The sequence below is a fragment of the Haloarcula sp. Atlit-7R genome (assembly GCF_003666065.1).
In the GTDB taxonomy this organism is placed as follows: domain Archaea; phylum Halobacteriota; class Halobacteria; order Halobacteriales; family Haloarculaceae; genus Haloarcula; species Haloarcula taiwanensis.
On sequence record NZ_QXIK01000003.1, the window covers coordinates 166344 to 389848 of the forward strand.

226 protein-coding genes, 4 tRNA genes and 2 pseudogenes (1 of these 232 only partly in view) are annotated in these 223505 nt (G+C 64.9%); 111 read left to right on the top strand and 121 right to left on the bottom strand.

Going from position 1 to position 223505, the window contains the following annotated elements; genetic code table 11:
- The first annotated feature begins 2 nt into the window (after positions 1 to 2).
- The 5 genes from D3D01_RS08105 (at position 3) to D3D01_RS08125 (ending at position 5540) form a co-directional block, all read left to right on the top strand.
- On the top strand, positions 3 to 1652 hold the full coding sequence (locus D3D01_RS08105) for a bifunctional N(6)-L-threonylcarbamoyladenine synthase/serine/threonine protein kinase (protein WP_121511843.1): 1650 nt from the start codon (positions 3 to 5) through the stop codon (positions 1650 to 1652).
- A 275-nt stretch (positions 1653 to 1927) separates the two neighbouring features.
- Entirely contained in the window at positions 1928 to 2203 is a 276-nt protein-coding gene (locus D3D01_RS08110; protein ID WP_004590574.1) for a DUF5808 domain-containing protein, read from the top strand.
- A 45-nt stretch (positions 2204 to 2248) separates the two neighbouring features.
- A complete protein-coding gene (locus D3D01_RS08115; RefSeq protein WP_121511844.1) occupies positions 2249 to 2917 on the top strand; it encodes a non-canonical purine NTP pyrophosphatase in 669 nt (222 codons plus the stop codon).
- Positions 2907 to 3704 carry an SDR family oxidoreductase gene (locus D3D01_RS08120; RefSeq protein WP_121511845.1) on the top strand — a complete coding sequence of 266 codons (798 nt, stop codon included), beginning with the start codon at positions 2907 to 2909 and terminating at the stop codon, positions 3702 to 3704. The genes D3D01_RS08115 and D3D01_RS08120 overlap by 11 nt, the downstream gene beginning before the upstream one ends.
- Positions 3705 to 3836: 132 nt before the next feature.
- Complete coding sequence (locus tag D3D01_RS08125) at positions 3837 to 5540, top strand: methyl-accepting chemotaxis protein (RefSeq protein WP_121511846.1); 1704 nt, start codon at positions 3837 to 3839, stop codon at positions 5538 to 5540.
- Between the two features lie 7 nt (positions 5541 to 5547).
- Here the strand turns inward: D3D01_RS08125 and D3D01_RS08130 are convergent, their stop codons facing one another.
- From D3D01_RS08130 to D3D01_RS08140, 3 genes are all read right to left on the bottom strand, one after another.
- On the bottom strand, positions 5548 to 6024 hold the full coding sequence (locus D3D01_RS08130) for a hypothetical protein (RefSeq protein WP_121511847.1): 477 nt from the start codon (positions 6022 to 6024) through the stop codon (positions 5548 to 5550).
- Positions 6025 to 6404: 380 nt separating this feature from the next.
- Positions 6405 to 7070 (bottom strand): TrkA family potassium uptake protein, encoded by a 666-nt coding sequence (locus tag D3D01_RS08135; RefSeq protein WP_121511848.1) that lies wholly within the window; start codon positions 7068 to 7070, stop codon positions 6405 to 6407.
- Positions 7071 to 7127: 57 nt separating this feature from the next.
- Positions 7128 to 7982 carry a hypothetical protein gene (locus D3D01_RS08140; RefSeq protein ID WP_121511849.1) on the bottom strand — a complete coding sequence of 285 codons (855 nt, stop codon included), beginning with the start codon at positions 7980 to 7982 and terminating at the stop codon, positions 7128 to 7130.
- Between the two features lie 378 nt (positions 7983 to 8360).
- On the opposite strand from D3D01_RS08140, the gene rnz reads away from it, so the two are divergent.
- Positions 8361 to 9296, top strand: coding sequence for a ribonuclease Z (gene rnz / locus D3D01_RS08145; RefSeq protein ID WP_121511850.1), 936 nt, complete (start codon positions 8361 to 8363; stop codon positions 9294 to 9296).
- Positions 9297 to 9338: 42 nt separating this feature from the next.
- Complete coding sequence (locus D3D01_RS08150) at positions 9339 to 10412, top strand: Gfo/Idh/MocA family protein (RefSeq protein WP_121511851.1); 1074 nt, start codon at positions 9339 to 9341, stop codon at positions 10410 to 10412.
- 15 nt (positions 10413 to 10427) lie between these two features.
- Here the strand turns inward: D3D01_RS08150 and D3D01_RS08155 are convergent, their stop codons facing one another.
- A complete protein-coding gene (locus D3D01_RS08155) occupies positions 10428 to 11039 on the bottom strand; it encodes a DJ-1/PfpI family protein (RefSeq protein ID WP_121511852.1) in 612 nt (203 codons plus the stop codon).
- Positions 11040 to 11146: 107 nt separating this feature from the next.
- Between D3D01_RS08155 and D3D01_RS08160 the strand changes: the two genes are divergently transcribed.
- A complete protein-coding gene (locus D3D01_RS08160; RefSeq protein WP_121511853.1) occupies positions 11147 to 12025 on the top strand; it encodes a PhzF family phenazine biosynthesis protein in 879 nt (292 codons plus the stop codon).
- A gap of 59 nt (positions 12026 to 12084) precedes the next feature.
- Entirely contained in the window at positions 12085 to 12456 is a 372-nt protein-coding gene (locus tag D3D01_RS08165) for a VOC family protein (RefSeq protein WP_101351230.1), read from the top strand.
- Positions 12457 to 12480: 24 nt separating this feature from the next.
- Here D3D01_RS08165 and D3D01_RS08170 read toward each other — a convergent pair whose 3' ends face one another.
- From D3D01_RS08170 to ilvA, 4 genes are all read right to left on the bottom strand, one after another.
- Entirely contained in the window at positions 12481 to 13959 is a 1479-nt protein-coding gene (locus D3D01_RS08170; RefSeq protein WP_101351231.1) for a transporter, read from the bottom strand.
- Positions 13960 to 14124: 165 nt separating this feature from the next.
- Positions 14125 to 14208 (bottom strand) — tRNA-Ser (locus D3D01_RS08175).
- A 29-nt stretch (positions 14209 to 14237) separates the two neighbouring features.
- Complete coding sequence (locus tag D3D01_RS08180) at positions 14238 to 14441, bottom strand: hypothetical protein (RefSeq protein WP_101351232.1); 204 nt, start codon at positions 14439 to 14441, stop codon at positions 14238 to 14240.
- Between the two features lie 172 nt (positions 14442 to 14613).
- A complete protein-coding gene (gene ilvA, locus D3D01_RS08185) occupies positions 14614 to 15825 on the bottom strand; it encodes a threonine ammonia-lyase (protein ID WP_121511854.1) in 1212 nt (403 codons plus the stop codon).
- A gap of 285 nt (positions 15826 to 16110) precedes the next feature.
- Here ilvA and D3D01_RS08190 point away from each other — a divergent pair, with 285 nt between their 5' ends.
- Positions 16111 to 17745: a TrkA family potassium uptake protein gene (locus D3D01_RS08190; protein WP_101351234.1), complete on the top strand. Its 1635-nt coding sequence runs from the start codon at positions 16111 to 16113 to the stop codon at positions 17743 to 17745.
- A gap of 364 nt (positions 17746 to 18109) precedes the next feature.
- Here the strand turns inward: D3D01_RS08190 and citZ are convergent, their stop codons facing one another.
- Together citZ and D3D01_RS08200 are read right to left on the bottom strand one after the other, a co-directional pair.
- A complete protein-coding gene (citZ, locus tag D3D01_RS08195; protein WP_101351235.1) occupies positions 18110 to 19255 on the bottom strand; it encodes a citrate synthase in 1146 nt (381 codons plus the stop codon).
- A 180-nt stretch (positions 19256 to 19435) separates the two neighbouring features.
- Positions 19436 to 19798, bottom strand: a complete 363-nt coding sequence (locus tag D3D01_RS08200; protein ID WP_121511855.1) for a hypothetical protein — start codon at positions 19796 to 19798, stop codon at positions 19436 to 19438.
- A 156-nt stretch (positions 19799 to 19954) separates the two neighbouring features.
- Between D3D01_RS08200 and D3D01_RS08205 the strand changes: the two genes are divergently transcribed.
- A complete protein-coding gene (locus D3D01_RS08205; protein WP_101351237.1) occupies positions 19955 to 21178 on the top strand; it encodes a potassium channel family protein in 1224 nt (407 codons plus the stop codon).
- Positions 21179 to 21182: 4 nt separating this feature from the next.
- Here the strand turns inward: D3D01_RS08205 and D3D01_RS08210 are convergent, their stop codons facing one another.
- Complete coding sequence (locus D3D01_RS08210) at positions 21183 to 21398, bottom strand: hypothetical protein (RefSeq protein WP_004959447.1); 216 nt, start codon at positions 21396 to 21398, stop codon at positions 21183 to 21185.
- 135 nt (positions 21399 to 21533) lie between these two features.
- On the opposite strand from D3D01_RS08210, the gene D3D01_RS08215 reads away from it, so the two are divergent.
- Both D3D01_RS08215 and D3D01_RS08220 read left to right on the top strand, forming a co-directional pair.
- Positions 21534 to 22490 carry a succinylglutamate desuccinylase/aspartoacylase family protein gene (locus D3D01_RS08215; protein WP_101351238.1) on the top strand — a complete coding sequence of 319 codons (957 nt, stop codon included), beginning with the start codon at positions 21534 to 21536 and terminating at the stop codon, positions 22488 to 22490.
- A 263-nt stretch (positions 22491 to 22753) separates the two neighbouring features.
- Positions 22754 to 23818, top strand: coding sequence for a pyridoxal-phosphate dependent enzyme (locus D3D01_RS08220; RefSeq protein WP_121511856.1), 1065 nt, complete (start codon positions 22754 to 22756; stop codon positions 23816 to 23818).
- Here D3D01_RS08220 and D3D01_RS08225 read toward each other — a convergent pair.
- Both D3D01_RS08225 and D3D01_RS08235 read right to left on the bottom strand, forming a co-directional pair.
- Positions 23815 to 24018 carry a hypothetical protein gene (locus D3D01_RS08225; protein WP_101351490.1) on the bottom strand — a complete coding sequence of 68 codons (204 nt, stop codon included), beginning with the start codon at positions 24016 to 24018 and terminating at the stop codon, positions 23815 to 23817. The two genes, D3D01_RS08220 and D3D01_RS08225, sit on opposite strands and share 4 nt — an antisense overlap.
- Positions 24019 to 24526: 508 nt before the next feature.
- Entirely contained in the window at positions 24527 to 25792 is a 1266-nt protein-coding gene (locus tag D3D01_RS08235) for a tRNA(Ile)(2)-agmatinylcytidine synthase (protein WP_121511857.1), read from the bottom strand.
- 129 nt (positions 25793 to 25921) lie between these two features.
- Between D3D01_RS08235 and D3D01_RS08240 the strand changes: the two genes are divergently transcribed.
- Positions 25922 to 26890 (top strand): transcriptional regulator, encoded by a 969-nt coding sequence (locus D3D01_RS08240; protein WP_121511858.1) that lies wholly within the window; start codon positions 25922 to 25924, stop codon positions 26888 to 26890.
- 57 nt (positions 26891 to 26947) lie between these two features.
- Here D3D01_RS08240 and D3D01_RS08245 read toward each other — a convergent pair whose 3' ends face one another.
- Together D3D01_RS08245 and pyrE are read right to left on the bottom strand one after the other, a co-directional pair.
- Positions 26948 to 27196, bottom strand: a complete 249-nt coding sequence (locus D3D01_RS08245) for a glutathione S-transferase N-terminal domain-containing protein (protein WP_121511859.1) — start codon at positions 27194 to 27196, stop codon at positions 26948 to 26950.
- Between the two features lie 84 nt (positions 27197 to 27280).
- The gene (gene pyrE, locus D3D01_RS08250; RefSeq protein ID WP_121511860.1) at positions 27281 to 27832 is read right to left on the bottom strand and encodes an orotate phosphoribosyltransferase; all 552 of its coding nucleotides are present in this window, start codon (positions 27830 to 27832) and stop codon (positions 27281 to 27283) included.
- An 86-nt stretch (positions 27833 to 27918) separates the two neighbouring features.
- On the opposite strand from pyrE, the gene glmM (D3D01_RS08255) reads away from it, so the two are divergent.
- Positions 27919 to 29298 (top strand): phosphoglucosamine mutase, encoded by a 1380-nt coding sequence (gene glmM / locus D3D01_RS08255; protein WP_121511861.1) that lies wholly within the window; start codon positions 27919 to 27921, stop codon positions 29296 to 29298.
- Here glmM (D3D01_RS08255) and D3D01_RS08260 read toward each other — a convergent pair.
- The 7 genes from D3D01_RS08260 to D3D01_RS08290 all read right to left on the bottom strand — a co-directional run bounded on the left by D3D01_RS08260 (position 29283) and on the right by D3D01_RS08290 (position 36029).
- A complete protein-coding gene (locus D3D01_RS08260; protein ID WP_121511862.1) occupies positions 29283 to 30434 on the bottom strand; it encodes a hypothetical protein in 1152 nt (383 codons plus the stop codon). The genes glmM (D3D01_RS08255) and D3D01_RS08260 overlap by 16 nt on opposite strands.
- Positions 30434 to 30796 (bottom strand): phosphoribosyl-AMP cyclohydrolase, encoded by a 363-nt coding sequence (gene hisI, locus D3D01_RS08265; RefSeq protein WP_053966672.1) that lies wholly within the window; start codon positions 30794 to 30796, stop codon positions 30434 to 30436. The genes D3D01_RS08260 and hisI overlap by 1 nt, the downstream gene beginning before the upstream one ends.
- Positions 30797 to 30843: 47 nt before the next feature.
- The gene (locus D3D01_RS08270) at positions 30844 to 31872 is read right to left on the bottom strand and encodes an A24 family peptidase (RefSeq protein ID WP_101351247.1); all 1029 of its coding nucleotides are present in this window, start codon (positions 31870 to 31872) and stop codon (positions 30844 to 30846) included.
- 102 nt (positions 31873 to 31974) lie between these two features.
- On the bottom strand, positions 31975 to 32364 hold the full coding sequence (gene fer1, locus D3D01_RS08275; protein ID WP_101351248.1) for a ferredoxin Fer1: 390 nt from the start codon (positions 32362 to 32364) through the stop codon (positions 31975 to 31977).
- A 125-nt stretch (positions 32365 to 32489) separates the two neighbouring features.
- Positions 32490 to 33698: an inorganic phosphate transporter gene (locus tag D3D01_RS08280; RefSeq protein WP_101351249.1), complete on the bottom strand. Its 1209-nt coding sequence runs from the start codon at positions 33696 to 33698 to the stop codon at positions 32490 to 32492.
- Positions 33699 to 33839: 141 nt separating this feature from the next.
- Positions 33840 to 35003: an inorganic phosphate transporter gene (locus D3D01_RS08285; protein WP_101351250.1), complete on the bottom strand. Its 1164-nt coding sequence runs from the start codon at positions 35001 to 35003 to the stop codon at positions 33840 to 33842.
- Between the two features lie 153 nt (positions 35004 to 35156).
- On the bottom strand, positions 35157 to 36029 hold the full coding sequence (locus D3D01_RS08290; protein ID WP_121511863.1) for a hypothetical protein: 873 nt from the start codon (positions 36027 to 36029) through the stop codon (positions 35157 to 35159).
- Between the two features lie 99 nt (positions 36030 to 36128).
- On the opposite strand from D3D01_RS08290, the gene hisA reads away from it, so the two are divergent.
- Both hisA and D3D01_RS08300 read left to right on the top strand, forming a co-directional pair.
- Positions 36129 to 36869 carry a 1-(5-phosphoribosyl)-5-[(5-phosphoribosylamino)methylideneamino]imidazole-4-carboxamide isomerase gene (gene hisA / locus D3D01_RS08295; RefSeq protein ID WP_121512095.1) on the top strand — a complete coding sequence of 247 codons (741 nt, stop codon included), beginning with the start codon at positions 36129 to 36131 and terminating at the stop codon, positions 36867 to 36869.
- A gap of 46 nt (positions 36870 to 36915) precedes the next feature.
- Positions 36916 to 37518: a class I SAM-dependent methyltransferase gene (locus tag D3D01_RS08300; RefSeq protein ID WP_101351252.1), complete on the top strand. Its 603-nt coding sequence runs from the start codon at positions 36916 to 36918 to the stop codon at positions 37516 to 37518.
- 1 nt (position 37519) lies between these two features.
- Here D3D01_RS08300 and D3D01_RS08305 read toward each other — a convergent pair whose 3' ends face one another.
- A complete protein-coding gene (locus D3D01_RS08305) occupies positions 37520 to 37912 on the bottom strand; it encodes a nuclear transport factor 2 family protein (protein ID WP_121511864.1) in 393 nt (130 codons plus the stop codon).
- Positions 37913 to 38017: 105 nt separating this feature from the next.
- On the opposite strand from D3D01_RS08305, the gene mutS reads away from it, so the two are divergent.
- The 8 genes from mutS to D3D01_RS08345 all read left to right on the top strand — a co-directional run bounded on the left by mutS (position 38018) and on the right by D3D01_RS08345 (position 47619).
- Entirely contained in the window at positions 38018 to 40783 is a 2766-nt protein-coding gene (gene mutS / locus D3D01_RS08310; RefSeq protein ID WP_121511865.1) for a DNA mismatch repair protein MutS, read from the top strand.
- Between the two features lie 74 nt (positions 40784 to 40857).
- Positions 40858 to 42798: an ATP-binding protein gene (locus D3D01_RS08315; protein WP_121511866.1), complete on the top strand. Its 1941-nt coding sequence runs from the start codon at positions 40858 to 40860 to the stop codon at positions 42796 to 42798.
- Between the two features lie 95 nt (positions 42799 to 42893).
- On the top strand, positions 42894 to 43925 hold the full coding sequence (locus D3D01_RS08320; RefSeq protein WP_101351256.1) for an ABC transporter ATP-binding protein: 1032 nt from the start codon (positions 42894 to 42896) through the stop codon (positions 43923 to 43925).
- Positions 43922 to 44752, top strand: a complete 831-nt coding sequence (locus D3D01_RS08325) for an ABC transporter permease (protein ID WP_101351257.1) — start codon at positions 43922 to 43924, stop codon at positions 44750 to 44752. Before D3D01_RS08320 ends, D3D01_RS08325 begins: the two co-directional genes overlap by 4 nt.
- A gap of 107 nt (positions 44753 to 44859) precedes the next feature.
- Positions 44860 to 46044: an outer membrane lipoprotein carrier protein LolA gene (locus tag D3D01_RS08330; RefSeq protein ID WP_121511867.1), complete on the top strand. Its 1185-nt coding sequence runs from the start codon at positions 44860 to 44862 to the stop codon at positions 46042 to 46044.
- Positions 46045 to 46406: 362 nt separating this feature from the next.
- Positions 46407 to 46778, top strand: a complete 372-nt coding sequence (locus tag D3D01_RS08335; protein WP_044952077.1) for a helix-turn-helix domain-containing protein — start codon at positions 46407 to 46409, stop codon at positions 46776 to 46778.
- Position 46779: 1 nt separating this feature from the next.
- Positions 46780 to 47091 (top strand): hypothetical protein, encoded by a 312-nt coding sequence (locus D3D01_RS08340; protein ID WP_101351259.1) that lies wholly within the window; start codon positions 46780 to 46782, stop codon positions 47089 to 47091.
- Between the two features lie 78 nt (positions 47092 to 47169).
- Entirely contained in the window at positions 47170 to 47619 is a 450-nt protein-coding gene (locus D3D01_RS08345; RefSeq protein ID WP_121511868.1) for a hypothetical protein, read from the top strand.
- A 28-nt stretch (positions 47620 to 47647) separates the two neighbouring features.
- Here D3D01_RS08345 and D3D01_RS08350 read toward each other — a convergent pair whose 3' ends face one another.
- A complete protein-coding gene (locus D3D01_RS08350) occupies positions 47648 to 47848 on the bottom strand; it encodes a hypothetical protein (RefSeq protein ID WP_121511869.1) in 201 nt (66 codons plus the stop codon).
- Between the two features lie 49 nt (positions 47849 to 47897).
- Positions 47898 to 48404 carry a hypothetical protein gene (locus D3D01_RS08355; protein WP_101351261.1) on the bottom strand — a complete coding sequence of 169 codons (507 nt, stop codon included), beginning with the start codon at positions 48402 to 48404 and terminating at the stop codon, positions 47898 to 47900.
- A gap of 198 nt (positions 48405 to 48602) precedes the next feature.
- Between D3D01_RS08355 and D3D01_RS08360 the strand changes: the two genes are divergently transcribed.
- Positions 48603 to 49460, top strand: a complete 858-nt coding sequence (locus tag D3D01_RS08360; RefSeq protein WP_121511870.1) for a hypothetical protein — start codon at positions 48603 to 48605, stop codon at positions 49458 to 49460.
- A gap of 9 nt (positions 49461 to 49469) precedes the next feature.
- Here the strand turns inward: D3D01_RS08360 and D3D01_RS08365 are convergent, their stop codons facing one another.
- Entirely contained in the window at positions 49470 to 50738 is a 1269-nt protein-coding gene (locus D3D01_RS08365; protein WP_121511871.1) for an HAD family hydrolase, read from the bottom strand.
- 134 nt (positions 50739 to 50872) lie between these two features.
- Entirely contained in the window at positions 50873 to 51016 is a 144-nt protein-coding gene (locus D3D01_RS24015) for a hypothetical protein (RefSeq protein ID WP_198560196.1), read from the bottom strand.
- A gap of 134 nt (positions 51017 to 51150) precedes the next feature.
- On the opposite strand from D3D01_RS24015, the gene mutL reads away from it, so the two are divergent.
- From mutL to D3D01_RS08385, 4 genes are all read left to right on the top strand, one after another.
- Positions 51151 to 53301, top strand: coding sequence for a DNA mismatch repair endonuclease MutL (mutL, locus tag D3D01_RS08370; RefSeq protein WP_121511872.1), 2151 nt, complete (start codon positions 51151 to 51153; stop codon positions 53299 to 53301).
- A gap of 80 nt (positions 53302 to 53381) precedes the next feature.
- Positions 53382 to 54326 (top strand): sugar kinase, encoded by a 945-nt coding sequence (locus D3D01_RS08375; protein ID WP_121511873.1) that lies wholly within the window; start codon positions 53382 to 53384, stop codon positions 54324 to 54326.
- A 114-nt stretch (positions 54327 to 54440) separates the two neighbouring features.
- Positions 54441 to 55613, top strand: a complete 1173-nt coding sequence (locus D3D01_RS08380) for a carboxypeptidase regulatory-like domain-containing protein (RefSeq protein WP_121512096.1) — start codon at positions 54441 to 54443, stop codon at positions 55611 to 55613.
- A gap of 38 nt (positions 55614 to 55651) precedes the next feature.
- Entirely contained in the window at positions 55652 to 56737 is a 1086-nt protein-coding gene (locus D3D01_RS08385) for an aminomethyltransferase family protein (RefSeq protein WP_121511874.1), read from the top strand.
- 6 nt (positions 56738 to 56743) lie between these two features.
- Here the strand turns inward: D3D01_RS08385 and D3D01_RS08390 are convergent, their stop codons facing one another.
- The 5 genes from D3D01_RS08390 to D3D01_RS08410 form a co-directional block, all read right to left on the bottom strand.
- Positions 56744 to 57346: a YigZ family protein gene (locus tag D3D01_RS08390; RefSeq protein ID WP_121511875.1), complete on the bottom strand. Its 603-nt coding sequence runs from the start codon at positions 57344 to 57346 to the stop codon at positions 56744 to 56746.
- Between the two features lie 50 nt (positions 57347 to 57396).
- Positions 57397 to 57732: a 2Fe-2S iron-sulfur cluster binding domain-containing protein gene (locus D3D01_RS08395; protein ID WP_121511876.1), complete on the bottom strand. Its 336-nt coding sequence runs from the start codon at positions 57730 to 57732 to the stop codon at positions 57397 to 57399.
- Complete coding sequence (locus D3D01_RS08400; protein WP_121511877.1) at positions 57732 to 58232, bottom strand: ACT domain-containing protein; 501 nt, start codon at positions 58230 to 58232, stop codon at positions 57732 to 57734. Before D3D01_RS08400 ends, D3D01_RS08395 begins: the two co-directional genes overlap by 1 nt.
- Positions 58233 to 58307: 75 nt before the next feature.
- The gene (gene hisB / locus D3D01_RS08405) at positions 58308 to 58895 is read right to left on the bottom strand and encodes an imidazoleglycerol-phosphate dehydratase HisB (RefSeq protein WP_121511878.1); all 588 of its coding nucleotides are present in this window, start codon (positions 58893 to 58895) and stop codon (positions 58308 to 58310) included.
- A gap of 58 nt (positions 58896 to 58953) precedes the next feature.
- On the bottom strand, positions 58954 to 59715 hold the full coding sequence (locus D3D01_RS08410; RefSeq protein ID WP_121511879.1) for an alpha/beta fold hydrolase: 762 nt from the start codon (positions 59713 to 59715) through the stop codon (positions 58954 to 58956).
- 82 nt (positions 59716 to 59797) lie between these two features.
- Here D3D01_RS08410 and D3D01_RS08415 point away from each other — a divergent pair, with 82 nt between their 5' ends.
- Positions 59798 to 61660 carry a cation:proton antiporter gene (locus D3D01_RS08415; RefSeq protein ID WP_121511880.1) on the top strand — a complete coding sequence of 621 codons (1863 nt, stop codon included), beginning with the start codon at positions 59798 to 59800 and terminating at the stop codon, positions 61658 to 61660.
- Between the two features lie 18 nt (positions 61661 to 61678).
- On the opposite strand, the gene D3D01_RS08420 is transcribed toward D3D01_RS08415, so the two are convergent.
- From D3D01_RS08420 to D3D01_RS08430, 3 genes are all read right to left on the bottom strand, one after another.
- Positions 61679 to 61870, bottom strand: coding sequence for a hypothetical protein (locus tag D3D01_RS08420; protein ID WP_101351273.1), 192 nt, complete (start codon positions 61868 to 61870; stop codon positions 61679 to 61681).
- Between the two features lie 348 nt (positions 61871 to 62218).
- On the bottom strand, positions 62219 to 65002 hold the full coding sequence (gene alaS, locus D3D01_RS08425) for an alanine--tRNA ligase (protein WP_121511881.1): 2784 nt from the start codon (positions 65000 to 65002) through the stop codon (positions 62219 to 62221).
- 110 nt (positions 65003 to 65112) lie between these two features.
- Positions 65113 to 66090 (bottom strand): replication factor C small subunit, encoded by a 978-nt coding sequence (locus D3D01_RS08430; RefSeq protein ID WP_121511882.1) that lies wholly within the window; start codon positions 66088 to 66090, stop codon positions 65113 to 65115.
- Between the two features lie 79 nt (positions 66091 to 66169).
- On the opposite strand from D3D01_RS08430, the gene D3D01_RS08435 reads away from it, so the two are divergent.
- Positions 66170 to 66370 carry a ubiquitin-like small modifier protein 2 gene (locus tag D3D01_RS08435; protein ID WP_101351276.1) on the top strand — a complete coding sequence of 67 codons (201 nt, stop codon included), beginning with the start codon at positions 66170 to 66172 and terminating at the stop codon, positions 66368 to 66370.
- A 6-nt stretch (positions 66371 to 66376) separates the two neighbouring features.
- Positions 66377 to 66763 carry a GNAT family N-acetyltransferase gene (locus tag D3D01_RS08440; RefSeq protein WP_121511883.1) on the top strand — a complete coding sequence of 129 codons (387 nt, stop codon included), beginning with the start codon at positions 66377 to 66379 and terminating at the stop codon, positions 66761 to 66763.
- Here D3D01_RS08440 and D3D01_RS08445 read toward each other — a convergent pair.
- The 4 genes from D3D01_RS08445 to larB form a co-directional block, all read right to left on the bottom strand.
- On the bottom strand, positions 66760 to 67212 hold the full coding sequence (locus D3D01_RS08445; RefSeq protein ID WP_121511884.1) for a pyridoxamine 5'-phosphate oxidase family protein: 453 nt from the start codon (positions 67210 to 67212) through the stop codon (positions 66760 to 66762). The genes D3D01_RS08440 and D3D01_RS08445 overlap by 4 nt on opposite strands.
- 24 nt (positions 67213 to 67236) lie before the next feature.
- The gene (locus D3D01_RS08450; RefSeq protein ID WP_121511885.1) at positions 67237 to 68634 is read right to left on the bottom strand and encodes a phosphoglucomutase/phosphomannomutase family protein; all 1398 of its coding nucleotides are present in this window, start codon (positions 68632 to 68634) and stop codon (positions 67237 to 67239) included.
- 91 nt (positions 68635 to 68725) lie between these two features.
- A complete protein-coding gene (locus tag D3D01_RS08455; protein WP_198560198.1) occupies positions 68726 to 69010 on the bottom strand; it encodes a GIY-YIG nuclease family protein in 285 nt (94 codons plus the stop codon).
- A 279-nt stretch (positions 69011 to 69289) separates the two neighbouring features.
- Positions 69290 to 70054, bottom strand: a complete 765-nt coding sequence (gene larB / locus D3D01_RS08460) for a nickel pincer cofactor biosynthesis protein LarB (RefSeq protein WP_121511886.1) — start codon at positions 70052 to 70054, stop codon at positions 69290 to 69292.
- A 288-nt stretch (positions 70055 to 70342) separates the two neighbouring features.
- Between larB and D3D01_RS08465 the strand changes: the two genes are divergently transcribed.
- Positions 70343 to 70510: a hypothetical protein gene (locus tag D3D01_RS08465; RefSeq protein WP_004517708.1), complete on the top strand. Its 168-nt coding sequence runs from the start codon at positions 70343 to 70345 to the stop codon at positions 70508 to 70510.
- Between the two features lie 47 nt (positions 70511 to 70557).
- On the opposite strand, the gene rpiA is transcribed toward D3D01_RS08465, so the two are convergent.
- Positions 70558 to 71244 (bottom strand): ribose-5-phosphate isomerase RpiA, encoded by a 687-nt coding sequence (gene rpiA / locus D3D01_RS08470; RefSeq protein WP_121511887.1) that lies wholly within the window; start codon positions 71242 to 71244, stop codon positions 70558 to 70560.
- A gap of 58 nt (positions 71245 to 71302) precedes the next feature.
- Here rpiA and D3D01_RS08475 point away from each other — a divergent pair, with 58 nt between their 5' ends.
- Both D3D01_RS08475 and glmM (D3D01_RS08480) read left to right on the top strand, forming a co-directional pair.
- Positions 71303 to 71479 carry a hypothetical protein gene (locus D3D01_RS08475; RefSeq protein WP_394337665.1) on the top strand — a complete coding sequence of 59 codons (177 nt, stop codon included), beginning with the start codon at positions 71303 to 71305 and terminating at the stop codon, positions 71477 to 71479.
- Between the two features lie 81 nt (positions 71480 to 71560).
- A complete protein-coding gene (gene glmM / locus D3D01_RS08480) occupies positions 71561 to 72877 on the top strand; it encodes a phosphoglucosamine mutase (RefSeq protein ID WP_121511888.1) in 1317 nt (438 codons plus the stop codon).
- A gap of 462 nt (positions 72878 to 73339) precedes the next feature.
- On the opposite strand, the gene D3D01_RS08485 is transcribed toward glmM (D3D01_RS08480), so the two are convergent.
- From D3D01_RS08485 to D3D01_RS08515, 7 genes are all read right to left on the bottom strand, one after another.
- Positions 73340 to 73924: a hypothetical protein gene (locus tag D3D01_RS08485; RefSeq protein WP_121511889.1), complete on the bottom strand. Its 585-nt coding sequence runs from the start codon at positions 73922 to 73924 to the stop codon at positions 73340 to 73342.
- A 46-nt stretch (positions 73925 to 73970) separates the two neighbouring features.
- The gene (locus D3D01_RS08490) at positions 73971 to 74408 is read right to left on the bottom strand and encodes a DUF2391 family protein (protein ID WP_053966712.1); all 438 of its coding nucleotides are present in this window, start codon (positions 74406 to 74408) and stop codon (positions 73971 to 73973) included.
- A 263-nt stretch (positions 74409 to 74671) separates the two neighbouring features.
- Complete coding sequence (gene upp, locus D3D01_RS08495) at positions 74672 to 75349, bottom strand: uracil phosphoribosyltransferase (RefSeq protein WP_121511890.1); 678 nt, start codon at positions 75347 to 75349, stop codon at positions 74672 to 74674.
- Positions 75350 to 75462: 113 nt separating this feature from the next.
- Positions 75463 to 78174, bottom strand: a complete 2712-nt coding sequence (locus D3D01_RS08500; protein WP_121511891.1) for a TRAP transporter fused permease subunit — start codon at positions 78172 to 78174, stop codon at positions 75463 to 75465.
- Positions 78171 to 78659, bottom strand: a complete 489-nt coding sequence (locus D3D01_RS08505) for a DUF1850 domain-containing protein (RefSeq protein WP_121511892.1) — start codon at positions 78657 to 78659, stop codon at positions 78171 to 78173. Before D3D01_RS08505 ends, D3D01_RS08500 begins: the two co-directional genes overlap by 4 nt.
- Positions 78660 to 78720: 61 nt before the next feature.
- The gene (locus D3D01_RS08510; RefSeq protein WP_121511893.1) at positions 78721 to 79722 is read right to left on the bottom strand and encodes a TAXI family TRAP transporter solute-binding subunit; all 1002 of its coding nucleotides are present in this window, start codon (positions 79720 to 79722) and stop codon (positions 78721 to 78723) included.
- A 202-nt stretch (positions 79723 to 79924) separates the two neighbouring features.
- Positions 79925 to 80617, bottom strand: a complete 693-nt coding sequence (locus D3D01_RS08515; RefSeq protein WP_101351290.1) for a type 1 glutamine amidotransferase domain-containing protein — start codon at positions 80615 to 80617, stop codon at positions 79925 to 79927.
- 254 nt (positions 80618 to 80871) lie between these two features.
- On the opposite strand from D3D01_RS08515, the gene D3D01_RS08520 reads away from it, so the two are divergent.
- Positions 80872 to 81570 (top strand): DUF5828 family protein, encoded by a 699-nt coding sequence (locus D3D01_RS08520; protein ID WP_101351291.1) that lies wholly within the window; start codon positions 80872 to 80874, stop codon positions 81568 to 81570.
- A gap of 77 nt (positions 81571 to 81647) precedes the next feature.
- Here D3D01_RS08520 and D3D01_RS08525 read toward each other — a convergent pair whose 3' ends face one another.
- Positions 81648 to 81929 (bottom strand): hypothetical protein, encoded by a 282-nt coding sequence (locus D3D01_RS08525; protein ID WP_121511894.1) that lies wholly within the window; start codon positions 81927 to 81929, stop codon positions 81648 to 81650.
- A 126-nt stretch (positions 81930 to 82055) separates the two neighbouring features.
- On the opposite strand from D3D01_RS08525, the gene D3D01_RS08530 reads away from it, so the two are divergent.
- Positions 82056 to 83255, top strand: coding sequence for an inorganic phosphate transporter (locus tag D3D01_RS08530; RefSeq protein WP_121511895.1), 1200 nt, complete (start codon positions 82056 to 82058; stop codon positions 83253 to 83255).
- Between the two features lie 5 nt (positions 83256 to 83260).
- Here the strand turns inward: D3D01_RS08530 and D3D01_RS08535 are convergent, their stop codons facing one another.
- On the bottom strand, positions 83261 to 83476 hold the full coding sequence (locus tag D3D01_RS08535) for a hypothetical protein (protein WP_121511896.1): 216 nt from the start codon (positions 83474 to 83476) through the stop codon (positions 83261 to 83263).
- A gap of 176 nt (positions 83477 to 83652) precedes the next feature.
- Between D3D01_RS08535 and D3D01_RS08540 the strand changes: the two genes are divergently transcribed.
- Entirely contained in the window at positions 83653 to 84336 is a 684-nt protein-coding gene (locus tag D3D01_RS08540) for a hypothetical protein (protein ID WP_121511897.1), read from the top strand.
- On the top strand, positions 84333 to 84932 hold the full coding sequence (locus tag D3D01_RS08545; protein WP_121511898.1) for a DUF6517 family protein: 600 nt from the start codon (positions 84333 to 84335) through the stop codon (positions 84930 to 84932). The genes D3D01_RS08540 and D3D01_RS08545 overlap by 4 nt, the downstream gene beginning before the upstream one ends.
- A gap of 40 nt (positions 84933 to 84972) precedes the next feature.
- Here D3D01_RS08545 and D3D01_RS08550 read toward each other — a convergent pair whose 3' ends face one another.
- The 3 genes from D3D01_RS08550 to D3D01_RS08560 all read right to left on the bottom strand — a co-directional run bounded on the left by D3D01_RS08550 (position 84973) and on the right by D3D01_RS08560 (position 88313).
- The gene (locus D3D01_RS08550) at positions 84973 to 86868 is read right to left on the bottom strand and encodes a carbon starvation protein A (RefSeq protein WP_121511899.1); all 1896 of its coding nucleotides are present in this window, start codon (positions 86866 to 86868) and stop codon (positions 84973 to 84975) included.
- A gap of 174 nt (positions 86869 to 87042) precedes the next feature.
- On the bottom strand, positions 87043 to 88017 hold the full coding sequence (locus D3D01_RS08555) for a TRC40/GET3/ArsA family transport-energizing ATPase (protein WP_121511900.1): 975 nt from the start codon (positions 88015 to 88017) through the stop codon (positions 87043 to 87045).
- Positions 88017 to 88313 carry a hypothetical protein gene (locus D3D01_RS08560; RefSeq protein ID WP_004959670.1) on the bottom strand — a complete coding sequence of 99 codons (297 nt, stop codon included), beginning with the start codon at positions 88311 to 88313 and terminating at the stop codon, positions 88017 to 88019. The genes D3D01_RS08555 and D3D01_RS08560 overlap by 1 nt, the downstream gene beginning before the upstream one ends.
- 138 nt (positions 88314 to 88451) lie before the next feature.
- On the opposite strand from D3D01_RS08560, the gene D3D01_RS08565 reads away from it, so the two are divergent.
- Positions 88452 to 89720, top strand: a complete 1269-nt coding sequence (locus D3D01_RS08565; protein ID WP_121511901.1) for a GTP-binding protein — start codon at positions 88452 to 88454, stop codon at positions 89718 to 89720.
- On the opposite strand, the gene D3D01_RS08570 is transcribed toward D3D01_RS08565, so the two are convergent.
- The 3 genes from D3D01_RS08570 to D3D01_RS08580 all read right to left on the bottom strand — a co-directional run bounded on the left by D3D01_RS08570 (position 89717) and on the right by D3D01_RS08580 (position 90782).
- Positions 89717 to 89923 carry a hypothetical protein gene (locus D3D01_RS08570; RefSeq protein WP_101351300.1) on the bottom strand — a complete coding sequence of 69 codons (207 nt, stop codon included), beginning with the start codon at positions 89921 to 89923 and terminating at the stop codon, positions 89717 to 89719. The two genes, D3D01_RS08565 and D3D01_RS08570, sit on opposite strands and share 4 nt — an antisense overlap.
- Before the next feature lie 100 nt (positions 89924 to 90023).
- A complete protein-coding gene (locus tag D3D01_RS08575) occupies positions 90024 to 90437 on the bottom strand; it encodes an SRPBCC family protein (protein ID WP_121511902.1) in 414 nt (137 codons plus the stop codon).
- A 30-nt stretch (positions 90438 to 90467) separates the two neighbouring features.
- Positions 90468 to 90782 carry a hypothetical protein gene (locus D3D01_RS08580; RefSeq protein WP_121511903.1) on the bottom strand — a complete coding sequence of 105 codons (315 nt, stop codon included), beginning with the start codon at positions 90780 to 90782 and terminating at the stop codon, positions 90468 to 90470.
- Between the two features lie 123 nt (positions 90783 to 90905).
- Here D3D01_RS08580 and D3D01_RS08585 point away from each other — a divergent pair, with 123 nt between their 5' ends.
- Positions 90906 to 91118, top strand: a complete 213-nt coding sequence (locus D3D01_RS08585) for a hypothetical protein (RefSeq protein ID WP_121511904.1) — start codon at positions 90906 to 90908, stop codon at positions 91116 to 91118.
- A 30-nt stretch (positions 91119 to 91148) separates the two neighbouring features.
- Here D3D01_RS08585 and D3D01_RS08590 read toward each other — a convergent pair whose 3' ends face one another.
- Together D3D01_RS08590 and D3D01_RS08595 are read right to left on the bottom strand one after the other, a co-directional pair.
- Entirely contained in the window at positions 91149 to 91520 is a 372-nt protein-coding gene (locus tag D3D01_RS08590) for a cupin domain-containing protein (RefSeq protein ID WP_121511905.1), read from the bottom strand.
- A 50-nt stretch (positions 91521 to 91570) separates the two neighbouring features.
- Entirely contained in the window at positions 91571 to 92956 is a 1386-nt protein-coding gene (locus tag D3D01_RS08595) for a hemolysin family protein (protein WP_121511906.1), read from the bottom strand.
- Positions 92957 to 93054: 98 nt separating this feature from the next.
- Here D3D01_RS08595 and D3D01_RS08600 point away from each other — a divergent pair, with 98 nt between their 5' ends.
- The 3 genes from D3D01_RS08600 to D3D01_RS08610 are packed head-to-tail and all read left to right on the top strand — an operon-like array spanning position 93055 to position 94429.
- Entirely contained in the window at positions 93055 to 93333 is a 279-nt protein-coding gene (locus D3D01_RS08600; RefSeq protein ID WP_121511907.1) for a glutathione S-transferase N-terminal domain-containing protein, read from the top strand.
- Positions 93333 to 93842 carry a redoxin domain-containing protein gene (locus D3D01_RS08605; RefSeq protein ID WP_101351307.1) on the top strand — a complete coding sequence of 170 codons (510 nt, stop codon included), beginning with the start codon at positions 93333 to 93335 and terminating at the stop codon, positions 93840 to 93842. The genes D3D01_RS08600 and D3D01_RS08605 overlap by 1 nt, the downstream gene beginning before the upstream one ends.
- 2 nt (positions 93843 to 93844) lie before the next feature.
- Positions 93845 to 94429: an L-threonylcarbamoyladenylate synthase gene (locus tag D3D01_RS08610; RefSeq protein WP_121511908.1), complete on the top strand. Its 585-nt coding sequence runs from the start codon at positions 93845 to 93847 to the stop codon at positions 94427 to 94429.
- Between the two features lie 30 nt (positions 94430 to 94459).
- Here the strand turns inward: D3D01_RS08610 and D3D01_RS08615 are convergent, their stop codons facing one another.
- Both D3D01_RS08615 and D3D01_RS08620 read right to left on the bottom strand, forming a co-directional pair.
- On the bottom strand, positions 94460 to 95122 hold the full coding sequence (locus D3D01_RS08615) for a hypothetical protein (RefSeq protein ID WP_121511909.1): 663 nt from the start codon (positions 95120 to 95122) through the stop codon (positions 94460 to 94462).
- Positions 95123 to 95239: 117 nt separating this feature from the next.
- Positions 95240 to 95860 (bottom strand): conditioned medium-induced protein 4, encoded by a 621-nt coding sequence (locus tag D3D01_RS08620; RefSeq protein WP_101351310.1) that lies wholly within the window; start codon positions 95858 to 95860, stop codon positions 95240 to 95242.
- A gap of 143 nt (positions 95861 to 96003) precedes the next feature.
- Here D3D01_RS08620 and D3D01_RS08625 point away from each other — a divergent pair, with 143 nt between their 5' ends.
- A complete protein-coding gene (locus D3D01_RS08625) occupies positions 96004 to 98088 on the top strand; it encodes a (Fe-S)-binding protein (RefSeq protein ID WP_121511910.1) in 2085 nt (694 codons plus the stop codon).
- A gap of 30 nt (positions 98089 to 98118) precedes the next feature.
- On the opposite strand, the gene D3D01_RS08630 is transcribed toward D3D01_RS08625, so the two are convergent.
- Both D3D01_RS08630 and D3D01_RS24020 read right to left on the bottom strand, forming a co-directional pair.
- Positions 98119 to 98868, bottom strand: coding sequence for a TrkA family potassium uptake protein (locus D3D01_RS08630; RefSeq protein ID WP_121511911.1), 750 nt, complete (start codon positions 98866 to 98868; stop codon positions 98119 to 98121).
- 68 nt (positions 98869 to 98936) lie between these two features.
- A complete protein-coding gene (locus D3D01_RS24020) occupies positions 98937 to 99074 on the bottom strand; it encodes a hypothetical protein (protein ID WP_198560199.1) in 138 nt (45 codons plus the stop codon).
- A gap of 179 nt (positions 99075 to 99253) precedes the next feature.
- On the opposite strand from D3D01_RS24020, the gene D3D01_RS08635 reads away from it, so the two are divergent.
- Positions 99254 to 99991, top strand: a complete 738-nt coding sequence (locus D3D01_RS08635; protein ID WP_121511912.1) for a molybdopterin-binding protein — start codon at positions 99254 to 99256, stop codon at positions 99989 to 99991.
- A gap of 1 nt (position 99992) precedes the next feature.
- Here D3D01_RS08635 and D3D01_RS08640 read toward each other — a convergent pair whose 3' ends face one another.
- Positions 99993 to 100682, bottom strand: coding sequence for a hypothetical protein (locus tag D3D01_RS08640; protein ID WP_121511913.1), 690 nt, complete (start codon positions 100680 to 100682; stop codon positions 99993 to 99995).
- Positions 100683 to 100821: 139 nt separating this feature from the next.
- Between D3D01_RS08640 and hemB the strand changes: the two genes are divergently transcribed.
- The 10 genes from hemB (at position 100822) to D3D01_RS08690 (ending at position 109737) form a co-directional block, all read left to right on the top strand.
- On the top strand, positions 100822 to 101802 hold the full coding sequence (hemB, locus tag D3D01_RS08645; RefSeq protein WP_121511914.1) for a porphobilinogen synthase: 981 nt from the start codon (positions 100822 to 100824) through the stop codon (positions 101800 to 101802).
- A gap of 102 nt (positions 101803 to 101904) precedes the next feature.
- The gene (locus D3D01_RS08650; RefSeq protein ID WP_121511915.1) at positions 101905 to 102618 is read left to right on the top strand and encodes a DUF4129 domain-containing protein; all 714 of its coding nucleotides are present in this window, start codon (positions 101905 to 101907) and stop codon (positions 102616 to 102618) included.
- The gene (locus tag D3D01_RS08655) at positions 102615 to 103142 is read left to right on the top strand and encodes a hypothetical protein (protein WP_101351317.1); all 528 of its coding nucleotides are present in this window, start codon (positions 102615 to 102617) and stop codon (positions 103140 to 103142) included. The genes D3D01_RS08650 and D3D01_RS08655 overlap by 4 nt, the downstream gene beginning before the upstream one ends.
- Complete coding sequence (locus D3D01_RS08660; protein WP_121511916.1) at positions 103139 to 104395, top strand: DUF58 domain-containing protein; 1257 nt, start codon at positions 103139 to 103141, stop codon at positions 104393 to 104395. The genes D3D01_RS08655 and D3D01_RS08660 overlap by 4 nt, the downstream gene beginning before the upstream one ends.
- Positions 104392 to 104874: a hypothetical protein gene (locus tag D3D01_RS08665; RefSeq protein WP_121511917.1), complete on the top strand. Its 483-nt coding sequence runs from the start codon at positions 104392 to 104394 to the stop codon at positions 104872 to 104874. Before D3D01_RS08660 ends, D3D01_RS08665 begins: the two co-directional genes overlap by 4 nt.
- Before the next feature lie 339 nt (positions 104875 to 105213).
- On the top strand, positions 105214 to 106542 hold the full coding sequence (locus D3D01_RS08670) for an ammonium transporter (RefSeq protein ID WP_053966747.1): 1329 nt from the start codon (positions 105214 to 105216) through the stop codon (positions 106540 to 106542).
- A complete protein-coding gene (locus D3D01_RS08675) occupies positions 106535 to 106900 on the top strand; it encodes a P-II family nitrogen regulator (RefSeq protein ID WP_121511918.1) in 366 nt (121 codons plus the stop codon). Before D3D01_RS08670 ends, D3D01_RS08675 begins: the two co-directional genes overlap by 8 nt.
- Positions 106901 to 106909: 9 nt before the next feature.
- Positions 106910 to 107368: an HTH-type transcriptional regulator Lrp gene (gene lrp, locus D3D01_RS08680; RefSeq protein WP_101351321.1), complete on the top strand. Its 459-nt coding sequence runs from the start codon at positions 106910 to 106912 to the stop codon at positions 107366 to 107368.
- Positions 107369 to 107565: 197 nt separating this feature from the next.
- Positions 107566 to 108210, top strand: a complete 645-nt coding sequence (locus tag D3D01_RS08685) for a chemotaxis protein CheC (RefSeq protein WP_101351322.1) — start codon at positions 107566 to 107568, stop codon at positions 108208 to 108210.
- A 171-nt stretch (positions 108211 to 108381) separates the two neighbouring features.
- Positions 108382 to 109737, top strand: coding sequence for a substrate-binding protein (locus D3D01_RS08690; RefSeq protein ID WP_121511919.1), 1356 nt, complete (start codon positions 108382 to 108384; stop codon positions 109735 to 109737).
- A gap of 258 nt (positions 109738 to 109995) precedes the next feature.
- Here D3D01_RS08690 and D3D01_RS08695 read toward each other — a convergent pair whose 3' ends face one another.
- From D3D01_RS08695 to nasA, 3 genes are all read right to left on the bottom strand, one after another.
- The gene (locus D3D01_RS08695; protein ID WP_121511920.1) at positions 109996 to 111762 is read right to left on the bottom strand and encodes a nitrite/sulfite reductase; all 1767 of its coding nucleotides are present in this window, start codon (positions 111760 to 111762) and stop codon (positions 109996 to 109998) included.
- Between the two features lie 425 nt (positions 111763 to 112187).
- Positions 112188 to 113510, bottom strand: coding sequence for an MFS transporter (locus tag D3D01_RS08700; protein WP_121511921.1), 1323 nt, complete (start codon positions 113508 to 113510; stop codon positions 112188 to 112190).
- A 320-nt stretch (positions 113511 to 113830) separates the two neighbouring features.
- A complete protein-coding gene (gene nasA, locus D3D01_RS08705; protein WP_121511922.1) occupies positions 113831 to 115951 on the bottom strand; it encodes an assimilatory nitrate reductase NasA in 2121 nt (706 codons plus the stop codon).
- 177 nt (positions 115952 to 116128) lie between these two features.
- On the opposite strand from nasA, the gene D3D01_RS08710 reads away from it, so the two are divergent.
- The 3 genes from D3D01_RS08710 (at position 116129) to D3D01_RS08720 (ending at position 119218) form a co-directional block, all read left to right on the top strand.
- Positions 116129 to 117466 (top strand): glutamate-1-semialdehyde 2,1-aminomutase, encoded by a 1338-nt coding sequence (locus D3D01_RS08710; RefSeq protein WP_121511923.1) that lies wholly within the window; start codon positions 116129 to 116131, stop codon positions 117464 to 117466.
- A gap of 1 nt (position 117467) precedes the next feature.
- Positions 117468 to 118268 carry a hypothetical protein gene (locus D3D01_RS08715; RefSeq protein WP_121511924.1) on the top strand — a complete coding sequence of 267 codons (801 nt, stop codon included), beginning with the start codon at positions 117468 to 117470 and terminating at the stop codon, positions 118266 to 118268.
- Between the two features lie 95 nt (positions 118269 to 118363).
- Positions 118364 to 119218: a ribose-phosphate diphosphokinase gene (locus D3D01_RS08720; RefSeq protein ID WP_121511925.1), complete on the top strand. Its 855-nt coding sequence runs from the start codon at positions 118364 to 118366 to the stop codon at positions 119216 to 119218.
- A gap of 114 nt (positions 119219 to 119332) precedes the next feature.
- Here D3D01_RS08720 and D3D01_RS08725 read toward each other — a convergent pair whose 3' ends face one another.
- The 3 genes from D3D01_RS08725 to D3D01_RS08735 all read right to left on the bottom strand — a co-directional run bounded on the left by D3D01_RS08725 (position 119333) and on the right by D3D01_RS08735 (position 123132).
- Positions 119333 to 119563 (bottom strand): DUF5915 domain-containing protein, encoded by a 231-nt coding sequence (locus D3D01_RS08725; protein WP_233563283.1) that lies wholly within the window; start codon positions 119561 to 119563, stop codon positions 119333 to 119335.
- Positions 119564 to 119670: 107 nt separating this feature from the next.
- On the bottom strand, positions 119671 to 122874 hold the full coding sequence (gene ileS / locus D3D01_RS08730; protein WP_121511927.1) for an isoleucine--tRNA ligase: 3204 nt from the start codon (positions 122872 to 122874) through the stop codon (positions 119671 to 119673).
- An 87-nt stretch (positions 122875 to 122961) separates the two neighbouring features.
- On the bottom strand, positions 122962 to 123132 hold the full coding sequence (locus D3D01_RS08735) for a DUF4177 domain-containing protein (protein ID WP_004590398.1): 171 nt from the start codon (positions 123130 to 123132) through the stop codon (positions 122962 to 122964).
- 84 nt (positions 123133 to 123216) lie between these two features.
- On the opposite strand from D3D01_RS08735, the gene D3D01_RS08740 reads away from it, so the two are divergent.
- From D3D01_RS08740 to D3D01_RS08750, 3 genes are read left to right on the top strand one after another with little or no spacing between them, the layout of a single operon-like run.
- Entirely contained in the window at positions 123217 to 123840 is a 624-nt protein-coding gene (locus D3D01_RS08740; RefSeq protein ID WP_121511928.1) for a uracil-DNA glycosylase family protein, read from the top strand.
- 34 nt (positions 123841 to 123874) lie between these two features.
- Positions 123875 to 124303 (top strand): HIT family protein, encoded by a 429-nt coding sequence (locus D3D01_RS08745; RefSeq protein ID WP_121511929.1) that lies wholly within the window; start codon positions 123875 to 123877, stop codon positions 124301 to 124303.
- Positions 124304 to 124345: 42 nt separating this feature from the next.
- The gene (locus D3D01_RS08750; protein WP_121511930.1) at positions 124346 to 125074 is read left to right on the top strand and encodes an AAA family ATPase; all 729 of its coding nucleotides are present in this window, start codon (positions 124346 to 124348) and stop codon (positions 125072 to 125074) included.
- On the opposite strand, the gene D3D01_RS08755 is transcribed toward D3D01_RS08750, so the two are convergent.
- Positions 125071 to 125445: a universal stress protein gene (locus D3D01_RS08755; protein WP_121511931.1), complete on the bottom strand. Its 375-nt coding sequence runs from the start codon at positions 125443 to 125445 to the stop codon at positions 125071 to 125073. The two genes, D3D01_RS08750 and D3D01_RS08755, sit on opposite strands and share 4 nt — an antisense overlap.
- Before the next feature lie 43 nt (positions 125446 to 125488).
- Positions 125489 to 126481: a hypothetical protein gene (locus tag D3D01_RS08760; RefSeq protein ID WP_233563285.1), complete on the bottom strand. Its 993-nt coding sequence runs from the start codon at positions 126479 to 126481 to the stop codon at positions 125489 to 125491.
- Between the two features lie 179 nt (positions 126482 to 126660).
- Here D3D01_RS08760 and D3D01_RS23670 point away from each other — a divergent pair, with 179 nt between their 5' ends.
- Positions 126661 to 126825, top strand: coding sequence for a hypothetical protein (locus D3D01_RS23670; RefSeq protein ID WP_158598811.1), 165 nt, complete (start codon positions 126661 to 126663; stop codon positions 126823 to 126825).
- 74 nt (positions 126826 to 126899) lie between these two features.
- Positions 126900 to 127637, top strand: coding sequence for a ribonuclease H-like domain-containing protein (locus D3D01_RS08770; protein ID WP_121511933.1), 738 nt, complete (start codon positions 126900 to 126902; stop codon positions 127635 to 127637).
- 74 nt (positions 127638 to 127711) lie between these two features.
- Here D3D01_RS08770 and D3D01_RS08775 read toward each other — a convergent pair whose 3' ends face one another.
- The 5 genes from D3D01_RS08775 to D3D01_RS08790 form a co-directional block, all read right to left on the bottom strand.
- Complete coding sequence (locus D3D01_RS08775; RefSeq protein WP_101351337.1) at positions 127712 to 128017, bottom strand: hypothetical protein; 306 nt, start codon at positions 128015 to 128017, stop codon at positions 127712 to 127714.
- 138 nt (positions 128018 to 128155) lie between these two features.
- The gene (locus tag D3D01_RS24025) at positions 128156 to 128323 is read right to left on the bottom strand and encodes a hypothetical protein (RefSeq protein WP_198560200.1); all 168 of its coding nucleotides are present in this window, start codon (positions 128321 to 128323) and stop codon (positions 128156 to 128158) included.
- Positions 128324 to 128375: 52 nt separating this feature from the next.
- Positions 128376 to 128654: a DUF3006 domain-containing protein gene (locus D3D01_RS08780; RefSeq protein ID WP_121511934.1), complete on the bottom strand. Its 279-nt coding sequence runs from the start codon at positions 128652 to 128654 to the stop codon at positions 128376 to 128378.
- Positions 128654 to 130084 (bottom strand): lamin tail domain-containing protein, encoded by a 1431-nt coding sequence (locus D3D01_RS08785; protein WP_121511935.1) that lies wholly within the window; start codon positions 130082 to 130084, stop codon positions 128654 to 128656. Before D3D01_RS08785 ends, D3D01_RS08780 begins: the two co-directional genes overlap by 1 nt.
- 98 nt (positions 130085 to 130182) lie before the next feature.
- A complete protein-coding gene (locus tag D3D01_RS08790; protein WP_199725380.1) occupies positions 130183 to 130815 on the bottom strand; it encodes a rhomboid family intramembrane serine protease in 633 nt (210 codons plus the stop codon).
- A 92-nt stretch (positions 130816 to 130907) separates the two neighbouring features.
- On the opposite strand from D3D01_RS08790, the gene D3D01_RS08795 reads away from it, so the two are divergent.
- Positions 130908 to 131198, top strand: coding sequence for a hypothetical protein (locus D3D01_RS08795; protein ID WP_121511936.1), 291 nt, complete (start codon positions 130908 to 130910; stop codon positions 131196 to 131198).
- A 7-nt stretch (positions 131199 to 131205) separates the two neighbouring features.
- Positions 131206 to 131649 carry a DUF123 domain-containing protein gene (locus D3D01_RS08800; RefSeq protein WP_101351341.1) on the top strand — a complete coding sequence of 148 codons (444 nt, stop codon included), beginning with the start codon at positions 131206 to 131208 and terminating at the stop codon, positions 131647 to 131649.
- Here D3D01_RS08800 and leuS read toward each other — a convergent pair.
- The 5 genes and pseudogenes from leuS to D3D01_RS08825 all read right to left on the bottom strand — a co-directional run bounded on the left by leuS (position 131650) and on the right by D3D01_RS08825 (position 139683).
- Positions 131650 to 134324: pseudogene (gene leuS, locus D3D01_RS08805) on the bottom strand (leucine--tRNA ligase). It abuts the gene before it with no gap.
- Positions 134325 to 134468: 144 nt separating this feature from the next.
- Complete coding sequence (locus tag D3D01_RS08810; RefSeq protein ID WP_121512099.1) at positions 134469 to 135515, bottom strand: ABC transporter permease; 1047 nt, start codon at positions 135513 to 135515, stop codon at positions 134469 to 134471.
- A 10-nt stretch (positions 135516 to 135525) separates the two neighbouring features.
- Positions 135526 to 136806 carry an ABC transporter permease gene (locus tag D3D01_RS08815; RefSeq protein WP_121511938.1) on the bottom strand — a complete coding sequence of 427 codons (1281 nt, stop codon included), beginning with the start codon at positions 136804 to 136806 and terminating at the stop codon, positions 135526 to 135528.
- A complete protein-coding gene (locus D3D01_RS08820; protein ID WP_121511939.1) occupies positions 136803 to 138359 on the bottom strand; it encodes an ABC transporter ATP-binding protein in 1557 nt (518 codons plus the stop codon). The genes D3D01_RS08815 and D3D01_RS08820 overlap by 4 nt, the downstream gene beginning before the upstream one ends.
- Positions 138360 to 138531: 172 nt before the next feature.
- Positions 138532 to 139683, bottom strand: coding sequence for a BMP family protein (locus tag D3D01_RS08825; RefSeq protein WP_121511940.1), 1152 nt, complete (start codon positions 139681 to 139683; stop codon positions 138532 to 138534).
- Between the two features lie 157 nt (positions 139684 to 139840).
- On the opposite strand from D3D01_RS08825, the gene D3D01_RS08830 reads away from it, so the two are divergent.
- Complete coding sequence (locus tag D3D01_RS08830; protein WP_064288561.1) at positions 139841 to 141034, top strand: inorganic phosphate transporter; 1194 nt, start codon at positions 139841 to 139843, stop codon at positions 141032 to 141034.
- 38 nt (positions 141035 to 141072) lie between these two features.
- Here D3D01_RS08830 and D3D01_RS08835 read toward each other — a convergent pair whose 3' ends face one another.
- Positions 141073 to 141504 carry a universal stress protein gene (locus D3D01_RS08835; protein WP_064288560.1) on the bottom strand — a complete coding sequence of 144 codons (432 nt, stop codon included), beginning with the start codon at positions 141502 to 141504 and terminating at the stop codon, positions 141073 to 141075.
- Between the two features lie 365 nt (positions 141505 to 141869).
- Between D3D01_RS08835 and D3D01_RS08845 the strand changes: the two genes are divergently transcribed.
- From D3D01_RS08845 to fer, 3 genes are all read left to right on the top strand, one after another.
- On the top strand, positions 141870 to 142478 hold the full coding sequence (locus D3D01_RS08845; protein ID WP_121511941.1) for an IMP cyclohydrolase: 609 nt from the start codon (positions 141870 to 141872) through the stop codon (positions 142476 to 142478).
- Between the two features lie 80 nt (positions 142479 to 142558).
- Complete coding sequence (locus tag D3D01_RS08850) at positions 142559 to 143257, top strand: metallophosphoesterase (RefSeq protein WP_121511942.1); 699 nt, start codon at positions 142559 to 142561, stop codon at positions 143255 to 143257.
- Between the two features lie 89 nt (positions 143258 to 143346).
- Complete coding sequence (gene fer, locus D3D01_RS08855; protein ID WP_064288558.1) at positions 143347 to 144009, top strand: ferredoxin Fer; 663 nt, start codon at positions 143347 to 143349, stop codon at positions 144007 to 144009.
- A gap of 14 nt (positions 144010 to 144023) precedes the next feature.
- On the opposite strand, the gene D3D01_RS08860 is transcribed toward fer, so the two are convergent.
- Positions 144024 to 145199 carry an aspartate kinase gene (locus D3D01_RS08860; protein ID WP_101351349.1) on the bottom strand — a complete coding sequence of 392 codons (1176 nt, stop codon included), beginning with the start codon at positions 145197 to 145199 and terminating at the stop codon, positions 144024 to 144026.
- 200 nt (positions 145200 to 145399) lie between these two features.
- Here D3D01_RS08860 and D3D01_RS08865 point away from each other — a divergent pair, with 200 nt between their 5' ends.
- Complete coding sequence (locus D3D01_RS08865) at positions 145400 to 145798, top strand: hypothetical protein (RefSeq protein WP_101351350.1); 399 nt, start codon at positions 145400 to 145402, stop codon at positions 145796 to 145798.
- A gap of 29 nt (positions 145799 to 145827) precedes the next feature.
- Here the strand turns inward: D3D01_RS08865 and thrC are convergent, their stop codons facing one another.
- Positions 145828 to 147213, bottom strand: coding sequence for a threonine synthase (gene thrC, locus D3D01_RS08870; protein ID WP_121511943.1), 1386 nt, complete (start codon positions 147211 to 147213; stop codon positions 145828 to 145830).
- 64 nt (positions 147214 to 147277) lie between these two features.
- Entirely contained in the window at positions 147278 to 147667 is a 390-nt protein-coding gene (locus D3D01_RS08875; protein ID WP_121511944.1) for a helix-turn-helix domain-containing protein, read from the bottom strand.
- 253 nt (positions 147668 to 147920) lie between these two features.
- On the opposite strand from D3D01_RS08875, the gene D3D01_RS08880 reads away from it, so the two are divergent.
- Positions 147921 to 148664, top strand: coding sequence for an SDR family oxidoreductase (locus tag D3D01_RS08880; RefSeq protein WP_121512100.1), 744 nt, complete (start codon positions 147921 to 147923; stop codon positions 148662 to 148664).
- A gap of 179 nt (positions 148665 to 148843) precedes the next feature.
- On the opposite strand, the gene argF is transcribed toward D3D01_RS08880, so the two are convergent.
- From argF to D3D01_RS08935, 11 genes are all read right to left on the bottom strand, one after another.
- The gene (gene argF, locus D3D01_RS08885; RefSeq protein ID WP_121511945.1) at positions 148844 to 149740 is read right to left on the bottom strand and encodes an ornithine carbamoyltransferase; all 897 of its coding nucleotides are present in this window, start codon (positions 149738 to 149740) and stop codon (positions 148844 to 148846) included.
- Position 149741: 1 nt separating this feature from the next.
- Positions 149742 to 150803 carry a [LysW]-lysine hydrolase gene (locus D3D01_RS08890; protein ID WP_101351355.1) on the bottom strand — a complete coding sequence of 354 codons (1062 nt, stop codon included), beginning with the start codon at positions 150801 to 150803 and terminating at the stop codon, positions 149742 to 149744.
- Positions 150800 to 151927, bottom strand: a complete 1128-nt coding sequence (locus D3D01_RS08895) for an aspartate aminotransferase family protein (RefSeq protein ID WP_121511946.1) — start codon at positions 151925 to 151927, stop codon at positions 150800 to 150802. The genes D3D01_RS08890 and D3D01_RS08895 overlap by 4 nt, the downstream gene beginning before the upstream one ends.
- Positions 151924 to 152778, bottom strand: coding sequence for an acetylglutamate/acetylaminoadipate kinase (locus tag D3D01_RS08900; protein WP_121511947.1), 855 nt, complete (start codon positions 152776 to 152778; stop codon positions 151924 to 151926). The genes D3D01_RS08895 and D3D01_RS08900 overlap by 4 nt, the downstream gene beginning before the upstream one ends.
- A gap of 18 nt (positions 152779 to 152796) precedes the next feature.
- Positions 152797 to 153834: an N-acetyl-gamma-glutamyl-phosphate reductase gene (gene argC / locus D3D01_RS08905; RefSeq protein WP_121511948.1), complete on the bottom strand. Its 1038-nt coding sequence runs from the start codon at positions 153832 to 153834 to the stop codon at positions 152797 to 152799.
- A 79-nt stretch (positions 153835 to 153913) separates the two neighbouring features.
- Positions 153914 to 154828 carry a lysine biosynthesis protein LysX gene (lysX, locus tag D3D01_RS08910; RefSeq protein ID WP_121511949.1) on the bottom strand — a complete coding sequence of 305 codons (915 nt, stop codon included), beginning with the start codon at positions 154826 to 154828 and terminating at the stop codon, positions 153914 to 153916.
- Between the two features lie 84 nt (positions 154829 to 154912).
- Positions 154913 to 155077 (bottom strand): lysine biosynthesis protein LysW, encoded by a 165-nt coding sequence (gene lysW / locus D3D01_RS08915; RefSeq protein ID WP_004959888.1) that lies wholly within the window; start codon positions 155075 to 155077, stop codon positions 154913 to 154915.
- A 164-nt stretch (positions 155078 to 155241) separates the two neighbouring features.
- Positions 155242 to 156768 carry an argininosuccinate lyase gene (argH, locus tag D3D01_RS08920; RefSeq protein ID WP_121511950.1) on the bottom strand — a complete coding sequence of 509 codons (1527 nt, stop codon included), beginning with the start codon at positions 156766 to 156768 and terminating at the stop codon, positions 155242 to 155244.
- Between the two features lie 4 nt (positions 156769 to 156772).
- Positions 156773 to 158041, bottom strand: coding sequence for an argininosuccinate synthase (locus D3D01_RS08925; protein ID WP_101351495.1), 1269 nt, complete (start codon positions 158039 to 158041; stop codon positions 156773 to 156775).
- A gap of 400 nt (positions 158042 to 158441) precedes the next feature.
- Positions 158442 to 159227 (bottom strand): hypothetical protein, encoded by a 786-nt coding sequence (locus D3D01_RS08930; protein ID WP_198560202.1) that lies wholly within the window; start codon positions 159225 to 159227, stop codon positions 158442 to 158444.
- Between the two features lie 137 nt (positions 159228 to 159364).
- Positions 159365 to 160459 carry a hypothetical protein gene (locus D3D01_RS08935; protein ID WP_121511951.1) on the bottom strand — a complete coding sequence of 365 codons (1095 nt, stop codon included), beginning with the start codon at positions 160457 to 160459 and terminating at the stop codon, positions 159365 to 159367.
- 158 nt (positions 160460 to 160617) lie between these two features.
- On the opposite strand from D3D01_RS08935, the gene D3D01_RS08940 reads away from it, so the two are divergent.
- From D3D01_RS08940 to D3D01_RS08960, 5 genes are all read left to right on the top strand, one after another.
- Positions 160618 to 160806 carry a hypothetical protein gene (locus tag D3D01_RS08940; RefSeq protein ID WP_121511952.1) on the top strand — a complete coding sequence of 63 codons (189 nt, stop codon included), beginning with the start codon at positions 160618 to 160620 and terminating at the stop codon, positions 160804 to 160806.
- 40 nt (positions 160807 to 160846) lie between these two features.
- Positions 160847 to 161356, top strand: coding sequence for a 2'-5' RNA ligase family protein (locus tag D3D01_RS08945; RefSeq protein WP_121511953.1), 510 nt, complete (start codon positions 160847 to 160849; stop codon positions 161354 to 161356).
- Positions 161357 to 161539: 183 nt separating this feature from the next.
- Complete coding sequence (locus tag D3D01_RS08950; RefSeq protein ID WP_101351363.1) at positions 161540 to 161962, top strand: PPC domain-containing DNA-binding protein; 423 nt, start codon at positions 161540 to 161542, stop codon at positions 161960 to 161962.
- A gap of 1 nt (position 161963) precedes the next feature.
- Positions 161964 to 166148, top strand: coding sequence for a DNA-directed DNA polymerase II large subunit (locus D3D01_RS08955; protein ID WP_121511954.1), 4185 nt, complete (start codon positions 161964 to 161966; stop codon positions 166146 to 166148).
- 92 nt (positions 166149 to 166240) lie between these two features.
- Entirely contained in the window at positions 166241 to 166456 is a 216-nt protein-coding gene (locus D3D01_RS08960) for a hypothetical protein (RefSeq protein ID WP_053966800.1), read from the top strand.
- Between the two features lie 32 nt (positions 166457 to 166488).
- Here D3D01_RS08960 and serA read toward each other — a convergent pair whose 3' ends face one another.
- Positions 166489 to 168075 (bottom strand): phosphoglycerate dehydrogenase, encoded by a 1587-nt coding sequence (serA, locus tag D3D01_RS08965; protein ID WP_101351365.1) that lies wholly within the window; start codon positions 168073 to 168075, stop codon positions 166489 to 166491.
- 149 nt (positions 168076 to 168224) lie between these two features.
- Positions 168225 to 168392 carry a hypothetical protein gene (locus tag D3D01_RS24030; protein ID WP_199725381.1) on the bottom strand — a complete coding sequence of 56 codons (168 nt, stop codon included), beginning with the start codon at positions 168390 to 168392 and terminating at the stop codon, positions 168225 to 168227.
- A gap of 373 nt (positions 168393 to 168765) precedes the next feature.
- Between D3D01_RS24030 and D3D01_RS08970 the strand changes: the two genes are divergently transcribed.
- The 4 genes from D3D01_RS08970 to D3D01_RS08985 all read left to right on the top strand — a co-directional run bounded on the left by D3D01_RS08970 (position 168766) and on the right by D3D01_RS08985 (position 174530).
- On the top strand, positions 168766 to 169611 hold the full coding sequence (locus tag D3D01_RS08970; protein ID WP_121511955.1) for a CBS domain-containing protein: 846 nt from the start codon (positions 168766 to 168768) through the stop codon (positions 169609 to 169611).
- The gene (glyS, locus tag D3D01_RS08975; RefSeq protein ID WP_121511956.1) at positions 169608 to 171344 is read left to right on the top strand and encodes a glycine--tRNA ligase; all 1737 of its coding nucleotides are present in this window, start codon (positions 169608 to 169610) and stop codon (positions 171342 to 171344) included. The genes D3D01_RS08970 and glyS overlap by 4 nt, the downstream gene beginning before the upstream one ends.
- Positions 171345 to 171935 (top strand): dolichol kinase, encoded by a 591-nt coding sequence (locus D3D01_RS08980; RefSeq protein WP_101351368.1) that lies wholly within the window; start codon positions 171345 to 171347, stop codon positions 171933 to 171935.
- 75 nt (positions 171936 to 172010) lie between these two features.
- Positions 172011 to 174530 (top strand): DEAD/DEAH box helicase, encoded by a 2520-nt coding sequence (locus D3D01_RS08985; protein ID WP_121511957.1) that lies wholly within the window; start codon positions 172011 to 172013, stop codon positions 174528 to 174530.
- An 8-nt stretch (positions 174531 to 174538) separates the two neighbouring features.
- Here D3D01_RS08985 and D3D01_RS08990 read toward each other — a convergent pair whose 3' ends face one another.
- Positions 174539 to 175351, bottom strand: a complete 813-nt coding sequence (locus tag D3D01_RS08990) for an Sjogren's syndrome/scleroderma autoantigen 1 family protein (RefSeq protein WP_101351370.1) — start codon at positions 175349 to 175351, stop codon at positions 174539 to 174541.
- A 117-nt stretch (positions 175352 to 175468) separates the two neighbouring features.
- Here D3D01_RS08990 and mdh point away from each other — a divergent pair, with 117 nt between their 5' ends.
- Positions 175469 to 176383 carry a malate dehydrogenase gene (mdh, locus tag D3D01_RS08995; RefSeq protein ID WP_005536799.1) on the top strand — a complete coding sequence of 305 codons (915 nt, stop codon included), beginning with the start codon at positions 175469 to 175471 and terminating at the stop codon, positions 176381 to 176383.
- Between the two features lie 119 nt (positions 176384 to 176502).
- Here mdh and D3D01_RS24820 read toward each other — a convergent pair whose 3' ends face one another.
- From D3D01_RS24820 to D3D01_RS09010, 4 genes are all read right to left on the bottom strand, one after another.
- On the bottom strand, positions 176503 to 176628 hold the full coding sequence (locus tag D3D01_RS24820) for a hypothetical protein (RefSeq protein WP_255410203.1): 126 nt from the start codon (positions 176626 to 176628) through the stop codon (positions 176503 to 176505).
- A gap of 129 nt (positions 176629 to 176757) precedes the next feature.
- Complete coding sequence (locus D3D01_RS09000; RefSeq protein WP_101351372.1) at positions 176758 to 177444, bottom strand: Zn-ribbon containing protein; 687 nt, start codon at positions 177442 to 177444, stop codon at positions 176758 to 176760.
- Positions 177444 to 177827, bottom strand: a complete 384-nt coding sequence (locus D3D01_RS09005; RefSeq protein ID WP_004517591.1) for a DUF2073 domain-containing protein — start codon at positions 177825 to 177827, stop codon at positions 177444 to 177446. Before D3D01_RS09005 ends, D3D01_RS09000 begins: the two co-directional genes overlap by 1 nt.
- 4 nt (positions 177828 to 177831) lie before the next feature.
- The gene (locus D3D01_RS09010) at positions 177832 to 178473 is read right to left on the bottom strand and encodes an Era-like GTP-binding protein (RefSeq protein ID WP_004590329.1); all 642 of its coding nucleotides are present in this window, start codon (positions 178471 to 178473) and stop codon (positions 177832 to 177834) included.
- 929 nt (positions 178474 to 179402) lie between these two features.
- Between D3D01_RS09010 and D3D01_RS09015 the strand changes: the two genes are divergently transcribed.
- Positions 179403 to 180980: a Cdc6/Cdc18 family protein gene (locus D3D01_RS09015; protein WP_101348828.1), complete on the top strand. Its 1578-nt coding sequence runs from the start codon at positions 179403 to 179405 to the stop codon at positions 180978 to 180980.
- Positions 180981 to 181053: 73 nt separating this feature from the next.
- Here D3D01_RS09015 and D3D01_RS09020 read toward each other — a convergent pair whose 3' ends face one another.
- Both D3D01_RS09020 and D3D01_RS09025 read right to left on the bottom strand, forming a co-directional pair.
- Positions 181054 to 181707, bottom strand: a complete 654-nt coding sequence (locus D3D01_RS09020) for a S26 family signal peptidase (protein WP_121512101.1) — start codon at positions 181705 to 181707, stop codon at positions 181054 to 181056.
- Between the two features lie 128 nt (positions 181708 to 181835).
- Positions 181836 to 182546, bottom strand: a complete 711-nt coding sequence (locus D3D01_RS09025) for a S26 family signal peptidase (RefSeq protein ID WP_121511958.1) — start codon at positions 182544 to 182546, stop codon at positions 181836 to 181838.
- Positions 182547 to 182634: 88 nt separating this feature from the next.
- On the opposite strand from D3D01_RS09025, the gene D3D01_RS09030 reads away from it, so the two are divergent.
- The gene (locus D3D01_RS09030; RefSeq protein ID WP_121511959.1) at positions 182635 to 184203 is read left to right on the top strand and encodes a DNA-directed DNA polymerase II small subunit; all 1569 of its coding nucleotides are present in this window, start codon (positions 182635 to 182637) and stop codon (positions 184201 to 184203) included.
- 363 nt (positions 184204 to 184566) lie between these two features.
- Positions 184567 to 185865: an O-acetylhomoserine aminocarboxypropyltransferase/cysteine synthase family protein gene (locus tag D3D01_RS09035; RefSeq protein WP_121511960.1), complete on the top strand. Its 1299-nt coding sequence runs from the start codon at positions 184567 to 184569 to the stop codon at positions 185863 to 185865.
- Positions 185866 to 186137: 272 nt separating this feature from the next.
- On the opposite strand, the gene serB is transcribed toward D3D01_RS09035, so the two are convergent.
- Together serB and D3D01_RS09045 are read right to left on the bottom strand one after the other, a co-directional pair.
- On the bottom strand, positions 186138 to 186770 hold the full coding sequence (gene serB / locus D3D01_RS09040; protein ID WP_101348832.1) for a phosphoserine phosphatase SerB: 633 nt from the start codon (positions 186768 to 186770) through the stop codon (positions 186138 to 186140).
- A 70-nt stretch (positions 186771 to 186840) separates the two neighbouring features.
- The gene (locus tag D3D01_RS09045) at positions 186841 to 189018 is read right to left on the bottom strand and encodes an ATP-dependent DNA helicase (protein ID WP_101348833.1); all 2178 of its coding nucleotides are present in this window, start codon (positions 189016 to 189018) and stop codon (positions 186841 to 186843) included.
- A gap of 76 nt (positions 189019 to 189094) precedes the next feature.
- Here D3D01_RS09045 and D3D01_RS09050 point away from each other — a divergent pair, with 76 nt between their 5' ends.
- Positions 189095 to 189847: a hypothetical protein gene (locus D3D01_RS09050; protein WP_121511961.1), complete on the top strand. Its 753-nt coding sequence runs from the start codon at positions 189095 to 189097 to the stop codon at positions 189845 to 189847.
- Here the strand turns inward: D3D01_RS09050 and D3D01_RS09055 are convergent.
- Positions 189826 to 190797 (bottom strand): cation diffusion facilitator family transporter, encoded by a 972-nt coding sequence (locus D3D01_RS09055; protein ID WP_101348835.1) that lies wholly within the window; start codon positions 190795 to 190797, stop codon positions 189826 to 189828. The genes D3D01_RS09050 and D3D01_RS09055 overlap by 22 nt on opposite strands.
- 66 nt (positions 190798 to 190863) lie before the next feature.
- On the opposite strand from D3D01_RS09055, the gene D3D01_RS09060 reads away from it, so the two are divergent.
- Positions 190864 to 191373, top strand: coding sequence for a metallophosphoesterase (locus D3D01_RS09060; RefSeq protein ID WP_101348836.1), 510 nt, complete (start codon positions 190864 to 190866; stop codon positions 191371 to 191373).
- Positions 191374 to 191428: 55 nt separating this feature from the next.
- On the opposite strand, the gene D3D01_RS09065 is transcribed toward D3D01_RS09060, so the two are convergent.
- Positions 191429 to 192112 (bottom strand): helix-turn-helix domain-containing protein, encoded by a 684-nt coding sequence (locus D3D01_RS09065; RefSeq protein WP_121511962.1) that lies wholly within the window; start codon positions 192110 to 192112, stop codon positions 191429 to 191431.
- 159 nt (positions 192113 to 192271) lie between these two features.
- Here D3D01_RS09065 and D3D01_RS24825 point away from each other — a divergent pair, with 159 nt between their 5' ends.
- Positions 192272 to 192397: a hypothetical protein gene (locus D3D01_RS24825; RefSeq protein WP_004959992.1), complete on the top strand. Its 126-nt coding sequence runs from the start codon at positions 192272 to 192274 to the stop codon at positions 192395 to 192397.
- A 43-nt stretch (positions 192398 to 192440) separates the two neighbouring features.
- The gene (locus D3D01_RS09070) at positions 192441 to 193532 is read left to right on the top strand and encodes an aminopeptidase (RefSeq protein ID WP_101348838.1); all 1092 of its coding nucleotides are present in this window, start codon (positions 192441 to 192443) and stop codon (positions 193530 to 193532) included.
- Between the two features lie 38 nt (positions 193533 to 193570).
- Here the strand turns inward: D3D01_RS09070 and D3D01_RS09075 are convergent, their stop codons facing one another.
- Positions 193571 to 195925: a methyl-accepting chemotaxis protein gene (locus tag D3D01_RS09075; protein ID WP_121511963.1), complete on the bottom strand. Its 2355-nt coding sequence runs from the start codon at positions 195923 to 195925 to the stop codon at positions 193571 to 193573.
- 254 nt (positions 195926 to 196179) lie between these two features.
- Between D3D01_RS09075 and D3D01_RS09080 the strand changes: the two genes are divergently transcribed.
- The gene (locus tag D3D01_RS09080; protein ID WP_121511964.1) at positions 196180 to 196554 is read left to right on the top strand and encodes a YccF domain-containing protein; all 375 of its coding nucleotides are present in this window, start codon (positions 196180 to 196182) and stop codon (positions 196552 to 196554) included.
- Between the two features lie 3 nt (positions 196555 to 196557).
- On the opposite strand, the gene D3D01_RS09085 is transcribed toward D3D01_RS09080, so the two are convergent.
- Positions 196558 to 197073 carry a CNNM domain-containing protein gene (locus D3D01_RS09085; protein ID WP_121511965.1) on the bottom strand — a complete coding sequence of 172 codons (516 nt, stop codon included), beginning with the start codon at positions 197071 to 197073 and terminating at the stop codon, positions 196558 to 196560.
- A 107-nt stretch (positions 197074 to 197180) separates the two neighbouring features.
- Here D3D01_RS09085 and D3D01_RS09090 point away from each other — a divergent pair, with 107 nt between their 5' ends.
- A complete protein-coding gene (locus tag D3D01_RS09090) occupies positions 197181 to 197501 on the top strand; it encodes a zinc ribbon domain-containing protein (RefSeq protein WP_101348842.1) in 321 nt (106 codons plus the stop codon).
- On the opposite strand, the gene D3D01_RS23675 is transcribed toward D3D01_RS09090, so the two are convergent.
- Both D3D01_RS23675 and D3D01_RS09105 read right to left on the bottom strand, forming a co-directional pair.
- Positions 197502 to 198341, bottom strand: a complete 840-nt coding sequence (locus D3D01_RS23675; protein WP_101348843.1) for a hypothetical protein — start codon at positions 198339 to 198341, stop codon at positions 197502 to 197504. It abuts the gene before it with no gap.
- 108 nt (positions 198342 to 198449) lie between these two features.
- Positions 198450 to 199478: a radical SAM protein gene (locus D3D01_RS09105; RefSeq protein WP_121511968.1), complete on the bottom strand. Its 1029-nt coding sequence runs from the start codon at positions 199476 to 199478 to the stop codon at positions 198450 to 198452.
- A gap of 115 nt (positions 199479 to 199593) precedes the next feature.
- Between D3D01_RS09105 and D3D01_RS09110 the strand changes: the two are divergent.
- The 5 genes and pseudogenes from D3D01_RS09110 (at position 199594) to D3D01_RS09130 (ending at position 203066) form a co-directional block, all read left to right on the top strand.
- A pseudogene (locus D3D01_RS09110) lies at positions 199594 to 200932 on the top strand (MFS transporter).
- A gap of 37 nt (positions 200933 to 200969) precedes the next feature.
- Positions 200970 to 201470 carry a phosphate-starvation-inducible PsiE family protein gene (locus tag D3D01_RS09115; RefSeq protein WP_121511969.1) on the top strand — a complete coding sequence of 167 codons (501 nt, stop codon included), beginning with the start codon at positions 200970 to 200972 and terminating at the stop codon, positions 201468 to 201470.
- 43 nt (positions 201471 to 201513) lie between these two features.
- Positions 201514 to 202611 (top strand): DUF373 family protein, encoded by a 1098-nt coding sequence (locus D3D01_RS09120; protein ID WP_121511970.1) that lies wholly within the window; start codon positions 201514 to 201516, stop codon positions 202609 to 202611.
- Positions 202611 to 202907, top strand: a complete 297-nt coding sequence (locus D3D01_RS09125; RefSeq protein WP_121511971.1) for a hypothetical protein — start codon at positions 202611 to 202613, stop codon at positions 202905 to 202907. The genes D3D01_RS09120 and D3D01_RS09125 overlap by 1 nt, the downstream gene beginning before the upstream one ends.
- A 54-nt stretch (positions 202908 to 202961) precedes the next feature.
- Positions 202962 to 203066: transfer RNA gene (locus D3D01_RS09130), tRNA-Arg, on the top strand.
- 128 nt (positions 203067 to 203194) lie between these two features.
- Here D3D01_RS09130 and D3D01_RS09135 read toward each other — a convergent pair.
- Positions 203195 to 203557, bottom strand: a complete 363-nt coding sequence (locus tag D3D01_RS09135; protein ID WP_121511972.1) for a group 1 truncated hemoglobin — start codon at positions 203555 to 203557, stop codon at positions 203195 to 203197.
- A 110-nt stretch (positions 203558 to 203667) separates the two neighbouring features.
- The gene (locus D3D01_RS09140; protein ID WP_121511973.1) at positions 203668 to 205125 is read right to left on the bottom strand and encodes a hypothetical protein; all 1458 of its coding nucleotides are present in this window, start codon (positions 205123 to 205125) and stop codon (positions 203668 to 203670) included.
- Positions 205126 to 205270: 145 nt separating this feature from the next.
- Here D3D01_RS09140 and D3D01_RS09145 point away from each other — a divergent pair, with 145 nt between their 5' ends.
- Positions 205271 to 205723, top strand: a complete 453-nt coding sequence (locus D3D01_RS09145; protein WP_121511974.1) for a TRAM domain-containing protein — start codon at positions 205271 to 205273, stop codon at positions 205721 to 205723.
- Positions 205724 to 205785: 62 nt separating this feature from the next.
- Positions 205786 to 206568: an SDR family oxidoreductase gene (locus tag D3D01_RS09150; RefSeq protein WP_121511975.1), complete on the top strand. Its 783-nt coding sequence runs from the start codon at positions 205786 to 205788 to the stop codon at positions 206566 to 206568.
- 21 nt (positions 206569 to 206589) lie between these two features.
- On the opposite strand, the gene D3D01_RS09155 is transcribed toward D3D01_RS09150, so the two are convergent.
- Together D3D01_RS09155 and D3D01_RS09160 are read right to left on the bottom strand one after the other, a co-directional pair.
- Positions 206590 to 207582 (bottom strand): mannose-1-phosphate guanylyltransferase, encoded by a 993-nt coding sequence (locus D3D01_RS09155; protein ID WP_121511976.1) that lies wholly within the window; start codon positions 207580 to 207582, stop codon positions 206590 to 206592.
- Between the two features lie 82 nt (positions 207583 to 207664).
- Positions 207665 to 207949, bottom strand: a complete 285-nt coding sequence (locus D3D01_RS09160; RefSeq protein WP_121511977.1) for a hypothetical protein — start codon at positions 207947 to 207949, stop codon at positions 207665 to 207667.
- A 177-nt stretch (positions 207950 to 208126) separates the two neighbouring features.
- Here D3D01_RS09160 and D3D01_RS09165 point away from each other — a divergent pair, with 177 nt between their 5' ends.
- Entirely contained in the window at positions 208127 to 209071 is a 945-nt protein-coding gene (locus D3D01_RS09165; RefSeq protein WP_121511978.1) for a replication factor A, read from the top strand.
- The gene (locus D3D01_RS09170) at positions 209072 to 209686 is read left to right on the top strand and encodes an RPA family protein (RefSeq protein WP_121511979.1); all 615 of its coding nucleotides are present in this window, start codon (positions 209072 to 209074) and stop codon (positions 209684 to 209686) included. It begins immediately after the preceding gene.
- Between the two features lie 45 nt (positions 209687 to 209731).
- Here the strand turns inward: D3D01_RS09170 and D3D01_RS09175 are convergent, their stop codons facing one another.
- Entirely contained in the window at positions 209732 to 210160 is a 429-nt protein-coding gene (locus D3D01_RS09175) for a VOC family protein (protein ID WP_121511980.1), read from the bottom strand.
- A 133-nt stretch (positions 210161 to 210293) separates the two neighbouring features.
- Here D3D01_RS09175 and D3D01_RS09180 point away from each other — a divergent pair, with 133 nt between their 5' ends.
- Positions 210294 to 210728, top strand: coding sequence for a CopG family transcriptional regulator (locus D3D01_RS09180; RefSeq protein WP_121511981.1), 435 nt, complete (start codon positions 210294 to 210296; stop codon positions 210726 to 210728).
- Here the strand turns inward: D3D01_RS09180 and D3D01_RS09185 are convergent.
- Positions 210720 to 211172: a DUF5814 domain-containing protein gene (locus D3D01_RS09185; RefSeq protein WP_004590290.1), complete on the bottom strand. Its 453-nt coding sequence runs from the start codon at positions 211170 to 211172 to the stop codon at positions 210720 to 210722. The two genes, D3D01_RS09180 and D3D01_RS09185, sit on opposite strands and share 9 nt — an antisense overlap.
- A 179-nt stretch (positions 211173 to 211351) precedes the next feature.
- Here D3D01_RS09185 and D3D01_RS09190 point away from each other — a divergent pair.
- From D3D01_RS09190 to D3D01_RS09205, 4 genes are all read left to right on the top strand, one after another.
- Positions 211352 to 211422 (top strand) — tRNA-His (locus tag D3D01_RS09190).
- Between the two features lie 166 nt (positions 211423 to 211588).
- Positions 211589 to 212377, top strand: coding sequence for an HNH endonuclease (locus D3D01_RS09195; protein WP_233563290.1), 789 nt, complete (start codon positions 211589 to 211591; stop codon positions 212375 to 212377).
- Positions 212378 to 212420: 43 nt separating this feature from the next.
- Complete coding sequence (locus D3D01_RS09200; protein ID WP_101348858.1) at positions 212421 to 212699, top strand: hypothetical protein; 279 nt, start codon at positions 212421 to 212423, stop codon at positions 212697 to 212699.
- 82 nt (positions 212700 to 212781) lie between these two features.
- Positions 212782 to 213429: a phosphoribosyltransferase gene (locus tag D3D01_RS09205; protein ID WP_121511983.1), complete on the top strand. Its 648-nt coding sequence runs from the start codon at positions 212782 to 212784 to the stop codon at positions 213427 to 213429.
- A gap of 3 nt (positions 213430 to 213432) precedes the next feature.
- Here the strand turns inward: D3D01_RS09205 and D3D01_RS09210 are convergent, their stop codons facing one another.
- Positions 213433 to 214638: a CBS domain-containing protein gene (locus D3D01_RS09210; protein WP_121511984.1), complete on the bottom strand. Its 1206-nt coding sequence runs from the start codon at positions 214636 to 214638 to the stop codon at positions 213433 to 213435.
- A gap of 88 nt (positions 214639 to 214726) precedes the next feature.
- On the opposite strand from D3D01_RS09210, the gene D3D01_RS09215 reads away from it, so the two are divergent.
- The 3 genes from D3D01_RS09215 to D3D01_RS09225 all read left to right on the top strand — a co-directional run bounded on the left by D3D01_RS09215 (position 214727) and on the right by D3D01_RS09225 (position 219510).
- Positions 214727 to 215092, top strand: coding sequence for a cupin domain-containing protein (locus D3D01_RS09215; protein WP_101348861.1), 366 nt, complete (start codon positions 214727 to 214729; stop codon positions 215090 to 215092).
- Between the two features lie 283 nt (positions 215093 to 215375).
- On the top strand, positions 215376 to 217421 hold the full coding sequence (locus tag D3D01_RS09220) for a DEAD/DEAH box helicase (protein WP_121511985.1): 2046 nt from the start codon (positions 215376 to 215378) through the stop codon (positions 217419 to 217421).
- A gap of 79 nt (positions 217422 to 217500) precedes the next feature.
- Complete coding sequence (locus D3D01_RS09225; protein ID WP_121511986.1) at positions 217501 to 219510, top strand: hypothetical protein; 2010 nt, start codon at positions 217501 to 217503, stop codon at positions 219508 to 219510.
- 31 nt (positions 219511 to 219541) lie between these two features.
- On the opposite strand, the gene D3D01_RS24035 is transcribed toward D3D01_RS09225, so the two are convergent.
- Entirely contained in the window at positions 219542 to 219715 is a 174-nt protein-coding gene (locus D3D01_RS24035) for a hypothetical protein (protein ID WP_199722445.1), read from the bottom strand.
- Between the two features lie 142 nt (positions 219716 to 219857).
- Here D3D01_RS24035 and D3D01_RS09230 point away from each other — a divergent pair, with 142 nt between their 5' ends.
- On the top strand, positions 219858 to 221732 hold the full coding sequence (locus tag D3D01_RS09230; RefSeq protein WP_121511987.1) for an SLC13 family permease: 1875 nt from the start codon (positions 219858 to 219860) through the stop codon (positions 221730 to 221732).
- 55 nt (positions 221733 to 221787) lie between these two features.
- A tRNA-Pro gene (locus D3D01_RS09235) sits at positions 221788 to 221860 on the top strand.
- Positions 221861 to 222040: 180 nt separating this feature from the next.
- Here the strand turns inward: D3D01_RS09235 and D3D01_RS09240 are convergent.
- Positions 222041 to 223505, bottom strand: partial view of a methyl-accepting chemotaxis protein gene (locus D3D01_RS09240; protein ID WP_121511988.1) — the 3' portion only. It continues 908 nt past the right edge of the window; 1465 of the gene's 2373 nt are visible here — the last part of the coding sequence; the start codon falls outside the window, past its right edge; the stop codon is at positions 222041 to 222043.

Here is a 223505-nt window from a genome sequence, read left to right on the forward strand (position 1 = left end):
CGATGCGCGTTCTGGGTATCGAAGGAACCGCCTGGGCAGCCAGTGCTGCGGTGTTCGAGACGCCGGACCCGGCCCGGGCGACCGACGACGACCACGTTTTTATCGAGACTGACGCCTACGCGCCGGATAGCGGCGGCATTCACCCGCGCGAGGCCGCCGAACACATGGGCGAGGCCATTCCGACCGTTGTCGAGATGGCCATCGAACACGCACACGAGCGGGCTGGCGGTGCAAACGGGGACGACAGCGCGCCAATCGACGCGGTGGCCTTCGCTCGTGGCCCGGGACTTGGCCCCTGCCTGCGTATCGTCGCCACAGCCGCTCGGGCGGTCGCCCAGCGGTTCGACGTGCCGCTAGTCGGCGTGAACCACATGGTCGCCCACCTCGAAGTGGGCCGCCACCGGTCGGGCTTCGACTCGCCGGTGTGTCTCAACGCCTCCGGCGCGAACGCCCACATCCTGGGCTATCGGAACGGCCGGTACCGGGTGCTGGGCGAGACGATGGACACCGGCGTCGGCAACGCCATCGACAAGTTCACGCGCCACGTCGGCTGGTCCCACCCCGGCGGACCGAAGGTCGAAAGACACGCCCGCGACGGCGAGTACCACGAACTGCCCTACGTGGTCAAGGGGATGGACTTCTCCTTCTCGGGCATCATGAGCGCCGCCAAGCAGGCCGTCGACGACGGCGTCCCAGTGGACGATGTCTGTCGCGGCATGGAGGAGACCATCTTCGCCATGCTGACGGAGGTGGCCGAGCGGGCGCTGTCGCTGACCGGTGCCGACGAACTGGTGCTCGGCGGCGGCGTCGGCCAGAACGACCGCCTCCAGCGGATGCTCGGCGAGATGTGCGAGCAACGCGGCGCAACGTTTTACGCCCCCGAACACCGCTTCCTGCGGGACAACGCCGGCATGATCGCGATGCTGGGGGCGAAGATGTACGCGGCCGGCGACACCATCGCTATCGAGGACTCCCGTATCGACTCGAACTTCCGGCCCGACGAGGTGGCCGTCACCTGGCGCGGGGCCGAGGAGTCCGTCGACCGCCGCCGCGCGGCCGAAACGGAGGTCCAGGGCGCGGAGGCGACGGTCCGCTTCGAGGGCGACCGCGTGGTCAAGGAACGGGTCCCACGGAGCTACCGCCACCCGCGACTCGACGAGCGCCTGCGGACCGAGCGCACCAGACAGGAAGCCCGGCTCACCAGCGAGGCGCGCCGCCACGGCGTCCCGACGCCGCTGGTCCGGGACGTGGACCCGCAGGACGCCCGCATCGTCTTCCAGCGCGTCGGCGAGACCGACCTCCGCGAGGGGCTGTCCGAGTCGCGGGTCGCCGACGTGGGCCGCTGGCTCGCCCGCATCCACGACGCCGGCTTCGTCCACGGCGACCCGACGACGCGAAACGTCAGGGTCGGCAGCTGGGACCGACAGGGAGACCAGACCTTCCTCATCGATTTCGGCCTCGGCTACTACACGCAGGAGGCAGAGGACCACGCGATGGACCTCCACGTCCTCGCCCAGTCGCTCGCCGGGACCGCCGACGACCCCGAGACGCTGCTGTCGGCCGCCGAGGATGCCTACCGGACTGAGAGTGACCACGCCGATTCGGTGTTCGCCAGCCTCGACGACATCGAGGGTCGTGGCCGATATCAGTAGGATATGAACCACGGGCGGTGCTGAGTTGCGGTCGGCGGAGCAAGCATACCGCGGCCTCCGGCCGCGATTTCACGCGAATCGCTCCACGATTCGCGCTTTTTTTCGCCCGCGTTTTTCGAGTCAAGCGGGACTGAAGGTCCCGCTGACCATGCGAACGGGCGCTTCGCGCCCGTGAGCAGAGAGCCGTCCCCGCAGCGAGCGAAGCGAGCGAGGAACGGTGACGACGAAGAAGGTGGTGGACAAATGGTTTAACCTCGGCCCGAGTAGAACGCAGTATGGCAGAAAAACCCCAGTCGGGAACGTTGTTCGGCGTGCCGTACAACTTCGAACGACCGAGCCTCAAGCGGTTGGTGTCGGCCTATTGGAAGCCGGGCGATGACATGCTGGTCGAAAAGCCGTTCGGCATCGGCTACACGCTGAACCTGGCGAACTGGCGCTCGTGGGTCGTGCTGGCGGTCGCTGGCGTGATGCTGTACCTCGAACGCGGCGGCAGCAGCGAGGAGTTCGAGTCCGAAAGCGAGGACGAGCCGGTCGAAGTCGTTGTCGACTGACTGCTGTTTCGACGGCTCTTTTATCGCCGGCCGCTGTGTGCCGGTATGCTCAATTTTGTCACGACTAACCCCGGGAAAGTCCGGGAGGCGACCGAGTATCTCGACGACGATGTCCAGCAGTTCGACTTCGACTACCCGGAGGTCCAGGCCGACGACCTGCGAACGGTCGCGGCAGAGGGGGCACGAGCGGCCTATCACGCAGCGGGCGGGCCGGTCATCGTCGACGACGCGGGGCTGTTCATCGACGCCTTCGATGGGTTCCCCGGGCCGTACTCCTCCTACGTCGAGGGAACCGTCGGCGTGGAGCGCGTCTGGCGCATGACGGAGCCGGAGGACGACCGCGGCGCAGCGTTCAAGACAGTCATCGCCTACTGCGACGGTGAGGGCTTCGAGGCGACGCCGGACCCGGACGGCATCGACCGCGAGGACCGGCGCGGACAGGACCTGTCGGCCGACGCCCGCGGCGCAGCGACGACTGACGAGCAGGTTCACGACGGGAGCGCAAAGAGCAGCGAGACAGTGCCGGTAAAGCTGTTCGAGGGGCGTGTGAACGGCGAAATCGTCGCCCCGCGCGGCGAGGGTGGGTTCGGCTTCGACCCCATCTTCGAACACGACGGGACGACCTTCGCGGAGATGAGCACCGAGCAGAAGAACGCCATCTCCCACCGTGGGCGAGCGCTGGCGAAGTTCGCGGAGTGGTACGGTGAGCGGTAGCGACGTGTCGGTCGTCGGGACCGGCGGCACCGCGTTGATAACCGGTGCATCGGCGGGTATCGGCGAAGCGTTAGCGCGTGAGTTCGCGGCACGCGGCCACGACGTAGTGCTGGTCGCCCGGAGCGAGCGGAAACTGGAGCGGCTGGCCGAGGACCTCGAAACAAGGGGAGTCACAGCGACTTCTATTGTGATGGACCTCGACCACGCGACGGCCGCCGAATCGCTGTACGAGGAGGTGACCGAGCGCGGTCTAACCATTGATGTCCTCGTTAACAACGTCGGCGTGGGGACATACGGCCCGTTCGCCGAAAGTGATCTGTCGGAAGAGCGGACGCAGTTGCGCCTGAACGTCATGCTTCCGGTCGAATTGACCCGACTATTCATCGACGAGTTCGACGATGGCGGTGCGGTTATCAATATGGGTTCAGTCGCCGGATTCCAGCCGGGGCCGAACCTCGCCGGCTACTACGCAAGCAAAGCGTACATCAACAGCTTCAGCGAAGCGCTCGCAGAGGAATGCCGGGAAACACCGGTCGACGTGACGGTGGTTTGTCCCGGCCCAGTCGACACAGCGTTTCAGGAGCGAGCAGGGATGACGGACTCGACGGTCGGGTCGGTTGCCACGAACTCGCCCGAAGCCGTCGCATCGGCGGCGTATACCGGGGCCGCGGCTGGTGAGACTATCGTCATTCCGCGGCGGTCGATGCGGCTTATCGACCGATTGGTGCGGGTGACACCGCGCTGGGTCGTTCGGCGCGTTGCAGCGCTGGTCAACCAAGACAGGTAGAGAATCAGTTCCGAGACTGCCGTTGAATCCAGTGTTCGTCTCGCCTCCTGTCTGGTTTTCGTCCGCCGGTTCCTTTTCAATCTCCGAGAATTGGACTCGAACCTTATTATACAGTGTAAAAAAAAGGAGCGTATGCTCACAGCCCTCGTCGAACAGTACAAGTCGGTGATACGTGGATCACTCGATATTTTCGGTGTCTCCGGTTCAGTCGAGCGGAAGGTGCTCGCGGCCGTCGGTCTGCAGTTTGCCGCGTCTGTCGCACTGGCAGTTGTCTCGCTCGTCGCCAGCGGGACCGTCCGGTTCGTCGTCACGGGCGTGTTGCTGGCTGGCGCTATCGTCGCGTTCGCTAATACGGTGTTTATCACCCGCGAAGACTTCGTCGAGCCCATCACAGCGATGGCCGCGGGTGCGGACCATATCGCGGCTGGCGAACTCGACGTGGAACTGCCCGAGAGCGAGCGCGACGACGAGGTCGCCGAACTGCTCTCCTCGTTTCGCTCGATGCAATCCTATCTGCTGACAGTGTCCGAACAGGCCGACGCGCTCTCCCGGCAGGAGTTCGACGCTGACGTCCTCAACGAGGACGTGCCCGGGACCTTCGGCCAGTCGCTGGAGAAGATGGCCGCTAGTATGGACGACTACACCACGGAACTCCAGACGATGACCAGCGACCTCGAACGGCGCTCCCAGGCGCTTAACGACCTCGTCGTCGCCTTCGGTGACGCTGCTGAGCGGGCGAAAGACGGGGACCTGACGGCCACGATAGACAAGGACTTCGACGCCGACGACGAGCAGTTCGACGCCGTCGTCGAGAACTACAACGACCTCGTGACGACGCTCGGAGGAACGGTAGCAACCGTCGCCGCGTTCGCGGAAGACGTCGACGAGACAAGCGATCACGTCACCCGAAGCATCGAAGAAATCGACGACGCGAGCGACGAGATTTCTCGGTCGATTCAGGAAATCTCGGCTGGAGCCAGCCAGCAGGCGTCGCGTCACGACGACGTTGACTCGGAAATAAATACGCTGTCTGCCACCGTCGAAGAGATCGCCGCGACCGCCGAGAACGCGGCTGACACCGCAGAGAAGGCGACACAGCGAGGGCGCGAGGGACGCGCGGACGCCGAGCAGGCAATCGACGAACTCGACGAGATGGAGGCCCGCATCGACGATATCGCCGTCGCAGTCGAAAGTCTGGTCGACCAGATCAGCGAGATCGACGACATCGTCGAGGTCATCACAGACATCGCCGAGCAGACCAACATGCTCGCGCTAAACGCCTCCATCGAGGCGGCCCGCGCGGACGCAAGCGGGGACGGGTTCGCCGTCGTCGCCGACGAGGTGAAAACACTCGCAGAAGAGACCCGCGACGCCGCAACAGACGTGTCAGACCGGATACAGGCAGTCCAGCACGAGGCCAGCGAGACCGTCAGCGACGTGGAGGCGACGAACCAGCAGGTGACCGACAGCGCCGCGACAATCGAGTCGGCGCTCCGGGACTTCGAGGACATCGTCGACGTGCTCGGCGAGGTCAACGCCTCGATTCAGGAGATATCGGGAGCCACCGCCGAGCAGGCGGAAACCACGCAGGAGGTCGTTGATATGGTCAACGAGGTCGCCGAAGTGAGCGAGCAGACAAACGAGGAGTCAGAGGCCGTTGCCGCCGCGACAGAGGAACAGACCGCGACGATTACCGAAGTGACCACCGAGGTACAGGGGATGGCAACACAGACCGACGAGTTGCGTGAGGTGCTTGCGGAGTTCGAGGTTGCAGAGGACGCAGCAAGGCCATCGAGGACCGTTTCTGCACCCACGATAACGACCGCTGACGACTGAGTCCTCGCTACGCACGCGGGTCCCGGTCTGGACCGGGATACTCGCCGTTCTCGACGACTGAATACAGTGACTCCGGATCGAACAGGCGAGCAAAGGCATCCGGCGGTCTGACACTCAGGGATATATGACGGTTGAGCGACGCGCTGGTCCGGGCGCTACGCAGGTCGTCCGCATAGGACAGGAGGTGCTGTGCGCCGCCCCGGTAAGCCGAGGCCAGCGCGGGATGGTCACCGGCCGGGTGGTCAACGATATCGCAGTCAGGTTCGATCCGCGCCCGCCAGTCGGCCGCCAGATCGGCGTCAGCAAGGTCGGTGATGACGGCAGCGGCATCATCTAACAGGTGGTCGCTCGCGACGAGCGTGACCCACGAGTGCCGGCGGACGTGGTCGATAGCGGCACGGGCATCGCTGTCTGGCCCACACAACAGGTCGGCCGCGAGGACATCGGCATCGGCAACGACACGCGCTGGCGACGACTCATGCATCGTCCGTGTCCTCCGCGCGGTGCGCTTCAAGCGCCGCACAGACAGCGTCGACCGTAGTCTGGTGGTCTGCCGCGCGTTCAAACAGCGTCGCCCAGGTCATACGAGAAGGCAGTGGTCGAACGATGAAAAACCCGTGCCGTCTGTCGTCTGTCGCGCGCCTGTCTGACGGGCATTTATGCCTACCGGTAGCATTCCACCCGGTACGGGCGCGCTTCCACGGCTGCAGTGGATGTCGGTGACACTGCGTGCCATCCTATCCTCCCCAGGCGCGCCCGGACACCGCGATCCTCCCTTTCATATCCTACTTCCCCCCGGCTTTCGTCGAAGACAGCGAAACTGTCAGTCTGAGAGGGACTGCGGCAGAGCGGACCCGGGAAGTTTCAGGCTGATGCGTCGCCCCGGAGCGTTGCCCGGATGTCGTCCAGCCCGCCGGGGTCGGCCATAATGGCGACGCTGTCGCCGGGCTCGATCTCGGTCTGTGGGAGCGGAATCGTCATCGGTTCGTGATCCTTTCCGTGGGCGTAGATGCGGGCGTCGCCGGGGAGGTCCACCTCAACGACTCGTTTGCCGACGAACGGCGAGTCATCGGGGATTCGGATACTCGCGACCGATAGCTGTTCGGTCAGGTCGGCGAGAACGTTGAAGTCACCGCCAAGCAGTGCCGTCTTCGCGCCGGCCGCGCCCAGCCGCTCGGGGTAGATTATCTCGTCTACGTCAGCGGCGTACTTCTCGTAGATTTCCTCGCGGTAGTCGGCGTCGATTCGTAGAACAGTTCGACAGCCGAACTCTTTGCCGATCATACAGGCAGTGAAGTTCGTGTTCAGATCGCCCGTGAGGCCGCCGATAGCGTCTGCGCTTTCGATGCCGGCATCGACGAGGACGCTTTCCTCGTTGCCATCACCCTGGATAGTCTCGAATCCGGTTTCCCTGGCCCGTTCGACCTTCACAGGGTCGTTGTCGACGATAATGACTTCATGGCCCTCGCTTTGCAGAATCCGTGCGGTCCGGATGCCGACGCGGCCATAGCCAACAATAACAAACTTCATGGACTACGGTACGACGGCCACCATTAAAAATGTGAACGGGTGACAGGGTGACGGGGCTTAGCTTTCTGACGTCGCGTTTCCTTCAGTCCCGTTGTCCGTTTCGTCAGTTTCGTCGCCTTCGTCAGCCTCCTCAGTCTCATTGGCTGGCGGTTCTTCAGTTTCGTCGGCGGGCGGCTCTTCGGTCTCGTTCGCTGGTGGCTCTTCGGTCTCGTTGGCTGGTGGCTCGATAGTGATCTCGGCGAACGCACCGTCGTCGCGCGTGAAGACGCTATGGATGTACGTGTCCGGCCCGACACCGGTCGTGTCGACGGTAAACGTCACGTCAGCAGATTCGTTCGCGTCGAGGCTCACGGACTCAGAGACCAGCGGCTGGCCGCTCAGTCGGAACTCGACGCTCTGGGTCGTGTTGAACTCGTTCGGGTTGGCGACAGTTGCGGTGACCGTGACGTTGTCACCGGCGGTGGCGTTCGTCGGTGCGTCGAGGCTCTCCAGCGTGAACGAGTCAGAGATGGTAACCGCGGCGACCTGTCCGTCGTCGCTGGTGAAGACACCGTGGCGGTAGTCACCGGGTTCGATGCCGGTCGTGTCCGCCGAGAACTGAACGGTTGCGCTCTCGTTGGGCTCAAGCGTGACGAGCGTCCGGTCGACGACAGCCCCGTCGAACCGGAAGGCCACGGATTCAGTCACCGGGGTGTTTTGATTGTTCGTGACCGTCGCGGCCACGTCAGCAGTCGAGTTGGGAGCGACGCTCTGTGGTGCGGTCAGGGAGTCGAGAGTGACCCCCGTGTTTGCGGCTTGTTCTGACGGCGATTCCTGTTGCGCTGTCATGCCCGGTACGGCCCCGACCTGTGCGGTGAGGCCGACGACGACGAGGAGCGCAGCGAAAACGGCGAGTGTGCGAGTTCGTATCATGGTTCGATTCTGCGGTGATCGGCAGGCAATGCGAACTGTTCGACGGGTGAACGACACATAAACCGGCGAGACAGTTCAGCAGAGAATAATAACCTGCTAAGCCGTTCGCTGTGACTGCTGGCTCGGGAAAGTGAGACTGAGCGATAGATACGTGGTATTGAAAATTTTTGCCGGTGATTAAGCTCTCGGCAGAGAAGCGCGTGCGCTGGCGAGAGATGGCGGAAAGCAGCCGTTATTTTCGCTTAGTACGAATAGCCATAGGACAACCACACATACAGACGACCGCCGCAGCGACCCGAGCGAACAAGACGGCGGGTGCTACCCTACACTGACAGCGCCCTTTCGACACCGGTTTACCCGTCGACAGTAGAGGATGGGATGACCATGCGCGTGACGTTTCTCGGGACGAGTGGGGCCGTGCCGACGACCCAGCGCAACACGAGCAGCATCTTCGTCAACCGCGACGGCGACTACCTCCTCTTCGACTGCGGCGAGGGCACACAGCGACAGATGATGCGCTTTGGGACCGGCTTCGCTATCGACCACCTGTTCGCCACGCATCTCCACGGCGACCACGTCCTCGGGATTCCGGGCCTGCTCCAGACGTGGGACTTCAACGAACGCGACCGCGCCATCGCCGTCCACACGCCGGCGGGCACGCGCGGGAACATCAAACAGCTCATTCAGGCCAACGGGACGACACCGTCGTTTCCCGTCCGCATCAACGAGGTGTCGGCTGGAGACGTCGTCCTCGACCGGCCGGAGTACGAGATTCGAGCCATCGAGACGGCTCATCGCTGTGCCAGCGTCGGCTACGTCCTCGACGAGGACGACCGGAAGGGGAAGTTCGACCGGGAGAAAGCCGAAGAAGAGTTCGGCATCCCGCCGGGGCCGAAATACTCCAAGCTCCACCGCGGTGAGGCCATCGAACACGAGGGCGAGACCATCCAGCCGGAGGCCGTCGTCGGGCCGCCCCGTCCCGGTCGGCGGTTGGTCTACACCGGCGACACGCTGCCGACCGAGAGCGTCATCGAAGCGAGCGAGGGCGCTGACCTGCTGGTCCACGACGCCACCTTCGCCGAGGACCGGAAAGAGCGGGCGAAGGCGACAGCCCACTCTACTGCCCGGGAGGCCGCCGACGTAGCGCGACAGGCCGGCGCGTCGACACTGGCACTGACGCACATCTCGACGCGTTACGCCGCGAGCGCCGACAAGCTAGTTGACGAAGCTCGGGACGCGTTCGACGGCGAGGTCGTGCTCGCCGAAGACGGGATGGAGCGCCGCGTCGAGTTCCCGGACGCGGGCGAATCCTGATGAGATAGTGCAGCATTTATTCGTTGAAGCAGTAGCGGAGCCATGACATACCGATTAGTCCACGTCGGTCTGGGGGGCCAAGGGTCCACCTGGGCGACGGACGCGATCCCACCGAACGTTCGCGACGACCGGATCGAGGTCGTCGCCGCGGTCGACACCGACCCCGAGCGGCACGAACTGGCCGAGCGGGAACTCGGCCTGTCGCCCGAAGAGTGTTACGCCGACCTCGAAACCGCGCTCTCTGAGCGGCCGGCCGACATCTGTTCTATCGTGACGCCGCCGTCGACACACGAGGCCGTCGTGGAGACGGCACTCGCCCACGACCTGCATATCATTTCGGAGAAGCCGATTGCCGACACGCTGGAGGCGTCGGTCCGCGTCGCCGAAAAAGTCGACGAGGCCGGCAAAAAAATGGGCGTTACGATGAGCCACCGGTTCGACCGGGACAAGGCGACGTTCCAGCGGGCCGTCGAGGACGCCGGCCCCGTCGATTATCTGACGGCGCGGTACACGGGGAACGTCCGCGAACGAGACTTCTACGCCGACTACGTCTACGAAATGGAGAACATGCTGTTGCTCGACGGCGCAATCCACCACCTCGACATCCTCGCGTCGCTGGCCGATTCGCCCTGTGAGCGGGTGTATGCCGAAACGTGGACGCCCGAGGAAGCCGACTACGACGGTGACTGCACCGGCTTCGTGACGCTGCATTTCGCCGACGGGACCCGCGCCCAGTACGAGGGCAGCTACGCCAACGCGACGACGCTGAACGGCTGGGGACACGAACAGTTCCGCGCCGAGTGTGCGGACCAGACCGTCGTCCTCGACCGCCGCGACGTCGAGCGGTTCCACGCCGAGGACTACCACACCGGGAACTTCGAGAGCATCGGCAAGGGCGACGGCGAGTCAGTGCCGCTGGCCGAGCGCCCCCACTGGAAGAACGCCTGGCTCATCGAGCAATTCTGTGACTGGATTGGCGGCGGTGACCCGATGCCGACGAACGTCGACAGCGTCCTCCAGTCGATGGCTATCGTCTTCGCCGCCATCGAGAGCAGCGAGACTGGCGAGGCCGTCGACGTGCAAGCGCTGCTTGAGGACGCCCGCGCGAACGCCTGAGCCGCTCGGTCGCTCTTATGCCGATTCGCCGCGGAACACGTCGTCCCGTTGTTCGTACTCCATCTCCTCACAGACAGCGGCGGCCACGTCCGCGCCCCACTCGCGTTCGACGAGGTGGACGGCGAGATCCAGACCGGACGTGACGCCGCCACAGGTCAGCACGTCGCCGTCGTCGACAACCCGGGCATCGGCCACGGTCGCGTCCGTCGCTCGCAGGTCCTCGAGTGCACCGCCGTGTGTCACCGCCGGCCGACCGTCGAGCAGGCCGGCGCGGGCAAGCACCATCCCGCCGGTACAGACGCCGGCGACGGTCGCGCCGCGGTCGTGGGCTGCCGCCACAGCCTCGGGTAGGTCTCCGCGCTCGGTCTCCATCCAGACGCCAGCATCGCTTCGGTCGTTCCACCCGCCGCCAGCAACGACAAGCAGGTCCGGGGTCACGTCGGCGAGCGGGCCGTCCGGTTCGACCCGGAGTCCGTGGCTCGCGGTGACGGTCCCGCTCTCCCGGACTGAACGGAGGGTCACGTCCCACGACGCGCCAAAGCGCGCCGCGTTCTCGAACACCTCGTAGGGGCCGATTGCGTCCAGTTCGTCGAACCCGTCGAAACAGGCGATTGCGACAGCGTCCATGCCCACAAGATGGGTGACAGCGAGAAATAGCCGGTGGCTTCAGGTGATTTGGTATCATACAGCAGGCAGCCGGAGTGTTCTTTGGGGACGCCACCGAGCGAACAGGTATGTCCCACCCGTTTCACATCGTCGACGTGTTCGCCCGGGAGCGATACACCGGGAACCAGTTGGCCGTCGTGACCGACGCCGGCGACCTGCACGAGGACGAGATGCAGGCCATCGCCGCCGAGATAGACTACTCGGAGACGACGTTCGTCACCGGGGAGCCAAGCGACGGCGCGTGGCCGGTCCGTATCTTCACGCCCGCAGCCGAGATACCCTTCGCCGGCCATCCAACCCTCGGAACGGTACAGGTCATCCGAGACCAGATCGCTGACGGAACCCCCGAAACGGTGACGCTGGACCTGCCCGTCGGTGAGGTCCCGGTCGACATCGGGGAGCGCGACGGCCGCGAGACGCTGTGGATGACACAGCGGGCCCCCGAGTTCGGTGAGCAGTTAGCCCACGAAGACCTCGCTGCCGTCCTCGGCCTGTCGGCTGACCGACTGGACCACGATTGGCCGGTGGAAATCGTCTCGACGGGGCTGGCGACAATTGTCGTCCCGGTGGCCGACCGCGACGCGCTGGAAGCCATCGATGTGGATCGGGACGCCTACGACGCCGTGACCGGCGACCGCGACGCGAAGAACGTCCTAGCAGTCTGTCGAGCGCCGCGGAGCGAGGCCAACGACCTCGCAGTCCGCGTGTTCGCGCCGTTCTACGACGTGCCCGAGGACCCCGCGACCGGCTCCTCGAACGGCTGTCTCGCGGCCTACCTCGCCCGCCACGAGATGCTCGGGAGCCCTGCCGTCGAGGCCCGTGTCGAGCAGGGCTACGAGATGGGGCGACCGTCGCTGTTGCATCTCTCGACTGACGGCAGCGGCGAGGATATCAACGTCCGGGTCGGCGGCAGCGTCGTTCCCGTTGCTCGCGGTGACCTGCTGTAACTGGCCGCGCCACCGGCGGTACCGCCACACTCATTTCGACCCGTCCACAACGCCGCGGCATGGATCTCGCACACACCGCTATCTGCGTCTCGGACCTCGACCGTGCGATAGAGTTCTACGACACGCTGGGCTTCGAGGAAACGAACCGCTTCACGTTAGACGGCGTCGAGAACGTCTACCTCGGCCGGGGCGGCGACGGTGACCTGCAATTGCGTTACGACCCGGACCGGACCACCCCGATTGCCCCAAACCGCGCCGACGTGGACCACATCGCGTTCACCGTCGACGACGTCGAGGGGACCTACGAGACGGCCATCGACGCCGGCGCTGCGCCGGTCCTCGAACCGACGGAAGTCGACGCCGCTGATGCCTTCGCCGCGTTCGTCGAAGACCCCGAGGGGTACACGCTCGAGTTCTACCGCTGGCTCTGAACGGCAGCGACAAACGGCCAGCGCTCACCCGAGCAGGGAGCGAGCGCGACTGCGCCACAGCGTTGCCGTCCGAGCAGCGACGAGTCTGGCCGGTGAGGACACGGCGACGAGGAAGCCGCCGAAGCCGGCGAGACACGTCACGGCGGCCACGCTGGCGACGACAATCGGAGAGAGACCAGCGCGCGTGAGGCCAGCGACTGCACCGGTCGTGAGTGCGAACGAGACGCCGAGGCCGACGGTGAGGGCTGTTGCTACCCCGGGTTCGAGCGGAATCCGTCCGAAGACAGACCGGGAGTAGTAGAGGACGTACCCGAAGATGACCAGATTCATCACGCCGTACCCGGCGGCCCCGGCGACAGCTCCGAACTCCGCACCGAATATCGCCGGGACTGGAACGCTGAACGCCAGTCCGTAGAGCTTTGTCCGAAAGCTCACGCTCGGTTTCCCGACCCCTTCTATGGCATGTGACGTGAGCGTCCAGAAGCCACGGAGGATGTTCACGCCGCCGACGAGCAGGACCGTCGCCGAGAAGACACCCTCCGAGCCGGTGAAGGCGATCCGTGCGACCACGTCGTGTGCGGCCAGCAGGTAGCCGAACACGACGAACGTGACGCCCGTTCCGCCGGTGACCGCACCGTCGAGGTAGGCGAGACGCGTGTCGCCGACAGAGGAGTCCCCGCTGACCTTCGTGAGTAGCGGAGAGGAGAGATGCCAGGAAATCGTCGCGCCGAAGTCGGCGAACCGATCGGCCGCCTCGTAGATACCGACGGCCGCTGGGGTCGCGACGATGCCCAGTACGTACACCGGCATGTTGTACGACAGGCGGTCGAAAATCTGGTCCGGAATGCTCCACTTGGCGAAGTCCCAGGCACGCTCGATGGCGTGTCGGTCGGGCAGCGTCGGGACGACACCCAGCGCGACGGCGACCGGACCGAGCACCGCCAGCCGGACGCCGGCAACAACAAGTAGCAGGTCGACGGCGGTCGTCAGTGTCGGAGCCAGCGCCAACAGGACGACGAGTTGGATGGCGCTCTGCGTGCTGGTGAGCCACGTCTCCACGCTCGGGTAGCCGATGGCACCGACCAGGCTAGACACAATCATCGACACCGCGACCGAAAGCGCGTAGAGGCCGATTGGGACGAGCAGTCCCGGCGAAACCACCGTGTTGCGGACGATTACACCAGCCAGCGCAGCCACGATCACACCGACGATGAGAAGATACCCGAGGGCGAACAGCGCCGCCAGACCGAGATACGGACCGACGAGTTCACCCCGTTCGCTGCCGACCTTCTTCAGCGCCTGGCTGATGCCCCGAATCGGACGCAGGACCAGCGAGACAGAGAGGGCGATGAAAAAATAGGTCCCGGTCGCCGCAGGTGACGTGACGAACGCGTAGACGATGCCACTGAGAACGAACAGCGTCGTTGACACCAGCGCTCCGCTGGTCGTCCGAATCGAGGAGTCCAGCAAGTCGATCTCGTCACCGTCGCGCTGTTCGACCATCGACCGAGTATCAGTACTGGCGGCGGGAAAACGGTGCGGTGGTTACACTACGCTGTTAGAAGCGGTCGCTCCTCACTCGCAGTCAGTCATAAAAATACTCGCTCACGGTTCACTGTGCGCACGGTTCGCGTTTTCTGAGGTTCGCACACCGTTCGAACCTCGCTACGCCAGGACTGGGATTTGAACCCAGAATCCCAGATGGGAACACGCTTTCCAGGCGTGCGCCTTACCAGATTCGGCCATCCTGGCACGCACTTCGAGAGTGCGAGGGCGGGCGATTAAGGGCTTTCGTTTCCGACCAGCCGTGGCTGCAGACGGTAGGAGGCGAGCGTCGCACCGATGCCGACGGCGACGGCGACACCGGCTTTGGCCGGTATTGACACCGGAATCCCGGCCAGCAGTTCGTACCCCTGGACGAGAACCAGAAACGCGAGGCCCCCGACGACGCCCCACAGGAGGCTGGCCTTCGTTCGCGGGTCCATCAACGCCCTCCGCTCCGTGCTGTTGTCTCGGCAGGGACTGTCCGTGCGAGCCGTCGCATACACGAAGCGGGGGCCGCCGCGGCTAAAACCCCGCCGAAATCGGCGCAGGCCAGTGACAGATACAAGTATCGAGAGGACGCCGTCGGGACGGGCGCGACGCAGGCGCGTCGAGTCAGACCAGCACGTCGACCTCGTACCCCTCGTCGGTGAGCGCGTCGATGAGTTCGTCGACGTGGTCGTGGCCGCGGGTCTCAAGGTCCAGTTCGACCTCGGCCGAACTCATCGCCACGTCGCGACTGGTCCGGTCGTGCTCGATGCCGTAGATGTTGACTTGCTCGCGTGACAGGACCTCGACGAGTTCTTCCAGCGCGCCGGGTTGGTCCTGGAGGACGGTCCGAATCTTGAGATAGCGGCCGGTCTCGACGAGGCCGCGCATGATGACGTTGGTCAGCATATTCAGGTCGATGTTCCCGCCACACAGCGCGGGGACGATTGTCTCGTCGTCCTCGAAACCGAACTTCTCCTCCATGACGGCGGCCAGCGCCACGGCACCCGCGCCCTCAGCAAGCGTTTTCGAACGCTCTAACAGCGTCGTCAGCGCGACAGCGATTTCCGAGTCCGACACCGTCACGACCTCGTCGACCCGCTCACTGATGACCGCAAACGTCTGCTCGCCGACGGTACGAGTGGCGATACCGTCGGCGATGGTCTCGACACTGTCACGCTCAATGCGATAGCCCTTCTCCAGTGACTCCGCGACGCTTGACGCCCCCTCGGCCTGAACGCCGATAACGCGAATATCTTCGTCTTTGCCCTTCAGCGCTGTGGCGATACCGCTGATGAGTCCGCCGCCGCCGATTGGCACGACGACCGTATCAACGCCGGGGAGGTCCTCGTAGATTTCCAGTCCGATGGTCCCCTGCCCCGCCATCACTTTCTCGTCGTCGAAGGCGTGGACGTAGGTCCGGCCCTCCTCTCGCTCAAGGTCGTGGGCGTGTTCGGCGGCCGCGTCGTAGTCCCGACCGTGAAGGACCACGTTGCCACCGTAGCTTCGGGTCGCCTTCACTTTCGAAACCGGGGCCCGTTCCGGCATCACGATTTTCGAATCAACGCCGATTCGCGTGGCGGCCAGTGCGACCCCCTGGGCGTGGTTACCGGCGCTCGCTGTGACGACGCCAGCTGCCCGCTCGGCGTCCGAGAGCGACGCGATGCGGTTGGTCGCGCCCCGTATCTTAAACGACCCCGTACGCTGGAACAGCTCGAGTTTGAGATGGATATCCGCGCCCGTCATCGCGGAAAAGGTGTGCGAGTAATCCAGCGGTGTGTGTCTGGCTGTCTCAGAAACAGTGTCCTGTGCTGCGAGGACATCCTCAAATGAGAGCATGGGAGTGGCTATTCACCGGATCATGTTATACTGTCGGCCGACCATGCAGTATCGGCGGTTGGGACAGCCGGGACTGCTCGGGTAGTGTCCTGAAACGGAAAGGGGGAGCGTGTGACTGCATGCGGGAGAACGAACGCGATTAACTTAAATCCGGTCGTAGCGCGGTGAAAGTGAAAGTGCAGGACTGCGAGCGGGTAGAGCCGCTCACCCTGCCGCGCATCCCGTCAAGTAGATCTGGCTAGCCGGACAGAACTGTTTTACACTCGGTATCCCAGAAAGTAGTAGATGGATACCTGGCTGCGACGGACGCTGGTGTATATCGTCGCGCTCGGCGGCATTATTCTGGGGTATGCGTTCGCATACGACTACGGAATGGCGGCGTTCGAAAACGACCCGCAACCGTTTCTGCGGTCGCTTCGCGTCGTGGTCGAAACGTTCACCACGACCGGATACGGCTCGGACGCGCCGTGGAGCACCACAGAGATGCGGCTACTCGTTATTGTGATGGATATCACCGGCGTCGTGCTCATCTTTCTCGCGCTGCCAGTGTTGCTGTTTCCGCTGTTCGAAGAGGCGATGGAGACGACAGCCCCGAACACGGTCGAGAACGGCCTCAGCGACCACGTCGTTATCTGTCAGTTCTCTCCCCGCGGTGAGACGCTCGTCACCGAACTCGACACCTGGGACGTCGACTACGTCATCGTCGAACCGGACCGGGACCGGGCCAACGACCTCTATGAGGACGGGTATTACGTCATCCACGCCGACCCGCAGTCCGTCGACGGGCTTGAGCGGGCCCACCTATCGTCCGCCCGTGCGCTTGTCGCCGACGCATCCGACCAGGTGAACACCAGTATCATCCTCACCGCTCGCGAAGTCGACGAGTCCGTCCAGACCGTCAGCGTCGTCAAGGAGCCCGACCGCGCGAAGTATCACGACCTCGCCGGTGCCGACGCCGTTCTCTCACCGCGAGGCCTACTCGGCGAGAGCCTCGCAAGCAAGGTGACGACCGGCATTTCGACGACGCTCGGGGACTCCATCGAGATCGGCGAGGACTTCGATATCGCGGAACTCCCGATCCACCGGGGGAGCGACCTCGTCGGAACGACGCTGGCCGACAGCGGCATCCGCGAGGAGACCGGCGTCAACGTCATCGGCGCGTGGTTCCGCGGCCAGTTCGTGAGTCCGCCCGACCCCGAATCTGAACTCGACGGTAGTACGGTCCTACTGGTGTCAGGGACCGAGTCACAACTGGAGCAACTCAAGCAGATGACCCTCTCCAGCGTGCGTGGCTTCCGCCGCGGGGAGACGGTGATCATCGGTGCTGGCGAGGTCGGTCAGACCATCACGTCGGCGCTTACCAACGCCGGGGTGCCACATACGGTGCTCGATCAGGCCGACGCGCCGGGCGTCGATGTCGTCGGGGACGCCACAGAACCCGAGGAGCTTCGGCACGCTGGCGTCGGCACAGCCAGAACGGTTATTCTCGCCCTGTCGTCGGATACCGATACCGAGTTCGCGACGCTTGTCATCCGTGATCTCAATCCGGACGTCGAAATCATCGCCCGTGCCGAGGAAAGTGAGAACGTCCAGAAGATGTACCGTGCAGGCGCTGACTACGTCCTCGCACTGTCGACGGTCAGCGGCCGGATGCTCGCCTCTACGATTCTCGAAGACGAAGACGTCATCTCGATGGACCAGCAAGTCGAGGTCATCCGCGTCGCCGCCAACAGCCTTGGGAATACGACACTCGGCGAGGCCGATGTCCGCTCGCGGACGGGCTGTACGGTCGTCGCCATCGAGCGCAACGGCACCGTTGTCACCGACCTCGGTCCTGATGTGACTATCGAACCGAGCGATAAGCTCGTCATCGCCGGCACCGACGACGGCGTGACGCGGTTCAAATCGGTGTTTGGCTAACCACCTTTTTCCGCCTCGGGTGCGCTTCACGCACCGCTCGGCGCAAAAACGTGGTCTTGCTGAGCGGAGCAAAGCAAGGCTCGAAAGACGAGCCTCGCGAGTCTTTCGGTGGCGAAAAAGGCCGAACGCTCGCTATGCTCGCGTTCGGTGAACCGCTCACTTCGTTCGCGGACAGTCGCTACGCGTCCGTTACCGCAGAGTTCGATATTGGAGAGACTCGACAGGAGATGCATCTTGGGCCGATTCCGAGAACCGGCGGCGTCGCCGCCGGATGCTGGCCGCCCTGCCCGTCCCCGGTTCGCGCGGTGAAACGCGCTCACGGCCGTCAGTAACCCACTCTTCAGACGAAAAGTAGCGGTAGGGCCTATCGCTCGTCCAGCGGCACAAACGTGGTCTCGTCGGGGTTCTTGCCGACGTAGCGGGCGCGCGGGCGAATCAGGCGGTTGTCCTCGATGTACTCGAAGACGTGGGCGACCCAGCCACCGACGCGGGACATCGCGAAGATGGGGGTGTAGATGTCGATTGGGATGCCCATCTGGTAGTACGTCGACGCCGAGTAGAAGTCGACGTTTGGGGCCAGACCTTTCTCTTCCATGAGGTAGTCTTCGATGGTGGTCGACATCTCGTACCACTTGAGCGTGCCGGCGGCCTCGCCGAGTTCCTTCGAGCGCTCGCCGAGAATCTTTGCCCGCGGGTCCTTGACGTTGTAGACGCGGTGGCCGAAGCCGGAGACGCGGCGGCCCTCGTCAAGGGCGTTTTTGACCCAGTCGAGCGGATCGGATTCGGCGTCGTCGACCTCTTTGAGCATCTCCATAACGTCCTGGTTGGCGCCGCCGTGGAGCGGTCCTTTCAGCGTTCCAATGGCGGAGGTGACCGCGCTGTGAACGTCCGACAGCGTCGACGCCGTCGTGATGGCCGAGAACGTCGAGGCGTTGAGACCGTGGTCGGCGTGGAGCACGAGCGCCTGGTCGAACACGTCAGCGAGCACGTCGTCCGGCTCCTCGCCGTTGAGCATGTAGAGGAAATTCGCCGCGTGGTCGAGGTCGTCACGAGGATCGACAGGCTCCTTGCCGTCGCGGATGCGGGTAAATGCCGCGATGATAGTCGGAATCTTGGCCGTGATGCGCCGACCCGTTTCGAGGTTGACCGTCTCGTCGGTCGGCTCGGCGTCCTCGGGCGCGGGGTCGTACGCCGAGAGCATCGACACCGCAGTCCGGAGCGCTGCCATCGGGTCCTCGTCCGCCTCGGCGAGCTGCCGGACGGTCGAGATGACGTCGTCGTCCACGTCGCGTGCGTCCACCATCGCACGCTTGAACTCGGAGAGTTCGTCCCGGTTGGGCAGGTGGCCGTGCCAGAGCAGGTACAGCACCTCTTCGTAGCTGGCACCCTTGGCGAGGTCCTCGATGGTGTACCCCCGATACACGAGTTTGCCAGCGTCGCCGTCGATAACGCTGAGTTCGGACTCGGCGACGATGACACCCTCGAGTCCCTTCTTGAGGTCGTCGGACATACGCAATCAGTTCCCTACCTTCCGGGAAAAACATTTTCTTTCTGAGCGTGTGTGGCACAATGTCAGGATCGCGAGACTGGACGTTCGTTCAGTTGTTAGTCGCCGTCACCGCCGTTTCAGTAGGCTCAGCCCTGTGATGGTGACTGGTCAGCCTGTGGTCCCACCGCCGTCGAGCAGCCGCTACCGGTCCGACCGCGTTTCCGAGACTGCCCTCACGAGGTCGTTCACGGGGAAGCTGTCGTCATAATCGAAGGACGCAAAGACCCCCTCGTATCGTCCCGATGGGAAGAAAAACACGATAATGTCCTCGAAAAACAACGTCTGTGCGTTGAATCGCCCCTCGCCGATGAGCGACTTGAAATCGTCGCCGGTGACGGTGTGTGCCATGATGAGTTTGTACGCTTTGTCGAGATCTCTATCAGAGTAACTGCCCGCCACGTCGTCGCGGATGTACTCGATTTCGAAGGTGGTGCTGTGGAGGTCAGCGACGACACGGGGCGTAGACTCTCCGAAATCGTGGATAGTGTCGGCTATTTCGGACATGCCGAAACAAATTTCTCTGGACTGAAAGGTAGCGTGAATCGACCCGAGCCGTACATAGTCGCCGCCCGCGCCGGCACGTCGGGGGCCGTCGAGAAATCACGCTACCGTTCCACACAGTGAGGAACGCTTTTGCTCGGGGCCGTCGAACCGGCGGCTATGGACCCGACAGGGACGGTCGAGTACGAACCGGTCAGCGTCAAGCAGGTGCTGGCCGAGATGAAAGACACCGCTGAGCTGCTCATCGACCTCTCGTACTCGGCCGTCCTGCTGGGGAGCGACGACGTGGCCGCGGAGGTGCTTGAACTGGAGGAGAAGATGGACGTGCTCCAGTTGCGCGCACGCATGAGCCTCCTGATGGCCTGCCGGTCGACAGCGGACGCGGAATCGCTCGCCCCAGTTCTGGGGATGGTCGGGGCCGCAGAGAAAATAAGCGACGCCGCCGGCGACATCGCCAAGGTCGTACTGGAGGACATCGGCCTCCCGGACACGATGCGGGCGGCGCTGCCCGAGGCGGTCGAGACGCTCGTGCGGGCGACAATCGGCTCGGCCTCCCCGCTAGCCGGCGAGACGCTCGGGGGTCTGAACCTCGAAACCGAGACCGGCGTCCGCGCGCTGGCGATTCGCCGGCAGGGGAACTGGCTGCTCAATCCCAACCGGGAGACGCGCCTCGAAGCGGGCGACGTGGTGCTGTTTCGCGGCCCCGAGACCGGCGTCGCCGAAGTCTACCGGGACGCCACCGGGGACGCGTACGAGCCGCCGGAGCCGCCCGAAGGTGGCGTCCGCGACCTCGAACGCGCCGTCGACTCCATCGTGTTGATGAAAGACATGGGCGAACTGGCGGTCGACCTGGCCTACGGCGCGGTGCTGTTCGACAGCACGGAGGTCGCCGAGGAGGTCGTCGAGCTCGAAGCCGAGGTCGACGCGCTCCAGTCCCGGTTCGAGGCCTGGACGCTCCGGGCCGCCGCCGACATCGACGACCCCGTGTCGCTGCGGGGCCTCGTCCACCTGGCCCGGTCGACGGAGGTCATCTCCGATGCCGCGCTGGAAATGAGCGAAGGCGTCCTGCGGGGGCTATCGACGCATCCGGTCGTCGCCGAGGCCGTCCAGGAGTCCGACGAGGTTATCGTTCGGACCACGGTGTACCCCGACAGCGACCTCGCCGGGCGGACCATCGGCGACGCGGAAGTCAAGACGGCGACCGGCATGCGCATCATCGCTGTCCGGCGGGCGGCCGGCGAGAGCGAACGCACCGGCCGGAAAGGCGGCGACTGGGTTATCTCGCCGGGACCGGAAACGGAGATTCGAACCGGCGACGTACTCATCGCGAAAGGAACTCGAACCGGGGGCGACCGGCTTACGGACCTGACCGGGGGAGAGTAGCTCGTTACTGCCTGGCGAGCCGAACAGCCGAGACCGCCGTGAACAGCGCTGTCAGCAGCCCGCCCAGCGACGTCGCGAGGACGAACGCCAGCGCCACGTAGAATCCGATCGGTCGCTGGGCCCCTGGCAGGACGAACAGAGCGAACAGCCCCGCGGTAAACAGGCCAGCGAGCACGAATCCGATTTTCGCGTTGCGTGGCACGTTCAGCGCCGCGACCATTGCCGCTTTGCCGCTCTGTGGCTCGGACTGGGACACACCGGCCAGTAGGGTCGGCGTCCCCAAGATGCCGTCGATCCGGCGCAACTGTTGGCGAAATCCGAACCAGTAAAGGCTCCCAAGGCAAACGTGGGAACAATGGTTACTTTCGGTACGGCGACCGCCGCTCCCGGTGAGAAAGACACGGGGCGGCTGGAGGTCGGTGAGACCCGCGACGGGTCGACGTTCGGGCTACCGGTCGCCGTCGTCAACGGTGTCGACGACGGACGGACGCTCTACATTCAGGCGGCCAGCGACGGCGACGAACTGAACGGTGTCGGCGTCATCCAGCGGACGCTCCCGCAACTCGACCCGACGGAACTGTCCGGGACGATTCTGGTCTGTGGCGTCGTCAACTACCACGCGTTTCAGGTCGCCGAGCACCGTAATCCAATCGACGACACGAAGATGAACCGGGCGTATCCGGGCGACAAAACTGGAACGTCGAGCGAGCGCATTGCCGCGGCGACGTTCAACGCCGCCATCAGCGCCGACTACGTGCTCGACCTGCATCAGGGCTCGACCTCACAGATGATCGACGAAGTGCGGGTCCGGTGTGGCACCCGCCATCGCCTCCACGAGGAGTGTCTCGAACTCGCGAAAGTGTTCGGTTGTGGCTACATCCTCGACCAGAAAGGTCCCGACGGGCAGTTGGCCCGCGCTGCCCCAGACGAGGGCGTGCCGACGATCGACCCCGAACTCGGCGGCTGTGTCGGCTGGGACGAAGGCTCTATCCAGCGGGGCGTCAACGGCGTCTTCAACGTCCTGCACTACTACGGCTTCCTCGACGGCCACCACGATACGCGCCCCCAGACTCGTGCCACCGGGTTCGAACAGTACGGCTCCCCCGTTGGCGGCCTCATCGACCTCAAGCCCGACCTCGGTGACCGCGTCTCCCGCGGCGAGACGCTGTTCGAGGTGACCGACGTGTTCGGCGACCCGAAGGCCGAAATCACTGCCGACTCCAGTGGCGTGTTCTGGCGTGCTCGCCGGCTCCCGCAGGTTGCGACCGGCGAATACGTCTGTTCAGTCGGGACGAACATCGATACCTACTAGGAACCACTTTTCACCGCAAGGGAGTCGCTACGCGAACTCCGCTTACAAGAGCTTGGAAAACGCGGGACCTCGTCCGCTCGGTCCTGTGAAACGCGGCGCTTCGCGCCGCGTCTGCTCGCTTACTGACCTGCCTTTCCCCGGGGCGGCCGACGGAGCGGCCGCCCGGCCACCGCGCTATGGGCTCCACAACACTGGCCGCAGGCACCGACGACCGCGACCGCAGACGCCGCCAGCTTTTGGACGGTTCGCCACGGAGCAAGCCCATGCGAACCTGTAGCGTCTGCGACCGAGAGTACCCCCGCGAGAGTCCCTGGCGGTGTTCCTGTGGGGCACCGCTTGATTACGCCAGCCAGCCACTGCCCGACAGCCAACCAGGGCAGTTCTCACGGACCAGCGGCGTCTGGGACTTCGCCGAGTTCCTCCCTGTGGACGAGCGAGTCAGCCTCGGCGAGGGCTGGACGCCGCTGGTCGACGCGCCCGGGTGGGACGCCTCGTTTAAATTGGAGTATCTCCACCCGACTGGGAGTTTCAAGGACCGCGGCGCGGCAACGGTCATCGCCGAAGCGCTTGACGTCGGGGCCGACCGGGTACTCGAAGACTCCTCGGGCAACGCTGGGTTGGCAGTCGCGTCCTACGCGGCGCGGGCGGGGCTGGACGCGGAGATATACATCCCCGCGAGCGCAAAAGACGCGAAGGTTCGCCGCATCAAACGAACCGGCGCAGACGTGCTCCCAGTCGAGGGAAGTAGAGAGGCCGTAACCGAGGCCTGTATCGACGCCGTGGAGAGCGGGTCGGGGTGGTACGCCAGCCACGCCTGGAACCCCGCCTTCTTCGCCGGGACGGCGACGACCGCCTACGAGATCGCCGCCCAGCGGGACTGGACCGTCCCGGACGCCGTCGTCACGCCGCTCGGTCACGGGACGCTGTATCTCGGTCTCTACCGCGGATTTCGGGCACTTGAGCAAGCTGGATGGACGGATGCTGTCCCTCGGATACTGGGGACGCAAGCGGTCGGGTACAGTCCTATCGCTGACGAGGACGGGAGCAGTTCAGACGATGCTGCTGCCAACGAGCTCGCCGACGGGATTCACATCCGGGACCCGCCGCGTGGCCAGCAAATACGGCACGCCATCGACGAGACCGATGGGGCCGCCATCGCTGTCTCCGCGGCAGCAACGGCGCGGGAACGTGATCGGCTCGGTGCAGCGGGGTTTCACGTTGAACCGACCTGTGCGACGGCGACAGCGGCGCTGACGCAGTTCAGAGAGCGGGGAGAACTCCAGGACGGTGACGACGTGGTTGTCGCGTTGACCGGACGAAACAACTAACGCATCAGCAGCGTCGAGACCGGAAAGTCGGCATCGACGGAGAGCCACTGGTCCTCTACGTCTGCCGTGTCGACATCTGGCGCGTAACAGATGAGCCGCTCGGTGCCGTCGGGACGGGAGCGTACCACGGCAGGCAGCGTTCCCTCGTCGTCAGCAGTCGCCGCCGTCACCTCGCTCGTCGACCGGGTATCGGAGTCCATGTCCGGACTCACAACAGGTGTTACTATTGTTACCAGTCGATTATCGGGCGTAAGGACTACTGAACGTCGTCGAGAGAGACGAGAAGGTTCGACGAAACGGCCAGCCAGTCCGGAGCCCGTGCTGCTGGGCGGATAGAGAACTGAACGCTGGCCACCACCCGCAGCCGGCTCGTGTTCGACAGTCAATAGCTTCTCGGCGATGTCGCCGTCTGCCGTATGTCACCGCTGAGTATCCGACCCGTCCGTGCTCATGGCCCCACATAACGGTATATCAACATTGTTATCCGTAGTCTAAATTGACGTATATCCCCGTATTACTGGAACATTCGTGGTGCTTACTCGCCAGTAGCCAATTCGAACCGAATAGCAGGCAAAAGCTGAACGCCGAATGACCACCGGGCGAGCGGAGTACACAGCTCCGCCAACCACACACAAACGCTGTCAGCTCTCTCCTGATCGTCCCGCCCCGTGTTCGACACGTTTCGGGGAGACAGCGAACCACTTCCTCTCAGCGAGACGGGTGAGTAGGCGCGTCGAAGCCGCCGCGAACCAGCGGTTTCGCGATGTGGCGGCGCGCGACCGGCGGCACTTCGTACCACCCGTACTCCAGTCCTCGCTCGATGGACTGTTCAGCTTTGCCGTCAGCGCTGGTCCCGCAGTCCCGACACCGATAGCCCTGGTTCCGGCCAGCGGATTTCATCGACCGACCACAGTCCGGACAGTCCGGTGTGACGGATTCTGTCCGGACGAGGTTCCGGACCGCGAACTTCTCCAGTTTGAGCGTCCCGTCAGTCACTTCCCCACAGGCGGTGATTCGGTCGCCGACTCTGAGCGAGCGGACCCGGTCGCGAAAGCCCTTCGTCGGCTCGAAAGCCGCACAGTCGAGGGTCGCGCTGTCACCTTCGAGGGTGAGAAACACGTGTCCCCCCGCCCGCGTCTCCGGAGTTTCGACCACGTTGCCGGTAACGCGGTAGGCGCTGTCGGCCGTGACCGCGTCGACAGCGGCATCCTGTAGATGCACATCGGTCCCTTGATTCGTCACGAAGGTCGCCCGACGAGCAATGGGCTCGCTGTCGATAGCGTCGGCGGCGGCGCGGCAGGCGTCGGGGTCGTCGCCGCGAATCCCGTAGAGAATCGGGCACGGCGTCCGCGGCACACAGACCGGATAGCCAGATGCACGGTCGGCGGTATCCCACACGTTGGGGTAGTACTCCTCAGCCGCGGCCCGGACGCTCGCGCTGTCGACCGTCCGCTCGGTGCCCCACCGGTCTTGCTCCCGGTAGGCGATGTGTTCGTAGGTCCAGTCCGACAGCGCGGCCCAGGCCCCGACCGCCGCAAGCGCGCCGACCAGTCCGCGGCCGTTGCCCCGCTGAGAGCGGGCGAACCCGACCACGTCAGCGAGCGTCGTCGCGGCCATCGGGTCCTGTATCGACTGGATTGCCTCGCGGGCGAACGTTGCGACCTGCGGCGGGACGGCGTCGGGGTCACAGTCGGCGACGATTGCGCCGGGATTGGTCCGTGGGTCGTCGGTCTCGGCCATGTCAAACACGTCTTCGACTAGCCCCAGCGCCACGTCGGCGTCGAGGTCAGTATGAACCGCCAGCGCCGCGTTCCCGCGGGTCTTGTGTTCGACGGCGGGGTTCAGACGGACGAGGAGCAGTCGCTCGACAGTCCCCCCAGCGTTCCGTATCGACTCTGCGAGGGTGGCGGCGGCGTAGGTCGTACACATTCCCCGTTCGCGCGAGTCCGTATCATCGAGGCCGACGACAGTCACGCTACGCTGTAGCCCCGAAGCGGTCAAACGCCTTTCGTCACGGACCCCCCAATTCGGCCTGAGAGGCAACGGACGGCACAATACATATAATGGGTGAGCGGGCTAGACTCAGTAGAGGTACAGAGTACTATGTCACGGTCGGCGCTGGTGGAAAACGTCATGGCGATGCTCGAAGACGCTGGCTTCCTCGTCAGCGACCGCTGTGCGATTCGCCCGAAGAGTTTCGACATCGCTGCCCGTCGCGGCGAGGACGTGTTGCTCCTGAAGATACTGGGCAACATCGACGCCTTCGACGCACAGACCGGGGGCGAGATGCGGCGACTGGGCACGTATCTGAATGCCACACCGATCGTGATCGGCCTCCGGACGCGCGACGAGGAGCTGAAACCCGGTGTTGTGTACTTCCGGCACGGCGTCCCCGTGTTGTCTCCCGACACCGCGATGGACCTGTTCGTCGAGGAGGTCCCGCCGCTCATCTACGCCGCCCCGGGCGGACTCTACGTCAATATCGACTCCGAGGTCCTCGCCGACGTGCGCGAGGACCGCGACTGGTCGCTTGGCCGGCTGGCGAAGGAACTGGGCGTCTCCCGGCGGACAGTCTCGAAATACGAGGACGGGATGGACGCCTCAGTCGAGGTGGCCGCCGAACTGGAAGACCTGTTCGACGCGCCGCTGACCTCGCCGGTGAGCGTCCTCGACGGCGCTGAAGAAGTCCGAGACGACGAGCCGACACCGGACGACCCCGACGTTGCACCGGAAGACGAGCCGATTGTGACGGTGTTCACGCGTATCGGCTTCGAGGTCCACCCGACGGACCGCGCGCCGTTCAAGAGCGTCAACGAGAGCGAGGACGAACACGGGCAGGTCCTTGCCGGTCACTCGGCGTTCACCGAAACGGCCGAAAAGCGAGCGCGCATCATGTCCTCAGTCGGCGAGGTGACCCGGACCCGGTCGGTGTACGTCGTCGACGAGCTCCGACGCGAATCCGTCGAGGGGACCGCGCTCATCGAGAAAGAGGAGATGGACGATATCCAGGACGCCACCGACCTGCGCGACCTCATTATGGAGCGTGGCGAAGACCGCGAAGAAGTCGCCTGAGCGGGCGCTCACCGTTTTCGCTGCTACGGGAAAACGAGAAGATCGTAAGCGGTGGGTCTACTGCCCGTACGTTTCTTCCAGATACTCGACGATGTCGTCGGATTCAGGCATCCCGTCGACGCCGTTGTCCTTGTCGACGAGGACCGGAACACCGGTTTGGCCCGACACCTCCTTCACTTCGGTCCGGTCGCTGTGGGACCGTGGAACCATGTGAGATTCGTAGTCGAGGTCCAACTCGTCGAGTTTCTTGATTACCTTTGCACAGTACGGACAGCCTTCGAGCTCATAGAGTTCGAGATTAGCCATTACACCGGTTGTAAGCGAGCCAGCGTCAAGAACACATCGGTGCTGTGTCTCGGCCGCGCACCGTCGACAGCGATTCCGCCTGCGCTACACGTCGATGTCGTCGGGTGCGCCGGCGAGCAGGTCAGAGGCAGTCACGAGTGAAGAGAGTTCAAGGCCGTGGTCAGCGAGGTTCTCGCTGGCCCCCTCCTCGCGGTCGACGACGACGAGCACGCGGTTGACAACAGCGCCGGCCTCGCGAAGTGCCTCGGCGGCGTCGACCGCGCTCTGGCCGGTCGTGGCGATGTCTTCAAGAATGATGACCTCGTCACCGTCGGTCAGGTCACCTTCGATTCGGTTGCCCGTGCCGTACTCCTTGGCCTGCTTGCGAGCGATGACATAGGGTATGTCGGTCTCGACACTGGTGACCGCGACCAGCGGGACTGCACCGAGGGCAACACCAGCGAGTGTGGCGTCCGTGTCCCACTCAGCGATTCGCTCGGCGAAAGCCCCGGCAATGAGGTCCAGACAGTCGGGGTTGGTCTCGAAGACGTACTTATCGACGTAGTAGTTCGACGTGCCGCCGTGAGAGAGTTCGAACTCCCCGAACTTGACGGCGTCAGCGTCTCGCAGCGCCGCGATGAGGTCGTCGTTTACCATACGCTCACTGCACGGTCACGGGGCTAATGACTGTTGAATTCGGACAGCGACATTCCTAAGCCCCTCCGCATCGGACACTCGCTCGAATGCAAGTGTTCGGGTCGAGTGGCGTCCGAGGTGTCGCGGGCGATGAGCTGACACCGCGGTACGTCCTTCGGGTTGCACAGGCCGCCGGGGACGTCTGGCGTGACGACCACGACCGCGTCGCGATCGCCCGGGATACGCGGACGACCGGACGGACGTTTATTAACGCCGCGACGAGCGGCCTGACGACCGTCGGGTTCGACGTCGACCGCCTCGGCGTCGTGCCGACACCGGGATTGCAGGCCTACTGCGAGCGTGAGGCAGTCCCGGGCGTGATGATCACCGCGAGCCACAATCCGGCCGCGTACAACGGGGTGAAACTCATCGGCGCGGACGGCGTCGAACTGACGCGGAATACGCTCGACCACGTCGAGCAGTCCCTCCGGGACGACACCCCGACCTACGCGGACTGGGAGACAGTCGGGTCCGACACCGCCATCAAGAGCGCCCGCCGCCGCTACCGCGAGCAGGTGCTGTCTGCCGTCGACCGCGACCGCATCGCCGACGCCGACCTCACTGTCGTCGTTGACCCCGGCCACGGCGCCGGTTCGCTGACGAGCCCCGACCTGTTCCGCGAACTCGGCTGTGAAGTCCACACCGTCAATACCCAGCCCGACGGCCACTTCCCCGGCCGCGACCCCGAACCCGTCGCCGAGAACCTCGAAGACCTGCGGGCGTTCGTCCGCGCGACCGACGCCGACCTCGGCTTCGCTCACGACGGCGACGCCGACCGCGGGATGTTCGTCGACGAGACCGGAACCCACATCGAGGGCGACGCCGCGCTGGCCGCGCTCGCGGCGGCAAAAATCGAGTCGGACGACGGCGTCGTCTCTGCGGTCAACGCCTCCCAGCGCCTTGTGGACGTGGTCGAAGACGCCGGCGCGACTCTCTCACTTACCCCCATCGGCTCGACGTATATCGTCAGCCGTATCCGCAAACTCCAGAACGAGGGGACCCACGTCGCGATTGCCGGCGAAGGCAACGGCGGCATCCTCTTCCCCGACTACCGCATTGCCCGGGACGGCGCGTTCACCGCCGCGAAGTTCCTCGAACTCGTCGCCGAACGGCCCGCAAGCGAGGTGGCCGCGGACTACGACGACTACTACAACGTCCGGCGGAACCTCGAATACGAGACCGAAGACGAGCGCGAAGCGATGCTCGAAGGCATTGAGGCCCACGCGAACGACGCGACGGCCGACCTCGACACGACGGACGGCTATCGCCTCGACTACGGCGACGGCTGGGTGCTGGCTCGGCCGTCCGGCACAGAGCCCGTCGTCCGTGTCTATGCCGAAGCGCGCACGCTCGACCGCGCGGAAGAGTTGGCCGAAACGATGGTCAGTCGCGCGACCCAGCGGACAGACACCTACAGCGGCGAATAAGTCTCCAGCGCGTCGTCGATAGCCGCCCTGGCCTCGCGGGCGGTCGATAGTTCCTGTTCGACAGCGCCGCTTGCCAGTCGCTCGCGCTCTGATTCCGTGAGTTCCGAGCGAGCGACGGCGCTCTCCCGGAGCCGCTCGTAGTCGTCCCGCTCCGCGAGTCCACGCACCTCCCGTAGCGCCGCGACCACGGACTCGTCGGCAAATCGGGCGACGACCGAGCGGTACTCCCGGCAGTACCACGGCAGGGCATCGGCCGACGGCGGCGGCCAGTTGATCCGTACCGGCTCGGCGTCGAGCCGCCGGAGGTACGTCTGTCGGGTGGCGACGGCGCTGCGGAGCGCCGCGGCGTCGTCGACGTAGTGGTCTAGCTTCGAGGCAGAGTAGTCGGCGTACTCCAGTAGCTTCGGAATCGGCTCCCGGCCGGCGTCGTGCTCGCGAACGTAGGTCAGCAGTTCCGCAGGTGGGGACCGGAACTCGACCAGCGGGTACGCGTCCGCCCGGTCGATGACTGCCAGCGCGTCCTTAGCCGGCGTATTGCGCCGAAACTCGGCAAACGCCTCGGTGACGGCGTCGTTGTAGCGCTCGATTGGCTCACGGAGGCGCTCGACCGGGGCATCGAGGTCGGCGTCGCCGAGACGCTGGAGGCGTTCCAGATCGTCGATGCGGTCGCTCAGTTCGTTGCGTCGACGGTTCGCCTCGGTCCGGGCCTTCTTGTACCGCTCGCGTGCGTCGTCGAGTTCGTCGAGCCGCCCGACGAGGTCGCCGATGGGCGACAGCATCTCGCGGGCCTGCTCGAAGTCGCCCTCGGTGAGCCGCCGTTGCTGGAGGAAGTCGTCGATTTCCTCGAAGGTATCGCGCTCGGGCAGGTCCTCGGGAAGGTCGTCGGTCAGCGTCCCGACGCGGCCCTGAAACTCCATGAACGCCTCGAAGTCGCCGCCGCCGGTCGCCCGCCCGTCGTAGCTTTCGAGCAGGTTCCGCAGTTCGCTGTAGATGTCACGGCAGTCACGGAGCGCGTCTGCGCCGACCTCCTCGACGCGCGTCTGTGCCCGGTCGTGCGCCTCGGCGACCTGTTCGAGGCGCTCGACGACGTCCGGGGTGCCCGCGCTGAGTTCGGTCTCAGTATCGGACCGCGCCATCAGTACACGTCGTCGGGGTCGAACACTTGCTCGCCGACCGTCTCGCCGTCGACAGTCCGGTGGAAGCAGGACTCGTAGCCGGTGTGGCACGCCCCGCCGGTCTGGTCGACGATGTATAGCAGCGCGTCCCCGTCACAGTCGACCCGCACCTCTTCGACGGCCTGCGTGTGGCCGCTCGTCCCGCCCTTGTGCCAGAGTTCGTCCCGGCTCCGCGAGTAGTAGTGAGCCTCCCCTGTCTCGCGGGTCTTCCGGAGCGCTTCCTCGGTGACGTAGGCGAGCATGAGCACCTCGCCGGAGTCTGCGTCCTGCGCGACAGCCGGGATGTACTCCTGCTCGTCGAACGCAAGGTCGACGTCAGTCATACTCAGGCCGAGGCGTGTCCGGAAAATAGGTCTTCTGCTGTCTGGGGTCAGGCCAGCCCGACTGCCTGCAACAGCGAGAACAGCACGTCGCCGTAGGTGAGTGAAACGACCAGCCCCGCGAACATCGGGACGAGGAACGGAATGCCGGGCGAAATCCACACCTCGTCCTGTTCGACCAGCACGTCCAGCCCATCACGGAGCTGGGCCGGTGACGTGCCGTAGGCCGAGTGGTCGATATCGTCAAGGAACCGCTCGGCACCCCACGGGTCGTCGACGGCGTCGGTGTCATCAGTCACAGCCTGGGAGGATGCGTCGTCACCGCGACCGCCCGTCCCGTTCACGTCGTCGGCCACCGGGTCGCCGCCGTCGGTCGCCAGCGAGCCGTCGCCGGGGTCGTTGGGAACCCGCGGTAGCGAGGTCGGGAGGCGATGCCGGTCCGGGTCAGCGCGGATATCGGCAAGCGAGCAGCCACGCCACTGGAGGTACATCCGGAGCGCATCGAGGTCGAGACCGCCGCGGTCGAATCCGTCGGGCGATTCGAGCAGCCGACCGTACTCCTCGGTGACGGCGGAGACGGAAACGGGCCGCCCGATGAACATCGCCAGCGAAAAACGACCCCGGGCGAGGTTCCCGGCGGCGACGGCCAGCGGGTAGACGACGCCGGCGAGCACGGTGTTCGAGAGAATCGTCAGCGAGAAGACGCCGATGGCGCTCTGCTGGAGCGGGAGCGCGACAGTCGGCAGGTAGTACACCGGATACACCGGAAAGAGGACAGCGACGAGCATGAACGCCTTCGCGTCGGCCCCGCCGAACCCACCGATGAGCCAGAAGCCGTACGACAGCGGGATGACGAAGCCGAGGCTGATGGCGACCCTGATGAGAAACAGCCGCTGGCCGACCGCTGTCGGGCCGGTCCAGACGGTGTAGGCGTCCCACAGCAGGAGGACGACCGCCAGCGCGGCAAGCGGGGTCCAGGTCCGGTTCGGCACCCGGCGGGTTTTCACATCGCGGTAGGCCGCCCACCCGAACACCGGGACGGCGACCAGCCGAAGCAGGTCCGGTATCGACCCAAGCACGGCTATACGCAGTACAGCGGCCCCCCTAATGGTTCCGGTACAACAGTTGTCAGTGGCAGTCGCTACTGGAAGCAGAAAGTGTAGTGCGCTGCAGGAGCCGCGTTAGATGACGCGGTTCTGCAGGTAGTCGAGGTGCTTGGCGTTGTAGACGATTTTGACCTCGTCGGCGTCCGGGCTGCCGATGCAGGTCAGGCGAACGTTCTTGTCTTCGACTTCCTCGTCGCTGAGGATCTGCTGCATATCCATGTCGATGTCGCCTTCGAGAACGATGGCGGCACAGTTCGCACAGGCACCGGCGCGACACGAGAAGGGCCAGTCGTAGCCCTGCGCCTCGGCGGCTTCCAGAATGTACTCGCCTTCGTTCACGTCAAGGGACCCGTGGTCCTCGTCGTCGAGGTCGAGGTCCGACGCCTCTGCGAAGACGTCGTCGTCGTACATGTCCCAGCCGTTGTCGTCCACTACTTCGTAGTTAAGGTACTCTACCGTGGGCATCACCTGATTGGTTCGAACCCCGCCCTGTTAGACTTTGCCCTTCCGTTTTAGGTCGTGCAAAATAATGAGGGACAACGCGGGGATTCGCCGTGAATCGAGGACTGCTGTGCGGGGCCGATTACTGCTCAGGTGATCGGGAGGAACCTGAACACCAGATACGCCGCGAGGGTCGCAATCGAGGGGACGACGTTCTGGAGGAAAATCACTCTCGCAGTGGTCCCAGGTTCGAACAGATCAGACGCCGACGGGATGTCCTCACGCGATTCCTCGCCGATGGGGTCGGTCTCGGCCGGCTTCGGCGTCCCTTTGTTGCCACCGACAGTCGGGGCGTCTGCGGCTTCCGCGTCGGTGGTCAGCGCACCGACAGACGCGACGGGTGCTTCTCCCTGCACAGTGTCTGAGAGGCTCGTCGTTCGCGTCGCACGACCCCACCCGAGTCCGACGATGCTCATTGTGGCGATGATGACGAAACTGGCCGGGATACCCAGCGCGGAAAGGAAGGTGACGATAGTCGAGGCGACTGCCGCGACGACAATGGCGGCGACCAGCGGGAGGTCGGTCAGGTCGTTGCCGACCGTGTCCATCGTCCGGCGGGCGATGGTGAACGCACCGAGGCCGATAGCGCCGCCGCCGAGCAGGATGGCCGGGTACAGCTCCAGAGAGCCGTTGCCGACGAGCGGTGCAACGGCATTGGCGACGTTCGATGCTCCCGCAGAGAAGCCCATGTAACATCCGATACCGATGACGACGACGGTCCCGACGAACTCACGTGGTGTCGTGTTCTCGCCGAGCGCCGGCCGCGGAATCGCACCGGAGCGGTCGAAATCCAGTAGCGCCCCCTCGCTCTGTGAGACGGCGAACCACTCGACGAGTCTCGGATAGAAGTACCGCCCGATGACGCCGCTGACCCAGAAGGCGATAATTGGCGAGACGAGCCACCACGAGACGATTTCGAGCATCAGGGCGGCGTTCAACGTCCCGCGAGCGAGGCCCAGGCCAGCGATAGCGCCGACGGCCGTCATCGACGTCGACGCCGGAACCCCGACCACGTTCGAGAGGAACAGCGCGACGCCGATGAAAAACAGGACGACGATGCTGATCAGCGGCGAGAACTGCGTGGCGACGAGGTCACTGCCCAGGCTCTGGACGACGGCCGGGCCGACAAGGAGCCCGCCAGCCATCGCGAATATCGTCATCAGGGCCGCTGCCGAGAGTTTCGAAAGCGTGTTCGATCCGACCGCAGGCCCGAACGCGACACCCGTGGATGACCCCCCGATGTTGAAGCCGACGAAAATAGCTACCAGAACACCGAGGGCAAAGAGAACTTCGACCATACGCTACCAACTGTCGTCGTCAGGTAAAGGGTACCGCCTTCGCCAGCGCGTTGTGCGACCGAGGTGGCGAGACGCAGTGATGCACCGTTCTGTCGGTGACGACTGTCGGGGCCGGGAGCGAATATCCCAGACGTGAGTGAATCAGTAGGCGAGAACGTACTGGAATACCAGAAACGACGCAAGGGCTGACATCGACGGTGCCAGTATCCAGAGCATGACAACGCGACCAGTCGCGGCGGGGTCGAAGAGGTCTGCCGCCGAGGTTACGGACTCCGGGTCTTCCTGACCGATTGGTTCGACTTCGCGCTCCTCCGGTGGCGACCACGCAGCTTCATCGCGGTCGGTCGTCAGCGCGTCAACGGTAACGCTACCACCTCCACCGCTAGCGGCGGCCCCGGTGACAGCCGCGCCCGCTGCGTCAGCCAGAGTTGTCGTCCGGGTGGCCCGGCCCCACCCCAGACCGACGACGCACATTGTTGCTGAGACCGCCAGACTCGCTGGGATTCCGGCCCAGGATAACAACCCGATGATTGTCGCACTCACGGTCTCGACGATGAGCGCCGCGAGAATCGGGAGTTCGGTGAGATCGTTCCCGACCGTATCGAGCGTTCGCCGAGCGATGGTGAACGCACCGATGCTGATAGCGCCACCAGCGAGCGCGACGCCCGGATAGAGCCCCAGCTCGCCGCTGCCGACAAGGGGAGCGACAGCGTTGGCGACGTTCGACGCCCCCGCGGAAAACGCCATATAACAGCCGATAGCGACGACCAGAAACTGTCCGATCCGCTCACGCCGCGACGTGTCCGGCCCCGTGCTCTCGAAGGCGACCCTGACTTCGAGATGTGGGTAGAGGTAGCGTCCGACGACTGCCGACAGCCAGAACGCAGTGATAGGCGCGACGAGCCACCACGAGACGATACGCCCCATCACGGTCCAGTCGATAGTCCCGGTCGCGACGCCGAGACCGGCAATAGCACCGACGGCAGTCATCGAAGTCGATGCCGGCACCCCAAACAGGTTCGAGACCAGCAGGGCAAGTCCAACGAAAAAGAGGATGACGACGCTCGCGAGGAGGGTAAACTGTCCGCTCGGGACGATGCGACCGCCCATCGTATCGATGACCTCCGTTCCGATGGTTGCCCCGCCGAGGAGTGCGAACGCCGACATCAGGACGGCGGCCCACTCCTTCGAGAGCGTGTCCGACCCCACTGCCGGACCAAAAGCAACACCGGTCGAAGAGCCACCGATGTTGAAACCGACGAAAATGGCAACCAGAAGCCCGATAGCGAAGAGAATCGAGACCATGTCCAACAGCAACTCCTGACGGGTCTAAATAATACCGTTCGTGACCGCTCTCGGAGACACACGATTCAAGGCTGGCGTCTCGTCGGGATGGGCCACAGAGCAGCCCGTACGCCCGTCCATCGCGCACAATCGATGGCCGACCGTCACAGCCGTTCAGTCGCGGTCGCCATCGCCGTTGTCAGCCGGCACCGTCTCTTCGACTTCTGACGCTGTCTCCTCGACCTCGCTTGCCGTTTCCTTGGCCGCTTCGACCTCGTCGGTGACTGATTCAGCGGTCTGTTTCGCATCGCTGGTCCTATCCTTGACATCAGTCGTTTTGTCTTTCAGTTCAGTCGTTTTGTCTTTCGCTTCTGTCGCTTTGTCCTTGACCTCGGTTGTCTTGTCTTTGACTTCCGTTGTCTTGTCCTTGACTTCGGTCGTCTTGTCCTTGACCTCGGTGACCTTCTCAGCGGCGTCCTCGTCGCCAGCCTCGGTCGCAGTCTGTTCGACTTCGTCGGCCGTCCGCTCGACTTCGTCGGCTGTCTGTTCGACCTCGTCGACGGTTTCCTCCACTTCGTCAGCAGTCTGTTCCACCTCGTCGGCGGTCTGCTCAACTTCGTCGGCGGTCTGCTCGACATCCTCGGCGGCCTTGTCGACCGTCTCAGCGGCGGTTTCGACCTCGTCGGCGGTCGTCTCTAGCTCCTCAGCTGTCGTTTCCAGTTGCTCGGCGGCCTCTTCGAGTTCAGCGGCTTTGGTGGCGACATCCTCGTTCGTCCGTTCGAGGACGTTCGCGAGGACGAGAAACTGTAGCAACCCGACGACGACGAACGCCGAAATGGCGATGCTGGCCGCGGTCGCAAGTACCGACACCGCGCCGGCACCGAGCGGGAGAACGCCGAACTCGGCCAGCCCCCAGGCCAGCGCCAGACTGGCGGCGACGACCATCACAGCCTGTTCGAAGAGCTGGTACTCACGCTCGTACGGCCCAAACATGAGCGCTTCGAGCCGGCGGGCGAGCGGTGTGAGGACGAGTGTAGCAGTACCCATGGCGGACCTTTCCCATCACAGCGTAAAAGCATGCGGGTCACTGGCGTCCGCACGCATCGGACCGACACGCTTTCGACGGCTGCCGCCGGACCACCGGCCATGTTTCCCGAGTTCGAGGTCATCCCCGCGGTCGATATGCAGGACGGACAAGTGGTCCAGCTTGTCGGCGGCGAACGCGGCACGGAGAAAACCTACGGCGACCCGGTCGAGGCCGCTCAGCGGTGGGTCGACGCCGGGGCGAAGACGCTCCACCTTGTCGACCTCGACGGCGCGTTCGAGGGCGAGCGACAGAACGCGGCGGCCATCGACGCCGTCCTCGACGCAGTAGGAGCCGATGTGGACGTGCAGTTGGGCGGCGGCATCCGAACCGCCGAGGACGCCGTCTCGCTGCTGGACCGCGGACTGGACCGCGTCATCCTCGGAACCGCCGCCGTCGAGACGCCGGAAGTCGTCGGCGAAATCAGCGCCGAACACCCCGGCAGTGTGCTGGTGAGCCTCGACGCGAAGGACGGCGAAGTCGTGGTGTCGGGCTGGACCGAGGGGACCGGACTGGACCCCGCTGACGCTGCCGAGCGGTACGCCGACCTCGGGGCCGGCGGCATCCTGTTTACCGACGTGGACGTGGAAGGCCAGTTAGAGGGCGTTCGCACCGAGCCGGTCCGCCGGCTGGTCGAAGCCGTCGACATCCCCGTCGTCGCCAGCGGCGGCGTGGCAACCATCGACGACGTGCTGGCGCTCCGGTCGTCCGGGGCCGCCGCCGTCGTCGTCGGCAGCGCGCTCTACGAGGGCCAGTTCACGCTCGACGCGGCGATTGACGCCCTCGACGAGTCATCGGAATAGGTCGGGGTAGCTGAACGCATAACTGTGTGGCGCGCTCACAAGATGTATGGACCGCAACGAGGTGCGCCGCGCGTGGGACAGCGTCTCTGAAACCTACGCCGAGCGGCGTGACCCGACCGGATCGGACGCAGCTCTGCTCGACGATTTACTCGAACGCCTCTCCGAAGCGCCGACTGTCCTCGACGTGGGCTGTGGTGACGGCGCGCGGACGCTTGCGAACCTCCCGCCGAACAGCGTCGGTCTCGACTTCTCCAGAGCGGGGCTGGACCTCGCCGCCGAGACAGTGCCCGACAGCCGGCTCGTGCAGGGGGACATGACGGCGCTCCCAGTCGCGACCGACAGCGTGGACGCCGTCACTGCCTATCACGCCGTCTTTCACGTCCCGCGAGACCAGCACCCGACTGTCTACCGTGAGTTCGCTCGCGTGCTCCGTCCGGGCGGTGTCGTGTTGCTGACGCTGCCGAGCGGCCAATTCGAGACCGTCCGGCGGGGCTGGATGGGCGGGTCGATGTTCTTTTCGGCACCGGGCCGGCGGGCGACGCTCGACCAGTTGGCCGACGCCGGCTTCACCGGGACGGAGACGGTCACTGCGACGGACCCGCTCGGGAGCGACAGCGAGTTCGTCTTCGCCACGCTCGCCGCGGACTGAGTCACGCACGCAGGTCGTCGGCAGTGCTGACGTGCATCCCAACGAACTGCCACGGGCGAGCGTCGTCTGTGGCCACCAGCGTCCCGCTCCAACGGGTGTCGTACTCGTGACGGGCCCCGCTCTCGGCGTCGGTCCAGCACAGTCGCACGACGTCGCTGAACCACGCGTAGCCATCGCGCTCTGTCACCTCGAGCGCCTGGCTCTCGACGGCCCAGTCGGTCGTCGTCTCGGTCTGTTCCCGCAGTCCTGTCCTGATAGCGTCGGTCCCGGCCAACTGTTCAGAGATACCGAATTTGACCACCGAGCGGTCTTCGTCGGCGGCGAAAAAGGGGCCGAGCGGCTCGCCGGCCCGCAACGCTACGTAGTAAGCCTCGATGGTCTCTGTCGCATCCATATGCGACACTTGAGCCTGTGGCCCCTTCACTGGTCACGTCCGGCGGCTTCGACCACACTCTCCCGACCCGCAATCCTTACGCCGCGGACGGCCACACGGACGTGTATGACAGAGGCGACGGGAATCGTCGGAGAGTTCCTCACGCTCAAGGAGGGGACCGACGCGGACCTGCTGGCGATGCAGTGTGGCGACTTCTACGAGTTCTTCGCCGAGGACGCCGAGATCGTCGCCGACGAGCTCGACCTGAAGGTGAGCCAGAAGTCCTCACATGGCTCGTCGTATCCGATGGCCGGGGTCCCGGTCGACGACCTGACACCGTACGTCTCCGCGCTGGTCGAACGGGGCTACCGGGTCGCCATCGCCGACCAGCATGAGACCGAGAACGGCCACGCTCGCGAGATAACGCGGGTCGTCACGCCCGGGACGCATCTGGAGACCGGCGACGAGTCGGCCCAATATCTCGCCGCGGTGGTTCGAGAGGCCGGCCGGGACGGCGGTGACACCTACGGCATCGCCGCGACGGACGTGACCACGGGCCAGTTTCAGGTTACACAACTGGACGACGCCGACGCGGGCGAGGCGCTGACAGAGCTGTATACGTTCGGGCCGGCCGAGATTCTCCCCGGCCCGGAGCTCCGGAACGACGACGCGTTTCTGGACCGCCTGCGCGAACGGACGGACGCGGCGCTGACGCTTCATGATTCAGCGTCGTTCGAACCGGGGCGGGCGAGCCACACCGTCCGCGAGCAGTTCGGGAGCGAGACGGTCGACAGCGTCGGTATCGGGGATCAGGACGTGGCACTGCGAGCCGCCGGCGCGGTGCTTTCCTACGTCGACGACACCGGTGTCGGGACGCTGGCGGCGGTCACGCGCCTCCAGGCGTACGGCGAGCGCGACCACGTCGACCTCGACGCAACGACCCAGCGCAACCTCGAACTCACCGAGACCATGCAAGGCGACAGCTCGGGGTCGCTGTTCGACACTATCGACCACACCGTCACGGCCGCCGGCGGGCGGCTGCTCCAGCAGTGGCTCCAGCGACCACGGCGAAACCGGGCCGAACTCCAGCGCCGACAGGCCTGCGTGGCGGCGCTGTCGGAGGCAGCGATGGCCCGCGAGCGGATTCGAGAGACACTGTCGGACGCCTACGACCTCGAACGGCTGGCCGCCCGGGCCACGTCAGGCAGTGCAGACGCACGGGACCTGCGAGCGGTTCAAGAGACGCTGGCGTTGCTGGGACAGGTTGCCGACGCCGTCACCGAGACGGAGCGGCTGGCCGAGTCACCGCTCGCCGAGGCGCTCGACGGCGCTGGCCGCGAGGCGGCCGACGCGCTGGCTGCGGAACTCGACAGGGCACTGGTCGCGGACCCGCCGGGGACAGTGCGCCAGGGCGGCCTGTTCAAGCGCGGGTACGACGACGACCTCGACGAAATCATCGACGAGCACGAGGCCGCCCTGGAGTGGCTGGAGACGCTGCCGGACCGCGAGAAGGAGCGGACCGGCATCACCCACCTCTCGGTCGACCGGAACAAGACCGACGGCTACTACATCCAGGTCGGTAAGAGCGAGACCGGCACCGTTCCCGACGACTACCAGCACATCAAGACGCTCAAGAACTCCAAACGCTACACGACGCCCGAACTCGACGAGAAGGAGCGGGACGTGTTGCGCCTGGAGGAGCGCCGCCACGACATGGAGTACGAGCGCTTCCAGGAACTCCGCGAGCGCGTGGCCGAGCGCGCCACGCTGCTGCAGGACGTGGGCCGGACGCTGGCGGAACTGGACGCGTTCGCGTCGCTCGCAGTCCACGCCGTCGAGAACGACTGGACCCGGCCGGCGGTCGTCGACGGCAACGAACTGTCCATCGAGGCCGGCCGTCATCCGGTCGTCGAACAGACCACCGAGTTCGTGCCGAACGACCTCTACATGGACGACGAACGGCAGTTCCTCATCGTCACCGGCCCGAACATGAGCGGGAAGTCGACGTACATGCGCCAGGCGGCGCTCATCACGCTGCTCGCCCAGGTGGGCAGTTTCGTGCCGGCGCGGTCGGCGACCGTCGGTCTGGTGGACGGCATCTTCACCCGCGTCGGCGCGCTGGACGAACTCGCACAGGGGCGCTCGACGTTCATGGTCGAGATGCAGGAGCTGTCGAACATCCTCCATTCGGCGACAGACGAATCACTCGTGATACTGGACGAGGTCGGCCGCGGGACGGCTACCTTCGACGGCATTTCAATTGCCTGGGCAGCGACGGAGTACATCGTCAACTCCGTCCGGTCGAAGACGCTGTTTGCGACCCACTACCACGAGCTGACGGCGCTGGGCGAGGAGCTGCCGACCGTCGAGAACGTGCACGTCGCGGTCGACGGCGAGCCACGCTCCGCGGAGGGCGACGGCGACGTGACGTTCCTCCGAACAGTCCGAGACGGACCGACCGACCGCTCGTACGGCGTCCACGTCGCCGATCTCGCCGGCGTCCCAGAGCCCGTCGTCGACCGGTCACACGAGGTACTCGACCGACTTCGTGACGACAAGGCCATCGAGGTGCGTGGCAGCGAGGGGGACGGCGGCGGAACGACACAGGCTGTGTTCGACTTGGAGTCGGGACAGTTCAGAGACGGCGTGGCCCAGTCGGGGGACACGACGGCTGGTTCGGCTGCTGAGCCGGTTGCGACCGACGGTGATCCCAAACACGTGCCCGGCGAGACCGCGGCTGATGCCGTCGATGGCGATGCAGCAACAGCGTCGCTCGACCCGGAAACCGAGGCTGTCCTGTCGGAGCTGACGGAGCTGGATGTCAACGAGACGCCGCCGGTCGAACTGATGGCGAAAGTACAGGAGTGGCAGGCCGAGCTGGACGACGCGTAGCGGGCAGCATCCAATTTTCAACCGAGATACTCGCGGGGGAAGGTGTATACGGGAGTTTTCACTGCTAGAAGCCAATGACCGACCGGATTCGCGTTCTCCACGTCGACGACGACACGGCTATCGTCGAGGCGGCCACGAGCGCTCTGGAACAGGCGCACTGTGGCATTACGGTCGAGACGGAGACGAGCGTCGCCGACGGACTCGAACGGCTCGACAGTGGGACGTTCGGCTGTGTCGTCGCGGGCTATGAGCTGCCGGAGCAGACCGGCGTCGAGTTCCTCGATGCGGTCCGCAAGCGAGCGCCGGACCTGCCGTTCGTGCTGTTCGCCAGTGAGGGGAGCGAAGCAGCCGCAAGCGACGCGATTTCCGCGGGCGTCACCGAGTACATCCGGGCCGATGGCGGGGCCGAACCGTACGCACGACTGGCACACACCGTCGTCGACGCCGTCGAGCGGACGGCCGATGACATCGAATACACACAGAGTACACGTCGTGAACGCGCTATTGAAGAGCTTCACTCCACCGCCAGGGCGTTCATGCGAGCCACGACTGCGGATGCGGTTGCGCAGATCACAGTGGACACTGCCAGGACAATCCTCAACATGCCGGCCAACGGCGTCCACTTCGCCGACGGCGAGCGTCTGTATCCGGTCGCCTGGACCGAACAGGTCGAGGAATTCCTCGGCACGCCGCCGATGTTCGAGGCCGGAGAATCACTCGCGTGGCAGGCTTTCGAAACCGGTGAGGCGAAGGTCCACGACGATATCACGTCGGTTCCGGGCCGGTACAATCCAGAGACCGATATCCGTAGCGAGATCATCCTCCCGCTCGGGGACCACGGCGTCCTCCTCGTCGGCTCGTGCGAGACAGGTGCATTCGATGAGACGGACGTTACGCTCGCACAGACGCTCTCCGTCCACGCGACAGCGGCCCTCAATCGTCTCGACCGCGACCACCAGCTCCGCGAGGAACGGGAGTTCATCGATCAAGCGCTCGATACGCTTGACGACCTCTTCTACGTCGTCGACACGGACGGCAGCCTCCGGCGGTGGAACGAGCGCATCCCCGAAGTCACAGGATACAGCGACGACGAGATCGACGGGATGTCCGTCTCTGAGTTCTTCCCGGGTGACGAGCACGAGACGATCGCTTCGGCGATACATGAGACACGAAGCGGCGGCCGGGTAACTGTCGAAGCAGAGGTCCTGACTGCCGATGGAGAGCGGATTCCATACGAGTTTTCGGGTACTCGGTTGACAGACACCGATGGAGCAGTTTCTGGGACGGTGGGTATCGGCCGGGACATCTCCCAGCACAGGGCATACGAACAGCAGTTGGAACGCCAGAACGAGCGCCTCAATGAGTTCACAAGCATCGTCAGCCACGACCTCCGGAACCCGCTGACTATCGCGGAGGGGAATCTGGAACTGGCCAGAGAAGAATGTGACAGCGACGCACTCGACACGGTATCGCGTGCCCACGAGCGAATGCGAGCGCTGATAGACGACCTCCTAGCGTTTGCACGTGCCGGCGAAACGGCGACCGACCTCGAAACCGTCGCGCTCGCCGACATCGTTGAGGAATGCTGGCAGAGTGTCGAAGATGAACAGGCAACGCTCGTCGTCGAGGACGACCGACAGATTCGGGCAGACACGGCAAAGCTCCGTCGACTGTTATCGAACCTTATCCGCAACAGTGTGGAACACGGGTCCGCGGGCACTCAGATGTCGGCTGACGGAGACGCTGACCAGCGTGGCGGGGGCGTAACTGTGCGAATCGGTGTCATTGAAGAGCTGGACCAGCACGGCTTCTACGTCGCCGACGACGGGCCGGGCATCCCTGAGGACGACCGCCAGCAGGCGTTTGAAGGAGGCTATTCGACTGGCGAGAGCGGGACCGGGTTCGGTCTCAAAATCGTCCAGCGAATCGCCGAGGTCCACGGGTGGACGGTCACAGCTACCGAGAGCGAGGCCGGCGGCGCACGGTTCGAGGTGACAGGCCTCGACCCCGCCTGAGCAGACCAGCCAGTCCCGAATGTGGGACAGCGACGACGACAGACCTACCGCGAGACGTGACTGGCCTTTTGGTTCTGAAGCCCTCAGTACTGGTCATGTCATCCCAGCGCCCTGCTCGGCAGGGTCCGCGGACCGCCGAGCAGTCGGCTGCGTCGAGAGACGGAGCGACGCCTGCACTCGCCGTCGAGGGGCTGTCGAAGCAGTTCGGCAGCGGTTCGGACGCGGTGACGGCCGTCGACGACGTGTCGTTTCGCATCGAGCAGGGCACGGTCGTCGGCCTGCTGGGACCCAACGGGGCGGGCAAGACGACGACGATAAAATCGATTCTCGGGCTGGTGTTGCCTGATTCCGGGAGTGTCCGGGTGCAAGGTATCGACATGAGCGAGCACCCGCGGGCAGCGTACCGTCACGTCGACGGGATGCTCGAAGGGGCGCGAAACGACTACTGGCGGCTGACTGTCCGTGAGAACCTGCGCTATTTCTCGACCATCAAGGGTGTCAAGCCGGCTGCTGTTGCCGACCGACACGAGCGCCTGCTGGCGAAACTCGACCTCCTGGAGAAGGCCGACGAACCGGTCCGAGACCTCTCCCGCGGGATGAAACAGAAGGTGTCGCTGGCGAGTGTACTTGCCAGCGAGTCCGAACTGGTGTTTCTCGACGAGCCGACGCTTGGGCTGGACGTCGAAAGCTCGCTGACGTTGCGGCGGGAACTGCGCCGCATCGTCGACGAGCGCGACCTCACAGCGGTCGTCAGCAGCCACGACATGGACGTCATCGAGGACGTCTGTGACCGGGTTATCATCATGAACGACGGGGAGATCATCGCAGACGACAGCGTGGCGGCTGTGCTCGACCAGTTCACCGCGAACGCCTTCGCCGTCACCAGTCCGGACATCACCGATGCCCTGCTTGCGACGATTCGGGAGCGCTTCGAGGTGGTCGACGTGACGAACGTCGAGCGGGGGCGGCGAGTCGAGGTGGCGACCGACAGCGACGGGTTCTACCGCTTGCTGGCCCTGTGCCGGGACCACAGCGTGACGCTGACTGGCGTCGGCACAGTCGAACCAGACCTTGAGGACGTGTTCGTCGAGATTACCGGGCAGGAACGGAAGGGGCCGGGCCGATGACCGCGAGCGCCGACACGCACACGGACGGCAGTGAGGATGCCCGTGCCGGCATGCAGGCGGGCTATCTCGATCTCGCACGGGCGGTGCTGTACCGCGAGTACCTCATCTTCGTCCGCTATCCGGCCAACGCCGTCGGCGGGGTCGTCATCTCGGTGTTTTTCTTCGGCCTGCTGTTTTACGGCGGTCGGATGCTCGCCGGGCAGGCGATAACAGACTCCATCGAGGGAATCATCGTCGGCTACTTCCTGTGGTCGCTTTCGGTCGGGGCCTACCAGTCGATTTCGAACGATATCGGCAGCGAAGCCCAGTGGGGCACCCTCGAACGGCACGTCATGACGCCGTTTGGCTTCGCGCCGGTCGCGTTCTGCAAGGGGGTCGCGAAAGTTGTCCGGACGTTCATCACCTCGACAGTGGTGCTTGCAGTGATGCTTGCGATTACCGGAACGTCGCTCCAGTTGAACGTCCTCACCGTCGTCGTGGTCGCGTCGCTGACTATCGCCTCGGTGCTGGGGCTGGGCTTCGCGGCCGGCGGCGTCGCGGTACTGTACAAACGCATCGGGAACTGGCTCAATCTGCTCCAGTTCGGGTTCATCATCCTCATCTCCGCGCCCGTGTTCGAACTCGGCTGGACGCGAATTCTGCCGCTGGCTCACGGGAGTGCGCTCCTGCAGCGAGCGATGGTCGACGGGACCCGACTCTGGCAGTTTTCCCCCGTCGACCTGGGCCTCCTCATCGGTGTCCCGGTCGGCTACGTCCTGTTCGGGTACGTCGTGTTCCAGTATACGACCCGGCGAGCCAGACGGCTCGGCGTGCTCGGCGACTACTGACCGAGGTAGACAGATGCTTTTACTTATGATGCCGGTAATGTGATACGTAACGCTGTCACTCGGACTGACCGCACAGCGTCAGGCAGTCCCCGCCCTGTACCCCACAAATGGTCACTCGACACCTCACCTCGGAACGACTGGTGCTCACCATCGCGACGGTGGTCGTCATTGGTGTGCTTGCGGTTGCGGTCTGGTCGCTCGCATTCGCGAGTACCGGGACCGCCGATCAACCTCAGATCAGCGCGGACGTGCAACAACGCTACGAGGCGATAGACGGCGTCAATTCGACACAGACAACCACTATCAGCCGGAACGGAACGGTCGCGAGTCGGACGACCTACGACGCCGTACTCCAGCCAGGGACACAGAAGAAACGGCTGGCAGTCATCAGCAGTACTGTCGACCGATACGATCTCCGGGTGTCGAACGGATCGGCGCTGTGGCTGTACGACCCGCGCCGCGCGAGCGCCACGCGCATCTCTCTCAGCAGGACAGAGTCAGACCGGGGTGAACGGCTGCAGCGCCTGGTTGCGAGTCTCAATACGTCCACGGCAGCCAACGCGACAAGCGAGCCACAGTCAGTTGAGCCGTTGCCCGTTGTGCCCCGCGGCGAGCAGCGGCCGAGCGTGTCCGCCGGCTCGATGATGGTCGGCTACCGCGGTATTGAATCGATTGACGGGCGTGAGGCGTACGTCATCCATGTGGCACCGAAAGACGACACAGCGGCCTACGAACAGACGATCTGGGTAGACACAGAGCGGTTCTTCCCGGTGAAAAAACGCACCGCATGGACAGCCGACGGTGAGCGAACAGTCGTGACGACGACGCATACGAACGTCACCTACGACACCGGTGTGTCAGCGGACGTGTTTACCCCTGACTTCCCGGACAACACGACTGTCACCGTCCCAGAGACACCAGACCAACAGACCTACGAGTCGATCGGTGCGCTCGAAGCCGACACCGAGGTCCGGGTTCCAAAACCCGACATTCCGCCGGGGTACGAACTGACCTACGCGACCCAGACGCAGGGACGAATCCACAGCGTCGGCCTCCGCTACGCGAACCGAACCAGTCTGATCACTGTTGCTAAGTACGACCGGCTGGTTGTCGGAGAGAACGCCGGCGAGGGAGTGACAATCGACGGGCAACCGGTACAGATCAGCTATGGGCTGACAACATCGGTGTCGTGGAACTGTGAGCGCTACCGGTACACGATTCGTGGTGAAGGAGTGTCTGCGGACCGACTCGTCACGGTCGGCCAGTCAATCGGCTGTCCCAGTAGCATGTGAAACACCCACGCTGGCATATCAAGCCGCCGTTTTCTGGGTCAGAAGTTCGACTGCACGTTATATTATGGAACCACTCCTCACTACAAGTGCAGCGGCCCTAACAACACCGTGCCACCACCGCCCTCCGGCGATAGCCGCTGTCTGTCCACCACACTGCCTAGGGTTCCCCGGGGTGCCACCCTGGGGAGGAATGTGGGCCAGCCGCCCGTGAACTGGTCCCCTCCCTCGCCCCACCTTCGCCCGAAGGAACTGCCCTGATCGCGCCGGTCTCCGCTGACACTGCGCCCTTCTCTAATGTGGCTGACTTCTGACTCGGAAACTGACGGGACCTTTTATTCAGGGACGGGGCGTTGGTCCAGTACGTGAGTGAGGACCCGGCCGTGGGCGACATCCTCGACCTGCTCAGTGACGAGTATGCCCGGGACATCCTCGCAGCAACGAGTGTCAAGCCTATGTCCGCGAAACAGCTCGCCGACCAGTGTGAGATGTCACAACCGACCGTGTACAGACGGGTCGAGTGGCTTCAGGAGTACGGCCTCATCGAGGAACAGACCCAGATAGAGACGGGCGGCAACGACTACAGCGTCTTCGCTGCCACGCTCTCGGAGTTCTCGCTGGCGCTTGCTGACGGTGATTTCGAAACCGAAATCGAGCGGACTGAACCCCCAGCGTTCCCGGGACAGGACGAACAGGACACCGCGGACCGATTCACAAAAATGTGGGAGAATCTCTGACATGGTTGCCATCGAGACACTGATGAACTGGCTCATCACCGCCCTTGCGTTTGGCTCGACAGTACTGGGTGGGTACGTTGGCTACCAGGCCTACCGCGGGTATCGACGGCACAACAGTCGCGCGATGCAGTACCTCTCGGTCGGGCTGTTCTGCCTCACGGCGGTGGCCTTCGTCGTCGCGTTTGTCGGCTCAGTCCTCCTTCGCCAGGGCCTGCTTCCCAGCCAGTTCCAGCAACCGCTGACGCTCGTCACTCGCGCCTTCCAGTTCGTTGGCGTGCTCTTTATCGCGTACTCGCTTCACTCTCGGGAGTGAGGCTCCGAGTGGTCTGCCCGGTGGACCGCGCGGTCTAACGACGAACATCTCAAGTCCGTCCGGTCAGAAGTTGTACCTATGGCACAAACGTCGGAGGAACGGCCGACGGTCCGGATCGACGGGACCGACCCACTACTGGTCCCCTGGGACGTGGCGCCCGCACAGCTCCCGTTCGATGTCGTCCGCGGGCCGGTCGCGTTCGAGTGTGCCTCAGGCGACCGGATCGAACGGAGGTACACCGGCGTCGCCGTGTTCGACCTGCTGGAGGCGGCGGCGATGCCCGGCGATACAACCCACGTCCAGTTCGAATCGATGAACGGCGACTTGGCGTGCATCCCGCTCGTCGACCTCAACGGCGCAGTACTCGCGCTGGGCGACGGTCCCGGAACTGAGCCGGAGCGACCGCGGTTCGTCTCGCCCCGCGTGCTTGGTCCGCGCACCGTGAAGAACGTCTGTCGACTGCGACCGCGCACGCTCGCTGCCGGCGCTGACCGCGAGGCCTACGAGCGGCTCCCGCTGGGGGAGTGATACGATACGAGTGACACTGGTCGAGTGGCTACTCCAGCAGGCCGATGTCCTTCGCGAGTCGGTCGGCGAGTTCCTCCAGTACGTCGGGGTCGACTTCGGCGACTGGCTCACCGTCGTGGAGCTGTTCGTTGTGGCGGGCGACGGCGTCCTCAACGTCCTTGAACGCGACCGAGGTCCGTGTCCCGCACTCCTCGCACACGACCGGGATTTCGGGCTGATCGGCTGTCATTGGCGGCAATTTATTTCGCTGCCCGATAAACGGTCCGGACCACGGGCTCTCACTCCAGAACGCTTTTCGGCCGCTTGAGGTAGAACGCCTGCTCAGTGACGCGTTCGTACACTGCATACAGCGTCTCGACGGCGCTCGGGTCGGGGTCGAACCGCAGATGCGGGGCCGTATGGTATGCCTTGCAACTGGTCAAGAAGAAGTACAGCGTCCGGTGGTGAGCCGGTGTCGCGTCCACAACACCCATTGATCGCTCGCCCAAGTCTCCCGAAAAGTCGTTGAGCAAGGCCGCGATATCGTCGTGCAGCTGCTCATCCGGTCGGGTGAGCGGCGCACCGAGTGTCTGCTGGAGGAACTCGCTGGTCGCCCGCAGGAACGGGTTCGAGTCCATGCCCGTCGGGTCCACGGTACTGAACGCGTCGTACAGGTCAAGCAGCGCAGTCAGTTCGCCGGCGGTCAGTGCGACCGGTTTGACGGGGTCGCCCTGCGGGAGCGAGTAGTCCGGGAACGAGTACGACTGCGGGTCCGGCACCTGTCCGAACACGGTATCAAGACTCATGGCGGCAGTTCGGTCGGCGGACGCCTAACAGTTGGGTGCCGTCTCACCAGAACGCATATTGTTGCGTGTACGGATATCCAGGCCGATGCCCTCCAGTACCCGGACGAACGCTCCACAGCGACGCCTCGAACCGACGGTCCCGCAGACGCCAGACGGCGTGGCACCCGCTCAGACGGAATCAGCGAGGGACCACGACTGATGCCGTCATTCACCGTTCGGCTGGCCGACGGGTGGCAGCGGGCGCGCGAAAAACTGCCGCTGGCACTGGTTCCAATGCTGCTGGCGGTCACGCAGACGGACAGTATCCGACAGATACTCACCTACGACGGAATCCACATCGGCATTAAGTTCGGCGTCCCCGCGTCCTTCGTGACTGTCTGGCAGTTCGTGAGTTTACCTGGCAGCGGTGTCACGGCAAATGTTGGCCTCCCTCTGTCGGCTCCGTTTGCGATGGTGGTCGTACCGGGAGTGCTATTACTACGTGCCGGTCTGAGTGCGGGTTACTTCGGAACTATCGCGGCAGAACTCCTCGGTCGACACGAGGGCTTCGCGATGAGCGTGCTAGCATACTTTGTCCCGTTTCTGGTGATAACTGCCCTCCCGTATGTTGTTCTCGTCCCACTGGCACTGGGGCTGTTTGGCTTCGGGAGCCTCGGTGAGGGGGGCGCGATAGTCGGCGCTGTGCTTCTTCTGATTCCAGCATTCATAGCTGCCGGGTATCTGTTCTGGGCCACGCCGTATCTGATTGTCCTGCGCCGGACTGGGTTTGTGGCAGCAGCCAGAGGCTCGTACCAACTGGCTGTCAACGGTGGGGCGTACCTCGCCTACACAGTCGGCTATCTGGGACTCGTTTTGCTCGTCTCAGCGGTGGCGACCGCTGTTGTCGTCAACGTCCCTGCGGTCGGCCTGCTCATCGGAATCGTAGGCGGCGGGTTTCTGGGGCTCGTACTCAATATCACGACGATGCGGTTCGTCGCTGACATCGATCCGCAGTGCCCCGCTGCCGGCGAGTGGCCCGAGCAGCACCGCAGCGGCGACAGTGTGGTCAATACGTAGGGAGGTGGCTCACTCGCCCTGCTCGTCCAGTTGCTCGATGAGGCTGATACCGTAGATAGTCCGCAGCACCGTGCTGGCGTCGCCGGCCTCGTACACCAGATTATCCCTGGCGCTGACGTGGTCAAGCACGTCGGGCGAGGAATGGGCGGGGGCGGCGGCGATACCGGCGTCGCTTTCGTCGATCCAGCGCATCACCCGCAAGTCGCTCTTGCTGTCGCCCATCGCGAGCGCGAACGGGTCATCAATGCCGAGCACGTCGAAGGCTTCCTCAACGCCGGCGGACTTGTCCAGTTCGAGGCTCACGAGTTCGGCCGCGTCGCCCTCGTAATAGCCGAGGTCGACGCGTTCGAGGATGTCGCGGAACGCCGCAGGCGCGTCGTCGATGTCGGCGTCGGTCGACAGGTCGCCCGCCTCCAAGACATCGTGAATCTCCGGGTCGCGGCTGAAGTAGGCCCGTGCGTACGCTGCCGGGTCCGACACGCCAGCATCGACCTGCCCCGCGATAGCGTCGCCGACCAGTCCACAGAGGTACCGCAGGGACTCGTCGATGATTTCCACGGCGTTGTCGCTGCCGACCTCGGCGTTGGGCTTTAGCGTGACGTTGAACTCGTTGCCCTGGAGGTGGCAGCGCTTGCCGACGGCCTCGGGGGCCTCAGAGAGGACACGGCGGCGGACCGACTCGAACACGTCTACGACCGCGCCGTCGAGGCGTTCATACAGGAGTCGCTTCGTGTCCGCGCCGTGTTTGGGCGTGAACACGCCGTTGCCGGACTCGTAGACGATGCTCATCTGTCCGGAGGAGACGAGGTCGTTGCCAAGGCCCTGTATCATGAATCCCTTGACGTTTTCGAGGGTCTGGCCGGTGCAGACGACGATGGGGACGCCCGCTTCGTGGAACTGTGTCAGGAGGTACAGCGTGTCGCGAGGGATTTCGTTGTCGGTGTCGCCGGCCGACCGGAGCGTCTCGTCGACATCCAGTACGAGCACGTTCGCCGACCGGCCGTACTTCGAGTAGAGGTCAAGCGCGGTGAAGGCCTCGTCGCGGGTCAGCCGGGCCGCGATTTCCGCGTAGGTCTCGCCGGTTCCGGGGAACTCCGCAGTGATGTCGGCCTTGAGGTCGTCGAGGCGGTCACTGGCGGTCTCCCACTGTTCCAGCGCGACGGTCGAACTGAGCGGGGGAAACAGGTCGACGAACTCCTGATAGCCGCGCAGCGTTGTCGTGTCTACGCTCTTGTAGAGACGGTATAGTTGGTCGTATTGTTCCATGTCGAGATCCACAGGATAGTGGCGACTGACGGCGAGCGTACTTTAGCTATCGGGTTTGCGATACCCACACATGACTGAATTGCGTGTTTGCGGGACACGGCAAAGAAGGGCTGGTTTGCCAACACCGCTGCCGAGGGGAACCCCTGCTACGCCTCGTCGCCGCCGTCGGTCAGCACCTCGGTTTCGGGCGCCTCCTCGTTGAGGAAGGACGGGAGTTCCTCCTCGTCCTCGTCAGTTGCCTCGTCGTCCGCCGTCGCTTCGGTCCAAGAGCGTTCTCTGTGGTGGCACATGGGTCGTCACCATCCGATGGTCAGAACTGGTTTGTGTTAACTATTTCCATGATTGGGTTGATAGGCGCGGCGAAGGCAGACAGTATCAAGTCGCTTCGCCCGTTAGCCGGTAGCAGTCACATGCGGGGGCACGTATGACCGATATCCAGCGACTCGACGACCAGACCGTCGAACGCATCGCGGCCGGCGAGGTGGTCGAGCGGCCGGCCTCCGTCGTCAAGGAGCTAGTCGAGAACGCCATCGACGCCGACGCGAACCGGGTCGATGTCGTCGTCGAAGCCGGCGGAACCAACGGGATTCGCGTCACGGACGACGGCGCGGGAATGGACCGCGAGGCCGTCGAGCGGGCTGTCGAGAAACACACCACGTCGAAGATTCGCGACATCGCGGATCTGGAGGGCGGCGTGGGAACGCTCGGGTTCCGCGGCGAGGCCCTGCACGCTATCGGCGCAGTGTCCCGACTGACGATTCGGACCCGGCCACGCGGGGGCGACGTGGGGACGGAACTCGTTCTCGAAGGCGGCGATGTCACGTCGGTCGGCCCCGCGGGCTGTCCGGAGGGGACGACCATCGAGGTCGAAGACCTCTTCTACAACGTCCCGGCCCGTCGGAAGTACCTCAAACAGGAGTCGACGGAGTTCGCCCACGTCAACACCGTCGTCGCCAGTTACGCGCTGGCGAACCCGGACGTGGCCGTGTCGCTGACCCACGGCGACCGCGAGACATTCTCGACGACCGGCCAGGACAACCTGCGCGAGACCGTCATGTCTGTCTACGGCCGGGAGGTGGCCGAGTCGATGATTTCGGTCGGTGCGGGTTCGGGAGCAAACGGCGGTGGCGACGAGGCGGAGAGTTTCCCTGATGGGCCACTCGACGGCGTGCACGGCCTCGTGTCACATCCCGAGACGAACCGCGCGGGCCGCGAGTACCTCTCGACGTACGTCAACGGCCGGTACGTCCGCGCCGGGACGGTCCGGGACGCCGTCATCGATGCCTACGGGACCCAGATCGCGCCGGACCGCTACCCCTTCGCCGTCCTCTTCCTGGACGTTCCCGCGGGCGACGTGGACGTGAACGTCCACCCCCGGAAAATGGAGGTCAGATTCGCCGACGACGAGGGTGTCCGGGAGCAGGTCCGGACCGCCGTCGAGGACGCGCTGTTACGAGAAGGGCTGCTGCGCTCGACAGCGCCGCGTGGCCGGTCAGCACCAGAGCAGACAGAGATAGCGCCGGAATCGGAGGGAGCGAGCAGTGGCGAGCGCCAGCTGTCGCGTCCGGACGGCCGGGACACCGCGGACGAAACAGCACCATCAGCGCGGACGGACAGCACAACAGCGGAGAGCAGTGCTGATACGACAGGACAATCGGCTGCTGAACCCACAGAGCGGTCTGACGGAGCCCAGACGGAGACAGCGGCTCATCAGTCCGGCGACACGACCGCAGCAGAGCAGTCAGTCGACACGAAACGCCCCTCCACAGCCGAGACGAAAGACGATACGTCAGGCAACTTCGAGAAGCGGCAGGCAGAGGGTAGCGTTTCGAGTGGAGATAGCCCTGATGCGCGCCGGGAAGCGTCCACAGCGGGCCGGACGGAGACAGAGCGCGGCGACCGGAAGTTCACCGGCGGACAGGAGCAGGCACGCCTCGGCGACGACCCGGAGGCGACCCACGAATCGCTGCCTTCGATGCGGATTCTCGGGCAGTTAGCCGACACCTACGTCGTCGCGGAGACGGACGACGGCCTCGTACTGGTCGACCAGCACGCGGCGGACGAGCGGGTCAACTACGAACGGCTCAAGGCCAGATTCGAGGGCGAGACGACGACGCAGGCGCTCGCGGAACCGGTGGAACTGGAACTGACCGCCCGCGAGGCGGAGGTGTTCGACCGGCGCAGCGACGCGCTGGCGAGCCTGGGCTTTCACACGGCGCGGACGGGCGAGCGGACCGTCGAGGTCCGAACCCTCCCAGGCGTCATCGCCGACGCGGCCGGCCCGGACATCGTCAGGGATGTACTGGGCGCGTTCGTCGCCGGCGACGACGAAGCGGCGGCGACGGTCGAGGCTGCGGCAGACGAACTGCTCGGCGACCTGGCGTGTTACCCCTCTGTGACCGGGAACACGTCGCTGACTGAGGGGTCCGTCAGGGAGCTACTCGCCGCGCTGGACGACTGTGAGAACCCCTACGCGTGTCCCCACGGACGACCGACGGTCATCCACATCGACCGACAAGAACTCGAAGACCGGTTCGAGCGTGATTACCCCGGTCACGGCGGTCGGCGGCGATAGCGAAGGACTCCGGTCTGACCACCGACACAGCAGTCGATACAGCCGATTAAACTAAACCTTCGTCTCCCGATGCACGCGGTATGTCACTCGTAACGTTCGGCGAGACCGCTCTCAGATTTGCACCCCCAGACGGACAGCGGTTCGAAACGGCTCGCGAGGCGTCGATTCGGGTCGACGGGACAGCAAGCGGGGTTGCGGCGACGGCCGGCCGACTTGGAGCCGACGCGCGGTGGCTCTCGAAAGTCCCCGATACGCCGCTGGGCCGGCGCGTCGTCGCCGAATTACAGGAGTTCGGACTGGAGACCGAGGTCGTCTGGGCCGACCCGGCGGCCGGCCGGCAGGGACTTACCTTCCACGAGGACGCTAACCCGCCCCGTGCCGAGCGGCTGCTACAGGACCGCGGCGACACCGCGATGGCGACGTTGACACCCGGCGAGTTTCCGATGGGCGAGATACAGAACGCAGACGTAGTGTTCACTTCGGGCGCAACCCTCTCACTGTCGGACACAGCTGCCGACACGACGGGGGCGTTACTCAGAGCGGCCGCGGGGATGCGGGCGCTGGACCTCGATTTCCACCCCGGGCTGTGGGACGCCGAGGACGCGCGGGCCGCACTCGCGGACCTCCTGCCGGCCGTCGACACCCTCTTCGCCGCCGAGGAGCAGGTCTCCGCGGTGTTCGACACGACGGGAGGGCCTCGGGAGATCGTCCACACGCTCGCGACGGAGTACGACCTCACCCGCGTGGTGCTCACGCGGAGCGAGTACGGCGCGGTCGCCTACCACGACGGCGTCGTCCACGAGCAAGACGCTATCGAGACGACCGCTGTCGACGAATCGGGGCAACACGAGGCCTTCATTGGCGCGACGCTCCGGCAACTGGCCGCCGGTGCTGACACGGACGAAGCGCTGCTCCACGGCGTCGCGGCGGCAGCACTCTCTCGAACAATGTCCGGGCCGTTGACGCCGCTTGAGCCGTCCGAAGTTGAGCGGGTCGTCGATTCACAGCAGTCGAGACGGCCGTAGGGAGTCCCTACCGGCAGTACTGATTTACGTCCACCCATTTATTAATCAGGTATGCGCTGTCACCGTACCGTGTTACCAGCTGTATTGCTGGCACTGCTGGTAGGAGCCGGTGTGGTGGCGGGAACAGCTGCCGGACAGTCACAGGTGACCCTCACCGTCACCGTCGTCGACGGGGACGGCGACCCGCTCAGTGGTATCGACATCTCGGCGACGTGGGACGACGGCGCGGGCGGCCCGTCTAACGAGACGACGCGGGCAAACGGGCAGGCACTTATCGATGTCCCCGAGGGGGCGGACGTCATGCTCCAGATAGATGACGGCGAGTACGTCAGAAACGTCCCCTACGTCGTCGAAGATGCCGAGGCGGAGTCCGTCGAGGTAGTGGTCTCGGAGGCAGCGACAGCCACAGTCAGCGCGGTGACGGCGGACGGCCAGCCGGCCGAGACCGCACGCATCCGACTGTATCGGGACGGGAACTACGTGGTCGACAGGAACGCGGGCAGCGACGGGACCATCACGACACAGCCCGTCGAGGAAGGCGAATACAGCGTCATCGTCACCAAGCCGGGGTTCTACCGCAACCTGACGACCGTGTCCGTCTCCGGCGAGACGACAGCGACGGTCCGGATTAGCGAGGGGTCGGTCCTGCTGCAAGCCGAGGTCGTCGACGACCATTTCAACGACTCCAGACCGATCCGGGACGCGACCGTTCAGGTCGAATCGGACAACGGGTTCGACGGCACCGTGCCGACGCTCTCCGACGGGACGGCGTCGGTCAGCGTCCCGGTCAACGACCGCTATGCCCTCACAGTGACGAAGGAGGGCTACGAGACGGTCGAGAGACGCGTCAGGGTGGCTGAAGACGAAACGTCGGTCGACGTGGAGATCCGACGCACCCCGGAGATTACGCTCACACCGGACAACAGGCAGGTCATCGTCGACGCGAACGTCCGGTTCACGGTCACCGACGAGTACGACGACCCAGTGGCGAACGTGACCGTGTCTCGGAACGGAACTGAAGTCGGAGAGACTGATGCGGACAGCGAAGTAACGGCGACGGTCCCCACAGCCGGGAACGTCACGTTCACCGCGACAGCCGGAGACCTCACCACGACAACGAACGTGACTGCGTTCAGGCCGGGCGAGGAGGCGACGACGGGCGGGGCGGCCACAACGCCAGCCCGGACGGCGACCGAAACGACAGACGGCAGCGGCCCGGGTTTTACCGTCGCTGTGACGATTGCCGCGCTGGTCGCGGTGGCCGTCCTGGCTCGCCGGCGACGCTAACGGGACGTTTTTCCCCGCGAAGGCCGCATACCCGTGCAATGACTGTTCTCGAGTCCGTTCACGAGGCCCACGGAGCGACGTTCAGGGAGGTCGGTGGCCGGCGCGTCGTCGACAACTACGGGCGACCGGAGCGGACCCACCGCGCGGTTCGGAACGTCGTTGGAGCGATAGAGTACGGCTACGGCGTCATCGTCGTCACCGGCGAGGACCGCGTCGACTACGTCGACAACGCCGTCTCGAACCGCGTGCCCGACGAGGACGGCGCGGGCTGTTACGCGCTCTTGCTCGACCCCGACGGCCGCGTCGACACGGATATGTACGTGTACAACGCCGGCGAGCGCCTGCTCGTGTTCACGCCGCCACAGGAGGCCGACGACCTAGCCGCGGAGTGGGCGGACAAGACCTTCATTCAGGACGTCGAGTTCGAGGTGGCAACCGACGACTTCGCCGTCTTCGGCGTCCACGGGCCGAAAGCGACCGAGAAAATCGCCAGCGTCCTCCACCAGACCGGGACGCCCGAGGGCGTACTGACCTTCGAGCGGGGCGAACTCGGCGACGCCGGCGTCTCCGTCATCCGGACGGACAACCTCGCCGGCGAGGAGAGCTACGACGTGGTCTGTAGCGCCGACGACGCCGAACCCGTCTTCGACACGCTGGTCAACCGCGGGCTCAACGCCGTCCCCTTCGGCTACCGGACGTGGGAGACGCTCACACTGGAGGCGGGGACGCCGCTGTTCGACAGCGAAATCGCGGGCGCGCTCCCCAACGACCTCGGTCTCCGGAACGCCTTGGACTTCGAGAAGGGGTGTTACGTCGGCCAGGAGGTCGTCTCGCGGGTCGAGAACCGCGGCCACCCGACCCAGCGGCTGGTCGGTCTCGCCGTCGAGGCCGTCCCCGAACCCGGTGCGGCGGTGTTCGCCGGCGACGAGCACGTCGGCGACGTGACCCGCGCCGCGCAGAGCCCGATGCGGGAAGCCCCGATTGCACTGGCGAATCTTAGCTGGGACCGGCCCGAGGCGTCCCTGACGGTCCGCGTCGACGGCGACCCGGTCGGCGCACAGCAGGTCGACCTGCCCTTCATCGACGGGTCGGCAGAGTCGGCGCGGCTCCCGGCCTACGAGTAGCGGGCGTCACTCGCGCTCGATTACGGCCCGCCCGCTGGTCGCGCTCCGAATCCGGTCCCGCAGGGCGCTCCCGTCGGCGGTGGGCACGCGGACCTCGAAGACGACTTCGGCCTCGTAGTCTGCCTCGAACTCGACGCCCGCCGATTCGAGCAGGCTCCGGACGCTGCCCGAATCGTCGTAGGCGACGGTCACGGTGAACCGCTCGTGGGGCACTTCCTCGACGACGCCGGCGTCGTCGACGCCCTCTTTCACCGCCTTGGAGTAGGCACTGGCTAACCCGCCGACGCCGAGGTTCGTCCCGCCGTAGTAGCGCGTGACGACGGCGACGACGTTCTCGACCTCGCGTTGCTGGAGGACGTTCAGCGCGGGGTCGCCGGCGCTGCCGCTCGGCTCGCCGTCGTCGCTCGCATACTCCCGGAAAGGGTCGGACCAGACGCGGTAGGCGGGGACGTTGTGGGTCGCGTCGGCGTACTCCTCGCCGACGGCGTCGACAAACGCTTCGGCCTCTTCGACGGTCGTCGCGGGGGCGACATGGCCGATGAACTCCGAGCCCCGCACCTCGAAGCGCGCCTCGCCGCGGTCCGGAACGGTCCGATAGCTGTCCGTCACGGACCGGAATACGCCGGGGGGCGGAATAGCGTTTGCCGTTGGGCGGCGTCTCAGTCTGTGCCGTCGCCGGACTGTCGCGACCCCCAGACCCGCTTGTCAAGCAGTTTGACCGCCATTCCGTCCCGAACCTGCAGCTGACAGGAGAGCCGAGGGTAGCCAAAGCGGTCGGCGAGGTCGTCGTGCCAGTGGTCGGGGTCGGGCGGTTCGGCGAGCCGGACGCCGCAGGTGGCACAGATGCCGCGGCCGCCGCAGTTGAGCCGCGTCGCGTAGCGGCCGTGTGGCGAGAGGTCAGCTTCGAGGAGTACGTCCCGGAGGACCGCGCCGGGTTCGGCGGTGAGTTCGTGGGTCTCGCCCGCGGGCGTCTCGACGGTGAGCGTCGCGGGCATTAGGCCAGTTCGATGGTCCGGACGAACGCCAGACGACGGATTTCGTTGATGAGGTCACCGGGCAGTTCCTCGTCGGTGATGACGTACAGTTTCGGCTCGTCAGTGAACTCGGGGTCTTCGCTGAGAACCTGCCGGATAGAGATGCCGCGGTCGGCGATGGCCGACGTGACTGTCGACACGATTCCGGACTCGTCGGCGGCGCGAACAGTAACAGTCACTGCATGCAGGTCGAGGACCGGGGCGAGGTCCAGCAGGCTCGGCACGGATGAGATGTTGCGGAAGATGCGCCGCAGGTCGTCGTCGAGAATCGCGTCCGTCGTGGCGTTGACCACTCGGCGGTCAACGCCGGCCTCGCGGGCGATACCCGTGTTCGGGATTTCGATGCCGCCCGAGACGACCCGGCCGTCCTCGTTGACGGAGAACCCCCGTTCAAGCAGCAAGCGGATGACATCCTGCTGGCCCGGAGAGTCTTCGAATTTCTGCATAATCTCGTCGAACATACGGAGTGGTGGACGCGGGGCCACTAATCGGTGCCGCCAGCAGTCGAAACAGCGACGGCTTCGCACCGCCGTCGACTACAGTTCGCCTTTCGTACTCGCCACGTCGGACCGGCGCTCGTCGATGTGAGTCGCGTCATCCAGCGCCCGTGCCAGCCCCTTGAACAGCGCCTCGACCTCGTGGTGGGCGTTCTCGCCCCTGACGCCACAGTGTAGCGTCAGCCCGGCGTTCATCGACAGCGAGCGACAGAAGTGCTTGGCCATGTGGCTCGTCATCCCGCCGACGGCGTCCTGTGAGAATTCGCCGTCGAACTCGAAGTACGGTCGGCCAGAGATGTCGACGACGACGCTGGCGACGGCCTCGTCCAGCGGGACTTTGCGGTCGGCGAAGCGGCGGATGCCGCGCTTGTCGTCCAGCGCCTCGGTGAACGCCTCGCCGAGCGTGATGGCGACGTCTTCGACGGTGTGGTGGTCGTCGATATCCAGGTCGCCGTCACACTGCACGGTCAGGTCGAACAGCCCGTGCGTCGAGAACGAATCGAGCATGTGGTCGAAGAAGCCGATGCCGGTGTCAATAGTGCTGTCGCCGTCGCCGTCGACGTCAAGCGTGACCTCGATGTCAGTCTCGGCCGTGGTCCGCGTGACGGCTGCCGTCCGGTCAGTCATACTTAGCACGTATCAGGCCGTGTATTTGTGGATTGCGTCCGGCCGCCCGGTCAAGTAGCTACTCTGTCTGCTCGTCCAGTAGCGCCAGCAGTCGGTCGGTCACTGCCGGGGCATGCTCGACAAAACAGCAGTGGCGACCCTCGACGGCCTCGCCGGTCCCGCGGGGCAGGTCGGCCGCCAGCGACTCCGCGGCCTCCGGCGACACCACAGAGTCGTCCAGACCGTAGTAGACCTCGGCTGGCTGGGTAATCTCGTACAGCGGCGGCGCGTCGAAGCCCGTCATCGCCGCCGTCTGCGCATCGCGGGCCGCGCCGGTGGCGTCCTCTTCAGCGCGCCAGTCCGCAATCCGGTCCATCAGGTCCGGATCGTGCTCGCGGAACGCCGGCGAGAACGCCCTGTCGAGCGACGACGGAGCGTCGAGCGCGAGCGCGTCGAGTGCGTCCCAGTCGACGGCGTCACCTGACCCGGCCGTACAGTACAGCGTCAGCGAGCGGGCGCGGTTGTACCGGTGGGCGTATTCGAGCGCGACCATCCCGCCGAGACCGGCCCCCACGAGGTGGACGCTCCCGACGCCGTGGTCGGCCAGGACGGCTTCGAGGTCGGCCGCCAACGTCGCCACGTCGTACGGCCCTGCCGGCGCGTCCGACCGGCCGGTGCCCCGCAGGTCCCACACCACCGTCTCGTAGGGGCCGGCGACGGCGTCGTAGTGCCAGCCCCAGAGCCACGCCCCGTACCCCACGTCGTTAATGAACACGACGGTCGGGCCGTCGCCGTCGGCTTCATAATAGAGAGCCACGTCGCGGTTGTGTGCGGTCGGCATTGGCCGTCGATTCCCGCGCCGGCAGTGTGTCTCTTTCGGTGAATAGGTCTATACTGCTGGCTATCGAACGCCCGCCAACCCCGTGTCCGGAGCAGCATCACTTATTGGCGCCGTCGTGTTGGTCGTGAGTCTCGGCGTCGCCGCACAGCTGGTCGCCGACTGGCTCCAGATTCCGAGCGTCGCGTTCCTGCTGGTCGCCGGCGTTCTCGTCGGCCCGCAGGCGCTCGACCTTGTCGACCCCGCGATATTCGGACAGACTGGACTACAGGCTATCGTCGGTCTCAGCGTCGGTATCATCGTCTTCGAAGGGGCGTTCCACCTCACTGTCGAGCGCGTCCGCGAAGCGTCCAGAGAGGCGCTTGGGCTCGTGACAGTCGGCGCATTCGTCTCGCTCGTCGGAACAGCTATGGCCGTCAGGCTCGTGTTCGGGACGACGTGGCCGGTCGCCGTCCTCGTCGGGAGCCTGCTTATCGCCACCGGGCCGACGGTCATCACGCCGGTTATGCAAGTGGTCCCTGTCAGGGACCGGGTCGCTGCGGCCTTAGAGACCGAAGGCATCATCAACGATGTGACCGCCGCCATCCTCGCGGTGGCGACGTTCGAGTTCGTCATTGCAAGCCAGTCCTCGCCGCTGGTCGTCGTCGAGGCGTTCGTCGCTCGGCTGGCCGTCGGCCACGTCGTCGGCATCGCCGTCGGCGGCGGCATCACACTGCTGCTCCAGCGGTGGCACCTGTCCGCGGGCAATGCCCTCCAGAACGCCCGGGTCGTGGTTCTGACCGCGGCGCTGCTGGCGTACGCGCTGGGAAGTATGTGGCTCTCTGAGGCCGGTATCGCGGCCGCCGCCGTTGCCGGGATTGTGCTCGGGAATGCCGACATCCCCCACGAAGAGGAGATTGCCGAGTTCAAGGGCGGGATTACGCTGTTTGTCCTCTCGTTCGTGTTCATCGTGCTGGCGGCGCAGCTCTCACTCGGCGACCTGCGGACGCTCGGTGTTGGCGGGCTGGTCGTCGTTATCGTCGTCGCTACGCTCGTCCGTCCGCTCGGCGTCTTTCTGTCGACGCTGGGCGGCCGGCTGACCGTTCGCGAGCGGCTGTTCGTCGGCGCGATGGGGCCGCGCGGTATCGTTCCAGCCAGTGTCGCCACGCTGTTTGCCATCGAACTACGGCCCGAAAACCCGGCTGCCGCGACGGTCCTCGTTGGGACTGTCTTCCTCGTTATTTTCGCGACCGTCATGTTTCAAGGCGGGCTGGCCCGTCACTTCGCGCAAGCACTTGACATCCTCCCCATGCAAACACTCATCGTCGGGAGCGGGCGTGTCGGTCGGGAACTGGCAGTCCGCTACGAGTCACGCGGTGAGGAGGTCGTCCTTATCGACAGCGACGAGGACACGGTCGAACGGACCCGAGCCGACGGCCACCGCGTCGTGCACGGGGACGCGACGAACGCGACCGTCCTCGAAGACGCAGGGGCGAACCGGGCGTCCGTCGTCGTCGCTGCGACTGCAGACGACGACGTGAACCTGCTCGTGGCACAGCTAGCGACGACACGGTTCGACGTCGACACCGTGGTCGCCAGAGCGAACCAGCCGGACAACGTCGAGGCCTTCGAGGACCTCGACGTCGAGACCATCTCCGCGGGCTTTGCCGTCGCCGACGCAATCGACGACGCGGTCGAACGACCGTCCCTCGCTCACTGGCTGTCGGACTCCGGACGAACGGGGGACGTGCTGGAAGTCGAACTCAGCAACGACTCGCTGGTCGACCGGACGGTCGAAGAAACCGCGGAGCGGCTCCCGGACGGCTGTCTGGTCGCAATGGTGAGCCGTAACGGAACAGACAGAGTCCCAGACAGCGATTTCCGCCTCGCAAGCGGTGATCACCTGACGCTCGTCTGTGAGACCAACGAGGCGATGCAGGACGCCAGAAGACTGTGTCAGCGCGGATAGCCGTGGGGCGCGTCCCGCTCAGCGCAGTTCATCGAGCGAGACGGCCGCTGTTCGGTCCGCGGTGACCCACTCCGTCACGGTCTGCTGACGGTCCGAGGGGAAGATCGTCAGCTCCGAGGGGTTCTCGGGGTCGTCGTACAGGCAGTCCAGTTCGAACTCCGGGGCTTCATTCAGGTCAGTGTCCGACGGGGGCGTCGTGGTAGCACTCATGAGTCAGGGAGTGCGGGGATCACTGCAGTTGCCACACAGTTCATCGGGGCCGCTGCCGTTAGCAGCGGGGACAGCAGTCCCACACCGTCGACACGTTCGTTTGGACCGAGCGTATTCGGTGTGAGAGTGAATATGTTCGATATCACGTTTTCCGCCCATATCTGCTATAGATGGGCAATTACTAAAAATACTTTTGGAAATTCATTCAGATATACCTAATACAACTAAATGTGATTGTATCTGTCGCGTGTATCCGAATCGTTCGGGCAGAACGTCGGTCCGCAATCGAACAGCTGTCCGAAGAACGGCGCGGGCGACAAAACCGGTACCGAGAAAAACAAGAGTGGTTCAGGCGTTCGCGGCAGTTCGGAGGATGTCCGCCGCGTCGTCCAGCGCGTCGTCCAGCGCGTCGGCGTCGGGACCGCCACCCTGTGCGAAGTCCGGCGGACCGCCACCGCCGCCACCGACGCGGCCAGCGAGTTCGCCGACGACCTCACCGGCGTCTACATCGATGCCATCAGGTACTGAGACGACGAACTGTGCGCCATCGAGGCCCGAGCCAAGCACCGCGATGTTGCCTTGCTCGACAACGGCGTTGGCCTGCGCTCGGAGTTCGTCCATGTCGGCGTCGATCCGCTGAACGACGGCGGTCGCCTCGCCTACGTCGACTTCCTCGCTGTCGCCGCCGCCGCTGGCGCGGGCCTCGGCGAGTTGCTCTTTGAGCTGTTCGATCTCCTTCCCGCGAGCCTTCCACTCGTCGAAGAACCGCTCGGCGGTCTCCGGAACGGCATCGGGCGCGACGTCCAGCACGTCGGCGGCCTCGGTGAGCGCGTCCTCGGTGCGCTGGGTGGCCTCGATAGCGGCGTTGCCCGCCGCGAAGGTCAGCCGGATGACCCCGTCCTGAATCCGCTCGGTGTTCAGGAGCTTGACGGCTCCGATGTCGCCGGTGCGGGCGACGTGGGTACCGCCACAGGCCTGCACGTCGTCGCCGACAGTGATGAGCCGAATCTGCTCGCCGGCCGGGATGCCCCCCTGGTAGAGGTCAAAGCCGTACCGTTCCTCGGCCTCGTTGCGGTCGGGCCACTCCTGTTTGACGGCGATGTTATCCTGCACGATATCGTTTGCGAGCCGCTCGATCTCTTTGACCTCCTCGCGACTCACCGACTCGTAGTGGCGGATGTCGATGCGAGCGGAGTCAGTACCCTTCTGAGCACCGGCCTGTCTGACGTGTTCGCCGAGTACCTGTCGGGCGCTGTGGATGACAATGTGGGTCGCTGTGTGGTGTTGCATCAGGCGCTGGCGACGGGTAGCGTCGACCTGCCCGCGGACGAACTCACCCTTGCCGGGGTCGTCGTCGCAGGTGTGGACGATGACGTCGCCGTACTGCTGGACGTCGGTCACCTCGGCGGAGACGTCGTCGGTCGACAGCGCCCCTTCATCCGGCGGTTGGCCGCCACCTTCCGGGTAGAACATCGTCTGGTCGAGCACCACGTCGTAGGTGTCGTCGTCGCGGTCGAACACCTCAAGCACGACGGCCTCGAACTCGGTCCGCTGCTGGTCTTCGTAGTAGAGCCGGTCGGTCTCGGGGAGCTCTTCGAGCCGGTCCTCGTAGGGCGTCTGTGACTCCTCTGTGCCGGTGTCACCGCCGCCGTGGCGCTGGGCGACGACCGCGTAGAAGTCGTCGGGTACGTCGACTGAGACGCCTTTCTCGGCGGCGATCTCCTCGACCATGTCCGGCTGAATCCCGTGGGAGTCGTACAGTTCGACCAGCTCCGCGGTCGGGATGGGCTCGCTCTTTTCGGCGTACTCGTCGGCTAGCTGGCGGACGCGCCGGCCGCCGCGGTCCAGGGTCTCGCGGTACTTCTCGACCTCGGAGCGGACGATGTCGCGGATGGTGTCGCGGTTCTCGTAGTCGAGGCGCTCGGCCTGCATATCGACGAGTTCGTCGAGCGGTGCGTCGACGCCGACACCGTCGACCAGTCGCTTCGTCCGGCGCAGCACCATCCGGGCCAGATAGCCCGTCCCGACGTTCGACGGGACGATACCGTCGCCGAGCATGTACGCGAGCGTCCGGCAGTGGTCGGCGATGGCATAGATGTCTTCGAGCGGTTCCATCAGGGCCCGCATCTCCTCGACGTCGACACCGACCTCGGCGGCGATGGTGTCTCGTTCGGCCTCGATGTCCTCGGCCTCGTCGATGTCCATCCGGCCCGCGAGCTTCGCGGCTTCGTGGACGACCTGCTCCTCCTCGTCGGTGAGTTCGATGCCGGCGTTGTCCTTGAGGAAGGCGATCATATCGGGGTAGACCGCCTCGTACACCGTCGGCGTTCCCTGGCTCATCCAGGTCCACCGCTCCAGCCCGTAGCCAGTGTCGACGATGTAGGTGTCCATCGGCGAGTATCGATTGCCGTCTTTCATCTCGTACTCGCCGTCGGGGTCCTGCTCCATCGACATGAAGACGAGCGTGGCGAGTTCGGCCCCGCGGTAGATGACCTCGATAGCCGGACCGGCGTTGCCGCCGCCGACCCACGGGTCCTCGATGTAGACGATCTCGTCTAGGTTCGCGCCCATCTCCTCGAACAGTTCATCACAGAGCCGGACCGTCTCGTCTTTCCAGTACACCTCGCCCTCGTAAGCGTACTGCCCGGGATCTTCAATGTCCTCGCGGGCGTTGAACGCGTGGTGGGCCATCATCTCGAAGGCCATCGTGTGGCGACCGGTCTTGCCGACGTTGTCGATGTCCTGCATCCGGATGCAGGGCTGGCTGATACACAGCGGGTTCGCCGGCGGGGGCGTCGTCCCCGAGGTCACGAGCGGCTGGAAGTCGTAGATGGACGCCTGCGTGAGAAGCACGTCGTCGCGCCAGCGGTTCGCCGCCACCGGGTACGGGTCGATGCGCTCGTGGTCGCGTTCCTCGAAAAAGGAGAGGAACGCCTCGCGCATCTCCGTCAAAGAGTGGGACTCGTCGAAGCCGGGGTTGTCGATGAAGTCGTACTCCGCACACGGCGGTTCGCCGCAGGTCTCGCGCTGGACACGGGACCAGAACATGTCGCCACAGGAGACACACTCCTGTCTGTGGAAGCCTTCCTCTTCGAAGTAGTCGAGTTGGTAGGCCTCGTCGAGGTCGCTCATTGGTGTTCAGTTGGCCCACGTTCGCCTAAAACTGTTCCGAAGGGGCCGAGTATTGAGCCGGGCATTACTGTTGTCAGGGAGACGTAGTCGAACTACAACGAAAGAGACGCTTACTCGCCCTGCGCAAGCGAGGCCAGCATCGCTTCGAGTTGCACCCGTTCGTTCGCCCCACGGGTGATCCGATAATCGGTTTCGCCGATGCGTTCGAGCACCCGGACGGCTGCGTCGTCGTCGATATCGAACTCCCAGATAGAACGGTGCAGTTGGTCGATGATGTCGCCGCCCGCGATACCCTCCTCTGTCAGTAGTCTATCCAGCGTTGCCCGCGAGGCGGTGAAGTCACCGTCCAGCGCCGACTGGACCATCTCCCGGATCTCCTCGGGCCGGGCCGTCGAAGTGATGGCGTACACCGCCGACTCGTCAACCGTGTCGCCGCTGACCGAGGCCGCCTGGAGGCCGTTGATGGCCTTGCGCATGTCCCCGTCGGCGGCGTAGACGAGCGCGTCGAGGCCGTCTTCGGTCAGTTCGATGTCCTCTTCCGCGGCGATATTTCGGATTTCCTCAGCCACGGCATCATCGGCCAGCGGTGAGAACCGGAAGACCGCACACCGGGACTGGATAGGGTCGATGATCTGGCTGGAGTAGTTACACGAGAGGATAAAACGGACGTTGTTCGAGAACTGCTCCATCGTCCGACGCAGCGCCGACTGTGCGTCGCTCGTGAGGGCGTCGGCCTCGTCGAGGAAGATGATACGGTACTCGACACCGCCGAAGCTCGTCCGAGCGAAGTTCTTGATGCGGTCCCGGACCACGTCGATGCCGCGCTCGTCGGAGGCGTTCAGTTCGAGGAAGTGCTCACGCCAGTCGTCGCCGTACAGTTCACGGGCGATAGCCGTCGCACACGTCGTCTTTCCCGTCCCTGCCGGCCCGGAAAACAGCATGTGGCTCAGGTCGTTGCGCGAGACGTAGCTCTTGAGCCGCCCGACGATGTTCTCGTGACCCATCACGTCGTCGAGCGTCTGCGGGCGGTACTTCTCGATCCAGACCTCCTCGCGTCCCGCCCGCGACTCAGACTCGGCCTCACTCATGGACGATGGGAGGCGTGGGCCGGTCTTAAACCCCGCGAGAGTCGACAGTCTCAGGTGCGTCGGCGGAGTACGGCCGGGTATGCACGTCACCGTCGAGATTGCCGGCGAAGACACCCACGAACTGGAGGTGGACGCGGACGCGACCTACGGCGACCTGCTCGCACCGGTCGACCTGAACCCCCACGAGGTGTCGGTTCTCGTTGACGGCGAACACGTGCCGACTGACCAGCCCGTCGCGGCCGACCGCGTCCGCGTCGTGCGCCTCATCAAGGGCGGATAGTCCGCGATGCGCGTTCGCGAGGCGACCGAGGCCGATCTGCCGGCCGTGATGAACGTCCTCGACGGCGCGGCGCTCGAAATAGACGTGGCGACAGTCCGCGGCGGTATCGAGCGCGACGGCACGCTCGTCGCGGTTTCGGGCGACGGCGAGACGACGACGAGCGACCGCGTCCTCGGCGCGCTCGTCCTCGACGGCGACCGCGTCGCGGCCGTGGCGGTCCGTCGCCGCCGCCGCGGCCAGGGCATTGGGACGAGGCTCGTCGAGGCGGCGCTCGACCGGCGGGACCGGCTCATCGCAGAGTTTGACGCAGACGTGCGGCCGTTCTACGAGCGACTGGGGTTCGACGTAGAGCCCCTCGACAACGAGGCCGACCGGTTTCGCGGGACTCGCTAATTCCGCCGGCCGGTCAGCTCCTCGACGGACAGTTCGTACAGCGTCACGTCCATCTCGTCGGTCGGCTCGTCGAACACCCGGATGGGCGCGTAGCGCTCGTTAATCTCGACGGCCTCGTAGGCCGGGTCGTCCTCGGGGACGGCGGTTATGGGCCCGCGGGCGACGACGCTCCAGCCGGTCCACGACTCCGCGTCCGGCGTCGCCGCCGTCTCGGTAACGACATACGTCGCCGTTTCAGTGGCGTCGAGGTACGCCGACTTCTCGCTCTCGCTCGTCTCGCCCAAGCGGAAGTACAGCGACCCGCCCTCGTAGTGGTGAAACACCGGGAAGGCGTACGCGTCGTCGCCGTCGGCCAACGCGAGCACGCCGCTCTCGCCCGCGGTAAGACGGTCGCAGACGGCGTCGTCGGGCATCCCCTTTGTGTAGGCGAACGCGATATCGGTGTCCATGGGCCGACGACGCATGCAGTGGGCTTAAACGAGGGGTTCGACCAGATCCCGACCGGCAGCGAGCAGTTCGGCGACGCGGGCGTCGCTGCCGGCCTCAGCGTAGACGCGGAGCTTCGGCTCCGTGCCCGAGGGGCGGACCAGCACCCACGTCCCGTCTTCGAGCCTGATCTTGAAGCCGTCGACCGTGTTGATGCCGTCGACAGCGACCCCCGCCAGCGTGTCTGGAAGCGCCGTTTCGAGGTCGTCGAGGACTGGCTCCTTGCGGTCGTCAGGGCAGTCGACGCTGATGCGGTCCTGGTGGATTTCGCCGTGTTCGTCCAGCAGTCGGTCGACACGAACATCAAGAGGTTCCTCGCGCTCGGCGGCAGCAGCGACCAGCGCCACCAGCACGCCGTCCTTGTTCCGCAGATGGTCCGGCAGGCCGAAGCCACCGGACTCCTCGCCACCGAACAGCGCGTCGTGCTCGGCCATCGCCTCGGCGACCCATTTGAAACCGACAGCGACCTCGTGGACGGCCTGCCCGTGGGCCTCGGCGACGCGGTCGACGATGCTAGAGGTCGAGACCGTCCGGACCACGTCGCCCGACGCGTCTTCGAGCAGGAAGTCGTACATCGCGGCGAAAAACAGGTTCGGGTCCAGATAGCCCCGCTCGGGCGTGACGACGCCGATGCGGTCGGCGTCGCCGTCGTTGATAATCCCCAGCGCGGCGTCGCCCTCGCTGACTTCGCCGACGAGTCCCTCGGCGTTCTCCGCCGACGGTTCGGGCGACCCGCCGCCAAAGTCGGGGTCCTGTTCGCAGTTGAGCCGGGTCACGTCGGCCCCAGCCGCTTCGAGCAGGGCGTCGGTAACGCCGCGGCCGCTGCCGTATAGTGCATCGTATGCAACCGGCAAGCCGTCGAGGTCGGTGTCGACGTAGTCCAGCGCGTGCTCATGGAACGGGGTGATGAGGTCGTCCTCCGTTCGTTCGCCCCACTCGTCCTCGGGAAGCGGGTCGAGGACGGCGAGGTTCTCCTCGAAGGCGGCCGTCCAGTCGGGCAGGGCCGGCGAGCCGTCGCCGGGAATGAACTTCACGCCGTTGTACTCCGGCGGATTGTGGCTGGCCGTGATCTGGAGTGCCCCGGCCAGATCGCGGTTTTTCACCGTCCAGGCGAGGATTGGTGTCGGCGTGTCTCGGTCCGGCAAGAGCACGTCGAACCCGTTGGCGCGCAAGACGTGCGCGAGTTCATCGGCGAACCCGGGTGAGGTTTCGCGGGCATCGTACCCGATGGCGACGGTCCCGGTCGCCCCGCGCTCGGCGAGGGTCGTGGCGACGGCCTGGCCGACCATCCGGACCCGCGGCTTCGTGAACACGTCCAGCGTCGCCCGCCAGCCGTCCGTCCCGAAGGCGATTGCACCTGCGTCGACATCCGCGTCGTTGTCCATAGCCCGCGGTTCTCGGCCCCCAGACAAAAAGTCACGCATCATCGGTAAGCTGTCATGTTGCCGGTGCCGACAGCCAAAGGCGAGCGGCGGCTCAGATATCGAAATCCGCTTCGGCGTCGCTGGATTCGACGAGCCGTTCTTTCTCCGCTCTGGAGTACTGCTTGATCTCGTACTCGCGGCTCATCGCGTCGGACTGCGACGCGAACGACTCTACGTGGATGAGTTCGACCGGGGTTCGGCCGCGCGTGTACTTCGCGCCGTCGCCGGCGTCGTGCTCGCGGACGCGGCGTTCCACATCGGTCGTGTAGCCGGTGTAAAACGTGTTGTCGCTACAACGGAGGACGTACACGTGGTAAGGGCTCCGCGCGGTAGTCATCGCACGATGCTGGTGGCCCAGTGGGCCTCACACTTGTTGGGCGCGCTCTCTCGATACCTCGGCAATGCCAGCGTTTGCCGAGCAGTTGGGACATGCCCGGATGTGTCCGCGTTCATCCGCGAACACTCGGGCGAACTGGTCTGAGACGTGCGCGCCGCAATGATCACATTCAGGCATCGTGTTCGTCGGCGACACCACCGCCGACGTATACGCGTACGCGCGTTATTCTGATAGCTCTTTACCCAAATACTTGGGTATGCCCATGGCCGGAGAGGGTTGCTAGTCCCGTGCATCGTCGAGCTGTCTGGCGATTAGGCCGGCTTGCGTTCCGGCGGTGAAGCCGGCGTCAATGTTCACGACGGAGAGGGCGGTACAGGACTGGAGCAACCCCGAAAGGGCCGCCTCACCCTCGCCGCCGTGGCCGTAGCCGGTCGAGACGGGCAGGCCGATAATCGGCACGTCGACGAGACCGGCAACGACCGTCGGAAGCGCACCTTCGCGGCCCGCTGCGACGATGAGGACATCCTGGTCCCGGAGGCCATCGACCGCGTCTATCGTCCGAGCGAGACTCGCAACCCCGACATCGTCGATGCGAGTCACGGTCGCGCCCATCTCCTCAACGATGAGCGCGGCCTCGCCGGCCGGAACAGCGTCAGAGGTCCCGGCGGTGACGATGCCCACTGACGCGTCCAGCGACGGACGTTCGAACGCCGACGTTGTCGCCACCAGCCAGTTCGAGCGGTCGTCCCAGCGAACTGTCGCGTCCGGGGCGGTCTCGTCCAGTCGCTCCCGGACAGTCGTTGCAGTTGGTGCGTCGAGTCGCGTCACGATAGCCCGCTCCGTCGTTTCGATAGCTGTCGCCGCCAGATCCGCCACTTCCGTCGGCGTCTTCCCGTCCGCGAGGACAGCCTCGGGAACGCCGGCACGGTCCTCCCGGGCGGCGTCGAACCGACCGGCCCCACTGGTCGCGTAGCCCGCAAGCGCCGCCTCGGCTTCCGCCGGGGAGAGGTCGCCCGCCGCAACCGAATCGAGTATCTCACGCATAGGACCCATTCGGGGATACGACCACTCCTATCCGTCGGTCCAGGTCGGCGTCTCGTCACAATCAGGGCCGAACCTGTGGGAGCGCGCGTGAGCGACGCTCGGCCGGCGTAACGCGACAATAGCCGTCTGGGGCAGGCCAAAAGACGTATTGTGATGGACTTAATCGGACACAATCGCGGATTTATAAGGGGTTATGTGTCGTATAATGCCTCAAACTGCCGGTTATAGGGTCGAGAGCGAACTAATTGGAGAAAGTATATAAGTAACCCCCGTCGATACCTCGTCTGTATGGCAGACCTAATCGTCAAAGCCGCCGTTAAGGAAGAGCTCAACGACATGAACGTAGCGTCCGACTTCTACGACGCACTCGACGAGGAAGTCGAAGAGCTGCTTCAGGACGCAGCCCGACGAGCTGACGAGAACGACCGGAAGACGGTCCAGCCGCGCGACCTGTAAGGTCGTTTCAGGCAGCGTATTTTTTGACGCAAGCCGACGAGCAGCAGCTACTCCGAGAGCGCTCGGACGGTGACGCCGTCAGTGGTGCCAACGTGGATCTCGTCGGCCATATCGACGAACAGTCCGTGCGCAACGACGCCGGGGAGCGCGGCGAGGTCGCCGGCGAGCGCGGCAGGGTCGTCGATAGGCCCGAAGCCACAGTCGAACACGAAGTTCCCGTTATCGGTGACGACGGGGCCGTCCTTGCGTTCTGCACGCCGAAGCGACGGGTCACCGCCCAAGTCCGCAACCGCCGTGGCGACCGTCGAGCGGGCCATCGGGAGGACTTCCACGGGGACGGGGTGTTCGAGCACGTCGGCCTCTTTGGTCGGGTCGGCGACGACGAGGAAGCGGTCGGCGCTCGCGTCGACGACCTTCTCCCGGGCGTGGGCCGCGCCGCCGCCCTTTATCAGGTCGCCGCCGGCCACCTCGTCGGCCCCGTCGATGGCGAGGTCGACCGACGCGTCGTCGAGGTCTGCGAGCGGAATCCCGCAGTCGCGGGCCAGTTCGCGCGACTGGAAGGAGGTGGGGACGCCGACCACGTCGAGTCCGGCGTCGACCGCCCGCCCGATGGCCCGGATGGCGTGGGCCGCCGTCGACCCCGTACCGAGACCGACGACCATACCGTCCTCGACTGCCTCGGCCGCCGATTCGCCCGCTGCTCGTTTCGCCGCGTCGGAGCCGCCCTGTTTCATGTGCGGTGGGTCGACAGACGCGGACAAAACGTTTGTTCTCCCGACCGCAAGCACCCGTATGACCGACTGCACGTACTGTGGCTGTCCGGTCGAGGCCCACGACCCCGTGTTCGTCAGCGAGTCGCCCGAGGGAACGCCGACGGGGCAGTTCTGCAACTACGGCTGTCTGGCGGCCCACATCGACGCGGCCGACCTGACCACCGGCACGGCCTGCGAGTGGTCGCCGGACCAGTAGCGGAACGAGCCGCCACCGGCGGCCCCCGGAGTCCGTCGGATGCCGGATGGATTTTAGAGGGATGCCGACGCAGGGACGGTAATGACACAGTTCGGAACGAGCGGCATCCGCGGCCCCGTCGGCGAGACGGTGACGGCCGAGTTGGCGCTGTCGGTGGGGCGGGCGCTGGGCGTCGACTGCGAGCGGGTGGTCGTGGGGCGAGACCCGCGGGCGAGCGGCGAGTACCTGCAGGCGGCGCTGGTGGCCGGTCTCCGGGAGAGCGGCGTCGATGTGGTCGACCTCGGCACCGCGGCGACGCCGACGATCGGCCGGGCGGTGGCCTGGCAGGACGCCGACGCGGGCGTCGCGGTGACGGCCAGCCACAACCCGCCGGAGGACAACGGCATCAAGCTCTGGCAGTCTAGCGGGCAGGCTTTCGATGCGGACCTGCGGGCAACCATCGAAGAGCGACTGGCGGACGGAGCGTTCGAGCCGGCGGCGTGGGACGAGAGCGGCGGCCACGAGTCCTGGGACGCCGGCCAGCGCCACGTCGACGCGCTAGTCGCCGAAGTCGGCGAACGAAACCTCGACAGCCACGTCGTCGTCGACCTCGGCAACGGTGCGGGCCGGGTCAGCGTCGACGCTCTCACAGAACTTGGCTGTGCCGTCGAGACGCTCAACGGCCAGCCCGACGGCGTGTTCCCCGGCCGTCCCTCAGAGCCGAAGGCCGAGAACTGTGGGTCACTTTCGACACTGGTGGCCGAATCCGACGCCGACCTCGGGATTGCACACGACGGCGACGCCGACCGGATGCGCGCGGTGGCGGCCGACGGGACCTTCCTCTCGGGCGACGTGTTGCTGGCCGTGTTCGCCCGCGCCGTGGCGTCGCCGGGCGAGCGGGTCGCCGTCCCCGTGGACACGAGTCTCGCCGTCGAGGACCACCTCAGCAATATCGACGTGAGCGTCGAGTACACCCCGGTCGGGGACGTGTACGTCGCCGAGGCCGCCAGCGCCGAGGGGGTCGCCTTCGGCGGGGAGCCAAGCGGCGCGTGGATATGGCCCGACCGGACGCTGTGTCCCGACGGCCCGCTGGCGGCCTGTACCGCCGTGGCGCTGGACAGCGAGCGCCCGCTCGGTGAGCGTGCCGCCGACGTACCGGACTATCCCATCCGCCGGGACAGCGTCGAGACTGACGAAAAGGAAACGGTGATGGACCGCGTTCGGGAGACGGTGACCGACGCCTACGACGACGTGACGACGCTAGATGGTGTTCGCGTCGACCTCGGGGATGCGTGGTTCCTCCTGCGGGCCAGCGGGACCCAGCCGCTCGTTCGGCTTACCGCCGAAGCCCGTAACCCGGACCGTGCTGATGCGGTGTTCGAGGAGGCACGCACACGCCTCACGGACGCGCTGGTATAGAAGGTGGGACGGGAAGATCGGAAAAACAGCGGTTGGTAGCCGGCGAGGAGAACGTCCCCGCAACCGTCAGGTCACAGGGCGGCAGTTCCTGACCGGTTCTATCCGCGACGTGTGGACCGGGCCTCACGGACGTCTGCCCCGTCGCGAATCTTGTCTTCGCACTGCGGACAGACCCTGGGCTTTTCGACCCCGTTCGGCGTGAACACACGCGCGTAGTCAGCCGTTACAAAATTACCGCAGTTCTGGCATTCCGGCATACAACCCTGTATGTGGGTTATACCCTCTTAATTGTTATTGGTTTGGTAAGAGTTAGCATACGGAGCGTTGGCGTCGCTACCGGGAGAAAACACCGTTTGGTTCGAAAGAGGCGAACGCCATCAGGCAACTCGATGGGGCGCTAGTGTCGATTGGCTGCCACAGCGCCATTCACGGAGCGGTGGGTTTGGGGCGGAGTGTGGCCGGTTATTCCTCGAAGGAACTGGTAATGGTTCCGTCCTCGGACAGTTCGATGACACCGTCAAAGAGTTCCCGGAACGCCGCGACCGTCTCCTCGTCGTGAACCTCGTCGGCAAGGTGGAACATCCCGACAGCGTCGTACTCGTCTAGCAGGTCGAGGATGTCTTCGACAGCCGACAGCGCGCCATCCTCGTCGGCGTAGTAGATAAGCTCCGTCAGCGAGTCGAAAGTCACGCGGAGTTTCCCGTCGTGGTCCTGCAGGAACGTCTCGGTTTCCGAGACGATGCCGGACAGATCATCCGGCGCGGAGACGTACCGAACGCCCTCGGAGCGGCGGCGGGTGTAGCCCCGTTCGACCGACAGCGTATCGAGGATCGTCGCCTTCGACTCGTTGACCTCGTAGTACTCCAGTTTCTGCTTGACCTCCCGGGCGGTGGTCCGAGTCGAGATGACGAGCATCGAGTCGGTGTCGGTCGCAAGGAAGTCCGTGTCCAGTCGGTCCGTCTCGCCGGTACTCGGGTGCAGGAGCAGTATCCCTGTGCCACCCGGAACAGTCTCCGGCGCGTTGTCGATAGCCAGCGTATACTCCATATGCACATCAAGGAGGGTGGCACCCAATTAAGTGTGCGGGTCACGGTCAGAATACGCTGTCCGCCGTCGCAGCCCCGACGACGCTGAAAATTGCACCGACAGTGATGGCCTTGAGGGTCGTCAGGGTGACGGCCATCGGCGTCGGGTCCGGCAGAATTCCACCGTTGACCAAGAACGTGTCCGGCGCAGTAAACGCCACCGCAAGAATGGCGACGGAGCCAAACGCCACGATCATCAGCGAGACGAACCGGACCGGAATTCCGGCTACCTCCGCCTCGGTGTCCACGTCACGGTCGGCGTCAGCTTTGTACAGCGCCCCGTACCCGATAGCGAACACGATACCGACAACGAGCACCGCGTGATACCAGGACATATTCTCGGCCAGCACCCACACCTCCTCGGTCACAACGAACGGTCCCGCGAGCAGGAACCCGCCGACGAGTTGCTGGGCAGTGTCAGCGACCCGGTATCGGCGTCGGCCCATACCGGACTGCTGTCCCGTCAACAGGAAAGTCTCCCGGTCCGCCACCGTCCGACAGGAACCACGCCCAGTCGCCGCGGAGCAGTTCACGGCCGTCTTGCTCGTTTCAACTGGACTGAAAATACGCCACTGTCCTTCGGTTTCCAGATGAAGCAAAGGGGTACAGCGGCTGTGAGCGGACGGAAAATCGCGACATCATCGGCTGATTCAAGCCGCAAATAAAAACGTTTCGTCCCACAGCCGACAGTCGAGCGAGCCGCGACGGCTTACGTCGTCCGGAAGGCCCGGTCACCGGCGTCGCCGAGCCCCGGAACGATGAAGCCGTCCTCGTCAAGCTCGTCGTCGATAGCGACGCTGATGATGTCAGCGGCCGGCTGAGCCTCCGAGACGCGGACGATTCCCTCGGGCGCGGAGACTGCGGCCAGAACGAGCAGGTTCTCTGGCTCCGTCTTCTCCGAGGTGAGGTAGTCCAGTACCGTGACCATCGTCGACCCGGTCGCAAGCATCGGGTCCGCGATGATGACAGTGTCGTCTTCGGTGATTTCGGGCAGCTTGACGTATTCGACGGAGATGGGGAACTCGCCGTCGTCGTTCATCCCGGCCTCCTCGTCGCGGCTGGCTGAGATGACGCCCTGTCTGGCGCGGGGGAACGCTTTGAGCAGTCCCTCGACGAACGGCGTCGCGGCGCGCAGGACGTTGACGATGACCACATCATCGAGTCCTTTGACGCGTTCGCCCATCGTCGTGGTCAGCGGCGTCTGGACTTCCGTGTACTCGGTCTCCATCCGGCCGTCGATAATCTCGTAGCCACAGATACGGCCGAGGCGGACCAGTCCCTTCCGGAACGCGACCTGTTCGGTCTCGACGTTTCGTATCCGAGTCAGTTCGTCTCGCGCCAGCGCGTGCGTGACGACAGAGGCGTCGCCGCGCTGTTCGATTGGCATATCGTGCCCGTTGACCCCCGATGGGTTAAACGGTTCTCACTCACACTTCCGGCTGTAACTATTGTAAGATGTTCGCGGTGGCGGAATTCGGTACAGAATTACAGCCGACAGTATCAGGCCGGCTCGGGCGTGCCCGCCTGCGTTGCAGGGTCGCCGCCGCGCTGACGGTTCTTGGCCATGAGGAAGAGGAACAGTGCGAGCCCGACGCCGCGGAGTACGATATCGAGTAACACCGTCATCTCACCACCGGCGATGCCGACGAGTCCGAGGAGATCGTACACCCCGGACACAGCGAGCGCAGGAGCCATCAACAGGAGTGAACTGAACGCGAACGCCCCCCGCTCGCCACGGGAGACCGGTGCGTACGCGAACCCGATGACTGTCGCGGCCAGCGCGACAACGCCGAGGAAGACGCCGATCACGGGTATCAGTATCTCGGGGATCGCGTAGCCGACATCGAGGAGGTCCGCGGTCCCGACGACCCGGTATTTGTCCCCGACATCAAGACTGGCAGCGTCAGGGTTGCGACGAAGCAGAATGATGCCCGGCGTGACGATGAACGCGAACGGGACGATTGCCTTGTTGAGCGACAGCGAGAACGCCTCGATACCGGTTTCGAAGGCGTCGGACTTCGCAACGCCGGAGGCGGCGTAGGCGGCCACCGCGACCGGCGGCGTGATGTCGGCGATGACGCCGAAATAGAGGATAAACAGGTGCGCCGCGAGCAGCGGGACGCCGAACTCGGTCAGCGCTGGCGCGAGCAGAGAGACGAGGATGATGTAGGTCACCGTCGTCGGCATTCCCATCCCGAGGATAATCGAGGAGAACGCGGTGACGAGCAACAGCAAGACCAGCGAGCCGCCGGCGACAGCCGTGATGAGCGAGACGAGGTTCGGGCCAAGACCAGAGACGCTGATGACGCCCGGAATGATGCCGGCGGCGGCGACAGCGATGACGACCGGGACCGCGGTTCTGGCCCCGCTCTCCATCGACTTCCCGACGAAGACACCGAGCCTGTACAGCCCATTCGAGGCCAGGTCCGGGCGGCCGACGGCGTCAGCGGTCGTTTCGGCGGTGTCGTCGACAGCCCCGTCGAACGACAGCAACGGCGAGTCGAGTCTGGGACGGGTAATCAGGGTGAGGACACCGCTGAGGATAATCAGCGTGCCGACGTTGCCAACTGTGGCCGAGAACGCGTCCATGAGAGATTGGGACCCCGTTCCGTCGCCGGCCAGTGCACCCAGGACGCCGGTCCCGAACAGGAACTGCGAGAGCAGCGATGCGCCGAACAGCACGCCGAGAATCGCTCCGAGGCGGGCACGCGTCTCGTCGCCGTAGGCCGCAACGAGCGTGATGAGCGCCCCGATTGCGATGAGCGTGAACCACGCCGAGCGGGCGACAGACAGCCGTTCGATGATGAGGTAGTACAAGAGCAGTCCGAGCGGGACGAGGTAGAACCAGCCGCTACGGAAATGGCTCCGGAGGTCGACCAGTTCAGAAGAATCGAGGCCGCCGATGTTCTCTTTGACCGCCTCGAAGTGGACCATGACCCAGACGCCGAAAAAAAAGACGATAGCGGGGATCGTCGCAACGACGATGACATCAGCAAACGGCGTCGCTGTGTACTGGACGATAAGGAATGCGGCGGCCCCCATCACCGGCGGGAGAATCTGCCCGCCCGAGGAGGCAGAGGCCTCCACGCCGCCGGAGAACTCCGGCGAGTAGCCCGACCGCTTCATCAGCGGGATGGTGAACGCGCCGGTCGTCACCGTGTTCGCAATGGAGGACCCGGAGATGGTTCCCATAAATCCGCTTGCGAGAATCGACGCCTTCGCCGGGCCACCCTTCCGAGTGCCCGTCGCACCGTACGCGAGGTCGATGAACCACTGCCCCGCGCCAGACATCTCGAGGAACGCGCCAAAGAGGATGAAGATGTAGATGAACTGCACGGAGACGGTGACCGGAATTCCGAACACCCCGTTTTCCGTATTGTACCAGAGGTTCTGGATGATGGAAGGCCAAGACAGCTCCGGGATGGAGAGCACGCCGACGTAGGCGGCGTCCTGTGGAATGAGGACGCCGAAACGAGCATAAACGATGAACACGGCGACGATGACCATCAGCCAGAGGCTGATGGCCCGGCGGGTCGCTTCGAGGACGAGCAAGACACCGACCACACCCAGCACGAACGCGTAGGAGGTGTCGGCGAGCGGCCCGAGCAGGCCTGCTATCGGCTCCAGAAAGGTGAATACGTCTTGGATGGGACGGCCACGCTCAAGGCCAAGTGCGCGCATGCGCTGTATCTCATCGAAGTCAGTGATGAAATACGCAGCCGATAGCGCCGACAGGACCATGAAGACGAAATCCGAGGGCGTCACACGGTCCATCTCGGCGTCAAGGAACGCCCAGGCAAGGGCGCTCCCGATAGCGTGAACGACGCGAGACATCGGATGCTCCGGGCCGAGTTTCTCGTCGACCAGCGACCCGAGCGCGATACAGCGCCGGGAGAGCGGTCCGTCGCCGGTGCTGCCGGGATACAGCAAGAACGTCAGAATGAGGCCGAAGGAGACGTGGACAGCGTTGATCTGGAGCAGTTGCAGTGACGCGAACACGACATCACCGACGCCGGGAAGCGAAATCGAGAGGACGAACCCTTTCGCCGCGAGCCACATCTGAAACACCGAAAACGAGATGCCGATGAGCGCGACGAGGACGACCGCCCAGCCAGTGAGCGAGCGTTTCCGCTCGATCTCCTGCAGTACTTCATCGACTTCCTCGTCCGATACGGCCTCCCCGCCGTCGTCAGATCGTGTGTTGTCAGTCATGTGTTGAGCCGGTCTGTCGCGGCACCGAACGACGAGCGCCGGGTCACATAGAGGTGGACCGAGCGGCCGTTGGTGCGGGCTACCAAGTCGTAGGTTTCGCCTCCGACGTGAAGGTTATGTCCTGCAACATCACCGGGAGAGACTGTCACACGCGTGTAGTTACCCGGCGGGTCAAAGACATACATTCCGTCTTGCCACGTGACGTTGGCCCCGCTCGGAAGCCCCCAGCCGAAGGATTCGAACTCCATGCGGGTCATCTCAAGATGGTCACCACGAACTGTGTACTCGTCGTAGACGCGCGTTTTTTCGACGCTGTGCATGTACTCCAGTGCCACCGTCGTTCCGTCCTCGACCGGGACCGTCAGATACTGCTCACCGGTCTCAGCGTCTTCGACGACCAGTGCACGCCCGCCGGGAAGCGCCGCTACAGCCCCGATGAGGAGGAGGGCAACGAGCACCGTGACGGCAACGTATCGTCGTCTCATTCCGGTTGCTGGATAATAGAAGACGGGTGGTAAACAATACGGGTGGCGTCAGTCAGCGGCGTTACGCGTCGAAGTAGGCCGCTGCGCCGGGGTGGAGTTCGATGGACATTCCGTCCTGTGCGGAGTCCTTACTGATGAAGTCCGTCTTGATGGACAGGTCGTCGACATTGTCGAAGATGGCTGCGGTGACCGACTCGACCGTCTGTTCGGGCTGTTCAGCGTTCGTTGCGATCATCGCCTGGACGGCAATTGTTTCGACAGCCTCGTCGACGCCGGTGTAGGTGCCGGCAGGGATAGTGTCGTTGGCGAACCACGATGCGTCTTCCTTTGCCGCGTCGCGGTTGTCGCCGGAGATCGGGACGATGACGAGGTCGTTGGTGTTCGCGAGGTCCTCGATAGCGCCGACCGGCCAGCCACCGACGACGAACGCGGCGTCGATGTCGCCGTTCCGGAGCTGGTCGGCGGCCTGGGAGAACGAGGCGTTCTGCTCGGTGAAATCGGAGATCCCAACCGACTCCAGAATCTGGAGGGCGTTGACTTGGGTCCCGCTCCCGAGGTCGCCAGTGTTGATCGTCGCCCCTTCGAGGTCGGAGAGCTGCGTAATGCCCGTGTCCGCGAGGGTGACAACTGTAATCGTCTCCGGGTACAGGGTCGCGACGCCGCGCAGGTTCTCGATGGCGTTATCCTGGAAGGCGTCGATCCCTTCGCCGTTCCTCGCGAACGAGGCGATGTCGTTCTGAATGAGCGCGAAGTCGGCGTCGCCGCTGGCGAGGCTGCCGACGTTCTCGACGCTCGCACCGGTCGACTGGACGTTCAGCGTGAAGTCCGTGTTCTCCTCTACGACCGTCTTGAACTCGTTCGAGAGCGGGAAGTACGTCCCACCAGTGCCGCCAGCGTGCCAGGAGAGACGGGTCTCCATGTCGCCGCCGTCGCCGTCTGTCTCGGTCATGCCGCCGTCGCCGCCGTCACCGCCATCGCCGCCACCGCCACAACCAGCGAGTGCCGCGACGCCTGCAACGCCTGCTGTCTTGAGGAACCGCCTACGCGTGGAGTTGTTAGTCATACATATGTCTACGTTGCACGGGGTATTCAAGAATGTTAGCTAGTATACAGTCGCTATTTGACTATATTGTGCGATACCGTGTGACAGAGTTATTCGCTGGACGGGAGGCGGCTGAGAAAAAGACTGACAGCCGAAATGTCATATTTTCCAATAATTTCAGTGCTACCTATGTTTCAACAGAAACCTGCCACGTCAGGACTCGTTACGCGGACGTCTCGATGCCGAGTTCGTCGAGCAGCGTCCGGGCGGCCTCGCTCGAGGACGGTGGGCCACGAGCTGTGATGAGGTCGCCATCGACGGTCACGCTGGTGTCGGCGTCGAGTTCTGCGTCCCAGTCTGCGCCGGCGGCCTTCACCTCGTCTTCGACCCAGTACGGGAGCTTCCGGCCGTCGGGGAGCAGGTCGTTCTCGTCGACGATGCCCTCCTCCCAGGCGTTCGGGAAGCCGGTGACCGAACGGCCGTCGACGAGGAACTCGCCGTCGCTGTCGCGAGTAAAGGCCAGAATCCCGACCGTGTGACAGACGACGAGGGCCTTTCCGTCGTCGCCAGCGACGCTCTCACGCAGCAGTTCACGGGCGTGCGTGTCTTGTGTGATATCCCACTCAGCGCCGTGACCACCGGGGAACACAACAGTGTCGTAGTCGTCGGCATCGGCCTGTGCCAGCGGAATCGGGTTGTTCAGGCGCTCGTCAGTCTCATGGACCTTACGAACGTGTTCCGAGAGGTCTTCGCCGACTTCGTCGGGGTCGACAGAGCGTTCGTCAAGCACCGGCGGCTCGCCGGTCGGTGTCGCCACCGTGATATCCAGACCGGCCTCTGTGAGGGTCGTCAGTGGCTCGATACATTCTTCGCCCCAGTAGCCGTGTTCGCTTACGACAAATAGTGCGGATGGCATCGGACTACTGTTCGCGTGCAATCCTTATAAGCGGCCGTTCGGTGTTGAGCGAAGCGGAGCGAGCAGGCAGGTCGCTTCGCAGGACCCGGACACACCGCGTCGCTGTCGAAGGGCGGCAGTGATTTCGCTGGACGAATACCGACGACACCGTTACAGCGGAAACGTTTAACCTCACTGAGCAGCAACTCGGCGTGTACAGATGGACAGCCCATTACAGCAGGTTCCGCGGCTGTCATAGACCGATCTATTATACCATGGCAGACATCGAAGAGAGCGTTTCAGGATTCAAGACGAAAGGCGGCTGGGTCGACATCGTCGAGCACGGCGAGCGCATCACGCAGGCGCTGAAAGATATCGCTTCGGACGAGGATGTCGACAGCGACGCCCTCAGTGAGTTCGACGAGTGGCGACCGAAAAGCCACGAGCGACTGGACGAGGACGTCAACGAGAAGACCGCTGACCAGGCGAGTGTCGACGAGGGCAAGGGTGAACAGGCCGGCAAGGGGCCGGACGAGGACCTCCAGACCGCCGGCGAAAAGCTCAGCGAGTCCTACGAGAACCTCGACGAACCCGACGAGGCGATGGAGCGCTGGAGCGAGTCCGTCGACTACGTGGCGCGCGCGGCTGACTCCGCCAGCCGGAAAGCCCTGCGAAAGGTCGAGGACACCGTCTACCGCAACGTGATGACCCAGATCGCACCCTATTACTTCGACAACGACCTCATCAGCGCGAACCTCCGTCGCGTCGGCGACGAGGAACGCCCCGAGTACGTCTTCGAGGTCAACGTCAACGACGACGACCTGAAGATGCGCGTCTCGAACAAGCTCGCCGACTTCGAACAGGCCGTCGACCGCTGGCACGTCGACACCGAAAAAGTCACCGAGGCCGTCGAGGCCGCGGAGGGTGTGGACGCGACAGAGCCCGGGGAAGAGACCGATGCGAAGACGAACTGAGCACGCCGCCGGGTGAGCGGCATCGATTTTGCGTCCGAGAGACAGACGGGCAAAGGCGAGCGTCGCCGTACAGACGCTTAGATAGCGTCGCCGGGGTCGTGCTGTTCGGCCATCCGCGTCGCTTCGGCCGCGTACTGCGCCTGCAGGTCCGGGTCGTCGACAGACCCGAGGTTGTCCGGGTCGGCATCGACGGCGGCCGTCGTCTCCCGCACGTCCGAAAACGAGGTCAGCGCGCGTTCTTTGCGGAAGTACTGTTCGCCATCAGGCGTCGCGTACGTGAGGATGATGAGGTTCTGCTCGTCGTCGGAGTAGGTGCGTTCGACCAGCCAGACGCGGACCGTCTCGTCAGTGGCGGACATGCGAGATTGAACTACGCACTGCCACCTGAACGTTTGCCCGTGACGCCCGCGCCCAAGTCGATAATCGGCCTCACAAGGGCGCGCGAACGGTAGGCTCATTGCAGGGCGGGGCAAACGCCGTGACAGATGGTCGCGACGAGTACGATTGCGACGCTTGTTATCGCGTCAGCCGCGAGTTTGTTCATGGCCTGGGCCATCGGTGCCGGGTCGTCCGGGTCCACTCCGTTCGCGCCGGCCGTCGGTGCGAACGCGATTTCGGTGATGCGGGCCGGGTTTTTCGTGGGCATCCTCGGGCTGGCCGGCGCAGTCCTGCAGGGGGCCAACGTCACAGAAGCCGTCGGGAGCGAACTCGTGCTGTTCCCGAGTGGCGGCGGCCTGTCAGCCATCGCCGCTATCGTCGCACTGCTGACCGCGGCAGTGCTGGTCGGCGTCGGCATCTTCACCGGCTACCCTATCGCAACAGCGTTTACCGTCACCGGCGCAGTCGTCGGTGTCGGGCTGGCGATGGGCGGCCAGCCGGCGACAGCTAAGTACATCGAGATCGTCTCGCTGTGGGTCCTGACGCCCTTCGTCGGCGGGGGCATCGCCTTCGGAACGGCGTGGTCGCTCCGGCACGAGTCCACTACCGAGGAGCGACTCGTGCCGCTGCTTGGCGGGCTGGTCGGTGTGATTCTGGCGAACATCGAGTTCGTGCTGCTGGCACCGGGTAGCGAGCAGGCGTCGGTCGCCCGTGCCGTCGCGCGAGCGGCCGGGACACCGATGGTCCCGTCGATGGTCGCCGTCACGCTCCTTATCGGAGTGCTCGCAGGAGGTCTGCTGTATCTAGATATCAGAGCGGATGCAGACGCAGGGCAGCGACACTTTCTGCTGGTGATGGGCGGTCTCGTAGCCTTCTCCGCTGGCGGAAGCCAGGTCGGGCTGGCGCTGGGGCCGCTGGTGCCCTTGCTCGGCGAGGGGCCGACGGCGGCTATCCCTATCACCGGGGTCCTGCTGTTCGGCGGGCTCGGCCTCCTCGTCGGCTCGTGGACTGGCGCGCCACGGATGATAAAGGCGCTTGCACAGGACTACTCCTCGCTCGGGCCGCGGCGTTCTATCGGCGCGTTGATTCCGAGCTTCATCATCGCACAGGCGGCCGTTTTCTTCGGTATTCCGGTGTCGTTCAACGAGATCATCGTCTCCGCCATCGTCGGCTCCGGGGCGGCCGCCGGCGGCGGCGAAGTCAGTCGGGAGAAGATGGGGAAAACGGTGCTTGCCTGGGTCGGCTCGCTGGCGCTAGCGTTCGCGCTGAGCTACGGACTCTTCTGGGTCATCAGCGCGACGCTGTGACTCGGTTAGCGACCCCAGACGTAGCGACTCACAGCTTCGTTGATGCGGGTCGAGAGCCGCCCCATCCAAGCCTCTGGTGAGACGCGCTCAATGTCTCGCTGGTCGACTTCGATGCGGTCGTCGCCGAAGGGGTCGTGGGGTTTTTCGCCCTCGTTCTCGTCGACGGCGTCAACGACGACACTCATCGAGCACCGGCCACAGGCCTCAGTGTCTTTCGCCATGATTGTTAGTGATTAGTTTGGAACCCAGCATAAAAAGCCTGCCGCGGCGGTCGTGTACAGCCCATGGATGACCGCCGGCTGACCGACGCGCTTAAGACCCCGACACGGCATCGCCATGGTATGACCTACCGCGGCAGGGGACCAGTACGAACTGAGCGCCCACGCGACTCACCACAATGAGCGAGGGATCCGAGTCCGGGTCCGGTGAGGACCCGACCGACTATGGCGCGGAGAACTGGGAAGACCCCATGACTGGTGCAGTCCCAAAATCAGAGCTTCCCGACGAAATCGTCGAGGAAGTCCCACACTGGACGGACGACCCCTACTTCGACCGGGTGGGCGACCGCCTGATGTACAACTACACGCTTGAACGGGACCACCGGCTCCGGGGCGAGCGCTGGGACCTCTACGGCGAGATGCGAGTCCTCAATCAGAAGCAGTTCTTCCACCCGGCGCTGTCCTACGGCGACCACGAGTCAGAGGAGTTCCTCTACGCTCGCCGCGTCACCCGGCCGACGGTCGGCGAACTGAAGCGACTGGTCGAACTCGGCCACGACCTGGCCGACGAGCGCGTGACAGCCAACGAGGAGCACTACCGCACCGACTTCACGTTCGTCCTCGTCGCTGACGAACTGCCCGAGGAAGTCCGGTCGTTTGTCGAGGGCCAGCGCGAGCGCACGCTGTTGAAGTACGGCTACTACGGCCATTACGAGGTCAATCTTGGCGTCGTCGTTCCGGACGAGCAGGTAGCCGTCGCCGGCGAGGCCGCCGACGTGGTCGAAGCGTTCGTCCTCTGGGAAGACGTGACTCAGCCCGAGGAAGGGGTGCTGTCGCGGCTCGCCAAGCGATTCTGGAAATGACGCCGCCCACCCGGCGCGGTTTCGTCGTCGCCTGTACGGCCACGCTGGCAGGCTGTAGCGTCCTGCCAGAGGAGAGCGAGCCCATCGAGGCAAGCGCGACCGCGCCGGCGGTGCTCCCCGGCTCCAGCGACTACTCGCTCGTTGCCGAGGACGCGCCCACCATCGAGACGACGGTGACAGTCAATTTCTCCGGCGACGTGGAGCTAACATCGCGACAGGACGTCATCGCGACGGTGTTCCAGCGCGTGTACGAGTCGACGAGCGGGGCGCGGTTCGGGCTGCTGACCGCCCCAGCCGTGCAAGTCGTCGACCAGCCCGAGGTCGTCCGCGACCCGCTGACGGCGGTGGACGACGCCCGGGTCGTCGGGCTCGCGGCCGATGCCGATGTAGACGCCGTTTCGGAGTGGCGCGAAAGCGGCTCGGCGACGCTTCTCGGGACCGAAACGACACGGATGGCAGCGAGGGCAACGATCAACGGCAACGAGCGGGACCTCGCCCGGGTTCGTGTCCGCGCCGGTGAGGACTCGGTGACGGCGATAGCGACTGCCCCGGACGACACCGTGCCGCCGTTCGGCGCGGTCACGCGGGACGCGTAGCTGCCGCTTCCGACGGTGAAAAACGGAGAAATCGTCGCGATCAGTCGTCGCCCGGCTCAACCGCGCCGGCGCGACCACGGTCACGGACCGTGCTGATGTTATCGTACCCTTTCTTGACCAGCGCCAGCGCGAGGCTGATAAGCACTAACGCAAGCACCATCTGGACGACTGAGGAGGCAATCGCCGCAATGCCCTCGGCACCGCCCTGGATGAGGTTCTGGTAGAGGTTACTGTAGAACGCCAGCCAAGACAGCCCCAGAATGGTAATTGTCGTCATGATCGCCATCGGGACGCCCGTGGAGTACAGCTGCTTGCTGTCGTCCCAGTTAGCGAGCCAGACCGTCGCAGTCAGCAGCGCCAGCGCCGCGAGCAGCTGGTTCGCGCCGCCGAACAGGGCCCACAGCGTAAGCCACTCGCCGGAGATGACCATCAGGTAGGCCGGGATAGCCTGGACGAGCGGGTTCGTGTAGCGGCCGCGGCCGATCTCGCCGAGCGTCGAACGGATCCCGCCGCCGACGTCGAAGCCGGACGAGGTCTGTCCCGCTTCGAGGCCGACGATCTCTTCCATCATGTATCGGCCGAGTCGGACGGCCGTGTCCGTCGAGGTCAGCAGGAAGCTCACCAGCACAAGCGCCATGAACGGCGCGCCGAAGTTTTGAGGGATACCGAGACTGGTGAAGATGATGCCGCCACCGGTCGCGAAGTTCGGGAGCGCGGCACCGATACCACCGGCGGGGTCGGCGAAGCCGGCCACGGCCAGCGTCGACAGTGCCACGGCGGCCAGCAGTCCCTCGCCGAGCATCCCGCCGTATCCGATGAGGCGGGCGTCGGTCTCCTTGTTCAACTGCTTGGCCGTCGTCCCGGAGGACACCAGCGAGTGGAAGCCACTGATCGTCCCACAGGCGATAGTAATGAACAGCAGCGGGAACAGCGGTGCGAGGCCAGCGCCCTCGACACCCCAGAAGCCGTTGAACGCACCCATCGAGTCCGCAATGACCAGCGAGCCGCTCTCGGTCGCAGCCGTGCCGAAAATCGTGCCGACGATGACGGCGACCAGCGAGCCGCCGACGCCGGCGTACAGCAGGAACGACGACAGGTAGTCACGCGGCTGGAGCAGCACCCACACCGGAAGCGCGCTCGCAATGCCCGCGTACACCATGATTATCGGCACCCACGCCGCGCGATTGGGGTTCATCGCCGTCGCAGAGGAGCCGGGAATCCACTGTCCACTGCCGAGGTTCAGCACGTCCGCGAGCACGAGCGTGCCTGCGGGGTAGCTCGCGTCGCCGACGGCCGGGAACAGTGCGAACGGGTACTGAATGCCCGCGTACACGCCGGCGAACACGCCAGCGACGAACAGAACTGTTCCCGGGAGGAACGGTCCATTCAGTTGATACAGGTACACACCGAACACCAGCGCCAGTACGATGTAGACGAAGCTCGCGGTCGTCACCTGTGGGAACGCATCGAACACGATGGCGACCACCAGCGCGAACACCGCGACGACGAGGATGATGGTGAGGAACGCGAACCATAGCAACATGTTCTTGCCGCCCTCACCGATGTATTCGCCGATGATGTACCCGATTGATTTCCCTTCGTGTCTGAGCGAGCCCGACAGCGAGACAAAATCATGGACGCTTCCCATCAGCGGATTACCGATGGCAATCCACAGGAGTGCGGGAACCCACCCCCACACAGCGCCTGCTGTAATCGGTCCGACAATCGGTGCCCCACCTGCGATACTGGAGTAGTGGTGACCCAGCAGTACGGGTTTCTTCGACGGCACGTATTCCTGTCCGTCTTCGTATTTATGCGCCGGTGTCTCGTTCTCGTTGTCGAGTTCGAGGAACCGCGAGAGGTACTTCGAATACCCTAGATAGCCGATACTGAACGTCGTTAGTACAGCCAGTACGATCCAGATTACCTGTGTCATGTATGTGCATGAATGGTAACCAACATCAAGCTATTAATAGTTATTATATATTTCTTATACTTCTCAAGTCCTTCAGAATCTACTCGGTCACACTGTCTCGACCCTCAGAGAGGAACCCCGTATCTGATTACTTATCGGTTATGCGCGGCTCGCACATGAGCGGCGGCCGGTAGCTCAGACGAACGTCGGTGCCTCGGCGCTCGTGGCGACGTCGAGTTCGGCGGCAACGTCGTCGAGCAGGTCGCCTTTCACCTCCGCCGTGCGGGTCGTGATTTCCGCGATCAGCGGCGGGTCGAGCGTTTCGCGGACCTCCTGTAGCCGCTCGTTTTCGGTGGCGACGCGGTCCCGGAGATACCGGGCCCCGCGGCCGTCCTCGTGGGGCTCCGGCTCGGGCGTGAGCTTGTTCGCGACGAGGCCCCGAACCGAGAGGTCACGCTCTCCCATCTCGGCGATGGCGCGCCGCGTCTCGTTGACCGAGAGCTGGTCGGGGTTGAGCACGAGGAAGAAGGCGGCGTCGGCCTGGAGCGCGCCGCCGGCGAACTCGAAGAACTCCTTGCGGTCCTGCAGGCGGGCCAGCACCGGGTCGCCGTCCATCACGCGCCGGGGCTCGTTGTTCCCGATAGCGGCCTTCTCGAAGAGGTCGATGCTCTTCTCGCGTTTGTGCATCAGCCGGTCGATCCATCCTTCGAGGAACTCCGGCAGGCCGAGCAGCCGGAGCGTGCTGCCGGTCGGCGACGTGTCGAAGACCACCCGGTCGTACGGGTCGGCGTTGCGCATCACGTCGACGAAGCGGTCGAACAGCGCCGACTCGTAGGCCCCGGGGGTCTGATGGGCCATCTCCAGTTGCTGGTTTATCTCATTGACCATCGCCGCCGACACCTGCTCGGAGAGGTCGTTGCGGATGCTGTCGAGGTGGCGCTGGCTCTCGGTCTCGGGGTCGATTTCCATCGCGTCGAGGCCGTCGACGCCCGCGACGGGGGCCGGCTCGTCGCCGAACTCCTGGTCGAACACGTCGGTGACAGAGTGGGCCGGGTCCGTCGAGACGACGAGCGTGTCCAAGCCCGCCCGCGTGGACTTGACGCCGTAGGCACAGGAGACGGTGGTCTTGCCGACCCCGCCCTTGCCGCCGAAGAAGACGAACGGCTCCATCAGAAGTGGTACTGCTGGCCCTTGCGTTCGATGTACGACCCGCGGTCCCACAGCCGCCGCTCCCAGGCCTCGAAGGTGTCTTCGAGATAGGGCAGCAGTTCGGCGGTGTAGTACGACACCGGCGACGGAATGCCGAAGGCGTCGGGGAAACAGGCCAGCATGAACGCGTCCTCGATGTCCTCGGCCTCCTTCTCGATTTTCTCGTAGGCCGGGTGCGTTATCATGCCGTGGTACAGCCCGCGCGCCCACTCCCGTAACGTCCGGCGGAAGCGCTCGATTCGGTCGGCCAGTTCCATCGTGGGTGGTGTGTGCGAGAGGCACGGAGTAAAACCTGTCGCAGTTCCCCGTCGGCAGCGCCCACGCGCCGGGAGCGGTCGTGTCCGGCCGCCGGAAGCGAGGCGCGATTTGAAGGGAGCCGGTCCACAACGGAGGGTATGCGCGACACCATCCCCGTCACGATTCTCTCCGGCAGCCTCGGAGCCGGGAAGACGACACTGCTGAACCACCTGCTGACAGAAGCCGGCGACCGCGACATCGCCGTCCTCATCAACGACATGGGGACGGTCAACGTCGACGCCGAACTCATCGCCGAGGGGTCCGAACTCGACGTGGACGACGGCGTCGCCGAACTGTCGAACGGCTGTATCTGCTGTGAGCTACAGGACGACCTCGAAACGGCGGTGGTCCGGCTGGCGAACGACCGGGACTTCGACGCGCTGGTCGTCGAGTCGTCGGGCATCTCCGAGCCGGCACCCGTCGCGCGGCTGTTCACCACCGAGTCGCGAGTAGCGGCGCTCTATCGGGTCGACACGCTCGTGACGGTGCTCGACACCAGGCTGTTCCTCGACGCCTTCGCCGGCGAGACGCCGGAGCGGCGGGGGGCCGGCACAACGGACGGGGATGCAGACGAGGCCGACGCGGGCGGCGGCGACCCGGCGGCCGCCGACGGCGACCGTCCGCTCTCGGATTTGATGGTCGAGCAGGTCGAACTCTCGAACCTCGTCGTGTTGAACAAGGCGGACCTCTGTTCCGACGCGGAACTCGACGAGGCCGAGGAACTGGTTGGGGCGCTCCAGCCCGACGCCGAGACGGTCCGGACGACCTTCTCACAGGTCGACCCCGACCGGCTGTTCGACCGTGGGCTGTTCAACCCCGACAAGATTGCCGACCTGCCGGGCTGGAAGCGGGCGCTGGCCGAGGACGGGCACAGCCACGGCGACGCCACACACGAGGAGGACGGCCACGACCACCACCACCCCGAGGAGGTGTACGGCGTCACCTCCTTCACCTACCGCCGCCGCCGGCCGTTCCACCCCGAGCGGCTCGCCGAGGCGCTGCGGGACCTGCCGGCGAGCGTCGTCCGCTCGAAGGGGACCGTCTGGCTGGCGGGCACCGACTGCCGCGTCGTCGTCGGGCAGGCCGGCCCGTCAATACGGGCCGAGGCCCAGGGTCCCTGGATTGCGAGCCTCCCCGACATCGAGCGGGACATGTACCGCTCGAACCGGCCGGACCTCGACTGGCACGACGAACACGGGGACCGTCGGACGGAACTGGTGTTCATCGGGACGGACTACGACGAAGACGGCCTCCGGTCGGCGCTCGACGACGCACTCGTCACTGACGAGGAGTGGGGTGACGGCGACCCGTCTACGGGGCCGTTCCCGGCGGAACAGGGCGAGGAGACGGTGGTTCGGAGCCCCTAACAGGCACAGTCACGACCAGCCGACCGCTCGAAGCGCATCTCTTCGCCACAGTCCGGACAGACGGCCTCGCCCTCCAGTTCGACATCTCTGATGCGGACGCCGCAGTCGTCACACCAGTACGCGCCCTGTGAGCCGTCGTCGGGGCGAGACTTCGCCTCGGGCTGTGACGTGAGTGCCTCCTTGACGCTGTCGAGGATGCTCATGATCGTACATTGAGATTACAGCTACTAAACGTATCGTGGTTGTGCACAGTCGTCTCACGGACACCAATGGCCCGGCCGGACAGTGACGCTATCGACGCCTTCAGCCCCCGGGCACGTCGGCCGCCAGTTCGTCGAGCGCTCGTTCCAGTTCGTTGCCGCGCTTCCAGGCGGCGATGCGGTCGGCGAAGGGGAGCGGCAGGTTCAGCGAGACGGTCGAGCGCATCGTGAGCCGGGACCCGTTCTCTTCCGGCGTGACCGTGAGTTCTGTCTCCAGGTGGTCGAACGGGCCGACCTCGCCCTCGACGGTGTACCGGAGCCCGTCGTCCCGGGTCTCAAACCGGAGCGGCACCGACATCCCCGGGCCGGCGGCGGTGACCACCGTGCCCGTGTCGGCCTCCTCGACGGCCGACACCGTGAACGTCCCCTCGGCCGCGACAACTGCCTCCGGGGAGAGCGTGCGGTGGACAGCCGGCGGCCGCGCCATCACGAACCGAGAGCGTTCGACCTCGCGCATACCAGTTCACATGCGTACCGGGGTGGTAAATCACAGGGCCAGCGGGACGGAGACGGCGAGCAACAGGACGGCGAAGCCGACGCCGATGTAGACGAGGCGCTGAAAGCGAAGCTCCGGGGCGATCTGTACCGAGGGCGGCGGCGCAGTCCAGACCAGCCGGTGGTAGGAAACGGCGGCGACAGCGACAGTCCCAGCTGTCGAAACGGTCAGGCCGGCCCAGACGGAAAGTCCGTAGGCGAGGCCGTACAGCGGGCCGACGGAGAACAGGAGCATCACCGCCGTCGCGGTGCAGACGAGAAACGGAACCGGGTCGACCGGGTCCCCGTGACGGTTTTGAACGGGCATATTTCGTGTTCGGTCCCGAATGTGTTTAGTTGCGCGACTCGGCCGCGCCCGGTTAGGGCGAGCGGAGCGAACACACCGACCACTGCCAAAGAGCTAAGGGGCGTCCCGTCCGTGTTCGTGGGCATGAGCGACGCGAACGGGTTCGAAGAGGGCGCAAGCGGGTCACAGGGAGACCCGCGGGTACTCATCGCGATGAACGTCGTGCTCTCGACGATGTTTGCGGCCACTATCGTCTGGGGGCTGAGCGTCATCGGCGCGGCGGAGTTGACGGCCATCAACGTCGCGACCGGCGCGATACTCCTGTTCGCGCTGACGTACGCCATCACCCTCCAGTAGCGGTCTGGCGGAGCGACCGCGGCGCTCGGCTTACTCGGGGTCGTAGGGGTGGACGTCGTCCACCGCAGGCGCGCCGACGACGAGTGTCCGGGCGGGTTCGGTCGCCGATTCAGGGTTGTGCGCCCGCTGGGGGCTGTCCGGTTCAACGACGAACGCCTCGTCTTCGTCGACGTCGTAGGTCTGCTCGGGCGTCTCGACAGCCAGCGTTCCCGAGAGGACGTAGAACAGTTCTTCCTGGTCGTCGTGGTAGTGGTACGCGAGCGGGATGTCCTCGCCGGGGGCGACCTCGTAGAGGTTCACGGCCGCGTTTTCGAGGTCTGCGGCGTCGCTGAGCGAGCGCTGGGTGCTCGGCCGGTCCGGTGTCGGTTCGATGTCGTCGACCGCGAGATGGTGATAGCCCATGTCAGCCCTGTCGACGGCGACCGACGTAAAACGACTGCTGCCGAGAGGGGTCAGTCCGAGGCTTCTTCGGCGTCGACCGGCTCCGTCGCGTCGGTTTCGAGGCGGACGACACGAGCTTTCATGATGCGCGTGTTCTCGACCTGTTCGACGCGGATCTCGACGCCGTCGTAGGTGATGGTCTCGCCCTCCTCGACCAGTCGACCCGCCCGGTTGAAGATGAAGCCGGCGATGGTCTCGAACTCCTCGCCTTCGGGCAGGTCCAGATCCAGCGCCTCGTTGACCTCCTCGATGTTGACCTCGCCTTTGACCGTCACGGTGTCGTCGTCAACGTACTCGATGGGTTCCTCCTCCTCGCCTTCGAGTATCTCGCCGACGATTTCTTCGGTCAGGTCCTCCATCGTCACCAGTCCCTCGGTAGTCCCGAACTCGTCGATGACGATGACCATGTGCAGGCGCTCGGCCCGCATCTCGGTCAGCAGGTCGTCGACGTTCTTCGACTCGGGGACGTGCAGCGTCGGCTCGATTAAGTCCTCCAGTTCCATGTCGCGGGCCAGCGCCTCGCCGTAGTTGAGGTCCCGAACGAGGTCACGGATGTGGATGACGCCGATGACGTTGTCCAGACTCCCTTCGTAGACGGGGATGCGGGCGTGGCCGCTCTGGATACAGGTCTCCAGCGCTTCCTCGACGGAGGCCTCCTTGGCGACAGCGGTCATGTCCAGCCGCGGGGTCATCACCTCCTTGGCGATGGTGTCGTTGAATCGGAGGGTGCGCTGAAGCATCTCGCGTTCGTCCTCGTCGAGGACGCCTTCGCGCTCACCCGTCTCGATGATGTCCTGTATCTCCTCGCGGGTGACGTAGGAGGTCTCGATGGCGGAGCGCCCCCCGGTGATTTTGTTGACGACGCGCGTGAGGTAGTCGAACAGCAGGATGAGCGGGAGCAGCACCTTCTCGGCAGCCTTGAGCGGTTTGGAGATGCGCAGCGCCCACGACTCGGTGTTCTCGACGGCGTAGCTCTTCGGCGCGCTCTCGCCGAACAGGAGCACGATGGCGGTAATACCGAACGTCGCGATGGCGACTGCTTGCCCCTGAGAGAGATAGAGTGCAAGCAGCCCGGTCGCGATGGAGGACATCGCAATGTTGACGAGGTTGTTCCCGACGAGAATCGTCACGAGCAGGCGGTGCGGGTCCGCCTTGAGTTGCTTGAGCGTCCTCGCGCCCGGGACGCCGTCCTCAACGAGAGCCTCTGTCCGGTGTGCGGGCAGCGAGAACATAGCGATCTCCGAGGACGAGAAGAACGCCGACAGGACGATGAGGAAGACGATAACGGCGGTGCCACCGACCAGCACCACGGTTTGGGGTATCGTGACGCCGGCGTATTCGATAGCCTGCAACATCGCTGTAGACAGCTCAAACGGCGCAGGTGGATCCAGGGCCATCAACGGTCGAAGTTGTAATGCGCAGGGATTAAGACTTGTCATGAAGGGGTCGCCAGCGAAGCCCTTACCCGGCTTTCACGCGTACCGTCCCACAGAGTATGAGCGAGTCCGACATCACACTGTACCGGTTGCAGGCGTGTCCGTTCTGTGAGCGCGTCGTCCGGAAGCTGCACGAATACGGTCTCGACTACCAGTCGCGGTTCGTCGAGCCGATGCACGCCGACCGCGACGTAGTCAAGCGGCTGTCCGGCAAGCGGACCGTGCCCGCTATCGTCGACGAGAACACCGGGGTTACGATGTCCGAGAGCGCGAACATCGTCGCGTATCTGGAGCGGACCTACGGCGAGGGCGATGAGACCGCAGGGGGTGTAGCCTGATGGACCTCGACTTCGATGTCGTCGACCTCGACCCGGTCGACCACCCCGAAGAAGGCGACACTGCGCCGGATTTCACGCGCCCGCTGGTCAACGACGAGTTCTGGGAGGACGAGTCGCTCGCGTCTGTGTGTGCCGACAGCGACCGGGTCGTGCTCGTGTTCCACGCGATGGACGGGGCGTTCCCGGCGACGTACATCTGGAACGAGATCCGCGACCGCGCGTGGCACGAGCAGGCCACCGTCGTCGGCGTCTCCATCTCGACGCCCTACGAGCACAAGCAGTTGCTCGAAGAGCGGGAAATAGAGGGGGACTACCGGCTGTTCTCGGACCCGGCCAACGGCGTCGCACAGCAGTACGGTATCGACATGGACCTCGACGGGATGGCCGGTATCGAGGAGCCGCGCCCGTCCGTGTTCGTCCTCGATAGCGACCGGACCGTCGAGTACGCGTGGGTGGCCGAGAGCTGGCCCGACTTCCCGGACTACGACGACGTCGAAGCGCAGCTCTGACGATGACGACAGTCGACGACGCCGCGGCAGCGGTTCGCGACGGGGAGCTTGTCATCTATCCCACAGAGACAGTGTACGGTCTCGGCGCAGACGCCCTCGATGCTGCTGCTGTCGAGCGGGTGTTCGAGGCGAAGGGACGGGAGCGCGACAAGCCAGTGTCGATGGCCGTCCCCGACATCGAGTCCGCACGCGAGTACACCGACCTGAGTGAGCGTGAACTGGCGTTCATGCGCGAGTTCCTTCCCGGCCCGGTCACCGTCGTCGTCGAGCGCCGCGACGCAGTGCCGGACGTGCTGGTCGCCGGCCGGGACCGCGTCGGGGTCCGCATCCCCGACCACGACCTCGCGCTCGAACTCCTCGCCGAAACCGGGCCGCTCACGGCAACGAGCGCTAACATCTCCGGGAACCTGAGCGCCCGCATCGTCGGCGACCTCGACGCTATCCGCGAGCGTGCTGCCGTCGTACTCGACGCCGGCGAGACCGACGGCGGGACCGGGTCGACGGTCGTGAACGTCGACAGCGGGACGATTCATCGCCGCGGCGCACGCGCCGACGCTGTCGAGTCGTGGCTCGATGACCGAGACTGAGACGGGGGACTGTCCGCGCGGTTGCCCTCCTTAGCGTAGCATCGACCGCAGGGACCGCGTCTTCACCCCGCAGTCGTCGCTGAACTCACAGGGCTCGCATTTGGCGTCGTTTCGCACCCGCCCCGGCGGGCCGTCGATGCTGTCGGCAGTTCTGATTGCCCGGCGATAGACCCCGGCCCGCCGCGCGTTCACCTCGATGCGACGAATCACGCCGTGCGCCGGATACTCCGCGTAGGCGGTGTCGATGTCACGCTCGCGCTCCCAGGCGAGCGCCTTCGCGGCGGCGACAAGCCGCACGGTCTGGGGCTCCCAGACACCGTCTTCGGGCGGCCGACCGGCGAACACGAGCGACGGCGCGGGACCGTCCTGTCCGGCGATGATCTTATGTGCGATCCCGCGGGCGTCCTTCCCTTCGAGATAGGCCTCGGTCGCTGTCGGGGCGACCAGCGCGTCCCAGTCAGCAAGCCGCTCTCGAAGCGCTCTGAGCCGGTCGCGATACTCGTCCGGTCCCACTTCGATGGGGGCCGCCAGCAGGGAGGCATCGTCAGTTAGCAGTCGCTCGTACTCCCGGGCGAGCCGGCGAATCGACTCGATTTTGTCGGGAATCTCGCTCGCTCCGTCGCGGCGGCGGTAATAGAGCTTCCGTGGGCAGTAGGCGGCCGTTTCCAGTTCCCTGAACGTGTGCGTCGGCATGGAGGTGCGTGGTCGTGCGTTCACACAAGAAGGTTCGGCGCACTGCTGGCCGGTGAAACAGCAGCACAGTGAGGCAGCCTACCGCAACGGGAGACACCTACAGAAGATTTCAGGGAGTCACATCGACACGTCAGCGCCGGAATCAAGTGAGTCGATATCCTCGGTGGCCTCGTCGAGGCCGTCCTCGCGGAGGGCGGCGGCGTGCTGTGTCGACAGCCCGGCGTCGGTCAGCACGTCCTCGAACTCACTCTGGAATCGGTGGGAGACACGGCGGGCAGCATCCTGTGCGGCAACGACGCGCCGATAGTGGGCGGCCCGGGACTCGTCGATATCGAACTCGGTCGCGAGTTCGGCGACCGAAGGGTCGTCGTTGGCGACGCGACGGCGGAACGCAGGCAGGTCAAACGGTGCCTCTGTGTCCTCCTCGCGGAGGAGATGCAGGTCCAGTCGGCCCTCGACAACGTCGGGCTCGTCCGCGTCGATCTCGGCCGCGATAGTCGCGTCGTCGCTCCCCTCGTAGAACAGTCGGACCACTGTCACTAGCTCCTCGTCAACGAGTTCGGTTCGGAACTCGTACCGCTCGCGCATCCGCGCGATGATGTCACCGAGTCGGTCCGCGACACCGGCCTCGTCAGTGTCGGCCAGGGACCCTCTCGACGCCTCTTGGGACTCCGTCACAGCCCCCTCATCGGAGACGTCCATGAAGATGTCACGAAGTTCTTCAGTCTTCTCGTCCATCGAACATGATACTACCTCTCGGGAGTCATATATCTGTCGGACGGGCAACGTAACGCGGTGAAACTTTCAACAGCTTCCAAATTCTCGCAGGACTGCGACGGGGCGTGGCAAGATTTAAGCGGACACGAAGCACGTGTTAGCGTATGTCATCTATACTCCAGACGACCACGCGCCCGACGTTCTGGCGTATCGGCGACGTGGGGAAGGCGCTGTTCTACTATCTGGCAGCGCTCGCCATCATCGTCTTTCTGTACGGTGTGTACAATCGCGTCACCCGCTATGCGCAGGGCAGCGAGGACCCCTTCGAGCGACTGGACGACTTGCCCCAGCGGACGGTTGCAGCGGCGCAGTTAGCGCTGTCAAATCGGAAGCAACTGGACCGCGACACCGTCGCTGGCGTGATGCACGCGTTCATCGTCTGGGGCTTTCTGACGCTACTCATCGGGACGACGATTCTGGGTATCGACATGGACCTCTACCGGCCGCTGACCGGCGAGTCCTTCTTTGTCGGCCAGTTCTATCTCTCTTACTCGTTCGTCATGGATGCGATGGGGCTACTGTTCGTCGTCGGCGTCGGTGTCGCGCTGTGGCGACGCTACGGCCGCAAACTCGACCGCCTCCACGACCGCCACACCTCCCGCGAGGACGACCTGTTTCTGGGCGCGCTGTTCGTGCTGGGCGTCGGCGGCTACCTCACTGAAGGCGTCCGGATTCTCGGGACCTCGACAGTCCGTGACGTCTCCTTCGAGACGGTGAGCTTCGTTGGCTGGTCGGTCAAGGAAGTGCTCGTCATGGCCGGGATGACGCCGGAGCTGGCAGCGGGCGCATACCCCTTTGTCTGGTGGAGCCACTCGCTGGTCGCGCTGTGGTTCGTCGCCTGGATCCCCTACGCGAAGCCGTTCCACATGCTCTCGTCGTTTGCCAACCTTGTCGCGCGAGACGAAAAGGCCGGGGTGCGACTTCCGGGCGTGCCGAGCGACGCGAGTCCGGACGAAATCGGCCCCAGCGACATCGACGACTTCTCCTGGAAACAGCTGCTCGACCACGACGCCTGCACCAAGTGTGGCCGGTGTTCGTCCGTCTGCCCGGCAAAGGCTTCTGGGCGGCCGCTTGACCCGCGGAATGTCATCCTCGACCTGAAACGCTACCGCGAGGAGCGCGACGCCGGTGGTGAGGACGTGCCCATCATCGCCGACGGCGGGACTTCAGTCATCGATGCTCACACGATGGAGTCCTGCATGTCCTGTATGGCCTGCATGGACGCCTGCCCGGTCGACATCGAGCACGTCACCCAGTTCACCGAGATGAACCGCCGGCTGACCGAGGCCGGCGAGATGGACGAACACGTCCAGGACGCGATGATGAACGTGTTCCAGCACGGCAACACCTTCGGCGACCCCGAGCGCGCCCGGCCGGACTGGATCGAGGACCTCGACTTCGAGGTGCCAGACGCTCGCGACGAACCGGTGGAATACCTCTGGTACGTCGGTGACTACCCCAGCTACGACGAGCGCAACCAGAAGATAGCACGCGCGCTGGCTCGCGTCTTCGAGGCCGCCGACGTGGACTACGGCATCCTCTACGAGGCCGAGCAGACCGACGGCAACGACGTTCGCCGCGTCGGCGAGGAAGGCCTCTACGAGATGCTCGTCGAGGACAACGCCGAGGCGATTCTGGACTGTGAGTTCGAGTCTATCGTCACGACGGACCCCCACGCCTACAACACGTTCATGAACGAGTACCCCGAGTTCGAGACCTGCGAATGGGGCGAAGACGACGTGTTCCACTACACGCAGGTCGTCGCCGACCTCGCCAGCGCCGGCGCGCTTGGCCTCTCCGGGACCGAACTGGACTACACTGTCACCTATCACGACCCCTGTCACCTCGGGCGGTACAACGGCGAGTTCGAAGCCCCGCGGGACCTCATCCGAGCCACCGGGGCCGACCTCCACGAGATGCCCCGCAACAGGGACGACTCATTCTGTTGTGGCGGTGGCGGCGGCGGGCTCTGGATGGACCTCGAAGAAGAGAGCAAACCCAGCGAGGAACGCCTGCGCGAGGCCCTCGAAGACACCGAGGCGGGCGCGGCCATCGAGAAGTTCGTCGTCGCCTGTCCGATGTGCATGACGATGTACGAAGACGGGCGCAAAACCGGCGGCTACGAGGACGACATCGAAATCGTCGGCGTCACTGAACTCCTTGCCGAAGCAGTCGATACGGCGGTCTAAGCCAGCGACAGAGGCGGGTGACACTGACGGCTACAGCCGCTCACAGACCTGCTTCCCGCTCACGACCTCAGGGATGATCACTTCGTCCGCTCCGACGCGGCGGGCCACGGTCTCGTCCTGCTGGTCGCCGGCCCGGACGATGAGCCGGACAGTAGGCGCGAGCTGGCTGGCAAGCACCGCGATCTGAATATTTGCGTTCGTGTCATCGATTGCACCGATGACGGTGTCGGCTCGCTTGACGCCCGCATCTGTCAGTGCGTCCTCGCGGCTCGCGTCAGCCTCCAGCGCGAGATGGCCGTCATCAAGCGCCTGCTCGTACTGTTCTGCCTCCTGTTCGATGACGACCACTCGGGTGTCCGTATCGCCGATCTGCTCCGCGACGGTCCGTCCGAACGTCCCGTACCCACAGACGACGACGTGGTCGTTCAGGTCCTTGATTCGCTGTGCGATTTGCATACGTGTGAGTTCCGTCTGAATCTGGCCGCCGAAGGCCGCCGACAGCGCTGTCTCACCAGTCCACAGCCCGGCGACGACGAGCCCAGTCAGTACGACGATGGCATAGCCTTTGACCAGCCTCGCAGGCCCGTCGTGGCTCTGAAAGTGGAGTTCGATGCTCGTGGGGTCGAGGAGCCAGAACAGTGCGTTGACGACGCCGACCCCGCCGAACGTGACGAAACCGACCACGCCGGCGACGACAAGCCCGACGAACGCGAGAACTGGTTTCGAGAGTTGCCGGAGCAACGACCGGTCCGTGTCTGTACTGCTGTCGCTGAGTTCCATTGCTGTAGCTATCGAAGGGAGCGACACAGCGCCGCCGCAACCGGCGCTGGCGTAGTTCGCCGCTGAGTTCAGTCTGTCAGTGTCTCGGCAAGGGGTGTGTGCGGCTCCTCGACGGGCGCATCGTCGCCGCGGTCCATGCTCGGCGCGCGGCTCCGGTCCGGGTAGACCCGTTTGACACAGTCAGTACAATTGGTGACAAGTACCATACACCGTGGTCAGGAGAGCTTGCATATGTATGTTGCCGAAATATGGCTAGACGAAAATTAATGACATAATATACCATTAATACGTGTTCAGACTCGGGACCGGCAGGCGGGCCGGTTACCCGATCTATCGCTACTTGCCAGCCAAACGCTTAACGCCGGCAGACACCCACAGCGAGATAATGGAGGTCGCACTGGTCACTGTCGGTGACGAACTGCTCGCTGGCGACACGGAGAACACGAATGCGTCGTGGCTAGGGCGCCAGCTCACGGCTGCCGGTGCGAGCGTCGCCCGCGTCCTGACTGTGCCCGACGACGAGGCGGTCGTCGCCGACACTGTGGCGCGATATCGCGACGCCTTCGACGCGGTCATCGTCACCGGTGGCATCGGCGGGACGCCCGACGACATAACGAAGGCCGCCGTGGCGAGGGCGTTCGACCGCGACCTCGTTGTTCCCGACGACGTGCGGGCACACCTCGAAGCGAAGGCCGAGCGCTTCGCCGAGGACAACCCCGAGCTGGTGGACCGCTACGACATGGACCTGGACCTCGATGCGTGGGCGTCGGTCCCCGAGGGCGGCCAGCCGCTACTGACCGACGAGAGCTTCGCCGCCGGCTGTGTCGTCGACAGCGTGTACGTCATGCCGGGCATCCCCGAGGAACTGCGGGCGATGTACGAGACCGTTGCCGACGAGTTCGACGGCGACCGGACGACGGAGACGCTACACACGCCCGCTCCCGAGGGGGCGCTGGTCAGCCGCGTCACCGAGGCCCGCGAGCGGTTCGGCGTCGCCGTCGGGAGCTACCCCCGCAAAGACGACGCGCCCGGCCGAGTGAAGGTGACCGGCGAGGACGCCGCCGCCGTCACCGAAGCCGCGGCGTGGCTCCGCGAGCGAATCGAGACGGTCGACGGCGAGTGACTCACATCCCGCCGCCCGCGCCGCCACAGCCCGCGGCCCCGCCGGCTCCCGCAGCAGCGCCGGTACATGCGGCGGCCGCGCCCGCGCTTGCGCCGGCGCAGTGAGCTGCGATTGCCGCCTGCCCGCCGCTGTACGCGCCCGTACCCATCGACTCGGCGTCGAAGGGCTTCCAGTCGACCGGCGGGATCTCGTCGTCGCCGTTGTCCCCCTCGGCGACGGCCTCCCGGAGTGACTCGATGTCGAAACCCGGTTCGGTCAGGTACCGCTCGACGAGCGGCGGATGGACCGCGATACGGCAGTAGACGACCGCGTCCTCCTCTTCGTGGGCGTAGGCGAACTGGAGGTCGTAGTGACGGACGTGGCAGTCGGCGAACGGCTCCCGCACCGCCTCCAGCGCCCGGCCGACGAACGACCAGACGGCGTCGCGGTCCGGTTCGCCGGCGTCCTCGAAGAGGAAGGTAACCACGGGGACGAGTATGTCGTCGCCGTCGTCGTGGACGTTGACTTTGTTTATTTCGGCGAGGTCCGGGTCCTCAGCGAGTTCCTCGGGCAGCGGGTCGAAGGCGGCGTCGATGGCGTCGTTGGCGGCCTCGCGCTCCTCGCGGTAGTCCGGCGTCAGGTCCGCGAAGCCGAGGCCGTCGAGGAAGTCGTGCATCTGTTCGGTCAGCGAGTCACTGTCCTCAGAGGGCATCGGTCAGGTGTGACGGCGGCGTCGGCATAAATCTCGTGTCTGGACGGGAACGTGTCACACGGTCCCGGGTCCCGTCGCCGAGGACGCAGTCGCCGCCGCAAGCGGTGGGTTCATGCCGCGGACGGCCGGAACAGTCGGTATGAACCTGACACAGCGCCCGCGCCGCCTGCGGACCGACGGCGTGCGTCCGCTGGTGCGCGAGACGGACCTCTCGGCATCGGACCTCATCGCCCCGGTGTTCGTCGACGCGACGACCGACGAACGGGTCCCCATCGAGACGATGCCGGGCCACGAACGTGTCCCGGTCGACGAAGCGGCCGGCCGCGTTGAGGAGATTCTCGAAACCGGCGTCGAAGCGGTGATGCTGTTTGGCGTCCCCGAGTCGAAAGACGAGCGCGGGAGCCGTGCTTGGGCCGAAGACGGCGTCGTTCAGGAAGCCACGCGCCGCATCACGAGCGAAACCGACGCCTACGTCATCACGGACGTCTGTCTCTGTGAGTACACCGACCACGGCCACTGCGGCGTCCTCGAAGACGACGCCGCCGAGGACCCGCGGCTGACGGTGCGCAACGACGAGACGCTGGACCTGCTGGGCAAAATCGCCGCGAGCCACGCGGCCGCCGGGGCCGACATGGTCGCGCCATCGGGCATGATAGACGGGATGGTGGGCGCGATTCGGGAGGCGCTGGACGCCCAAGGCGACACCGACGTGCCCGTCATGAGCTACGCCGCGAAGTACGAGTCGGCCTTCTACGGGCCGTTCCGGGACGCCGCCGATGGCGCGCCGGCCTTCGGCGACCGCCGCCACTATCAGATGGACCCCGCGAACGCACGCGAAGCCCGCCGCGAGGTCGACCTCGACGTCAAGCAGGGCGCAGACGTGCTGATGGTCAAGCCCGCCCTGCCGTATCTGGACATCGTCAAGGAGATCCGGGAGTCTTACGACCACCCCGTCGCCGCCTACAACGTCTCCGGCGAGTACGCGATGCTCCACGCCGCCGCCGAGAAGGGCTGGCTCGACCTCGAATCAGTTGCTTACGAGTCGCTGCTGTCTATCAAACGCGCCGGTGCGGACCTGATTCTGACCTACTTCGCGGAGGACCTCGCAGACGAACTCTGAGCGGGACCGGTCGCGGCGTGTCCCCGTTCGAACCGCGCCCGTGAGCGTTCCACCGAAGGGCAGGTCCCTAACCTATTCATGTACCAGGGGCGGAGTGGCTGTATGCAGCGACAGTCCCTCCTCGTGGCGGTTGTCGCCGCGATTGCGCTGCTGTCGTTCAGCGTCGGCGCTGCGAGCCTCGACGCCGCCACCGGATCCGACCAGGCGGAGATGACCCGGGACGACAGCCAGATTGACAACCCCGACGGACAGGGCCTCAGTGACCCGCCCGGTAGCATCGACCCGCCGGAAAGCGAGAACGGTGCCCGCGCGCTGCTGCCGAGTGTCCCCGCCCCGGCAGTCGGTGCGCTCGCCGTTGGCCTCGCAGTCGGGCTCGTGGTTCTCTGGCGACTGGCCGGCCAGAGCCGGACAATCGACGAGACGGGCGGCGAAACGCCAGCCGTCGGAACCGCGGAATCCGCGAAGACCCCCTCGCATAGCGCGGCTGCAATCGACGTGCCCCTGACCAACGACGTGTACCGCGCGTGGGCCGCCCTCGAAGATGCGGTGACCGTGGACGACGATGCATCGTCCCCGCAGGACATCGAGGCGGACGCGACGGCGGCCGGGGCCGACCCAGACGCCGTCGCCTCGCTCCGGTCAGTGTTCGAACGGGTTCGCTACGGCCGGGAGCGGCCGGACGCTGACCTGGAGTCCCAAGCCCGTGCGGCGCTGGAACGAGCCGCCGACAACGCGGACGATATCGCGGCGAGTCCCGCCGAGATGCCTTCTGCGGACAAAGACGCCGACGGGTCCGCCGGGGAGGGCAAGGCGTGACACTGCGCCGGCTTCCGCTGGCGCTCGGCCTCGTCGCGACAGCCATCGGCCTCGGCCTCGCCGCGCTCGGCGCGCCGCTGTTGCCCTCGGGCGCTGTCTCGGACCTCCCGATCCTCGCGGTGGCCGTCTTCGCCGGAGGCGTCGCGCTCCTCGCACTCCTCGTTCGTTCCCTCGACAGCGAACGCGGCGTGGCGCTGCCCGACACCGATAGCCAGTACGTCACGGTCCCCGGTGACGATATCGACGAGGCGCTTGCTGGTGGAGCCGGACAGGAAGCCATCCGGCAGCGCGTCGAGGGAGTTGCTGTCACCGTCCTCCAGCGCGACGGGCTCTCTCCCGACGAGGCAGCGGACGCGCTCCGGTCCGGCGCGTGGACGGACAGGGAGCCGGCTCAGAAACTGTTCGACGGGACACCGATATCGCTCCGGGCGCGGCTGTCCGGGTGGCTCTCGGGTATCCGTCCGTTCCAGCGGCGCGTCGCCCACGCGACGGCGGAACTCCGACGGCGCGACGAGGAGCGATGAGCGAGGTCCACCGCACCGGCCGCTGGTTCGGGCTGGCCGGGGCCGCACTGGTCGCCGTCGGCGTCGGGCTGGTGGGGCAAGTCCCCGCGCTCGTGTTGCTGGGCGGGCTCGGCGTCACGCTGAGCGCGTACGACCGGGTCGCCGTCCCGCCCGCCGCGAACGTGTCGATACAGCGGTCCATTACACCGACCGAGCCGGCGCTGGGTGAGCGGGTGACTGTCGCGCTCACGGTCCGTAACGACGGGTCGCAGACGATTCCGGACCTCCGGCTCGCCGACGGCGTACCGGATTCTGTCCGCGTGGTCGAAGGGTCGGCGTCGCTGGGAACGGCGCTACGCCCCGGCGCGTCGACGACCATCACCTACGAGATTACCGGCGGGACCGACCGTTGCGTGTTCGATCCGGCGACGGTCGTCGTCAGGGACGTTGTCGGCGTCGTCGCCCGGCGAACGTCCGTTACGGCCGAACCCGACACCGTCACCTGGGAACAGCCGGCCAGTTCGGCGCTGTTGCCGCTGGTCCCGGCGGTGGCCCGCCGACCCGGGACAGTGCCCGTCGACGAGGGCGGCGAGGGGGTCTCCTTCTACGCGGTCAGGGAGCACCGCTCGAACGACCCGCTCTCCCGCGTCGACTGGAACCAGTACGCTCGCACCGGCGACCTTCGGACCGTCGAGTTCCAGCGCGAACAGTCGGCGACGGTCGTGGTCGTCGTCGACGCCAGGTCGGCCGCCGCGCTGGCCCCGCAACCGGACGCCGAGACGGCTGTCGAGCGGTCGACGATGGCCGCCGTCGCCCTCGTCGAGGGGCTCCCGGAGGACGGCCACGAGGTCGGCGTCGCGGCGTACTCGCCACACGGCGCGTGGCTCGCACCGGGCACGAGCGCTGCCCATCAGCAGCAGGCCCGGACCCTGCTCAGGACCGACCGCGCGTTCGCCGCGACATCGGTCACCCGAACACCGGATACAACGAAGCTCATCGCACAGTTGCCGACGGCGGCGAACGTCGTCTTCCTCGGCCCACTGTGTGACGACGACAGCGAGGCCCTGGTCCGCCGACTCGCCGCCAGCGGTCACCCGGTGACGGTCCTGAGCCCCGACCCGACCGCGACGGATACGGCAGGCCACCGGTTAGCCCGACTCGAACGCCGCGAACGGCTCCGTCGGCTGCGAGCCGCCGGCATCGCCGTCCACGACTGGCCCGCAACGGAGCCGCTGGAGCAGGTCGCTGAACGGGCCTTGCGAGGTGGCCGATGACGTACCGAACCGGGCTCGTCTGTGGCGGTGCGGCACTGGCGGCGGGTGTCGTGACGCTATTCGTCGCCGGCATCAGTGCGGTCTCGACCGCTGCTGCCCTCGTTGGCGTGGTGCTGCTCGCCGGCGGGCAGCTAATTCAGTCCGGGCGGCTGATCGACCTCGCCAGCGCGTCGCTGTTCCTTGCGTTGTTGGTGGCCGCCCTGCAGGGAGCAACGACGACGACAGTGCTGGTCGCCGGCGGCGCGACGGTGCTGGCCTGGACGTTCGCACATGCGGCTATCGACCTCTATGCGGACCTCGGGACAGCGCCCGGGACGCCCGTCGAACTCACACATGTCGCGGGAACGACAGGGCTTGTCGGGGCGAGCGTCGTGGTGACGACGCTGCTCTTTCAGCTCGACGTGCCGCCGCTGTCGCCGCTGGCGCTGGCAAGCGTCGTGCTGGGCGCAATCGCACTTACCGCGGCGCTCAGGCGATGACCGGCCGAGCAGTGTGTACGGATAGCTGAGAGCGCGCGCAAGCAAAAACGGCCTATTTGGCCCCCTGTGGCCGGAACTGGGGTCGACAAACGTCCAAAATTCCAGTACACATATACGGACTTTCTTTACGGAGAACAACCTTATATCCATAATATCATACCATAATCTGGACGGTCGTCTACCACATCCCCTCTAATTTCCGTGTTCATAAAGGCAAACCTTATGTAGTGTTGTTACCAGAGCCATTCTCGTGAAAGAGTTGAAGAAGTTGAGCCAGAATGGGAGAAAGTTGGACATGCAGACGGCAGTCGATAACAAAACGAAACAGGTGAACTAGAAATGAGCTACACCGCACTACAAGTTGACCCGAACGTACTCGCAGAAGGTGTCAACCTCCTGTGGGTCCTTACAGTATCGTTCCTGATCTTCTTCATGCACGCAGGCTTCGCCATGCTTGAGGCGGGCCAGGTGCGTTCGAAGAACGTCGCGAACCAGCTAACGAAGAACCTCCTGACCTGGTCGGTCGGAGTTGTCGTGTTCTTCCTCATTGGGTCCGGCATCTCGTCGCTCGTCGGGTCCGGGTCCTTCGCGCCGGCGTTCGGTGCTGAGGCCGCAAACGACTACGTCGGGTGGCTGTTCGGTGCCGTCTTCGCGATGACGGCAGCGACCATCGTCTCCGGGGCAGTGGCCGGCCGGGCCAAGCTCCGTGCGTACATCACGTACACGTTCCTGCTGGCCGCAGTCATCTACCCCGTCGTGACCGGGCTCACGTGGGCCGGGTCCCACATCAGCCTCGGCGGTGTCGTGTTCAAGGACTTCGCCGGTGGGATGATTGTCCACGGTATGGGCGGTATCGCCGGTCTCACGGCCGCCTACGTGCTCGGTCCGCGCATGGGCCGGTACAACGAGGACGGCTCTGCGAACGTTATTCCGGGTCACTCGATGACCTTCGCCGTGCTGGGGACGCTTATCCTTGCTTTCGGCTGGTACGGGTTCAACGTCGGGACCGCAGCGAGTGTCTTCGTCGTTGAAGACGGTGCACTCGCGCTCGGTGCCTTCGCAACGGTCGGTCGCGTTGCGATGACGACGACCGTCGCGATGGCGATGGGCGCAATCGGTGCCGCACTGGTCGCGTGGCTGAAGACCGGCAAGGTCGACACGCTGTACGTCGCAAACGGGCTGCTCGCCGGGCTGGTCGGTATCACGGCCATCCCCGACACCACGACCTGGTGGGGCGCCCTCATCGTCGGCGTCCTCGCTGGCGGTCAGCTTCCGATTGTGTTCAGCTTCATGGAAAACCGCATGAAGATTGACGACGTGTGCGCTGTGTTCCCGGTCCACGGCAGTGCCGGTGTGCTGGGCACGATTATGTACCCACTTGTCGCAACCTCCGGCACCGTTGGCTCTATCGGCAGCGCCCTCGCCGTGCAGGTAGTTGGTGTCGCCGTTATCGCCGGCTGGACCATTGTGACCACCGGCCTCATCTGGTACGGCCTCAAGGCAGCCGGCCAGGCTCGAGTTACGCCCGAACACGAGCAGGAAGGGCTGGACGTCAGCGAGCACGGCGTCGAGACCTACCCCGAGTTCGGTGGCGGCGAAAGTGTTGTCGCCGATGGTGGTAAAGTGAGTCCGAGCGTGCGTACTGACGGAGGTTCCAAAGATGACTGACGAAACCGACGACTCCGAAATCAAGATGGTAGTCGCAATGGTTCGGCCAGACAAACTCGGCGACGTGAAGAAAGCACTCGCCGAGGTCGGCGCGCCCTCGCTGACAGTGACGAACGTCTCCGGCCGCGGCTCACAGCCCGCCAAGAAAGGCCAGTGGCGCGGCGAGGAGTACGTGGTCGACCTGCACCAGAAAGTCAAAGTCGAGACGGTGGTCGCAGACATCCCCGCAGGGGATGTCGTCGACGCTATCGCCGACGGTGCCCACACTGGCGAGAAAGGTGACGGCAAGATATTCGTCCTCCCCGTGGACAACGCCTATCAGGTCCGAACCGGCAAAGAAGGCCCAGAGGCAGTCTGAGCGGACGAGATGGTCGATGATACCGACAGACAGGTAGTAAACGCACTGCTCCAGGACGGCCGTGCGAGCGCCCGTGATGTCGCCGCTGCGACCGGCATCGCGGCGACCACGGTATCCCGCCGGATGGACGACCTGGAGTCGACCGGTGTGATCGACGAATACACCGTCGACATCGATTACGGGGCGCTGGGCTACGACGTGACTGCCGTGTTCCAGCTCTCCGTCGAGGGCGACGGGCTCGAACGGGTGGTAGACCGGTTACGTGATCGACGCGAGATGGTGGCGGTTTACGAAGTGACCGGCGACCACGACATCGTGGCCGTCGGGAAGTTCACCGACACGCAGTCGATGAACGAGCGAATAAAGACGCTGCTCACCGACGAGGACATCCGCTCCGCCTCGACATCAGTCGTACTGAACACGGTGTGTGAACACGAGCAGTTCCCGGTCGACGGAACTGACGTCTGAGGCGCCGGCGGTCCTGTTTTCGCTGCTAGTTCAGTACGGGACGGCACGCTACGAGGTGCAACGGGAATGTGTCCGTAGTGGCTGCATTTCTTGCCCGGTACCCTGTGGGACCGGCAGCAGATGGCTGTCAGCCCCTATCCGCTGGTGAGCGTGGCTCCCAGCGGTGGCGTTAAGCCGCTCGCGCCGCTCCAGAAGATATGGGCTTGAAAGTCGACGTGCGGAAGCTGGACCTTTTCAATCAGATGGCAAAGGAGGGGTCCGGGACAGTCGCGGATAACCTCGGCCAGTTGACCGGCCTCGACGCGACAGTTCGGACCTCACAGATCAATTTTCTCGACATCGAGGACGTCAAAACACACATCGGCGACGACAAGGGCGTCGGCATCTACGTCGAACTGAACGAACCGCCCTACGGCTACGTCCTGTTCCTGCTCGACCCGGCCGACAGCAAGCGGATGGCCAGCGCGATGATGGGTGGAATGGGTGAGCCAAGCGAGGGGGAGGGGTTCTCCGACATGGAACGGTCAGCGATGCAGGAGATCGGCAACATCATGACCTCCGCGTTCATCGACGGGTGGGCCAACGTGCTGGAGACGACCATCGACATGGGGACGCCGAACTTCGTGTTCGGACCGGCTGACGGCATCATCGACAAAATGGGCGGCTGGCCGGACTCCGACCTGGTGTTCGTCGTCGACTCGCGTATCACCGTCGACGACGGTGACCTCGGGATGACTGTGTACACGTTCCCGGAACTGGAGGACCTCGTCGCGCTGATTCAGGATATCGACCTCGACACCGACGTGGCGGTAGACACTGAGGCCAGCGATATTCTTGACTGACAGCGACACACTGTCTCTGCTACCCCGTTTCATCTCGTCTCCAGCGTTGCTGTACCCGCTATAACGACGCGTGACCATCTGTTACTTCCTGAGACCAGTCAGCCTGTGCCAATTGGTTACCCTTTTCTACTGAAATAAGTATTATATATATTTATCATCAAAACAGCTGGTATGCGATTGGAAAGTGGGGGCGCAGCGGTTGATAGGCGGTCGCTACTACAGCTTGCCGGTGGGGTCGGTACCGCGGGCCTCGCCGGGTTGGCGGGATGCCAGGGCGGGGGTTCGAGAGCCGAAAGCACACCAGAACACCCACCGCTCGGGAACTATCCGGTCGACGGCGACACGGTGACGTTCGGCTTCAACGTCCCGCAGTCCGGGACCTACGCCGCCGAAGGACGCGACGAGCTCCGGGGGTACGAACTCGCTGTCGCCCATCTCAACGAGGGCGGCGGCTGGGTCGGGCAACGCTCCTTTGACGTACTCAGCGGCGACGGCGTGCTCGGAAAGACCGTCGAGTACGTCACTGCAGACACGGAGACGAAACCGGATGTCGCGACGGCTAACGCCGAGGAGATGATCAAGCAGGACGATGTTATCATGTTCTCCGGCGGCTCGTCCAGTTCCGTCGCCATCGCTCAGCAGAAGGTCGCACAGGCCCGGAAAGTCCCGTATATGTGCTGTCTGACGCACTCGAACGACACGACTGGGAGCGCCTGTGTCCGCTACAGCTTCCGAGAGATGTTCAACGCGTACATGACTGCACAGGCGCTGATTCCGGCGCTCAAGGAACGGTTCGGCCGAGACGCCGAGTACGTCCAGATCTACGCGGACTACAACTGGGGGCAAACCATGGAGTCGTCGATTCGCGATTTCTTCACGTCGAGTGGCTGGGTCGAACTCACGAGCATCCCGACACGTCTCGGGACGACAGACTACGAGGAACCACTCAAACGGGCCCGGGACGCGGGCGCGGAGGTCGTTTTCCTCGACCACTACGGACTCGACGCCGCGAACTCGCTGACAACAGCTCAGGAAATACTCCCTGACGAGGTGGGGATTGTGGTGCCGCTGTACAACCGTATCGTGGCACAGAACGCCTCGAAGGCGCTCGACGGCGTCGTCGGGACGGTCGCGTGGGACACCAGCGTCTCGTCCGACCTCTCCGACGAGTTCAAGAACGCCTTCACCGCCGAGTACGGGAACGCACAGCGGCCATCCGGCGTGGCCCATCTGGCCTACGCACAGACGCTCCAGTACGCCGCAGCCGTCGAGCGGGCCGGCACCTTCTACCCGCCGGCGGTTATCCGGGAACTGGAAGGCCACGAATACTCGGTCGGGCTGGGCAGCCAGACGATGCGGCGCTGTGACCATCAGGCCCAGCGTGGCGTCCCGGTGGTCGAGGGGCTGCCCGAGTCTGAGCAGTCCCTCGGTCGGTTCTATGATCTGCTCAGCGTCACGAAAGCGGTCGGATACGACTGTGACGGCGGCCCGGCCGCCGAGTGCGAACTCGGCGACTACGGGGACTAGAGCCGGAGCGTGACGTTACTGTACACCGGAAAATACGGCAAGCGGAGAAGCGAGCGGGAACTGGACGCAAGCAGTCCCTAACTGTCAGAGGCAGACGGACGCGCCCTGCAACGGCAGGTCACGTCAGCACATCCGGCTGTTCGGAGCCGGGACCGTGTTACTCCAGTAGCTCCGGTGCGGCGTCGTATGCCACCTCCTGAACCGCGGATTCCGACGGGTCGGACGCGCCGTCGCGGTCGGTCGAACTGTTCGGCATGGTCAGTCGTCCGCCGAAATCGGCTGGCCCTCGGCGTCGGTCGGGGCGGGGCTGTCGCCGTCGTCGAAGGGGTACCACGACTGCTTGCCGTCGGCCAGGCAGGGGTCTTCGTACCCCTCGACCTCGTGGGGTTCGGCCAGTTCAACGATTGTCTCGTGGCCGGTGGCGTCGACCCACTCGCGGAAGGTCTGGCCCTCTGAGCGCAACGCGGCGTAGGCCTCGACGATGTTCTTTATCATGCCCGGCGCTTCGTCGGCGGGGACGCGCTGGCGAACCCACTCGATGAACGCCGGCTCCGAACCGATGCCGCCGCCGACGCCAACGTCGACGGCTTCAACCATCTGGCCGTCCTTGCGGGCGCGCATCCCCTGTAAGCCGATGTCCGCAGTCATCGCCTGCCCGCAGTCGGCCGTACAGCCCGAGAAGTGCATCTTGATGCGGTCCACGTCGTCGGGCACGTCGACGTTGTCGCCGAGCCAGCGGAGCAGGCGCGCCATCCGCGCTTTCGTCTCGGTGAGCGCGAGTGAGCAGAACTCCGTGCCGGTACAGGCCATCGCGCCCTGAACAAAGGGGTTCGGCTCGGGGGTGTGCTTGTCCAGCAGCGGCTCGTTGAGCAGGTTCGAGAGCTTGTCGTCGGGCACGTCCATGACGAGCGGGTTCTGGCGGCGGGTCAGCCGCACCTCGCCGGAGCCGTAGGCGTCGGCGAGGTCCGCCAGTTCGATGGCGTCCTCGGCGGAGAGCCGACCAACGGGCACCGAGAGCCCGACGTAGTTCTTGCCGTCTTTCTGGTCGTAGACGCCGACGTGGTCGTGGGCACCGTATTCGGTGGGTTTGCCGGCGTTGTACGTGTACTCCCCACGGAAGTCGGTTCCGGCGGTCTCGAACTCGAAGTCTAGCCGTTCGTCGAGCGCCTCGCGGATGGCGTCGGTGCCGTGCTCGTCGACGAAGAAGCGCGCGCGGTTCTTCGAGCGGTTCTGACGGTTGCCTTCCTCGTGGTAGTACTCGACGAACGCCCGGACGGTCTCGACAGCGTGTTCGGGCCGGATGAACAGGTCAAGCGGGCGGGCCTCGCGCGGCTCGCGGCCGCCGAGACCGCCGCCGACGCGGACGTTGAACCCTTCGACCTCCTCGCCGTCGATGAATTTGTGGGCCGGCTCCAGCCCGATGTCGTTGATGCTGTTCTGGGCACACCCCTGTTTGCACCCCGTCACCGAGATGTTGAACTTCCGGGGCATGTTGGCCAGGTCGTTGTCGTCGCGGATGGTCTCCTGAATCTCGTCGAGAATCGGGCGGGACTCGACGAACTCCTCGGCCTTGCCGGCGACCGGACAGCCGGAGATGTTCCGCATCGTGTCCCCGCCGGCCGAGCGCGAGGAGACGCCGACGGCTTCGAGTTTCTCCCATATCTCGGGGACGTCTTCGAGCTTGAGCCAGTGTAGCTGGATAGACTGGCGCGTCGTGAAATCTATCCAGCCGTTGCCGAACTCGGGGTTCTCGGCCGGTCCTTTCGCGTAGTCGCGGGCGACTTCGCCGATAGCCCGGAGCTGGTCCGATTCCAGGACGCCGCCGCAGTTGGTCAGCCGCATCATGAAATACGACTCCTGGCCGCCGCGGTGGTGGAACACGCCCCAGAACTTGAACCGCGAGAACCACTTCTCGCGTTCGTCCTCGGGAATGGACTCCCAGCCCTGCTCGGCGAACTCCTCCAGCTTCTCCCGTACCTCGTCGCCGTACAGCTCCGCTTTGTACTCCTCTTTTTTATGCGCCATCTTCTCGCCCCGACGTTCTTGCTGTATGTGGTTTTTTATCGCCCATATATATCTGAATGTCCGCTAATCTACGTCTAATTACTCAGCTTGATTGCTTATAACCCTAATCGTTAAAGAAATAAAGAGTGAAGTGGGCTTCGAAAACAGCCGTCCAGAATTATACCGTCTAAGAGGTGTTTAAAGAGGTTATACACCACACCGCTGGAACGGGAAAACCGAGGGACTGCAGGCGGTTGTCCGGTCCGGTACCGGAGTTGTCCTTCGGAGACGCTCGCGGAAAATAGTTCGTCCGAGTCGGCTGGACCCGTAGAACTTGGGTGTCGGTCGCGCGTGCCGAACCGACGGACTGCGGGACGCAACGCAGTAGGCGTGCCACTAGTTAACATGAAAAATGAAAGAATGCAGCAGGGACAGCAGCCGAGGCGTCAGTCGTCGCCGGAGGCGACAGTAGTGCCTTCTTGCGTGCTCCCGACGAACCCGGCCGTGTTAGCGATTTTCGCGATCTCCGGCCGGAACACCCACGCCGACAGCGCGACGATGGGGAGCATGGTGAGAGCAGTCACAGAGTACCCGATGTGGAGGTTCGATAGCCACGGCGCGGAGTAAAACAGCGGGTAGACGATGCCGCCGACGGTGCCGACGCCGCCGACGACGCCCGCAACTGAGCCAGAGTCGTTGGGGAACATCGCCGGTACCTGCGCGAAGATGGCGCCTTCAGCCCAGGCACAGCCCGTGCCCACGAGGAAGCCGACGACGACGGCGTTCATCAGGACCCCGGAGAGGCCGGCCAGCGTCATTGCGAACATCATCACCACGATGAAACAGAGCCCGAGGAACGTCCACTGCTCGCGGTACTGTCCTTCGAAGAAGGGCAGGATGTTCTTCTCCTTGCGGGCCAGCAGGTCGCTGCCGTAGCCGCCGAAGGGTCGGAGCAGGCCCGCGGCAATCGAGAACGTCGCCGCGAAGGTGCTGGCGATGACGAGGTTGTCCTGGTTGAATGCCTCGCGGTAGTAGGTGGCGAGCCACCCGTTCATCGACAGTTCGAGGCCGAAGGACATGATGTACGCGGCGGCGAGGACGACGGTGCCGTAGCGCGTGGCCGTGTGGAGCCAGCCTTTGAAGTTGGTGTTTTCCTTGGTCGCCTGACGCTTCGCCTCGCTTTTCGCAGCCTCGCCCAGCGTGTAGTAGGCGATTGCGAGGAGGATGGAGACGATGCCGGTGTAGAAGAACGCGGCCCGCCAGTTTGTCGAGAACAGCGGCCCGCTCCAGCCGGTCCCGAACACGCGAGGGAGGATGAGCGCCCCGCCGGCGGCACCGGCGTTCCCGACGCCGGCGTAGATGCCCTCCGCCAGGCCGAGGTTCTCCTCTTCGAACCACTCGGCGACGTGCTGGATGCCGATGACGAACGTGATGCCGGCCGTCGCCACGATGAGCCGGAGCACGAAGAACACGGAGTAGTCCTGTGCGAAGGCGCTCCCTATCGAGAACACGCCGACGTAGGCCAACACGATGGCGAAGATGGCTGGCGCGCCGAACTTATCGGAGAGCCACCCGGTGAGCATCCGTCCGAACGGTGCCATCCAGATAGCCGAACTGGCGAGGATACCGATTTCCGCGGTCGTGAGCCCGAACTCTTCGGCCATCGGACCGGTAAACGGCGCAAAAGAGAACCAGATGAGAAATGAGAAGTTGAATCCGATGGTCGCCAGCAACAGCGTCCGGTACTTCGTCATCTTGATCAGTCCCATACTGACACCCAGATTACGGACTGCGCGCTATTTGGAGTTATTGCCGATTTTTTGTCCACCAATCCGAGTTTATTTTGGATGTGTGCCCACATCAGTACATGAAGTTCGAAAGTCCCACCATTTAATAACAGTAACCCTTTACAGAACGGCTATTCTCATCCCTCAGAATGGATAGACCGCAAATATATCATCGGATATCCCCTGTTTAAGGACATTGAACGCCCAGCACACAGGGGAATAATTGGACATATTTTGATTAATTCGAACATCGCTGGAGAAGCGCGTGTCGTCGAGATATCGGAAATGCGCCTGCTATCGGCTCAATCGGCCGTGGCCGGGGGCAGTTCAGCTTCAGGGGCAGCGAGGCGGGCGGCACACTGTTTGAAATTCGGTTCGTCAGACTGGGGGTCCCGGTCCGAGAGCGTCAGCCGGTTCGTCGCCGGGTGGTGGATCGGGAGCCACACCATGCCGCGGGGGACGCCCTCGTCCCGGTCGATGGCGACTGTCGCGGACCCGCGGCGCGTTTCGACGGTCAGTGTCCCGTCGTCGACGAGACCGCTGTGTTCCTCGACTGTCTCCGGGTGGATGCGGGCCACCAGCGGCCCGGCCTCACCCCCGCGGGACCGGACGCCGGTGTTGTACCCGTCGGCCTCGCGGGCGGTGGTCAGGGTCAGCGGGTAGTCCTCGTCGGTCGGTTCCGGGAGCGACCCCTGGCGGCCCGTCGAGAACTGCGCCAGCCCGGAGGGGGTCGAGAACGACCACGACTCGCTGTCGTCCGCGTCGCGGTCGTAGTAGCGGTAGCCGCCGGAACTCTCCCCGTCGGGCGCGGGCCAGCGGACGGCGTGGTTCTGGTCGAGACGCTCGTAGGTGATGCCCGAGCAGTCGGCGACCGTCTCCTCGGTGAGGGCGGTGAACTCGTTGAAGACGGCCGACGGGTCCGGCGACGTGCTCTCGAACAGGCCGGGGAACAGCCGCGAGCCGATGGTGGCGATGATGTCGATATCCTGCCGGACGCCGCTTGGCACGTCGGTCGCCGGCCGGACGCGGGAGATGGTCCGCTCCATGTTCGTCGTCGTCCCGTCGCTTTCCCCCCAGGTCGCGGCGGGCAGGACCACGTCGGCGACCTCGGTCGTCTCCGTGTGGAAGGCGTCCTGCACCACGAGGAAGGCGTCTTCGAGCGTCTCGCGGACGCTCTCGGCCTCGGGCATCCCGGCGACGGGGTTGGTGGCGACGGCCCAGACGGCCTCTGGCTCGCCTTCGAGCATCCCGACGGGACCGGGGCCGTTGTCGTCGGGCAGGCGGTCGACGGGCACGTCCCAGTGGTCGGCGACGAGGCGGCGGTGGTCAGGGTCCTCGAAAGCGCGCTGACCGGGCCAGGTCCCTTTCGACGAGCAGATGCGGGTCCCCATCGAGTTGGCCTGGCCGGTCAGCGAGAACGGCCCGCCGCCGGGACGGAGGTTCCCCGTCGCCAGCGTCAGGTCGATGAGCGCCCGGGCGGTCTCGGTCCCTTGGACGTGCTGGTTGATGCCCATGCCCCAGTAGACGAGCGTCCGCTGGTCCATCACGTCGGCCAGCAGGTCCACGTCTGCCATGTCGACGCCGGCCTCGGCGGCCGCATCCGTGGCGTCGGGCAGGGCCGCGAGCAGGTCCTCGAAGCCCTCCGTCGCCGCGTCGACGAACGCGCGGTCGACCCGCCCTGTCTCGACGATGCGGGCGAGCACAGCCCTGGCCAGCGCGAGGTCCTTGCCGGGGGCGGGCGCGACGTGGTGTTCGGAGTTCTCGGCGGTCTCCGAACGGACGGGGTCGACGACGATGATTTCGACGCCGTCCTCGCCGGCGGCCTGTTGAATCCAGCGGAACATCACGGGGTGGGCGACCGCCGGGTTCGCCCCCCAGATGACGTGGCGGTCGGCGTCACTGATGTCGGCGTACGTACAGGGTGGCGCGTCGCTGCCGAAGGCCTGGTAGTAGGCGGTGACGGCGCTTGCCATGCACAGGGTCGTGTTGGCGTCGTAGTTGCGCGTCCCGAAGCCGCCGCGGGCGACCTTCCCCAGCGCGTAGGCGGCCTCGTTGGTCTGTTGGCCGCTGCCCAGTACGGCGACTGAGTCAGGGTCCTGCTGGGAGGCGGCCTGAAGTCCCTCAACCGCGCGAGACAGCGCCACGTCCCACTGAGTCTGGCGGAGTTCCCCGCCGCTGCGGACCATCGGCCGTGTGAGCCACTCACCGTCAGGGGCCTTGCTCTCCCGGAGACCGCGCGCACAGGCGAGTCCCTGACTGACCGGGTGGGCGGCGTCGCCGCGGGCGGCGTCGATGCCGTAGCCCTCGTCAGCGCCCTGGTGCATGTGTCCACAGCCAACCGCACACCGCATACACGTCGTTGGCACCCAGTCGCTCACAGCCACCCACGCGCCATCCAGACGCCTGTTTGTCCATTTTTCCATAATATTGCAGTTGTTTCGGATGTCATTGTCGTATTTGAATAGACGAACACACACTTTATAACGGTGACTCTTTACGAAATACTTATTTCACCAGTGAGGATGTGACATCCGTCCGCTAGATCGATAGCACCGCCAGGTAACAACAGTTTCTTTCTGACAGCGGCCAAACGCCGACGTATGAACCACGAGCAGTCACGAGCGCTGTACGACCGCGCCCTGTCGGTGCTGTCGGGCGGCGTCAACTCCTCCGTGCGAGCGACGCGGCCCTATCCGTTCTTCGTCGAGAAAGGGGACGGCGGACACGTCGTCGACGCCGACGGCAACCGCTACATCGACTTCGTCATGGGCTATGGCCCGCTCCTGCTGGGCCACAGCCTGCCCGACCAGGTGCAGTCGGCCATCCAGCAACACGCCGCCGAGGGGCCGATGTACGGCGCGCCCACCGAGGTGGAAGTCGAACTGGCCGAGTTCGTCACCCGGCACGTCCCCAGCGTCGAGATGCTACGGTTCGTCAACAGCGGGACCGAGGCGACGGTTTCGGCGGTCCGACTGGCTCGTGGCTACACCGGACGCGACAAAATCGTCGTGATGCAGAGCGGCTACCACGGCGCACAGGAGTCGACGCTGGTCGAGGGCGAGGGCGACCACACCGCCCCCTCCAGCCCCGGTATCCCCGAGAGTTTCGCCGAGCACACGCTGACCGTGCCGTTCAACGACGAGGCGGCCGTCCGCGAGGTGTTCGAGGAACACGGTGACGACATCGCCGCGGTGCTGACCGAACCCATCCTCGGAAACTACGGCATCGTCCACCCGGTCGAGGGCTACCACGAGACCCTCCGGGACCTGTGTGACGCCCACGGCTCGCTGCTGATCTTCGACGAGGTCATCACCGGCTTCCGCGTCGGCGGCCTCCAGTGCGCCCAGGGCGCGTTCGATATCGACCCCGACATCACCACCTTCGGGAAAATCGTCGGCGGCGGCTTCCCCGTGGGCGCAATCGGAGGCAAGAGCGAAATCATCGAGCAGTTCACGCCCGCCGGCGACGTGTTCCAGTCGGGCACGTTCTCCGGCCACCCCGTGACGATGGCCGCCGGGCTGGAGACGCTTCGGTATGCGGCTGAACACGATGTATACGACCACGTCAACGCGCTGGGCGAGCGCCTCCGGGCGGGCCTGCAGGACATCCTCGAAGACCAGGCCCCCGAGTACACCGTCGTGGGCCGGGACTCGATGTTCAAGGTCATCTTCACCCGGGACGGGCCGGACACCTTCGAGGGGCACTGCGAGGCCGGCTGCCGACAGCGGGAGTCCTGCCCTCGCTTCGACTACTGCCCGAAGACCGGGGGCGAGGTGACACAGGCCGAGACCGAGCGCTGGGAGCGGCTGTTCTGGCCCGCAATGAAAGACCGGGGCGTGTTCCTCACGGCGAACCAGTTCGAGTCACAGTTCATCTGTGATGCCCACACAGGTGAAGACATAGAGAATGCGCTCGAAGCATACAAAGAGGCGATATGAAGTGAGCGACGACGACATCGCACTCTCGGAAAAGCGGATGTACGGGGAGAAGCGTCCGGAGACCCACGCGTACGTCGCGTCGGGACTGGGCGTCACCCGCGTCGAGACCGCCGGCGGCCAGATAGGCCGGTTCAGCCTGAGCGAGCGCTGTACCGCTCGCGACGTGGCCGGCGCGAGCGGCGAGGTCGCGGTCGCCACCGACGACGGCGTGCTCGTGTCGACCGACGACGGCTTCGTCCCGACCGGGTTCGGGCCGGCCACTGCCGTCGGCTACGACGAGACCGGCCTGCTCGCGGCCGGTGAGGGCCGCGTCGCCCGCTACGCCGACGGCGAGTGGACTGACCTCGGGGCCGTCGACGGCGTCCGCGCCATCGACGGCGACCTGCTGGCCGCGGCCGACGGCGTCTACGCCCTGCCGTCGCTGGACCGGCTGGGACTGGCCGACGCGACCGACGTGGCCGGCGACTACGCCGCGACCGAGAGCGGGCTCTACCGCCGAGACGGCGGCGCGTGGACCGAGGTCCGGTCTGGGAGCCACCGGGCCGTCGCCGCCGACGGCGAGCGCGTCCACGCCGCCGCGGCGGACGGGCTGTACGAACTGACCGAAGTGGGCTGGGAGCCGTGTGCCCTCCCCGTCGACGAGCGCGTGGTCGACGCGGTTCACGGCGATGACACCTACGCCATCACCGAGAACGGGACCTTCCTCGTGGCGACCGTAGCCGAGGCTACGGCCGACGGTCAGGGCGGCTGGCGACAGCGCTCGCTGGGCGTCCCCGACGTCGTCGGCGTCGCCGTGGTCTGACCCCGACAGCACGAATCGGCCGCGTGCCTGTCTGACGCGCCACACCCGCTTACAGAACCGAAACAGGGTTTAGCCCGGGCAGCCACCCACCGCACATGATTATCCCCGGAGCTGACACGCAGGCGTTCGCGGCGACTCTCGCCGAGGCGACCGGCGAGCGGCTGGGACGGGTCGAGTACGAGCGGTTCCCCGACGGCGAGCACGTCGTCCGCGTGCCCGAGGCGGTCTCAGGCGAGCGGGCCGTCGTCGTCGCCTCGACCGTCGACAGCGACGCCCACGTACAGGTGCTCCAGTTGCAGGACGCGGCCCGCGAGAGCGGAGCCAGCGAGGTCGTCACCGTCCTCCCGTACATGGGCTACGCCCGGCAGGACGAGGCGTTCAAGCCCGGCGAGCCGGTCTCCTCGCGGGCGATGGCGAGCGCAATCTCGACCGGAACCGACCGCGTGGTGACGGTGAATCCCCACGAGCCGGCCATCTGTGACTTCTTCGATGTGCCGGCAGCCCACGTCGACGCCGCGAGCGTCCTCGCCGACCCGCTGCCGGACGCCCTCGACGACCCGCTCTTTCTCTCGCCCGACGAGGGCGCGATCGGCCTCGCCAGAACGGTCCGGGACGCCTACGGCAAGGGCGAGACCGACTTCTTCGAGAAGGACCGCGACTACGAAACCGGCGACATCGAAATCCGACCGAGCGACGCGCCAGTCGAGGGCCGGGACGTGGTGCTTGTCGACGACATCATCGCCACCGGGTCGACGATGAGCGAGTCCGTCGGGGTCCTCGACGAGCGGAACGCCCGGCGGGTGTTCGTCACCTGCGTCCACCCGATGCTGGCGAGCAACGCCCTGACGAAACTCAACAGCGCCGGCGTCGAGGCCGTCTACGGGACGGACACGCTCGAACGCGCCGTCAGTGAGGTCAGCGCCGCCCCGGTCGTCGCAGACCAGTTGTAGTCACACTCTGTTTTAGGGGTGCATTACCCCGATGCTTCAGCAGCCAGTATGGCTCGCGACTGTTCTTACTCGCCGCGCGCCTGCGTCAAGCCTGCTCACTGTTCGCGTGCCGGACTAGTCCGACGCTTCGGCAGCCGCGACCGGAGCAATCGCGATCTCCATCTCTACGCCCTCAACCGCCCAGGTCTTTCGGTGGCCGTCCTCAACGCCGTTTAGCTCGTCAGCACGGACTTCCTCTTTGATGAGGGCGTCGTGCTCGCGGACCAGCGAAGCCACGCGCTCGTCATCGATGTCGAGGTCAACGATAATCCGTTCCTCGATGTCCAGTTCGAGGTCCTTGCGCATCTCGGCTGCCACCTTTTTCAGCGTCGGGTTCGCTCGCGATACTCGCGAACCGCTCCTCGAAAAACGTGGGCGAAAAAGCAGCACGCTCCCGCTGGTCGCGTGCTGTTCTAATCAGACACTTCGGCAGCAGCCACCGGTGCAATCGCAATTTCCATCTCTACACCCTCAACCTCCCAGGTTTTGCGATGGCCATCTTCGACGCCGTCTAACTCATCGGCACGAACCTCGTTTTTGATGAAGTCTTCATGTCTCCAAACCAGTTCGGAGACCCTCTCATCGTCTATGCTGAGGTCCACGACGATGCGCGCCTCGATGTCCAGTTCGAGGTCCTTTCGCATCTCCTGAACCCGGCGGATGACCTCGCGTGCGTAGCCTTCGCTCTCGATGTCCTCGGTGAGCGCGGTGTCGACGTAGACCACGCCGCCGCCGTCGAGGGCGGCGAACTCCGTGCCGGTGACGCCGTCGGGCGTCTCGCGGCGGAACTCGACCATCGCCTCGGTGAGGGCGACGTCCTCGTCGAGCGTTTCCGAGACTGTGCCTTCGAGGGTATCGAGGGACTGCTCGGTGACGCGGGCCTCGTTGAGCGCGTTCATCACGCGGCCGGCGTCGTCGCCGAAGGCCGGGCCGAGTTCGCTCATGTCGGCCTCTGCGGAGTACTGGAGTTCGCCCCACTCGTCGTCAGCGCCGACGACTTCGACGGCGCGGGCGTTGAGTCGGTCGGCGATGATGGCCTCCTGCGCGCGAACGGCGTCGGCCACGTCGTCGCTGTCGGCGTCGACGACGACGCGCGTGACGGGCCAGCGGAGTTTGCGCTCGGCCTGCTGGCGGGCGTTCGACCCCGCCTCCTCGACCTCGCGGACGACCTCGATTTCGCGTTCGAGGGCGGGGTCGCGCAGGTCCTCGTCGGCCTCGGGCCAGTCGCACATGTGGACCGTCGGGTGGCCCGATTCCCCGGTGAGCGCGCCGTACACTTCCTCGGCGACGAACGGCGTGAACGGCGCGAACAGGGCGGCGACCTCCTCAAGCACGCGGTACAGCGTGGCGTAGGCGGCCTGCTTGGAGTCGCTGTCTTCCTCCTCCCACATCCGCTCGCGGACGACCTGAATGTAGAACCGGGAGACGTCCTCGACGACGAACTCCAGCAGTTCGTCGACCGCCTTGTCGTTCTCGAAGTCGTGCATCGACTCGGTCATCGCCGCCTCGACGCTCTGCAGACGGGAGAGGACCCACTCATCGACGAGTTCGAGGTCGTCGCGCACGTCCTCGACGGTAGTCTCTTCGGGGCCGAAGTCGTCAGCCCGCATGTACGGCAGCGGGAAGCGCGCGACGTTCCAGAGGATGTTGAGCCGGCGCTGCATCTCGGCGGTCTCCTCCCACGAGAAGTTCATGTCCTCGCCCTGGGCGGTCACCGACAGCAGGAACAGCCGCATTGGGTCGCGGCCGTGCTTGTCGATGACCTCGTGGGGGTCGACCAGGATGCCCTTCGACTTGGACATCCCGCGGCCGTCGGGCATGTTGGCGTAGCCGTGCATCAACACCTGCTTGTACGGGATTTCGCCCGTCGCGGCGGTACTCATACCCAGCTGGGACCAGAACCACCCGCGGGTCTGGTCGTGGGCCTCCATGATGAGGTCGGCGGGCCACAGTTCCTCGAAGTCCTCGGTCCGCTCGGGGTAGTCGACGGTCCCCCACGTCGCGACCGAGGAGTCGAGCCACACGTCGAACACGTCGCCGACGCGGGTGTAGGTCGTGCCGTCCTCGGTGATGGTGAGGTCGTCGACGGTGCCCTTGTGGAGGTCCACGCTTTCGGGGTCGATGTCTTGGTCGACGCGCTCGGCGAGTTCCTCGCGGTCGCCGACGACGATTGCGTCGTCCATGTCACCGGACCAGTCCTCAGGCAACCAGATGGGGATGGGGATGCCCCAGTAGCGCTGACGCGAGACGTTCCAGTCGGGGGCGTCCTCTACGAAGTCACGGAAGCGGTTGTCCCGCGCCCACTGGGGGTACCACTCGCTGTCCTCGATGTTTTCGAGAAGTTCCTCTTTGATGTCGGTCACCGTGATGAACCACTGGTCGGTGACGATGCGGACGATGTCGGTGTCACAGCGCCAGCACTGCCCCTCGCGGACGGTGTGGCCCTCCTCGCTGGAGAGCAGGCGGCCGTTGTCGTCGAGGTCGTCGATGACATCGTCGTTGGCGTCGCGGACGAAGGTCCCGGCGTACTTGCCCGCGTCCTCGGTGTAGACGCCGTCGGAGCCGACCGGACAGAAGATTTCCAGACCGAGTTCCTGCCCGCGCTCGAAGTCCTCCTCACCGTGGCCGGGCGCGGAGTGGACCAGTCCCGTGCGGTCAGCCTCGACGTAGTCGGCGGTGTACACCTGCCCGGAGCCCTCGCCCTGGGCGTGGTCCGGCACTTCCTCGGCCAGTGGGTGGTCGTACTCCCAGCCGATCATCTCCTCGCCGGTGAGGTCCTCGACGACCTCGTAGTCGTCGTAGCGGCCGGCCTTCAGCACGTCCTCGACGCAGGCCTCGGCGACGTAGAGGCGCTCCGTCTCGCCGTCTTTCTCGGCGTCGACGCCCACGTAGTCGAGGTCGCCGTCGACGGCGACGAAGGTGTTGGCGACGATAGTCCACGGGGTCGTCGTCCAGATGACCAGACTGCCCTCGCGGTCCGCGAGGTCGAACTTCACGTAGATGGAGGGCTTGCCCACGTCGTGGTACTCGACCTCGTTGTTGGCGATGCCGGTCTCACACCGCGGGCACTGGTTGATGGAGCGCTGGCCCTGCTCGACGAGGCCGCGCTCGTGGGCCTGCTGGAAGCCCCACCACGCGGCCTCCATGTACTCGGGGTTGACTGTTTTGTACGGGTCGTCCCAGTCCATCCAGACGCCGAAGTCCTGGAAGTCGGACTGGAGCCCCTCCAGTTGCTCCTCGGCAAAGTCCTTGCACTCCTCGATGAAGTTCTCCTCGCCGAAGCGCTCGATGTCCTTTTTGTTCTCGAAGTCGAGTCGCTCCTCGACTTTCGTCTCGATGGGGAGGCCGTGCATGTCGTAGCCCGGCCGGTCGGTGACGTCGTACCCCTGCATCCGCAGGTAGCGGATGTAACAGTCCTTCAGGGTCTTGTTCCACGTCGTCCCCATGTGGGCCGCGCCGGAGGTGTAGGGCGGTCCATCAACGAAGAAGTAGTCCTCGCCGTCAGCCCGGTGGGCCTTCGTCTGCTCGTAGGCGTCGACGTCGTCCCAGTAGGAGAAGACCCCCTCCTCCACGTCCTCGGGGTCGTACTGGTCGTCGACAGCGGCGAAACGTTCCATACCCGTTTCATCCGCCGCCGGCAATAAAGGACAATCGATTGTGTGTATGCCGTTCAGACCGCGGGGCCGCCGGCCTCGCGGCGCGGGTCAGCGCTCGCGCTGGAGGAGCAACCCGGCGGTCTGGCCGCTGTTTTCCGTTATCGGCGCGACGACTTCCCAGCCGTCGGCACCGAGGTCGTTCAGTTCGTCGACAGGGACGCTGCTGCCGCCGAACATGCCGGTGTCGACATCGAGCGTCTTGTACTCGTAGGAGGGCATACACGCGCCGTGGCGGCCACCAGCGGCAAACGTCTTGTGGTAGCGACCGCCACCGCTTTGCCGCCGACGGCCGTGCCCTCGCGTGTGCCCGAGTTCCCCGACGACCGGCGGCGCAACGCCCTCGCCGGCGAGTGTCGGCGCTGCCCCGAACTCGCTGAGAGCCGGACCTGTATCTCGTGGGGCAACGGTCCGCTGGACGCCGACCTCGTCGTCGTCGGCGAGGCCCCCGCCGACGGCGACCCTGAGGCCGAGCACTGGCAGGGCGGCAACCTGACCGGGATGGCCTACACCTCGCGGCGTTCCGGCCGGAAAGTTCGGCAGGTGCTGGCCGACGCTGGGTTCGGCCACGACGACTGTTACTACACCAACGCCGTGAAGTGCCACCCGCCGGAGAACCGCGACCCGACCGACGCGGAGCTAACAAACTGCCGCCCCTACCTCGTCGAGGAAGTCGAAGCAATCGAGCCGGCAGCCGTGCTGACCACCGGCAAGCACGCGGCGAAGACAGTGCTGGCACTGGACAACGCAACCCTCGACGGTTTCCTCGATAGTGTGCTCAACCCCCGTCGGAGCGACGCGCTTGGCGTCCCCGTGGTTCCGCTGCTCCACCCGTCGTATCAGGAGGTCTGGCTCTCGCGGCTGGGTTACGACTACGAGGAGTACGTTGCCGCCATCGCCGAGACGGTCGCGCGCGTCGCCGACACCTAGAACCTTCTTGTGACCGCCGGACGCAGGGACGACTATGAGCGAGGACTGCATTTTCTGTCAGATCGTCGCCGGCGACATCCCCGGCCGCACCGTCTATGAGGACGACACTGTACTGGCGTTTCTGGACGCCAACCCCCTCTCGCCGGGCCACACGCTCGTCATCCCGAAGGCCCACCACGAGCGGCTGAACGACACGCCCGCCGACGTGGCGGGTGCGGTCATGTCGACCCTGCACGAACTCGTCCCCGCCGTCGAGGCGGCCGTCGACGCCCCCGCCAGTACGGTGGCGTTCAACAACGGCGAGGAAGCCGGTCAGGAGGTCCCCCACGTCCACGGCCACATCGTCCCGCGCTTCGAGGACGATGGCGGCCGGCCGATTCACGCGCTGGTCACCGACCGGCCCGACCTCTCCGAGGACGAACTTGACACCATCGAGAGCGACATCGTCGCCCAGCGGGACTAAAATTCCGTATCCTTTTATCGAAAGATACGCCAACAGCGACGCATGGGGGTTCCGACGCTCGCGTTCGTTGGGTGTACCGGTGGTGCTGGCACGACGAGACTGACAGTCGAGGCGGCGGCGACGCTGGCCCGGGGCGGGCGGTCCGTCGCCGTCGTCGACGCGGCCTTCGGGACGCAGGGGCTGGCCACGTACGTCGACGGGCGGCTCGACGCCGACGTGACCGCGGTGGCGGTCGGCGACGCGCCGGTCGAGGACGCGCTGTTCGAGTGGGATATCGACGCCGACGGGCGGGTCGCGCTCTGTCCGGCCCACGCGCCCTTCGAGCGCCTCGCCCGCGCCAAGACCGCCGAGAGCGCACAGGCGCTCGAACGGGCCATCGAGGAGTTGACCGGTCGGTTCGACCACGTCCTGCTGGACGTGCCCCCGGTCGCGTCGAACCCGGCCGTCGCCGCCGTCACGACCGCACAGCGGCGGGCGCTCGTTGTGCCGGCGAGCCAGCGGGGCAGCGACCTGCTCCCGAGACAGCGGGGCCGGCTGCGGGACATCGGCGCGCCGGCCACGGCCGTCGTCGCGACCCGTGTGGCCGGCGACGACGCCGAACCAATCGAGGACGCGGCACACACGGTGGGTCACATCGGAGCGGCCGCGCCCAGGCCGCTCGCGACCGACCCCGATACCGAGGTCGCGCCGGCCGTCGCCGAGATGACCGAGGACCTGCTCGATACGGACCTCGGCCTGACCTTCGAGGACGACGGACTGTTCTCCCGCTAGGGAAGCGGAACGACGACGAGGGGACGGTCGACCCGAGCGAGCAGTTCCGCGGCCGTCGATCCGACGCCGTCGCTGTCGTCGGTCCCGCGGTGGGGGCCGACGACGAGTTCGTCCGGGTCGTGCTCGTCGACGGCCGCCAGTAGCTCCGTGGCAGGTTCGCCCGCCCGCGTCTCCGTCGTGGGCGCGAACGCCGCGAGCCGCGAGCGGGCGACGTTGACGGCGTCACCGGCGTCGCGGGACGGCGCGTCGGGGTCGCGGACGGCGACCACGACGATTTCGTCGTCGGCTCCGGGGTCGAGTCGGTCCTGGAGGTAGTCGGCGGCAGCCGCGGTGACGTGGACGGAGCCGGTGGCGAGCAGAAACGTCGTCATAGGTTACCGTGGGGTCCCGCCCGGCTTCGGGCTTTCGCCCGGCTCAGACGGCCGCCAGCAGAAGTTGGAGCGCCTTCGGTATCATGACGCCGACGACGAGCTGGGTCCACATCGTGAACGTGGCCGGGTACTCCTTGGTCCCGGTGACGAACTCGACCTGCTTGCGGTACCGGCGGTACTCCGCCGGGGGGTTGAGCGCGTCGAACGACCGGATGTCCCACGGCGCGTCGACGTGGTCCCTGGCCCGCCTGTCGAGGTCGTAGAGGAGTTCGCGCTTCTGTCGGGCCATGTGCTGGTGGAGGACGTAGATGCCGTAGGCCATGACGCCGACCGACAGGACCCAGACGGCGGTGAACGCGGCGTTGACCGCGAGGCCGGGCGCGTCCAGCGCGCTGTAACCGAGCGCCCCGCCGAGGATGTGCGGCCCGTACGTCGCGACGGCGTAGGCGACGAGCCCGACCATCAGGTAGTAGTAAGCCACTTTGACCAGTTCACCGACCGGTCGCATCCCGCCCAGTTGCTCGGGGTCTAAGTAATCGAGCGTCACGACGAGGAAGCGAAACACCCGCGTCGCGCCGCCGGCGGCGTAGAGCTGTGGGACGGTGAGGATGACGACGGCGTTGACGAGCGTGAAGCCGGTCCCCAGGCCGACGAGCAGCCAGACGAGGCGGTCCGGGACCAGCCCGTCGAACCGCGAGGCGTCGTCGACGCGCGCCTCGATGTTGCTCCGGGCGAGCGCCCGGTCGTAGCGACGGTACAGCGACTCCGTCGCGAGCGCGGCCCCGAGCAACACCAGCGGTCTGACCAGCCACAGCGGGTTCTGGACGAACGTCAACACCTGCCCGGTGAGGAGGCGATACCCCTGCAGTCCGACCAGTTCCACGGCGACGACGGCGACGGCAAACCACGTGAGCGGCCCCCAGACCGCCGGCGTCCCGGTCGAGCGGTCGCCGGACGCGCCCAGTCTACCAGCGAGGCGGGCGAGCAGTGGTCGGCCTGCCCTGGGCCCCTGTCCTGAATTGTCACCGATACCCATACGCCAACTGTCGACGTGAGCGTGTAATCAAACTGGCGGCGAGACAGGCCACTCAGCGGTGACGTACCGGCCGGACTCGGCTTCGCTGTCCGAGAAACGCTATATAAATAGTGACGTGACCACGGCCGCTGTATGCACGTAGCGGACAGACGTTCAGGGACGGGACGCCGCGTACGACCATGTCCGGAACCGACACCGTCGGCGCGTCACGGTTCGTCTGTCCGTTCTGCGAGCGGACGTTCGAGCGGTCGCGGACGGCGTGTTCGAACTGCGGCAGCACGGTCGTGCTCCCGCTCGAGAGCCAGTCCGCGTACGACAGCATCCTCGCGATGTGTGGGAAGTAGGTCGGACGCGACCGACCGCCGGCCCGGGGGCGTCACCGACGGGCTTACATACAGCCCAACCTGTACCCGAGAGCGTGCGCGTCGAGAACAGTTTCATCGGCACCGACGGCGTCGGGGAGAAGACCGAGCGGTCCATCTGGGAGCAGGGCGTCACCCACTGGGACGAGTTCGAACCGTCAGTCGTCGGCGGCCAGCGCGGCGACCACATCCAGCAGTTCATCGACGAGGGGCGCGAGCGGGTCGCCGAGACCGACGTGGCCTACTTCGACCGGGCGTTTCCCAGCAGCGAGCGCTGGCGGCTGTACGAGACCTTCCGCGAGCGGGCCTGTTTCTTCGACATCGAGACGACCGGACTCGACCAGGACCGAAATCAGGTGACGACGGTGAGCCTCCACCAGGACGGCGACACAGAGACGCTGATAGCCGGCGACGACCTGACGACCGAGAACCTCCGGGCCGCGTTCGACGGCGCGGATCTGCTGGTGACGTTCAACGGCAAGCGCTTCGACGTGCCCTTCCTCGAAGCGAACTTCGACGTCGACCTCGACCGGCCGCACCTGGACCTCATGTACACCTGCAAGAAAATCGGGCTCTCGGGCGGGCTCAAACAGGTCGAGCAGGACATCGGCATCGAGCGCGACCGGCCGGACATCTCGGGCCGGGACGCGGTCCGTCTCTGGCGGGAACACGAGCAGGGCCGTGACGGTGCACTCGAAACGCTGGTGTCGTACAACCGGGAGGACACAGTGAACCTCAAGACGCTGGCCGAAACCGCGACCGAGCGCCTCGACGAAGAAGTTTTCGTCGGTTGAGACCGCGGACGGGAACCGTCACCATACCCCCATCGTTTCAGGTGGAACGGGGAGCCGACGCCCGACTGGGTCGGCTATCGGCTCCAGAAGGGCGTGTGTCCGTGGCCGAGCAGGATAGCCGCGACGTGCCAGGCGACGAGTTCGACGAACAGCCCCGTGTCCTGGCCCGTGCCGACGCCGTAGAGCGACGGGAGATAGCAAAGCGGCAACACTACCGCGCTCCAGAACGCGACCGGACGGACGCCGGCGAGCGTCACGGTCCAGACGCCCCGAGCCGCGAACGCGAGCGTATCGAGGTATCGGCCGGCGTCCGTCGCCCCCAGGCTGTCGGTGTCGCTCTGGCGGGGGAGCGAGGGGTTATCGCTGTTCGACGACCCCACCGTCGCTCACCCTGTCTGGCCTCGGTATCATCGGTCGAAACAACAGTATACCGCACCTAATCGGTGGTTGCTACACATATAAGCGGACGCGTCGGCGCGGCTACGTGTATTCACCGTCCCAGTCGGTGTCATCGGGTGTCACACCGGGTTCACGGCGCCTGCACAGTCCGGGCACTCGGCGAGCATCCGGGGCCAGTCGCCGGCCGTGTCGTAGGCGATGACGAGGTTCGCCGCCGGAATCGTCACGTCACAGGCCGGGCACTTCCCGAGCGGTGGGTCGGCCGTCTCTATGTCACTGTTCCACATACGACGAGCTACACACGCTAAACGTATTGTTACCAACCTCCTACGGCGCGTCTCACTCCCCGTCCCGCGGCGGCCGCTTCGAAAGCCGGTCGAACCGGCGCTGGGCCTCGCTCGCCCGGTCGACGGTTTCGTCGGCCTCGTAGGTCACGTCCGCGAGCGCCGCGTCCGCGACGGTTACTTCGAGGACAGCGTCGGCCGTCCGCGCCTCGGCCGGCAGTTCGGCCGCCTCGATGTCGAGGGCGTACAGGTCGTCCTCGGCCTCCAGTTCGAGCGTCGCGATTCCCTCCTCGATTCGGTCGACGACGGCGGTGTAGGTTCCATCAGGTATCATTAGTAACTCCGTTCGAGTACGGTCTCGTTGTCGACGTCGGTTACGGTGACAGTGTCGCCACCGTTGTTCCATATCGGACGCTCGGACCCCCAGTAAAGGTCGGTAGCCGTGTCGGTGCCGCTGCCGGTGTGCAGGGTAACGGTCTCGTCGGGGCCGAGGGTGACCCCCTCGGGGAAGGCGTAGGTGCGGCCAGACTCGTCGGCGACCGTCCAGCCGCCAATCGAAAGCGGGGCCGCGCCCGCGTTCCGGAACACGACGTACTCGTCGTTGAGGTTGTCCCGGTCGTCGCCGGCGGCGTCGGCGCGAATCCGGTCGACGACCAGGTCCCCGCTCGTGTTTTCGGCGGGCGTTCCACCGTCAGTCACGACCGGCGTGTCGGCCCGGACCGACACGCCGGCGCGGTAGGTCGCACGCTCCGAGACGGGGTCGGTCGCGCCGGGGGCAATCGGGTCGCCGGCACGCAGCGACAGCGGGTCGGTCGGTGCGGCCCGTTGCGTGCTGACGGTCACGGCGGTCCCGCCGCTTGTCACCACAGTGTCGCCGTGGGTGGCGGTCCAGTACGTCGGCACCGACCGCGCTGCGAGCCGCGCGAGCGTCTCGTTGCTGGGGTGGCCGTACTGGGAGTCGTAGGCGCTCGACACGATGACCGTCCGGGGGTCGGCGGCGTCGAGCAGCGCCCCGCTCGTGCTTGACGCGCTGCCGTGGTGCCCGGCTTTTAGCACGGTGGCCTTGAGCGTTGCTCCGTAGGTGTCGACGAGATACGCCTCCTGCTTGTCCTCCGCATCGCCGGTAAAGAGGAAACTCGTCTCACCGTGCTCGACCCGGAGGACGATGCTGTTCTCGTTTCGGTCCCCGTTTTCGAGGTATGGCTCCGGCGGGCCGAGGACGGTCGTCTCGACGCCAGCGAACCGAATCCGGTCGCCCTCGCGGGTCTCGTACAGCGTCACGTTGTGGGCGTCGACAGCGTCGAGGTATCGCTCGTAGGTCTGCGTACTCGCGGCGATACCGGGGTCGTACACCGCGCCGACGCCGTTTTCCTCGGTCTTGTAGTGCCTGATGACGGCCGCGTTGCCGCCGATGTGGTCGGCGTCATTGTGTGAGACGACGAAGTGGTCGACGCGGTCGATGTCCTGTCGGTCGAGATACTGCAGGACGTACTCACCGTCGTCAGTGAAATCCCCGGAGTCGATGAGCATCGTCTCGTTGTCGGGACTGACCAGCAAGGTCGCCACCGACTGGCCAACGTTGATGAAATGGACCTCTAGCGTCCCGTTCGCTGCGACCGGCGAGGAGGAGTCCGGCGTCGCTGTCTCGGTTGCGGTCGGCTGGGTCGCGCCGCTGTCAATCCCGTTCGCCACGAACCCGCCGCACCCAGCAAGTACCAACAGTACTGCGACGGCTATTGACGCAACCCCGCGACTCCATACCATTCCGTCTGTCTACGCGCCCGGGTTATTTGGTAGCACTTACCAATTACATGCCGCGAGACAGTGCGTGGCGTCGTGCTCCCGGAACAACAGCACGCCGTTCAGTAGTTGGCGGCCTCGGGTGTCTGCGGCGAGTCCGTCGGCTGCAGCAGGTGGACGCGCCCGGCAAGAAACCCCAGCAAAAGGCCGGTGAAATGTGCGATAAGCGCGACGCCGGGGTTCGCGGTGGCAATCGTGATCGCGGCGGCGACGACGCCAGCCAGTGCCAGCTGGACGCGCGGCGCGAGTTCGAATCTGCCGATGACAGTGTCAGTCAGACGATTGGCGGCAAGCAGGTATCCGAAAAGCGCAAACACCGCGCCGCTGGCCCCGAGCACGGAGACGTGACTGACCATCCCGGGGACGAACGGGCCGACGAGGCCAGCTATCGAGACCTGTGAAACTCCGGCGAGTGCGCCGGTCGAGACGAAGAAGGCGTGAAACCGGAGTGGCGAGGTCCGGCGTTCGAGGACAGCGCCAGCGAGCGCCAGCCCGACGGCGTTTGCGAGGAGGTGGGGCAGGCCAGCGTGTGCATACACGTTGGTGACAAGCGTCCAGGGACGGCTGAGCAGCGGAGGAGAAAGGGCGAACAGGCTCCGCGGCGCGGCCACTACGCCGACGGCCTGCTGTGCGAGGAACACAGTACAGATGACGGCCAGCGTGACCACGGTTGGGCTTTGTCGCAGCGGCTTCATCTCGCTGATATTGTTGCCCTCGATACAAGAAACGCTCGGACGCCCCGAACCGTTGCAGAACGCATACGTGGCAGCGTGGCGTTACCTCGCGTATGTCCGAGCTAACTGACGCCCTCACTGCGGCGTTCGCAAACGAGACCGACGACGACATCGCACAGGCAGCCGCCGAAAACATCGACGACTTCGCCGAGGAGTACGACGAGGACTTGACGAGCGACCGCGTCACCGACCTGCTCGCGGACGCACCCTACGACGGGTTCCAGCGCCGGTTCAACTGGGTCGTCGGCGAACTCGCCGCCGAGAGCGAAGACTGCACCGACTCCCGGGAGTTCCGCATCGACGGCTTCGGCGACCTCGCGGCCAACCCCGATATCGGGACCTGAGCGGGCCATGCCCGGCGGAACCTACACGCTGGTACTCCAACGGGACGCCCGTGGACCGATTACGGTCGGCGCGCTTGGCGAATTCACGTTCCCGGCGGGCTGGTACGCCTACACTGGGAGCGCGCTGGGCAGCGGCGGCTTCGGCCGCATCGACCGCCACCGCGCGGTCGCCGCCGGCGACAACGACACCCGGCACTGGCATATCGACTATCTGCTCGGTGACGCAGCGACGACCGTCGAGCGGGTCGTCACAACCGAGGCCGACGTCGAGTGTGCCGTCGCCCGGCGGGTCGACGGCCCGACGGCCGAGGGGTTCGAGCGTATCGACGCTTTCGGCTGTTCTGACTGTGACTGTCGTTCGCATCTGATACACCACGCGCAGCGGGCACAGCTGGTCGGCGCGGTGACCGACGCCCACGAGGCCGTCCGCGACGCGCCCACAGACGAGTAGTCAGGAGATGTGAATCGCGGGCTTGTTCGGCCGTGCCTTGGCCGCGAGGTCGTCGTCGGGGTCGGCCCGCCGGACGACCACGTCGCAGTCGAACTCGTCTTCGAACAGCCACGCGGCCTGCTGGAGCGTGTTGAGTTCGCGTTCGCCGTCGATAATCGGTTCCAGTCCCGCGCCGCGGTCGGCCAGGCGGTCGGCGAACTCGGCGGCCGCGTCACCGTGCTGTTTGATGTCTTCGTCGGCCATGATTTCGCCGACGATGGCGGCGTCGGGATCGGACTCGCGGGCGATCTCGTAGGCCCGGTACTTCCAGTCGGCGGCGACGACGAGTTCGATCTCGTTCGGTTCGTCGATGTCGACGACTTCCGTGATTTCGCGCACGTCGTCGAGCGTCCGCCGAACGACCTGCCGCTCGATGCGGTAGTTGTCAACGTCCCGGAGCGGTTCCGGCCACCGGCTCTCGGCGACGAGGCCGTCCTCGTCGAGCAGTTGCCACATCTCCTCGGCGAGGAACGGTGCAATCGGAGCAACCAGACGAGCGAGCACCCGCAGGCCGCGGCCGTAGGCGAACTGGTAGGGCCGGTCGTAGCCCGCGTAGCGCCCCAGAAGCCGGGCGAACCGCTGTATCTCGCCGATGACACGATGGAAGCGAAAGCGGTCGTACTCCTCGGTGACGGCCGCGATTGTCCGGTCGATTTCCCGCTCCAAGTACGCGTCGTGGTCGGTGCTCTCGGTGCGTGTCTCCGTTCGGTCGGTGTATTCCGTGACAAGGCGATACAGCGTCTGCTGGAAGTCGTAGGCCGTCGAGACGTCCTTCACGGTCCACTCGAAGTCCTGCGAGGGGTGGGCCGCCGAGAGGACGAACAGCCGCGTCGTCTCGGCCCCGTACTCGTGGGGCGCGATGTCGTTGCCCTTCGACTTGGACATCTTCTCGCCGCTGTGAAGCACCGTCCCCTGGTTGATGAGCCGCTCGACCGGTTCCTCGCGGTCCAGCAGGCCGATATCCGACAGCGCCCGGGCGAAAAAGCGGATGTACAGCAGGTGGAGGACGGCGTGTTCCTCGCCGCCGACGTACACGTCGACCGGGAGCCACTCGTCGGCGGTTTGCTGGTCGAAGGGGGCGTCCTCAAAGTGTGGAGACAGGTATCTCAAAAAGTACCACGAGGAGTCGACGAACGTGTCCATCGTGTCCGTCTCCCGCACCGCGTCGGCCCCGCAGTCGGGGCAGGTCGTCCGCTTCCACTCCGCAGCCGCATCGAGCGGGTTCCCGGTCGTCTGGACGTAGTCGGGCAGTTCCACCGGCAGGTCCTCCTCGGGGACGGGGACGTGGCCGCAGTCGTCGCAGTGGACGACGGGGATGGGCGTCCCCCAGTAGCGCTGGCGGGAGATGAGCCAGTCCCGCAGGCGGTAGGTCACTGCGGACTCGGCGGCCTCGTGCTCACACAGGCGCTCGCGGGCGGCGGAACTGGCGAGGCCGTCGTACTCGCCGCTGCCCGTGAGCATCCCGTCGCCGGTGTACGGTGCGTGTGGCAGGTCCGTCCCGCTGCCATCGACCGGTTCGACAGCCCGCTGTACGGGCAGATCGTGTTCGTCGGCGAAGGCGTGGTCCTGTTCGTTGTGAGCGGGGACGCCCATAACCGCGCCCGTGCCCACGTCGTCCAGCACGTACGCCGCGACGTACACCGGCAGTTCCTCGCCGGTGTAGGGGTGTGTCGCGGTGAGGTCCGTCTCGACGCCGCTCATCCCGGTGTCGTCCGTAGTCGCCACTGATTCCACGTACTCGGCGACGGCCTCGTCCGCCTCGGCGAGCGCTCGGGCGAGGTCGTGGCCCGGAGACAGTGCCAGATACGTCGCGCCGTAGACCGTATCGAGCCGCGTCGTGAACGCCTCGACGGTGTCGTGGTCGTCGTGGTCGATGGAGAACGCGACGCGAGCACCTTCTTGTCGGCCGATCCAGTTGCGCTGGCTGTCCCGGACGCCGTCAGGCCACCCCTCCAGGTCGTCCAGCCCGTGATACAGCTCCTCGGCGTAGTCGGTGATGGCGAAAAACCACTGGTCGAGGTCGCGCTGCTCCACGCCGGTCCCGCAACGCCAGCAGACACCACCGTGGGTATGGCTGTGGCCGGTGCCGGCAATCGTCTCGCCTTCGTCGGTTTCCGGCGGCGTCTCGACCTGTGCGTCGGCAAGCACTGTCTCGCAGTCCGGACACCAGTTCACCGTCGCCGCGCCGTAGTCAACCAGACCCTCGTCGTAGAACTGGGTAAACAGCCACTGGTTCCACTGGTAGTATTCGGGGTCGCAGGTCGTGATCTCCCGAGACCAGTCGTAGCCAAAGCCCATCTCCCGAAGGTCGTCTTTCATCTGGTCGATACACGTTCGGGTCCAGGACTCGGGGTCCGTGTTCCGTTCGTAGGCCGCGTTCTCCGCCGGCAGGCCGAAGGCGTCCCACCCCATCGGGTGGAGTACGTCGTCGCCGGCCATCCGCCGGTACCGGGCGTACGCGTCCGTGATGGCGTAGTTCCGGATGTGTCCCATATGCAACGAGCCGGACGTGTACGGGAACACCCCAGTACGTACGTCGGGTCGTCAGCTTCAGCGGGGCACTCGAAAACGCCCTCGCGCTCCCAGGCCTGCTGCCAGTACTCCTGAACCCGAGCGTGGTCATATCGGCGCGACATTTGCTACCTCGTCCTGTGCCGGCGGCGCACATCAGTGTTCGGCTCTGAAAAGGGGCTTGCCCCAACGGGACTGCTATTGTGTACAGCCAGAACCTTGTGCTACTGTTGCGGGCAGAAATAAGCCCAGAGAAGATTGTTTCTAGCTCATTCCTCGCCGGACTCGTAATGCTCACCCGCGGCTTCGGGCAGGCGAGTCTTGCCCACCAGAGCGAGCACGACGATGACGGCGACGAACGGGATCGTCTGGACCAGTGAGTCGGGGACAGCGATGACATCGGCCGTCTGGAGGCGCAACTGGACGGCGTCGAGACCGGCAAACAGCGTGGTCGACAGCAGCGCACCGACCGGGTTGTAGTTGCCGAACAGATAAGCGACGATGGCGATGAATCCCTTGCCGTTGACCATCGTCGGCCCGTTGCCGGTGAACTGGCCGATGTTGATGGCCAGCGCGGCCCCGCCCATCCCCGAGAGGACGCCGGAGAGGAGTACGGCGGCGTAGCGGACGCGTGACACGTCAACGCCGGCAGTGTCCAGTGCCTTCGGGTTCTCGCCGGAGGCCCGGACCCAGCGGCCGAAGGTGGTGCGGTTCAGCACGTACCACGACGCCGCCACGGCGAGGAACATGATATACACTGCAGGCGAGGCATCGAACAGCGCGCCGAAGAACGGGATGTCGGCCAGCCCCGGGACCGTTATCGTATCGAAGGTCCCGACGTTGCTAGTGTTTGGCCCGCCGTAGAACACCTGTGAGGCGAACGGCGCGAGGCCGAGCGCGATGAGCCAGACGGCCAGACCGGCGATGATCTGATCCGCGCGGAACTCGATACAGACGACGGCGAAGACGCCAGCGAGCAGCGTCGACGCGACGATGCCGATGAGGAACCCGAGCCACAGCGACCCGGTGGCGTCGGCCCCGAAGATAGCTGCGAACGCCGAGATGATGAGCAGCCCTTCGAGCCCGATGTTGATGATGCCGCTTTTTTCCGCAAAGATGCCACCGAGCGCGGCCAGCACGATTGGGACCGAGAGCCGTAGCGTCGATGACAGCGTCGATTTCGAGGCCAGCACCCAGAATATCTGCCCGGGGGTCGACGCCGGTGCCACGAGGCCGAACCCGGCGAGGACAGCCAGCGTGAGAAACGCCGCAGCGGCGATGAACAGTCGGCCTGACGCTGACGAAAGTCGATCCATGGTGCTGTCGTTAGTCATCAGCACCACCTCCGGCGGTCGCGGTGGCCGGACTGTCTGGCTCGCGCGTTGCGAGCCGCCGTCCGATGATACGGAAGAACTCCGGCATCGCGACGAACAGGATGATAAGCCCCCGGAGGACGCCGACCAACTGTGGCGGTACGTCGGTCGCGAAGGCCACCACGTTCGAGCCGGACTTGAGGACGCCAAAGAGCAGGGCAGCGAAGACGGCTCCAATCGGATTGTTGCCGGCAAGGATAGAGACGGTGATCCCGTCGAAGCCGTAGCTCGGAATGCCGGTCTGGAACTTTCCGAGGGTCATCATCACGAACACGGCCCCGCCGATACCGCCGAGTGCGCCGGACAGCGTCAGCGACGTTAAGATAGTCCGGGCGGAGTCGACACCGCCGTACTCCGCGGCTGCAGGCTGGATACCGGCGGTTCGCAGGTCGTATCCGAAGGCCGTGTGTTCGAGCAAGTAGTAGACGCCCCAGACGAACGCGAGCGCAATCAGCAGCGCGAGCAAGGAGAAGTCCGTCCGCGGGTCGAACAGGATCGAGGGGAACTGCCCTTCGACGGGCAGCGTCCGGGTCTGTGTCGCCTGACTCGTCGGGTCGGCGAAGTGGTTCCGGACGAGATACAGCGTTACCCGGACGGCGACGAAGTTGAGCATAATCGTCGTAATAACCTCGTTTGCGTCGGCATAGGCTTTCAACGCGCCAGGTATCGCACCGTAGAGGCCGCCGCCGATTGCGCCGGCGAGCAGGCCGAGCGGAATAAACAGGACGAGCGCGATTGTTCCGGAGACTAGCGAACCAGCCCAGAGCACCGTCAGTGCGGCCGCCAGCGCGCCGATGATAAGCTGGCCCTGCGTCCCGATGTTGAAGATGCCGGCACGGAACGCTAATGCAACCGAGAGTCCGGTGAACACCAGAATCGTCGTCTCCCGAAGCGTCGCCGCGAACTGCGCGTTCAGCGGCGACCAGCCGCCGGCGAAGGGATCGCCCAGCGCGCCGAGGAACAGCCGATTGAACACGTAGAACGGGTCGTAACACAGCGTCGTGGAACCGAACGTAAGTACCGGCGACCGGCACGTCGCCAGCAGTCCCGCGACGGTGACGATGACCGTTCCGACGACGATAGAGAGCAACAGCGCCGAGACAGCGATGAGGATACGCTCGCCGACAGAGGTCTGCCCCAGTCTGATGAGTTGCTGTCGGTACTGTGACCACCGGTCGTCCGCATCCGGCGTCGGCGGGTCGTCGCCGTTCCGCGACGGGTCGCTATCGCTCATTGGTGTCCCTCCCCGTCCGCCGCAATGGTCGGGGCGGCGTCAGGTTGCTGCCCGGCCATCAGCAGTCCGAGCTGTTCTTCGGTCACGCGCTCGGGATCGACGATGTCGACGATCTCGCCCTCGTAGACGACGGCGAGGCGGTCCGAAAGCGACTGGACCTCATCGAGGTTCGAAGAGATGAGCAACACGGCCCGGCCCGCTTCCCGGAGCGCGTTGATCTGGTCGTGGATGAACTCCATCGACCCCACATCCACGCCGCGCGTGGGGTGAGAGGCAACGATAAGACGCGGGTCCCGGGCGAACTCCCGGCCGACGACGAACTTCTGCTGGTTCCCGCCGGAGAGAGACTTCGCGTGAGCGTTGGCATCCGGCGGCCGAACGTCGTACTCTTCGATTATCTCCTCCGCGTGGTCGCGCGTGTAGTCCCAGTCGATGCGACCGTTCGAGGAGTAGTCAGGGGCGTGCTGGCTCCCCAGCAGGCCGTTCTCGACGAGGTCGAAGTCCATCACCAGCCCTCGCTCCTGTCGGTCTTCCGGGATGTAGGCCAGTCCGGCCTCGATGCGCTCCCGGCGGCTGTCGGTGGTCCGGTCGACGTCGTCGTATGTGATCGTTCCCTCGTCAGGCATCTGGAGCCCGGTAATTGCCTCGACCAGTTCCGACTGGCCGTTCCCGTCAACGCCAGCGATACCGAGCACCTCGCCGGCCCGGACCTCAAGCGAAATCCCGTCGACTGCGCGGACACCCCGGTCGTCCTCCACAACGAGGTCCGAAACCTCGAGGATAGACCGGCCCGGCTCGGCAGGGTCCCGGTCGAGGTCCAGCAGCACCTCCCGACCGACCATCATCTCGGCCAGTTCTTCCCGAGTGATGTCGTTGGCCGGCACCGTCCCGACGTTTTTCCCCTCGCGCAACACAGTGATTTCGTCGGCAGCCTCCATCGCCTCGCCGAGCTTGTGCGTGATGAAAATGATCGTCTTGCCCTGGTCGGTCAGCTCTTCGAGCACGCGAAAGAGATCTTCGACTTCCTGTGGCGTGAGTACTGCCGTCGGTTCGTCCAGAATCAAGACATCCGCGCCGCGATAGAGCGCTTTGAGGATCTCGACGCGCTGCTGGACGCCGACACCGACATCTTCGATTCGGGCGTCGGGGTCCACGTCGAACCCGTACCGCTCGGACAGTTCACGGACCTGTTTTCGGGATTGCTCGCTGTCGACCGTGAGACCGAGCCACTTGCGGGGCTCGTTCCCAAGCGTGATGTTTTCGGTGACGGTCATCGGATCGACCAGCATGAAGTGCTGGTGGATCATACCGACACCCTCGTCGATGGCGTCGCGCGGCGAGTCGAACTGCTGTGTCTCGCCGTGCACGTTGACCGTCCCCTCGGTGGGCTGGTAGAGCCCGTAGAGGACGTTCATCAGGGTGGTTTTTCCCGCACCATTCTCGCCGAGCAGTGCGTGAACCGTCCCCTTCTCGACCGCCAGATCGACATCGTCATTCGCGACTACCCCCGGAAACCGCTTTGTAATACCATCGAGGTGGACGGCCTGTTCCATACTCTGAGCCGTTACCGTCCCGGTGTTTTAACTTCACGGTTCCACATATCTGCCAAAAATATGCGGCAACTGCGTGTGTGGCTGCGACGATTCATATGAACTGGTGTGGTTTATTTCAGGACAGTGTCAGTCGCAGGGCCGGGCATACCGTACACTGCGCCACTGATCCGTCTCAGGCGTTTTCGGGGTCGGTCGGCACGCTGATGTCGCCGTCGATGATGCGCTGACGGACTTCGGACACCTCGTCTTTGACGCTCTGTGGGATTTCCGAGCCGAGCTGCTGGCCGTACACCGCTTCGACACCGTTCTGTTCGAGGCCGAGCGTGTTCACACTGCCGCCCTCGAAGTTATCGTTGACGACCGATTCGACCGACGTGTACACCGCGTTGTCGACGCGCTTGACCATGCTCGCGAGGATAACGTCGCTGAAGTTCTCTTTCGTGACCGACTGGTCGCGGTCGACGCCGACTGCGAAGCGCCCGGCCTCCTGGGCCGCACGGAACACGCCAGTCCCGGTGTTACCGGCCGCGTGGTAGACGATATCCGCACCGGAGTTGTACATCGAGAGAGCCGCCTCTTGGCCGCCCGATGGGTCGTTGAAGTCGCCGACGTAGGCTGTCTGGACCTCGACATCCTCCTCGGCGTGCTTGACGCCGGCTTTGTAGCCGGCTTCGAAGCGGCCGATGAGGTCACCCTCGACGCCGCCGACGAAGCCGACGCTCGCGGAGTCACTCTGCGTGGAGCCGGCGCCAGCCGAGAAGTCCTGGCTGGTCAGCTTCGCAGCCATCAGCCCAATGAGGAACGACCCCTGATGCTCACCGAATACGTACGAGCCGACGTTGTCCGATTCGACGACGGAGTCGACGATCATGAATTTCTGCTCGGGGTACTGTTCGGCGTTTTCCGTGAGGGCGTCTGCCTGCAGGAAGCCGATACAGCAGACGAGGTCGTAATCCGGGTTCGAGGACTGTGCGTACTGCTGCTGGAGGCTGCCGAAGTCCTGTACCGCTTCCGGCTGCGACTCGTCGTATTCGATGTTTAGCTCGTCTGCTGCCCGAATAGCACCGGTCTGGGCCTGGTCGTTGAACGACCCGTCGCCGAGTCCGCCTGTCGCGTACACCATTCCGATACGAGCGGCCGGACCACTGTCGCCGCCGTCTCCGCCGTCTCCGCCGTCGCCGCCGTCGCCACCGTCGCCGCCGCCAAGGCAGCCGGCTAACCCGATTGCAGTTGCGGTACCAACACTACTGATGAACGTGCGTCTTCGCTGTGACATGTCCCACCAGCGGTGTCGATAGGCGTTAAAGACTTCGGTGTCGCACATTAGCCACATCGGCGACAAACCATGGCAAGGCGGGCCGGTCACTGTTCGCTGTCGACGCCGCGGACATTTTATGTACTGGGTGTGAACGGCTGGCAATGACAGTCTGGTCGCGTTCACACAGCAACAACTGGCAGGCTCAAGCGGAGTTCAGCACGCGGTGACTACCGTCGTCTTCTGGGCGCTGGTCGTCCTCGCGACAGTCACCGGCCTTGTAACGGCCTGGACACTCGGTGCGAACAGCAACTCACCGCCGTTCGCCCCAGCCATCGGTGCAAACGCCATCTCGACGATGCGCGCCGCCTTCCTGATCGGCATCCTCGCCGCGCTGGGAGCGCTGACACAGGGTGGGAGCATCTCGGAAACAGTCGGGGCCGGTCTCATCGACGGCGTCGCAATCACCTCGCTGGCGGCAGTCGCCGGCCTGCTGACCGCGACTGGGTTCATGGCGTTCGGTATCTACTCGGGCTACCCCGTTCCGGCGGCGTTCGCGACGACGGGCGCGATGGTCGGCGTCGGCCTCTCGCTCGGCGGCGACCCCGTCTTCGACACCTACCGCCGCATCGCCACCTTCTGGCTGCTCGTCCCGCCCGTCTCGGGAAGCCTGGCCTATCTCACCGCGACTGTGTTACGTCGGGACGACATCCCCGAAACGGTCGGCGTCCCGTTGCTCGCCGGCGTTGTCGGCGGTATCGTCGCCAACGTCCAGTTGAGCATCATCCCGTCGCCTGCCGGCACCGACCAGGGCTCGCTGGCCGGCTTCGCCGCGATGGTCACCGGGACGGATATCGCCGCCGTCGCCGCGACGCTGCTCGTCGCCGCCGGGAGCTTCTACTACATCCGCCTGCAGACGCAGGCCTCCGTCGACAAGGGTATCAAGACGTTTCTCGTCGTTCTCGGCAGCGTCGTCGCCTTCTCCAGTGGCGGCAGTCAGGTCGGCCTCGCGACCGGGCCACTCGAAAACCTCTACGGTACCGAACTCGGCCTCCCCGGGATCGTGTTGCTGGCGCTCGGTTCCGTGGGTATCCTCGGCGGCGCGTGGATGGGTGCCCCCCGCCTGCTACAGGCGACCTCCCGCGAGTACGCACAACTCGGCGTCCGCCGCTCCATTGCGGCGCTGGTCCCCGGCTTCATCATCGCACAGGCCGCCATCGCGCTTGGCATCCCCATCTCGTTCAACAACATCATCATCTCCGGAGTCATCGGCGGCGGCCTCGCCGGCGGCTCCGCCGGGGTCTCGCGCCGGAAGATAGGCGTGACTGTCGGGTTCTGGCTCATCACGCTCGCCACCAGCGTCGTGATCGGCTTCGGCGTGTATCAGGGGCTGGAAGCCGTCCTCGGCAGCCAAGCGTGAGTCGCCGCGTGCTGTCTCCGAGTCGTCGGCGTCGGTGACTATCGGACGACCGTCACTGTCACTGGCGCTTCGCTGACGACCGCCGTCGCGACCGTTCCGAGCAACCGCCGGGCGATCTCGTTTCGCGTTCCACCGTGGCCACCCATTACCACCTGATCCACGTCGACCGCCTCGACGTAGTCCAGAATCGTTTCTGCCGGATCACCTGTCTCGACAGCCGTTTCGATCTGCTGGCCGACCTCGCTGGCCTGCTGTGCCGCCCGGTCGACGAGATTCGTGGCCCGCTCGTCAGCCGCCGCCCGGCGATCCGCGCCCGGTTCGAGCATCCCACCTTCGCTCATTCCCGTGTCGAGCGGCGCAACGACGTTCAGGACTGTAATCCGACAGTCAAACGTCTCCAGCGCGTACGTCAGCGCCTCGTCAGCCAGCGGTGACCCGTCCAGCGGGACGAGGACGTGTGTCGGTGTCATATGTTCTCTCTGGAAGGGAGCTACAAGTAGCCAGGGGCAAGCGAGGCGTTGCTGGTTCCGTCGGCACCAGAGAATAGTCCAGTAACAACGACGCTGTCGCTCACGAGTTGTTCGCCACAGAAATAGTCCATCCTGGATTCGAACCAGGGTCGAAGCCCCCAGAAGGCTTCAGGATTGGCCTCTACCCCAATGGACTGTGCGCACTCTACAGTATCGGGTGCCCCTTTGTAAGCGTTGCGCGATTCGGTCGGACATGAAGCGTGTCAGCAGCCCGCACAATACTATCGGGAAGACAACAGCGTAACGCCTACGCCAGACAGTGAGACATCGACAGCGCTTTTTTCGGGTGCTGTGCACACTCGCATATGTACGTTGGACGATTCGTCGTTGTCAGTCCCGAAGTCGGTGCGTACCGCGTCTCTTCGCGCTCGTTCCCCAACCGCCAGGCAGTCCAGCGCGACGGGACAGTGACCGTCGAGCCGACGCCGGACGCGCCGGAGACGGACAACCCATACATCTCCTACAACGGTGTCCGGGTCACCGAGCGCGGCGCGGTCGTCGGCAACGGCTCCCACGTCGACCCAATCGCCGAAAAGCTCGAACTGGGCTATCCAGCGCGGGACGCCCTTGCTGAACCGCTCCTGTCGCTCGACTTCGAGAAGGACGACTACGACACGCCGCGGGTCGCCGGTATCGTCGGTGTCGACGCGGCGGACCCAACGACGAACGCCGACGGGCCGGGCGCGGTCATCGGGACCGTCCGCCGGGACGCGCTGCTCGTCGAGGAGGTCACCGAACCGACGCTGGTGGCGACCTACGAGGAGAACAGTCCGACGGCGTTCGACCTGGCCGCGACCGACGCCAGCGAGGTGGCCCGCGAGGTGTACGACCACGAGTACGAACACGCCGTCTGTTCGGCCGGCGTCGCGGGGTCGGCTGGCGAGTTCGACGTGGCAGTGTACAACGGAGAGTGAGGATGGCAGCGAACGCACAGCGGACACAGATGCTGAGCCGGGACCGACACTCAAGACCCTGCAGGGGGTAGACACGAACAATGAAACTCGGGATACTCTCTGATATTCATGGGAATCGGATAGCGCTCGCGGCAGTGCTTGCAGATATGCCGCCGGTTGACGGGCTAGTCTGTGCGGGCGATGTCGTCGGTTACAATCCCTGGCACGCCGACTGTGTCGACGCGATGCGCGGGCACACCGACGCGCTCCCTGCAGACGCTCCCTGGCCGACCGAAGCGGTCCCGACGGTGATGGGCAACCACGACCGTGCCGTCGCCGCCGAGACGCCGTTCGCGTTCAACGGGATGGCCCAGGCCGGCGTCGAACACGCCACGGAACAGTTGTCCGACGAGCAGATAGAGTGGCTGGCGGCACTGCCCGACGAGCGACTGGTGTGTGACGAGCGGGTGAAGCTCGTCCACGGCCACCCGGACGACCCGGACCACTACACATACCCCGAGGAGTTCGGGCCGGACCTGCTGGGTGACGAGGACGTGCTCGTGATGGGACACACGCACCATCAGCACCACGAAGTGTACGAGGACGGTGTCGTGCTGAACCCAGGCAGCGTGGGTCAGCCTCGCGACAGGGACCACCGGGCCGCCTACGCTGTGCTTGACCTCACGGACCTGACTGTCGAGGAGCACCGCGTGGCCTACGACACGAGCGCGGTTATCGATGCGGTTACCGACGCTGACCTGCCGCGGCAAATCGGTTTCCGGTTGACACAGGGCCGGTAGCCCGGGAACAGCACGTCGGCTGTCGTCGGTAGCCTGCAGATACTGCAGCGGGAGGAGGGAATTTATGTCCGTGACCGCTACTGTGTTGCGTGGCGTCTCCATTCGAGGTCCTCGGAATCACGCCGGACGCCGACGACGGGGAGATCGTCGACGCGTACCGCGAGCGGGTAAAAGAGGCACACCCGGATCAGGGCGGGTCGGCGGCCGAGTTCCAGGCAGTCAAGACAGCCTACGAGCGACTGCAGAACGGGTACGAGCCCGGAGACCCCCTGCCCGACGAGGCGTCAGAGTCCGAATCCGAGGCCGAGGAGGCCCCGCCGGAACCGGACGACCCGATGGTAGAATTTCTCAATTTCGAGGTGCTCGAAGACCACGGCTGGGCACTGGAAGACGAGGACCTGTTCGCGAAAGCCGCCGACGCGAACCTGCAGTCGACTGATTTCGGGCGGTTCTACGTCGACCCGAACGACACGCTGCTTGAAGCGGCCGAAAAGAACGGCTTCGCGTGGCCGTTTGCCTGCCGTGGCGGCGCGTGCACGAACTGCGCGGTGGCAGTCGTCGAAGGCGAGATGCCGTCGCCGGCGAGCCACATTCTCCCGCCGGACCTCACCGAAAAGGGGATTCGCCTGTCGTGTATCGCCGCACCGGTGTCTGACGACGCGAAGATCGTCTACAACCTGAAACACCTCCCCGAAGTGAGCGAACTGTTGCTGCCCGCGAGCCGGTTCGAGCAGGCCTCCTCAACCGATTAAAAAGAATTCAGCGGTCAGAACACGTCCTGTACGAGCGAGAGGGCCTGTTCACGGTCCTCCCACGGAACGAACACGGAGACCGATGTTGCGGACGTAATCACGTCGTAGAGATGGATGTGCGCGTCGGCAAGCGGTGCGACGACCTGGTGAGCCAGCGCCGACTGGCTGGGGTCGCCGCCGGTGACGCGGATGACGGCGATATCGTCCTCGACAGTGACTGACGAGAGCGTCTCGTCGTCGACGATACGGGCGTGCAGCAGTGCTTCGGCCTCCTCGGCGTCGTCTTCGTCGACGTAGAACGTCAACGAGTCCATGCCCGAGGAATTGGCCTCGATGTTGATCTCCTCGTCAGCGATAGCGCCCGACAGGTCCGCGAGGATGCCCGGGCTGTTCCGGATAGCGCGGCCGGCGACGGTCACGCAGGCGATTGGCTGTTCCTGCAGGTCGATCAGGTTCTGGAACTCGCCTTCTATTGAGGTGCCGCCGGAGAGCAGGTCGCCGTGCTGGTAGTGGACGACGCGAACACCGAGGTCGTCGCTCTTGTACGACAGCGCCGACGGCGCGACCACCTCGGCTCCGCGGAACGACAGCGAACGGAGTTCGTCGACGGATATTTTGCCGACGTTCCGAGCACCCTCGACGACCCGTGGGTCCCCGGTCATGACGCCCTCGACGTCGGTGACGATGACGACTTCGTCGGCGTCCATGTAGTCGCCCATCATCACGGCGCTCGTATCGGAGCCGCCACGGCCAAGCGTCGTCACGTTGCCTTGGTAGTCCTGTGCGAGGAAGCCGGTGATGACCGGGACGACGTCCTTGAGCTGGCCGGCCAGCGCGTGGGCGCGCTTCTGTGTCTCCTCGACGTCGACCTCGCCGTACTCGTCGGTGATGATCGGCCAGTCCTCGCTGCCGGGTTCGAGGAAGACCGCCTCGATGCCCCGGGCGGCGAGCGCGCCCTTGAGCATGCGGACGGAGGTCCGTTCGCCCATCGAGACGATTTCCGCGCGGTCCGCGGAGTCGGCGTCGTAGTTGATCTCATCGAGCAACTCGTCGGTCGTGTTGCCCATCGCCGAGGCGACGACCGCGACCTCGTGGCCCTGCTGGACGGCAGCGGCAATCGAGTCCGCGGCCCGGTTGATTCGGTCGCCGCTACCGAGACTCGTCCCACCGAACTTGGCGACTACGCGCATGCTACCACCGTGCCCGTGTGTACGTGAACCATTGCCCTCGCGTTATCCGTCGCTCGGGATAACTGTGTTCATCTGTGACCGCGTCTCACTGTCGACAGCGGCAGTAGATTCCGTCGTGCGAAGCCCTGTTGGCACGAAGGCGGGGACAGTCCGGAGCGTCCGACACACCGTTTATTTGCGTGGGGTTCCCACGCACATGTATGGATATCCGCGACGCTATCGAAGACGACGCCGAACGACTGGCCGCCCTCGCTGACGGGCCGCCGGACGTGATGCGAAACCTCGTCCACGACCGTACCGTCCGCGTGGCCGAGGAAGACGACACCATTGTTGGGTTCGTGAGTTTTGACGCCGAGCGTGGGACCGTCCACGTGACGCAACTGGCCGGGTCAGGCAACGCCTGTGAGAAGCTCCTGACAGACCCGATTGAGTTCGCACGTCGAGAACACATGACCGTCGAACTCCTGCTCCCGGAAGACGAATCCGAAGTCCGAGCCGCCGTCGAGGCCGTCGGGTTCGCCTCGACCGGAAACGGTCCCCGGTTCGATGGGCAGGCGACGACACGCTACCGGCTGGAGCCAGAACGGGCGGAGCACTGACCGAGTCGAGACGTCTCGTCGCCGTCCTTCTACGAACGGAATTTGCGGTAGAGATACGCGATGCCGAGACCGCCGGCGACCAGTGCCGGGACCAGCGGCGCGTCGGCGGCCTTCGACACCTGTCGCCGAACCGTTCCGGTGACCGACGACGGTTCTTCGATGAGGTCCAGCACGGCCTCAGTGCTGTTTGCGACCGGCTCCGGCTCGTTCCCGGCTTCGGCGGCTGCCTCGGGGTCTTTGAGGAGATGGCCCGTGGTCAGGCAGACGACCGACTCGTCGCTGTCGACCTCGCCCTCCTCGCGGAGTTTCCGGAGACCGGCGACGGATGCCGCAGAAGCCGGTTCGACGCCGACGCCTTCCCCGGCGATGTCGCGCTGCGCTTCGGTAATTTCCTCGTCGGAGACGGCCACCGCAGTACCGCCGGTCTCCCGGATGCCCGGCAGCGCCTTCGGCGCGTTGACCGGGTTGCCGATGCGGATGGCGGTCGCGCGGGTCTCGACGTCGTCCCAGCGGCGGGTGTCCTCGTACCCCTCCTCAATGGCTTCGACCATCGGAGCGGCCCCCTCGGCCTGGACGCCGGTGAGTTTGGGCACCTGGTCTTCGGTTATCGCGCCGGCCTCGACGAGTTCGCGGAAGCACTTGTACAGCGCCGCGGTGTTGCCGGCGTTGCCGACCGGCAGGACGATGCGGTCCGGGTACTCGCCGTGGTCGGCGTAGAACTCCTCCATGATTTCCAGCCCGATGGTCTTCTGACCCTCCAGTCGGAACGGGTTCAGCGAGTTCAGGAGATAGGCCTCGCCGCGGGCGGCGAGGTCCTGCACGATGTCGAGACACTCGTCGAAGTTGCCGTCGACTTCGAGAATCCGGGCGCGGTGGAGGCTCGCCTGCGCGATCTTGCCGGCCGCGACCTTCCCTTCGGGCAGGAGCACGAGCGTCTCCATGCCGCCGCGTGCGCCGTAGGCCGCAAGCGCCGCGGAGGTGTTGCCGGTCGAGGCACAGGCCAGTCGGTCGACACCGACCTCCTGAGCGACCCGGACACCGACAGTCATGCCGCGGTCCTTGAACGAGCCGGTGGGATTCATCCCCTCGTGTTTCACGCGGAGCGCGTCGACGCCGATGTCGTCTTTCAGGCGGGGCATCTCGTGCAGCGGCGTGTTGCCCTCGGGGAGCGTAACGCCTTCCTCGAAGGGCAGGGCAGCGTTGTACCGCCAGACCCCCGAGCCCTCGAACTCGTCGAAGGTCGGCAGATCGTCGTAGCGGACCTCAAGCAGGCCATCACAGTCGTCGCAGGTGTAGCGAATCGCGTCGAACGGAGCGAACGTCTCACCACACTCGATGCAGGCCAGCCAGACGCCGTCGTCGGCAACCGGCGGCACGTCGTCGGTGAGTTGCAGGTCAGCCATTGTCGGGACCATGCTCCCAGTATGCAAAAGTCGGACGGTTGTCGGCCATCCCATCGGCGCTCACGGGGCGGTGCTCTCACTCGCCGGGGCTGGCGTCGAACTCGTCGATGCGGTGATGGACCGCGGCAGTCCACTCGTCGAGGGTCTCGTGCATCAGTTCGCGGGCCTCCGACAGCGGTGTCGCGGTGTACTGGTACACGTGGCCACCGCCGTCGAGGAGGCGTCGTTTCCGCGTCGCAAGCCCCTTCTCGCGGAGCGTCGACAGCGACCGGTTGACGTTCGAGCGGTCCCGGCCGAGTTCGTCAGCGAGTTCCTCGACAGTGCTTGCTGGTGTCTCAAGCAATGTCTGATACGTCCGTACTTCGTGTTCCTGAACACCGAAGACTGAGGCCATCACATCCGAAAGCTTCGGTTCGTCGTCGACCATCAGCTCGTGGGACTGGTCCGGAGAGGGGTTGACAGACATACCAGGCTGTACTGTGTGGACTCGGATAAACAGGGCCGTTACCTCGACCTCACCGGCCCGGAACCGGCGCTGAGCGGACGCGGAGCGGGCGGTCGGGTCACCAGCAGTCCTGTGTGAAACGTTGCCAACCAAACCGAAAAGGGCAGTGTTTCGGGTGGAAAACTGCCCCGGAACGGTCGTCGACACCGCCGGGCCAACCGCCACTCCCACTCGGGGCCCAAACGCTAACCACGAGACGCCCGTGGGTCTGACCATGGGTTCGGGACCACTCTCAGAGACAGCCACACTCGTTACCGGAGCGAGTTCGGGTATCGGCGCGGCAACCGCTCGGAAGTTGGCACGCGACGGAGCCGACGTGGCACTGGTCGCCCGCCGGGAAGACCGCCTCACTGAACTGGCCGACGAAATCACCGCCGAGCACACCGTCGACACCCAAGTGGTGCCGGCCGATGTTAGCGACCGGACGCAGGTCACGGCCGCTGTCGAGTCCACCGTCGACACGCTCGGCTCGCTGGACGGGGTCGTCATCAACGCCGGGGTTGGCCGCGGCTCAGACGTGGAGACGCTGTCCGACGAGCAGTACCGGACGATGATGGAGGTCAACGTCGACGGCGCGTTCTATACCGCCCGCGAGTCGCTGCCGCATCTCCGTGCTGGGGCAGGGTCACTCGTGTTCGTCGGGAGCTTCGCCGGCCAGTATCCCCGGCCGTTCAATCCTGTCTACGCCGCGACGAAGTGGTGGCTCCGCGGGTTCGCCCACAGCCTCGCCGGGCAGGTCGGCGACGACGATATCGGCGTCACCGTGGTCAACCCTTCAGAAGTCCGGTCTGAGTTCGGCTCCGAGGACGGAACCTCGTTCAACGAGCGGTTCGACCCGGGCGAGGTGACCGAACCAGAGGAGGTAGCCGACGCGATCGCCTTCGCTATGCGACAGGAGCCACCGACCACCATCAACAGTATCGACGTGTTCCGACGGGACAAATTTAGTCACTTTTAGCCCACCACCTTTTTCAGCGTCGGGTTCGCGCGAAGCGCTCCTGGAAAAACGTGGGCGAAAAAGGCGCGAATCGCTCCGCGATTCGCGTGAAACCGCGCGCCGACGGCGCGCGGTACAGCGGGCTCGCCACAGACCGCTTCCGCCCGGCTAACCGTTCTAAATGTTCGGGCCGACCGATTCTACGCCTGCTCAGACAGCCACACGAGTAGCCCTTTCTGGGCGTGCAGCCGGTTCTCTGCCTGGTTCCAGACGACGGCGTTCTCCGACTCGATGGCGTCGTCGGTGACTTCCTCGCCGCGGTGGGCGGGGAGGCAGTGCATGAACGGGCGGTCTCCGAGCAGGTCCCTCGTAATCTGGAACCCCTCGAAGTCCGCCAGTTTCTGCTCGCGTTTGTCCTCCTGGCCCATGCTGACCCACACGTCAGAGTACACCACGTCAGCGTCAGCGACGGCCGCTTCGGGGTCGTGGGTGGTCTCGGGCGCGTTGCCGAAGGCGGCGGCGCGGTCGGCCACGTCGTCGGCGATGCCGTAACCCTCCGGCGTGGCGACGGTCAGGTCCAGCCCGACCATCGCCGCGCCGATGACGAACGACTGGCAGACGTTGTTGCCGTCGCCGACCCACGCCACGGACACGTCCTTGAAGTCGCCGAACTCCTCGCGGACGGTCAGCAGGTCGGCGAGCGTCTGGCAGGGGTGGGCGTCGTCGGTCAGGCCGTTGATGACTGGCACGTCGGCGTACGCGGCCAGTTCCTCCGCGTCGGCGTGGTCGAACACGCGGGCCATGATGAAATCGACGTAGCGGCCGAGCGCGCGGGCGGTGTCCTTGACCGGTTCGCCGTGGCCCAGGTGGATGTCGTCGGGGCCGAGAAAGACGGCATGGCCGCCCAGTTGCGTCATGCCCGTCTCGAAGGAGACCCGGGTCCGCGTCGAGGGTTTCTCGAATATCATCCCGAGCGTCTGCTGGTCGAGCAGGTCACTCGTGCTTCCCTCGCCGTGGTCGGCTTTGATGGCCGCGGCGCGGTCGAGGACGGTGGCCAGTTCGTCGGTCGTGAGGTCATCGACGTCGAGTATATCCATGTCAGTCCTCCAGCATGCGTTCGGTCGCGGTTTCGAGCACTGCAACGGAGCGGTCGTACTCGTCGAGCGGGAGGTGCTCGTTCGGCGCGTGGTCCAGATCAGAGTCGCCGGGTCCGTAGGTCACCATCGGACAGTCCCACGCCTTCGCGTAGACGTTCATGTCGCTGGTGCCGGTCTTGCGAAGTAGTGTGGGCTCGCCACCCTGCTGCCGAATCGCGGCCCGGAACGCCCGGGCGGCGCTGGTTCGGGGGCTCTGCATCACCGGCTCGACCTTGTCGTCCCAGTTGACCGTGCCGTTCTCCAGAAATCCGTCGGCGATTTCGCGGATCTCGCTGGTACTGTACTCCGGCGGGACCCGCAACTGGACGTCCATCGTCGCCTCGACGCTCAGCCCGTCGGTCGACGTGCCGCCCTTGAACTCGACCGGCTTGCAGGTGACGCGCTCGAAGACGGGGTGCCACTCGTCTTTGGCGAACTCGTCTTCGACAGCGGTCCACCAGTCGATGGCGTCCTGAATGGCGTTGTTCTCCGGGCGCGAGGAGTGGCCGGACTCGCTCGTCGCGACGTAGGTCCCGGCCAGCAGACCGCGGTATCCCAGCGTGATGCCCTCCCAGCCGGACGGCTCGCCGTTAATGACGGCCCCCGGTGCCGACTCGCGGTCCTCGACGAGGAACCGGGCACCGGTCGAGTCGACCTCCTCACCGACGACGCCGACGAAGGAGGCCCCGGTGCGGACGGCCGCGACGGCCATCGCACACAGCGGCCCCTTCGCGTCGACGCTACCGCGGCCCCACAGCACGTCGCCCTCGTCGGTCTCCTCGACGCGGACCGGGATGTCGCCCGGCACGGTGTCGATGTGGGAGGTGAGGAGGACGCTGTCGTCGGCGGGCGCGCGGACGTTGCCGACCTCGTCGAGCCACGCCTCGCGGTCGTGGGACTCGAAGAACTCGACGAGTCGCTCGGCCGCCTCCGCCTCGTTCCGCGAAACCGATGGGATACGGACAACTGCTTCGAGTAGGTCGCGGGCCTCTGTGTCGGCCTCGCGCGTCGCGGCTTCGCTCATCCCACCACCTCTGCCATCGCGTCGACGACGGCGTCGGCGTGGGCCTCGTCGATGGTCAGCGGCGGGAGCAGGCGGACCACGGTGCGGCCGGCCGGCAGCGCGAGCACCTGGTGGTTCAGGGCGAGCTTCTTCAGCGCCGCGTTCGCGCCGCGGCCGACCTCGACGCCTATCATCAGGCCCTCGCCGCGGATGTCCCGCACGTCGTCGCCGATGGTCGCTTCCAGTTCAGTCAGGAGGTAGTCGCCCATCACGGCGGCGTTACCCGGCACAGAGTCCTCAATGATAGTCGAAACGGTCGCGCCGGCAGCGGCGGAGATGACCGGCCCGCCGGAGAACGTCGAGGCGTGGGAGCCGTAGTTCTCGGCGATCCAGTCCCGACACAGCGTCGCACCGATGGGGAGGCCGTTTCCGAGGCCCTTCGCCGCGGTTATCATGTCCGGCGCGACGGCGGCCCGCTGGGAGTTCCACAGCGCGCCGGTCCGTCCCATACCTGTCTGGACCTCGTCGAAGATGAGCGCCGCCCCGGCGTCCTCGGTAATATCCCGGGCGGCTTCGAGGTAGCCGTCGGAGGTGGGGTTGATGCCGCCCTCGCCCTGGACCGGTTCGACGATGAACGCGGCGGTGTCCTCGTCGACGGCCTCGGCCAGCGCCTCGCTGTCGTCGTAGGGGACGAACTCCACGTCGCCGATGAGCGGCTCGTAGGGCTTCTTGTACTTGTCCTTCCAAGTCGTCGCCAGCGCGCCCATCGTCCGGCCGTGGAAGCCCTGCATCGTCGCGACGATTTTGGAGTTCCCCGTGGCCGAGCGGGCGAACTTCAGCGCCGCCTCGTTGGCCTCGGTCCCGGAGTTACAGAGCCAGGTCTTGTCGATGGGGTCCGGCGCGGTGTCGGCGAGCAGGTCGTACAACGCCGTCCGCTCGGCGTTCGGGTACGACGCCTGGACGTACGTTATCTTCTCTAGCTGCTCGCTGACGGCGCTCTGGACCGCCGGGTGCTTGTGTCCCAGCGGGACACAGGCGTAGGACGCGCCCATGTCTAGGTACTCTGTGCCGCTGTCGTCGTAGACGTAGGCACCGTCGCCGCGTTCGATCTGGATGGGTTTCTCGTTGAAGACGAATCCGCTCATGTGTCTGTGTCCTCCGTTTGTTGGTCTGTGAGTGCGTCGGCGTAGACGTGCGTGCCGCCGCCGTCGAGCGCCGAGAGAATCGGTGACTCGGCGTTGGCGTCAGCCACGACCGCCTCGGTCGCGCCGCCGTCGAGGGCCTCCTCGACGGCCATTATCTTCCGGCCCATGAAGCCCTCGGCCGCGTCTTCGAGGGCGTCCCAGTCGGCCGCCGTCTCGACCGATTCGATTAGCGTCGACGGGTCGTCGGGGTCCGCGTAGACGCCCTCAACGTCGGTCAGGAGGACCAGCGTCGCGTCGAGTTCGCCGGCAATCGCCGCGGCCGAGCGGTCGGCGTCGGTGTTGACCGGAATTACCTCGCCGTCGTCGTCCCCGGCCATCGGCGGCGCAGCCACCGGGGTGTAGCCATCCGAAAGCAGCGATTCCAGCAGGTCGCCGTTGACCTGCTTGATCGTGCCCGAGTGGTCGCCACGGCGGATTTTCTTCGTGCCGTCCTCGACGACCCGCACCGCGGACTTCCGTGGTCCGTAGAGCAGTTTGCCGTCGACGCCGTTGAGACCGACCGCGTCGACGCCCTCGCTCTGGAGCCCGGCGACGAGCTGGGTGTTGAGGTGACCGAAGGCCATCTCGAACACCTCTATCGTGGTCTCGTCGGTGAACCGGCCGACGACGCCCGACGGCGTCTCGACGTACTCCGGTTCGACGCCGAGCCGTTCGAGCGTCTTGTCGACTTTGGTCGAGCCGCCGTGAACCACGACGACCCGCTCCCCGTCGGCCACTAACGATGCCACGTCCGCAAGCGCCCCCGCGGGGTCGACCGCGCGAGCGCCACCGACTTTGATAACGACTGTCATAGAAAATCACTCCAGGGGTTACGGTGCGCCGACGGGGTGGAGCCCCTGGAACTCCAGGCCCGCCGTCTCTTCGATGCCGAGGGCGACGTTGGCCGCGTGAACGGCCTGTCCCGCCGATCCCTTCATCATGTTGTCGATGGCCGAGAACACGACCAGTCGCTTGTTGCCGGGGTCGAGTTCGAAGCCGACCTCGGCGCGGTTCGTGCCCGCGACCGACTTCGGTTCGGGGTAGCGGTAGACGCCGCCACCGCCGGCGACGAGTTCGACGAACGGTTCGTCCTCGTACTCGCCGCGGTAGGCTCCCCAGAGGTCGCCCTTCGAGACGGGGCCCTCGGGGAAGACGTGACAGGTCGCGCTCGCGCCGCGAATCATGTCCACCGCGTGGACGGTGAAGGACACGTCGATGCCGAGGAACTGCTGGATCTCGGCCTCGTGGCGGTGGCCCGTGGGCGCGTACGGGCGGACGACGCCCGAGCGTTCCGGGTGCGAGGAGGCCTCGCCGCCGCCGGCCCCGCCCTCGCTGGAGCCGACCTTCACGTCGACGACGACCTGCTCGTCGCCGCTCAGGATGTCGGCCTCGAACAGCGGGAGCAGGCCAAGAATCGTCGCCGTGGCGTTACAGCCGCCGGAGGCGATGAGGTCCGCGCCGTCGAGGTTCTCGCGGTTGAGCTCCGGCAGCGCGTACTCGCTCTCTTCGAGCAGGTCCGGGCGCGTGTGCCCGTCGTACCACTCGTCGTACTGGGCCTCGGAGTCGAGCCGGAAGTCCGCCGAGAGGTCGACGACCGTGCCGGCGGCCTCCTGGAAGCGGTCTATCTGCTCCATCGAGACGCCGTGGGGCGTCGCGGCGAACAGCACGTCCACCGATGCCAGATCCTCCGGCGAGGAAAACCGGAGGTCCGAGTGCCGGAGGTTCGGGTGCGAATGCCCGATCGTCTTGTTCTCCTTCGAGCGGCTTGTCGCCTGGTCCAGTTCGAACTCGGGGTGGCCATCGAGCAGGCGGAGCAGTTCCCCGCCCGTGAAGCCGGAGCCGCCGACGACGCTTGCCGTGTAGGTCACGCGAGCCACCTCCGGTGGCGAGCGTGATGTCGCTGGTCGCAGCCCGCGGTGCGAAGCGAGCGGGAACGTCCAGCGGAAGTCATGCCGTCACCTCGGCGTCAGCCTCGGTCGCCGCCTTGGTTTCGAGCCAGTCGACGACCTTCGCGGGCACGTCCACGTCCGTGACCTCGTTCAGCGCCTTGAACTCAACTGTGTGGTTCACCTCGTGGACGGTGTAGTCCTCGAACTCGCGCGCTCGCGGCTGGTCGGCCTCGCTCTCCGATACCCCGACCTCCATCAGGTCGATACCCAGCAGGCCGCCACCGACGGCGTCGGAGGCCTTCTCGACCAGTTCCAGCGCGCGGTCGTCCAGTTCGAACTCGGCGGTCTCTGCGCCTTTGGCGGCGTTGGTGAGCCAGTGGTCCGAGGAGCGGACCATCGCCGCGATGGGCTCGCCGTCGACGGCCAGCACGCGCATGTCGCGGCCGGGCTTTTCGACGAACTCCTGCACGTAGAATATCTTGTGCTCGTAGTGGCCGAGCGTCTCCTTGTGTTCGAGGATGGCCTCGGCGGCCGAGCGCGAGTCGATCTTCGCCATCAGGCGGCCCCAGGAGCCGACGACCGGCTTGAGGACGCAGGGGTAGCCGAACTTCTCGATTGACTCCAGCGCGGCGTCCTTGGTAAAGGCCACGTCGGTGTTGGGCGTCGGCACGCCCGCGGCCTCCAGCGCGAGGCTGTTGTTGACCTTGTCCGCACAGGTGTCGGCGACCTCGGGACCGTTGACGACCGGCACGCCGTAGGCCTCCGCGAACTTCGTCGCGTACACGCTACGACTGGTCGCCAGACAGCGGTCGACGACGATGTCCAGATCCTCGAAGGCCTCGGGGGCCTCGTGGATATTGAACTGCTGTTTGCGAACGTCTATCTTCTCGATTTCGTGGTCGCGCTCGCGCAGTTCCGACAGGAGCAGCTTCTCGTCCCGGCGGATGCGCGAGTAGAGGAGTCCGACTTTCATACTGAGTCCTCCGTGGGTTCGCGGCTCGCAGCGTCGAGCGCCACGGTCACGTACGGCGCCGAGCGCCGCGCCACCGCGAACACCTCACTCACCCCAGTCCTCTTCGAGCTCGGGTGCGCTGTCGAGCTCGACAGGGTCGGCGCCAACGACTTCCAGTTCGGCACCGCAGGTGGCACAGTCAACGATCTCTCCGACTTCGAGGTTGTCGTGCAGGGACACGTCCGCCCCACACTCGATGCATTCTGCCATTGTAGTTCATCCTGTGACAGGGACACACTTAAAGCCTTCGAACATATCAGAATATTGAATTAGATATACCACGCTCTAATGGTATCAAAGCCCTATATCCGCCACGTCTCTGAGTTGTATATCAGAATTATGGTATAATTGTCCCACGAGGGGACGGTGGTCGCTCAGACATATCGGTCCACCTCCGTCTGGCGGCGGTCAGCCGCCTGTGAAACCGCCTGCCGGCGGGCAGTCAGTGCCTCGCTGTCGGCGGCGAGAGCGTCCTCAGCCACCGACACCTGCTCGACAACGGCGTCGGGATCCGGCCCGCCGCGAGAGTCCCGCATGGCGACACTTTCGGCGGGGTCGAGTGCGGCCACCAGCGCGTCGCGGTCAACGTAGGCTGACAGCGGCTCGCCCAGCACGTCCTCGGCGACGGCCGACAGCGCCGCGTAGTCGGGCGCGTCCTCGTCGGCCGCCAGTCCCGCCGCGGCCTCGGCGACGACCTCGTGGGCCGTCCTGAAAGGGACGCCGGTCATCGCCAGCAGGTCGGCCACGCCGGTCGCGGTGGCGAACCCGTCGGTGGCCGCAGCTGCGAGGGTCTCGGCGGGCCAGTCGGCGGTCGCAACCGCGCCAGCGGCGACTTCCACACTCTCGGTGACGCTGTCGATGGCGTCCCAGGCGTGGCGGCCGGCACGCTGGAGGTCGCGGTTGTAGGCGCGAGGCTGGCCCTTGAGGTTGGTCAGCAGGCCGTTCAGCCCGGCGACGGCGTCGCCTGTGCGCCCGCGGACCAGTTCCAGTGTGTCGGGGTTCTTCTTCTGGGGCATGATCGAGGAGGTCGAGGCGTAGTCGTCGTCGAGGTCGACGTGGCCCTTGCTCGCCATCACGACCACGTCCTCGGCTAGCCCCGATAGGGTCGTCGCCAGCGTGGCGACGGCGCTGGTCGTCTCAACGAGGAAATCACGCGTCGCCGAGGCGTCCATCGAGTTCTCTGCGACGCCCTCGAACCCGAGGAGTGCAGCGGTACGCTCACGGTCCACGTCGAAGGGTGTCCCCGCAAAGGCGGCCGACCCCAGCGGGTTCTGGTTGACCCGCTTGTATGCATCCAGCAGCCGCGCGGTATCGCGCTGGAGTGCCTGTTCGTAGGACAGGACCCAGTGAGCGACTGTCGTCGGCTGCGCGGGCTGGAGATGCGTGTAGCCCGGCATCACCGTCTCGCGCTCGGCGCGAGCCACCTCAATGAGTTGCTCGCGGGCCCCGATAACGGTCTCCATGAGGTCCAAAATGTCCGCGCGCAGGCGGTAACGGATGCAAGCCGCCACCTCGTCGTTGCGCGAGCGAGCGGTGTGCATCTTCCTGCCCGACTGCCCGACGCGGTCGATGACGGCGCTCTCGATTGCCTCGTGGACATCCTCGCCGTCAGGCAGCGCACCGTGGCCGGCGTCCTCCACGTCCGCCAGCGCGGCCAGCACCTCGCCGGCCGTCTCGCGGTCGATGATCTCCTGTTCGGCCAGCATCACGACGTGGGCGCGGTCAACCGCGAGGTCGGCCGCGAAGATACGCTCGTCGTCCGACAGCGAGGAGAGGAACGACCGTGCCGGCCCGCCAGCGAAGCGGTCGCGGCGGACGACCGTCTCGTCGCCGCCGTCCGCGTCTGCCGCGGCATCGCCGCGGTCCGCGTCCGCCGTCTCGTGGTCCTCGCCGTCGCTCATTCGCTTACTCCTCCGTGGCCCCGCTCGCGTCGTCGGATTGGTCGCCGCTGCCGTCCGTGACAGCAGCGCCCTTCTTCACGTCGTCGAGAATCTTGTTCGCGAGGCGGGACTGGAAGCCGTGGTACTTCGCGACGCCGGTCGCGTCCTGCTGGGTGATACCGCCGGAGACGTCCTCCTCGTTGAAGGAGGCCGCCGACTCGCTGTAGACGGCGTAGTCGGACTCACGGGAGACGGCGCGGCAGTGCCCGCCTTCGAGTTTCACGGTGACGGTGCCGGTAACGCGCTCGTTCGTGTCGTCGATGAACGCTTCGAGCGCGCCCGTCAGCGGCGCGTCGACGAGGCCCTGGTAGGCCTTCTGGGACCACTCCTGGTCGACCTGGGCCTTGAACTGGCGCTCCTCCTGCGTGAGGACGAGCCCTTCGAGCGCTTCGTGGGCCGTCAGAAGCACCGTCGCTGCGGGGTGCTCGTAGTTCTCTCTTACTTTGAGCCCGAGCATGCGGTCTTCCATCATGTCCGTGCGGCCGATGCCGTGGGCCCCTGCCTGTGCGTTGAGTTGCTCGATGAGTTCGACCCCGTCGAGTTCCTCGCCGTCGACAGCGACGGGAACGCCTTCCTCAAAGGTGATTTCGACCAGTTCAGCGTCCTTGTCGGAGGGGTTGTCGGTCCACTTGTAGATGTCGTCGTCGGGGATGGTGCTCGGGTCTTCGAGTTCGGAGCCCTCGATGGAGCGGCTCCAGAGGTTCGTGTCGATGGAGTAGCGACCGCCATCGCCGCCCTCGACGGGCAGGCCCTTCTCCGCGGCGTACTCGTTTTCCCACTCGCGGGTCAGCCCAAGTTCACGCACCGGCGCGATAACATCGAGGTCCGAGTCGCGCCAGACGGCCTCAAAGCGCAGTTGGTCGTTGCCCTTGCCAGTACAGCCGTGGGCGACGGCCGAGCAGCCCTGCTCTTCGGCGACCGAGAGAATAGCCTTGGCGATGACCGGGCGCGCGAGGGCAGTTCCGAGCGGGTAGCCCTGATAGTCGGCGTTGGCCTTGACGGCCTCCATACAGAGGTCAGCGAACTCCTCGGTGGCGTCGACGACGTGTTGTTCGACGCCCAGCGCCTCGGCAGTCTCCTCGGCCTCCTCGAACTCGTAGTCGGGCTGGCCGACGTCGACGGTGACGCCGATGACCTCGTCGTAACCGTACTCCTCTTTCAGCAGCGATACGCAGACTGTCGTGTCGAGCCCGCCGGAAAAGGCGAGTGCGACGGTTCCGTTTCCTTCTGGCATGGATGTGTTCTGCATTGGTTCCGTGGTGTGCCTGTCGGTTTCTCGATCAAACACCAGATCGAGTATCCCATCGAACCGACGACGACGGCGTCTAGCGACGAAACGAACCTGTCGAGTGAAGAGTAAGTAGTAGTGGGCCTAGAAACGGCCCGGTCGTCGTCGTCGTGGGGAGAAACGGAGGGACCCCTCGCTATCCGCAGCGAGCGGCGTGGAGCGAGAGGTCCGCGTCATGTATATTCTGCTGTGTGACTCGGGTACTAATAGTTTCCGTGTTCACAGTGTCGTGTGCATGGTCACCAAACACAGTCCCTCATAGCCATCACGTCGCCCGTAGCGGCCAGGACCGCCAGACAGACTGGCGTGTGCCGAAGTGTAAGCAATGTACTCGCCGTCTCTCTGGCTATTGGCCAGCGGCGGTGGTATCAGACCCGACACCCGGCGACTTTGTTTCGCCCCCGCTGGTGGCCGTCTCATTGGCTGGCGTCGTATCGGTGTCGTCCGGCCGTTCACTCGCCGGAGTCCGCTCCGGCCCACCTTCCGGACGGTCGCCTACTTCGGTTCTGTTCGCCGCTTCGGGGCCACGGTCGCCGGCAACGTCAGGTCGAGCCTGCTGTCCGACGTTCGGCCCGGCGATGCCCTGCGCGACAGCGGCGACTTCCGGCCCGCTCAGCTCGCTCGCGCGCTGTGAGAGAGTCTTGATCGCCGCCGCGTCGATGCCTTTCTGCTCCAGCGCTTCGGCGGGAAGCTGGCTGGCGGTTTCGTTCGTCTCGTTTGCCAGCCGCTGGACGTTCTTCGTCTCGGCATGGAGCTGTGCAGCCTTCGCTCGGTACTCGCCCTCGCTTATCGAGCCGTTCTGGCGGGCTTGCTCCAGCGCCTGCTTTCGCTGTTGGAGTTCGTCCAGTCGGGCCTCGGAGTCGTTCACCTGCTCGGCGACGACGGACGCCTTCGCAGCGTCGGTGTTCGCCCTCGCGACGCGGACCCCGAACGTTCGTGACTGGACCTCACCGTCCAGTTCGGCTCCCTGCACGCTGACGACGCCCGCCAACTGTGCGCCGGGGGGCGTCGCATTCTCATCTGCCTCTTCGGCCACCGTTTCAGTCTCCTGTGCCATCGTCACGGCGGGCACCGCGGCGAGCGTGCTCACCACGAGCACCACTGCCAGCAACACCGGGGTCGCTCGTCTCATTACACCCATTGCTTGGCTCTCCAACATCCTATAAATAGGCGTCTATAAAGCCAGGTTAGCACCGATTAAGCCGGATTAAAACCGCAATACAGGAGTGGTTTTGATCCGCAATCCCTACTGAACGGTCGACAGATTTATTATCGGGTTTCGTCACCGCTGTCGGTTCCGTCGCTCCCGTCACCCTCTCCACCAGTCACGTCAGTGTCCGGCAGCGTCACCACGTTCTCTCGGCCGATGCGGAACGTTTCTACCTTCTCTTCCTCGCGCAGGCCGCCGATGACCTGGCTCGTCTTGGCGTCGGTCCAGTCGAGTTCGCCGGCCACCTGCTGTTGCTTGAGCCGCCCGCCGTTCGATTCGAGCAGTTGCAGGACCTGTTCTTCGTTACTCAACAGTTCGACCGGCGGTGTGCCAGCGTCAGCGTCCGTGCCGGCAGCGGACTCCGCTTCGGGATCATCCGAGTCTACCATCGACGCCGGCGGCTCGGCCGGCGCATTGCCGTTAGGGATGCCGTACCGCCGAAGTGCGTACACCCCGGCAGCAATGCCGACCAGCGCGAGAATCCCACCGATAAAGAGCCCGTTCGACCCGCTGTCACCGCCAGCGCTGTCCCTCGGGTTGACGACCACTCGCGGCTCGGCTTCCCCGAACGTCTGTTGGCCACGCCAGGTGACAGAGGCGTTCCCCCGTTCGTCGGCCTGCGGTGCAACGGAGTCAGCCTGATAGTCCGCTGGCCAGCGGAGGGTCAGTGAGGTTTCACTGTCCAGAAACAGCCCCGAGAGCGCGTCGCCGATCTCGACGCGGTCGCCGGAGACGTTAGCGAAATTCGTCCACTGGAACCGATAAGTGATGACGCCGTACGTCTGGCCGAACGTCTCTTCGCGCGCACTCGCAGTGGCGTTTTTGACAGCCATCTCGCGGCCAGTCGTGTTCTCCGCGGCCCCGGCAGTGCGTTGCATCCGACGCTCAAAGCGGTCCGTGTACGCCGCCGGGTTGGCCTGGATATCCGTTCGCAGGTCCTCGAACGCTTGCGTGGTGTTGTCGTCGTCCAGCCGAAGTCGGTAGGCGACCGTCGAGTCAGCGGTCCCGTCGGGGTTCACGTCAGCGGTCATGACGACCACGTCCGCATCGACAGACTGCTGGCCGAGACTGCCGAAACCTGCCCCGGTCGCTGTCGGGACAAGCAGTGCTACCGCGACAAATACGACGACCAGTGTTTCAGGAGTCCAGCCCATCCTACCGCGGCTATCCCCTCGGCAGGTATATCGTTTATTGCCGATTGAGTGAGCTGACACTCTAAAGCGTTACAACCCAAGCCGTATCCGTTCCGGAGCCGAAGTCAGGGGCTACTGCGGCCACAAGGGGTTTGCCCCGCGAGGAAGTCCTGTCGAGCATGGACAGAGCGAAGCTCGACGTGGACACTCTGCTGAAGATTGTCCTTGTCCTCATTGTCGTCTGGTTGGTGCTCGAAATTATCGGCGGGGTTCTAGGGCTGTTGGGTTGGCTTCTGGGACCACTCCAACCGATACTCGGCGTGGTGCTGGTCGTCCTCATCGTCCTGTGGCTGCTTGACCGGCCGTAGGACCGCGCTCTTTTTCTCGACAGCAAGCGACCCGCTCACTGTGTACAGCATCAACGTCCCACTCCCGTCAGCAGTCACGTCGCTGGCCGCCGACCTTGCGGCGGACCTGCCGCTCGCACAGCGACGGGGACGGGGTGAGCACACGCTGGTCGCCAAGCGGCTGGGTGACGGCGACCACGCGGCCTACGCGCGACTGGAAGCGCAGGGGCGCGAAGTGCTTCGCGGCCAGCCGGCGTTCGAGGCGGAGATTTCAGAGATCGAACAGTTCGAGACAGCCGCGACCGGCCCGTCACCAGTAGTGTACCTCGCCGTCGAGAGCCCGGGGCTGGTCGGTTTACACGAGCGGCTCTGCGAGCGCTTCGATCCCGTCGACGAAATGGAAGGCGACGAGTACGTCCCGCACGTGACCGTCGCCCGCGGCGGGGACCGCGACGCGGCCGCGCGGCTGGTCGAGCAGGGTATCGACCCGATCCGGTGGACCGTCGACGAACTCACCTTCTACGACGCCGACCGGAACCAGCCGGTCAGCCGGGTGTCGCTGCCGGCGTGACAGCGGTCGGTCTCCGTCCATCGTGGCGAACAGGCGGCACGCGTCAGTCCCGGTGCGGTGTGCCGCACAACCGCTCAGCGCGCCGGGCCGTAGCTACGTCACAGCGGCCGTGGTCTCGGCTTCGGATATAAACGGTTGGACCGAAAGCAATGCTTTTGGAGCGGCCTGCCATCCACTACAGATATGGATTACCGCGAAGTCGACAGTACGTCCGAGTTCGTCTGCCGACTGGAGCACGGTGGGGACTGGCGCGCGCAGATCGAGGCCTTCGCGGACGAACAGGGCATCGACGCCGGCTTTTTTTACGGGCTTGGGGCAGTGCAGGACGCGGAGCTCATGTTCTACGACCAAGACCGGACCGAGTACGACTCGCTGACCTTCGACGAACCGCTTGAGGTCGCCGCTTGCATGGGCAACATCTCGCATCTCGACGGGAAGCGGTTCGCCCACACCCACGCCGTCCTCTCCCGGCCCGACGGCGAAGCGATTGCCGGCCACCTGAACGCCGGCACCGTCTGGGCGGGCGAACTGTACGTCCGCGGATTCGATACAGAACTCAAGCGGGAGCACGACGAGCCGACCGATCTGGACCTCTGGGATATCTAAGATGCGGGAGGCCGACGAACAGTACTTCGAAACGCTCGAAACCCAGCTCGAAGCCGCCTTCGACGTGGCCGAGCGGGCCAAAGAGCGCGGCGGCGACCCGAAGCCAGAAGTCGAGATTCCGACCGCTCGTGACATGGCCGACCGGGTGGAAAACATTCTCGGCATCGACGGCGTGGCCGAGCGGGTGCGAGAGCTGGAGGGACAGATGTCCCGCGAGGAGGCCGCGCTGGAACTGGTCGAGGACTTCGTCAAAGGGACTGTCGGCGACTACGACAGCCGCGAAGGAAAGGTCGAGGGCGCGGTCCGGACCGCGGTCGCCCTGCTGACCGAGGGGGTCGTCGCCGCCCCCATCGAGGGCATCGACCGCGTCGAACTGCTGGAAAACGACGACGGGACGGAGTTCATCAACGTCTACTACGCCGGGCCAATTCGCTCCGCCGGCGGGACCGCACAGGCGCTCTCGGTGCTAGTCGCGGACTACGCCCGCGCGCTGCTGGGCATCGACCAGTACAAGGCCCGCGAGGAGGAAATCGGCCGCTACGCCGAGGAAATCGACCTCTACGACAAGGACACCGGCCTGCAGTACTCACCCAAGGAGAAGGAGACGAAGTTCATCGCCGAGCACATGCCCATCATGCTCGACGGCGAGGCGACCGGCGACGAGGAGGTGTCGGGCTACCGGGACCTCGAACGCGTCGACTCGAACTCCCCGCGGGGCGGGATGTGTCTGGTGCTGGCCGAGGGCATCGCGCTCAAGGCCCCGAAGATTCAGCGCTACACGCGGAACCTAGACGAGGTCGACTGGCCGTGGCTGCAGGACCTCATCGACGGAACCATCGGCAAAGACGAGGCCGACGAAGGAGAGGAAGGAGAGGACGCGAACGGCGACGACGCGGGCGACGGATCGGACGACGACAGGGACGAGGCTGACGAGCAGCCGGGGCCGCCCCGTGTCGAGCCAGCCGACAAATACCTCCGGGACCTCATCGCTGGCCGGCCGGTGTTTTCCCACCCGTCGAAGGCGGGCGGGTTCCGGCTGCGCTACGGCCGGTCGCGCAACCACGGCTTCGCGACAGCCGGCGTCCACCCGGCGACGATGCATCTCGTCGACGACTTCCTCGCGACCGGGACCCAGATCAAGACCGAGCGGCCGGGGAAAGCCGCCGGCGTCGTGCCGGTCGACACTATCGAGGGACCGACCGTCCGCCTCGCCAACGGCGACGTGCGCCGCATCGACGACGCCGAGGAGGCACTGGCAGTCCGCAACGGCGTCGAGAAAATACTCGATCTGGGCGAGTATCTGGTCAACTACGGCGAGTTCGTCGAGAACAACCATCCGCTCGCACCGGCCTCCTACACCGTCGAGTGGTGGGAGCAGGACCTCGCGGCCGCCGGCGCGGACGTGCAGGCGATGCAGGACTCGCCTCACATCGACCTCGCCGACCCGAGCGCCGAGGAAGCCATCGAATGGGCGACCGACTACGACGCCCCGCTGCACCCGAAATACACCTACCTCTGGCACGACGTGAGCGTCGACCAGGTGTGTGCGCTCGCCGACGCCGTCGAGGACGCACATGTCGCACAGGCCGATGGTGCGTACGCCGACCCGGAGATGGACGGCACAGCGGGCGACGCATACAGTGATGCCGGCGCGCTCGTCCTGCCACGGAGCGACACCGTCCAGCAGACGCTCGAACACCTGCTTGTCGAGCACACACAGGACGAGGACACGATTACGGTCACCGACTGGGTGCCGCTGGTGCGGACACTCGGGTTCACCCGGTCGCTAGAGCGGGACTGGACACCGTCGGATCTCTCCGAGCACGCCCGGACCTACGGCGAGAGCGAGTCTGTCGACGCAATCGGCGTTTCGGAGGACACCGAACCCGAAGTCGGGCAGAACGCCATCGAGGCCGTCAACGAAATCGCGCCGTTTCAGGTCCGTGAGCGCGCCCCGACCCGCATCGGCAACCGGATGGGTCGCCCCGAGAAATCCGAGCGGCGGGACCTCTCGCCGGCCGTCCACACGCTCAGCCCCATCGGCGAGGCCGGCGGGGCACAGCGGGACGTGGCTAAGGCGACGAAACACGCTGACGGGATGAGCGATACGCCCGGCCAAGTCGAGGTCGAGGTAGCCCGGCGGCGCTGTCCCGAGTGCGGGACCGAGACCCACCAGGCGGGCTGTCCCGACTGCGGCGGCACCACCGAACCGGTGTACGTCTGCCCCGATTGTGAAGCCGAGGTCGAGCGCGACGAGTCCGGCCGCGCGGAGTGTGCCCGGTGTGAGACGCTCGCCTCGCCGACCCAGTACAAAGTGCTTGACCTGCAGGAGGCGTATCGGGATGCCCTGCAGAACGTCGGCGAGCGCGAGACGGCCTTCGAGCAACTGAAAGCGGTCAAGGGGCTCACCTCCGAGGAGAAGGTGCCGGAGCCGATGGAGAAGGGCATTCTCCGGGCGAAACACGACGTGTCGGCGTTCAAAGACGGCACCGTCCGCTACGACATGACGGATCTGCCGGTGACGGCGGTCCGGGCCTCGGAACTGGATGTCTCCGCCGAGCGACTCCGCGGGCTGGGCTACGAGGAGGACATCCACGGCGACCCGCTGACCCACGACGACCAGCTGGTCGAGCTAAAAGTGCAGGACATCGTTCTCTCGGACGGCGCGGCCGAACACATGCTCCAGACCGCCCGGTTCGTCGACGACCTCCTGGAGCAGTACTACGGGCTGGAGCGGTTCTACGAGTTCGACGACCGCGAAGACCTCGTCGGGGAACTCGTCTTCGGGATGGCCCCTCACACCAGCGCGGCGACGGTCGGCCGCGTAGTCGGCTTCACGTCCGCCGCCGTCGGCTACGCACATCCGTACTTCCACGCCGCCAAGCGCCGGAACTGCTTCCACCCGGACACCCGGCTGTGGTACGAGGATGAGGGCGGCAACTGGGAATACGGCACCATCGAAGAACTGGTCGAGGACCGGCTTGAGGACCCCGAGGAAGACGACTTCGGGACGCTCGTCGAAGAGCTAGACGGTACTCTCACCGTGTCGTCGCTTGGCGAGGACGGCCCCTGTCGCCGGCCCGTCGACGCCGTCTCGAAACACCCCGCTCCGGACCACCTCGTCGAGATTTCCGTCGGAGACCGAACGCTCCGGGTCACGCCCGACCACACGATGCTCCGGGCCGGTCCCGATGGGATCGAGGAGGTCCCGGCGGGCGACCTGACCGCCGGCGACGAACTCCCCGCTTACGACGGCGGCGAAACGACGACGATGACGGCACGCGGCGAGGCTTCGACGGCAGCCACCGACGGCGCAGCCCCGACAGACACCGTCGACGCTGTCGAATACGTCGAAAGCGATGTCGACCACGTCTACTGTCTCACGGTCGCCGACACACACCGGGTGGCCGTCGAAGGTACCTACGTCGGCCAGTGCGACGGCGACGAGGACTGCGTGATGCTCCTGATGGACGGCCTGCTGAACTTCTCGAAGTCGTATCTCCCGAACCAGCGCGGCGGCCAGATGGACGCCCCGCTCGTGATGTCCTCGCGAATCGACCCCAGCGAGATCGACGACGAGGCCCACAACATGGACATCATGGACTCGTATCCGCGGGAGTTCTACGAGGCGACCCGCGAAATAAAAGACCCGACCGAGGTCAAGGAGGTGATGAAAATCGCCGAGGAGACGCTGGGGACCGACCGCGAGTACACGGAGTTCCGCCACACCCACGACACGACCAACATCGCCGCCGGGCCGGACCTTTCGGCGTACAAGACGCTCGGCTCGATGGAGGACAAGATGGACGCCCAGCTGGAGATTTCCCGGAAACTGCGGGCCGTCGTCGAGAGCGACGTGGCCGAGCGTATCATCGAGTACCACTTCTTGCCGGACCTCATCGGCAACCTCCGGGCCTTCTCAAGACAGGAGGTCCGGTGTCTGGACTGCGGAGAGTCGTTTCGGCGCGCCCCGCTGACCGGCGACTGCCGGGAGTGTGGCGGCCGCGTTAATCTCACCGTCCACGAGGGGTCGGTCAACAAGTACATCGATACCGCTATCCGCGTCGCTGATGAGTTCGGCGCGCGGGACTACACGAAACAGCGGCTCAAGATACTGGAACGGAAAATCGAGTCGGTGTTCGAAAACGACCACAACAAGCAGTCAGGTATCGCAGACTTCATGTGAGCGACAGCGTCACCCGGATTCGTCAGGGCGACAGACGAGCGCGTGACAGTCGTCCGACGGGTGTTTTTGACCGTGGCGGTCCTGTCACGGGTATGGCCTCGTCCCGCGATTCAGCACCGCCGTTCGACTCCGGGGACCGGTCGGGTTCCCCGTCACCATCGCCCCGACAGACGCCCAGTACGATCTATCAGATACAGATCGCGCTGTTGCGCTCACAGGTAGCGACACTGGAAACCGCGCTCGAACAGGAACGCGAACACCGTCAGGCTGTCGTTGATCGGTACGAGCGCCTTCTCCACGGGGAATAGTCCGCGACTGGCTGTCGGGACAGTCCGTTGTGTTACTCGTCGCCGAGTTCGACGTAGGTCGTCTCGATGATGCGGCTGTCTCCGTTGAGCCGCTCGATGATGTCCTGTGGCGGCTGTTCGTCGAGGTTGTAAACGGACAGGGCCTCCCCGCCGATGGTCTCGCGGCCGTTGAACATCCCGGCGATGTTGATGTCGGCGTCGCCAAGCACCGTGCCGATGAAACCGATGGTGCCCGGCTCGTCACGGTTCCGGACGACCAGCATGTGCCCGTGTGGGACGGCCTCGATGCGGTGGTCGTCGATACGGACGATGCGGGGCTCCTCGCCGCCGAACTGGGTCCCACAGACGGAGACGGACTCCTCGCCGTCGGAGACGGTGACGGTGATGAGGCTCTGGTAGTCCTCGGAGGTGCGGGTCTTGGATTCGGTCACGTCGATGCCCCGGTCCTCGGCAATCTGGGGGGCGTTGACGGCGTTGACCTGGAGATCCGAGGGGGCGAACACGCCCTTCAGCGCGCTCGCGGTGACGTACTCTACGTCCTGCTCGGCGATGTCGCCGGCGTAGGTGACCTGGACTTCGGACATGTGGCCGCCGAACAGCTGGACGGCGATGCGGCCAGCAGTGTCGGCGAGGTCGAGGTACGGTCCGACCTGCTTGAACGTTGCCTCGTCCAGCGACGGCGCGTTCAGGGCGTTGGCGACGGGCTGGCCGTTGGCCGCGGCGATGATCTGGTCGGCCGTGGAGGTGGCGACGTTCTCCTGTGCCGCCTCCGTAGACGCGCCCAGGTGGGGCGTGACGATGATGTCCTCGACGTCGAGCAGCGGGCTGTCCTCGGGGAGGGGTTCCTCGCCGAACACATCGAGCGCTGCGCCTTTCAGGACGCCGTCCTCGACGGCCTCAGCAAGCGCTGGCTCGTCGATGATGCCGCCGCGGGCACAGTTGACGACGTAGCCGCCCTCGAGTTCGGCGAGTTCCTCCTCGCCGATCATGTTCTCGGTCTCGGGGGTCAGCGGCGTGTGGATGGTGATGAAATCGGACTTGGCGAGGCAGTCTTCGAGGTCGTCGACCAGTTCCGCGCCGAACTGGTCGGCGCGCTCCTGACTGATGTAGGGGTCGAACGTGACGATGTCCATGCCGAGGCTGCCCAGTCGCTTGGCGACCTGCTGGCCGACACGGCCGAAGCCGACGACGCCCAGCGTCTTGTTGTTGACCTCCGTGCCCAGGAACTCGCCTTTCGCCCACTCGCCGCTTTTCAGGCGGTCGTGGGCCTGCGGGATGGAGCGAGCGGTGGCAAACGCCATCGCGACAGAGTGTTCCGCGGCGGCACGGACGTTACCTTCGGGGGCGTTGGCGACGATGACGCCGTGGTCAGTGGCGGCGTCGATGTCGATGTTGTCGACGCCGATGCCGGCCCGGCCGACGATGATGAGGTCGGGCGCGGCCGCGAACACTTCTTCAGTGACTTCGGTGCCCGAGCGGACGATGAGCGCGTTCGCGTCGGCCACTGCGTCGAGGAGCGCGTCGCCCTCGACCTCGTAGGCTGTTTCGACATCGTGGCCCGCCTCACGGAGTCGCGTGAGACCGGCGTCGGCGATAGGGTCCGTGACGAGTACCTTCATACCGAATCGAACTTACTGGGGCGGCATAACGCTTGTTTTCTCCGTCCGAGCAACTACGTGCAAGCACTCGGGCCGGAGCGGTCGCGCCGCTGATGGGGGTGTCCTGCTGAGCGGGACCGTTCAGTGAAAAGGAACCGACTGGGCGTGACCTATCGCCAGGCCGGGAGCGAGAAAGCGTCTGAGAGCGGGGTTGTGAGATAGGCGTCGTCTCGGGTCACGTCAGCGAGGATAAACTGGTCCGTTGGACCCTCTTCAACGGACGCCATGATGTCTCCATCCGCGGCCATCTCGACCGGAGCGACAGGTTCCGACTCCATGCATGATAATATGTAACAACCCTATAAAAATTTAGCGAAACCAAGAGAGGGGAGTGGTATGACGCTGGGCCAACTGTCTGACAATAGTTCATATCCTGTCAGGACTGGTGTGAGCGGGGGAGTGAGTCAGCACAGCTAGAGCCTGATATCTCAACCAATAGCGGTTGAGAAAGGACTTCTGTTCGCGCGCAGAGACGGGCTGTGGATATGGCAGAAGACGTAGTTGTTGCCAAGACACCACGGTCCCTCGGTTTCCGAGATAGCGCTTGCGCAGTCGTCAGAGATAGCCGATGGCCGTACAGCGTTCTACCCGAATGTCGAAAACGGACGGATGTTAAGGACTTAGTAGATGCGGGAAGGAAGTTCTGGCAGTATGAACGTTGCAGACGCTATGACGCCACGCTCGGAGGTCGTCACGGTTACTATACCCGGTACCCGTGATGACGCACTGGAGTACCTCCAAGAGCAGGCCTTCTCGTCGGTCCCGGTTATCAAGGAAACCGACGAGGGCGAAGAGTTCAGAGGGATTATTTCACGCGATGCGCTCATCGAGAGCCCCGACGAGGACCAGCTAGCCCTGCTCGTCGAGGAAGTCCCGACGATCAGCGACGACACGTCTATCGAAGCCGCGGCACGGATGATGGTCGAAGACGGCGAACGTCGCCTGCCCATCGTCGACGGCCAGCTCAAAGGCATCATCACAGTGACCGACGTGATTCGGTCTATCGCGAACGGTGACGTCGACGGCGACCAGATCGTCGGCGACCTCGCCAACCGAGACATCAACTGCGTGTACGAGGGCACGCCCCTGACCGTCGCCGAACGGGAGCTCTCCCACGCGAACGTCCCATACGGCGTCGTACTCGGCGACGACGGCGATATGTCGGGGATGCTCACAGAGGTAGACATCATCGCGGTCGCCCGGGTCGTCGAGGGCGAGGACGACACCGGCGACTCCATCGCCAACCAGGACGACGACTGGGCCTGGGAAGGCATCAAGGCGGTCGGCGGCCGGTACATGCCCACCCGCAACGTCGAACTCCCGGTCGAGCCCGTCCGCGAGTTCATGACCGCCGATGTCGTGACGGTGAACAAGCGCCGCACCGCCGAGGAAGCGGCACAGCTGATGATCGAGCACGACATCGAACAGGTCCCGCTGCTGTCCGGTGACGAACTCACTGGCATCGTACGGGATATCGACCTGCTGCGAGGCCTATGAGCGAAGGCGAACGACTTACCGAGCTGGCCAAGCGTCGCGGTTTCTACTTCCCCTCTTCGAGCGCCTACGGCGGGGCGGCGGGCTTCTGGACCTACGGGCCACAGGGCGCTGCGCTGAAATCGAACATCGAGGACACCTGGCGGGACCGCTATGTCGTCAAGGAGGGCCATCAGGAAATCTCCGCCCCCGACGTGATGCCCGAGCCCGTCTTCGAGGCGTCGGGCCATCTCGACGGCTTCGACGACATGATAGTCGAGTGCGGCGAGTGTGGCGCGACCCACCGCGCGGACCACCTCGTCGAGGACAACACGGACATCGAGGAGGCCGAGTCCCTGCCGAACGAGGAGGTCATGGACCTCATCGCTGAGCACGGCATCGAATGCCCCTCCTGTCACACGTCCCTGGCCGACCAGCCGGTCGACAACTTCAACCTCATGTTCGAGACCAATATCGGGCCGGGGTCGTCGTCGCCGGGCTACCTCCGCCCGGAGACCGCACAGGGCATCTTCGTGGAGTTCCCGCAACTCTCGGAGTACGCCCGGAACCAGCTCCCCTTCGGCGTCGCGCAAATCGGGAAGGCCTACCGCAACGAGATTTCGCCGCGGAAATCTCTCGTCCGCGTCAGGGAGTTCACCCAGGCCGAACTCGAACACTTCGTCGACCCCGAGGAGGACGAGCCGCCGCTTTCGGAGGTCGCCGACGTGACCCTGCCGCTGTACTCCGCCGCCGAGCAGCAGGCCGAGGACGGCGGCCAGCGCGAACTCACGGTCCGCGAGGCCGTCGACGAGGGCGTCGTCGAGAGCGAGTGGGTCGCCTACTACTTGGGCGTCTCCAAGGAGTGGTACGAGCGCATCGGCGTCGACATGGACCGCTTTCGCTACCGCCAGCACCTCGCCGGCGAGCGCGCCCACTACGCCTCCGACTGCTGGGACGCCGAGAGCGAGGTCGACGGCGACTGGATAGAGATTACGGGCTTCGCCTACCGGGGCGACTACGACCTCTCGAAGCACGCCGACCACTCCGGCGAGGACTACACGGTGTTCAAGCAGTACGACGAGCCGGTCACTGTCGAGCGCGCCACCGTCGACCCCGACATGAGCTATCTCGGGCCGGAGTTTGGCGGGTCGGCCGGCGCAGTCGCCGACGCACTCGAAGCGCTGGCCGAGCGGAATCCGGACGCCTTCGACGCCGATGAGGTCACCGTCGAAGTGGACGGGGAGTCCTACACCGTCCCCGTCGCGGAGACGAACTTCAGCGTCGACGAGGTCACCGAGAACGGCGAACACGTCCGGCCACACGTCGTCGAACCCTCCTTTGGCGTGGGACGAATCATCTACACCGTCCTCGCACACTCCTACGAGACCGACGAGGTCGACGGCGAGGAGCGGACCTACCTCGAACTCCCGCCGGAGCAGGCCCCGACGACAGTCGGCGTCTTCCCACTGATGGACAAGGACGGCATGGACGACCTGGCCCGCGACATCGCCGACGACCTCCGGACCGCCGGCCTCTCGGTCACCTACGACGACTCCGGGGCCATCGGTCGCCGCTACCGGCGTCAGGACGAAGTCGGAACGCCGTACTGTGTGACCGTGGATTACGAGAGTCTCGAGGACCGCGAGGTTACGGTGCGCGAGCGCGACACGACCGAACAGAAACGGCTCCCCATCGACGGGCTGGCGGAGACACTCGAACGCCTCAGTATCGGCGACCGCACCTTCGACGACCTGTAGATGGCCGACGAGGTATCCCGGCGGCTCGTCCATGTCACTGGCGCGGCGGTCCCGCTGGCACACCTTGGCTGGCCGGACTTGATTACGTGGCGCGTCGTGCAGGGGTTCCTGGCCGTGGCGCTGGTCGTCGTGTGTGTTCTCGAAGCCGTGCGGCTGACGACCGGGCTGGACTGGGTGGTGTACGACCGGCTCACCCGGGAGTACGAGCAGGACAACCCCGCCGGCTACGCGCTGTACATCGTCGGGATGGCTATCGTCGCCTTCGCCGTCGAACTGCCGGGCGTGACGACCGACGTCGCCGTCCCGGCAATGTTGATGCTCGCCATCGGCGACCCCATCAGCGGCCTGCTGGGCTCGGGCGACGCCAGCAACGTCAAGCAGGCCTGGGTCTTGCTGGTGATGTTCGGCGTCTGCACGCTGCTGGCCGCCCCCTTTGTTCCCCCCGCCGCCGCCGTTCTCGGGGGTGTCGCGGCGACGTTCGCGGACGGGGTCAAGCCCCGCATCGCCGGCTACGTCGTCGACGACAACTTCTCGATTCCGGTGCTGGGCGCGCTGGCGATGTGGGTCGGCGTCCGGTACCTCCCGTTCTGACCGGGCAATTCCCCGGCGTCCACTTTCACCGCGGTATCTGAACCCTTAACCACCGGCGGGACGAACGCGTGGGTAATGGCGACCACCGACGCCGGTGGCGAGCACGTCGAACGCCCGCTGGTGACGCCGGAGTTCCTGGAGAACCGCCGCTACCAGACCGAACTGGCGGAGACGGCAAGCACCGGGCACACGCTCGTCTGTCTCCCGACCGGGCTGGGCAAGACGACAGTCTCGCTGCTGGTGACCGCCGAGCGCCTCCACGCCGTCGGCGGGAAGTCGCTCATGCTGGCCCCGACGAAGCCGCTGGTCCAGCAACACGCCGAGTTCTACCGCGAGGCACTCGAACTGGACGACGAGGAGGTCGTCGTCTTCACCGGCGAGGTCCGGCCCGACGACCGCGCCGCCCTCTGGGAGGACGCCCGCATCGTCATCGCGACGCCGCAGGTCGTCGAGAACGACCTCGTCGGCAACCGCATCTCGCTGGCCGACGTGACCCACTGCACCTTCGACGAGTGCCACCGGGCGACCGGCGACTACGCTTACAACTACATCGCCGACCGCTACCACGCCGACGCCGAGGACCCGCTGGTGACGGGAATGAGCGCCTCGCCCGGCGACGACGAGGAGGCCATCCTCGGAGTGTGTGAGAACCTCGGACTCTCCGAAGTCGCGGTGATGACCGAGGACGACGCCGACGTGGCCGAGTACACCCACGACACCAGCGTGGACTGGAACCGCATCGAACTCCCCGAGGTCGTCGTCGAGATTCGGGACGCAATCAACGAGGTCATCAAGGACCGGCTGGCGCAGTTGAGGGAACTGGGCGTGACGAACAAGTCCTCGGCGGACATCTCCGAGCGCGAGATTCAGGGGATGCAGGCCGACCTCCGGAAACTGATGAACAACGACCAGAGCGAGGGCTACCAGGGGATGAGCCTGCTCGCCGAAATCCGGAAGCTCCGGACCGCCGTCACCTACGTCGAGACCCAGAGCGTCGAGTCCCTGCGGCGGTACTTCGAGCGCCTGAAGGAAGCCGCTCGTTCGTCGGGTGCGTCGAAGGCCGACCAGCGCCTCGTCAGCGAGCCGAAGGTCCGCGAGGCGATACGGAAAGCCGAGTCCTACGACGACCTGCACCCGAAGTTCCGCCAGACTCGAATGCTGCTCGCGGAGACGCTGGGCATCGAGAACGGCGAGCGGGTCATCGTCTTCACCGAGTCCCGCGACACCGCCGAGACGCTCGTGGACTTCCTCTCAGATCACTTTACGACCGAGAAGTTCGTCGGACAGAGCGACACCGACGGCAGCGAGGGGATGACACAGACCCAGCAACAGGAGACGCTGGACCGCTTCCGGAACGGCGAGTTCGAGGTGCTCGTCTCCACCTCCGTCGCCGAGGAGGGCCTGGACGTGCCCGAGGTCGACCTGGTGTTGTTCTACGAGCCGGTGCCGACCGCGATTCGGGCCATCCAGCGGAAGGGCCGGACCGGCCGCCAGGCCGAGGGCCGGGTCGTCGTCCTCCTGGCCGAGGACACCCGCGACGAGGCGTACTTCTGGAAGGCCCGCAACGACCAGAAGCGGATGAAACGCGAACTGAACGAACTCAAAAGCGTCGCCGGCGAACTGGAGGCCCGCCTCGACCAGACCGGGCTCGACGAGTACGAGGACGAAGAGGGGGACGCTTCGGGTGGAACAAAGAGCGAGGAAACCACCACACAGCAGTCGGATTCCACTGGAAACGGGAGGGGTAGCACAGCTAACAAGTCAGCCGATGATACCGACGGCAGCAACGGCCAGGCCGGACTAGACGCCTTCGCGGACGACTCGTCGGAAGCGTCCGGTGGGGATACCGAAGTCAACAGCGACGCGGCGACAGCCGACGAGGGGGATACCGCGACGCCGGACACGGGAACAGTCGCCACTGCCGGCCGCGATGATGAGGACGACCCCGTCGAAATTGTCGCGGACCAGCGGGAACTCGACTCGAACATCGCTCGGGACCTCTCGACGCGGGACGGTATCGAAACCCGACTCGAAACGCTGGCCGTCGGCGACTACGTTCTCTCTGACCGCGTCGTTGTCGAGCGCAAGACCGTCGCCGACTTCATGGACACGCTGACGGGCGGAGACCGGTCGATGTTCGAGCAGGTCGGGGACGCCACGCGAAACTACGGTCGGCCCGTCGTCGTCATCGAAGGCGAGGACCTCTTCGGTGCGCGCAACGTTCACCACAAGGCGATTCAGGGCGCACTCGCGTCGCTGGCGGTCGATTTCGGTGCGAGCGTGTTACGGACCAGTGGGGAGGACGAGACCGCCGATCTGCTGCAAGTCATCGCCGAACGGGAACAGGAGGTGGCCGACCGCGAGGTGAGCGTCCACGGCGAGAAACAGTCGAAGACGCTGCCCGAGCAACAGGAGTACGTCGTCGCCTCCATCGCCGAAGTCGGACCGGTAACCGCGCGCACGCTGCTGGACGCCTTCGGAAGCGTCGAGGCAGTGATGACCGCCGATAAAGAGGCCCTGCTAGAGGTGTCCGGTATCGGCGACGTAACGGCCGACCGGATTCGAGAAGTCATCGCCAGCGACTACGAGCCGTAGCGGTCCGTTCAGAACCGCGCTGCGTCGAGCGCTTCCGCCGCTTCTCGGGCTGCCTGCAGATGTTCGCGAGCCTCGCGTGGGTTCTCGGTGGCCGCGGCGCGCTCGGCGAAGCGGTGAACCGTCTCGGCCAGTAGCGCAGACGCCGCATCGAGATTGGCCTCAATATCGCCGGTGTGACTATCGGTCGTCCGAGTCTGTCGAGCGGAAACAGGGGGGTTCTGTGTCGCTGTCTCACGCGGCTGGTCGTTGGTAGTTCGGCCGCTAGGCTCCGACGACGCACCTCTTCGAGCAGTCTGTGGCGCTGGCTCCGAGTGGTCTGACGCCTGGGTCGACTGGTCACCCCCCGCTTCGGGTGGAGCGGACGAGTTGGGTGTCGACGCCGTCGGTTCGGAGGGAGACTGTGAAGCGGTGTCGGGCTGGGTATGTGCGGTCTCCTGCTGTGCGTGTTCGTCCGTCGCGTCCACCGCATTCTCTGCTGTGTCCTCGGCAGCATCGCCGAACTGGACGCGAGCCTCGTCGCTCGGGTCGGCAACCTCGATCTGGTCACTGTCGTCGGCCTGCCCCGCCTGTTCGTCAGCATCTGACGGGTCTGCCCCGTTTTCCTGCGTGTCGCGCGCGACCGGCTTCTGGCAGGTGGGGCAGAACTCCTGGCCGTCGTAGCGGAAAATGGGGTCGCCGCAGTCGCTGCAGTGGGCGTTGGTCATCGTCGCGCCCTTCAACAGGAGTTCGCTCATCTGCTCGGTCGTCTGGCGCTTCTCGTCTTCCTTCTCGAACTTCTCTCGGAGTTTCTCGCGTTCGGCTTCCTTATCGAAGTCGCTCATACCCGTCACAACGCCGCGGGGCTGAAAACCGTTTACGGGTGATACTGGCTGAACGATGCGCGGCGGAATCGGGGTTTCGACACGTTTAACGTTCGCGCCCGAGCCTTTTCGAATGGTATGACAAAGGTAAGCGTAGTCGGCGCAGCCGGTACGGTCGGCGCAGCCGCAGGGTACAACATCGCGCTCCGCGACATCGCTGATGAAGTCGTTTTCGTGGACATCCCCGATAAGGAGGACGACACGGTCGGGCAGGCAGCTGACACGAACCACGGCATCGCCTACGACTCGAACACGCGCGTCCGGCAGGGCGGCTACGAGGACACCGCTGGCTCCGATGTGGTCGTCATCACGGCCGGCATCCCGCGCCAGCCCGGTCAGACCCGCATTGACCTCGCCGGCGACAATGCGCCTATCATGGAGGACATCCAGTCCTCACTGGACGAGCACAACGACGACTACATCTCGCTGACCACCTCGAACCCCGTCGACCTGCTCAACCGCCACCTCTACGAGGCCGGCGACCGCTCTCGCGAGCAGGTCATCGGCTTCGGCGGCCGCCTCGACTCCGCGCGGTTCCGCTACGTGCTGAGCGAGGAGTTCGACGCACCAGTGCAGAACGTCGAAGGGACGATTCTCGGGGAACACGGCGACGCGCAGGTCCCCGTATTCTCGAAAGTCCGCGTCGACGGGACTGACCCCGAGTTCAGCGACGACGAGAAAGAGCAGTTGCTCGGCGACCTGCAGGAGTCGGCGATGGACGTCATCGAGCGCAAAGGCGCGACCGAGTGGGGGCCAGCCCGCGGCGTCGCACACATGGTCGAAGCCATCCTCCATGACACCGGGGAAGTGCTGCCGGCCTCGGTCAAGCTGGAGGGCGAGTTCGGGCACGAAGACACTGCTTTTGGCGTCCCGGTCCGTCTCGGGAGCAACGGCGTCGAGGAAATCGTCGAATGGGACCTCGACGACTACGAGCAGGACCTGATGGCAGACGCTGCAGAGAAGCTCTCCGACCAGTACGACAAAATCTCGTAACCCGGTCGAGCGGTACTGCGAGCGTTCGGGACTGACGCCCTCCCGGACTGCCTTTTTCGGCTATCGCCGTAAGAGACGCAGCTGTAACTGCGAATCGGCCGTTTGCCGGTCCACGATTGTTACGCGGGGTCGTCTTGGTCGTCAAGCAAATCGCCGTCGCGCCCGTCGTCGTCGATATCAGCACCGAGGAGTGACGCCCACTCTTCGAGGTGTGACTCCGATGTCGAGAGTTCTCGGTGGCTCATGGCGTTATCGGAAGCATCCACGGCATATTATATAATGGTTGTGCCGGCATTGATACTCAATGGTGTATGGAGCGGTTCTACGGGGTAATTCGGGGCTAGCGAACCAGTAAAACGAGAAGCCCGCGTCGATCACTCGGAGCGGATGGTTTCCGGAACCTGAATCGAGTAGTGGCCGTCCTCCTGCAGCGCGATGATGTACTCCTCGCGGTCGTACAACTCCATCAGGTTCAGTTCGTACTGGCCGGGTTCCAGTACTTTGATCGACTCGAACTGGTCGTTGAGTTCCGCTCGGAGTTCCTCCAGATCGGGGCGGTCCTCGCTGTCCGGCTCTGGTGGTGGGTCGGGGTCGGCACCGACGGGACGGAACTGGTGTTCGGATTCGGATGCCGACGGGACGTTCGACGGGAGTTCGTCCGGCTCGACGACATCCCCACGGGCGCTAGCCTGGGCCGAGTCCTCAGTCACAGACGTGCGGTCAGGTTCGGTCGACGGCGAACCGGACGTGTGGGATGGGTCACTCGGCTGTGCGTCAACCGACCGGTCGGCGTCGAAATGGGACTGTTCGGCGTCCCGGTCCCCGTCTGTAGCGGAACCGCTGACGAAGTCTCGTACTGAGGCAGCGGTTTTGCCAACGGTACGAGCGACGGTACTGTCAGGTCCCGGTGGTTCCGGTGGCTCCGCGTCCGGCGTCTCAGAGATGTCGGCTCCTTCGGGCTGATACTGGAACTTGTTCCCGCCGCAGTTGGGACAGCCCGAGAGCATCTCCTTCGACCCGTCGTCGAAGCCACGGCCACACTCCGTACACTGGTGGGGCATTATTTCCGAGAGACGAGGGCGCTGATGAGCGTTTCGTCCTTGTGGAGCGTCTCTATCTGGTTTGCCGGCCCGATAACCGTCAGCTTCTGGGTCGACTGTTTGCCCATCAACCGGTCGAGGATGCTGGCGTCGGCGGCCTCGGACTTGGGGTAGGTCTCGATCTCGATGCCGTTGAACTCGTCCGGACTGATTTCGGTCATCGTCACTTCGATGAGGCGGGACTCCTCGTCGGGGGAGAGCCCCTCTTCAAGGATGACGATGTTGCCGTCGCGGACGCCATCGAGAATCATCCGAATTTTTTCCATCGAGGCCAGCCCCGCCATGCGTTCGCCGCTGATGAGGTCGATCTGGACGCCGTCGTCTGGGTCTTTGACTTCCGCCATTATATCACCCGAAGTACTCCGCGATTTTGTCGTAGACTTCGTCCATGTTGTCTCCCTCAAGCGCTGATAGCGGAATCGTCTCGTGCTGTGGGTATGCGTTTCGGATGCGCTGGACCGAAGATTCTTCAAGATCGATTTTGTTCGCGAGGATCAGCACCGGAAGGTCCTGGCTCTCGATGATGCCGATGAGCATGGTGTTGACCTGCGTGAACGGATCGGTCGCAGAGTCGAGTACGTAAATAACACCATCGACATCCTCGCGGAGCCAGTGCATCGCTTCAGCGACGCCCTCAGTCGCTTCGCGGGAGCGACGGACGGCGTCGTCTTTCTCCATGTCGTGTTCAAGGAACTCGGTGTAATCGACCTTCGTCGTCACGCCGGGGGTGTCGACGATATCGATTGTCACTTTCTTCCCGTCGCGTTCGATCTCGACGTTCTCCTTTCGGCGCGCACGGCGAGTCTCGTGTGGAACGTGACTCTCTGGGCCGACAGCATCGCCGGTCCAATCACGTGCAATGCGGTTCGCCAGCGTCGTCTTACCGGCGTTCGGCGGGCCGTAGATCCCGATACGCTTCGGGTCCTCTTCGGAGAACAGCGTCGATGCCGCGCGTGAAATACTATCTTTGAGGTTTGTTAACAATCCCATCCTATCCTCCCGCCGCCCGGAGTCGTCCGGTATGGCGGCTCTGCCCGTAAAAGATAGGCGAATTCACTTAAGCCTACGTCAGACATTAGTCCCTATTCTGACATGGTGGGGCATAGCACAGATCAGCGTGCGGGCGTTGGGACGGAGACGAGCGAAAAGGGGGGACTATTCGAGTCAGCCCATCCTGACCCACGCGAGATGTATGTGGGTGTACCAACACAGCCCCCCACCCCTTCGTTTCAGGTGGAACGCCGCACACCCCTGGGGAGGGGTGGGAGACTTATCGGTCAAATTGGGAGCGCACTAGTTCTTCAGATCAGCGCGATACGTGATTTCACTAGCTAGAGCGGTCTAGACACTAGAAAACTGAACACTAACTCCTACTGACTATCTGTTTTACCTGGTGCGGGTTTAGTTTACGATATACCATATTAAATCTTTTCTCTTGTTACAGTACATTGTCGGCCTCCCTCCCCCCTCCCCCCGGGCCTGCTTCTAGTTCCACTGGAAACGAAGGGGTGGGGGGGTTACCCTGTTGGAGTCGGGTTCCGCTGCAAGCACCGGCTCCTCATGCGCTACCCTCATATTCACACAGCGTACCCGCTCCCGAAACTGCACCACCATTCTCTTACTCTCCGATCACTAGCTGCTGTATACTGCCCGTTTCACCCCAGTGAGATCGAAGCTATATTTCCCTTTATGACAACAGTACTCATGCGACAGAAAATATAAATATATCAACACACATCTTTCACAGGTGGTGTACCGAAATATTTAATATCGAATCACGGTACGGTTCATGTGGTTCAACTGGACACACCGGAGAGCGCTGATGCTCACTAACAACGGCACTGACGCACTCCTCGCTCCCTCTGTTCCGGTGTCTCCAACTCTCTCCACACGAAACGAAGGGGACCCCTCGATCGACTATGACTGACGAAAGCAACAACTCGGCCCCGGAATCCGATCTGTCGACACCAGAAACGTCGAACGATGCCGACGGGTCCGACGGGCACCCCGGCTCCGAAACGGACCCCGACATATCGACCGGGCCATCAGATCTCGACGATGTCATTCTCGACAATCTCGATACCGGATCCGATGATCCCTCAGACGAAGCGTCCCGTGGCCTGTTCGACGACCTTCTCGAAGGGGAACCCATTTTCGAGAACAAGGAGGTCCTTCGCCCCTCGTATACGCCACACAAACTCCCCCACCGCGAGGAGCAGATCAACAACATGGCGACGATTCTCGTTACCGCCTTGCGCGGTGATACGCCGTCGAATATCCTCATCTACGGCAAGACGGGAACAGGGAAAACCGCGTCCGCGAAGTTCGTCAGCGAGGAACTCGAAACGACCTCACAGAAGTACGAGGTTCCCTGTGAGGTCGAGTATATCAACTGCGAGGTGACCGACACCCAGTACCGCGTACTGGCTCAGCTCGCGAATAAGTTCATCGACAAGAATGCCCGGCTCATCGACGACCGAATCGCCGAACTCGAAGACCTCCAGTCGCGCGCACGCGAGAACACGGCGGCTGCACTCGAAGAGACGGCGTTTGACTCTCTCGACGACATCGAAACCGAAATCAGTTCGCTGGAAGCAGACAAGGCGGAGTTCGAGGAAGTGCCGATGACCGGGTGGCCAACGGATCGGGTCTACAGCTCCTTTTTCGACGCAGTCGACTACCACGAGCGCGTGGTCGTCATTATGCTCGACGAGATTGACAAGCTCGTCGAGAAAAGCGGCGACGATACCCTGTATAACCTCTCCCGGATGAACTCCGAACTGGAGAACTCCCGCGTCTCGATTATGGGCATTTCTAACGACCTGAAGTTCACTGATTTCCTCGATCCTCGGGTCAAATCAAGCCTCGGAGAGGAGGAGATCGTCTTCCCGCCATACGATGCGAATCAGCTCCGGGACATCCTACAGGCACGCTCCGACGTGGCGTTCAAAAATGACGCGCTCACCGAGGATGTCATCCCGCTGTGTGCGGCCTTCGCTGCACAGGAACACGGGGACGCACGTCGTGCGCTTGACCTCCTCCGGACTGCGGGCGAACTCGCCGAGCGCGACCAGACCGACAACGTCCTCGAAGACCACGTCCGCCAAGCTCAGGAGAAGATCGAACTCGACCGCGTCGTCGAGGTCGTCCGGACGCTTCCCACCCAGTCGAAGATCGTCCTTTTCGCCATCATCCTTCTGGAGAAAAACGGCGTCCACAACATCAACACCGGCGAGGTATTCAACATCTACAAGAACCTCTGTGAGGAGATCGACGCCGATATCCTGACACAGCGCCGCGTCACTGACCTCATTTCGGAACTCGATATGCTCGGCATCGTCAACGCCGTCGTTGTCTCGAAGGGCCGATACGGACGGACGAAAGAAATCTCGCTGTCGGTTCCAACCGAGGAGACGGAGGCGGTACTGCTGTCCGACTCACGACTTGGCGATATCGACGACGTCCAGCCGTTCGTGCAGGCCCGCTTTGACAACTGATCTGCGGATTGCCTGACCGCCCGGCAGTCTCCGCCGTCGCAGGTGAAACAGTCATCCTATCGAGAGTGGCGAGCTACCCGGACGCAGTCGTGTTCATGGCTGTCGACGTTGTTTCGCTCGTTACTGCCGGTTCTGCCCCGCTTGGTACCACATCGGTCGCTCCAGCCTGGTTCCACTGGAGTCGGACCTGTCCCAGCAGTGGGACCCGCATTTCCGCGGTACCGATGACCCACCCGGGCTTGACCGGTTCGCTGATTGGGCTGGAGCCGACCTGGTCGTACCGGCCGTTGTTGTCGCCCTTGGTGATGAAGCCGGCGTGGTCGGCCGGACAGGAGCTGAGTTCGTCACAGCTGTCCGCACTCCCGATGTAGTCCTTGTTCGCCCGGTCGTACCAGTTCTCCCCGGCATCAACCCACAGCATCGCTCGGTGGATGATCGGGGTCTGCCGACTGTTGCCGTCGGGCTCGTATACGATAACGTCGCCCGGTTGCTGGAACTTCCGATAGCTGTCGTCGTTCGCCGCAGTAACGACACCCCTGTGATCACCTGGGCCGGAGAACCGCTCCTCTTCCATCACGAACACGAGGTCGCCTTCCTTGATATGCGGGTCCATGCTCGGGCTTTCGATAGCGACCAGTGGGGGCCACACGCCGCTAACGGCGAACAGCAACACCCCGACAAGCAGGACTGAACCGGCGCTACTGACGATATCGGTCACGTACATCATCCCTCCCGGTCCCTCGGTTCCGTCCCCGTCCGACGACCGATGGTCTGACCCGGCCATTCGTACCACGAATACTCGGAGGCGGCCAATCAACCTTCTGTTGTTACAGCGACCACTACCGTCCGAGTCAGTCAACTTGCCGCTGGCGCTGAAGCTTCTCCGACCCTTATAGTCGCTGCTGTGTGCCATAGCTGGGACGGCTGGACCCGGACGTACCCGAGACGCGGGATTCGGAAGATTCCGGTTCCAATAACCCACTGCGGGCGCACAACAGTACTCGCTCCGGTCACCTGATCGTATCTCGTGTTGGTCACTTTGTTGTCACCTTTCGTAATAAACCCAGCGTGGGGGGCCGGGCAGTTCCGAAGCTCGTCGCAACTGTCCGCGCTTCCGATGTATGTCTGGTTCGCTCGGTCGTACCAGTTCTCGCCGGCATCAACCCACAGCATCGACCGGTGGATAATCGGCGTTCGCTGTTCGTTACCGTTGGGTTCGAAGACGATGACATCTCCGGACTGCTGAAAGGTCCGATACCCGGTTTCGGCCCCGGTTGCCGCCGTTACAACGCCGTGACGCGCCTCCTGTCCGGGGAACCGTTCTGCGTCCATGACAAACACCATGTCACCGGTGTCGATGTGTGGCTCCATGCTCCCGCTCTCGATTGCGACAAGCGGGGGCCACACTCCGCTGACGGCAAACAGGAGCGCACCGACGAGCATGACCGCTCCGACGCTCGTACTGATGTCGCGGACGTACAGGCCGAGACGAAACGTTGGGCTGGTGTCAGCAGCCTCCTCCGTCTCGTCTGGCGACGTGCTGCTGGTCGATTCGTCCCGGCCCATCCTACCTCGGATTGCCGACAGCGGGGTATCAATCTTGTGACGACTGTCGGTCCGCTATCCTTTTGCCCGCAGACACTGAGTGTGGAACGTGCCTCTGGAGACGCCGGCACGAATCGTCAGCGAACTCGCGAGCCGCGGCTACAACGCGGAGCGCGAAGCAGTGACGCGGATCGCCGATACCCCGGATCCATCGGCGACACTGGAACGCGCACTCGAAACCCTGCCCGATGACGCGCTGAAGCTGACAACCGACCACGTCGAATCTGTGATTGAGACGGCAGAAGACGCGGGAAGCACGCCGAAAACCGGACCAGGCGCAGGAGACGAAATTACCGGCACCCCTCCCAATCCACACCCCTCCGTTTCAACTGGAATGAGTGCAGCCGCGTCGACCGAACCGGGTACGTCTTCTCCACCTGAAACGGAGGGGTCACGGGATGTGGACACATCCCTCCGGGCAATCGAGGTCGCGAACGACATGACCGGTCAGTCAACTGGGACCGGCGAGTACTCGGACTTCGTCTCGGTGTTCCGGGACCGCTACGAGAAACTGGCGAGCAAACTCCGTGGCAGAGTGAACCACCGGCCGACCGACGCAATCGAAAACATGGGTGGCGGCAGCGACGCGGCGCTCATCGGGATGGTCTCGGACATCCGCTCGACCGCCAGCGGGCACTGGCTCGTCGAACTGGAGGACACGAACGGGACCTTCCCCTGTCTGGTGATGAAAGACCGCCCTATCGCCGACCTCGTCCAGCAGTTGCTCATGGACGAGGTCATCGCCGTCGAGGGAACGCTGGCCGACGACGCCGGCATCCTGTTTGTGGACTCGCTGTACTTCCCGGACGTGCCCCGAACGCACAGCCCCTCGACCGCTGACCGTCACGTTCAGGCGGCACTCATCTCAGACATCCACGTCGGCAGCCAGGAGTTCATGGAGGACGCCTGGCACCGCTTCACGGACTGGCTCCACACCCCAGAGGCTGAGACTGTCGAGTATCTCCTCATCGCCGGCGACATGGTCGAGGGCGTCGGCATTTACCCTGAGCAAGACGAGGAACTGGACATCATCGACATCTACGACCAGTACCGCGCATTCTCGGAGTACCTCAAGGAGGTTCCGGGCGATATGGAAATCCGGATGATTCCGGGCAACCACGACGCCGTCCGACTGGCCGAGCCCCAGCCCGGCTTCGACGAGGAACTCCGGGACATCATGACTGCCCACGACGCTCAGGTCCACTCTAATCCCTCGTTGGTCACCGTCGAGGGCGTCACGGTGCTGCTGTACCACGGCGTCTCGCTGGACGAGGTCATCGCCGAACTTCCGGATGAGGAGGCCAGCTACGAGGAGCCACACAAGGCGATGTACCAGCTCCTGAAGAAGCGCCACGTCGCGCCGCAGTACGGCGGTCACACCCGGCTCGCCCCCGAGGACCGCGACTATCTGGTCATGGAGGAGGTCCCGGACGTGTTTCACACTGGCCACGTCCACAAGCTCGGCTGGGGCGAGTACCACAACGTCGTTGCGCTGAACTCCGGGTGCTGGCAGGCCCAGACCGCGTTCCAGAAGAGCGTCAACATCGACCCCGACGCCGGCTTCGCGCCGATTCTGGACCTGGATACGCTTTCGATGACGGTCCGGAAGTTTACCTAACCACCTTTTTCCGCCTCGGGTGCGCGGAGCGCACCGCTTGGCGCAAGAACGTGGGCGAAAAAGGTGCGAATCGCGCAGCGATTCGCGTGAAACCGCGCGCCGATGGCGCGCGGTATGCTACTACCATTCACGCCAGCAGGCCTGCCCTTCCCCGGGTCGCTTCGGGTGCGACAGTCGTCGCACCACTTGCTCCCGGCCGGAGGAGTCGTCTACTCGTTCTTCTAGAAGCAAGATAACGGCTCTACTTGGCTTTCTACCCCGAATCTACCCGGTAACAGCGCGAAGAATCACCGGTATCTCGTAGCAGTGGCGGGCCTCACCGGTGGAGTCGCAGTTAAGACCCGTCAGCCGAAAGCGGAGTGTATGAGTGACGACCAAGACCACGGATTCGAAACCGACGCCTTGCACGTCGGGCAGGAAGAGCCGGACGCCGAGACCCGCTCTCGCGCGCCGCCGCTGTACCAGACCACCTCCTACGTCTTCGAAGACGCCGAGGACGCCGCAAAGCAGTTCGCACTGGAGAAGCCGGGCCACATCTACTCGCGGCTGATGAACCCCACAGTTGGGATGCTGCAGGAACGGCTGGCGGCGCTTGAGGGCGGGGTCGGTGCGGTCGCAACCGCCTCCGGGATGGCGTCGTTAAACCTCGCCACCTTCCTGCTCGCCGATGTCGGCGACAACGTCGTCACCGCATCGTCGCTGTACGGCGGGACCTACACCTACTACACCCACACTTCGCCGCGCAACGGCGTTGAGACCCGCTTCGTCGACACGCTTGACTACGACGCCTACGCCGAGGCCATCGACGAGAACACCGCCTACGTCCACTGTGAGACCATCGGCAACCCGTCGCTCGTCACGCCCGACTTCGAACGCCTCGCCGAAATCGCTCACGACCATGGTGTCCCCTTCTTTGTCGACAACACCTTCGCGACACCGTACCTCTGTAACCCAATCGAGCACGGGGCTGACCTCGTCTGGAACTCCACGACGAAGTGGATCCACGGCCACGGCACCACCGTCGGCGGCGTCCTCGTCGATGGCGGCTCCTTCCCGTGGGAGGAACACGCCGACAAGTACCCCGAAATTGCCGGTGACAACCCCGCGTACCACGGTGTCAACTTCCGGGAGCGATTCGAGGACGCGGCCTTCACCTACGCCGCTATCGCTCGCGGGCTCCGTGACCTGGGCTGCCAGCAGTCGCCCTTCGACGCGTGGCAGACGATGCAGGGTCTGGAGACGCTGCCCGCACGGATGGACCGCCACTGTGACAACGCCATGGGGGTTGCCGAGTTCCTCGCTGACCACCCCGAAGTATCGTGGGTCACATACCCCGGCCTCGACGACCACGAAACGCACGACACCGCCAGCAAATACCTCGACGGCGGCTACGGCGGCATGATAACGTTCGGCCTCGACGCGGGCTACGACGCCGCCCGGACGACCGTCGAATCGACCGAGATTGCGTCGCTGCTGGCCAACGTCGGCGACGCGAAGACGCTCATCATCCACCCGGCCTCGACCACCCACCAGCAGCTCACGGACGAGGAGAAGGCCGCCGCTGGCGTCACTGACGACATGGTTCGTCTCTCTGTTGGCACTGAGTCTGTCGAAGACATCAAAGCCGACCTCGACCAGGCAATCGGCCAGGCAACTAACTAACGAAGAATACGGTATTCTACAGAACTTTTCTGAACGTGCGTATCAAAGTACTGCAATAATTCACCTATTCATTAGGCTTATTACGGGAGAAGACAATGCATTCAATGAACCGTCGCTGGTAGCGAGCACGCGTCGGTTCACGCTCAACCATACTCTGTCATTGGTCCGACAACGACTGCTCGCGTCCGTGGGGAGCGTGCCTCTCCCCGTTTGTTCTCCGTCTACCGTGCAGCGTACAGGTCGTGACCGTGAGCGACAAAAACAGAGATTCGTTACAGGATTCCTTCGGCTTCCAGCAGCTCGTACAGTTCGTCCATTGTCTCGACTGTCGTGTCACACGACGGCGCGACGGCCGGTTTCGGGTCGAAGCCGATAGCCAGGTTCGACACTTCGAGCATCGGGAGGTCGTTGGCCCCGTCGCCGACGGCAACAGTCGCGTCCCGGTCTTCGCCGGTGACGGCGGTGACGACTTCCATCGCGTCGTCTTTCGTCCCGGAGATGAGCGGCCCGCGCACCTCGCCGGTCAGCTTTCCGTCTGCCACGGGCAGTCGGTTGGCGACGATGGCGTCGACCTCGACCCCCTCCGTTTCGAGTGCAGCCTCGACGCCGCGCTCAAACCCTCCAGTGAGGATAGCGACGTAGACGCCGGCGTCTCGTAGCGCAGTGATGACCTCGGCTGCACCCGGACGCAGGGCGACCTCACTGAAGGCCGCCCGGGCCTGTTCATCCGAGAGGCCTTCCAGCAGCGCACAGCGCTGGCGCAGGCTCTCGGCGTACTCGATTTCGTCGTTCATCGCGCGCTCGGTGATGTCGGCCATGTCCTCGGCCGTCCCGTTCTGGCTCCCGAGCAGGACCGTCATCTCCGAATCGGAGAGCGTCCCGTCGAAGTCGAAGGCGACTAGCATTACCCGTCCGTTTCACGTGGAGGGTTTCAAACTATCCGGTTTCCGGTCGGTCGCCGTTCCGAACCCGTACTCAAGGCTTCGGCGGCGGCCCGTCGTAGGCGTCCATATCTTGGTAGAAATTCAGCATCGCGAACTTGAGTTTCTCGGGCCCGATATCCACCATCTCGCGGCGTTCCTCCGGCGGGAAGGTCCCGCGGACGGCGTAGTCGTGCATCTCCATCTCGGCGGCCTCCGTGTAGCGCTTGTCAAGCAGGATGCGCGCGCCGAAGTCCTCGGGCGAGCGGACAACTCGTCCGAGGGCCTGCCGCGTCTTTCTGACCGTCGGAATCTCGACGGCGTAGCGCCAGCCGGCCTCGTCCTCGTCGTCGCCGAAGGCCACGTCGTAGGCGTCCTGGACGGCATCCATCCGGTCGTCGAGGTGGGGGTACGGGACGCCGACCACGACCACGGTCCGGGCGTCGTCGCCGTCGTAGCTCACGCCCTCGCCGAGCGTCCCCCACAGCGAGGTGTAGAGCACGCCGTCGTCGCCGTCGGTAAAGGCCTCCCGGAGGTCCCGGGCCTGCGTGCCCGGCTCGTCGAGGTATCGCGTCGCGCTCACGGCGGTCATGTCGTGGTAGCGCTCGGCCTCGCTGTAGGAGGGGCAGAACACAAGTGTGTTGCCGGGGGTGAACCGGACGATGTCTTCGAGCGTGCGGGCGATGCGCTGCTGGGTCTGTGGGTCGTCCCGTTCGCTGGAAAACAGCGCCGGGCCGTCGACGGCATAGGTCCGCCGGCGCTCCTCGGGGAACTGCGCACCGTAGGCCATCGTCACCGGGTCGTCGACGCCGACGACGTTCTCGGTCACGTCGAACGGGCGCAGCGTGGCACTCATCAGCACCGCCGCGTGCAGGTCGGAAAACAGGTCGCGGGTCACCTGCTCGGGGATGCAGGTGTACAGTTCCGCGCGGCCGTACACCTCGTCTGTCGATTCGTCCCGGCGGACGCTGACGACGGGGTACTGACCGGTCTCGTCCGTTTCATCGAGCCAGTCGGAAATGAAGCCGGCGGCCTGCAGCGTCTGGCATTCCTTTCTGGTGTCGAGGTCTCCTTCTTTGAACGCCTCTTGGTAGCGAGCGTCGAGGTCCCGGCCGAGGTCCAGCGCGTGGTCCAGTTCCTCGTGGAAGCCGGGGCCGGTGTAGCTCTGCAGGAAGGCGAGCGTCAGGTCGTCTTTCCGGTCGTCGTTAGCGATGGTCACGTCGTCCCAGTGCTCGTCGACGGCCGCGCGCCCGCCGAACTCGAACGAGTCCTCGTAGGCTTCGACGAGCGCGTCCCGGAACGTCTCGATGACGTTGGCCGCGGCGTCGGTCCGGGCGTCGTCCTCGCCGTCGAGTTCCTCGATGGCCTGGTCGAGCGTGTTCTCCGTCAGCGTCCGCCGGGCGTGGTCGCGTGCGGCCGATTCGACGTTGTGGGCCTCGTCGAAGACCGCGATGATGTCCTCGGGGTCCCGGCCGATCCAGTGGAAGAACTGCTCGCGGATGGTCGGGTCCAGCAGGTGGTGGTAGTTACAGACGACGAGATCGACGCCGTCCATCCCCTCTTTCAGCAGTTCGTAGCCACACAGGCCCTGCTGGTGAGCGTACTCGTACACGTCATCGGGCGTCCGGACGTCGTCGAACAGCCAGGAGTAGAACTCGCTGGTGTCGACAGTAAGGTTCCGGTAGTAGTGGTCGCAGGTCGAGCGTTCGGTTTCGATTTCCTCGCGCTCGTCCTGCAGGTCCCGGAGTTCCTCGACGACGGCGTTACGGGCCTCCATCGCTTCGCTGCTGCCCGCCTGGCCGTCCGAGAGGAGTTCGCCCTCGCGCTGTTCGAGTTCGGCGATGTCGTTCTCGACCTCGACCAGGTCACGGGTCGTGTCTCGAAGTGCCTGACACTCCTCGTAGTCCACGTCGATGTGGCACATCGAGCCCTTGCCCCGGAAGACCACGGCCCGCAGGCGCTCCTGGTCCGTTATCGCTCTGGCGTCCTCGACGAACTGGCGCATCTGCTGGTGGACGTTCGTCGTGATGACGACGGTCTTGCCCGTCTCGCGGGCGTGTTCCAGCGCAGGGACCAGCGATGCAAGCGTCTTTCCGGTCCCACAGGCCCCCTCGAACAGCACGTCCCGACCCTCTTCGAGGGCGTCGTATATCGTGCCCATCGCCTCCTGCTGATGGTCGTACGGCTCTTCGAAGGGGAAAAACCGCATGTAGCCGTCGTCTGTCGTTGCCACGTGCCCCGATTGGCCGTTCACCGGCAAAAGGGTTCGCCCCCACAGCTACTTGCCGCGAGCGTTCCTCAAGAGACACATGTGGCGTGTCACGCTCGCCGTCGGTATTGCCCTTCTCGCGGGGTGTTCCGGCTTCCTCCCGGCTGGCCCGTCGGCGGACGACAGCGACCCGGTGACGCCAGCGCCAGTCCCCACTAACACACCGGAGGCGACGGTCACAGTCCCGACCAGCGACGGGAGGGTCGACGTGGACCGACTGCTCGACCGCCACGAGCAGGCGCTCGCGACCCGGAACTTCCATCGACACGTCGAACAGGCCGGGCCACAGAACACGCTCGACGTCTGGATCGACCGTCAACGAGGCATCCAGCGGGTCAGACAGCGGTTCGGTCCGATATCGGACGACGTGGTCCTCGCCGACGGGACGCTGTACACGAACGTCCGGGACGACCCCGATACGCCGTACGCCACCACGCCAGCGACGCCGAACACGTCGCTTGTCGCCTCGCCGCCCGGCGTTGACCTGCTTCGACGGCTCCTGTCGAACACTGCGTATCGGACGGTGGCGTCCGTCCAGCGGAACGGACGGCCTGTCGCTGTCCTGGCCGCAACGAATGCGGTCGAGACACCAACCGCCGAAAACGAATCCGCGGTCGTGCGGTCACGGCTGTACGTCGACCGACAGGGAGTAATCAGACATGTCGAACACACTGAACAGCGGCCGGAGCGGCCGGATATCGACACGACGATGACGGTCACAACCGATATCGCCCGCGTCCCGATTCCGTGGTGGCTCGAAGACAACGACCCTTACAGTTCCGGCTCGACGTAGGCTTTCCTGATGTCGTCGTTGGTGTCCTGCATCGCCGATTCCAGCGCCGTTATCTCGTCGTCTATCGACTCCGTGTCCAGTGCCGGGTCGAACTGCAGGTCTGCGAAAACGATGACCTCGTTCGGCCCGAAGTAGACCGTCCGGAAGCCGATAATTTCGTCCACGTGTTCGTTCTGCATGACAACCTCACGGAGGCGCTGTTCCTCGTCCGTCGGGAGACTCTCCCCCAGCAGGAGCCGCTTGTTCTCCCAGGCCAGTGCCAGGGCGAAGCCCATCAGCATAATCCCGATGAGTAGTGCGGAAACCCGGTCGAAGAAGGGGTTACCGGTCTGCTGCTCGAGGAACAGGCCGACCAGCGCGATGACGATCCCCGCGAGTGCGATGGCGTCCTCGGTCAGGGCGGTCAGCGTCGTCACGTCGCTGGTCTTGCGGAACGCCTCGCGGTATCCCGACCAGTCGTTGCGGTCTATCTGTCGCTGCATCTCCGCGCGGGCCTTCACCAGTGCGTACGTCTCAAACACGAACGCACCGAGGAGGACGGTGTAGTTGACCCACAGCGGGTCCAGCCACGCCGGGGGCTGGAAGGAGAAAAACAGGAACTCGACGGCCTCGCCGGCGTGTCCACCACCGCCGTGGCCGCCGGCCGTGAGCTCGTTCCAGCCGTGTTTCGCGCTCTCCCAGCCGGCGATGCCGAACAGGAACACGGAGACGAGGAAGCTATAGAAGAACTGTGCCTTGCCGTACCCGAAAGGATGACGGCGGTCGCGCTCCCGTTCGCTGAACCGAATCCCGATGAGTAGAAACACCTGATTCCCGGTGTCTGAGATGCTGTGGTACGTCTCCGACAGCATCGCGGCACTCCCCGTGAGAAGGAAGCCGAAGAACTTCAGAATCGCAATCGCGCCGTTGGCTATCAGTGCGGCGATGACGACTGATTTACTCCCTGCCATTATTTTTCCGTCACGACCGTAACGCAAAATGCTTCTGGATTTATAGCTGGCCCCGCTACCGTCAGTATGCTCACTGCTATCTCAGACACGCACGGAACGGAGGACCACCGGCTGACAGGTCGGACGCTTGCCGCTGTCCGCGACGCCGACCATGTTCTCCATGCAGGCGATTTCATGACTGAGCAGGTCCTCGATGCCATCGAGGCCGAATGCGACGAACTGACCGGCGTTGTCGGGAACAACGACAGACCACCGGTCCGTGATCGACTCCCAGACGTTGCGACCGTCTCTTGGGAAGGGCTGACCATCGTCGTTGTCCACGGGCACGAGCACACCGAAACCGCACTCGGCATGCTGGCCCGACAGGAGGCGGCCGACATCGTCGTCGTCGGTCACTCACACAAACCCGTACTGACCGATTTTGGCGGCTGGACGCTGGTCAATCCGGGTAGCTACGCCGACCCGCGGCGCTATCAACCGGCCCACGCGGAACTGGACGTGATGGCTGGCGACGTTCGCGTCCGCCTTCGCTCCCCGGACGGGACGCCGATTTCGACGACTATCGTCAATCGGTGAGCGTATCGTAGCGACGCTAATTGTGGTAATACCGGAGCAAACCGGTTGCAGGCGGTTACTGCCGGATATACCACAGCGCCGCCATGCCCGCGATGACAAATGCGCCGCCAGCGAAGAACGCAAGGCCCGGCGGAATCACGGTGGCAGCGGCCTCGGCACCGCCCTGTGCGGCAGTGTCGAGTGCACCCGCAGTAGCCTCGAAGCCGCCGTCGGTCACAGTCGCGTTCTCGGCGTAAAAACTCGGGTCCCGGCTGCCAGTGTCCGCACTCCCGGATGACACTGTCGGGCCGCCAAACAGCGTTCCCTGCCCGCTCCCGAACACTTGCTGGACCAGCAGGCTTGCGAAGCCGATGATAGCGAAACCGCCGATAATGTTCGCCAGCGCCGCCCGGAGTCCCGACGTTTCTTGTTCGTCACCGGCACAGATAACGAGTGGCTGGTTGGCCGGCGCGAACACGTCCATCTCGCGTCCCTTCTCGGAGTACGCCGTATCGACGACCTCGACCGCGCCGGCGTTTTTCAGTTTCTTCAGGTGATACTGTGCGTTCTGCAGCGACGTATCCACCCGGTCGGCCAGCTCTGACGGCGGTGCCGGCTCCTTGTTTAGTTCTGACAGTAAATTGCGCGCTGTCTCTGCCGAGAGTGCCGACAGCACGTCGTCCGCATCATCACTGTCGACACCGATGACTCGGGGTTCGGCGTCCGGGGTCGCCGGGTCCCGAGAGGGCAGCAACGACATGACTATCTGTATGTTCTATGGGATTATGAGTCTTTGCCAAAGCACAGTGACCGTTGTAGCTATCGGTCAAACCCGTATTTTACCCTCCAAAATCGACCGGTAGACGCCCGAAGGCGATCCTCCCGAAAGCATTTTTATCTCGGCTCGACAACCGCCGGTATGGCCGACCTGCTCACATACGCACTCCTCGCTGCTGTGCTCCTGTTTTTTTTCTTCATGTATCTGATGCTCCGGCGGACCTTCCAGGGCTTCAAAGAAGGGTTCCAGCAGAGCAAGAAGAAGTAGCCGGGAGGGTAACGATTAGGGGGCGTCGGTGGTGCCTATCTGTATGGACCCACGTATCCGCGAACACGCGGAAGTCATTGTCGACCACTCTATCGATTTGAGCGAAGGCGACAACCTCGTTATCGACGCGCACCCACAGGCTGCGGATCTCGTTACGGCGCTACACGAGTTCGCTGCTGACCGCGGCGCAAATCCGCTTGTCGTGCAGGACCGCCTCGGCGAGCGGTTCCGTCGCGCCTACCTCCGCAACCGGGACGAGTTCGAGACGCCGAGCCACGTCGAGGCGCTGTACGAGGAGATGGACGCGTACATCGCCATCAAGGGGAGCGACAATGTCACCGAGACCAGCGACGTCGACCCCGAAACGACGGCCGCCTATCAGCAGTCCCAGCAGCCGCTCCTGAACGAGCGGCTCTCGAAGACCTGGTGTCTCACGCAATACCCTGCGCCCGCCAACGCCCAGCTCGCCCAGACGTCCACGGAAGGGTACGAGAACTTCGTCTGGGATGCTGTCCTCAAAGACTGGGACGCCGTTCGCGAGCACCAGTCACAGATGGTCGAGATACTCGACCCCGCCGACGAAGTCCGCATCGTTTCCGGGGAGACAACGGACGTGACGATGTCCGTCGCCGGTAACGAGACGCTCAACGATTACGGCGAAAAGAACCTTCCCGGCGGCGAGGTGTTCACCGCACCGGTCCCAGACAGCGTCGAGGGCGAGGTGCTGTTCGACAAGCCGCTGTACCACCAGGGCCGGGAAGTGACTGATGTCTTCCTTCGCTTCGAGGACGGCGAAGTCGTCGAGCACAGCGCCGCGAAGAACGAGGACCTCCTGACAGAGGTGCTGTCAACCGATGACGGCGCGAGCCGACTCGGCGAACTGGGTATCGGAATGAACCGGGATATCGACCAGTTCTCCTACAATATGCTGTTCGACGAAAAGATGGGCGACACCGTCCATATGGCGGTAGGACGAGCTTACGACGCCACTGTCGGCGAGGACAACGAACAAAACGAGTCCGCCGTCCACGTGGACATGATTGTCGATATGAGCGAGGACTCGTTCATCGAAGTCGATGGCGAAGTCGTCCAGCGGAACGGGACGTTCGTCTTTGAGGACGGATTTGAGGACTGAGTACCGACCGCGGCTATCGGCTGCTGGACGTTGACGGCTCAGTCGTCCCCTGTCGACTCTGCTCCCGTTCGGTCCTCGACGGCCGTCTCGAACACGTCAGTCCCACTGTCGATAGTGTCGGATTCGTCGACGGTGAACGTTTCCAGCAACTGCCCGAGGTCGGTGGCGCGGTCGGAGAGGTTCGCGACGGATGACTCGACGTCATCGACGGCCTCGACCTGCTCGGTCGCCGCGTCGGCGACGGCGGCCGCTTCGACAGCCGTGTCGTCGCTGATGTCGCCGACCCCTTCAACCATCGAGACGACCTCCTGTGTCGACTCAGCCTGCTCGTCTGTCGCGCGGTCGATCTCTCGCATCCCGCTGGTCGCATCCTCGATGTCGCCGACGATGTCGTCGAACGCATCGAGGGCATCGCCGACCGTCTCGGTTCCAGTGTCGACTTTCGACTGTGTGGCGTGCATCTCGTCGACAGTGCGCTCGACCTGCTGACGCATCTCGCCGATAGCGGCCTCGATATCGTCGGTCGCTGTCACCGTCTCGTCGGCGAGCGCTTTCACCTCGTCGGCAACGACAGCAAAGCCGTCGCCATCGCCTTCACTTCCGGCTCGGGCGGCCTCGATGTTGGCGTTCAGCGCGAGCATCGTCGTCTGGTCGGCGATGTCAGTGATGAGGTCGGTAACGGATTCGATTTCACCCATCAGTGCGTCGAGTGCTTCGACCTGTGTGACAGTCTGGTCTGTCGACCGTTCGATCTCGTCGAGCGCCGTCGCCGCGCGCTCGGCAGCAGCTCGTCCGCTTTGTGACCGGCTGAGCGCTTCGTCAGCCCGGTCTCTGACCGTGTCAGCGGCGGTGGACACCTCCTCGACAGTCGCCGAAAGGTCTTCGAGTTCCGTCCAGACGGTTTCGAGCTTCTCCGACTGCGTCTCTGCCCCGTCGGCCATCTCTGCGGCCGAGGATTTCACGCTGGTACTGCGGTCCTGAACTGCGTCGACGTTCTCCGAGACGGTCTCGGTTGCGGTGTCGACGGCCTCACTGAACGCTCGGACCTCGCGGATGGTGTCTTCCCACTCGTCGAGCAGGTCGTTGTAGGCTGTTGCGATCCGGGCCATCGACTCGGCGTCAGCGTCGGACGACATCCGTGCTGTCAGGTCGCCGTCGGCGCACGCAGCCATGACCTCGGCGTAGTCTTCGGCGCGGTTCTGGAGCCTATCGCTGAGTGTCTCCGCGGCTTTGCGAGCCGCTTCTGCCTCTTCTTTCGCCGACTCGGCCTCTTCTCTGGCGGATTCGGCGTTCTCCCTGGCCGCCTCCGCGTCAGCGATCTGCTCGCGGAGCGACTGCCCCATCTCGTCGAAGGCGGTGAACAGCTGTCCGATTTCGTCGGACCGAGATGTCTCGAGCGTCACGTCGAGGGTGCCTGCGCGCATCTCGTCGGCCGTCGTTGCGAGTTCAGAGAGAGCTGTCGCCGAGCGCCTGCTCATCGCAACGGTCACGCCGCCGAGGATCACTATTGCGGAGATGAGCGTCAGGAGGAGACTGGTCGCAATCTGGTTACGGAGGGCATAGGCGCTCGATGCAGGCACTTGTGTCACGACCGTCCACCGGATGCTGTCGAGGCTCGAATACCCGTACACTGTCTCCGATGACTGGGTAAAGCCGTTGCCGCCCTCGCGTGTGACCGTAGTGACGGTCTCGCCCGGTATACTGTTGCCGACGACAGCCGTTCCCTCCGGTCCGAGAATCGCCGTCTCGCTGTCGGCCAGCGACCCACGGAACGATTCGGTACGCGCGGAGAGGTTCGCCTCGACGACGATGACGTGTTCCGTGTTCTGCGGCGCGGAGCTGACGAACGCCAGGACGCTGTCGTTTGTTACCGGCGACTTGTAGGGCTCTTCTGGGACAACGACAGTCCCGGACGTATCTGTCTCGTTGTCGATAGCTGCCATCTCCGACCCCCATGGAACGTTGAGGGATGCAAGTGTCTCCCCGCGGACCCCGCTCGCGGTGCTCGCCTCGACCGTGCCGTCCGAGGCTTGCACGTAGTGGACGGCGACGAACTCCGAGGTGAGGTCGCTCGATTCCAGCAGGAGGTAGTCCCTGATGACGCTCGGTTGCCCGTTCTGGAACTCCTTGACCGACGAGAGCGTCTGGGTCTGACGTCGGAAGCCATCGACCCAGTTGTCGAGCCCGTCAGCCTGTAACTCGGCGGTCGAGACGACCTGTGTCTCCACTCGCTGGTCGAGCGTTCGCGTCGTATCGGTGTAAAACACTGCCCCGATTCCGCCGGCAACCAGGACCGCCACCAGCACTGCGGCCACGAACTTCCGGACGAAACTCTCTCGCACAGCGGCCGGGACGAGGTGGGCGATTCGGGGGCGGGCATCTCGGCTTACCATTCGTCCGGCGATTTCCAGTTATCGTACAAAAAACTACGAGATATATAGAGATACTGACAGAGGCATATACGAATGATTTGCCCGGGAAATCGGCGATTTGTGGGCTGAAATGTCACTATCTGTAACTGCTTGTCCGATGTGCTGACATTCCTGGCCGCCGCCCCAGTTTCAGATTCAATATCGGCGGTGCGGTGTTACCACAGTCGTCTCCCTTCGAACCGGAGACTTATGCTGGCAGGTATGGTAGTGCCGATATGAGTGAACAGCGGTCCCTCTTCGTCAGGGCGGTGTGGTTCCTGCTCGTCGGCTGGTGGGTGACCGGCATCTGGCTTTCAGTCGCGTGGTTCCTGAACGTCACAATCATCGGCCTCCCGCTGGGCATCAAAATGATAAACAAGGTGCCGCTGGTGCTGACGCTCAAGCGACGTGATCGGCTCGTCACGGAGAGTGCCGGCGGCTCGCAGCACTCACTGCTCGTCCGGGCGATCTGGTTCGTCTTCGTTGGCTGGTGGGCCAGTGGCGTCTGGACCGGTGTCGCGTACGCGCTGTCGTTGACAATCGTCGGCCTGCCGCTGGCAATCTGGATGTACAACAGACTCCCGCTCGTCGTTTCGCTGTACCAGTACTGACGGTCATTCCAGATACGGCTTTTCGATGTCTGTTTCACCGGTGATGAGTGCGGTTATCCGGCCAGTGATGCCATCGAACACGGTGATAAGCGAAGAGAGTACGCGCTCGACGAGTCGGACGGGCGACGCGACAGTTAGTGCCCACGCCTGTGCGTTGCCGAGGCCGAACGCCTTGGGCACGATCTCCCCGAAAATCAGGATGAGGACGCTCGTCACGACCGTGGTTGCAACGACCGCCGGTCCGGGCGAGAGATAGCTCGCGACGAGGACGGTGATGATGCTCGAAATCGCGATGTTGACGATGTTGTTGCCGACCAACAGCGTCACCAGTAGTCGGTGGGGGTTATCGTACAGTTCCTGCAGCACCTGCGCCCGTCGTTCCCCCGTCGCTGCCTGTTGTGCTATCCAGTCTTTTTGCAGCGAAAACACTGCTATCTCCGAACTGGAAAAGAACGCGCTCAGTCCGAGAAGCAAGACCACAGCGAGGACGCTACCGACTGCCACGATAGGACCACTCATACCCCGCCTTCAGCGAGACGAGGCAAGAAGGCGTCGACGCCGTTTGACGGCCCGCAAGCCGACAGATGCGGCGAAGGATACTCGACTGTCCAGTTCATTGTGAGCATATGGCACTCGGCCAGGTGGAACTGGCGTTGCGCGTCATCGCTGGCCTATTCGTCATCGTCGCGCCGACGCTGCTGTTTCTGGGGCTATGGCGCGGCCTCGAAGCGATGCGTGACGACGAACTCATTCAGCAGGTCCACCAACACGCCGAGATGCAGGACCAGTCGCTGACTGGCCCTGACTGGCCGGCCGACGCAATCCTTGACGATGAGTCGTCGCCGCTGTCGGAGACCAGTCTGTCAGTCGTAACCTGTGCCACCTGCGGCACGCCGAACATGGAAGACGCCAGCTACTGTCAGGAGTGTCTCACAGAACTGGAGTAGTCAGTCTATCGTGTCGCTCTGGCTGACCTGCACCACCAGCGTTGGCTCAGAGCGCTCCGTACTGCAGTCGTGTCCCTGTTCGATGGCGTACGTTTGTGACTCCGTCCGGTTCGGGTCAATCGGTAACTCAGCCCTGACGGCGTAGGACTTTGTCGCCGAAGCGCCGATAGTGTCCTCGTCCCACTTGATATCGGTGTTTATGAACACGCTGTCATCCGGATGTTCTGTCGGGCCGACCAGACAGCCCGAAAGTGAGGGGAGATCTAGCGCCCGCAGAAACGGAGAGGGGTTCGACGCGGTAACGGTCCCGACCTCTGCCTCGATGTACGGGTACCTGTTCGGGGTGTGTTCCGTCTCCGGGACCGACACGGTGACCGACTCGTTTGTCTGCACATCGTAGGCCACCCCGCCGCTGAGCGCGTCGGCACCCACGAGTCCAGCACTCACGATGAGGAGGCCGCCGAGGGCGGCCGCCGCCGTTCGCTGCGACGGCGTCGGAATCCCTGCCCGGAGCGCGTAGCCGAGCCCGACGAACAGTCCCGCGGACATGGCGAGCAACAGGAACGTTCCCGTCTCGCCGGGCGAATACCGAACGACGACGTAGCCGACGAACACGACGTAGGTCACCCCACTGAGGGCGAAGGCAACGACGTCAAGTACGTCTCGTTCGAGGGCTACACCCGCAACGAAAAGTGCGATAAAGGCCAGCAACAGCAGCGCCGCTTTCACGGTTATCGAGAGGTCGAACACGACATCACGGACAAAATACAGGAGCGCAGCCGCGGCGAACAGGACACCGAGTGCGTACAGGAGTTTGCCGCTGTCGATACCAAAGCGCATCGAGCGTACCCTCACTTCTCTGAGACGGGACATAAACCCACGTCCTGACAGCACAACGTCTCTTTCGGACTCTCTCAGGCACGCTGCAACGAACCACGGGGTGGCTTGCTAATCGTCCGCAGTTGCCCGCCCGCTATCCGCGCCGCCGGCCAGCGGTGTCCGCTCGACGACCGTCCCGTCGTAGGTCGGGTACTGCTCGACGATTTCGCCCTTGTCGAGGTCGCCCTCTTCGACCATTTCCTCAAGCAGCCACCAGGCCAGCTCGACGTGCTCGGATTTGACAGTGTAGTACTCTTCGGGGACGCCGAGTGCCTCCAGCCGCGCCTCGGAGGTCCACGCCTTCCCGTAGACGAGCGTCCCGTCCTCGGTCACGTCGTCGAACGGACGCCGGATGTTTCGAGCCATCCGCTTGAGCCGCGAGCGGTGCTGGGCGGCGTCCTTGAAGACGCTCGTACAGAAGTACACCTTCTCGTGGTCGCCCATTTTCTCGAGGATGTCGTGGGACCCCTCGACGGCGCTCATGTGGTCCTCTTTCAGTTCGAAGCCTTCCTCCTGCATCCGGCGGTAGTTCCCGTCGGACATCTCGAACTCGTTGATGTTACAGAAGTCGGCCGCGCCCTCGTCTAAGAATTCGAGGAACTCCTCCTCGGCGCGGATGCCCGGGATCTCGAAGGCGGGGGTCAGCCCCTCCTCGCGGGCGATGTAGAGGATGTCCTCCCACTCGGTCCCGTGGAGGTCGCCCCACTGCTCTAAGGGCGGGTGGAAGCGAATCTCGTCGAGGCCGGCTTCCGAGAGGCGGCGCATGTTCTCGCGGCCGCCGGTGATACCGGTGTAGAGGTGCGTGTGGTGGTCCTCGCCGAACTCGTCTTTCAGCAGTTCCAGATAGTGACAGGTCCGGTCGAGGACTTCCTGCGGCTCGCCGCCTGTGATCGAGGTGCCAAGCGCGCTCATGCGCTTTGCCTCCTCGATGACGTCCGAATCGTCCTCGACGGGCCGCTCGTTGGCGTACATCTGGGTGACGTTCTTGCGGTTCTCCCCGAGGGGACAGTAGAAGCAGTCTCGCTGGTCGCAGTAGCCGTAGACGAACAGCACCATCTTGCCGCCTTTGGCGCACTGTTCGCAGCCCTCGGAAATCATTGTCTCTAGCCACCGCTCCCAGCGGGAAAAAGCGTGCGCATCGTGCTCGGCGTGCGAGATGAGCCCACGGCCCGGCCCCGGCGCGCTTATCCGCCGTCCCGACGCAGGGGCTGGTATGACAGACACCGGGACCACAAGCACCGGGTCCCAACGCCGCGCCCTTGCGGTCGTTTTCTTCGTCGTTTTCTTGGATTTGCTGGGCTTTGGCATCGTCATCCCCATACTCCCGTACTACACCCGGTCGTTCCCGGGCGGGACGGAGTTCGTCATCGGATTGCTCGCGGCCTCCTACTCCGCGATGCAGTTCGTCTTCGCGCCGCTACTTGGCTCGCTGTCCGACCGCGCGGGCCGCCGCCCGGTGCTTGTGGTGTCGCTGTGTGGCTCCGTCGTCGCGTGGACGGTGTTCGGGCTGGCCGACGCGCTGTGGCTGCTGTTCGTCTCCCGGATGTTCGCCGGCGCGATGGGCGGGAACCTCTCGACGGCCCAGGCCTACGTGGCCAACGTGACGCCGCCGGAGCGACGCGCCGCGGCGCTGGGGTTCATCGGAGCCGCCTTCGGTCTGGGGTTCATCTTCGGCCCCGGCATCGGCGCGGTGTTGAGCTTCGACGCCACGGTCGCCGCCGTCGACGCGCTCGTGCCGGCGGCCGTTCCCGTCTCCCGGTTCTCTCTCCCGAGCTTCGCCGCCGCGGCCGCGAGCCTCTGTGGCGTCGTCGTCGCCCTCCTGTTTCTCCCCGAATCCAGGCCCGTCGGGGACCGCGACGGCGACCGGCCGCCCCTCGGCGCTCTCACAGCTCCGGACAGCGGTGGCGACCCTCGGCCTTCGCCCGTTGCTGGCGGCCTTCTTTCTCGTCTCCTTTGCCTTCTCGGGCGTGCAAGTGATGTTCGTCCCCTACGTCGCCGACATCTACGGCTACACCGCGGCCCAGAGCGCGCTCCTGTTGACCTACATCGGCGTCCTCGCGGTCGTCACCTAGGGCGTCCTGGTCGGGCGGCTCTCGGCCCGCTACAGCCCGGTTCGACTCTCGCTTTTCGGGACCGGCCTGCTCGTCGTCGGCGTCGGTGCCATCCCGACCTCGCGGGCCATCGGCTCGGTCCTGCCCGACCTGACCGCACTCGTTCCGTTTCTCACCGCCGACCTGCTCGGCCTCCTGTTCGTACTGACGCTGCTGCCGCTTGGCAACGGTATCCTCTCGGTAACGCTGACGGCGTTGGTCTCCCAGCGGGCCGGCGCAGCCGTCCAGGGGAGCGCCTTCGGTATCACGCAGGGGGCCGGCAGCCTCGCCCGGACCGTCGGGCCGCCGGTCATGGGTGGGCTGTACTTCGCCGTCGGCTACTGGTCGCCGTTCGTCGTCGGCAGCGTCCTGTTGCTCCCGGTGCTGTGGCTCGTTGCCAGACTGGGAACGACACCGGAGGCTTACGAGCCGCGACCGTCAGACCCGGGCCACGCCAGATAGGGACCGCTTTGAATGGGCTGGGGTTCGTTTCGTGTGTATGGATGATGAGGAGGCCGACCCCGTCGGCGGGACGCTACCGAAAGCGGAGACACTCGACGACAGGGTGCTGGGCTACAGCGAAACGGCCATCCGCTACGTCGAGGTGGTCGCGGCGCTGGTGCTCGTCCTGCTCTTTGCCATCGGCGTGTTCGACCTGGGGCTGCAGATATTCCAGAGCGCCGCCCGGGGAGATATCACCGACCCGCTGGTCGTCGTTGGCTTCATCGACACTGCTCTCCTCCTGTTTATTATCGTCGAGGTGTACCAGACCGTCGTCGCCTACACACAAGAGAGCGAGACCCGGCGCATCGTCCGCTTGGTCATCTACACGGGCGTCATCGCCATGGTCCGGAAGGCCATCATTTTCCGCACCGGCGAGTACAGCTCTGAACAGGCCGCTCTCCTCGCTGCCGGGGCGTACACGCTCATCATCCTCGGCCTCGCGGCGCTGTTGCTCGTCGAGCGCCGGACCCGTGGGCCGTCGACGGAACCGGGGTAGCGGTCCCGAAAGAAGTTAAACACAGACGGCGTAGCGCCGACAGATGCTGCTGGTGCTGTGTATCGACCTCGACGACGACCTCGGCCGCAAGACCGGCATCGAGACGCCCGTCATCGGGCGCGATGCCGTCGTGGACGCAGCGGTGGCGCTGGCCTCGAACGACCCGGAGGACTCCGACGTGAACGTCCTCTTCGAGGGCGTTCACATCTACGACGACATCACCGACGAGCCGGTCGAAGTCGCGGCCGTCACCGGCGTCGACGGGAGCGATGTCGCCGCCAACCGCGCGGTCGGCGAGGAGGTCGATACTGTTCTCGCGTCGCTGGCGGCCAGTGAGGATGTCCGGGCACTCCTCGTCACCGACGGCGCACAGGACGAGTCGGTGGTCCCCGTTATCCGCTCGCGGGTTCGCATCGACGGCGTCCGCCGCGTCGTCGTCCGGCAGGCCCAGAATCTCGAATCGATGTACTACACCATCAAGCAGGTGCTTGACGACCCGGAAACCCGCGGCACGATTCTGGTGCCGCTGGGTATTCTCCTGCTCATCTACCCGTTGACAATCGCTATTGAAGCGCTGGGCTACCCCGGCTCTGCGCTCGGTGTCATCTCCGGCCTGCTCGGACTCTATATCCTCGCCCGAGGCCTCGGTGCCGAGAAGATACTGGACGAAGCGGTCGAGCGAACGACCGCCGGACTGTACGCCGGGCGCGTGACGATTATCACCTACGTCGTTGCGGCCGCACTGCTTGCTATCGGCGGCGTCAACGGCGTTCAGGAACTCGGACGCCAGACGGACCCCGATGCACTCGAAGTCATCGCGTCGCTGGTGTCGGGCGCAATCCAGTGGTTCGCCGCCGCCGGCATCACCTCCAGCCTCGGCCGGGTGACCGACGAGTATCTCGACGGGAGCTTCCGGTGGCGATACCTCAACGCCCCCTTCTACGTCTTCTCGATCGCCCTCGTGTTACACGCCGTCAGCGCCTTCTTCCTCGGCACCCAGGACTTGGAGTATCTCGCCGTAATGCTCACTGGCGGGACGCTGCTCGGGCTGGTCAGCACGCTGGCCTTTGCCGTCGCGGAGGCCCGCTTCGACCGCCCCGAACAGCACAATCAAGGCCCCGGGGGTCCCTCATCCGAATAATGTACGTCTCTCGTGCCGTCGAGAGTCTGCGCGCGGACCCAGTCGACGGCGAACTCGTCGATCTGGTTCTCGAAACGGCTGACGGTGCTGACTCCGAGCGCGTTGCCGCCGCCGCGGAGGCCGCTGGCGCGACCGTCGAGCGCCGCCTCCAGTTCGACGACCTGCTGGTCTCGACGACACAGGACGAAATCGACGCCCTCTGTGGTCTGGACGGACTGGCAGCGATTCAGACCGGCAACGTGAACGCCATCACAACGCCCGACGATGTCGAAGAAGACCTCGACCCCCGCGACTGACTGGCGACTGTGTTCCGCATTTCTTTTGTCACTACCGGAAGTAGACGACAGCGAGGGCACGTAGCTCAGTCCGGATAGAGCGTCGGACTTCTATCTCCGCTGGCGCTGCCATCGGGGGAAGACATCCGACGGTCGTGGGTTCGAATCCCACCGTGCCCGTCCCGCCGCTGAACGATACCGAAGCGTGCCGAAACACACAGGAGATTCCGCACACGGGAGTCACTGCCTTCGTCTCGTGGTCGAGAAACGCACTCGCCTTTCTGATGAAAAAATGACACGCCGGTGGGCTACGCCTCCACGATGTCGTCTTCCATGGCAGCGACTTCGGTGAGGATTGCTTCGATGTCGTCGTCGGGGACGCCGTTCTCGCGGAGCGCGGTTTCGAGATGGGAGGCGACACTGGCGAAGGCGTCCTCTGTGATCCCCATGCCCTCGTGGGCGGTCTGCATATCGTCCCCGTCGTAGCCGACCGGCCCGCCGGTGACGGCGCTGATGAACTGCGCCTGGTGGCTGCGAAGTTGGTCCATGTCGGTCTCCTCGAAGTACGGTTTGAGCAGCGGGTCGTCAAGCACGCGGTCGTAAAAATCCGAGACCACCGCCTCGACCGCGTCGCGACCGCCGATCCGCTCGAAGATGGACTGTGATGCCATTGCTGGAGGGCACGGAAGCGGTCGACATGACGGTTGTGGAAGAACATATTCGGGTCGGTCGTCGCCGCGGCCGCGCCGACGTTCCCGGCTCGAACGACGCCTATCTGGAGCTACGGCCGTTCCAGCCGTCGCTGGCGAGAGACCAGCACCACCGTCAGCATACCGAGCGTCCCGAGGACGGTCCACTCTCCATGGCGGTCGGTGACAGGTCGTGCAGTACCGACGCCGGCCCCGGACCTGTCCCCGGCGCTGGTCGCCGCGGTGGCGCGCTCGAGTGCCGGCGCGGCGTTCATCGGCCGCTCGGTCGTGTCTGCCGACCCGCTCCGTCGCGGGCTGAGATCTATGAGCGCGTCCATCGGGACCGACGGTGCGTCGCCAGTGACGGCCCGCCGAACGAATGCATCGAGGTCCGTCCCGGCGACGGCTGACACCGTCTCGGCGAACAGCGCGAGAGTGACGCGGTCGTCCTGCTGCATCAGCCTGCCGAGGACGGCTTCGAACGTCCGGCGACCGTCGGTCGTCTGTCGGAGGCGGGCGTCGATGGCTGCGACGACGCGCGTTCCCTTGTGGTACTGCGGCCCGGGGCCGTCCCAGTTGTCGGGCCGTGTCAGGTCCGCAGTCTCGTAACGCTCGGTCGTGACCCTGTCCCGGAACCGGTCTTGCCCGATGTCGCCCGCGGCGTAGGTGAGCGCCGCTGTGTGGTAGTCGGCGCTCCCCTCCTCGAGCCACACCATCTCCGGTGTCGCCTCGAACGTCTGTCGGGTGTGGCGGTACTCGTGGACCCAGACGTTGACCGGGGAGCGGACGGGTTCCCCGGCGTTGACGATGACGTCCGGCTCGCCGTTCGAGGGGGCGTACCCGCCCGACGCGAGTTCGTTCGGCGCGACAAACACGCGGATGTGGTCGTGGTCCCGTCCGGCAGTCGAGGCACGCTTCGCATGGCTGATAGAGTCTAGAATGGCGTCTCTGTCGGGCCGCAGCTCCGACGCTGCCGGGACGATGAGCGTGATTCGGTCGCCATCGACCGTCTTGGTTTCTGTCCCGTGGGGACCGATGTAGGCGGCTGTCCTCCCGGCGACACCGCTCTGACCGGGCGCGAGCGCGAGTGACTCGTTCCACGTGGGCCGCGGCCCGACGTGCCAGCGCCAGCGGGCACGCAGTGACACTTCCTGTCTGGCCAATAGCGTCCAGTTGTGGGTGTCGGCGGTCCGCCGGCCGAACGCTGTCGAGAGTCCGACCGGCACGGTGTAGGTCAACCGTGCTGTCCTGGCAGCACCGCTGAGACGCCAGCGGTCGCCATTGGACTGGAGGCCGTCAGCTCTGTGGACTGTCGCCTCCGCTGGCGTCCGCACCGACAGTCCAGTGACGTGTCGTGGGCGATCAATCGTCGCGGTTACCCGGACGTGACCGGTCTGGTTCGGCTCTCTATCGATTGCGTACTCGACGCCAATCGAACTGTCGCCGCCAGCGCTGCCTCGCTCTGGTAGTCCCGATCCGACACCGAGGGCGACCGGGGACGCACAAACCAGAAGGAGACAAACCAGTCCTGTCAACAGCTGCGTTCTCATAGCTCTGGGTGCGACTGAATGCTACGCGACAACCAGCGAGTGGCGGTAAAGTGTGTGCCGGTGAAAATCTCAAAGGTAATAACAGGCTGTGTACCTCGGACACGGGGTCGCAAGCGTTTTGCCAGCGGCCGCGTTATCCCCTGATATGGCCGACTGTCCGCTCGCAGACGACTGTCCCAAATTCACCGAACGAATCCAGGGGATGGGCTGTACCCACTACGGCGACCGCGGCGGTGCAGAGTGGTGCAATCACTACAACCAGCCGATCTCGGAACTCAAGAGCCAGCCGGTCAAGATGGGCGAGGAGGTCACCGTCGACGTCGAGGACATCCACGAGAGCGGGGCCGGTGTCGGGCGGACCGAGGACGGCTTCATCATCATGGTTGACGGCGTGCTCCCCCCGGCCCGTTCGCTGGTCAAGGTGACGAACGTCCACTCGAACCACGCCCGGGCCGAGGAAATCGAGCGCCTGGAGATGGACGAAGCGCCGTCCGAAGCTGAGTCCGGTGAGAGCGACACCGAGACCGACGAGACGGACGACGACCCCGACGATGACGGCCGCCGTCTCGGAAGCCGGGACAACTTCTGGGGCAGCTAGGCCAGTCAGCCGAACCGTTTGCGAGCGGCACTTCTTTGAGCCATTCAGCCCTTCCTCTGGGTATGGATCTTGAACTCGATGGCAACGCAGCGCTGTGTACCGCTGCGACGAGCGGGCTCGGACTTGCGAGCGCCGAAGCGCTCGCCGCTGAGGGAGCCGATGTGGCTGTCTGTGGTCGGACGCCGGACCACGTCGACGAAGCACGGGGGCGGCTCGAATCAGTCGGTGACGGCGACGTGCTGGCCGTCGAAGCTGACATCACCGACCCCGATCAGATAGCGGCGCTCGTCGAGGAGACCGTCGACACCTTCGGCGGCCTCGACCACGTCGTCACCAGCGCGGGCGGCCCGGCCCCCGGCCCGTTCATGGAGACGACCGAGCGCGAGTGGTACAGCGCCTACGACCTGCTGGTGATGAGCGCCGTCTGGACCACCCGGGCCGCCTACCCGTACCTCAGTGACTCCGAGGCCGGCACCATCGTCAACATCACGTCCCGCTCGGTCCGGGAAGTCATCGACGACCTGGTGCTGTCGAACGCCGTCCGCCGGGCCGTCATCGGCCTGATGAAGACCCAGGCCCGTGAGCTCGCACCCGAGGTTCGCGTGAACGCCGTCCTCCCCGGGGCACACGAGACGCCCCGTATCGAGGAACTGGTTGAGGCCGCCGTCGAGCGCGGCGAGTACGACTCCTACGAGGAGGGCATCGAATCGTGGTCGGACGCGCCGCTCGAACGCGTCGGCCAGCCGGAGGAACTCGGCGACGTGGTGGCGTTCCTCTCGTCGGCCCGCTCGTCGTACGTCACCGGGACGGCGCTCCCGGTCGACGGCGGCGCGATGCGGAGCTGACGGTCCCGACCAGCGGTCCAGTCAGAACCGCTCATCGTCCCGCAGTTTGGCGACCACTTCCCTGACTCGCTGGGCCTCGTCTTTCGGAACGACCAATGTCCGGTCGTCGAAAGAAGCTACCACGAGGTCTTCGACACCGACGGCGCTGACGTGACCGTCGCTTGCTAGCACGTTCCCGTCGGCGTCGATGGTCACCGCGTCGCCGAGCACCGCGTTCCGGTCCTGACTGTCGAGGACGCGTTCGAAAGCGTCCCACGACCCCAGGTCGTCCCAGTCAAGCGCCGCCGGAACGACGAAGACGTTCTCGGCGTCTTCGAGGACAGCGTAGTCGATGCTCACCGGATCGACGGCGTCGAACGCCGCATCGGCGTCCTCGTCCAGCCGTTCGACCATCGGTGCAAGCGGCGAGGACGCTGCCGCCGACAGGAGGGTCGTCGGCGTCCACGCGAACAGCCCGGCGTTCCAGTAGAATCCCTCCCGGACGTACTCCGTCGCGGTCTCCCGGTCAGGTTTCTCGTGGAATGTTTCGACCGGCGCAAAGCCATTCTCTGACGGGCCCGGCTTGATGTAGCCGTAACCGGTCGCCGGCCGGTCCGGTTCGATGCCGACGGTGACGATCCCCTCCGTTTCCACTGCGACTCGCGCGGCCGTCCGCCCGATCCGCTCGAACGGCCCCGAAATCCGGTGGTCGCTGGGCAGACACAACAGGACACAGTCGCCGACCTGTTCGCGGATTCGGTGGGCTGCGTACACAAGGGCCGGCCCGGTATCTTTGGCGTCCGGCTCGGTCAACACTGCCGTATTCGGGACACGTTCTCGGACCCCATCGGCGAATGACTCCCGGGTCAGCACGTAGGTTTCGTCGGCGAACCCCACACGGTTGACAGTCTCGGCGAGTAGTGACTTGTCCGCCCCAAAGGAGAGAAACTGTTTGGGCCGGTCGCTTCGACTCGCCGGATACAGACGTGTGCCGGTCCCGCCGGCCAGAACGAGCGCGACGATTGGTCGCTCCATACTCCGCGTTCAGCCGGCCGGTGCTAAAGTGTTGTACTGGCGACCGAGGGGAGGACCGGCCGAAGCCACTGCCGTCAGCGACTTACCACGTCTCTATGGTGCCGCCCCTGATATCCTCGACACAGCCCTGACAGTCTGGGTTCTCCGCGTCGTAGCAGACTGGCCGTCGCTGCTCGTCCATCGACACCGCGCGGTACTCGGCGTGCCGGCGACAGACGACTCGGGCCCGCCCTTCCTCGTCTCTGGGCAGGCCGGCCTCCGCCGACCGCTTGCCGTTCTTGTAGGCCTTCTTCGCGTCGGAAAGTTGCTGCTCGGCCGACCGCAAGGTCTCCCGGATGAACCGTGCGAGTCGGTCGTCGTCGGCCATACTGACCGTTGTGCCCGGCCACAAATCAATCTTCTCGCGTGGCCCTCACAACTCAATTCGGGGCCGCGACATTCGTACGCAGTTTCACTTCCACTCCGCTGGGCGAGTGTTTATAACAGAAGACGACCAACTGTCGATTGTCTCCCAACGAAAACTAGGCGGAGACAGTGACAGCCAATGACTGAGTCAGATTTGCGAACCCACGCGACAGAGATACACGAGCAGTTTTCCGACCAGCTAGAGATTGATGTCGACGACGTCGTCGAGCGTCTCGATACGCTGGTCAACGATTATCAGGTCCCCATCAGCGAGGCCCGCCGGAGCGTCGTCAACACGTACCTCGACGAGGCCGGCATGGACCGCGAACAGCTTGGCGGCGGCGACGGTGGCGGCAACGAGCAGGTGAACGTCGCCGATGTCGACGCCCCCGAGGAGTGGGTCGACGTTCGCGCGACGGTCGTCGAACTCTGGGAGCCACGCGCCGACGCCGTGGCCCAGGTCGGCCTGCTGGGAGACGAGACGGGCACAATCAAGTTCACCAAGTGGTCCAAGTCCGACCTCCCGTCGCTCGAAGAAGGCACGTCCTACGCCCTGCGCAACGTCGTCACCGACGAGTACCAGGGCCGCTTCTCGGTGAAGCTCAACCGGACGACCACCATCGAGGAACTCGACGAAGCAATCGAGGTCGGCGACGACAGCGTCGAGGCCGAGGGCGCACTGGTCGACATCCAGTCCGGCTCCGGCCTCATCAAGCGCTGTCCGGAGGACGACTGCACACGCGTCCTGCAGAACGGCCGCTGTAGCGAACACGGCGAGGTCGAAGGCGAGTTCGACCTCCGAATCAAGGGCGTTCTCGATGACGGCGAGGAAGTCACCGAGGTTATTTTCGACGAGGAAGCGACTGAGGAACTGACCGGCATCGCCCTCGAAGAGGCGAAAGAGATGGCGATGGACGCGCTCGACACCACAGTCGTTGCTGACGAGATGCGACAGAAAATCCTCGGCCGGTACTACCGCGTTCGCGGTCCGACCTTTGGCCGCTACTTGCTCGCCGACGAGCAGGAGCGACTGACCGGGGCTGTGGATGCAGACGAGATTCTTATCAAAGCGAGGTCGATCTAAATGGCGAGTACACCCACCCGCGAGGTCGCACGGCGCGTCTTCGCACGCGAGTTCAACGACGCGAGCTACACGTTCAAGGAATCCGACGACGACCGCGCGCCGGTGTACGTCCTCCTCCCGACCGGGCAGCGCGCCAACCGCGTGTTCCTGGTCGGGACCCTCACCGAGACTGAGGATGTCGGCGAGGACAGCGAGTACTGGCAGGGACGGGTCGTCGACCCCAACGGCGACACGTTCTTCATGTACGCCGGGCAGTACCAGCCCGACGCAGCGTCGATGCTGCGCGAACTGGAGCCGCCAGCCTACGTCGCCGTCGTCGGCAAACCACGCACCTACGAGACCGACGAGGGCGAGGTGAACGTCTCGATCCGCCCCGAGTCGATCTCGGAAGTCGACGAGGCAACGCGGGACCGCTGGGTCGTCGAAACGGCCGAGCGAACGCTTGATCGGGTCAAGCGGTACAAGGAGGCCGATATGGAGGACCCGGCCACCGACGAGTACATCGCGATGGCCGACGAGAAGTACGAGCAACTGTCAATCGAGAACTATCGGCAGTCGGTCGTCGGCGCGCTGGAGAGCCTACAGGACGAGCAGGCCGAAGCCAGCGCGGACTGAATCCGGCGCTGTTCCCGATTTTTGCTGCTGGTGACTGTGCCACCGCTACGGCTCTAACAGCTCGATTCGGTTCCCTTCGGGGTCGACGACGAACATGATCGTCGTCCCGCTCTCGGTCGTCTGGGGGCCGCTGAGCGTCTCGACATCGTCGGGCAAGCGGTCGGCGACGGCGTTGAGGTCGTCGACCTCCAGCCCGGGATGGGTCGCTCCCGGACGATTGAGGTCGGGGTCGGGCATTGCCCCACCCTCCGGCTCGTATGTCGCCAGTTCCAGACGGACGCTGCCGGCGTCGAGGTGGACCAGTTCGGCGCTGGCCCCCTCGATGTCGACAGCGGTTCCAAACGCCTCGCCACCGACCGAAAAGCGGGTCAGTACGTCGAGTCCGAGCGCGTCGCGGTAGAACTCAACGGCGCGGTCCAGGTCGCTGACGATGATGCCGAAGTGGTGGCCGGTTGCGTCGATATCTGTCGCCATCTCTGCCGATACCGAGGTCGGCCGGCTGTTAAATCACGGCGGTTCGACTGTTGCCGGAGACGGCTACCGAGGTGCGGGTCCGGTAGCGTCTGACAAACGATTAAATACGTTGCTGCTAAAATAGTACATAAATATGGGTAACAAAAACAAGACAATCTCCTTTCGCGTCAGCGAGGACAAATTCGAAACCCTCCGCGAAATCGCCGAGGAGCGCGACATCTCGCTCTCTGCAGTTTTTCGTGACTACGTCGACACGCTCGTCTCCCACGACGGCCAGGTGAAGGTCGCGCCGGAACACGAGTTCGAGGACGACGCAACCGAGACCAGCACCGAGAGCTTCCCCCCGAAGGTCGAAGTACCCAAGAGCTTCGTCCGCGAGCACGAACGACTCGAACTCGAAGCCGAGCACCTCCGCGAACAACTGGAAGAACACAAGCGCTACGTCACCAAGCTCCGGCAGCAACTCGACGAAATGGATCAGGACGAGGTCATCCACCTCGAAGACCTTGACCAGAGCGAGGAAGAGGACGCCTCCTATCGCATCGGCAGTTTCGACGACTTAGAGTAACCGCTGGCGTTTCTGTTGCACGTCTTCGGCTACGTCGTCTCGCCCGTCGACGTCGGCCAGGGTTTCCACGGCTTCTAACGTTCTGACGGAGTTATCGAGGAAGGAGAGCACGTCACCCGGATAGGCATACAGCATGTAGTCGTCGCTCATCACGTCGACGATGGCGTCCGGTCCCATTCCCTGTTCGCGGAGTTCCAGCAGGTACGAAATAAACTTCCGCTCGGCACAGCCACAGTGGGGGTTGGCCTCACAGTCACAGTCCAGAAAGTCTTCAGCGAAATCGAGGACTCGCTCTCTGGAGGCTTCGTCGAGCTTTGCCAACCCCTCGCCCTGAAACAGGATGTCCAGCGTCGCACCCTTGAACGCGCCCTTTGGGAAGCTCGTCTCTAGCTGGGAGGCAAGCTGCTGGTGGTTCTTGACGTAGATTTTGTCCGTGATGGCCACGCGTGCCCCTCTGTACGCGTCGGCTGTGTAAAAGCGTCTCGAAGCAGCCGGTGACCTAGTCGAAACCCACTCCGAACCGATGTGCAACCGCTGTCATGCGCTCTCACGACTCACTGGTTTCCAGATTCGTAACGTATTTCTGTTCCAGCGGAATATCTACGAATGCTTCAGCGAGCGCGTCCGGGTTGGGGTAGTGGTATCCTTCAGCCTTGTGGTGGCTGAGACGTGGGTTCAATTCCCGCACCCGGACTGTGTAAATTTTCTTATATGCCTTGAACCGAGGACATCGGTACGTTTAGTTTTATTTTCACCCTACTCGGCTCATATTTACTATCTACTACGTTCTTGTCTGCCCTGTAAAAAAGTTCGATTGTCCGACATGTGGTCGGGTATTCGATAGTCGACGTGGTCTTGGGGTGCATCATAGCCGCGTCCACGACGAACGGCTACCGAATAGAGAGTGCAACCATTGTGGAGACTCCTTCTACTGTGAGTCCGCCCGAGCCTACTGTTCGGAGCACTGCCACGATGCCGCCGTATCGTACGAAGGCAAAGCTAATCCGAACTTTTCGGATGCGACAGAGCAGACGAAGTGCGAGGCCTGTGGCGCGAAGTTCGAGTATTACCCGTCGGAGAAAGATGGGGTGTACTGCTCTGACTGTGTCGAGAACGCGGCGTGGCGCGACCCGCCACAAATTTCTGGAGCTGCACACCACTCGTGGTCCGGTGGCAAACTATCGGTCTCCTGTGACGTTTGCGACGCCCGCATTGAGCGATATCCGAGTCAGATTCAGAGTGAAGTCGTCCTCTGCAGCCGTGACTGCCACGCGGAGTGGCTTTCGGCGGCGTTCACCGATGACGGGCATCCGAACTGGCGCGGCGGTGGCGTGGGCGAATACGGACCGGGATGGCGGGCGGTGCGCGAGCAAGCCCTGGCGCGGGACGACCACGCTTGCGTACTGTGTGGGACTGATGCCGACGAACTGGGCCGGAACCCGGACGTGCACCACATCGTGCCGGTTCGGTTGTTCGCCGCAATGCGGGCGCTCGCCGTTCGGGACGCACACACGCTGGACAACGTCATTTCGCTGTGTCCGGGCTGCCATCGCCGAGCGGAGTTCGGCCATGTCTCGCGGGCGAAGTTGCGCTGGCGGGCCAGTATCCCTCGAATGGATACCCCCGTCGCAGGCGGCACGACGGTGTAATTGGACCGGAACCTACACAATCGGTCCCGCCGCCAGTACCCGTATGTCACCGACTGTCGACGAACTGCGGAACGAGATCCGCGAGGCTGTCGGGCGGTACGAACGGCCGGTCTCGACTGCGTTCACCAAGGAAGCGCTGGCGGCGATCTGCGAGGCTGTCGGATACGACGTAGATACGGACCGACTGCCATCGAAACCACAGATGCGGGCGGGAATCCTCTGGCAAATCGGAGAGCAGGAGGATGACAACCCTGCGGACGCAGAGCAGCCTTTCCGGAAGGGGGAACTCGAAGCGGTCGCCGCGGCGCTGGACACCGAGTAACGGTGTCCTCCGGCTGGCGCGAGGGTTCCAGCTGACCACCAGAATGCAGAAATATTTGCATCCCGACAGCGAACTAACCAGTATGGGACGCAACCGCTCTCCGACGTTCGCGAACAGGCAGGCGGCTGGAAAGCGGCTTGGAGAGGCGCTGCGCGAGCGGGATATCGAAGTCGACATCGTCCTCGCTATCCCGCGCGGTGGGCTGCTGGTGGGGCATCCAGTCGCTGACGCGCTCGATGTGCCACTGGATATTTCGGTCGCAAAAAAGATCGGCGCACCGAACAACCCCGAGTACGCTATCGGCGCTGTCGCCGCCGACGGCTCGGTCTGGCTCAACAGCGATGTCATCAACCGACGAGAGATTCCCAGTGACTACGTTGCAAACACGCGATCGGAGATGGCCGAAGCCGCCCGGCAGAAAGCCCAGCGCTACCGTGACTCGAAGTCATCGCTGTCACTTACCGGCAAGCGGGTGTGTCTCGTCGACGACGGCGTGGCGACGGGCGCGACGGCCCGGGCCTGCATCGAGCAGATTCGACAGGCTGACCCCGAGTGCCTCGTCCTCGCGGTGCCGGTCGCATCGCCACGGGCGATATCGGACCTCAAAGCGCTGGTCGACGAGGTGATCTGTCTGGAGGTACCGTCGGAGTTCCGCGCTGTCGGCCAGTATTACGAGCAGTTCGAGCAGGTCTCCGACGAGGCGGCGATGTCGTATCTCGCCGCCGAGTGACCGCTACCGCTCTATTCTGGATTCGGGTTGGACGGTTTCGGTTTCCGGCTCGCCGATGGCGGTGTAGTCGCTGCTCGATTTGATGATGGAGAGTGCCGTCATGATGTCGGATCGGGTGAGCAGCCCTTCGAAGGAGTCGTCTTCGCCAGTGACCAGCAGGCGACCGACGGAGTTCTGTTGGAGCGAGGTCAGCGCGTCCATCACGTCGGTGTCCGAGCTAATCGTGATGATTTCCGTCGTCATCACGTCGCCGACGGTGTAGGCATCGCGCTCGACTTCCTGAACGGCGCGGGCGTCTTCGAGCGTGACAAGGCCGATGACCTCGCCGCCGCGCTCGACCGGATAGCCGGTGTGGCGCTCCCTGAACATTGTCTGGATGAGCTCCCGGACGGACATGTCTTCGGGGACCGTTGTTACGTGGTCCGCCGGCGTCATCACGTCCGCGACGGTGACGCCCTCGAACGCGGCCCGCATCGAGGTCTGGCGGGACTCGCCCGCCGCGCCGATGTAGATGAAGAAGGCCAGCCCGGCGAGGAAGATATTTCCGAGGACGAAGATGCCAAAGAGGCCGAGAAAGACGGCGAACGCCTTTCCGACCTCGGCGGCGAGTGTCGTCGCTCGGGCGTAGGACCGTCGGCGGGCGAGCAGCGCACGCAGAACCCGACCGCCGTCCATCGGGAACCCCGGGAGCATGTTGAACGCCGCCAGCGCGATGTTCATCAGCGCGAGATAGCCGAGAATAAACCGGGCTGATTCGATTGCTGTCGCCGCACCGCTCGGGAGCAGCTGGAACGCGACAAAACAGACAGCGCCGACGGCGATGCTGACGATGGGGCCGGCGATGGCGATGACCAGTTCCTGTTTCCAGTCTTCGGGCATCTCGCTGAGCTGGGCGATGCCGCCGAACAGCCAGAGCGTGATGGAGTCGATGGGAAAGCCATAGCGGATGGCCACGAGCGAGTGGCCGAGTTCGTGGAGGACGACGCCGGCGAACAGGCCGACGGCCGCACCGATGCCGAGCACCCAGACGAGTGCACCGTCGGTGAGGACGGCGGCGTCCAGCCCGGCGTTCAAGGTCCCGTTCAGGAGCTCGGTCGTCTGCTCTACCTGTGTCCCGATAATCCAGGCGAACAGCGGTAGTACGAGGAGAAATGTCAGGTCCAACTGGATCGGGATTCCGAACGCGCTTCCGATACGAAACCGGCGCATATCGAGGAGTTGACGCGGGACGGTCTTAAGCCCCCTTGGCGGGACTCCCGCCGCCACGCCTTTGCGCTGCACCCGCGATGTCTCACACATGAGCGACCCACTGATTCGGCGGGCCGAGGACATCGAGTACGAGGGTGTCGACGCAGCTGACGGGCTAAAAAAAGGCGTTCTCATCGGCGAGGGGACCGGCGGTGGCAATCTCGCAATTCGGCGCTTCACGCTCGCCCCCGGCGGCAGTGTACCGGAACACACCAACGAGGTCGAACACGAGCAGTACGTCCTTGCTGGCCGGTACACCGTCGGTATCGAGGGCGAAGAGTACGACGTCGAAGCCGGCGACAGCCTCCATATCCCCGCCGGCGCTGTCCACTGGTACCGCAACGACGGTGACGAACCGGGTGCGTTCCTCTGTGCGGTTCCCGCCGGCGACGACGAAATCAAACTGCAGGAGTGACTGCTAGCATGTGCATCTCCACGGGCGTAGCAACAGCTGAGCACCAGAGCGCCCAACACAGAGCCGACTACCCAATCCAGGCCGGGTGGGACCGAAAGGGGCGAGCCGCTGGGCGTTCGAGACGACGTAAGCACCGCAGGGAGTGCAACGACCGCGGAGCGCAGCGAGTCGCAGTAGTCCAGCGGCTCGGGGCTTTCTGGCTTTTCGAAACCGTAGCCGCGTGATTCGTCCCGCCCACACCTAGTCCGAACCGCTCAAGTAGCGCAATCGCCACTAGACAACTGTGTCACAGCAGGCCGCACAGGTAGAGACGCTGTTCCTCCACGAACACGGCGAGGAGTTCCGCGTCGTCGCCCAGCGGGACGGCGACCGGCTCTTCCACGGCATCCTCGAACTCAAGGAGACCGACGCCGGCCCCCGCCCACGCCGACTTCGGATCAAGGACGGGACCAGCGAGGAGCTTCGCTCCCCCGACCAGTTCGTCGAGATCGCCCGTCGTGCGGCCCGCATTCGCATCTCCGAGCAGACTGCCCCGCTCGCCCGCGAGCGCATCCGCGAGATGCTCGACGCGTACCAGATCGAGGCCAAGGTCGTCCGGAGCTGCCGGCTGTGTGCCTCCGACGGGCGCTACTCGCCGATCACGAGCGAGACGGCCATCGAAGCCGACGATGAGACCATCTGTCCGGAGTGCGCTCGTCAGCAACTCGACCGCGAACTCGCGTTCAAAGGGAGCATCAGCGGCGACGCGCGCGACCGCCTCGAAGAACTGCTACTGGAAGTCCAGGACCTCGACCGGGTGACGAACCTCCTGTCGGGCCAACTGGACCCGGACCTGACGAAGTTCGACGAGATTTCGGCGACCGTCGACGAGGTCGACCCCGTCCGCGTCGACTCACTGGACCTCCACCCGGGTATGCAAGCACACCTCGAATCCCGGTTCGACACCCTGCTCCCGGTCCAGAGCCTCGCCGTCGAGCACGGGGCCACGGAGGGCCGCGACCAGCTGGTCGTGAGCGCGACGGCGACGGGGAAGACGCTCATCGGCGAGATGGCCGGCATCGACCGCGTCCTCAACGGCAAGGGCAAGATGCTGTTTCTCGTCCCGCTGGTCGCGCTCGCGAACCAGAAATACGAGCAGTTCCAGGACCGCTACGGCGACATGATCGACGTGTCGCTGCGCGTGGGTGCCAGCCGTATCGCCGACGAGGGCGGACGCTTCGACCCCGAAGCTGATGTCATCGTCGGGACCTACGAGGGAATCGACCACGCGCTCCGGACCGGCAAGAATCTCGGCACTGTCGGCACCGTCGTCATCGACGAGGTCCACACGCTCGGCGAGGACGAGCGGGGCCACCGGCTGGACGGGCTCATCTCCCGGCTGAAGTATTACTGCGAGTCTGGCGGCGCGCCCGACAGCGGCGACACGCAGTGGATTTACCTCTCGGCGACGGTCGGCAACCCCGGCCAGCTGGCCGACCAGTTGCGGGCCACGCTCATCGAGTTCGAGGAGCGGCCGGTCCCCATCGAGCGCCACGTCACGTTCGCCGACGGCCGCGAGAAGATTGAGACGGAAAAGAAGCTGGTCAAGCGGGCGTTCGATAATAAGTCCAGCAAGGGCTATCGCGGTCAGACTATCATTTTCACCAACTCCCGGCGGCGCTGTCACCAGATTTCACGGAAACTGGAGTACAGCTCAGCGCCGTACCACGCCGGACTGGACAACCGGAAGCGCCAGCGCGTCGAGCGGCAGTTCGCCGACCAGGACCTCGCGGCGGTCGTGACGACGGCGGCGCTGGCCGCTGGGGTGGACTTCCCGGCCTCGCAGGTCATCTTCGACTCGCTGGCGATGGGTATCGAGTGGCTCACCGTCCAGGAGTTCAGCCAGATGCTCGGCCGTGCGGGCCGCCCGGACTACCACGACAAGGGGACCGTCTACATGCTGGTCGAACCGGACTGCTCGTACCACAACAGCATGGAGATGACCGAGGATGAAGTGGCGTTCAAACTCCTGAAAGGCGAGATGGAGCCGGTCATCACCCGCTACGACGAGGGCGCGGCCGTCGAGGAGACGCTGGCGAACGTCACCGTTGCCGGCAAGCAGGCCAAGCGGCTCAACGACCGGATGGTCGGCGAGGTGCCGACGAAACACGCACTGGGGAAACTGCTCGAATACGAGTTCATCGACGGCCTCTCACCGACTCCGCTCGGCCGGGCTGTGACCCGGCACTTCCTCGCGCCCGACGAGGCGTTCCAGTTGCTCGACGGCATCCGGAAGGGACAGCATCCTTACGAAATCGTCGCCGACATGGAACTGCGCGACGAGCACTGAATCGCTTTCGCCCCGCAGACCTGTCGGCCGAATATCCTTTCGGCGTACATTCTTGTAGCGGCACGTACTTCCGGTGTCCATGGGCCTGTTCGATACGATCCGTCGCGCCGTCGGTGGCGATACCTCGTCGACCGGTGGGGACGAACGGACGGCTGGAGGTGACTCCTCGTCCGACGATGGGCCGGACCGTCTGGACACGGCGACGCTTGACCCGACGGCGTTCCGGAAGTACGCCGAGCGCGTCGTTGACGGCGCGGACCCGCTGACGTTCGACCCCGATGCGCTCGCCCGTCTCGATACAGCCATCGAGGAGAGCTACGGCGGCGAGACCGTCGGTGACGCCGCGGGGACGACGACCTACACCGAGAACACGGTACGGTTCGGGAGCTATCTCGGCGAACTCCTCGTGCGAGCATACGACGGTGAGTGGGTCCAGTCCGACGGCCGGTGGGGCGTCGCCGTTTCCGGGCCGGACGACGAGGTGGGCGTCGCGGTGTTCGACGTGGCCGCTCGCTCGTTCGGCAACGAGCCGGTGTTTGCGGCCGTCGTGACGCGTCTGGAGTCCGAACTGGCACTGGATAGTGTCCAGAACGCCGGACCTGCAGTCCCGGAGACGGACGAAACCGATACCGACAGCGGCGCTTCCGAGCCGACGCGGATCGTTAGCCGCGTCGACGATGGACAGGCGGACGAGCGCGACGCACCTCCCGAACCGACGGCGGCAGACGAGCAAGGTGAGACAACTGCCGGCGATACCGCTGCTTCTGCGCCGTCGCAGGCTGTCGAAACGGAGCCGACCCGAGTCGTTCGTCGGGTCGACGTCGACGCGGAGACGGGTGACGGGTCGGACGACACTGACCCTACACCTGTCGTCGGTGACGTTGCTGACGAACCAGCGAACGAGGCACCACCGGCCAACGAAGCTGATGGCACGGCTTCCGACATCGCTGGAGACGCGAACCCCGATCCGACCGATTCGGCGTCAGACGATGCCGGTAGCGAGCCGTCGACCGCTGAAACCACCGAAGCGGAATCGACTGCCGTTCCGAGTGACCGGCCGTCGGCCACTGACACGCCTGCTACCGCCGAAACAGCTACCGATGAGCTCGCTGATTCGGCCGCGGCCGACGAGGCGGCCGCATATATCGACGAAGCAGAGTCCTCGTTCGATAGTGCTACAGCGGGCCCCTCGGACGACGCACCGACGACCGAGACACCGCCAGCAGGCTCGCCTATCGACTCCCGCGACGATGCTGGAACCGGTGACACTGCGCCCGTGGGGTCGGCAACTGACACACCCGTTGACGACGCAGCGACGGACACAGTCGCTGACGGACCGGCCGACGCATCGATTGACGCCGAACCGCCTGATGCATCGACGGACGCCGACCCGACTCACGATAGCTCGTCGGATGCGTCGTCAGGCGACGCTCCAGATGCAGAGGCGGCGTCCGAAACGACTGCTGACGAGTCACTTGCAGCCATCGACAACACCGCGGCGGTCGATGACGAGCCGGTAGCTGTTGCGGAATCCGACGCCGGGACACCATCCGATGACAGTCCCGATGCATCGGACTCTGTTGCGGACGCCGAGGCGTCTGGTGCCACTGCGACCACACCGTTACAGGACGGCTCAGCTGGCTCGACGGCCCGCTCGTGGGATCCCGGCACGGTCCGCGCGGGCCACGCTGACACCGCTGTCGAGTTCGCCGAGTTCTGGGGCGAGCACGACCTCGATTTTTCCCCGGCCTCGCTGTCACGCCTCGATGACCTGGTCGACACAGAGTGGGACAACGAGCGCTTTGCCGAGACGACGTTCGGGAGCGATGCGTCGTTCGACGACCGCGCATTTACCAGCGTCGTCCGGGAACTCGGCGGCTACTTCGGCGAGGTACTCGTCCGACATCTCGATGGCGACTGGACTGACGAGACGGACCACGAAGCGGCGGTCGTCGTCGGCGGACCGGACGGACAGTTCGCCGTTCCCGTCTTCGAGGTGGCGATAACCTCGCTCAGAAAACGGGCCGTGTTCGGCCGGAGCTACGACGCTTTGCTCGACGACCTCGGCCGCGACGGACCGGTTCGGTGAGCCCGTTCCCGGCGCGTCCACCTCGTCGTAGCTATTCGCTCAGGGCCACGACCGACGTGCTCCCACAGTCGGGACACTCGTCGTGGTCCGCGTAAAGCAGCGTCTCACACTCTATACACCGGTGGGTGGCTTCGTCGTCGGACGCGTTTCCGACCTCCTGTTTCAGCTCCTCGACTTTTCGACCGAGATCGTTGAAAATTCCCATTGGGATACTGTTCGACCCGGACAGGGATAAACGTCGGCCGCCGGGTCAGGGTGCCAGCGGACGCCCGACTCGCAAACGTCCCATCCTTTTGTCACTGGCCCCGCAGGGGACAGACGTGTCGCTGCCACCTGTCACGCCGGGGATGTTGTTCGTGTTCGCGACCATCGTCGCCGCGCTGGTGCTGTTTGCGACGGAGGCGCTGCCAGTCGACGTGACCGCTATCGCCGTCATGGTGGCGCTGATGCTGGCCGAACCGGTGACGGTACTCGCGGCCGATATCGGGCTGCTCGCCGAGCCGGTGTACGTGTTACATCAGCCGGGCGACGGGCTATCGCCGCTGGATCGCGGGCTTTCGGGTTTTGCCTCGACGGCGACGATAACTGTGCTGGCGATGTTCATTCTCTCCGACGGCGTCCAGCGGACCGGCATCGTCCAGATCCTCGGCGCGAAAATCGCCTCCCTGACCGGGGGTAACGAAACGAAACAGCTCGGTGCGACCGTCGGGCTGGTCGCGCCTATCTCCGGGTTCATCAACAACACCGCCGCCGTCGCCATCCTCCTGCCGATGGTGACTGATATCGCGCACAAGGGCAAGCTCTCGCCGTCGAAACTACTGCTGCCGCTGTCCTACGCCTCGATGTTCGGCGGGATGTTGACGCTCATCGGCACCTCGACGAACATCCTCGCCTCGCAGCTCTCGGCGGAACTGATCGGCCGTCCGTTCAGTATGTTCGAGTTCACCCAGCTCGGCATTATCGTGACTATCATCGGGACGATCTATCTGCTCACTGTCGGGCGCTATCTGGTCCCGTCGCGTATCCCGGCCGAAGAGGACCTCACCCGGGAGTTCGAGATGGGTGAGTACCTGACCGAAGTTGTCGTCCGCGAAGACTCCCCGCTCATCGGCCAGACTGTCGAGGAGGCGCTCAGAGTCTCGGAGTTCGACGTGGATATCGTCCAACTGGTCCGTGAGAAGCGCACGTTCCTCGAACCGTTCGGACAGAAAGCGATCCAGGCCGGCGACGTCTTTGCCGTTCGGACGGACCGGGACACACTTGTCGACCTCCTCGACGTCGAGGGGCTGGACGTAATTCCCGAGGTTGAGGTTGACGACGCGGAACTGGAAACCGCGACCGAGCGAAAGAATCTCGTCGAGGTCGTCGTCGCTCCCGGCTCCTCGCTCATCGGCGAGACGCTCGTCTCTACGAGCTTCCGCCAGCGCTACGACGCGACCGTGCTGGCGCTCCGCCACGGACAGGAGCTGTACCGCCAGCGAATGGACCACGTCACACTCCGCATCGGCGATACGCTGCTGGTGCAGGCCACCCCAGACAGCATCGACCGCCTCAACCGCAATAACGACTTCATCGTCGCCCAGGAAGTCGAACGACCGGACTTCCGCCAGTCGAAGATTCCCGTCGCGGTCGGCATCGTCGCCGCCGTTGTGGGTGTCGCGGCCCTGACGCCGATTCACATCGTCATCTCGGCGCTCGGCGGGGCGCTCGCGATGGTCCTCACCGGCTGTCTCCGCCCGCCCGAGCTGTACGACGCCGTTCAGTGGGACGTCATCTTCCTGCTTGCCGGTGTCATTCCGCTGGGAATCGCCCTGCAGGAGACCGGCGGCGCTGACCTGCTTGCGGAGCTGTTCGTCATGGGGGCCGGCAGTGTCCTCACCGCCGGTGGCGGCCTCGCGGTCGTCCTCGGCCTCATGTACCTCGTCACGGCGCTCCTGACGAACATCATCTCGAACAACGCCTCCGTCGTTTTGATGATCCCAGTCGCCATCGAAACCGCCCGGCAACTGAACGCCAACGCCTTCGCCTTCGTCCTCGCCGTCACCTTCGCCGCCTCGACGGCGTTCATGACGCCGGTCGGCTACCAGACGAACCTCCTCGTCTACGGTCCTGGTGGGTACCGATTCGCCGACTATCTGAAGGTCGGTGCGCCGCTCCAGGCCGTCTTCGCCGTCGCGACGACGCTCGGCATCGCGTACTTCTGGGGCCTCGCTCCCGCGTGACACGGCCGCCTCGCAACGAAACGCTTTACACGCTGTCGAGTCGAGGTGGTAGTACGGGATCGTGGGGTAGCTTGGTAACCTTCGGGCCTTGGGTGCCCGCGCCCCTAGTTCAAATCTGGGCGATCCCATAGCTGGATTCCGAATGCGACCGTTCTGTCGCTTCTCCCGCTCCTCTCTAGCGGTCTGTACTGCCAGTCGCCTGCTGTCGTCGCTGCTCTCACCCGTCTTCGTGGCCGGTCCTTACCGTTGTCCAGCAACGACTTTCCGAACAACACTGTGAAAAGAGCCCGCCGCGATGGCACGTCGCGTCAGTCGTCAGTCCTGTCGGGAGCCGAACGCGTGGTGCGCTCCCCGCCGACACCGGCGGTATCGCCGCGCTCGACCGCTCTGCCGCTGGTGTCGAACTGATCGACGGTCCGGGCCAGCGAGTCGGCACGGTCGCGGAGTTCATCCGCGCTCTGGGCGATTTCGGCGACGGACGCGGACTGCTCTTCGGCGGCCGCCGAGACCTGCTCTGCGTCCTCCGTCACGTTCTGGCTGATCTCGGATACCCCGTCGACGCGGTGGACGACGCTCTGCGTCGCGTCGGCCTGGTCCTCTGTGGCGTCCGCGATCTCCTGAATACCGTCGTTGGCGTTCTCTATCGCGTCGACGGTATCCTCGATCGCATCGGCAGCCTCACGGACAGTCTCGACACCGGTGTCAATGTGGTCGCTGGTCGCGCGGATGTCGGTGACAGTCTCGTCGGTTTCCGTCTGTACGGCCGCGATTTCGGCTTCTATCTCTGCTGCCGCCTGCTTTGTCTCCTCCGCGAGGCTCTTGACCTCGTCAGCAACAACAGCGAACCCCTCGCCGTCCTTGTCGGCGTGGGCGGCCTCGATGTTGGCGTTCAGGGCGAGCATATTCGTCTGTTCGGCGATATCTGTGATGAAGTCGACAATCTCGCCGATGTCGTCCATACGCTCCTGCAGATCGAGAATCTGGTCGACCGCGTCTGCCGACCGGGACTCGATTTCCGCCATGTCGTCGATGGCCGACTCAGCGGCTTCCCGGCCGGTTTCGCCACGGTCGACGGCGTCCCTGGCCGTCTCTGCAACCGTCGTCGACGACGCTGCGACCTCCTCGATGCTCGCCGATAGCTCGTCCATCTCGGCGGCGGCCTCCTCAAGGTCGTCGTGCTGTCTGATGGCTCCGTCTGTGATCTCCTGTATGCGGTCGCTGACCGTCTGGCTCGTCGTCTCGATTTCCTCGGCCCCAGTCGCGACCTCAATCGTGGCATCCGCGACTTCGTCGGCGAACGCCGCGACCTCGCTGACGGTGGCTTCGAGCCCGTCGAGCATTGCGTTGAACTCCACCGCGACTTCTCGCATGGCTGTCTCCTCTGCGTCCTCGTCGAGTCGCTTCGTGAGGTCACCGTCGGCGATGTCCTGCATCACCGCGCTGTATTCGGCAGCGCGCTCCTGGAGGCGCTGGCTGGCTTCCTCTGCCTCTGCCCGTGCGTCCTCCGCCTCCGTACGCAGTTCTTCGGCTTCTGCTCGCGCCGTCTTCGCCTCCTCGACTGCGTCCTCCGCTTCTTGAATACGGTTCTGGAGTGAGAGCCGCATATCGTCGAAGGTACCGTAGAGGCGACCGATTTCGTCGGCGCGGTTCGTCTCGAGGTCGACATCGAAGTCGCCGGCCTCGATGCGCTCGGCACGGTCCCGCAACTGCTTCAGTGGGTCGACAGTCCGTTTCCCGAGCACGAGGCCGACAGCCGACAACGAAACGAGCGCC

Bases quoted from the DNA above. Each gene is read 5' to 3' on its own strand.
- D3D01_RS08105 (WP_121511843.1), top strand. From the start codon at position 3: ATGCGCGTTCTGGGTATCGAAGGAACCGCCTGGGCAGCCAGTGCTGCG.
- D3D01_RS08110 (WP_004590574.1), top strand. From the start codon at position 1,928: ATGGCAGAAAAACCCCAGTCGGGAACGTTGTTCGGCGTGCCGTACAAC.
- D3D01_RS08115 (WP_121511844.1), top strand. From the start codon at position 2,249: ATGCTCAATTTTGTCACGACTAACCCCGGGAAAGTCCGGGAGGCGACC.
- D3D01_RS08125 (WP_121511846.1), top strand. From the start codon at position 3,837: ATGCTCACAGCCCTCGTCGAACAGTACAAGTCGGTGATACGTGGATCA.
- D3D01_RS08130 (WP_121511847.1), bottom strand. From the start codon at position 6,024: ATGCATGAGTCGTCGCCAGCGCGTGTCGTTGCCGATGCCGATGTCCTC.
- D3D01_RS08135 (WP_121511848.1), bottom strand. From the start codon at position 7,070: ATGAAGTTTGTTATTGTTGGCTATGGCCGCGTCGGCATCCGGACCGCA.
- D3D01_RS08140 (WP_121511849.1), bottom strand. From the start codon at position 7,982: ATGATACGAACTCGCACACTCGCCGTTTTCGCTGCGCTCCTCGTCGTC.
- rnz (WP_121511850.1), top strand. From the start codon at position 8,361: ATGACCATGCGCGTGACGTTTCTCGGGACGAGTGGGGCCGTGCCGACG.
- D3D01_RS08150 (WP_121511851.1), top strand. From the start codon at position 9,339: ATGACATACCGATTAGTCCACGTCGGTCTGGGGGGCCAAGGGTCCACC.
- D3D01_RS08155 (WP_121511852.1), bottom strand. From the start codon at position 11,039: ATGGACGCTGTCGCAATCGCCTGTTTCGACGGGTTCGACGAACTGGAC.
- D3D01_RS08160 (WP_121511853.1), top strand. From the start codon at position 11,147: ATGTCCCACCCGTTTCACATCGTCGACGTGTTCGCCCGGGAGCGATAC.
- D3D01_RS08165 (WP_101351230.1), top strand. From the start codon at position 12,085: ATGGATCTCGCACACACCGCTATCTGCGTCTCGGACCTCGACCGTGCG.
- D3D01_RS08170 (WP_101351231.1), bottom strand. From the start codon at position 13,959: ATGGTCGAACAGCGCGACGGTGACGAGATCGACTTGCTGGACTCCTCG.
- D3D01_RS08180 (WP_101351232.1), bottom strand. From the start codon at position 14,441: ATGGACCCGCGAACGAAGGCCAGCCTCCTGTGGGGCGTCGTCGGGGGC.
- ilvA (WP_121511854.1), bottom strand. From the start codon at position 15,825: ATGCTCTCATTTGAGGATGTCCTCGCAGCACAGGACACTGTTTCTGAG.
- D3D01_RS08190 (WP_101351234.1), top strand. From the start codon at position 16,111: ATGGATACCTGGCTGCGACGGACGCTGGTGTATATCGTCGCGCTCGGC.
- citZ (WP_101351235.1), bottom strand. From the start codon at position 19,255: ATGTCCGACGACCTCAAGAAGGGACTCGAGGGTGTCATCGTCGCCGAG.
- D3D01_RS08200 (WP_121511855.1), bottom strand. From the start codon at position 19,798: ATGTCCGAAATAGCCGACACTATCCACGATTTCGGAGAGTCTACGCCC.
- D3D01_RS08205 (WP_101351237.1), top strand. From the start codon at position 19,955: ATGGACCCGACAGGGACGGTCGAGTACGAACCGGTCAGCGTCAAGCAG.
- D3D01_RS08210 (WP_004959447.1), bottom strand. From the start codon at position 21,398: ATGGTCGCGGCGCTGAACGTGCCACGCAACGCGAAAATCGGATTCGTG.
- D3D01_RS08215 (WP_101351238.1), top strand. From the start codon at position 21,534: ATGGTTACTTTCGGTACGGCGACCGCCGCTCCCGGTGAGAAAGACACG.
- D3D01_RS08220 (WP_121511856.1), top strand. From the start codon at position 22,754: ATGCGAACCTGTAGCGTCTGCGACCGAGAGTACCCCCGCGAGAGTCCC.
- D3D01_RS08225 (WP_101351490.1), bottom strand. From the start codon at position 24,018: ATGGACTCCGATACCCGGTCGACGAGCGAGGTGACGGCGGCGACTGCT.
- D3D01_RS08240 (WP_121511858.1), top strand. From the start codon at position 25,922: ATGTCACGGTCGGCGCTGGTGGAAAACGTCATGGCGATGCTCGAAGAC.
- D3D01_RS08245 (WP_121511859.1), bottom strand. From the start codon at position 27,196: ATGGCTAATCTCGAACTCTATGAGCTCGAAGGCTGTCCGTACTGTGCA.
- pyrE (WP_121511860.1), bottom strand. From the start codon at position 27,832: ATGGTAAACGACGACCTCATCGCGGCGCTGCGAGACGCTGACGCCGTC.
- glmM (WP_121511861.1), top strand. From the start codon at position 27,919: ATGCAAGTGTTCGGGTCGAGTGGCGTCCGAGGTGTCGCGGGCGATGAG.
- D3D01_RS08260 (WP_121511862.1), bottom strand. From the start codon at position 30,434: ATGGCGCGGTCCGATACTGAGACCGAACTCAGCGCGGGCACCCCGGAC.
- hisI (WP_053966672.1), bottom strand. From the start codon at position 30,796: ATGACTGACGTCGACCTTGCGTTCGACGAGCAGGAGTACATCCCGGCT.
- fer1 (WP_101351248.1), bottom strand. From the start codon at position 32,364: ATGCCCACGGTAGAGTACCTTAACTACGAAGTAGTGGACGACAACGGC.
- D3D01_RS08280 (WP_101351249.1), bottom strand. From the start codon at position 33,698: ATGGTCGAAGTTCTCTTTGCCCTCGGTGTTCTGGTAGCTATTTTCGTC.
- D3D01_RS08285 (WP_101351250.1), bottom strand. From the start codon at position 35,003: ATGGTCTCGATTCTCTTCGCTATCGGGCTTCTGGTTGCCATTTTCGTC.
- D3D01_RS08290 (WP_121511863.1), bottom strand. From the start codon at position 36,029: ATGGGTACTGCTACACTCGTCCTCACACCGCTCGCCCGCCGGCTCGAA.
- hisA (WP_121512095.1), top strand. From the start codon at position 36,129: ATGTTTCCCGAGTTCGAGGTCATCCCCGCGGTCGATATGCAGGACGGA.
- D3D01_RS08300 (WP_101351252.1), top strand. From the start codon at position 36,916: ATGGACCGCAACGAGGTGCGCCGCGCGTGGGACAGCGTCTCTGAAACC.
- D3D01_RS08305 (WP_121511864.1), bottom strand. From the start codon at position 37,912: ATGGATGCGACAGAGACCATCGAGGCTTACTACGTAGCGTTGCGGGCC.
- mutS (WP_121511865.1), top strand. From the start codon at position 38,018: ATGACAGAGGCGACGGGAATCGTCGGAGAGTTCCTCACGCTCAAGGAG.
- D3D01_RS08315 (WP_121511866.1), top strand. From the start codon at position 40,858: ATGACCGACCGGATTCGCGTTCTCCACGTCGACGACGACACGGCTATC.
- D3D01_RS08320 (WP_101351256.1), top strand. From the start codon at position 42,894: ATGTCATCCCAGCGCCCTGCTCGGCAGGGTCCGCGGACCGCCGAGCAG.
- D3D01_RS08325 (WP_101351257.1), top strand. From the start codon at position 43,922: ATGACCGCGAGCGCCGACACGCACACGGACGGCAGTGAGGATGCCCGT.
- D3D01_RS08330 (WP_121511867.1), top strand. From the start codon at position 44,860: ATGGTCACTCGACACCTCACCTCGGAACGACTGGTGCTCACCATCGCG.
- D3D01_RS08340 (WP_101351259.1), top strand. From the start codon at position 46,780: ATGGTTGCCATCGAGACACTGATGAACTGGCTCATCACCGCCCTTGCG.
- D3D01_RS08345 (WP_121511868.1), top strand. From the start codon at position 47,170: ATGGCACAAACGTCGGAGGAACGGCCGACGGTCCGGATCGACGGGACC.
- D3D01_RS08350 (WP_121511869.1), bottom strand. From the start codon at position 47,848: ATGACAGCCGATCAGCCCGAAATCCCGGTCGTGTGCGAGGAGTGCGGG.
- D3D01_RS08355 (WP_101351261.1), bottom strand. From the start codon at position 48,404: ATGAGTCTTGATACCGTGTTCGGACAGGTGCCGGACCCGCAGTCGTAC.
- D3D01_RS08360 (WP_121511870.1), top strand. From the start codon at position 48,603: ATGCCGTCATTCACCGTTCGGCTGGCCGACGGGTGGCAGCGGGCGCGC.
- D3D01_RS24015 (WP_198560196.1), bottom strand. From the start codon at position 51,016: ATGTGCCACCACAGAGAACGCTCTTGGACCGAAGCGACGGCGGACGAC.
- mutL (WP_121511872.1), top strand. From the start codon at position 51,151: ATGACCGATATCCAGCGACTCGACGACCAGACCGTCGAACGCATCGCG.
- D3D01_RS08375 (WP_121511873.1), top strand. From the start codon at position 53,382: ATGTCACTCGTAACGTTCGGCGAGACCGCTCTCAGATTTGCACCCCCA.
- D3D01_RS08385 (WP_121511874.1), top strand. From the start codon at position 55,652: ATGACTGTTCTCGAGTCCGTTCACGAGGCCCACGGAGCGACGTTCAGG.
- D3D01_RS08395 (WP_121511876.1), bottom strand. From the start codon at position 57,732: ATGCCCGCGACGCTCACCGTCGAGACGCCCGCGGGCGAGACCCACGAA.
- D3D01_RS08400 (WP_121511877.1), bottom strand. From the start codon at position 58,232: ATGTTCGACGAGATTATGCAGAAATTCGAAGACTCTCCGGGCCAGCAG.
- hisB (WP_121511878.1), bottom strand. From the start codon at position 58,895: ATGACTGACCGGACGGCAGCCGTCACGCGGACCACGGCCGAGACTGAC.
- D3D01_RS08410 (WP_121511879.1), bottom strand. From the start codon at position 59,715: ATGCCGACCGCACACAACCGCGACGTGGCTCTCTATTATGAAGCCGAC.
- D3D01_RS08420 (WP_101351273.1), bottom strand. From the start codon at position 61,870: ATGAGTGCTACCACGACGCCCCCGTCGGACACTGACCTGAATGAAGCC.
- alaS (WP_121511881.1), bottom strand. From the start codon at position 65,002: ATGAGCGACCTCGACGAGGCCTACCAACTCGACTACTTCGAAGAGGAA.
- D3D01_RS08430 (WP_121511882.1), bottom strand. From the start codon at position 66,090: ATGAGTGAGGCCGAGTCTGAGTCGCGGGCGGGACGCGAGGAGGTCTGG.
- D3D01_RS08435 (WP_101351276.1), top strand. From the start codon at position 66,170: ATGCACGTCACCGTCGAGATTGCCGGCGAAGACACCCACGAACTGGAG.
- D3D01_RS08440 (WP_121511883.1), top strand. From the start codon at position 66,377: ATGCGCGTTCGCGAGGCGACCGAGGCCGATCTGCCGGCCGTGATGAAC.
- D3D01_RS08445 (WP_121511884.1), bottom strand. From the start codon at position 67,212: ATGGACACCGATATCGCGTTCGCCTACACAAAGGGGATGCCCGACGAC.
- D3D01_RS08450 (WP_121511885.1), bottom strand. From the start codon at position 68,634: ATGGACAACGACGCGGATGTCGACGCAGGTGCAATCGCCTTCGGGACG.
- D3D01_RS08455 (WP_198560198.1), bottom strand. From the start codon at position 69,010: ATGACTACCGCGCGGAGCCCTTACCACGTGTACGTCCTCCGTTGTAGC.
- larB (WP_121511886.1), bottom strand. From the start codon at position 70,054: ATGCGTGAGATACTCGATTCGGTTGCGGCGGGCGACCTCTCCCCGGCG.
- D3D01_RS08465 (WP_004517708.1), top strand. From the start codon at position 70,343: ATGGCAGACCTAATCGTCAAAGCCGCCGTTAAGGAAGAGCTCAACGAC.
- rpiA (WP_121511887.1), bottom strand. From the start codon at position 71,244: ATGAAACAGGGCGGCTCCGACGCGGCGAAACGAGCAGCGGGCGAATCG.
- D3D01_RS08475 (WP_394337665.1), top strand. From the start codon at position 71,303: ATGACCGACTGCACGTACTGTGGCTGTCCGGTCGAGGCCCACGACCCC.
- glmM (WP_121511888.1), top strand. From the start codon at position 71,561: ATGACACAGTTCGGAACGAGCGGCATCCGCGGCCCCGTCGGCGAGACG.
- D3D01_RS08485 (WP_121511889.1), bottom strand. From the start codon at position 73,924: ATGGAGTATACGCTGGCTATCGACAACGCGCCGGAGACTGTTCCGGGT.
- D3D01_RS08490 (WP_053966712.1), bottom strand. From the start codon at position 74,408: ATGGGCCGACGCCGATACCGGGTCGCTGACACTGCCCAGCAACTCGTC.
- upp (WP_121511890.1), bottom strand. From the start codon at position 75,349: ATGCCAATCGAACAGCGCGGCGACGCCTCTGTCGTCACGCACGCGCTG.
- D3D01_RS08500 (WP_121511891.1), bottom strand. From the start codon at position 78,174: ATGACTGACAACACACGATCTGACGACGGCGGGGAGGCCGTATCGGAC.
- D3D01_RS08505 (WP_121511892.1), bottom strand. From the start codon at position 78,659: ATGAGACGACGATACGTTGCCGTCACGGTGCTCGTTGCCCTCCTCCTC.
- D3D01_RS08510 (WP_121511893.1), bottom strand. From the start codon at position 79,722: ATGACTAACAACTCCACGCGTAGGCGGTTCCTCAAGACAGCAGGCGTT.
- D3D01_RS08515 (WP_101351290.1), bottom strand. From the start codon at position 80,617: ATGCCATCCGCACTATTTGTCGTAAGCGAACACGGCTACTGGGGCGAA.
- D3D01_RS08520 (WP_101351291.1), top strand. From the start codon at position 80,872: ATGGCAGACATCGAAGAGAGCGTTTCAGGATTCAAGACGAAAGGCGGC.
- D3D01_RS08525 (WP_121511894.1), bottom strand. From the start codon at position 81,929: ATGTCCGCCACTGACGAGACGGTCCGCGTCTGGCTGGTCGAACGCACC.
- D3D01_RS08530 (WP_121511895.1), top strand. From the start codon at position 82,056: ATGGTCGCGACGAGTACGATTGCGACGCTTGTTATCGCGTCAGCCGCG.
- D3D01_RS08535 (WP_121511896.1), bottom strand. From the start codon at position 83,476: ATGGCGAAAGACACTGAGGCCTGTGGCCGGTGCTCGATGAGTGTCGTC.
- D3D01_RS08540 (WP_121511897.1), top strand. From the start codon at position 83,653: ATGAGCGAGGGATCCGAGTCCGGGTCCGGTGAGGACCCGACCGACTAT.
- D3D01_RS08545 (WP_121511898.1), top strand. From the start codon at position 84,333: ATGACGCCGCCCACCCGGCGCGGTTTCGTCGTCGCCTGTACGGCCACG.
- D3D01_RS08550 (WP_121511899.1), bottom strand. From the start codon at position 86,868: ATGACACAGGTAATCTGGATCGTACTGGCTGTACTAACGACGTTCAGT.
- D3D01_RS08555 (WP_121511900.1), bottom strand. From the start codon at position 88,017: ATGGAGCCGTTCGTCTTCTTCGGCGGCAAGGGCGGGGTCGGCAAGACC.
- D3D01_RS08560 (WP_004959670.1), bottom strand. From the start codon at position 88,313: ATGGAACTGGCCGACCGAATCGAGCGCTTCCGCCGGACGTTACGGGAG.
- D3D01_RS08565 (WP_121511901.1), top strand. From the start codon at position 88,452: ATGCGCGACACCATCCCCGTCACGATTCTCTCCGGCAGCCTCGGAGCC.
- D3D01_RS08570 (WP_101351300.1), bottom strand. From the start codon at position 89,923: ATGAGCATCCTCGACAGCGTCAAGGAGGCACTCACGTCACAGCCCGAG.
- D3D01_RS08575 (WP_121511902.1), bottom strand. From the start codon at position 90,437: ATGCGCGAGGTCGAACGCTCTCGGTTCGTGATGGCGCGGCCGCCGGCT.
- D3D01_RS08580 (WP_121511903.1), bottom strand. From the start codon at position 90,782: ATGCCCGTTCAAAACCGTCACGGGGACCCGGTCGACCCGGTTCCGTTT.
- D3D01_RS08585 (WP_121511904.1), top strand. From the start codon at position 90,906: ATGAGCGACGCGAACGGGTTCGAAGAGGGCGCAAGCGGGTCACAGGGA.
- D3D01_RS08590 (WP_121511905.1), bottom strand. From the start codon at position 91,520: ATGGGCTATCACCATCTCGCGGTCGACGACATCGAACCGACACCGGAC.
- D3D01_RS08595 (WP_121511906.1), bottom strand. From the start codon at position 92,956: ATGGCCCTGGATCCACCTGCGCCGTTTGAGCTGTCTACAGCGATGTTG.
- D3D01_RS08600 (WP_121511907.1), top strand. From the start codon at position 93,055: ATGAGCGAGTCCGACATCACACTGTACCGGTTGCAGGCGTGTCCGTTC.
- D3D01_RS08605 (WP_101351307.1), top strand. From the start codon at position 93,333: ATGGACCTCGACTTCGATGTCGTCGACCTCGACCCGGTCGACCACCCC.
- D3D01_RS08610 (WP_121511908.1), top strand. From the start codon at position 93,845: ATGACGACAGTCGACGACGCCGCGGCAGCGGTTCGCGACGGGGAGCTT.
- D3D01_RS08615 (WP_121511909.1), bottom strand. From the start codon at position 95,122: ATGCCGACGCACACGTTCAGGGAACTGGAAACGGCCGCCTACTGCCCA.
- D3D01_RS08620 (WP_101351310.1), bottom strand. From the start codon at position 95,860: ATGGACGAGAAGACTGAAGAACTTCGTGACATCTTCATGGACGTCTCC.
- D3D01_RS08625 (WP_121511910.1), top strand. From the start codon at position 96,004: ATGTCATCTATACTCCAGACGACCACGCGCCCGACGTTCTGGCGTATC.
- D3D01_RS08630 (WP_121511911.1), bottom strand. From the start codon at position 98,868: ATGGAACTCAGCGACAGCAGTACAGACACGGACCGGTCGTTGCTCCGG.
- D3D01_RS24020 (WP_198560199.1), bottom strand. From the start codon at position 99,074: ATGGTACTTGTCACCAATTGTACTGACTGTGTCAAACGGGTCTACCCG.
- D3D01_RS08635 (WP_121511912.1), top strand. From the start codon at position 99,254: ATGGAGGTCGCACTGGTCACTGTCGGTGACGAACTGCTCGCTGGCGAC.
- D3D01_RS08640 (WP_121511913.1), bottom strand. From the start codon at position 100,682: ATGCCCTCTGAGGACAGTGACTCGCTGACCGAACAGATGCACGACTTC.
- hemB (WP_121511914.1), top strand. From the start codon at position 100,822: ATGAACCTGACACAGCGCCCGCGCCGCCTGCGGACCGACGGCGTGCGT.
- D3D01_RS08650 (WP_121511915.1), top strand. From the start codon at position 101,905: ATGCAGCGACAGTCCCTCCTCGTGGCGGTTGTCGCCGCGATTGCGCTG.
- D3D01_RS08660 (WP_121511916.1), top strand. From the start codon at position 103,139: ATGAGCGAGGTCCACCGCACCGGCCGCTGGTTCGGGCTGGCCGGGGCC.
- D3D01_RS08665 (WP_121511917.1), top strand. From the start codon at position 104,392: ATGACGTACCGAACCGGGCTCGTCTGTGGCGGTGCGGCACTGGCGGCG.
- D3D01_RS08670 (WP_053966747.1), top strand. From the start codon at position 105,214: ATGAGCTACACCGCACTACAAGTTGACCCGAACGTACTCGCAGAAGGT.
- D3D01_RS08675 (WP_121511918.1), top strand. From the start codon at position 106,535: ATGACTGACGAAACCGACGACTCCGAAATCAAGATGGTAGTCGCAATG.
- lrp (WP_101351321.1), top strand. From the start codon at position 106,910: ATGGTCGATGATACCGACAGACAGGTAGTAAACGCACTGCTCCAGGAC.
- D3D01_RS08685 (WP_101351322.1), top strand. From the start codon at position 107,566: ATGGGCTTGAAAGTCGACGTGCGGAAGCTGGACCTTTTCAATCAGATG.
- D3D01_RS08690 (WP_121511919.1), top strand. From the start codon at position 108,382: ATGCGATTGGAAAGTGGGGGCGCAGCGGTTGATAGGCGGTCGCTACTA.
- D3D01_RS08695 (WP_121511920.1), bottom strand. From the start codon at position 111,762: ATGGCGCATAAAAAAGAGGAGTACAAAGCGGAGCTGTACGGCGACGAG.
- D3D01_RS08700 (WP_121511921.1), bottom strand. From the start codon at position 113,510: ATGGGACTGATCAAGATGACGAAGTACCGGACGCTGTTGCTGGCGACC.
- nasA (WP_121511922.1), bottom strand. From the start codon at position 115,951: ATGGAAAAATGGACAAACAGGCGTCTGGATGGCGCGTGGGTGGCTGTG.
- D3D01_RS08710 (WP_121511923.1), top strand. From the start codon at position 116,129: ATGAACCACGAGCAGTCACGAGCGCTGTACGACCGCGCCCTGTCGGTG.
- D3D01_RS08720 (WP_121511925.1), top strand. From the start codon at position 118,364: ATGATTATCCCCGGAGCTGACACGCAGGCGTTCGCGGCGACTCTCGCC.
- D3D01_RS08725 (WP_233563283.1), bottom strand. From the start codon at position 119,563: ATGCGCAAGGACCTCGAACTGGACATCGAGGAACGGATTATCGTTGAC.
- ileS (WP_121511927.1), bottom strand. From the start codon at position 122,874: ATGGAACGTTTCGCCGCTGTCGACGACCAGTACGACCCCGAGGACGTG.
- D3D01_RS08735 (WP_004590398.1), bottom strand. From the start codon at position 123,132: ATGCCCTCCTACGAGTACAAGACGCTCGATGTCGACACCGGCATGTTC.
- D3D01_RS08745 (WP_121511929.1), top strand. From the start codon at position 123,875: ATGAGCGAGGACTGCATTTTCTGTCAGATCGTCGCCGGCGACATCCCC.
- D3D01_RS08750 (WP_121511930.1), top strand. From the start codon at position 124,346: ATGGGGGTTCCGACGCTCGCGTTCGTTGGGTGTACCGGTGGTGCTGGC.
- D3D01_RS08755 (WP_121511931.1), bottom strand. From the start codon at position 125,445: ATGACGACGTTTCTGCTCGCCACCGGCTCCGTCCACGTCACCGCGGCT.
- D3D01_RS08760 (WP_233563285.1), bottom strand. From the start codon at position 126,481: ATGGGTATCGGTGACAATTCAGGACAGGGGCCCAGGGCAGGCCGACCA.
- D3D01_RS23670 (WP_158598811.1), top strand. From the start codon at position 126,661: ATGTCCGGAACCGACACCGTCGGCGCGTCACGGTTCGTCTGTCCGTTC.
- D3D01_RS24025 (WP_198560200.1), bottom strand. From the start codon at position 128,323: ATGTGGAACAGTGACATAGAGACGGCCGACCCACCGCTCGGGAAGTGC.
- D3D01_RS08780 (WP_121511934.1), bottom strand. From the start codon at position 128,654: ATGATACCTGATGGAACCTACACCGCCGTCGTCGACCGAATCGAGGAG.
- D3D01_RS08785 (WP_121511935.1), bottom strand. From the start codon at position 130,084: ATGGTATGGAGTCGCGGGGTTGCGTCAATAGCCGTCGCAGTACTGTTG.
- D3D01_RS08790 (WP_199725380.1), bottom strand. From the start codon at position 130,815: ATGAAGCCGCTGCGACAAAGCCCAACCGTGGTCACGCTGGCCGTCATC.
- D3D01_RS08795 (WP_121511936.1), top strand. From the start codon at position 130,908: ATGTCCGAGCTAACTGACGCCCTCACTGCGGCGTTCGCAAACGAGACC.
- D3D01_RS08800 (WP_101351341.1), top strand. From the start codon at position 131,206: ATGCCCGGCGGAACCTACACGCTGGTACTCCAACGGGACGCCCGTGGA.
- D3D01_RS08810 (WP_121512099.1), bottom strand. From the start codon at position 135,515: ATGGATCGACTTTCGTCAGCGTCAGGCCGACTGTTCATCGCCGCTGCG.
- D3D01_RS08815 (WP_121511938.1), bottom strand. From the start codon at position 136,806: ATGAGCGATAGCGACCCGTCGCGGAACGGCGACGACCCGCCGACGCCG.
- D3D01_RS08820 (WP_121511939.1), bottom strand. From the start codon at position 138,359: ATGGAACAGGCCGTCCACCTCGATGGTATTACAAAGCGGTTTCCGGGG.
- D3D01_RS08825 (WP_121511940.1), bottom strand. From the start codon at position 139,683: ATGTGCGACACCGAAGTCTTTAACGCCTATCGACACCGCTGGTGGGAC.
- D3D01_RS08835 (WP_064288560.1), bottom strand. From the start codon at position 141,504: ATGACACCGACACACGTCCTCGTCCCGCTGGACGGGTCACCGCTGGCT.
- D3D01_RS08845 (WP_121511941.1), top strand. From the start codon at position 141,870: ATGTACGTTGGACGATTCGTCGTTGTCAGTCCCGAAGTCGGTGCGTAC.
- D3D01_RS08850 (WP_121511942.1), top strand. From the start codon at position 142,559: ATGAAACTCGGGATACTCTCTGATATTCATGGGAATCGGATAGCGCTC.
- D3D01_RS08860 (WP_101351349.1), bottom strand. From the start codon at position 145,199: ATGCGCGTAGTCGCCAAGTTCGGTGGGACGAGTCTCGGTAGCGGCGAC.
- D3D01_RS08865 (WP_101351350.1), top strand. From the start codon at position 145,400: ATGGATATCCGCGACGCTATCGAAGACGACGCCGAACGACTGGCCGCC.
- thrC (WP_121511943.1), bottom strand. From the start codon at position 147,213: ATGGTCCCGACAATGGCTGACCTGCAACTCACCGACGACGTGCCGCCG.
- D3D01_RS08875 (WP_121511944.1), bottom strand. From the start codon at position 147,667: ATGTCTGTCAACCCCTCTCCGGACCAGTCCCACGAGCTGATGGTCGAC.
- D3D01_RS08880 (WP_121512100.1), top strand. From the start codon at position 147,921: ATGGGTTCGGGACCACTCTCAGAGACAGCCACACTCGTTACCGGAGCG.
- argF (WP_121511945.1), bottom strand. From the start codon at position 149,740: ATGGATATACTCGACGTCGATGACCTCACGACCGACGAACTGGCCACC.
- D3D01_RS08890 (WP_101351355.1), bottom strand. From the start codon at position 150,803: ATGAGCGAAGCCGCGACGCGCGAGGCCGACACAGAGGCCCGCGACCTA.
- D3D01_RS08895 (WP_121511946.1), bottom strand. From the start codon at position 151,927: ATGAGCGGATTCGTCTTCAACGAGAAACCCATCCAGATCGAACGCGGC.
- D3D01_RS08900 (WP_121511947.1), bottom strand. From the start codon at position 152,778: ATGACAGTCGTTATCAAAGTCGGTGGCGCTCGCGCGGTCGACCCCGCG.
- lysX (WP_121511949.1), bottom strand. From the start codon at position 154,828: ATGAAAGTCGGACTCCTCTACTCGCGCATCCGCCGGGACGAGAAGCTG.
- lysW (WP_004959888.1), bottom strand. From the start codon at position 155,077: ATGGCAGAATGCATCGAGTGTGGGGCGGACGTGTCCCTGCACGACAAC.
- argH (WP_121511950.1), bottom strand. From the start codon at position 156,768: ATGAGCGACGGCGAGGACCACGAGACGGCGGACGCGGACCGCGGCGAT.
- D3D01_RS08925 (WP_101351495.1), bottom strand. From the start codon at position 158,041: ATGCCAGAAGGAAACGGAACCGTCGCACTCGCCTTTTCCGGCGGGCTC.
- D3D01_RS08930 (WP_198560202.1), bottom strand. From the start codon at position 159,227: ATGAGACGAGCGACCCCGGTGTTGCTGGCAGTGGTGCTCGTGGTGAGC.
- D3D01_RS08935 (WP_121511951.1), bottom strand. From the start codon at position 160,459: ATGGGCTGGACTCCTGAAACACTGGTCGTCGTATTTGTCGCGGTAGCA.
- D3D01_RS08940 (WP_121511952.1), top strand. From the start codon at position 160,618: ATGGACAGAGCGAAGCTCGACGTGGACACTCTGCTGAAGATTGTCCTT.
- D3D01_RS08950 (WP_101351363.1), top strand. From the start codon at position 161,540: ATGGATTACCGCGAAGTCGACAGTACGTCCGAGTTCGTCTGCCGACTG.
- D3D01_RS08955 (WP_121511954.1), top strand. From the start codon at position 161,964: ATGCGGGAGGCCGACGAACAGTACTTCGAAACGCTCGAAACCCAGCTC.
- D3D01_RS08960 (WP_053966800.1), top strand. From the start codon at position 166,241: ATGGCCTCGTCCCGCGATTCAGCACCGCCGTTCGACTCCGGGGACCGG.
- serA (WP_101351365.1), bottom strand. From the start codon at position 168,075: ATGAAGGTACTCGTCACGGACCCTATCGCCGACGCCGGTCTCACGCGA.
- D3D01_RS24030 (WP_199725381.1), bottom strand. From the start codon at position 168,392: ATGGAGTCGGAACCTGTCGCTCCGGTCGAGATGGCCGCGGATGGAGAC.
- D3D01_RS08970 (WP_121511955.1), top strand. From the start codon at position 168,766: ATGAACGTTGCAGACGCTATGACGCCACGCTCGGAGGTCGTCACGGTT.
- glyS (WP_121511956.1), top strand. From the start codon at position 169,608: ATGAGCGAAGGCGAACGACTTACCGAGCTGGCCAAGCGTCGCGGTTTC.
- D3D01_RS08980 (WP_101351368.1), top strand. From the start codon at position 171,345: ATGGCCGACGAGGTATCCCGGCGGCTCGTCCATGTCACTGGCGCGGCG.
- D3D01_RS08985 (WP_121511957.1), top strand. From the start codon at position 172,011: ATGGCGACCACCGACGCCGGTGGCGAGCACGTCGAACGCCCGCTGGTG.
- D3D01_RS08990 (WP_101351370.1), bottom strand. From the start codon at position 175,351: ATGAGCGACTTCGATAAGGAAGCCGAACGCGAGAAACTCCGAGAGAAG.
- mdh (WP_005536799.1), top strand. From the start codon at position 175,469: ATGACAAAGGTAAGCGTAGTCGGCGCAGCCGGTACGGTCGGCGCAGCC.
- D3D01_RS24820 (WP_255410203.1), bottom strand. From the start codon at position 176,628: ATGAGCCACCGAGAACTCTCGACATCGGAGTCACACCTCGAAGAGTGG.
- D3D01_RS09000 (WP_101351372.1), bottom strand. From the start codon at position 177,444: ATGCCCCACCAGTGTACGGAGTGTGGCCGTGGCTTCGACGACGGGTCG.
- D3D01_RS09005 (WP_004517591.1), bottom strand. From the start codon at position 177,827: ATGGCGGAAGTCAAAGACCCAGACGACGGCGTCCAGATCGACCTCATC.
- D3D01_RS09010 (WP_004590329.1), bottom strand. From the start codon at position 178,473: ATGGGATTGTTAACAAACCTCAAAGATAGTATTTCACGCGCGGCATCG.
- D3D01_RS09015 (WP_101348828.1), top strand. From the start codon at position 179,403: ATGACTGACGAAAGCAACAACTCGGCCCCGGAATCCGATCTGTCGACA.
- D3D01_RS09020 (WP_121512101.1), bottom strand. From the start codon at position 181,707: ATGATGTACGTGACCGATATCGTCAGTAGCGCCGGTTCAGTCCTGCTT.
- D3D01_RS09025 (WP_121511958.1), bottom strand. From the start codon at position 182,546: ATGGGCCGGGACGAATCGACCAGCAGCACGTCGCCAGACGAGACGGAG.
- D3D01_RS09035 (WP_121511960.1), top strand. From the start codon at position 184,567: ATGAGTGACGACCAAGACCACGGATTCGAAACCGACGCCTTGCACGTC.
- serB (WP_101348832.1), bottom strand. From the start codon at position 186,770: ATGCTAGTCGCCTTCGACTTCGACGGGACGCTCTCCGATTCGGAGATG.
- D3D01_RS09050 (WP_121511961.1), top strand. From the start codon at position 189,095: ATGTGGCGTGTCACGCTCGCCGTCGGTATTGCCCTTCTCGCGGGGTGT.
- D3D01_RS09055 (WP_101348835.1), bottom strand. From the start codon at position 190,797: ATGGCAGGGAGTAAATCAGTCGTCATCGCCGCACTGATAGCCAACGGC.
- D3D01_RS09060 (WP_101348836.1), top strand. From the start codon at position 190,864: ATGCTCACTGCTATCTCAGACACGCACGGAACGGAGGACCACCGGCTG.
- D3D01_RS09065 (WP_121511962.1), bottom strand. From the start codon at position 192,112: ATGTCGTTGCTGCCCTCTCGGGACCCGGCGACCCCGGACGCCGAACCC.
- D3D01_RS24825 (WP_004959992.1), top strand. From the start codon at position 192,272: ATGGCCGACCTGCTCACATACGCACTCCTCGCTGCTGTGCTCCTGTTT.
- D3D01_RS09070 (WP_101348838.1), top strand. From the start codon at position 192,441: ATGGACCCACGTATCCGCGAACACGCGGAAGTCATTGTCGACCACTCT.
- D3D01_RS09075 (WP_121511963.1), bottom strand. From the start codon at position 195,925: ATGGTAAGCCGAGATGCCCGCCCCCGAATCGCCCACCTCGTCCCGGCC.
- D3D01_RS09080 (WP_121511964.1), top strand. From the start codon at position 196,180: ATGAGTGAACAGCGGTCCCTCTTCGTCAGGGCGGTGTGGTTCCTGCTC.
- D3D01_RS09085 (WP_121511965.1), bottom strand. From the start codon at position 197,073: ATGAGTGGTCCTATCGTGGCAGTCGGTAGCGTCCTCGCTGTGGTCTTG.
- D3D01_RS09090 (WP_101348842.1), top strand. From the start codon at position 197,181: ATGGCACTCGGCCAGGTGGAACTGGCGTTGCGCGTCATCGCTGGCCTA.
- D3D01_RS23675 (WP_101348843.1), bottom strand. From the start codon at position 198,341: ATGCGCTTTGGTATCGACAGCGGCAAACTCCTGTACGCACTCGGTGTC.
- D3D01_RS09105 (WP_121511968.1), bottom strand. From the start codon at position 199,478: ATGATTTCCGAGGGCTGCGAACAGTGCGCCAAAGGCGGCAAGATGGTG.
- D3D01_RS09115 (WP_121511969.1), top strand. From the start codon at position 200,970: ATGGATGATGAGGAGGCCGACCCCGTCGGCGGGACGCTACCGAAAGCG.
- D3D01_RS09120 (WP_121511970.1), top strand. From the start codon at position 201,514: ATGCTGCTGGTGCTGTGTATCGACCTCGACGACGACCTCGGCCGCAAG.
- D3D01_RS09125 (WP_121511971.1), top strand. From the start codon at position 202,611: ATGTACGTCTCTCGTGCCGTCGAGAGTCTGCGCGCGGACCCAGTCGAC.
- D3D01_RS09135 (WP_121511972.1), bottom strand. From the start codon at position 203,557: ATGGCATCACAGTCCATCTTCGAGCGGATCGGCGGTCGCGACGCGGTC.
- D3D01_RS09140 (WP_121511973.1), bottom strand. From the start codon at position 205,125: ATGAGAACGCAGCTGTTGACAGGACTGGTTTGTCTCCTTCTGGTTTGT.
- D3D01_RS09145 (WP_121511974.1), top strand. From the start codon at position 205,271: ATGGCCGACTGTCCGCTCGCAGACGACTGTCCCAAATTCACCGAACGA.
- D3D01_RS09150 (WP_121511975.1), top strand. From the start codon at position 205,786: ATGGATCTTGAACTCGATGGCAACGCAGCGCTGTGTACCGCTGCGACG.
- D3D01_RS09155 (WP_121511976.1), bottom strand. From the start codon at position 207,582: ATGGAGCGACCAATCGTCGCGCTCGTTCTGGCCGGCGGGACCGGCACA.
- D3D01_RS09160 (WP_121511977.1), bottom strand. From the start codon at position 207,949: ATGGCCGACGACGACCGACTCGCACGGTTCATCCGGGAGACCTTGCGG.
- D3D01_RS09165 (WP_121511978.1), top strand. From the start codon at position 208,127: ATGACTGAGTCAGATTTGCGAACCCACGCGACAGAGATACACGAGCAG.
- D3D01_RS09170 (WP_121511979.1), top strand. From the start codon at position 209,072: ATGGCGAGTACACCCACCCGCGAGGTCGCACGGCGCGTCTTCGCACGC.
- D3D01_RS09175 (WP_121511980.1), bottom strand. From the start codon at position 210,160: ATGGCGACAGATATCGACGCAACCGGCCACCACTTCGGCATCATCGTC.
- D3D01_RS09180 (WP_121511981.1), top strand. From the start codon at position 210,294: ATGGGTAACAAAAACAAGACAATCTCCTTTCGCGTCAGCGAGGACAAA.
- D3D01_RS09200 (WP_101348858.1), top strand. From the start codon at position 212,421: ATGTCACCGACTGTCGACGAACTGCGGAACGAGATCCGCGAGGCTGTC.
- D3D01_RS09205 (WP_121511983.1), top strand. From the start codon at position 212,782: ATGGGACGCAACCGCTCTCCGACGTTCGCGAACAGGCAGGCGGCTGGA.
- D3D01_RS09210 (WP_121511984.1), bottom strand. From the start codon at position 214,638: ATGCGCCGGTTTCGTATCGGAAGCGCGTTCGGAATCCCGATCCAGTTG.
- D3D01_RS09215 (WP_101348861.1), top strand. From the start codon at position 214,727: ATGAGCGACCCACTGATTCGGCGGGCCGAGGACATCGAGTACGAGGGT.
- D3D01_RS09225 (WP_121511986.1), top strand. From the start codon at position 217,501: ATGGGCCTGTTCGATACGATCCGTCGCGCCGTCGGTGGCGATACCTCG.
- D3D01_RS24035 (WP_199722445.1), bottom strand. From the start codon at position 219,715: ATGGGAATTTTCAACGATCTCGGTCGAAAAGTCGAGGAGCTGAAACAG.
- D3D01_RS09230 (WP_121511987.1), top strand. From the start codon at position 219,858: ATGTTGTTCGTGTTCGCGACCATCGTCGCCGCGCTGGTGCTGTTTGCG.